The 224,531-nt window shown below is 73.6% G+C and carries 187 protein-coding genes and 6 pseudogenes; 97 read left to right on the top strand and 96 right to left on the bottom strand.

Annotation, left to right across the window (positions count from 1 at the left end):
* Positions 1 to 109: 109 nt before the first annotated feature.
* Positions 110 to 524 (top strand): annotated as a pseudogene (locus ACZ3X1_RS26485) (hypothetical protein).
* A 143-nt stretch (positions 525 to 667) separates the two neighbouring features.
* Here the strand turns inward: ACZ3X1_RS26485 and ACZ3X1_RS26490 are convergent.
* Positions 668 to 1,265 (bottom strand): annotated as a pseudogene (locus tag ACZ3X1_RS26490) (response regulator).
* An 86-nt stretch (positions 1,266 to 1,351) separates the two neighbouring features.
* On the bottom strand, positions 1,352 to 1,543 hold the full coding sequence (locus ACZ3X1_RS26495) for a hypothetical protein (protein WP_390076815.1): 192 nt from the start codon (positions 1,541 to 1,543) through the stop codon (positions 1,352 to 1,354).
* A gap of 228 nt (positions 1,544 to 1,771) precedes the next feature.
* Here ACZ3X1_RS26495 and ACZ3X1_RS26500 point away from each other — a divergent pair, with 228 nt between their 5' ends.
* Positions 1,772 to 2,020: a hypothetical protein gene (locus ACZ3X1_RS26500; protein WP_467281327.1), complete on the top strand. Its 249-nt coding sequence runs from the start codon at positions 1,772 to 1,774 to the stop codon at positions 2,018 to 2,020.
* A 291-nt stretch (positions 2,021 to 2,311) separates the two neighbouring features.
* Here the strand turns inward: ACZ3X1_RS26500 and ACZ3X1_RS26505 are convergent.
* Positions 2,312 to 3,652 (bottom strand): annotated as a pseudogene (locus ACZ3X1_RS26505) (DUF6777 domain-containing protein); the annotation flags it as partial.
* Positions 3,653 to 3,709: 57 nt separating this feature from the next.
* On the opposite strand from ACZ3X1_RS26505, the gene ACZ3X1_RS26510 reads away from it, so the two are divergent.
* Positions 3,710 to 5,002: a streptophobe family protein gene (locus ACZ3X1_RS26510; RefSeq protein ID WP_467281190.1), complete on the top strand. Its 1,293-nt coding sequence runs from the start codon at positions 3,710 to 3,712 to the stop codon at positions 5,000 to 5,002.
* A 50-nt stretch (positions 5,003 to 5,052) separates the two neighbouring features.
* Here ACZ3X1_RS26510 and ACZ3X1_RS26515 read toward each other — a convergent pair whose 3' ends face one another.
* A complete protein-coding gene (locus tag ACZ3X1_RS26515; protein ID WP_467281191.1) occupies positions 5,053 to 5,745 on the bottom strand; it encodes a hypothetical protein in 693 nt (230 codons plus the stop codon).
* Between the two features lie 5 nt (positions 5,746 to 5,750).
* Positions 5,751 to 8,123: an FHA domain-containing protein gene (locus ACZ3X1_RS26520; RefSeq protein WP_467281192.1), complete on the bottom strand. Its 2,373-nt coding sequence runs from the start codon at positions 8,121 to 8,123 to the stop codon at positions 5,751 to 5,753.
* 179 nt (positions 8,124 to 8,302) lie between these two features.
* Between ACZ3X1_RS26520 and ACZ3X1_RS26525 the strand changes: the two genes are divergently transcribed.
* The 5 genes from ACZ3X1_RS26525 (at position 8,303) to ACZ3X1_RS26545 (ending at position 13,569) form a co-directional block, all read left to right on the top strand.
* On the top strand, positions 8,303 to 9,316 hold the full coding sequence (locus tag ACZ3X1_RS26525; RefSeq protein ID WP_467281193.1) for a cation diffusion facilitator family transporter: 1,014 nt from the start codon (positions 8,303 to 8,305) through the stop codon (positions 9,314 to 9,316).
* 30 nt (positions 9,317 to 9,346) lie between these two features.
* Positions 9,347 to 9,886 carry an NUDIX hydrolase gene (locus ACZ3X1_RS26530; RefSeq protein ID WP_467281194.1) on the top strand — a complete coding sequence of 180 codons (540 nt, stop codon included), beginning with the start codon at positions 9,347 to 9,349 and terminating at the stop codon, positions 9,884 to 9,886.
* Positions 9,887 to 9,934: 48 nt separating this feature from the next.
* Positions 9,935 to 11,185, top strand: a complete 1,251-nt coding sequence (locus ACZ3X1_RS26535) for a Tm-1-like ATP-binding domain-containing protein (RefSeq protein ID WP_467281195.1) — start codon at positions 9,935 to 9,937, stop codon at positions 11,183 to 11,185.
* 153 nt (positions 11,186 to 11,338) lie between these two features.
* Positions 11,339 to 12,961: a serine/threonine-protein kinase gene (locus tag ACZ3X1_RS26540; RefSeq protein WP_467281196.1), complete on the top strand. Its 1,623-nt coding sequence runs from the start codon at positions 11,339 to 11,341 to the stop codon at positions 12,959 to 12,961.
* Positions 12,958 to 13,569, top strand: a complete 612-nt coding sequence (locus ACZ3X1_RS26545; protein ID WP_467281197.1) for a hypothetical protein — start codon at positions 12,958 to 12,960, stop codon at positions 13,567 to 13,569. Before ACZ3X1_RS26540 ends, ACZ3X1_RS26545 begins: the two co-directional genes overlap by 4 nt.
* On the opposite strand, the gene ACZ3X1_RS26550 is transcribed toward ACZ3X1_RS26545, so the two are convergent.
* Positions 13,547 to 13,873, bottom strand: a complete 327-nt coding sequence (locus tag ACZ3X1_RS26550) for a DUF6191 domain-containing protein (protein ID WP_467281198.1) — start codon at positions 13,871 to 13,873, stop codon at positions 13,547 to 13,549. The two genes, ACZ3X1_RS26545 and ACZ3X1_RS26550, sit on opposite strands and share 23 nt — an antisense overlap.
* Before the next feature lie 49 nt (positions 13,874 to 13,922).
* Positions 13,923 to 15,212, bottom strand: a complete 1,290-nt coding sequence (locus tag ACZ3X1_RS26555; protein ID WP_467281199.1) for an ATP-binding protein — start codon at positions 15,210 to 15,212, stop codon at positions 13,923 to 13,925.
* Positions 15,213 to 15,374: 162 nt separating this feature from the next.
* On the opposite strand from ACZ3X1_RS26555, the gene ACZ3X1_RS26560 reads away from it, so the two are divergent.
* Together ACZ3X1_RS26560 and ACZ3X1_RS26565 are read left to right on the top strand one after the other, a co-directional pair.
* Positions 15,375 to 16,829 (top strand): hypothetical protein, encoded by a 1,455-nt coding sequence (locus tag ACZ3X1_RS26560; RefSeq protein ID WP_356812285.1) that lies wholly within the window; start codon positions 15,375 to 15,377, stop codon positions 16,827 to 16,829.
* Positions 16,830 to 16,991: 162 nt separating this feature from the next.
* Complete coding sequence (locus ACZ3X1_RS26565; protein WP_356812286.1) at positions 16,992 to 17,768, top strand: trypsin-like serine peptidase; 777 nt, start codon at positions 16,992 to 16,994, stop codon at positions 17,766 to 17,768.
* 70 nt (positions 17,769 to 17,838) lie between these two features.
* Here the strand turns inward: ACZ3X1_RS26565 and ACZ3X1_RS26570 are convergent, their stop codons facing one another.
* The 6 genes from ACZ3X1_RS26570 to ACZ3X1_RS26595 form a co-directional block, all read right to left on the bottom strand.
* Positions 17,839 to 19,044, bottom strand: a complete 1,206-nt coding sequence (locus ACZ3X1_RS26570; RefSeq protein WP_356812287.1) for an acyltransferase family protein — start codon at positions 19,042 to 19,044, stop codon at positions 17,839 to 17,841.
* 112 nt (positions 19,045 to 19,156) lie between these two features.
* Complete coding sequence (locus ACZ3X1_RS26575; RefSeq protein ID WP_356812288.1) at positions 19,157 to 19,651, bottom strand: NUDIX hydrolase; 495 nt, start codon at positions 19,649 to 19,651, stop codon at positions 19,157 to 19,159.
* A gap of 33 nt (positions 19,652 to 19,684) precedes the next feature.
* Positions 19,685 to 21,325, bottom strand: coding sequence for an apolipoprotein N-acyltransferase (gene lnt / locus ACZ3X1_RS26580; protein WP_467281200.1), 1,641 nt, complete (start codon positions 21,323 to 21,325; stop codon positions 19,685 to 19,687).
* An 84-nt stretch (positions 21,326 to 21,409) separates the two neighbouring features.
* A complete protein-coding gene (locus tag ACZ3X1_RS26585; protein WP_356812290.1) occupies positions 21,410 to 21,925 on the bottom strand; it encodes a hypothetical protein in 516 nt (171 codons plus the stop codon).
* A gap of 78 nt (positions 21,926 to 22,003) precedes the next feature.
* Positions 22,004 to 22,567 carry a dihydrofolate reductase family protein gene (locus tag ACZ3X1_RS26590; RefSeq protein WP_356812291.1) on the bottom strand — a complete coding sequence of 188 codons (564 nt, stop codon included), beginning with the start codon at positions 22,565 to 22,567 and terminating at the stop codon, positions 22,004 to 22,006.
* 87 nt (positions 22,568 to 22,654) lie between these two features.
* Positions 22,655 to 23,737 (bottom strand): FAD-dependent oxidoreductase, encoded by a 1,083-nt coding sequence (locus ACZ3X1_RS26595; RefSeq protein WP_467281203.1) that lies wholly within the window; start codon positions 23,735 to 23,737, stop codon positions 22,655 to 22,657.
* Positions 23,738 to 23,822: 85 nt separating this feature from the next.
* Here ACZ3X1_RS26595 and ACZ3X1_RS26600 point away from each other — a divergent pair, with 85 nt between their 5' ends.
* Complete coding sequence (locus ACZ3X1_RS26600; protein ID WP_467281204.1) at positions 23,823 to 24,413, top strand: TetR/AcrR family transcriptional regulator; 591 nt, start codon at positions 23,823 to 23,825, stop codon at positions 24,411 to 24,413.
* On the top strand, positions 24,410 to 25,342 hold the full coding sequence (locus ACZ3X1_RS26605; protein WP_467281205.1) for an ADP-ribosylglycohydrolase family protein: 933 nt from the start codon (positions 24,410 to 24,412) through the stop codon (positions 25,340 to 25,342). The genes ACZ3X1_RS26600 and ACZ3X1_RS26605 overlap by 4 nt, the downstream gene beginning before the upstream one ends.
* Here ACZ3X1_RS26605 and ACZ3X1_RS26610 read toward each other — a convergent pair.
* Both ACZ3X1_RS26610 and ACZ3X1_RS26615 read right to left on the bottom strand, forming a co-directional pair.
* Complete coding sequence (locus tag ACZ3X1_RS26610; RefSeq protein ID WP_467281206.1) at positions 25,312 to 26,925, bottom strand: ATP-binding cassette domain-containing protein; 1,614 nt, start codon at positions 26,923 to 26,925, stop codon at positions 25,312 to 25,314. The two genes, ACZ3X1_RS26605 and ACZ3X1_RS26610, sit on opposite strands and share 31 nt — an antisense overlap.
* A gap of 253 nt (positions 26,926 to 27,178) precedes the next feature.
* A complete protein-coding gene (locus ACZ3X1_RS26615) occupies positions 27,179 to 27,970 on the bottom strand; it encodes a glutamate racemase (RefSeq protein ID WP_356812296.1) in 792 nt (263 codons plus the stop codon).
* A gap of 300 nt (positions 27,971 to 28,270) precedes the next feature.
* On the opposite strand from ACZ3X1_RS26615, the gene ACZ3X1_RS26620 reads away from it, so the two are divergent.
* The 5 genes from ACZ3X1_RS26620 to ACZ3X1_RS26640 all read left to right on the top strand — a co-directional run bounded on the left by ACZ3X1_RS26620 (position 28,271) and on the right by ACZ3X1_RS26640 (position 34,783).
* Complete coding sequence (locus tag ACZ3X1_RS26620; RefSeq protein ID WP_467281207.1) at positions 28,271 to 29,461, top strand: glycosyltransferase; 1,191 nt, start codon at positions 28,271 to 28,273, stop codon at positions 29,459 to 29,461.
* A 247-nt stretch (positions 29,462 to 29,708) separates the two neighbouring features.
* Positions 29,709 to 30,215: a DUF6643 family protein gene (locus tag ACZ3X1_RS26625; RefSeq protein WP_356812299.1), complete on the top strand. Its 507-nt coding sequence runs from the start codon at positions 29,709 to 29,711 to the stop codon at positions 30,213 to 30,215.
* Between the two features lie 52 nt (positions 30,216 to 30,267).
* Entirely contained in the window at positions 30,268 to 31,092 is an 825-nt protein-coding gene (locus ACZ3X1_RS26630; RefSeq protein WP_467281208.1) for an MOSC domain-containing protein, read from the top strand.
* Between the two features lie 455 nt (positions 31,093 to 31,547).
* On the top strand, positions 31,548 to 32,159 hold the full coding sequence (locus tag ACZ3X1_RS26635) for an Rv1733c family protein (RefSeq protein ID WP_467281209.1): 612 nt from the start codon (positions 31,548 to 31,550) through the stop codon (positions 32,157 to 32,159).
* A gap of 146 nt (positions 32,160 to 32,305) precedes the next feature.
* Positions 32,306 to 34,783 carry a right-handed parallel beta-helix repeat-containing protein gene (locus ACZ3X1_RS26640; RefSeq protein WP_467281210.1) on the top strand — a complete coding sequence of 826 codons (2,478 nt, stop codon included), beginning with the start codon at positions 32,306 to 32,308 and terminating at the stop codon, positions 34,781 to 34,783.
* On the opposite strand, the gene ACZ3X1_RS26645 is transcribed toward ACZ3X1_RS26640, so the two are convergent.
* The gene (locus tag ACZ3X1_RS26645) at positions 34,734 to 37,061 is read right to left on the bottom strand and encodes a hypothetical protein (protein WP_467281319.1); all 2,328 of its coding nucleotides are present in this window, start codon (positions 37,059 to 37,061) and stop codon (positions 34,734 to 34,736) included. The two genes, ACZ3X1_RS26640 and ACZ3X1_RS26645, sit on opposite strands and share 50 nt — an antisense overlap.
* A gap of 285 nt (positions 37,062 to 37,346) precedes the next feature.
* On the opposite strand from ACZ3X1_RS26645, the gene ACZ3X1_RS26650 reads away from it, so the two are divergent.
* A complete protein-coding gene (locus ACZ3X1_RS26650) occupies positions 37,347 to 37,835 on the top strand; it encodes an SRPBCC family protein (protein ID WP_356812303.1) in 489 nt (162 codons plus the stop codon).
* Here ACZ3X1_RS26650 and ACZ3X1_RS26655 read toward each other — a convergent pair.
* Positions 37,816 to 38,733 (bottom strand): MBL fold metallo-hydrolase, encoded by a 918-nt coding sequence (locus ACZ3X1_RS26655; protein WP_467281212.1) that lies wholly within the window; start codon positions 38,731 to 38,733, stop codon positions 37,816 to 37,818. The two genes, ACZ3X1_RS26650 and ACZ3X1_RS26655, sit on opposite strands and share 20 nt — an antisense overlap.
* A 59-nt stretch (positions 38,734 to 38,792) precedes the next feature.
* On the opposite strand from ACZ3X1_RS26655, the gene ACZ3X1_RS26660 reads away from it, so the two are divergent.
* The gene (locus tag ACZ3X1_RS26660) at positions 38,793 to 39,179 is read left to right on the top strand and encodes a winged helix-turn-helix transcriptional regulator (RefSeq protein WP_356812305.1); all 387 of its coding nucleotides are present in this window, start codon (positions 38,793 to 38,795) and stop codon (positions 39,177 to 39,179) included.
* A gap of 16 nt (positions 39,180 to 39,195) precedes the next feature.
* Here ACZ3X1_RS26660 and ACZ3X1_RS26665 read toward each other — a convergent pair whose 3' ends face one another.
* Positions 39,196 to 40,371, bottom strand: coding sequence for a PLP-dependent cysteine synthase family protein (locus ACZ3X1_RS26665; RefSeq protein ID WP_362624229.1), 1,176 nt, complete (start codon positions 40,369 to 40,371; stop codon positions 39,196 to 39,198).
* 198 nt (positions 40,372 to 40,569) lie between these two features.
* Here ACZ3X1_RS26665 and ACZ3X1_RS26670 point away from each other — a divergent pair, with 198 nt between their 5' ends.
* Positions 40,570 to 41,118 carry an ATP-binding protein gene (locus ACZ3X1_RS26670; RefSeq protein WP_356812307.1) on the top strand — a complete coding sequence of 183 codons (549 nt, stop codon included), beginning with the start codon at positions 40,570 to 40,572 and terminating at the stop codon, positions 41,116 to 41,118.
* Between the two features lie 122 nt (positions 41,119 to 41,240).
* On the opposite strand, the gene ACZ3X1_RS26675 is transcribed toward ACZ3X1_RS26670, so the two are convergent.
* Complete coding sequence (locus ACZ3X1_RS26675; RefSeq protein WP_390076790.1) at positions 41,241 to 42,518, bottom strand: ROK family protein; 1,278 nt, start codon at positions 42,516 to 42,518, stop codon at positions 41,241 to 41,243.
* A 127-nt stretch (positions 42,519 to 42,645) separates the two neighbouring features.
* Positions 42,646 to 43,362, bottom strand: a complete 717-nt coding sequence (locus ACZ3X1_RS26680; RefSeq protein WP_467281213.1) for an alpha-ketoglutarate-dependent dioxygenase AlkB family protein — start codon at positions 43,360 to 43,362, stop codon at positions 42,646 to 42,648.
* A gap of 38 nt (positions 43,363 to 43,400) precedes the next feature.
* Between ACZ3X1_RS26680 and ACZ3X1_RS26685 the strand changes: the two genes are divergently transcribed.
* Positions 43,401 to 44,144, top strand: coding sequence for a maleylpyruvate isomerase family mycothiol-dependent enzyme (locus tag ACZ3X1_RS26685; RefSeq protein WP_356812309.1), 744 nt, complete (start codon positions 43,401 to 43,403; stop codon positions 44,142 to 44,144).
* A gap of 131 nt (positions 44,145 to 44,275) precedes the next feature.
* Positions 44,276 to 44,833 carry a hypothetical protein gene (locus ACZ3X1_RS26690; protein ID WP_467281214.1) on the top strand — a complete coding sequence of 186 codons (558 nt, stop codon included), beginning with the start codon at positions 44,276 to 44,278 and terminating at the stop codon, positions 44,831 to 44,833.
* 97 nt (positions 44,834 to 44,930) lie between these two features.
* Here the strand turns inward: ACZ3X1_RS26690 and ACZ3X1_RS26695 are convergent, their stop codons facing one another.
* Positions 44,931 to 45,395 carry a hypothetical protein gene (locus ACZ3X1_RS26695; RefSeq protein ID WP_356812311.1) on the bottom strand — a complete coding sequence of 155 codons (465 nt, stop codon included), beginning with the start codon at positions 45,393 to 45,395 and terminating at the stop codon, positions 44,931 to 44,933.
* 110 nt (positions 45,396 to 45,505) lie between these two features.
* Here ACZ3X1_RS26695 and ACZ3X1_RS26700 point away from each other — a divergent pair, with 110 nt between their 5' ends.
* Positions 45,506 to 45,853: a hypothetical protein gene (locus tag ACZ3X1_RS26700; protein WP_467281215.1), complete on the top strand. Its 348-nt coding sequence runs from the start codon at positions 45,506 to 45,508 to the stop codon at positions 45,851 to 45,853.
* On the opposite strand, the gene ACZ3X1_RS26705 is transcribed toward ACZ3X1_RS26700, so the two are convergent.
* Together ACZ3X1_RS26705 and ACZ3X1_RS26710 are read right to left on the bottom strand one after the other, a co-directional pair.
* Positions 45,820 to 46,788 carry a spherulation-specific family 4 protein gene (locus ACZ3X1_RS26705; protein WP_467281217.1) on the bottom strand — a complete coding sequence of 323 codons (969 nt, stop codon included), beginning with the start codon at positions 46,786 to 46,788 and terminating at the stop codon, positions 45,820 to 45,822. The two genes, ACZ3X1_RS26700 and ACZ3X1_RS26705, sit on opposite strands and share 34 nt — an antisense overlap.
* A 166-nt stretch (positions 46,789 to 46,954) precedes the next feature.
* Positions 46,955 to 47,653: a TetR/AcrR family transcriptional regulator gene (locus tag ACZ3X1_RS26710; protein WP_362624243.1), complete on the bottom strand. Its 699-nt coding sequence runs from the start codon at positions 47,651 to 47,653 to the stop codon at positions 46,955 to 46,957.
* A 157-nt stretch (positions 47,654 to 47,810) separates the two neighbouring features.
* Here ACZ3X1_RS26710 and ACZ3X1_RS26715 point away from each other — a divergent pair, with 157 nt between their 5' ends.
* Positions 47,811 to 48,272 (top strand): nitroreductase/quinone reductase family protein, encoded by a 462-nt coding sequence (locus tag ACZ3X1_RS26715; RefSeq protein ID WP_390076786.1) that lies wholly within the window; start codon positions 47,811 to 47,813, stop codon positions 48,270 to 48,272.
* Between the two features lie 626 nt (positions 48,273 to 48,898).
* Here the strand turns inward: ACZ3X1_RS26715 and ACZ3X1_RS26720 are convergent.
* Positions 48,899 to 50,101, bottom strand: a complete 1,203-nt coding sequence (locus ACZ3X1_RS26720; RefSeq protein WP_467281320.1) for a geranylgeranyl reductase family protein — start codon at positions 50,099 to 50,101, stop codon at positions 48,899 to 48,901.
* Between the two features lie 335 nt (positions 50,102 to 50,436).
* On the opposite strand from ACZ3X1_RS26720, the gene ACZ3X1_RS26725 reads away from it, so the two are divergent.
* Both ACZ3X1_RS26725 and ACZ3X1_RS26730 read left to right on the top strand, forming a co-directional pair.
* Positions 50,437 to 51,801, top strand: a complete 1,365-nt coding sequence (locus ACZ3X1_RS26725) for a M20/M25/M40 family metallo-hydrolase (protein ID WP_467281219.1) — start codon at positions 50,437 to 50,439, stop codon at positions 51,799 to 51,801.
* A 145-nt stretch (positions 51,802 to 51,946) separates the two neighbouring features.
* A pseudogene (locus ACZ3X1_RS26730) lies at positions 51,947 to 52,626 on the top strand (MBL fold metallo-hydrolase).
* 105 nt (positions 52,627 to 52,731) lie between these two features.
* Here ACZ3X1_RS26730 and ACZ3X1_RS26735 read toward each other — a convergent pair.
* Complete coding sequence (locus ACZ3X1_RS26735) at positions 52,732 to 53,769, bottom strand: NUDIX hydrolase (RefSeq protein ID WP_467281220.1); 1,038 nt, start codon at positions 53,767 to 53,769, stop codon at positions 52,732 to 52,734.
* 197 nt (positions 53,770 to 53,966) lie between these two features.
* Here ACZ3X1_RS26735 and ACZ3X1_RS26740 point away from each other — a divergent pair, with 197 nt between their 5' ends.
* Positions 53,967 to 54,956, top strand: a complete 990-nt coding sequence (locus ACZ3X1_RS26740) for a LacI family DNA-binding transcriptional regulator (protein WP_467281321.1) — start codon at positions 53,967 to 53,969, stop codon at positions 54,954 to 54,956.
* 60 nt (positions 54,957 to 55,016) lie between these two features.
* Here ACZ3X1_RS26740 and ACZ3X1_RS26745 read toward each other — a convergent pair whose 3' ends face one another.
* The 5 genes from ACZ3X1_RS26745 to ACZ3X1_RS26765 all read right to left on the bottom strand — a co-directional run bounded on the left by ACZ3X1_RS26745 (position 55,017) and on the right by ACZ3X1_RS26765 (position 59,734).
* Positions 55,017 to 56,315, bottom strand: coding sequence for a DUF6986 family protein (locus ACZ3X1_RS26745; RefSeq protein WP_356815867.1), 1,299 nt, complete (start codon positions 56,313 to 56,315; stop codon positions 55,017 to 55,019).
* A 182-nt stretch (positions 56,316 to 56,497) separates the two neighbouring features.
* Positions 56,498 to 57,472 (bottom strand): electron transfer flavoprotein subunit alpha/FixB family protein, encoded by a 975-nt coding sequence (locus ACZ3X1_RS26750; protein ID WP_362624251.1) that lies wholly within the window; start codon positions 57,470 to 57,472, stop codon positions 56,498 to 56,500.
* Between the two features lie 60 nt (positions 57,473 to 57,532).
* The gene (locus ACZ3X1_RS26755; protein ID WP_030030595.1) at positions 57,533 to 58,318 is read right to left on the bottom strand and encodes an electron transfer flavoprotein subunit beta/FixA family protein; all 786 of its coding nucleotides are present in this window, start codon (positions 58,316 to 58,318) and stop codon (positions 57,533 to 57,535) included.
* A gap of 199 nt (positions 58,319 to 58,517) precedes the next feature.
* Positions 58,518 to 59,057, bottom strand: a complete 540-nt coding sequence (locus ACZ3X1_RS26760; protein WP_356811332.1) for a flavin reductase family protein — start codon at positions 59,055 to 59,057, stop codon at positions 58,518 to 58,520.
* A gap of 284 nt (positions 59,058 to 59,341) precedes the next feature.
* The gene (locus tag ACZ3X1_RS26765) at positions 59,342 to 59,734 is read right to left on the bottom strand and encodes a TlpA family protein disulfide reductase (RefSeq protein ID WP_390076782.1); all 393 of its coding nucleotides are present in this window, start codon (positions 59,732 to 59,734) and stop codon (positions 59,342 to 59,344) included.
* 220 nt (positions 59,735 to 59,954) lie between these two features.
* Between ACZ3X1_RS26765 and ACZ3X1_RS26770 the strand changes: the two genes are divergently transcribed.
* The gene (locus ACZ3X1_RS26770; protein WP_356811333.1) at positions 59,955 to 60,677 is read left to right on the top strand and encodes a lysophospholipid acyltransferase family protein; all 723 of its coding nucleotides are present in this window, start codon (positions 59,955 to 59,957) and stop codon (positions 60,675 to 60,677) included.
* 52 nt (positions 60,678 to 60,729) lie between these two features.
* Here the strand turns inward: ACZ3X1_RS26770 and ACZ3X1_RS26775 are convergent, their stop codons facing one another.
* The 7 genes from ACZ3X1_RS26775 to ACZ3X1_RS26805 all read right to left on the bottom strand — a co-directional run bounded on the left by ACZ3X1_RS26775 (position 60,730) and on the right by ACZ3X1_RS26805 (position 67,467).
* Positions 60,730 to 61,143, bottom strand: coding sequence for a hypothetical protein (locus ACZ3X1_RS26775; protein ID WP_356811334.1), 414 nt, complete (start codon positions 61,141 to 61,143; stop codon positions 60,730 to 60,732).
* Positions 61,144 to 61,269: 126 nt separating this feature from the next.
* Positions 61,270 to 61,902, bottom strand: a complete 633-nt coding sequence (locus tag ACZ3X1_RS26780; protein WP_356811335.1) for a transglutaminase-like domain-containing protein — start codon at positions 61,900 to 61,902, stop codon at positions 61,270 to 61,272.
* An 87-nt stretch (positions 61,903 to 61,989) separates the two neighbouring features.
* The gene (locus tag ACZ3X1_RS26785; protein ID WP_467281222.1) at positions 61,990 to 63,051 is read right to left on the bottom strand and encodes a threonine aldolase family protein; all 1,062 of its coding nucleotides are present in this window, start codon (positions 63,049 to 63,051) and stop codon (positions 61,990 to 61,992) included.
* A complete protein-coding gene (locus tag ACZ3X1_RS26790; RefSeq protein ID WP_356811337.1) occupies positions 63,048 to 63,809 on the bottom strand; it encodes an SDR family NAD(P)-dependent oxidoreductase in 762 nt (253 codons plus the stop codon). Before ACZ3X1_RS26790 ends, ACZ3X1_RS26785 begins: the two co-directional genes overlap by 4 nt.
* Before the next feature lie 26 nt (positions 63,810 to 63,835).
* Entirely contained in the window at positions 63,836 to 65,242 is a 1,407-nt protein-coding gene (locus ACZ3X1_RS26795; RefSeq protein WP_356811338.1) for a DUF6421 family protein, read from the bottom strand.
* Positions 65,243 to 65,323: 81 nt separating this feature from the next.
* Positions 65,324 to 66,346, bottom strand: coding sequence for an alpha/beta hydrolase (locus ACZ3X1_RS26800; protein WP_467281224.1), 1,023 nt, complete (start codon positions 66,344 to 66,346; stop codon positions 65,324 to 65,326).
* The gene (locus ACZ3X1_RS26805) at positions 66,346 to 67,467 is read right to left on the bottom strand and encodes an LLM class flavin-dependent oxidoreductase (protein WP_467281225.1); all 1,122 of its coding nucleotides are present in this window, start codon (positions 67,465 to 67,467) and stop codon (positions 66,346 to 66,348) included. Before ACZ3X1_RS26805 ends, ACZ3X1_RS26800 begins: the two co-directional genes overlap by 1 nt.
* 49 nt (positions 67,468 to 67,516) lie before the next feature.
* Between ACZ3X1_RS26805 and ACZ3X1_RS26810 the strand changes: the two genes are divergently transcribed.
* Together ACZ3X1_RS26810 and ACZ3X1_RS26815 are read left to right on the top strand one after the other, a co-directional pair.
* Positions 67,517 to 68,161: a PadR family transcriptional regulator gene (locus ACZ3X1_RS26810; protein ID WP_356811341.1), complete on the top strand. Its 645-nt coding sequence runs from the start codon at positions 67,517 to 67,519 to the stop codon at positions 68,159 to 68,161.
* A gap of 191 nt (positions 68,162 to 68,352) precedes the next feature.
* Positions 68,353 to 69,045 carry a glycerophosphodiester phosphodiesterase gene (locus tag ACZ3X1_RS26815; RefSeq protein ID WP_356811342.1) on the top strand — a complete coding sequence of 231 codons (693 nt, stop codon included), beginning with the start codon at positions 68,353 to 68,355 and terminating at the stop codon, positions 69,043 to 69,045.
* 33 nt (positions 69,046 to 69,078) lie between these two features.
* Here ACZ3X1_RS26815 and ACZ3X1_RS26820 read toward each other — a convergent pair whose 3' ends face one another.
* Complete coding sequence (locus ACZ3X1_RS26820; protein WP_362624266.1) at positions 69,079 to 69,618, bottom strand: GNAT family N-acetyltransferase; 540 nt, start codon at positions 69,616 to 69,618, stop codon at positions 69,079 to 69,081.
* 130 nt (positions 69,619 to 69,748) lie between these two features.
* Here ACZ3X1_RS26820 and ACZ3X1_RS26825 point away from each other — a divergent pair, with 130 nt between their 5' ends.
* From ACZ3X1_RS26825 to ACZ3X1_RS26840, 4 genes and pseudogenes are all read left to right on the top strand, one after another.
* Positions 69,749 to 70,312: a DUF5134 domain-containing protein gene (locus ACZ3X1_RS26825; RefSeq protein WP_467281226.1), complete on the top strand. Its 564-nt coding sequence runs from the start codon at positions 69,749 to 69,751 to the stop codon at positions 70,310 to 70,312.
* Positions 70,313 to 70,394: 82 nt separating this feature from the next.
* Positions 70,395 to 71,333 (top strand): M56 family metallopeptidase, encoded by a 939-nt coding sequence (locus tag ACZ3X1_RS26830; protein WP_467281227.1) that lies wholly within the window; start codon positions 70,395 to 70,397, stop codon positions 71,331 to 71,333.
* 62 nt (positions 71,334 to 71,395) lie between these two features.
* Complete coding sequence (locus ACZ3X1_RS26835) at positions 71,396 to 72,043, top strand: phosphatase PAP2 family protein (RefSeq protein WP_356811346.1); 648 nt, start codon at positions 71,396 to 71,398, stop codon at positions 72,041 to 72,043.
* 102 nt (positions 72,044 to 72,145) lie between these two features.
* Positions 72,146 to 72,776 (top strand): annotated as a pseudogene (locus ACZ3X1_RS26840) (TetR/AcrR family transcriptional regulator).
* Between the two features lie 11 nt (positions 72,777 to 72,787).
* On the opposite strand, the gene ACZ3X1_RS26845 reads toward ACZ3X1_RS26840, so the two are convergent.
* Positions 72,788 to 74,284 (bottom strand): LVIVD repeat-containing protein, encoded by a 1,497-nt coding sequence (locus tag ACZ3X1_RS26845; protein WP_467281228.1) that lies wholly within the window; start codon positions 74,282 to 74,284, stop codon positions 72,788 to 72,790.
* Positions 74,285 to 74,347: 63 nt separating this feature from the next.
* On the opposite strand from ACZ3X1_RS26845, the gene ACZ3X1_RS26850 reads away from it, so the two are divergent.
* On the top strand, positions 74,348 to 75,055 hold the full coding sequence (locus tag ACZ3X1_RS26850; RefSeq protein ID WP_467281230.1) for a DUF305 domain-containing protein: 708 nt from the start codon (positions 74,348 to 74,350) through the stop codon (positions 75,053 to 75,055).
* Between the two features lie 52 nt (positions 75,056 to 75,107).
* Positions 75,108 to 76,493, top strand: coding sequence for an FAD-dependent oxidoreductase (locus tag ACZ3X1_RS26855; protein ID WP_390076772.1), 1,386 nt, complete (start codon positions 75,108 to 75,110; stop codon positions 76,491 to 76,493).
* Between the two features lie 396 nt (positions 76,494 to 76,889).
* Here ACZ3X1_RS26855 and ACZ3X1_RS26860 read toward each other — a convergent pair whose 3' ends face one another.
* From ACZ3X1_RS26860 to ACZ3X1_RS26870, 3 genes are all read right to left on the bottom strand, one after another.
* A complete protein-coding gene (locus ACZ3X1_RS26860; RefSeq protein ID WP_356811350.1) occupies positions 76,890 to 77,252 on the bottom strand; it encodes an ArsR/SmtB family transcription factor in 363 nt (120 codons plus the stop codon).
* A gap of 132 nt (positions 77,253 to 77,384) precedes the next feature.
* Positions 77,385 to 78,494 (bottom strand): NADH:flavin oxidoreductase/NADH oxidase, encoded by a 1,110-nt coding sequence (locus ACZ3X1_RS26865; RefSeq protein WP_356811351.1) that lies wholly within the window; start codon positions 78,492 to 78,494, stop codon positions 77,385 to 77,387.
* Between the two features lie 79 nt (positions 78,495 to 78,573).
* Positions 78,574 to 79,914 (bottom strand): wax ester/triacylglycerol synthase family O-acyltransferase, encoded by a 1,341-nt coding sequence (locus ACZ3X1_RS26870; protein ID WP_362624281.1) that lies wholly within the window; start codon positions 79,912 to 79,914, stop codon positions 78,574 to 78,576.
* Between the two features lie 213 nt (positions 79,915 to 80,127).
* On the opposite strand from ACZ3X1_RS26870, the gene ACZ3X1_RS26875 reads away from it, so the two are divergent.
* From ACZ3X1_RS26875 to ACZ3X1_RS26885, 3 genes are all read left to right on the top strand, one after another.
* Positions 80,128 to 81,219, top strand: coding sequence for a WD40/YVTN/BNR-like repeat-containing protein (locus ACZ3X1_RS26875; RefSeq protein WP_356811353.1), 1,092 nt, complete (start codon positions 80,128 to 80,130; stop codon positions 81,217 to 81,219).
* A gap of 11 nt (positions 81,220 to 81,230) precedes the next feature.
* The gene (locus ACZ3X1_RS26880) at positions 81,231 to 81,917 is read left to right on the top strand and encodes a uracil-DNA glycosylase (protein WP_356811354.1); all 687 of its coding nucleotides are present in this window, start codon (positions 81,231 to 81,233) and stop codon (positions 81,915 to 81,917) included.
* 96 nt (positions 81,918 to 82,013) lie between these two features.
* Entirely contained in the window at positions 82,014 to 82,928 is a 915-nt protein-coding gene (locus tag ACZ3X1_RS26885; RefSeq protein WP_356811355.1) for a sirohydrochlorin chelatase, read from the top strand.
* A gap of 136 nt (positions 82,929 to 83,064) precedes the next feature.
* Here ACZ3X1_RS26885 and ACZ3X1_RS26890 read toward each other — a convergent pair whose 3' ends face one another.
* The 3 genes from ACZ3X1_RS26890 to ACZ3X1_RS26900 all read right to left on the bottom strand — a co-directional run bounded on the left by ACZ3X1_RS26890 (position 83,065) and on the right by ACZ3X1_RS26900 (position 86,168).
* The gene (locus tag ACZ3X1_RS26890) at positions 83,065 to 84,129 is read right to left on the bottom strand and encodes a lactonase family protein (protein ID WP_467281234.1); all 1,065 of its coding nucleotides are present in this window, start codon (positions 84,127 to 84,129) and stop codon (positions 83,065 to 83,067) included.
* Positions 84,130 to 84,184: 55 nt separating this feature from the next.
* A complete protein-coding gene (locus ACZ3X1_RS26895; protein WP_356811357.1) occupies positions 84,185 to 85,321 on the bottom strand; it encodes a nitric oxide synthase oxygenase in 1,137 nt (378 codons plus the stop codon).
* Positions 85,322 to 85,580: 259 nt separating this feature from the next.
* Positions 85,581 to 86,168, bottom strand: a complete 588-nt coding sequence (locus ACZ3X1_RS26900; RefSeq protein WP_356811358.1) for a GNAT family N-acetyltransferase — start codon at positions 86,166 to 86,168, stop codon at positions 85,581 to 85,583.
* Between the two features lie 139 nt (positions 86,169 to 86,307).
* Between ACZ3X1_RS26900 and ACZ3X1_RS26905 the strand changes: the two genes are divergently transcribed.
* Positions 86,308 to 88,602 (top strand): HelD family protein, encoded by a 2,295-nt coding sequence (locus ACZ3X1_RS26905; protein WP_467281236.1) that lies wholly within the window; start codon positions 86,308 to 86,310, stop codon positions 88,600 to 88,602.
* On the opposite strand, the gene ACZ3X1_RS26910 is transcribed toward ACZ3X1_RS26905, so the two are convergent.
* Complete coding sequence (locus ACZ3X1_RS26910) at positions 88,592 to 90,094, bottom strand: FUSC family protein (protein ID WP_356811360.1); 1,503 nt, start codon at positions 90,092 to 90,094, stop codon at positions 88,592 to 88,594. The genes ACZ3X1_RS26905 and ACZ3X1_RS26910 overlap by 11 nt on opposite strands.
* Positions 90,095 to 90,463: 369 nt before the next feature.
* Here ACZ3X1_RS26910 and ACZ3X1_RS26915 point away from each other — a divergent pair, with 369 nt between their 5' ends.
* Together ACZ3X1_RS26915 and ACZ3X1_RS26920 are read left to right on the top strand one after the other, a co-directional pair.
* Positions 90,464 to 90,934: a MarR family winged helix-turn-helix transcriptional regulator gene (locus ACZ3X1_RS26915; protein ID WP_467281238.1), complete on the top strand. Its 471-nt coding sequence runs from the start codon at positions 90,464 to 90,466 to the stop codon at positions 90,932 to 90,934.
* A gap of 143 nt (positions 90,935 to 91,077) precedes the next feature.
* Positions 91,078 to 94,128: an AfsR/SARP family transcriptional regulator gene (locus ACZ3X1_RS26920; RefSeq protein ID WP_467281240.1), complete on the top strand. Its 3,051-nt coding sequence runs from the start codon at positions 91,078 to 91,080 to the stop codon at positions 94,126 to 94,128.
* Positions 94,129 to 94,291: 163 nt separating this feature from the next.
* Here ACZ3X1_RS26920 and ACZ3X1_RS26925 read toward each other — a convergent pair whose 3' ends face one another.
* Positions 94,292 to 94,498 carry a hypothetical protein gene (locus ACZ3X1_RS26925; protein WP_356811363.1) on the bottom strand — a complete coding sequence of 69 codons (207 nt, stop codon included), beginning with the start codon at positions 94,496 to 94,498 and terminating at the stop codon, positions 94,292 to 94,294.
* Between the two features lie 201 nt (positions 94,499 to 94,699).
* On the opposite strand from ACZ3X1_RS26925, the gene ACZ3X1_RS26930 reads away from it, so the two are divergent.
* From ACZ3X1_RS26930 to ACZ3X1_RS26955, 6 genes are all read left to right on the top strand, one after another.
* Positions 94,700 to 96,574, top strand: a complete 1,875-nt coding sequence (locus ACZ3X1_RS26930; protein WP_356811364.1) for an AfsR/SARP family transcriptional regulator — start codon at positions 94,700 to 94,702, stop codon at positions 96,572 to 96,574.
* 91 nt (positions 96,575 to 96,665) lie between these two features.
* Positions 96,666 to 99,953, top strand: coding sequence for a non-ribosomal peptide synthetase (locus tag ACZ3X1_RS26935; RefSeq protein WP_467281241.1), 3,288 nt, complete (start codon positions 96,666 to 96,668; stop codon positions 99,951 to 99,953).
* A gap of 54 nt (positions 99,954 to 100,007) precedes the next feature.
* Positions 100,008 to 101,408, top strand: a complete 1,401-nt coding sequence (locus ACZ3X1_RS26940; protein WP_467281243.1) for a serine hydroxymethyltransferase — start codon at positions 100,008 to 100,010, stop codon at positions 101,406 to 101,408.
* Positions 101,405 to 102,094, top strand: coding sequence for a DUF2461 domain-containing protein (locus ACZ3X1_RS26945; RefSeq protein ID WP_356811367.1), 690 nt, complete (start codon positions 101,405 to 101,407; stop codon positions 102,092 to 102,094). Before ACZ3X1_RS26940 ends, ACZ3X1_RS26945 begins: the two co-directional genes overlap by 4 nt.
* The gene (locus ACZ3X1_RS26950) at positions 102,091 to 103,191 is read left to right on the top strand and encodes a threonine aldolase family protein (RefSeq protein WP_467281245.1); all 1,101 of its coding nucleotides are present in this window, start codon (positions 102,091 to 102,093) and stop codon (positions 103,189 to 103,191) included. Before ACZ3X1_RS26945 ends, ACZ3X1_RS26950 begins: the two co-directional genes overlap by 4 nt.
* Entirely contained in the window at positions 103,188 to 103,769 is a 582-nt protein-coding gene (locus tag ACZ3X1_RS26955; protein ID WP_356811369.1) for a GNAT family N-acetyltransferase, read from the top strand. The genes ACZ3X1_RS26950 and ACZ3X1_RS26955 overlap by 4 nt, the downstream gene beginning before the upstream one ends.
* Before the next feature lie 76 nt (positions 103,770 to 103,845).
* Here ACZ3X1_RS26955 and ACZ3X1_RS26960 read toward each other — a convergent pair whose 3' ends face one another.
* The 15 genes from ACZ3X1_RS26960 to ACZ3X1_RS27030 all read right to left on the bottom strand — a co-directional run bounded on the left by ACZ3X1_RS26960 (position 103,846) and on the right by ACZ3X1_RS27030 (position 128,959).
* Complete coding sequence (locus ACZ3X1_RS26960; RefSeq protein WP_356811370.1) at positions 103,846 to 104,991, bottom strand: acyl-CoA dehydrogenase family protein; 1,146 nt, start codon at positions 104,989 to 104,991, stop codon at positions 103,846 to 103,848.
* Positions 104,988 to 106,178, bottom strand: a complete 1,191-nt coding sequence (locus ACZ3X1_RS26965; RefSeq protein WP_356811371.1) for an acyl-CoA dehydrogenase family protein — start codon at positions 106,176 to 106,178, stop codon at positions 104,988 to 104,990. Before ACZ3X1_RS26965 ends, ACZ3X1_RS26960 begins: the two co-directional genes overlap by 4 nt.
* Positions 106,179 to 106,257: 79 nt before the next feature.
* Positions 106,258 to 107,664: a condensation domain-containing protein gene (locus tag ACZ3X1_RS26970; RefSeq protein WP_467281248.1), complete on the bottom strand. Its 1,407-nt coding sequence runs from the start codon at positions 107,662 to 107,664 to the stop codon at positions 106,258 to 106,260.
* Entirely contained in the window at positions 107,664 to 111,020 is a 3,357-nt protein-coding gene (locus ACZ3X1_RS26975) for a non-ribosomal peptide synthetase (RefSeq protein WP_356811373.1), read from the bottom strand. The genes ACZ3X1_RS26970 and ACZ3X1_RS26975 overlap by 1 nt, the downstream gene beginning before the upstream one ends.
* Positions 111,013 to 115,092, bottom strand: coding sequence for a non-ribosomal peptide synthetase (locus tag ACZ3X1_RS26980; RefSeq protein ID WP_467281251.1), 4,080 nt, complete (start codon positions 115,090 to 115,092; stop codon positions 111,013 to 111,015). Before ACZ3X1_RS26980 ends, ACZ3X1_RS26975 begins: the two co-directional genes overlap by 8 nt.
* Positions 115,093 to 115,263: 171 nt before the next feature.
* Entirely contained in the window at positions 115,264 to 116,541 is a 1,278-nt protein-coding gene (locus tag ACZ3X1_RS26985; RefSeq protein ID WP_356811375.1) for an MFS transporter, read from the bottom strand.
* 119 nt (positions 116,542 to 116,660) lie between these two features.
* Positions 116,661 to 117,692, bottom strand: coding sequence for a winged helix DNA-binding domain-containing protein (locus ACZ3X1_RS26990; protein WP_467281253.1), 1,032 nt, complete (start codon positions 117,690 to 117,692; stop codon positions 116,661 to 116,663).
* A 13-nt stretch (positions 117,693 to 117,705) separates the two neighbouring features.
* Positions 117,706 to 118,350 carry a 4'-phosphopantetheinyl transferase family protein gene (locus ACZ3X1_RS26995; protein WP_467281255.1) on the bottom strand — a complete coding sequence of 215 codons (645 nt, stop codon included), beginning with the start codon at positions 118,348 to 118,350 and terminating at the stop codon, positions 117,706 to 117,708.
* Positions 118,350 to 122,288 (bottom strand): amino acid adenylation domain-containing protein, encoded by a 3,939-nt coding sequence (locus tag ACZ3X1_RS27000; RefSeq protein WP_467281257.1) that lies wholly within the window; start codon positions 122,286 to 122,288, stop codon positions 118,350 to 118,352. The genes ACZ3X1_RS26995 and ACZ3X1_RS27000 overlap by 1 nt, the downstream gene beginning before the upstream one ends.
* A gap of 15 nt (positions 122,289 to 122,303) precedes the next feature.
* Positions 122,304 to 123,518: a cytochrome P450 gene (locus ACZ3X1_RS27005; RefSeq protein ID WP_362624319.1), complete on the bottom strand. Its 1,215-nt coding sequence runs from the start codon at positions 123,516 to 123,518 to the stop codon at positions 122,304 to 122,306.
* A 1-nt stretch (position 123,519) separates the two neighbouring features.
* Complete coding sequence (locus ACZ3X1_RS27010) at positions 123,520 to 123,723, bottom strand: MbtH family protein (protein WP_390076834.1); 204 nt, start codon at positions 123,721 to 123,723, stop codon at positions 123,520 to 123,522.
* 16 nt (positions 123,724 to 123,739) lie between these two features.
* On the bottom strand, positions 123,740 to 124,486 hold the full coding sequence (locus ACZ3X1_RS27015; RefSeq protein WP_467281260.1) for a thioesterase II family protein: 747 nt from the start codon (positions 124,484 to 124,486) through the stop codon (positions 123,740 to 123,742).
* 3 nt (positions 124,487 to 124,489) lie between these two features.
* Positions 124,490 to 126,319, bottom strand: coding sequence for a non-ribosomal peptide synthetase (locus ACZ3X1_RS27020; RefSeq protein WP_467281263.1), 1,830 nt, complete (start codon positions 126,317 to 126,319; stop codon positions 124,490 to 124,492).
* Positions 126,316 to 127,827, bottom strand: coding sequence for an aldehyde dehydrogenase family protein (locus ACZ3X1_RS27025; protein ID WP_467281322.1), 1,512 nt, complete (start codon positions 127,825 to 127,827; stop codon positions 126,316 to 126,318). Before ACZ3X1_RS27025 ends, ACZ3X1_RS27020 begins: the two co-directional genes overlap by 4 nt.
* Positions 127,828 to 127,954: 127 nt before the next feature.
* The gene (locus ACZ3X1_RS27030; RefSeq protein ID WP_467281266.1) at positions 127,955 to 128,959 is read right to left on the bottom strand and encodes an AfsR/SARP family transcriptional regulator; all 1,005 of its coding nucleotides are present in this window, start codon (positions 128,957 to 128,959) and stop codon (positions 127,955 to 127,957) included.
* A gap of 176 nt (positions 128,960 to 129,135) precedes the next feature.
* Here ACZ3X1_RS27030 and ACZ3X1_RS27035 point away from each other — a divergent pair, with 176 nt between their 5' ends.
* From ACZ3X1_RS27035 to ACZ3X1_RS27045, 3 genes are all read left to right on the top strand, one after another.
* Positions 129,136 to 130,737, top strand: coding sequence for a tryptophan halogenase family protein (locus ACZ3X1_RS27035; protein ID WP_356811384.1), 1,602 nt, complete (start codon positions 129,136 to 129,138; stop codon positions 130,735 to 130,737).
* An 84-nt stretch (positions 130,738 to 130,821) separates the two neighbouring features.
* On the top strand, positions 130,822 to 131,442 hold the full coding sequence (locus ACZ3X1_RS27040; RefSeq protein WP_390076749.1) for a flavin reductase family protein: 621 nt from the start codon (positions 130,822 to 130,824) through the stop codon (positions 131,440 to 131,442).
* Positions 131,429 to 132,724 (top strand): cation:proton antiporter domain-containing protein, encoded by a 1,296-nt coding sequence (locus ACZ3X1_RS27045; protein WP_467281269.1) that lies wholly within the window; start codon positions 131,429 to 131,431, stop codon positions 132,722 to 132,724. Before ACZ3X1_RS27040 ends, ACZ3X1_RS27045 begins: the two co-directional genes overlap by 14 nt.
* Positions 132,725 to 132,759: 35 nt before the next feature.
* Here the strand turns inward: ACZ3X1_RS27045 and ACZ3X1_RS27050 are convergent, their stop codons facing one another.
* Genes ACZ3X1_RS27050 through ACZ3X1_RS27065 form a run of 4 tightly spaced genes read right to left on the bottom strand, consistent with a single transcriptional unit; the run spans position 132,760 to position 135,912 of the window.
* Positions 132,760 to 133,269, bottom strand: coding sequence for a GNAT family N-acetyltransferase (locus ACZ3X1_RS27050; protein WP_356811387.1), 510 nt, complete (start codon positions 133,267 to 133,269; stop codon positions 132,760 to 132,762).
* Between the two features lie 43 nt (positions 133,270 to 133,312).
* A complete protein-coding gene (locus ACZ3X1_RS27055) occupies positions 133,313 to 133,741 on the bottom strand; it encodes a universal stress protein (RefSeq protein WP_356811388.1) in 429 nt (142 codons plus the stop codon).
* A 16-nt stretch (positions 133,742 to 133,757) separates the two neighbouring features.
* On the bottom strand, positions 133,758 to 135,266 hold the full coding sequence (locus ACZ3X1_RS27060) for an APC family permease (protein ID WP_362624328.1): 1,509 nt from the start codon (positions 135,264 to 135,266) through the stop codon (positions 133,758 to 133,760).
* A gap of 52 nt (positions 135,267 to 135,318) precedes the next feature.
* Positions 135,319 to 135,912 (bottom strand): histidine phosphatase family protein, encoded by a 594-nt coding sequence (locus tag ACZ3X1_RS27065; RefSeq protein WP_362624330.1) that lies wholly within the window; start codon positions 135,910 to 135,912, stop codon positions 135,319 to 135,321.
* A 68-nt stretch (positions 135,913 to 135,980) separates the two neighbouring features.
* On the opposite strand from ACZ3X1_RS27065, the gene ACZ3X1_RS27070 reads away from it, so the two are divergent.
* The 5 genes from ACZ3X1_RS27070 to ACZ3X1_RS27090 all read left to right on the top strand — a co-directional run bounded on the left by ACZ3X1_RS27070 (position 135,981) and on the right by ACZ3X1_RS27090 (position 140,599).
* Entirely contained in the window at positions 135,981 to 136,739 is a 759-nt protein-coding gene (locus ACZ3X1_RS27070; protein WP_356811391.1) for a YoaK family protein, read from the top strand.
* A gap of 26 nt (positions 136,740 to 136,765) precedes the next feature.
* Complete coding sequence (locus ACZ3X1_RS27075) at positions 136,766 to 137,245, top strand: Lrp/AsnC family transcriptional regulator (protein ID WP_030657485.1); 480 nt, start codon at positions 136,766 to 136,768, stop codon at positions 137,243 to 137,245.
* A 45-nt stretch (positions 137,246 to 137,290) separates the two neighbouring features.
* On the top strand, positions 137,291 to 137,986 hold the full coding sequence (locus tag ACZ3X1_RS27080) for an HAD family hydrolase (protein ID WP_467281275.1): 696 nt from the start codon (positions 137,291 to 137,293) through the stop codon (positions 137,984 to 137,986).
* An 82-nt stretch (positions 137,987 to 138,068) separates the two neighbouring features.
* The gene (locus ACZ3X1_RS27085; RefSeq protein WP_356811393.1) at positions 138,069 to 139,433 is read left to right on the top strand and encodes a cytochrome P450; all 1,365 of its coding nucleotides are present in this window, start codon (positions 138,069 to 138,071) and stop codon (positions 139,431 to 139,433) included.
* A gap of 65 nt (positions 139,434 to 139,498) precedes the next feature.
* Entirely contained in the window at positions 139,499 to 140,599 is a 1,101-nt protein-coding gene (locus tag ACZ3X1_RS27090) for an FAD-dependent oxidoreductase (RefSeq protein ID WP_467281323.1), read from the top strand.
* 32 nt (positions 140,600 to 140,631) lie between these two features.
* On the opposite strand, the gene mltG is transcribed toward ACZ3X1_RS27090, so the two are convergent.
* Positions 140,632 to 141,474: an endolytic transglycosylase MltG gene (gene mltG / locus ACZ3X1_RS27095; RefSeq protein ID WP_467281277.1), complete on the bottom strand. Its 843-nt coding sequence runs from the start codon at positions 141,472 to 141,474 to the stop codon at positions 140,632 to 140,634.
* A gap of 63 nt (positions 141,475 to 141,537) precedes the next feature.
* On the bottom strand, positions 141,538 to 143,400 hold the full coding sequence (locus ACZ3X1_RS27100) for an ABC transporter ATP-binding protein (RefSeq protein WP_356811395.1): 1,863 nt from the start codon (positions 143,398 to 143,400) through the stop codon (positions 141,538 to 141,540).
* A 131-nt stretch (positions 143,401 to 143,531) separates the two neighbouring features.
* Here ACZ3X1_RS27100 and ACZ3X1_RS27105 point away from each other — a divergent pair, with 131 nt between their 5' ends.
* The 4 genes from ACZ3X1_RS27105 to ACZ3X1_RS27120 all read left to right on the top strand — a co-directional run bounded on the left by ACZ3X1_RS27105 (position 143,532) and on the right by ACZ3X1_RS27120 (position 150,822).
* Positions 143,532 to 143,984 (top strand): MarR family winged helix-turn-helix transcriptional regulator, encoded by a 453-nt coding sequence (locus ACZ3X1_RS27105; RefSeq protein ID WP_362624340.1) that lies wholly within the window; start codon positions 143,532 to 143,534, stop codon positions 143,982 to 143,984.
* Between the two features lie 40 nt (positions 143,985 to 144,024).
* Positions 144,025 to 146,961 (top strand): FAD-binding and (Fe-S)-binding domain-containing protein, encoded by a 2,937-nt coding sequence (locus tag ACZ3X1_RS27110; protein ID WP_467281280.1) that lies wholly within the window; start codon positions 144,025 to 144,027, stop codon positions 146,959 to 146,961.
* Positions 146,962 to 147,121: 160 nt separating this feature from the next.
* A complete protein-coding gene (locus ACZ3X1_RS27115; RefSeq protein WP_467281281.1) occupies positions 147,122 to 149,044 on the top strand; it encodes an ABC transporter transmembrane domain-containing protein in 1,923 nt (640 codons plus the stop codon).
* A complete protein-coding gene (locus ACZ3X1_RS27120; RefSeq protein WP_356811399.1) occupies positions 149,041 to 150,822 on the top strand; it encodes an ABC transporter ATP-binding protein in 1,782 nt (593 codons plus the stop codon). The genes ACZ3X1_RS27115 and ACZ3X1_RS27120 overlap by 4 nt, the downstream gene beginning before the upstream one ends.
* Before the next feature lie 18 nt (positions 150,823 to 150,840).
* On the opposite strand, the gene ACZ3X1_RS27125 is transcribed toward ACZ3X1_RS27120, so the two are convergent.
* Both ACZ3X1_RS27125 and ACZ3X1_RS27130 read right to left on the bottom strand, forming a co-directional pair.
* Entirely contained in the window at positions 150,841 to 151,626 is a 786-nt protein-coding gene (locus ACZ3X1_RS27125; protein WP_467281282.1) for a hypothetical protein, read from the bottom strand.
* A 63-nt stretch (positions 151,627 to 151,689) separates the two neighbouring features.
* The gene (locus tag ACZ3X1_RS27130) at positions 151,690 to 152,481 is read right to left on the bottom strand and encodes a metal-dependent hydrolase (RefSeq protein ID WP_356811401.1); all 792 of its coding nucleotides are present in this window, start codon (positions 152,479 to 152,481) and stop codon (positions 151,690 to 151,692) included.
* A gap of 142 nt (positions 152,482 to 152,623) precedes the next feature.
* On the opposite strand from ACZ3X1_RS27130, the gene ACZ3X1_RS27135 reads away from it, so the two are divergent.
* Genes ACZ3X1_RS27135 through ACZ3X1_RS27145 form a run of 3 tightly spaced genes read left to right on the top strand, consistent with a single transcriptional unit; the run spans position 152,624 to position 156,532 of the window.
* Entirely contained in the window at positions 152,624 to 155,146 is a 2,523-nt protein-coding gene (locus ACZ3X1_RS27135; protein ID WP_362624350.1) for a DEAD/DEAH box helicase, read from the top strand.
* A gap of 52 nt (positions 155,147 to 155,198) precedes the next feature.
* Positions 155,199 to 156,122: an acyl-CoA thioesterase gene (locus ACZ3X1_RS27140; RefSeq protein ID WP_467281283.1), complete on the top strand. Its 924-nt coding sequence runs from the start codon at positions 155,199 to 155,201 to the stop codon at positions 156,120 to 156,122.
* An 8-nt stretch (positions 156,123 to 156,130) separates the two neighbouring features.
* Entirely contained in the window at positions 156,131 to 156,532 is a 402-nt protein-coding gene (locus tag ACZ3X1_RS27145) for a YchJ family protein (protein WP_467281284.1), read from the top strand.
* On the opposite strand, the gene ACZ3X1_RS27150 is transcribed toward ACZ3X1_RS27145, so the two are convergent.
* Together ACZ3X1_RS27150 and ACZ3X1_RS27155 are read right to left on the bottom strand one after the other, a co-directional pair.
* Positions 156,496 to 157,353 (bottom strand): DUF6397 family protein, encoded by an 858-nt coding sequence (locus ACZ3X1_RS27150; protein ID WP_467281285.1) that lies wholly within the window; start codon positions 157,351 to 157,353, stop codon positions 156,496 to 156,498. The genes ACZ3X1_RS27145 and ACZ3X1_RS27150 overlap by 37 nt on opposite strands.
* Before the next feature lie 118 nt (positions 157,354 to 157,471).
* The gene (locus tag ACZ3X1_RS27155; protein WP_030657457.1) at positions 157,472 to 157,870 is read right to left on the bottom strand and encodes a roadblock/LC7 domain-containing protein; all 399 of its coding nucleotides are present in this window, start codon (positions 157,868 to 157,870) and stop codon (positions 157,472 to 157,474) included.
* A gap of 106 nt (positions 157,871 to 157,976) precedes the next feature.
* Between ACZ3X1_RS27155 and ACZ3X1_RS27160 the strand changes: the two genes are divergently transcribed.
* The gene (locus ACZ3X1_RS27160) at positions 157,977 to 158,414 is read left to right on the top strand and encodes a PPOX class F420-dependent oxidoreductase (RefSeq protein ID WP_362624355.1); all 438 of its coding nucleotides are present in this window, start codon (positions 157,977 to 157,979) and stop codon (positions 158,412 to 158,414) included.
* A 23-nt stretch (positions 158,415 to 158,437) separates the two neighbouring features.
* Here the strand turns inward: ACZ3X1_RS27160 and ACZ3X1_RS27165 are convergent, their stop codons facing one another.
* From ACZ3X1_RS27165 to ACZ3X1_RS27185, 5 genes are all read right to left on the bottom strand, one after another.
* The gene (locus ACZ3X1_RS27165) at positions 158,438 to 159,025 is read right to left on the bottom strand and encodes a GTP-binding protein (RefSeq protein ID WP_390076830.1); all 588 of its coding nucleotides are present in this window, start codon (positions 159,023 to 159,025) and stop codon (positions 158,438 to 158,440) included.
* Between the two features lie 143 nt (positions 159,026 to 159,168).
* Positions 159,169 to 159,552 carry a DUF742 domain-containing protein gene (locus ACZ3X1_RS27170; RefSeq protein ID WP_356815934.1) on the bottom strand — a complete coding sequence of 128 codons (384 nt, stop codon included), beginning with the start codon at positions 159,550 to 159,552 and terminating at the stop codon, positions 159,169 to 159,171.
* A gap of 17 nt (positions 159,553 to 159,569) precedes the next feature.
* Positions 159,570 to 160,013, bottom strand: coding sequence for a roadblock/LC7 domain-containing protein (locus tag ACZ3X1_RS27175; protein WP_356815935.1), 444 nt, complete (start codon positions 160,011 to 160,013; stop codon positions 159,570 to 159,572).
* Positions 160,013 to 162,670, bottom strand: a complete 2,658-nt coding sequence (locus tag ACZ3X1_RS27180; RefSeq protein WP_467281286.1) for a sensor histidine kinase — start codon at positions 162,668 to 162,670, stop codon at positions 160,013 to 160,015. Before ACZ3X1_RS27180 ends, ACZ3X1_RS27175 begins: the two co-directional genes overlap by 1 nt.
* A gap of 94 nt (positions 162,671 to 162,764) precedes the next feature.
* Positions 162,765 to 163,544 (bottom strand): MHYT domain-containing protein, encoded by a 780-nt coding sequence (locus ACZ3X1_RS27185; protein WP_356815779.1) that lies wholly within the window; start codon positions 163,542 to 163,544, stop codon positions 162,765 to 162,767.
* A 177-nt stretch (positions 163,545 to 163,721) separates the two neighbouring features.
* On the opposite strand from ACZ3X1_RS27185, the gene ACZ3X1_RS27190 reads away from it, so the two are divergent.
* Entirely contained in the window at positions 163,722 to 164,321 is a 600-nt protein-coding gene (locus ACZ3X1_RS27190; protein ID WP_467281287.1) for a class I SAM-dependent methyltransferase, read from the top strand.
* Between the two features lie 65 nt (positions 164,322 to 164,386).
* Here ACZ3X1_RS27190 and ACZ3X1_RS27195 read toward each other — a convergent pair whose 3' ends face one another.
* Positions 164,387 to 165,301: an oxygenase MpaB family protein gene (locus ACZ3X1_RS27195; protein WP_362624365.1), complete on the bottom strand. Its 915-nt coding sequence runs from the start codon at positions 165,299 to 165,301 to the stop codon at positions 164,387 to 164,389.
* 135 nt (positions 165,302 to 165,436) lie between these two features.
* Here ACZ3X1_RS27195 and ACZ3X1_RS27200 point away from each other — a divergent pair, with 135 nt between their 5' ends.
* From ACZ3X1_RS27200 to ACZ3X1_RS27210, 3 genes are all read left to right on the top strand, one after another.
* A complete protein-coding gene (locus tag ACZ3X1_RS27200; protein ID WP_467281288.1) occupies positions 165,437 to 166,219 on the top strand; it encodes a hypothetical protein in 783 nt (260 codons plus the stop codon).
* A gap of 88 nt (positions 166,220 to 166,307) precedes the next feature.
* Positions 166,308 to 166,787, top strand: coding sequence for an SAM-dependent methyltransferase (locus tag ACZ3X1_RS27205; RefSeq protein ID WP_356815775.1), 480 nt, complete (start codon positions 166,308 to 166,310; stop codon positions 166,785 to 166,787).
* Between the two features lie 192 nt (positions 166,788 to 166,979).
* Positions 166,980 to 167,978 carry a polyprenyl synthetase family protein gene (locus tag ACZ3X1_RS27210; protein WP_467281324.1) on the top strand — a complete coding sequence of 333 codons (999 nt, stop codon included), beginning with the start codon at positions 166,980 to 166,982 and terminating at the stop codon, positions 167,976 to 167,978.
* Between the two features lie 129 nt (positions 167,979 to 168,107).
* On the opposite strand, the gene ACZ3X1_RS27215 is transcribed toward ACZ3X1_RS27210, so the two are convergent.
* Positions 168,108 to 168,290: a hypothetical protein gene (locus ACZ3X1_RS27215; RefSeq protein WP_356815777.1), complete on the bottom strand. Its 183-nt coding sequence runs from the start codon at positions 168,288 to 168,290 to the stop codon at positions 168,108 to 168,110.
* 127 nt (positions 168,291 to 168,417) lie between these two features.
* Between ACZ3X1_RS27215 and ACZ3X1_RS27220 the strand changes: the two genes are divergently transcribed.
* From ACZ3X1_RS27220 to ACZ3X1_RS27240, 5 genes are all read left to right on the top strand, one after another.
* On the top strand, positions 168,418 to 171,303 hold the full coding sequence (locus ACZ3X1_RS27220) for a DEAD/DEAH box helicase (RefSeq protein ID WP_467281289.1): 2,886 nt from the start codon (positions 168,418 to 168,420) through the stop codon (positions 171,301 to 171,303).
* Complete coding sequence (locus ACZ3X1_RS27225; protein ID WP_467281290.1) at positions 171,300 to 172,604, top strand: SWIM zinc finger family protein; 1,305 nt, start codon at positions 171,300 to 171,302, stop codon at positions 172,602 to 172,604. The genes ACZ3X1_RS27220 and ACZ3X1_RS27225 overlap by 4 nt, the downstream gene beginning before the upstream one ends.
* A gap of 114 nt (positions 172,605 to 172,718) precedes the next feature.
* Positions 172,719 to 174,029 (top strand): GAF domain-containing protein, encoded by a 1,311-nt coding sequence (locus ACZ3X1_RS27230; RefSeq protein ID WP_467281291.1) that lies wholly within the window; start codon positions 172,719 to 172,721, stop codon positions 174,027 to 174,029.
* Between the two features lie 54 nt (positions 174,030 to 174,083).
* On the top strand, positions 174,084 to 175,607 hold the full coding sequence (gene exaC / locus ACZ3X1_RS27235; protein WP_467281292.1) for an acetaldehyde dehydrogenase ExaC: 1,524 nt from the start codon (positions 174,084 to 174,086) through the stop codon (positions 175,605 to 175,607).
* Positions 175,608 to 175,736: 129 nt separating this feature from the next.
* Positions 175,737 to 176,114, top strand: a complete 378-nt coding sequence (locus ACZ3X1_RS27240) for an FKBP-type peptidyl-prolyl cis-trans isomerase (RefSeq protein WP_390076721.1) — start codon at positions 175,737 to 175,739, stop codon at positions 176,112 to 176,114.
* A 4-nt stretch (positions 176,115 to 176,118) separates the two neighbouring features.
* Here the strand turns inward: ACZ3X1_RS27240 and ACZ3X1_RS27245 are convergent, their stop codons facing one another.
* From ACZ3X1_RS27245 to ACZ3X1_RS27275, 7 genes are all read right to left on the bottom strand, one after another.
* On the bottom strand, positions 176,119 to 176,460 hold the full coding sequence (locus ACZ3X1_RS27245; RefSeq protein WP_356813418.1) for a MerR family transcriptional regulator: 342 nt from the start codon (positions 176,458 to 176,460) through the stop codon (positions 176,119 to 176,121).
* A 234-nt stretch (positions 176,461 to 176,694) separates the two neighbouring features.
* Complete coding sequence (locus ACZ3X1_RS27250) at positions 176,695 to 177,003, bottom strand: SCO5918 family protein (RefSeq protein WP_362636415.1); 309 nt, start codon at positions 177,001 to 177,003, stop codon at positions 176,695 to 176,697.
* 45 nt (positions 177,004 to 177,048) lie between these two features.
* Complete coding sequence (locus ACZ3X1_RS27255) at positions 177,049 to 177,330, bottom strand: CBS domain-containing protein (protein ID WP_356813421.1); 282 nt, start codon at positions 177,328 to 177,330, stop codon at positions 177,049 to 177,051.
* A 46-nt stretch (positions 177,331 to 177,376) separates the two neighbouring features.
* Positions 177,377 to 178,918 carry a DEAD/DEAH box helicase gene (locus ACZ3X1_RS27260; RefSeq protein ID WP_467281293.1) on the bottom strand — a complete coding sequence of 514 codons (1,542 nt, stop codon included), beginning with the start codon at positions 178,916 to 178,918 and terminating at the stop codon, positions 177,377 to 177,379.
* Between the two features lie 307 nt (positions 178,919 to 179,225).
* Positions 179,226 to 179,429, bottom strand: a complete 204-nt coding sequence (locus ACZ3X1_RS27265) for a cold-shock protein (protein ID WP_356813423.1) — start codon at positions 179,427 to 179,429, stop codon at positions 179,226 to 179,228.
* A 414-nt stretch (positions 179,430 to 179,843) separates the two neighbouring features.
* The gene (locus ACZ3X1_RS27270; RefSeq protein ID WP_467281294.1) at positions 179,844 to 181,463 is read right to left on the bottom strand and encodes an alpha/beta fold hydrolase; all 1,620 of its coding nucleotides are present in this window, start codon (positions 181,461 to 181,463) and stop codon (positions 179,844 to 179,846) included.
* A gap of 12 nt (positions 181,464 to 181,475) precedes the next feature.
* Positions 181,476 to 183,071 (bottom strand): alpha/beta fold hydrolase, encoded by a 1,596-nt coding sequence (locus ACZ3X1_RS27275; RefSeq protein ID WP_467281295.1) that lies wholly within the window; start codon positions 183,069 to 183,071, stop codon positions 181,476 to 181,478.
* A gap of 559 nt (positions 183,072 to 183,630) precedes the next feature.
* On the opposite strand from ACZ3X1_RS27275, the gene ACZ3X1_RS27280 reads away from it, so the two are divergent.
* Both ACZ3X1_RS27280 and ACZ3X1_RS27285 read left to right on the top strand, forming a co-directional pair.
* The gene (locus ACZ3X1_RS27280) at positions 183,631 to 183,951 is read left to right on the top strand and encodes a DUF4436 family protein (protein WP_467281296.1); all 321 of its coding nucleotides are present in this window, start codon (positions 183,631 to 183,633) and stop codon (positions 183,949 to 183,951) included.
* A gap of 159 nt (positions 183,952 to 184,110) precedes the next feature.
* Entirely contained in the window at positions 184,111 to 185,151 is a 1,041-nt protein-coding gene (locus ACZ3X1_RS27285; RefSeq protein WP_467281297.1) for a polyphosphate kinase 2 family protein, read from the top strand.
* Between the two features lie 129 nt (positions 185,152 to 185,280).
* Here the strand turns inward: ACZ3X1_RS27285 and ACZ3X1_RS27290 are convergent, their stop codons facing one another.
* From ACZ3X1_RS27290 to ACZ3X1_RS27300, 3 genes are all read right to left on the bottom strand, one after another.
* The gene (locus tag ACZ3X1_RS27290; protein ID WP_467281298.1) at positions 185,281 to 186,480 is read right to left on the bottom strand and encodes a S8 family peptidase; all 1,200 of its coding nucleotides are present in this window, start codon (positions 186,478 to 186,480) and stop codon (positions 185,281 to 185,283) included.
* Between the two features lie 488 nt (positions 186,481 to 186,968).
* Entirely contained in the window at positions 186,969 to 188,324 is a 1,356-nt protein-coding gene (gene gdhA, locus ACZ3X1_RS27295; protein ID WP_356813429.1) for an NADP-specific glutamate dehydrogenase, read from the bottom strand.
* Positions 188,325 to 188,484: 160 nt separating this feature from the next.
* Positions 188,485 to 189,129: a dihydrofolate reductase family protein gene (locus tag ACZ3X1_RS27300; RefSeq protein ID WP_362634655.1), complete on the bottom strand. Its 645-nt coding sequence runs from the start codon at positions 189,127 to 189,129 to the stop codon at positions 188,485 to 188,487.
* A 494-nt stretch (positions 189,130 to 189,623) separates the two neighbouring features.
* Here ACZ3X1_RS27300 and ACZ3X1_RS27305 point away from each other — a divergent pair, with 494 nt between their 5' ends.
* Positions 189,624 to 190,649 (top strand): FUSC family protein, encoded by a 1,026-nt coding sequence (locus ACZ3X1_RS27305; protein WP_467281299.1) that lies wholly within the window; start codon positions 189,624 to 189,626, stop codon positions 190,647 to 190,649.
* Here ACZ3X1_RS27305 and ACZ3X1_RS27310 read toward each other — a convergent pair.
* Positions 190,621 to 191,871 (bottom strand): MFS transporter, encoded by a 1,251-nt coding sequence (locus ACZ3X1_RS27310; RefSeq protein WP_467281300.1) that lies wholly within the window; start codon positions 191,869 to 191,871, stop codon positions 190,621 to 190,623. The genes ACZ3X1_RS27305 and ACZ3X1_RS27310 overlap by 29 nt on opposite strands.
* Before the next feature lie 421 nt (positions 191,872 to 192,292).
* Here ACZ3X1_RS27310 and ACZ3X1_RS27315 point away from each other — a divergent pair, with 421 nt between their 5' ends.
* From ACZ3X1_RS27315 to ACZ3X1_RS27370, 12 genes are all read left to right on the top strand, one after another.
* Positions 192,293 to 193,450, top strand: a complete 1,158-nt coding sequence (locus ACZ3X1_RS27315) for an agmatine deiminase family protein (protein WP_467281301.1) — start codon at positions 192,293 to 192,295, stop codon at positions 193,448 to 193,450.
* A 73-nt stretch (positions 193,451 to 193,523) separates the two neighbouring features.
* Positions 193,524 to 193,955: a VOC family protein gene (locus tag ACZ3X1_RS27320; RefSeq protein ID WP_356813434.1), complete on the top strand. Its 432-nt coding sequence runs from the start codon at positions 193,524 to 193,526 to the stop codon at positions 193,953 to 193,955.
* Positions 193,956 to 194,708: 753 nt separating this feature from the next.
* Complete coding sequence (locus ACZ3X1_RS27325; RefSeq protein ID WP_467281302.1) at positions 194,709 to 195,569, top strand: CAP domain-containing protein; 861 nt, start codon at positions 194,709 to 194,711, stop codon at positions 195,567 to 195,569.
* Positions 195,570 to 195,736: 167 nt separating this feature from the next.
* Entirely contained in the window at positions 195,737 to 196,294 is a 558-nt protein-coding gene (locus ACZ3X1_RS27330) for a hypothetical protein (RefSeq protein ID WP_356813437.1), read from the top strand.
* A 294-nt stretch (positions 196,295 to 196,588) separates the two neighbouring features.
* Entirely contained in the window at positions 196,589 to 197,380 is a 792-nt protein-coding gene (locus ACZ3X1_RS27335) for a thioredoxin family protein (protein ID WP_356813438.1), read from the top strand.
* Positions 197,377 to 197,991: a TlpA family protein disulfide reductase gene (locus tag ACZ3X1_RS27340; protein WP_467281303.1), complete on the top strand. Its 615-nt coding sequence runs from the start codon at positions 197,377 to 197,379 to the stop codon at positions 197,989 to 197,991. Before ACZ3X1_RS27335 ends, ACZ3X1_RS27340 begins: the two co-directional genes overlap by 4 nt.
* Positions 197,988 to 198,770 (top strand): cytochrome c biogenesis CcdA family protein, encoded by a 783-nt coding sequence (locus ACZ3X1_RS27345; RefSeq protein ID WP_356813440.1) that lies wholly within the window; start codon positions 197,988 to 197,990, stop codon positions 198,768 to 198,770. The genes ACZ3X1_RS27340 and ACZ3X1_RS27345 overlap by 4 nt, the downstream gene beginning before the upstream one ends.
* 86 nt (positions 198,771 to 198,856) lie before the next feature.
* Positions 198,857 to 199,435, top strand: coding sequence for a hypothetical protein (locus tag ACZ3X1_RS27350; RefSeq protein WP_467281304.1), 579 nt, complete (start codon positions 198,857 to 198,859; stop codon positions 199,433 to 199,435).
* A gap of 235 nt (positions 199,436 to 199,670) precedes the next feature.
* Positions 199,671 to 199,955: a hypothetical protein gene (locus ACZ3X1_RS27355; RefSeq protein WP_467281305.1), complete on the top strand. Its 285-nt coding sequence runs from the start codon at positions 199,671 to 199,673 to the stop codon at positions 199,953 to 199,955.
* Positions 199,919 to 200,245, top strand: a complete 327-nt coding sequence (locus tag ACZ3X1_RS27360) for an HPP family protein (protein WP_467281306.1) — start codon at positions 199,919 to 199,921, stop codon at positions 200,243 to 200,245. Before ACZ3X1_RS27355 ends, ACZ3X1_RS27360 begins: the two co-directional genes overlap by 37 nt.
* Before the next feature lie 50 nt (positions 200,246 to 200,295).
* Positions 200,296 to 201,021 carry a response regulator transcription factor gene (locus ACZ3X1_RS27365; protein WP_356813443.1) on the top strand — a complete coding sequence of 242 codons (726 nt, stop codon included), beginning with the start codon at positions 200,296 to 200,298 and terminating at the stop codon, positions 201,019 to 201,021.
* The gene (locus tag ACZ3X1_RS27370; protein ID WP_467281307.1) at positions 201,018 to 202,433 is read left to right on the top strand and encodes a HAMP domain-containing sensor histidine kinase; all 1,416 of its coding nucleotides are present in this window, start codon (positions 201,018 to 201,020) and stop codon (positions 202,431 to 202,433) included. Before ACZ3X1_RS27365 ends, ACZ3X1_RS27370 begins: the two co-directional genes overlap by 4 nt.
* On the opposite strand, the gene ACZ3X1_RS27375 is transcribed toward ACZ3X1_RS27370, so the two are convergent.
* Positions 202,430 to 202,924 (bottom strand): MarR family winged helix-turn-helix transcriptional regulator, encoded by a 495-nt coding sequence (locus tag ACZ3X1_RS27375; RefSeq protein WP_356813445.1) that lies wholly within the window; start codon positions 202,922 to 202,924, stop codon positions 202,430 to 202,432. The two genes, ACZ3X1_RS27370 and ACZ3X1_RS27375, sit on opposite strands and share 4 nt — an antisense overlap.
* Positions 202,925 to 203,010: 86 nt before the next feature.
* Here ACZ3X1_RS27375 and ACZ3X1_RS27380 point away from each other — a divergent pair, with 86 nt between their 5' ends.
* Both ACZ3X1_RS27380 and ACZ3X1_RS27385 read left to right on the top strand, forming a co-directional pair.
* On the top strand, positions 203,011 to 203,898 hold the full coding sequence (locus ACZ3X1_RS27380) for an SDR family NAD(P)-dependent oxidoreductase (protein ID WP_467281308.1): 888 nt from the start codon (positions 203,011 to 203,013) through the stop codon (positions 203,896 to 203,898).
* A 523-nt stretch (positions 203,899 to 204,421) separates the two neighbouring features.
* Positions 204,422 to 205,189 (top strand): NPP1 family protein, encoded by a 768-nt coding sequence (locus ACZ3X1_RS27385; RefSeq protein WP_467281309.1) that lies wholly within the window; start codon positions 204,422 to 204,424, stop codon positions 205,187 to 205,189.
* A gap of 39 nt (positions 205,190 to 205,228) precedes the next feature.
* On the opposite strand, the gene ACZ3X1_RS27390 is transcribed toward ACZ3X1_RS27385, so the two are convergent.
* Both ACZ3X1_RS27390 and ACZ3X1_RS27395 read right to left on the bottom strand, forming a co-directional pair.
* Positions 205,229 to 207,295 (bottom strand): SpoIIE family protein phosphatase, encoded by a 2,067-nt coding sequence (locus ACZ3X1_RS27390; RefSeq protein ID WP_467281325.1) that lies wholly within the window; start codon positions 207,293 to 207,295, stop codon positions 205,229 to 205,231.
* Between the two features lie 166 nt (positions 207,296 to 207,461).
* Positions 207,462 to 208,040, bottom strand: coding sequence for a type 1 glutamine amidotransferase domain-containing protein (locus ACZ3X1_RS27395; protein WP_467281326.1), 579 nt, complete (start codon positions 208,038 to 208,040; stop codon positions 207,462 to 207,464).
* Between the two features lie 190 nt (positions 208,041 to 208,230).
* Between ACZ3X1_RS27395 and galT the strand changes: the two genes are divergently transcribed.
* Both galT and galK read left to right on the top strand, forming a co-directional pair.
* Complete coding sequence (gene galT / locus ACZ3X1_RS27400) at positions 208,231 to 209,259, top strand: galactose-1-phosphate uridylyltransferase (RefSeq protein ID WP_467281310.1); 1,029 nt, start codon at positions 208,231 to 208,233, stop codon at positions 209,257 to 209,259.
* 26 nt (positions 209,260 to 209,285) lie between these two features.
* Positions 209,286 to 210,419, top strand: a complete 1,134-nt coding sequence (gene galK, locus ACZ3X1_RS27405; protein WP_467281311.1) for a galactokinase — start codon at positions 209,286 to 209,288, stop codon at positions 210,417 to 210,419.
* Between the two features lie 258 nt (positions 210,420 to 210,677).
* Here galK and ACZ3X1_RS27410 read toward each other — a convergent pair whose 3' ends face one another.
* Both ACZ3X1_RS27410 and ACZ3X1_RS27415 read right to left on the bottom strand, forming a co-directional pair.
* A complete protein-coding gene (locus tag ACZ3X1_RS27410) occupies positions 210,678 to 211,904 on the bottom strand; it encodes a molybdopterin molybdotransferase MoeA (protein ID WP_467281312.1) in 1,227 nt (408 codons plus the stop codon).
* Between the two features lie 226 nt (positions 211,905 to 212,130).
* A pseudogene (locus ACZ3X1_RS27415) lies at positions 212,131 to 212,331 on the bottom strand (MFS transporter); the annotation flags it as partial.
* 99 nt (positions 212,332 to 212,430) lie between these two features.
* Here ACZ3X1_RS27415 and ACZ3X1_RS27420 point away from each other — a divergent pair.
* Positions 212,431 to 213,516: a DUF5937 family protein gene (locus ACZ3X1_RS27420; protein ID WP_467281313.1), complete on the top strand. Its 1,086-nt coding sequence runs from the start codon at positions 212,431 to 212,433 to the stop codon at positions 213,514 to 213,516.
* Positions 213,517 to 213,586: 70 nt separating this feature from the next.
* Here ACZ3X1_RS27420 and ACZ3X1_RS27425 read toward each other — a convergent pair whose 3' ends face one another.
* Positions 213,587 to 213,838, bottom strand: a complete 252-nt coding sequence (locus ACZ3X1_RS27425) for a hypothetical protein (RefSeq protein ID WP_467281314.1) — start codon at positions 213,836 to 213,838, stop codon at positions 213,587 to 213,589.
* Positions 213,839 to 214,144: 306 nt separating this feature from the next.
* On the opposite strand from ACZ3X1_RS27425, the gene ACZ3X1_RS27430 reads away from it, so the two are divergent.
* From ACZ3X1_RS27430 to ACZ3X1_RS27445, 4 genes are all read left to right on the top strand, one after another.
* Positions 214,145 to 216,556, top strand: a complete 2,412-nt coding sequence (locus ACZ3X1_RS27430) for an MMPL family transporter (RefSeq protein WP_467281315.1) — start codon at positions 214,145 to 214,147, stop codon at positions 216,554 to 216,556.
* Positions 216,553 to 221,187, top strand: coding sequence for a type I polyketide synthase (locus ACZ3X1_RS27435; RefSeq protein ID WP_467281316.1), 4,635 nt, complete (start codon positions 216,553 to 216,555; stop codon positions 221,185 to 221,187). Before ACZ3X1_RS27430 ends, ACZ3X1_RS27435 begins: the two co-directional genes overlap by 4 nt.
* Positions 221,184 to 221,900, top strand: a complete 717-nt coding sequence (locus ACZ3X1_RS27440) for a 4'-phosphopantetheinyl transferase family protein (protein WP_467281317.1) — start codon at positions 221,184 to 221,186, stop codon at positions 221,898 to 221,900. Before ACZ3X1_RS27435 ends, ACZ3X1_RS27440 begins: the two co-directional genes overlap by 4 nt.
* Positions 221,901 to 221,979: 79 nt before the next feature.
* Positions 221,980 to 224,421: a SpoIIE family protein phosphatase gene (locus tag ACZ3X1_RS27445; protein WP_467281318.1), complete on the top strand. Its 2,442-nt coding sequence runs from the start codon at positions 221,980 to 221,982 to the stop codon at positions 224,419 to 224,421.
* The last annotated feature ends 110 nt before the right edge of the window (positions 224,422 to 224,531 follow it).

Genomic DNA, 224,531 nt, shown 5'->3' on the forward strand with positions numbered 1-224,531 from the left:
CCAGCCCACGACCGGGCATCAACAAGTTCCCCACCCATGAACTGACCAACGACCGACCTGCCCAACCGTCACGGCAAACACCGTTGCAGTACTAGGCTCGGTTGCGCACATGGGGGGCGCAAGGGAGAAGGAGGCCGAGGTGGCAGAGGTGACCGGGACGGCGCTGGCCGATGCGATGGCCGAACTGGCCGCACTGGAGGACCCGAAGGCACGCGCCGTGAACGAGAAGAGGACACCGCGGCGAGGCTGCTGGCGCTCCTGATGTGCCGCCCGAAGGCGTTCGGGCGTGACGAGTTGGACTCCATGCTCCGCGGGGCGCGTACGCCCAAGGTGCACGACTGGCTCTGGACTACGTGGTGAAGAAGAACCCGCACGCGCGGGAGCTGCGCCTGGCCTGGCTCGCCGACCCGGATCCGGTGGTCGCGAGCGCCGGCTGGGCGCTGCCCCCCGGTTGCACGTCCCCCTTCGCCCCGGCCTGGATCGCCGAGATGGTCCGCCGCCAATCGGCTCCGCCGGTGGCGTGAGACCGGGAACGTCGCCTTTCCGCACGGCGTGACCGGCCCGTCAGTCAAGGGAGTTCACTTCACGCACTTCGGCAATCTCCCTCGGTGCTGGGGGAAAGAGGCGGTACCTGCAACCGGCCCTCGCGGAGGCCGAGTCGGAGCGCTCAGTCCGGTTCGTCCGCGTCGTGGACCAGCAGGGCGATCTGGACGCGTTTGTTGAGGTCGAGGCGGGTCAGGGTCCGGGACACGTGGGTCTTCACCGTCGGCGGTGCCAGTGGAGTTCCCGGGCGGTCTGCGCGTTGGACAGGCCCCGCCCGACCGCCGCCGCCACCTCCCGCTCGCGTTCGGGCAGCAGTGCCGGCCGGGCGCGGGCGGTGGCCGTCCGGGAGTCGTCACCGGTTCCGGCGGCCACCTGGTCGATGAGGCGGCGGGTGACGGCCGGGGAGAGCACCGGACCGTCCGCGGCCACCGTACGGTTCGCCGTCACGATCTCCTGCGGCGGGGTGTCCTTGAGGTGGAACCCGGCCGCGCCGACGCGCAGCGCCCCGCAGGACGTGCTCGCCGGTGTGGAAGGGGGTCAGGACGGCTACTTCCGGGGCTTGCGGCCGCGCCCGGAGCGCCTCGGTGGCGGCCAGGCCGTCGACACGGCGCATCCGGATGTCCATCAGCACCAGGTCGGGTCCGTGCCGCGACCAGCCCCGCCACCTCGGAGCGGTCCGCGGCCTCGGCGACGAGCTCGATGTCCGGGGCGCCGCCCAGCATCAGCCGCAGCCCGGCACGGACGATGGCGTCGTCGTCGACCAGCAGTACCCGGATCACCCTGTCCTCTTCCCCCTCACCCGTCCCGGTCAGGTCTGCCGGGGTAGCCAGGGACGCACCCGGAAACCGCCGTCCGCGGGGAGGGCGGTGAGTTCCCCGCCCGCCAGCCGGGCGCGCTCCGCCGGCCCGGTCAGCCCCTGCCCGCCGCCGGGGCCCGGGCCCGTACCGCCGACCACGGGTGCGGCGTGCTGGGCGGGCGGCCGGGAGTTGCGGACGTCCACCGTCAGCCCTCCCCCGGGCCGCCGGCCACCGCACGGCGACGGCCGCGCCGGACGCAGCCTTCGGACCGATCCGCCGCCCTAAGCGCCGCCCCTCCGGTCGGACCATGGCCTCCCTCCCCACCAACCCGAAGTCCCCGCCGGCAGCCGTGAGGGGCTGCTCAGCTTCGTCCTCGGCGTGGCAGCGGCGCGGCGGGAGACTCGCTGACCCGCCGCGCCCGGACCTGACCGGTGCTCTGCGACCGTTTACCGGTTCCCGCCGTCACCGCCGTTCCCGCCACCGCCGTTCCCGCCGTCACCGCCGTTCCCGCCGTTCCCGCCGTCACCGCCGTTCCCGCCGTCACCGCCGTTCCCGCCGTCACCGCCGTTCCCGCCGTCACCGCCGTTCCCGCCCCCGTCGTCGCGGGGCCGGTCCGTCGGCGGCTCGATGGCCGTACGGGCCGGTTCCGGTTCCGGTTCCGGCTGCGGCGCGACCGGTGACTGCGGAGCCGCAGACCTGGTCGGCAGGGAAGGCGTGCGGTCGGTCGGCGGCGGCGTCCGCGACGGCAGTGAGGGGGTGCGGTCGGTCGGCTGGGGCGAACGCGCCTCAGAGGGTGACGGCGACGGCCTGGGCGAGGGCGATGCCGCCGGGGACCCCGAGGGGGAGCCCGACGGCGACGGAGGTTCCGACGGGGACCCCGAGGGCTGCTTCGACGGAGAAGGCGACGCCGACGGCGTCGGCGAACCCGAGGGGGCCACCGTCGGCGAGGGCGTCGGCGAGGGCCTCGGCGAGACCGACGGGGATCCCGAGGGCGACGCCGACGGCGACTGGGACTGGGAACCCGAGGGCGACTTCGACGGCGACTTCGACGGCGATTCGGAGCCGGAAGGCTTCCCGGACGGGGACTTCGAGGGCGACTTGGACGGCGACTTCGACGGCGACTTCGACGGCGATTCGGAGCCGGAAGGCTTCCCGGACGGGGACTTGGACGGCGGCTTCGAGCCGGTGTGCGAAGGCGACTTCGACGGCGGTCCCGGCGGCTTCGGCCCGGTGTGCGTCGGCGTGATCCACGGGCTCGGCGTGGTCGGCGGCGTCGGGATCACGGGCGGCGGGATCGGCCGGTCGGGCCGCCGCTCCGGGTGGTGACCCTTGTCACGTTCGAACCAGTGCCGGTTCTGGTGGTCGTAGATCACGATCTTCTTCACGGGCTGCACCGCCGGTGCGATGACCACGACCTTCGCCGGCTGGTACGAGGGCCAGGTCTGCCCGTAGCGCTTGGGGGAGGCCTTGAGCGGCACCGGCGGACCGAGCGGGTTCCCGCACGCGCACCGCACCCGCGGCACGCCCCGGTCGTCGACGAGCACGGCCGTTCCGGCCTGCAGGACGGCCTGGTAGCCGGTGACCTTGCCGTTCTGGAAACCGTGGTTCGTGACCCGGGTGTCCATCCGCAGCTGCACCGGAGTGAGCGAGCGCAGGTAAGCGGGAACGGCCGCCTGCTGGATGCCGAGCGTCGCGGCGAAGGCCGCGTTCTTGGCGGGCTCCGCGGCCAGCACCCTGATCTGCTTCTCGACGTCGCAGCTCGCCACGTCCTGGGTGCCCCCGTACACGCCCGGGGCGGCACCGCTGACGCTCCTGGTGCCCGTGGCGGTGCCCTGGGTGGTCGGAGCGGCGCCGGTCCCGCTGGGGGACGGCACCGGGCTCTGCGGTGGCGGGCTCTCCGGTGGCGGTGCGTCCTCCTTCACCACGGTGGACTCGGTGAAGGGATCGGGGCCCGCGGCGGCGGCCGGCTGGAGGAACACCTCGCCCCCGGCGCTGGGGGCACCGCTGGGCCGGGTCAGCACGACCGCCAGGGCCACGACCGCGACCACCGCGACGAGCGCGGTGGCGAGCCGTGGAACGGACCGCCACCAGGGACCCTTGTCCGGTCCCGGACCGCCGGGACCGGCGGAACCGCCGGAACCGGGGGGACCGGCCGGACCGCCGGGCGGCCCGGTCGGCGGCGGGGGCGGCGGTCCCTGCCGCCCGCCCGACAGCGGCCCGGAAGGCGGCCCGGTGGGTCGCTCTGACGACGGCTGCCAGCCGGAGGGATGTGTGCTCACGGGCTCTTCTTCCCAGGAGGAGGGAGTTCCCATCGGACCATTGTGTGCGCCGTCCGGGTGGTGCCCGCAAGCCGGGAGTGCCACGGTTGCATGGTGAGCCAGACGCCGAGACCAGCATCGACCGGGGGCTCCGCGAGGGCTTGGCGCGACGCCCTCGTCACCGTCGTCGCGGGCTTCGCGGCGATGACCGCGGTCGCCGCGGCCGGGCTGGCGTGCGCGGGCATCGGCGACCTTCCGGAAGGGGCGTTCCCGCACGTGCTCGGCGCGGTCGTCGTGATGGCGGCCGGCGGTAGCGTTGAGATGTCCGGTGACGCCGGTCTGCTGGGCGGCGTGGACGCGAACCTGGCGGTGCTCCCGCTCTCGGTGAGCCTGGCGGGCGCCCTCGCGGCCGGCTACTGCTTCCTGCGCCCGCTGCGCAACCGGGCCGTGGCCGGACCCCGCGAACTCGTCGGCCGGGCCGTCCCGTTGGTCGTGCTGTGGCTGCTCGCGCTGGTCGGTGCCGCGCTCCTGGCCCGGCAGGACTTCGGCATCTCCACCGGCGACCCCGCCGTCGCGGTGATCGGTGAACTCCTGGACTCCGCACCGACGGTGGGCTTCCGCGCCGACGTGCCCGCCACGCTCCTGTTCGGACTGCTGTGGATCTTGGGCCTGATGGTGATCGGCCTGCTGGTGTCGCGTCGGGCACCGCTCCCGGCCGGACTGGTCCGCTTCCACACGGCGGTGCGTCCGGCCGCTTTCGCCACGACCCTGCTGCTCTTCACGTACGTCGCCATCGGCGTCGTCGTCGGGCTGGTGGTGGCCGCGGCCCAGGGCAACGCCGGCCGAACGCTCGCCGTGGTCCTGCTCGGTTTGCCGAACCTCGTCTGGATCGCGCTCACCCTGGGCTTCGGCGGATCCTGGGAGGCCCTGGTCGAAGGGGCCTTCGGGCTGCCGATGCCGCAGCTGCTGGACGAGGTGCTGCGCGATGCCGACGGGGCCCCGGTCGACGTGGCGTCGTTGGCGGCGCGCGACCCGCGGGCGTGGTGGCTGGTGGTGGTGGCCGCCGTCCTGCTGCTGGGCACGGGTGTACTGGCGGCCGTGCGGTCCCCCGCGCACGTCCGGCCCTGGCAGCACGCGCTCCATCTCGGCGCGGCCTTCGCCCTGGCCACCCTCGCGGTCTGCCTGCTGTGCCGGATCGAGGCCGCGTACGGGCTGTCCCTCCTGGGCATCGGCGAGGTGGACGCCCTCGGCGGGGAGCTGCTATTGGACCCCGTGCTGTGGCGGACGGTCGGCCTCGGCCTGCTCTGGGGTGCGGTGGCGGGCTTCCTCGGCGGCGTCCTGGCCCGCCGGCTGCACCGCCGCGTGCGGGTGGACGCGCCCGCCTCGACTCAGACCCACGGGTGACCCGCGTCCCTCGGCGGGTGTCGCCCACCTTCCGGCCCTTCCGTGGCCCTTCACTCCGCTTCGGGGTCGTGCGTGTCCACGATCCGGGTCGGGCCGGCATGCCGGTCGTGGGTCGGGCCGGCCTGCCGGTCGTGTCCGCCCGCCTCCGGGCCGACGGGGGGCGCGGCAGGCCCCGCACCGGCCCCGCCGCCGTCCGGTCCGGCCGGCCCCGGCTGGGGCCCGTGGGGGCTCCCCGGCCCTTCGGTCACGGCGTAGGTCGCCAGGCGGGTCCCGTCGCCGTACATCCACCGCCCCGAGGTCTCGTCGTAGAGCCAGACCGACTCGCCGTCGACGACGACGCCCGCCCGCAGCCCCCGCAGGGACCGCCGGAAGGCGTCGCTGTCGGCCCGGCCGGAGGCGAGTTCGTCCACGGCGTGCCGGTAGCGTTCGAGGGCGTCGGCGCCGCGCTCCAGCAGCGGCCTCGGGTCCTCGGCGCGTACCGACGGCCGCTCCCCCGTGGTCGGCGGCGGCTGCGGCACCGCGATGAGCAGCCGCCCGTCGACCCAGGCGCTCCATCCGTTGGCGCAGAGGATCTCCCCCCACTCCCCCCGCCGGGACAGCAGCTGGACGGGCAGGAAGGCGTCCAGGGCGGCGGTCGGCCGGGAGACGTCGGGGGCCTCCCAGGCGGACAGCCCGGGAGGCGGCACCACATGGGTGGGCTGGAAGTCGGCCACGGCGATCCCGGGATCCATCGAGCTGCCCATGAGGCCTACTTCCGCATGATCACGGGCTCGTGCCGGCGCAGCAGCCTCGCGACCAGCACCCCGAAGAGGACGGACAGGACCACCAGCATGCCCAGGTTCAAGAGCCACACCGCGGGGGTGTGGGCGAACAGCGGGTCGTCCGTGAGGGGGCCGGGCACGATCGCGCCGAGGTCGATGGTGCCCGCCATGGCGCCGAGGGCCCAGCGCGAGGGGACCAGCCAGGCCAGCTGCTCGATCACCGGGATACCGTCCAGCTGCAGCAGCGCGCCGCAGAAGACCACCTGCACGATGGCGAGGAGGACCAGCAGCGGCATGGTGACCTCCTCCTTGTGGACCAGTGCGGAGATCAGCAGGCCCAGCATCATGGCGGTGAACGCGAGCAGTGCCACCGCGATGGTGATCTCGACGAGGGGTCCCGTGATCACGCCGTGGCCGCCCGGGGCGCTCAGGTTCACGCCGTAGAGGGCCACCAGGGTCAGCACCACGGCCTGGGCGACGGTGACGGCGCCCAGCACCACGACCTTCGACATCAGGTAGGCGGAGCGGGACAGCCCCACGGCCCGCTCCCGCCGGTAGATGACCCGATCCTTGACCAGTTCGCGCACGGCGTTCGCCGCTCCGGTGAGGACGGCGCCGACGGACAGGATGAGCAGGGCGTTGATCGCGGTTTCCTGGGTGAGCCTGCTGCCGGCCAGGGCGCGGGCCATGGCGCCCATGACGAAGGGCAGCGCGATCATGATGGCGAGGAAGGTCCGGTCCGCGGAGAGCGCGGCCGCGTAGCGCCGGACGAGGGTGGACAGCTGGGAGCCCCAGCTCTGTGCCTTGGGCGGCGGGGCGGCGTACGCGGCCGGGGTGGCCGCTGCCCGGCGCTCACCGCCGTGCCACGGCTGGCGGGCGGCGCCCAGGACGTAGGTGCGGTGGGCCGCCGAGGCGGTGTACTCCCCCGCCCAGTCGCGGCCCGGCTGGTTCTCGAAGGCTTCGAAGGCCTCCGGCCACTGGGCGGCGCCGAAGTAGCCGAGGGTCTCCCCGGGCGGTCCGTAGTACGCGATGCGACCGCCCGGGGCGAGGACCAGCAGCCGGTCGCAGACGTCGAGGCTGAGGACGCTGTGGGTGACGACGATGACCGTGCGGCCGTCGTCGGCGAGCTCGCGCAGCATGTGCATCACCGAGCGGTCCATTCCCGGGTCGAGGCCGGAGGTGGGCTCGTCCAGGAAGAGCAGGGAGGGTTTGGTGAGCAGCTCGAGAGCGACGGACACCCGTTTGCGCTGGCCGCCGGAGAGGCTGTGGATGGGCTGCGCGGCGCGCTCGCGGAGGCCGAGTTCGCCGATCACCTCGTCCACCCGGGCCTGGCGTTCGGCCTTCGCGGTGTCCTGGGGGAAGCGCAGTTCGGCGGCGTAGGTGAGGGCGCGCCGGACGGTGAGCTGGGAGTGCAGGATGTCGTCCTGCGGTACGAGGCCGATGCGGCTGCGCAGTTCGGCGTAGTCGCGGTAGAGGTCGCGGCCGTCGTAGAGGACGGTGCCGCGGTCGGCAGGGCGCAGGCCGGTGAGGGCGCCGAGCAGGGTGGACTTTCCGGCTCCGCTGGGGCCGATGACGGCGAGGAGGCATTTGGCGCCCACCGGGAAGGACACCTCGTCGAGGAGGGTCTTGCGGCCGCGGTCGACGGCGACGGTGAGGCCCTGTACGTCGAGGGTGACCTCGCCTGTGTCCTCGTACTCCTGGAGGCGGTCGCCGACGAGGCAGAAGGCCACGTGGCCGATGCCGACGATGTCGCCCTCGGCGAGGGGGACCGCGCCGGTGACGGGGGCGCCGTTGAGGTAGGTGCCGTTGTGGCTGCCGAGGTCGGCGATCTCGTAGCTGCCGTCGGCGAGGGCCCGCAGCTCGGCGTGCCGGCGCGACACGTCGAGCTCGTCGATGACGAGGTCGTTGTCGGTGGCGCGGCCGATGCGCACGGCGGTACGGGCGGGCAGCGGCAGTACGGCGCTGGGCCGCCGGAAGGTGGTGGTCATCGACGGGTTGGAGACCCGGGCCGGCCCGGCGCCGGGGCTGCTCGGCCCGGGCCGGGGAGCGTTGAGGACGGCCCGGGGGCCGTCCTGCTCGTCGCCGAAGCGCAGTTCGCTGCCGGCGCCGACGATCCACTCGTGGACGCGGTGGCCGTCGGCCCACGTGCCGTTGGTGCTGTCCTCGTCCTCGACCGTCCAGTGGTCGCCGTCGGGGCGCAGGACCGCGTGGTGCCAGGAGACGCGGGCGTCCTCGAAGCAGATCTCGCAGAGCGGGTCCCTGCCCACGTTGTAGGTCCGGCCCGGGCTCAGCTGTGTGGAGCCCGTGTCGGTTTCCAGGACGAGCTCGGGCGCGGTCGGCACACCGGGACGCTGGACCATGAGCAGATTTTCCCACGATCGCGGCGCTCCGGCAGCGACCCGACAGAACCGCAGGTCAGAGGCCTCTTATACGTAATGACAACGGTCCCCGTTGCAGCCTTTGCCCATCTCGCCGGGGTGCGCTTCACTTCACGCGACGGACCCGGACGAACGGGTGCCGCGACGAGACGGGGGATGTCATGAGCGGGCACGACCACGGGCACGACGACCACGGCCACGGCCATGGACCGGGGGGCCACAGCCACGGCGTGGCCGCCGACGCCGACCGCCGCTGGCTGGCCATCGCGCTCGGCCTGATCGGCGGCTTCATGGCCATCGAGGTGGTCATCGGCGTCATGGCCCACTCCCTGGCCCTGATCTCCGACGCCGCCCACATGCTCACGGACGCCGTCTCGATCGTCCTCGCGCTGATCGCGATGCGGCTGGCGGCCCGGCCCGCCCGCGGCGGTTTCACGTACGGCCTCAAGCGGGCGGAGATACTCTCCGCCCAGGCCAACGGCCTGACGCTGCTCCTGCTGGCCGCCTGGCTGGCGTACGAGGCGGTGCGCCGGCTGATGGACCCGCCGCCGGTGGAGGGCGGGCTGGTCCTGGTGACGGCGCTCGCGGGCATCGTCGTCAACGTGGCCGCGGCCTGGTGCATCTCGCGGGCGAACCGGTCCTCGCTGGCGGTCGAGGGCGCCTACCAGCACGTCCTCAACGACCTGTTCGCCTTCATCGGGACGGCCGTCGCCGGCCTGATCGTCATGACGACCGGGTTCCGGCAGGCCGACGCGATCGCCACGCTGGTGGTCGTGGCCTTGATGGTGAAGGCCGGCTACGGGCTCGTCCGCGACTCCGGCCGGATCTTCCTGGAGGCCGCGCCCGCCCACGTGGACCCGGACGCGGTCGGCGACCGGCTCGTCGGGCATCCCCCGGTCACCGAGGTCCACGACCTGCACATCTGGACGATCACCTCGGGCCAGGCGGCGCTGTCCGCGCACGTGCTCGTCGAGCCGGCGGGCGACTGCCACGCCGTACGCCGGGAGCTGGAGCGGCTGCTGGACAAGGAGTACGGCATCACGCACACCACCCTCCAGGTGGACCACGCGCAGGACTCCCTCCTCTCGGTCGGCCGGCGGGGCGAGGCCTCGTACGACCCGCACTGCGCGGACGCGCACGGTCCGGTCCACCTCCAGGGCCCGCACGATCACTGACCGGCGCCGGTACGGGGCATGTATGGGCCCATGACGTACAAGCGCAGCGCCGGACTGCTCCTCTTCCGGCGGACGGGGACCGGCTCGCGGCCGGAGCCCGGGGACGGTGACGGGGACGTGGCCGAGGTCGGGACCGAGGTCGGGACCGAGGTCGGGGTCGAGGTCCTGCTCGGGCACATGGGCGGCCCGTTGTGGTCGGGGCGGACGTCCGGTGACTGGGCCATCCCCAAGGGCGAGTACGGGCCGGAGGAGACCCCGCGCGACGCGGCCCGCCGGGAGTTCACCGAGGAGATCGGGCTGCCGCCGCCGGACGGCGAGTACCTCCCGCTGGGCGAGGTGCGGCTGTCCAGCGGGAAGCTGGTGACCATCTGGGCGGTGGAGGCGGACCTCGATCCGGCGCTCATGGTGCCGGGGACCTTCACCATGGAGTGGCCCCCGCACTCCGGGAACGTGCAGGAGTTCCCGGAGCTGGACCAGGTGGCCTGGTGCACTCCGGAGATGGCCCAGAGCATGCTGATTCCCTCGCAACTCCCTTTCCTGGAGCGCCTGTTGGTGCTGCTGAAGGCTTGACCAGAGCTCGTACTTGCCAACACCCCCACGTGCCTGGACATTGCACATATGACGAACGTCGTGCTGGTGGGAACCCTGGACACCAAGGGTGTGGAGTACGGCTGGCTGCGCGAGAGGCTGCTGCGGGCCGGAGTCGAAGTGGTACTGGTCGACACAGGAATCATGGGCGAACCCCGGGTGGCCGCGGACGTGCCGCGCGCCGCGGTGGCCCGGGCCGCGGGAACCGAACTGTCCCTCCTGCGATCGGCCGCCGACCGGGGCGCGGCCGTGGCCACGATGGCCCGGGGCGCCGAGGCGACCCTGTTGCGCCTGCACGCCGAGGGCCGGCTGCACGGGGTGCTCGCGATCGGGGGCAGCGGCGGCACCTCCATCGCCACCCGAGCGATGCGCGCCCTGCCGTTGGGCGTCCCAAAACTGATGGTCTCGTCCATGGCGTCCGGGGACACCGCCCCGTACGTGGGCTCCTCGGACATCACGATGATGTACAGCGTGGTGGACATCGCGGGGATCAACAGTGTCTCCGCGCCGATCCTGGCCAACGCCGTGGCGGCCGTCGCCGGGATGGCCGCATCCTTCGCCCGCGCCGGGACGGACCGCCCGCCCCGGCTGGGGGCGGGCCCCCATCCGCTGGTGGCGGCGAGCATGGCGGGCGTGACCACGTCCGGCGTGGACGCGGCGCGTGAGCGGCTGACCGAGCTGGGCTATGAGGTGCTGGTCTTCCACGTCAGCGGCACCGGTGGCCGGACCCTGGAGACGCTGGCCGGCGAGGGCGTGTTCGCCGGGGTCCTCGACCTCACCCTCAGCGAGCTGGCCGACGACCTGTGCGGGGGGATCCTGACCGCGGGGCCCGACCGGCTCAGCGCGGCCGGGCGGGCCGGTGTGCCGCAGGTGGTGAGCCTGGGCGCGCTGGACATGGTGAAGTTCGGCCCGCTGGAGTCCCTGCCCCAGCGGGTCCTGGACCGGGGCGTCCACGTCCACAACCCGTCGATCACGGTGATCCGCACGAGCCGGGCCGAGTGCGCGGAACTCGGCCGCCGGGTGGCCGCCAAGCTCCGTGCGGCGACCGGGCCCACGGCCGTCTGCGTCCCGCTCCGCGGACTGTCCACACTGGGCGCGCCGGGCGGCCCGTACCATGACCCCCGCGCGGACCGGGCGCTGTTCTCGGCGCTGCGCGAGGGCTTGCGGGGCAGCGCCGCGCGGCTCTACGACTACGACACGCACATCAACGACCCGGCCTTCGGGCGGGCGGCCGCCGACCGGCTGCACGCCATGATCGGCACGGTGTCGGCCGCGGCCTGAGACACCGGCCGCGGTCGGGAACCGGCCGTGGCTCGAACCACGTCCCATGGGGAGTCCGGTACGGGGCGGGCCGGTGAGCAGCCGGTCCCGTACCGGCCGCTGACATGGGCGGTTCGGCGCTACACGGCAGGCAGCAGGCAGGGGGCAGGAACGATGAACGACACTCGGGCGGCATGGTCGGTCCCCGGTTACACGGAGGTCCGCGAGCTCGGCTCGGGCGGCAGTGGCCGGGTGGTGCTCGCCGTCCACGACGCCACGGGCACGGCGGTCGCGGTGAAGTACCTCAGCGACCGTCTGCGCGAGGACCCGGCCTTCGTCGGGGAGTTCCGGGCCGAGGCCAGGCTCCTGGGCGGGCTGGAGTCCCCCTACGTGGTGCGCCTGTACGAGTACGTGGAGGCGCCCGGCGGCGCGGCCATCGTGATGGAGCTGGTGGACGGCATCTCCCTGCGCTCGCTGCTGAAGCAGTCCGGGCGGGCGGACGCCGAGGCGGCGCTGGTGGTCCTCAAGGGGTCGCTGCTCGGGCTGGCGTCGGCGCACCGGGCGGGCGTCGTCCACCGGGACTACAAGCCGGAGAACGTACTGGTCGCGGCCGACGGCTCGTCGAAGCTCGTGGACTTCGGGATCGCGGCGAACCGCGGCTCCACGCCCGGTGTCGCCGGCACGCCCGCCTACATGGCGCCCGAGCAGTGGCAGGGCCGGCCGGCGTCGCCCGCCGCCGACGTGTACGCGGCGACGGCGACCTTCTTCGAGTGCCTCACCGGGCGCAAGCCTTACGACGGGGAGAACTTCGCCGAACTCGCGGTGCAGCACATCGAGGCGCCGGTGCCGGAGACCGAGGCCCCGGAACCCGTGCGTCCGCTGATCCGGCGCGGCCTCGCCAAGGCACCCGAGCAGCGGCCCGAGAACGCCGAGGCGTTCGTGGCCGAGCTGGAGGACGTGGCGCTGGCCGCGTACGGCCCCGAGTGGGAGGAGCGCGGGCAGCGCAAGCTGGCGGCGCTGGCCGCGCTGCTGCCGCTGCTGTTCCCCTCTGCGGGGGCGCCCGCGGCGGGCACCACCGCGGTGGCGACGACGAAGCTGGACGGCGGGTCGGGCTGGGCTCCCGGCAAGCGCGGCTGGATCGCGGCGGGGGCGGCGCTGGTCCTGGGGGCGGTGCTGGTGTTCACGACGGACGCCATCGGGGCGGCCCCGGGCGGGGCCTCGGCGCTCAGCGCCTTCGCCACGACGAGCGCGGCCCCTCCCGGGCCCGCGTCACCGACTCCCGGTGCGTCGGCTTCCGCTTCGCCGTCGGCGAGCCCGAGCGCCTCGGCCTCGCCGAGCCCCACGCCGTCCGCGTCCGCCTCGGCTTCGGCGTCGGCGTCGGCCTGGCCGTCGCTGTCGCCGAGCCCCACCCCGAGTCCGACGGTGAGCGGGCCTGCGACGCCGACACCCACTCCGACGCCCACGCCGGCCCTGCGGGTCACGAACGTCGCGGTGTCCCTCAAGACCGGCGTGTACCGGGGGGACGCGTCCGTCACCGTCTCCTCCCAGGGCACCGGGCCGGTGACCGTGGTGGTGGAGTGGTTCCTGGGCGGAGCGCAGGGCTCGTTGTCCGTCCCCGACGGCACTGATTCGTTCACGGTCCAGGCCGGTTCGACCGTCACCACGAACAGGGTGCACACCTTCAGCCGTGACCGCGGCTGCTACGGCGGCGTCCGGGTGACCACCAAGCCGGCCGCCGGCAACAAGTCCGCGTCGGCCTCGCAGTACTTGCCGCGCTGCGTGGAGGTACCACGATGACCGATTCCCGCGCCCCCGAGGGCGACGACTACAGCGCGACCGTCCTCGGGAGCCACTGGTTCAGCGGACCGCCCGCGCCGCCGCAGGCGGTGGCACCCGACCGCGTCGAGGGGTCCGTGCTCCGGTTCGGACCCGGCGTCACCGCCGCCATGCCGGCGCCGTTCCCGCTGGACGCGGCCGTGGCCGTGGCCGCCGCGCCCCGGCGGCGGCGGGGCGCCGGGCTGCGCCGGTACACGCTCGCCGCGGTCGTGCTGGCGGCGGTCCTCGCCTACCTCGGATGGCAGCGGTTCGGGCCCGGGATCGAGGTCCGCGACGTGGCCGTGACCACCGATCCGGCCGGGCCCGCGTGCGACGCGACGGCCGACGTGGTGGCCGCCGTGGGCACCAACGGGCGGCCCGGGACGCTCACCTACCGCTGGGTCCGCAGCGACGGCACGAAGTCCGAGGAGCTGACCGAGCGGGTGCCGCGCGGGCAGCGCGAGGCCCGGCTGCACCTGCTGTGGACCTTCCAGGGCACGGGGAGCTACTCGGCGAAGGCGGAGCTCCAGCTGCTGTCGCCCGGACAGCGCACGGCCGCGGTGGAGTTCACGTACCGCTGTACCCCGTAGCGGGCATCCGGATGACGGCGAGACCGCCGTCGAGGTCCACGCGGGAGTGCGGCGGCGCGCCGTCCTCCTCGTCGTCGCGCAGGACGAGGGCGCTCCGGCGCTCCTTCAGTTCGTTCTGCTTGCCCGGCGAGAAACTGGCGTGCAGCTGCTCGAAGCCCGTGGAGGAGATCTGCCCCTGACGCCCGTTCCACCGCCAGGGGAGCAGGCCGGCCCGCCCGGCCCGCACCAGAGCGAGGTCGAGGAAGGCCATCGCGGTGAGCAGGATGGCCAGCCCCGGAAGGGTCATGAAGACGACGAAGCCCATGGCGTGACCGTAACCGACCGGTCCGGTCGGGGCCATGCCCGCACGGGGTTCAGAACCGGGCGTGCGCGGTGATGTCGGCCTCGAACTCGCCCGTCATCGCCGGGGTCACGGTCGGCCGGCACTGCCGGACGGCCTCCAGGTAGTCGCCGGTGGTCGCGCCGAGCTGTGCGGCCGCCGCGCCGCGCGCGCCCACCGCCTCCAGGTCCCGTTCGAAGGACACCTGCGCCGCGATCCGCGCCGCGTGCTCGATGTCGGCGGGCGTGAACAGCTCCGTCGCCTCGACCAGGGCGCTGACGTCGACGTCGGCGCGCCCCGCCGTGTAGCGGGCCCAGATCGCGGCGCGCGCCCCGGCGTCCGGGGTGCCGATCGGGATGAGGTAGTCGAAGCGCCCCGGGCGTAGGAAGGCCGGGTCGAGGGAGCGGATGGAGTTGGTGGCGCAGACGAGGAGCCGTTCGTCGCCCTCCCGGAAGCCCGGTATCAGTTTGAGCAGCTCGTTCGTCACGCCGTGGATCCCGCCGGGCTGTGCGGGCTCGGTCCGCACCGGCGCGATCTCCTCCACCTCGTCGATGAAGACGAGTACGCGCTCCAGTTCCGCGATCCGGGCGAAGGCGTCGCGCAGGGCGGCGGCCAGGTTGCCCTCGTCGGCGAGGCGCGAGGGCAGCAGTTCGACGAAGGGCCAGCCGAGCCGGGAGGCGATGGCCCGCGCGAAGGTGGTCTTGCCGGTGCCGGGCGGGCCGAAGAGGGTGATGGCGCGCGGCGGGCGGACTCCGTGCGAAGCAGCCCGTTCGGGCTCGGCGAGCGGCAGCACCACGCGCCGCTCGATGAGGTCCTTCTCCTTCTCCATGCCGGCGACCTTGGACCACAGGCCGTTCGGCAGGAAGCGGCCGCCGAGGTCGTCGAGGAGGCCGGCGGCCGGTCCGTGGAGCGGCTCGGTCTTCTCGAAGTAGGCGACGGCGGGCTGGCGGGTGTAGCCGGCGTTGAGGAGGCCTTCGCCGAGCAGGTCCTCCTCGGGCAGGACGTAGGCGATGCGTCCGACGCGGGCTGCGATGAGCCGCCGTTCCAGCTCGACGAGCAGGGCGCTGGCCAGGCCCCGGCCGCGCCAGCCGGCGGCGATGGCGATGCGCATGACCCAGGCGCGCTCCCCGGTGACGCAGGCGAGGGCCGCGCCGATGGGGACGCCCTGGTGGACGGCGACCACGCAGGGCTGCCGGCCGGTCAGTGCGCTGATGCACTCGGCGAGCGAGAAGACGGACTCCTGGCCGAGTTCGGCCGTGGTGTCGATCAGGTGGACCACCGCTGCGAGATCGCTCTCGCGGTAGTCGTGGATGAGCCAGTTCACCGGGTACCGCCCCTCGTTCGTGCTCCTTGCGGCCGAGGCTAGGGGCGGGCGGGCCCGGCGCTCTCGCTCCGCGATGCACAACAGGCCGTCCGGAAACCCTCCGTGGCGTCCATAGACTGGTAGCTTCCGCCCGAACGCCCGAGCGAGGATCCCAGCACCTTCATGCGTTGCCACATACCCGCGGCCCGACGCGGGCCCCTCCTCTGCCTGATCCCCTTCCTCTGGACCCTGGCGTTCGGTCTGTGGGGGCTCTCCCGGCAGGACAGCGTGTGGCGGGACGAGGCGGCGACCTGGCAGGTGGCCGGCCGGCCGGCGGGCGAGATCTGGCGGATGCTCGGGAACGTCGACGCCGTCCACGGCCTCTACTACCTGCTGATGCACGGCCTGTTCGAGGTCTTCGGTGCGAGTACGACGACGCTGCGGCTGCCGTCCGTGCTGGCGATCGCGGCCGCCGCGGTGTGCGTGGCGGTGATCGGGCGTCGTCTGGCCGGCTTCTGGGCGGGGCTCGGCGGCGGCCTGGCGCTCGGGCTGCTGCCGGCCGTGCAGTTCTACCTCCAAGAGGGCCGGCCGTACGCGCTGGTCGCGGCGGGGGCCGGGCTGTCGGCCCTGCTGCTGGTGTCGCTCCTGGGCGGCCGGCCCGGCCGGCGGGCGTGGCCGCGCTGGACAGCGTACGGGGCGGTCGTGCTGGTGTGCGCGCTGCTGAACTGGCTGTCGCTGCTGATGCTGCCCGCGCACGCGGCGACCCTGTGGTGGGTGCGTGCGGGCCGCGGTGTGTGGCTGCGCTGGGCGGCGTACGGCTCCGCGGCGGTCGCGGGGGCACTGCCGCTGGTCCTGTTCAGCCGGGGCCAGTCCGACCAGGTGTCCTGGATACCGCCGCTCACCTGGCACATGCTGATCGGGCCGGGGATCCTGCTGGCGATCGGCGCGCTCGGGGCGTGGGCGGACCGGCCGGACCGGTCGCGGCTCTCGGCGGCGGCGGTGGGGCTGCCGCTGCTGGCGGTGCCTCAGCTCGGCCTGGTCGGGCTGTCGCTCGTCCAGCCGCTGTTCCTGGACCGGTACGTGCTGTTCAGCATGGTGGGTCTGGCCCTGCTGATCGGCGCGGCCCTGGGTGCTGCCGTACGGGCCTGCGCGCCCCGGTTCCCGAAGGCGTCGGCCCTGCTGGTGCCGGGGGTGGTCGGGGTCTCGGTGCTGGCCCTGCTGCCGGTGCAGCTGGGCAAGCGGGCACCGGCCAGCCGGGTCGACGACGTGCTGGCGGTGGCCGGCGAGGTGGCCGCGCTGAAGCGGGACGGGGACGCCGTGCTGTTCGTGCCGGCCGCGCGCCGGGACACGGCGCTGGTCTCCCCGGACGCCTTCACGGGCCTGACGGACCTGGCTCTGGCCGAGAGCCCGGTGGCCTCGGCCACGCTCAAGGGCGAGGAGGCGCAGCCGGCGCGGATCCGGGAAGCGCTGCTTGAGCAGCGGCGGGTGCTGCTGGTGACGGACTCGGCGAAGGTCGCGAAGGTACCGTCGGCGGAGCGGGACAAGGCCAAGGCGGCCGTGCTGCGGGAGCGGTTCGCCGTGGTCGAGGACCGGCAGGTGCGGGGGCGGCGCGTGACGGTGTACGAGCGCCGCGACTGATCCCCCGGCGGTGCGCGGCAGGGCGTCTCGTCCCGGGCTGTGTCGTTCGGAACCGTCTCGTCCGGTCATGGCCCGGGTTTCACGGCGTGTTCACGGGATTCACAGGGGATTCATACGGAACTCCGCCCTCCGGTCATAGGTTCGGCGGGCAGGGTGGAATTCATGATCCCCGACGTGCTCCCCCGAACGGCCCGGCGCTCCCGTGCGCGGCGGGCATCACGGATCCTGCTCGCGCTGACCGCGATGGCCGCGCTGATGGGCGTGGACCTGCCCGATGCCGCCTCCGGTCCGCCGCTCGGCGTCACCGCGTGGGCCCGGCCCGGCGCCGAGGCCGACCGGGTGGGCGCGCTCTTCGCGGACGGCCTCGACGGCGGGCACTTCTGCACCGCCGCGGTGGTGCGCAGCGACGACCGCGACGTGATCGCCACTGCGGCCCACTGCCTGGAGGAAACGGACACCACCGTCTTCGCGCCGGGATACCGGGACGGGGACGCCCCGTACGGGCTGTGGAAGATCACCGGCGTGTTCGTGGCGCCCGCGTGGACCGCCGGGCAGGACCCGGACGCCGACATCGCCTTCGCGACGGTGGCCCCGGCGGACGGCGGGCAGACCCGTCGCGTCGAGGACCTCGTGGGCGGCTTCCCCGTGGCCGCCGAGCAGCCCGCCGGGGCCAGGGTGACGGTCATCGGCTACCCGAGGACGATGGATGCCCCGCTGCGCTGCGCCAACGGCACGGACCTGCTCTCCCCGACCCAGCGCCGCATCGGCTGCCCCGACCTCAGCGGCGGCACCAGCGGCAGCCCATGGCTGGTGGACGGCGCGCTGGCCGGGGTGCTCGGGGGTTTCGAGGGCGGCGGGACCGTGCCGGAGATCTCGTACAGCGCGGTGATGGGAGACCGGGCTGAGGAGCTGTACCGGGAGGCCGCCGTCGACGGCTGACGGCCGATGCCGGCGGCCGGTGTCTGGTGCCCGGCGTCTGGTGTCCGCTGTCGGCGGTCCCGGCAGGCCCTCAGGAGCGGACGGCCGGGATCCGTTCCGCCTCGGGCGCGGAGGGCTGCGCGGGAAGCCGGCCGAGCGTCGCCGCACACGGGGTGCCCGAGCGGATGTCCTGCACCCCGCGCCGCAGGCTGTCGCGCAGCAGGCGGCCCAGCGGGCGTTCGACGAGCCGGTGGACGAGCCAGGCGAGGGCCACCATGGCGGCGGTCACCCCGATCGCCAGCGGGACGGGCGCGAGGTCGCCCCGGAAGTGGTGGATGGCGGTCAGCCCGGCCATCATGTGGATCAGGTAGAGCGGGTAGGTGACCGCTCCGGCGTGCGGGAGCCAGCGCCACTGGACGCGGTCGAGGGCCCCGAGGGCGATGGCCGCCATGACGGTGAATCCGAGCACGATGACCAGGTGGGCCGGCCAGGCGGGCGTCTGCTGGGTGGCGCTCCGGCCGAGGCTGGAGATCATGCGGGCGTGCACGTGGTGCTGCGCGAGGAGGAACTGCACGCCGACCACGGCCCACAGGACGGCGTTCGGCCGGAAGCGGCGCATCAGGTAGAAGGCGATGCCGGCGATGAAGTACGGGGACGCCGACGGCACCGCGAAGAAGGACAGCACGCCGCTGTCGACGGTCGGCGCCACGACGCCGGCGAGGGTCCAGGCCCCGCAGAAGAGGACGCAGTTGCGGTAGGTCACGCCGCGCATGACGACCAGCGCGAACAGCACGTAGAACTTGAGCTCGACGAAGAGCGTCCAGTACGCGTCGTCGACATGGGGGACCCCGACCCCTGCCTGGAGCATCGAGAGGTTCACCACGACGTCGCTGAACGACGCGACCTTGCGCACCTCGGGCCAGTTGAACAGCACGAGTGAGGTGAAGACCACGGCCGCCCAGTAGGCGGGGAAGAGCCGGGAGACCCGGGAGACCGCGAAGTCTCCCACGGTGCGGCCCCAGGCGCTCATGCAGATCACGAAGCCGCTTACCAGGAAGAAGATCTCCACGCCGAGCCAGCCGTATACGGCCAGTGCATGCGCGGACGGGAAGACCCCCTCGGCCGGCTCGCCCCAGGCGCTGTCGAGGGCCGCGTAGTGGTAGAAGAGGACGGACAGCGCGGCGAGGACCCGGACGGCGTCGAGTGCCGCGAGGCGCGGGCCCGGCGCTCCGGCGCGCGGGGCGCCGTCCGGACGCCCGCCCGTCCTCGGTATGCCGGCCTTTCCACCTGCGCTCATTCCTTGGCCCCCGTGACTGTGTGACGGTCCCTGGCGGACCCGTCGGATCTGCGGAACCTTACAGCGCGCTCCCGGCGGGTCCGGCCGACGTCCACCCTGACCGGCAGGACGGTCACCGGGGGGTGTCCGCGATCACGGCGGGGACCTCGAACCAGGTGGGCTCGTCCCGCAGGGCGCGGTGGATCCTGTCCAGGGCGAAGGACTGCAGCGGTGGCAGCGCGTCCACGTCGAACCAGGCCACATCGAGGGACTCGTGGTCGTTGGCCCGCGCCTCGCCGCCGGTGGCCCGGCAGCGGAAGGTGATGTCCTGGAACTGGCAGACGTCGCCGTTGGGGTAGGTGATCGGTTCGAGCATCTGGACGAGGACCACGCGCTCGGGCACACAGTGCACGGCCGTCTCCTCGTACACCTCGCGCACGGCGGTCTCGGCGGGCTGCTCGCCCGGCTCGGCGATGCCGCCGACCACGGACCACCGTCCGGTGTCGGTGCGCCGACCGAGCAGCACCCTGCCCCGGTCGTCGAGGACGATGGCCGTGACCCCGGGCAGCAGGAGCAGCTGGTGCCCGGCGGACTCACGGATCCGCCGGATGAAATCAGGTGTGGTCATCCCCCGACCCTACGAGGCCGGATCGGCTCCGCCTCAGGCGGCGCGGCGGCCCCGGATCCGGCGGGCGGCGAGTACGCCGAACCCTCCCGCGGCGAGCAGCAGCAGGGCGTACTCGGGGAGCGGTCCGAGGACGGTGGCCGGGGTACGGCCGGAGCGCAGCGGGATCTCGGCGACGAGCGCGTCCGCGGTGAACATCTTCGTCTGCGAGACGATCCGGCCGTCCGGGCGGATGACGGCGCTGACCCCGCTGGTGACGGGGACGAGGACGGTGCGGCTGTGCTCGACCGCGCGGACCCGGTCCATGGCGAGCTGCTGGTAGGTCATCTGGGTGCGGCCGAAGGTGGCGTTGTTGCTCGGTACGGCGATCACCTGGGCACCGTCCTGGACGGTCGAGCGGACGGCGTCGTCGAAGGCGGCCTCGAAGCAGGTGACCATGCCGACGCCGCTGCCGGCCATGTCGAAGACACCGGGGTCCTTGCCGGGGCCGAAGTCGCGGCGCACCCGGTCCACGTCGGAGCTGAAGAGCCGGACGAAGGAGCGCATCGGGATGCGCTCGCCGAAGGGCTGGATCTTGCGCTTGTCGTAGGTCGCGGTGGGGCCCGCGACCGGGTCCCAGAGGATCACCGTGTTGCGCAGCGGGCCCGTCTCCGGGGCGACGACCGCGCCGATCGCGACAGGCACGCCGATGGCCTTGACCGCTTCGTCGATGACGGCGCGCGCGTCGGGTTCGGCGTACGGGTCGAGGTCGGAGGAGTTCTCGGGCCAGACGACGAAGTCGGGCTCGGGGGCCTTGCCGGCCTTGACGTCCTCGGCGAGCTGGATGGTGCGCTTGACGTGGTTGTCGAGGACGGCCCGGCGCTGGGAGTTGAAGTCGAGGCCGAGGCGGGGCACGTTGCCCTGGATGACGGCGGCCACGACGGTGCCGTCCTCGGCGGCGTCGGAGACGAGCGGGCGGGCGGCAAGGGCGGAACCGATCGGGGCGGCGACGGTGAGCGCGGTCAGCGCGGCGGTGGTGCGGCCGGGGTGGCGGCGCGCGATGCGCAGGGCCTCGTACAGGCCGAATCCGCAGAGGGCCACGCCGAAGGAGAGCAGCGGCGTGCCGCCGAGGGCGGCGAGCGGGGTGAAGACGCCGTCGGCCTGTCCGAAGGCGACCTTGCCCCAGGGGAACCCGCCGAAGGGCGCCCGGGCGCGCAGGGCCTCGCCCGCGACCCATACGGCGGCGGCGAGAACCGGCCAGGCCGGGAGGCGGCTGACGAGGGCGATGCCGAGTCCGGTGAGGCCGATGAAGAGGGCTTCGAGGGAGGCCAGCGCCAGCCAGGGCACCGGGCCGACCTCCTCCCCGGTCCACACGAGGAGCGGCAGCAGGTAGCCGAGGCCGGCGAGGGTGGCGAGCCCGAAGCCCGCGCGCGGACGGCGGCCGTACAGGCAGCCGGCGAGCAGGGCGAGGGCGAGCGGGGCCAGCCACCACAGGGGGCGGGGCGGGAAGCTGAGGTAGAGCAGCACGCCCGACAGCGCGGCCGGCACGCACCGGAGCAGCAGGGCTCCCCGCCGCCGCGGGGGCGCGGCGGGGCCGTCGGGGGGCGTCACGGAGGGCGTCCTGGGCTCGGCGGGGCCGTCGGCGGGCCGCTGGGGCTCCTCGCTCCAGGCGGCCTCGCGCGTCACACTGCTGCTCATCTGGCGGAGTGTACGTCCCCGCGCCCTCGGATCCCGTAAGCGCTCGGCCCGTGCGGCGCGGACGGGGCGCCGGCGGGTGGGGGGTCAGCCGGCGAGGGTGCGCAGGTGGGCGCGGATGACGCGGACCGCGTTCTCGGCGTCGTCGACGGTCACCGTGAAGAGCTTGCCGTCGTCCAGTGTCAGTTCCAAGCCCTCGCCGCGCCGGACGATCACGGCGGTGCCCTTCTCGGGGCGCCAGCGGTAGCCCCATCCGCCCCAGTGCTGCGGGGTGATCCGGGAGAGGTACGCGACCGAGGCCACGTCGGTGAGCTCGATCCTGCGGCGCGGCAACCCGACGTGCCCGCAGCGCACCAGGAGGGCCTCTGCGTCGATGGTGACGGAGACGTGCACGAAGGCGACCGTGCCGTACACCATGAGCAGTCCGGCGGCGAGGCAGCCGGTCACTGCCATGAGCAGCGGGACGAAGCCGGAGGTCCACGTGTTGTCGACGGCCAGCTCGACGCCGAGCGCCACGCAGGCCGCACCTGCGACCGCGAGCAGCCACTGCAGGGGGTTGGAGGCCCGGCCCGTCCAGAGCGGACCAGGAGGGTGACCCGTCATACGTAGCAGCGTACCCACGTTCAGCTACGGCACCACCGGCGGGCGCCCGAACGCCCGGCGAGATGCGGAAGACACGGCCTAGCGCGCCACGCGGTAGCGGAGGTGGACGACCTTCGAGCCGAAGGTGCGGGTCTCGACGAGTTCGAGATCGACCCGGCGCCCTTCCTGGGGAAAGAACGGAATGCCGCCGCCGACCAGTACCGGGTGGACCATGACCCGGTACTCGTCGATGAGGCCGAGCGCGGCCGCCTCGGCGGCGAGCGTCGCGCCGCCGATCGCGATGTCGCCGTCCTCCGGCCCGGCCCGCAGCCGCTCGATCTCCTCCGCCAGGCCGCCGGATGCCAGGCGGGCGTTGCCCTGCACCGCTGACAGGGTGCTGGAGAACACCACCTTCGGGAGCGGATTCCAGACCTCGATCCATTCGCGTGACGCGGCGTCGAGCGACGGGTCCTGGTCGGCGGTCTCCCAGTACAGCATCGTCTCGTAGAGCCGCCGCCCCAACAGGTGGACGCCGAGCTCGCGGGTCTCGTCGATCCAGAACCGGAAGACCTCCTCGTCGGGCTCCGTCCAGTCGAAGTCTCCGTCCGGCCCGACGATGTAGCCGTCGAGCGAGACGCCCATCGCATAGGTCACGCGTCGCATCAGGAGTCCTCCTCGGTGAGGGCTCGACCCTACGGCCGCCGGTCGCCGCGGAGCCCGCCGCGACGCGCGCGAACGCCGGGCGGGGCGTCAGCCGGGGAGCATGCGCAGGAGGGCGTCGCGCAGGGCCGGGCGGCGGGCGGTCATGAACCGGTGCAGGGTACGGGAGCCGAAGGCGACGCGCTGGGCGCTGCGGCGGCGCTCGGCGTCGTACGCGTCCAGGGCGCCGGGCAGCCCGTCCGGCCCGGCGGCGGCGACGGCGCGGGTCAGGGCCTCGGCGTCGAGCAGGGCGGTGCAGGCGCCCTGGCCGAGGTTGGGCGTCATGGCGTGGGCGGCGTCGCCGACGAGGGCGACCCGGTTGTCGGCGACGAAGGCGCGGAGCGCGGGGTACAGGTGGCGCATCTCGTACCGGACCCAGGTCTCCGGATCGGTCTCGGCCAGCACGCGCGGGATCGGGTCGTGCCAGCCGGTGAAGGCCTCCCGCAACTCTCGTGCGCTGGTGGCCGCGGGCACCGTGGCGTACCAGTTGGTGCGGCCGGGCTCGACGGGGGTCATGCCGAAGAAGCGGCCCTCGCCCCAGGTCTCGCCGTACAGGCCGGTCTCGAATCCGGCGATGCCGATCCAGGCGACCGTGCCGATCGGGCGGGGGCTACTGCGGGTGCCGAAGTACGCCGTCCGCACCGCGCTGTTGATGCCGTCCGCGCCCACGACCAGGTCGGCGACGAGTGCGCCCGGGTCGGTCAGGGGCCGCGCGTACTCGATCCGCGTGCCGCCGAGGCGGTCGAGCTCGGCCAGCAGGGCGTCGATCAGGTGGGGCCGGGACATGAGCAGTTCGGGGCGGCCCCACCTGCGTTCGATCCGCTCCAGCGGGAGGGCGGCGAGGACCTTGCCGTCGGGGCGTCGGATGCGGGCGTTCCGGTACGGCACGGTGCGCACCCGCAGCGCGTCGCCGAGGCCGAGGCGGTCGAGCGCGGTCTGCGCGGTCGGGTGGATGCCGAAGGCGGTTCCGTAGCGTTCGAGCGCGGCCCGCCGTTCCAGGACGGTCACCGTCCAGCCGGCGCGGCGCAGGCCGATGGCGGTCGCGAGCCCGCCGACCCCGGCGCCGACCACCACGGCCGTTCCCGCCCCGCGGCCGCTCAAGGTACTGGTTCCGTCCCCGGTCCCGCCGCTCATGGCTCCCCCTCCGTCCCCCACGGCCATGACCACCACAGCCGTGGTACTACACCTGTGGTACCACGGCTGTGGTTATGCTGGCAACGTGAATCAGGACCGGAGGGACCGGCTGCGGGACGCGGCCGTCGCCGTACTGGCGGAGTCGGGCGGGCGCGGGCTGACCCACCGGGCCGTCGACGCGGCAGCCGACGTGCCGACGGGCACGGCGAAGAACTACTTCCCCACGCGCGACGCGCTGCTGCGGGCGGTGGCGGAACGCTGCCTGGAGCAGTACCGGGCGCTGGCCGCGTCCCTGGCGGGGGACGGGCCGGGGCCGGCCGACGCGGACGGGCTCGCGGTGATGCTCGCCGGGCTGCTGCGGGACGTGGCGGGGCCCGGGCGGCCCCGCGTGCTCGCCTATCTGGAACTCCAGACCGAGGGGACGCGCAGGCCGTGGCTGGCCGCACTGCTGGACCCGATCGCCGCGGCGGACTTCGCAGCGCACGCGAACCTGCTGCGCACGGCCGGGCTGCCGGCCGGGGCCGAACGGGCCGGGGCCCTGACCCTCGCCCTGCACGGCGCCGTTCCCCATCTGCTGACCGGCGCCCCGGCCACCCTGGCCGCCGCCGGTCTGGACGACCTGGACCGCTTCGCCCGCGGACTGCTGGCCGCCGTACGCCCCGAGGAGGACCGGTGATCGCGCCCACCCGGCTGGACCGGGCCGTGGGAGCCGTGCTCGGGTCCGCCGCCGGTGACGCACTCGGCGCCCCGTACGAGTTCGGGCCGGCGGGGCAGTTGAGCAAGCGGGGCGAGGAGATGTGCGGGGGCGGCGGCTGGGACCCGGGCGAGGCGACGGACGACACCCAGATGGCCGTCCTGGTCGCCGAGTCGCTCCTGGAACGGGGCGGCCTCGAACTCCCCGACGTCTTCGGCCGGTTCCAGCGGTGGGCGGCCGGGCACCCGAAGGACATCGGGCTGCAGACGGAGGACGTGCTCACCAACGGCGAGCCCTGGGACCTCGCAGCGGCCCTGCACTTCCAGATCAACGCCCGGGCGGCCGGCAACGGTTCCCTGATGCGGGCCTCCGGCTCGGCCGTGTACTTCTCCGCCGCCGGACGGGAGGCGACCATGGACGCCGCGCGGCGGATCGCGGCGCTGACCCACGGCGACCGGGCCGCCTGGGAGGGGACCGCGATCCTGCACGAACTCGTCCGCGTCGCCCTGGACGGCGCCGATCCCCTCGCGGCCCTGCCGGCCACGCTCGACCACGTGCACCCGGACCACCGCGAACGGTACGCCCGGGTGCTCGCCCCCGACTGGCACCCGCGCCTGGCCACCGAGTTCAACGGGGCGGTGTGGCCCTGCCTGGGCTCGGCGGTGTGGGCGCTGCGGACCACCGCCGGGTTCGCGGAGGCCGTACGCGCCGCCGTGGATCTCGGCGGGGACACGGACACGGTGGCCGCGGTGACGGGTGCGCTGGCCGGCGCGCGGTACGGGCAGGGGGCGGTTCCCGCGCACTGGGCGGCGCGGTTGCACGTACCACTGCCCGGGTTCGGCGAGCGGGTCCTGTACGCGGACGACCTGCGGACGCTGGCTCAGCGGCTCGTGGCGGCCGGCTCCCCCTGAAGTTCCAAGCGGCGGCCGCGGAAGCCGGCGCGCAGCCGCCGGTCGTGCGTGACCACCACGAGGGTCCCGCCGAAGTGGGCCAGGGCCGCCTCCAGTTCCTCCACGAGGGCCGGGGCCAGGTGGTTCGTCGGTTCGTCCAGCAGGAGCAGGTCGAGGGGGCGGGCCACCAGCCGGGACAGCTCCAGCTTCCGGCGCTGGCCGGCCGAGAGGGTGCGCACCGGCCGGGTCAGGTCGGCGGGGGCCAGCAGGCCGAGCGCGGCGACGTACCGGTCGGCGTACTCGCGGCCGAACAGCTCGACGGCCGAGCGGTGTTCGCCCGCCCACGGGTCGTCCTGCCGCAGCAGCCCCACCCGCTCGGGTGTGCGTACGAGGCCCTGCGCCGACTCCAGTTCACCGGCGAGGAGGTGCAACAGGGTTGATTTTCCCGTTCCGTTGGGTCCGGTGACCAGGAGGCGTTCTCCCGGCGCGAGTTCCAGCGAGAGCGGTTCGAGCCGTCCGGGCAGCGCCGCGCCCGCCAGTTCGACGGCTCCGGCGGCGCCTTCGGTGAACCGCCCCGTGAAGGTGAGCGGCCGCGGGGGCGGCGGGACCGGGTTCCCGGTCAGCCGGTGCAGGCGTTCGCGGGCGGTGCGGATACGGCTCGCGGCGCCGTGGGTGCGCGACCGGGCGCGGAAGGCGCCGGCGCCGCTGAAGCCGCGGGGCAGCTTGCGCGGGATCGCGGCGAACCGCCCGATGTTGGTCTCGGCGAGCCGTTCGGCACTGCGCACCTCCTCGCGCCACTCCTCGTACTCCCGCTCGCGACGAGCCCGTTCGGCGGCGCGGCCGGCCAGGAACCCGGTGTAGCCGTTGCCGAACCGGCGTACCGTCCTGCGGTCCGCGTCGACCTCCAGGACGGCGGTCGTGACCCGGTCGAGGAAGAGCCGGTCGTGGGTGACGGCCACGAGGGTGCCGCGGCGTGCGCGCAGGTGCTCTTCCAGCCAGGCGACGGCCTCGTCGTCGAGGTCGTTGGTCGGCTCGTCGAGCAGCAGCAGTTCCGGCTCGGCGGCCAGGGCGGCCGCGAGGGCGAGCCGGGAGCGCTGCCCGCCGGAGAGGGTGCCGAGCCGGCGGTCGGGGTCCATGTCGGCGCGTTCGCCGAGGCGGCGCAGGGTGGTCGCGACCCGTCGCCGGGCGTCGCGGCCGCCGCGCGCCTCGTGGGCGGCGAGGAGGTCCGCGTAGGCGGTGAGTTCGTCGGGGCCGGCCCGGTGCAGGAGGGATTCGGCGGTGCGGATGCGGCGTTCGAGGGCGAGGAGGTCGGCGAGGGCGAGGTCGACGGCCTCGCCCACGCGGGCGTCCGGGGGGAGGTCGAGGGTCTGCGCGAGGTGTCCGGTGCCGCCGGTGGCGGTGACGGTGACCTCACCGTGGTCGGGGCGTTCCCGTCCGGCGAGGAGCCGGAGGAGGGTGGACTTGCCGGAGCCGTTGTCGCCGACGACGCCGACCCGCTCGCCGGGCCGGACCGTGCAGCTGACCCGGTCCAGGACGACGCGGGTGTCATAGGCCTTGGTGACCTCGGACAGGACGATCTGGGTGGAGGCGAGTGGAGCGCGCAAGGGCGGTTCCTTCCGGTGACGTCGAGACGAGACGTCTCGTCTTGTTGTGCTGAAAACGTAACCCGCATCCGGACGTTGCGCAAGACGGTTCGTCTCGTTGGCCGACGGCCTGGACTCCGGGCCCTTGGATCCGCCACGTCGGACGCCGCACAAGGGCGCAGCGGGTATGCGGGGGACGCAGGGGCGACCGGGCCCGACGGCCGGCAACCGCGGCCGCAGTGCGCGCGGCGGTTCGGGCAACGCCCCGGCAGCGTCAGCCGACGGGCGCGCCCTGGCCCGCCAGGAGCCGTCCCTCGGCGTACGCGAACGCCGCGGCGGGCAGCAGCGCTTCGCGGCCGCTGTGCAGGACGGTCAGGCCGCCCGTGCGGGGCAGGCCGGGCTCGGCGACGGCGCCGATACGGCGCAGCGCCTGGGTGGCGACGGGCTCGGCGGAACCGTAGTAGACCAGCCCCGCTCCCCCGGTCCGCACGGCGAGGGCGGCGCGGATGGGGCTCTCGGTCAGCTCGTAGTGGGTGCATCCGAGCACCACGTCGGTGACGTCGGCCGGGGTCAGCGCGGCCGCCGCGGCGACGGCCGCGGTCACCGCCGCTTCGTCGGCCGCCTCCACGGCGTCGGCCAGTCCGGGGCAGGGCACCTCCGTGACGCGGGCACCGGTGGCGAAGTCGCGGATCAGCCCGCGCTGGTAGGGGCTGCCGGTGGTGGCGGGGGTGGCCCAGATGGCCACCCGGCCGCCGGCCGCCGCGGCGGGCTTGATCGCGGGTACGGTTCCGATGACCGGGATGTCCGGCTCCAGTTCCGCCCGCACGGCGTCCAGGGCGTGCACGGTGGCGGTGTTGCAGGCCACGATGAGCGCGTCGGGGCGGTGCGCGGCGGCGGCCCGGGCCACTGCGAGGGCCCGACCGGTGAGGTCTTCGGGGGTCCGCGGACCCCAGGGCATTCCGTCCGGGTCGGAGGACAGGACGAGATCCGCGTCCGGCCGCAGCCGCCGCACCGCCGCGGCCGCCGCGAGGAGGCCGATTCCGGAGTCCATGAGCGCGATCTTCACCCGGCCACTTTAGTCGACACCGGGTCCGGCCCGACCCGGCTCCGGCCGGATCCCGCCCCCGCGCGCCGCCCGCCGGGCGCACCGCCCGCAGGGCGCACCGCAGCGGACCACCGCACCCGGCCCGCACCGGAGCAGCCGGGCACCACCTGCCCGCCCGCAGCCCCGGCCCCCGCACGCCGCCGCGCCCGCCCGGACCGCCGCGGGGCCACCGCGACGCCGCATCCGCCTGCCCCGCCAGGGGCGCCGCACCGGAACGGCCGGATGCGCGACAGGCCCCCGCCGGCCCGGCACACTGCCGCCATGGGCCTCCTCACCGGCGCCGCCGTCGCCACCGCCGCGTCCTACGCCTCCCTCGCCGCATGGCTCTGGCTCACCCTCGCCCAGGGCATGTTCTGGCGCACCGACGTCCGCCTCCCGCCGCGCACCGCCCCCGCCCGCTGGCCGTCCGTCGCGATCGTCGTGCCCGCCCGGGACGAGGCCGGGGTGCTGCCGCTCAGCCTGCCCTCGCTCATCGCCCAGGACTATCCCGGGGAGGCCGAAATCATCCTCGTCGACGACGGCAGCACGGACGGCACCGGCGGTCTCGCGCTCCGGATCGCCGCCGGACAGCCGGGCCTTCCGCTCACCGTCGTCTCCCCCGGCGAGCCCGCCCCCGGCTGGACGGGCAAGCTGTGGGCGCTGCGCCACGGCATCTCGCTGGCCCGCACCGCGCACGCCACCGAGCCCGACTTCCTGCTGCTCACCGATGCCGACATCGCGCACGAACCCGACAGTCTGCGCGAACTGGTCTGCGCCGCGACCTCCGCCGACCTCGACCTCGTCTCGCAGATGGCCCGCCTGCGCGTGGTCGGCCTGTGGGAACGCCTCGTGGTCCCGGCCTTCGTCTACTTCTTCGCCCAGCTCTACCCCTTCCGCCGGATCAACCGTCCCGGCGCCCGCACCGCCGCGGCCGCGGGCGGCTGCGTCCTGCTGCGCACCGCGGCCGCCGTACGGGCGGACGTGCCCGACGGCATCCGCCAGGCCGTCATCGACGACGTCTCCCTGGCCCGGGCGGTGCAGGACTCCGGCGGCCGGATCTGGCTGGGGCTCGCGGAGCGGGTGGACAGCGTGCGCCCCTATCCCGCGCTCGCGGACCTGTGGCGGATGGTCTCGCGCAGCGCCTACGCGCAACTGCGCCACCAGCCCCTGCTGCTCGCCGGGACGGTCGCCGGGCTGGCGCTCGTCTACCTGGTGCCCCCGGCCGCCCTCCTGGCGGGCCTCGCCACCGGACGGACCTCCGCGGCGTGGGCCGGGGGCCTCGCCTGGCTGCTGATGGCCGGCACCTACCTGCCGATGATCCGCTACTACCGCCAGCCCGCCGCGCTCGCCCCGCTGCTTCCGCTCACGGCGCTGCTGTACCTCCTGATGACCGTCGACTCGGCCGTTCAGCACTACCGCGGACGCGGGGCATCGTGGAAGGGCCGCACCTATGCCAGTCCGAGCGATGCCTGAAACGGCGGACCCCTGTCCGGACCCGCGTCATCCGAGGTCACCGCGTTGTGACGCTGTGTCAGCAGAAAGTCGGTGCAACGCACAACCGGTAGGTACGAGTTGGAGCAAGGTGGGATGGAAGTGACGAAATCGTGCACGTGAACGCCAAGTGAAAGGCGTGGCTCTGACCTGCGAATATGCAGGTCAGCGCGGTGTTGACGGCACCTTGCTATGGACCCGGTGAATTCGTGGGCTTAACTTATGTCTCATGACCTCCCCCCGCTCCACTTATGGCGGCGGTTACTACTCCGCGCCCTCCTTCCCGGACACCCCCATCTACGACTCCCTCGTCGCCGAACGCGGCACTCCGCAGATCGCTCCGATCCGCGTCCCGGCCGCCTACGAGTCCCCGAGCGCGGGTTATTCGAGCGGTGGGTACCTGCCGGCCCTCCCGTCGGCCCTGCCCGCACTCCCCCCTGCCGCCCCTCAGCAGCAGGCACCGGCGTACGGGTACCCGTACCAGCAGCAGGTCGCTCCGCAGCCGATGCCGCTGCAGAACGCGCCCGCGCCCTACATTCCGCAGCAGCAGCCGGTGGCCGCCCGCGCCGGGTACATGCCGCAGCCCCAGCCGCAGCAGCCGCGCCCGGCGGCCATGGCCACCGGCTACGAGGCGATGCGTCCGGCCGCGCCGCGCCCCATGCAGGTGCCGGCTCCGGTCGCGGGCGCCTCGTACGAGGATCCGTACGGCCGCCCCTACCAGGGGCGCGGCTACTGACCGGGCCCCTCACGCGCGCCGGGACGGCGGAGCGGGCTGGCAGTATGCCCCCATGTCGAAGTTGCACGTTCAGGCGCTCCACGTCCACCCCGTCAAATCGGTAGCGGGGACCGCTCCCGACGAGGTGGCGGTGGAGCCCTGGGGGCTGTCCGGGGACCGGCGGTGGGCCCTGATCGACCCCGAGGGGACGGTCGTCACCCAACGCCGCCATCCCCGGCTGGCCTTGGCGTCCGCGCGCCCGGTGGGCGGCGAAGGGATCGCGGTGACCGCTCCGGACATGGCGGAGCTGGTCGTGGAGGTGCCGGGGCCCGGTCCGCTGGAGCCGGTGTCGCGGTTCGGGAAGAAGGTCGAGACCGTGGTCGCGGCGAGGGCCGCGGCCGACTGGTTCAGCGCGTTCCTCGGGGTTCCGGTCCGGCTGGTGCATTTGGACGACCCGGCCGTACGCCGTCCCGTAGACCCTGACTACGCCCTGCCGGGCGAGACGGTGAGCCTGGCCGACGGCTATCCGCTGCTGCTCACCACGCTCGCCTCACTGGACGCCCTCAACTCTCTGATCGCGGCGGGGGACCATCCCGAGGAGGGCCCGCTGCCCATGAACCGTTTCCGCCCGAACGTCGTGGTCTCGGGGGCCGAGGCCTGGGCGGAGGACCACTGGCAGCGCCTCGCGATCGGCGACGCCCTCTTCCGCGGCGCGCGCGAATGCGGCCGGTGCGTCGTCACCACGACCGACCAGCGAACGGCGGAGCGGGGCAGGGAACCGCTGAAGACGCTGGCCAGGCACCGGCGGATCGGCAAGTCGCTTGCCTTCGGGCGGCTGCTGGTGCCGCTGCGGCCGGGCACCCTGCACGTCGGCGACGAGGTCCGCATCCTCGCATGACGGGCCGCGTCCGGGTGGCGACCGGACCACAGGAATGACACCTTCGAGGGGCTCCGCCCCCGAGCTGGAACCAACCGGCGTGACCAGGCCGTTGGATCAGTCAGAACAGGTGGGTACCCGCACGGGCCGTGACACCGGACGACCGGTTCCGGAATCGGGTGGCACATGTCTCGTGCGTCCCGGAACGCGTCCCCCGGGGCATGCGGAAGGCGTGGGCGCGCAGACAGACGGAGACTGGCGCTAGGGGGTGTCTTGTCGATCAGGCCGGATCAGGGAGCGGCGCATGGCGCCATGGGGCCTCCCCGGGCCCGCAGGGCCGAGGGGAAGCATCGCAAGGCGGACGGGGGAGGCGACGCGGAGCGTCGTCCAGTGAGAACGACGCGGCGAGGCGCGGTGCCGGGCGCCGCGAGCCCGGCATGACCGGCAAGACGCCCCCTGGCAGGGGGAGCCGGACCGTGCGGACGGCAATGGGTGTGTGGCGCTGGCGGCGCAATCCGCTGCGCCGGCCGACCGATCTCTTCGAGGCGTGGGTGGCGTTCGCGGCGCTGGTGTGCGTCGTGGTGGTGGCGCCGGCCGTCGGCTGGGTCGCGGGCCTGCGCGTGGACGGCACGCTTCAACAGGCCGCGTACGAGCAGCGGCAGGAGCGTCATCTCGTCCCGGCCGTGGTGGTCCGGCCCGCCCCGACCGCGGACGAGGCGGTGTCCGCCGACCCGTCGGCGCAGCGGACGGCGCCTCGGCGTACGCAGATCGTGGCCTCGTGGACCGCGCCCGACGGCAGCAGCCACGAGGGCACGGTGCCGGCCGCGGAGGAACCACCGCTCCCCGGCGACCGGTTCCGCATATGGACCGACGACCGGGGCCGGCTGGTGGGGCAGCCGCTGGACCCGTCGGCCGCCTCCTTCCACGCGGGGACGGCGGGTCTGGCCGCCGCTGCCGGAGTGGCCGCATTGGCCGTGACCGTCCGCCGCCTGGTCGTACGTCGGCTCATGCACCGTCGGTACTTACGTCTGGACCGGGCGTGGGCGGCCGCCGGACCGGACTGGGGCCGGGCGGGCGCCGGTGGCTGACCTGGCGGCCCATCGGCCCGGCGCGCGCTACGGTGGAGCGGCCGGACCGGTCTCTCCCGTGGCAGCAGCCACCCGAGTGGCCTCGGACATCAGCGGCTCCGGCCGCATCGGCAGCGCGAGCACGAGGGTGGGGGCACGACAGCACCATGGTTCAGGGCACGGTCCAGGTGACGCACGGCGGCTCTTCGCGGTGGCGGCGCCGCTCCGGTGAATATCCGACGCTGACCGCCGCGCTCGCCGCCGCGGGCGACGGGGACGTGCTGTCCATCGCCCCGGGCACCTACCGGGAGAACCTGGTACTGCACCACGCCGTCACCCTGCGCGGGCCCGAGGACGGGTCGGGTTCGGTGCGGATCGCGCCGCTCGACGGGGTCGCGCTGACCCTGCGCGCCTCGGCCGTGGTGCACGACCTGTACCTGGAGGGCCAGGACCGGGCGGCCCCGGCGCTGCTGGTGGAGGACGGCTCCCCCGAGCTGACCGACCTGCGCGTGAGCACCCACTCGGCGGCCGGCATCGAGGTGCGCGGCCCCGGGGCCCGGCCCCTGGTGCGCCGCTGCACCGTGGAGAACCCGGCCGGCATCGGAATCGCCGTACTGGACGGCGGCGGCGGGGTTTTCGAGGAGTGCGAGGTCGTCGCCTCGGGTCAGACCGGGTTCTCGGTCCGCGGCGGCGGCCGGCCGCGCCTGGAGCGGTGCCGCATCCACCACTCCACCGGCGCGGGCATCTCCGTCACCGGCGAGGGCTCGGGCCTGGAAGCCCTGGGCTGCGAGGTGTACGAGGTCAGGGGCGCCGGGGTGCAGATCGCCGCGCGCGCCGCCGCCCGCCTCACCGACTGCGCCGTGCACCGCACCTCGGCCGACGGGGTCACGCTCGACACCGACGCCGTCCTCACCCTGGCCGGGTGCGACATCCACGACATCCCGGAGAACGCCGTCGACCTCCGGTCGCGTTCGGTGCTCACTCTCAGCCGCACGTCGGTACGCCGGTTCGGGCGCAACGGCCTGTCGGTGTGGGACCCGGGCACCCGGGTCGACGCCGAGTCCTGCGAGATCCACGACAGCACCGGCGACTATCCGGCGGTGTGGGTCAGCGACGGGGCCACCGCCTCCCTGGACTCCTGCCGGGTCCACGACGTGCCGGACGCGCTCTTCGTCCTGGACCGCGGGTCGAGCGTCGAGGTCACCGACAGCGACCTGTCCCAGGTCCGCAACACCGCGGTCTCGGTCAGCGACGGCGCCTCGGCGCAGCTCGACGACTGCCGCATCCGCGAAGCGGCCACCGGGGCCTGGTTCCGCGACCACGGCAGCGGCGGCACCCTCGCGGGCTGCACCGTCGACGCCGTGCAGACCGGTGTGATCGTCACCAAGGGCGCCGACCCGACCCTCGAACGCTGTACGGTCACCTCACCCGCCGAGGCGGGTTTCTACGTGTCGGCGGGCGGCCGCGGCACTTTCAAGGCCTGCCGGGTGACGGACAGTTCCGGTTTCGGCTTCCACGTCCTCGACGGCTGCCGCACCACGCTGACGCGCTGCCACACGGAGCGCTGCGCGCGCGGCGGCTACGAGTTCGCGGAGGACGGGCCCGTCGCCGAGGAGTGCACCGGCGACGGGTCGGGCCCGCGGTCGGCGTCGGCGGCCGCGGCCGCGGCCCAGTCGGCGCCCGGCGGCGGCTTCGCCGGGGCGCAGAGCGGGGTGCGTACGGTCACCGCGGCGCGGAGCCCCGTGGCGCAGCCGTCTCCGGCGGCCCCGGCCGGCTCCGTCCCGCGGCCCGCGCATCCGGAGCCGGCCGGGGCCGCGGCGGGCGCGCGGGCGCCCGGAGCGGTGCTGGGGCATCTCGACGCGCTGGTGGGCCTGGACAGCGTCAAACGCGAGGTGCGTGCCCTCACCGACATGATCGAGGTGGGCCGTCGGCGGCAGCAGGCTGGCCTCAAGGCCGCCTCGGTGCGCCGGCACCTGGTCTTCACCGGCTCCCCCGGCACCGGGAAGACCACGGTCGCCCGGCTGTACGGCGAGATCCTCGCCTCCCTCGGCGTGCTGGAGCGGGGGCACCTGGTCGAGGTGTCGCGCGTGGACCTGGTGGGCGAGCACATCGGCTCCACGGCGATCCGCACGCAGGAGGCCTTCGAGCGGGCGCGCGGCGGGGTGCTGTTCATCGACGAGGCGTACGCGCTGGCTCCGGAGGACTCGGGCCGGGACTTCGGGCGCGAGGCGATCGACACGCTGGTGAAGCTGATGGAGGACCACCGGGACGCGGTGGTGGTGATCGTCGCCGGCTACACGGCGGAGATGGACCGCTTCCTGACCGTCAACCCGGGTGTGGCCTCGCGGTTCTCCCGGACGATCGCCTTCGGCGACTACGGGCCGGGGGAACTGCTGCGGATCGTGGAACAGCAGGCGGAGGAGCACGAGTACCGCCTCGGGGAGGGCACCGCCGAGGCCCTGCTGACGTACTTCACGGAGCTGCCCAAGGGGCCCGCCTTCGGCAACGGCCGCACCGCGCGCCAGACCTTCGAGTCGATGGTGGAGCGGCACGCGGGGCGGGTGGCCCAGCTGTCGGAGCCGAGCACGGACGAGCTCACCCTGCTGTTCCCGGCGGATCTGCCGACGCTGCCGGCTCCTTGCTGACGCCGGGGCGCTGAGCGGGTACCTCGGCCCGGGCCGCCGTCTCCAGCCGGGCGAGGAGAGCGGCGCGTTCGGCTGCGAAGGCGGGGTCCGCCTGGTAGTCGGCGTGGCCGAGGATCGGCGCGGGCAGCGGGTGGCGGGCGCTGCGCCCGTAGGCGAGGGGGTCGGCGAGCGGGCCGCGGTCCACCTCCGGTGAGGCGGGGCCGGGGAGCGCGGGGCCGCCGATGGGGTCGGTGGCCCGCCAGAGGTTGCGCCAGCAGTCGACGTCGCGGTGCAGGGCGGTGAGCGGTCCGGGACCGAAGTAGGCGGGGAACCAGCGGCCGTAGAGGCGGGCGAGGGGGGATCCGTAGGTGAGCAGCGCGACGCGGCGGCGGACGGGCGGCGGCAGCTGCCAGACGGCGGCCGCGGCGAGCACGCTGCCCTGCGAGTGGCCGGAGATCACCAGTCGGCCGCCGGTGCGGCCGGTCCAGCCGGCCATCCGCCAGGTCAGGTCGGGGACGGCGCGCTCGGCATAGCAGGGCGGGGCGAAGGGGTGGGCGGCGCGCGGCCAGAAGGTGCCGACGTCCCAGAGGATCCCTATGGTCCGCCGGGCTGCCGGGTCCCGGTAGGCGCGGCGGCCCCAGGCGGCGAAGAGGGCGATGCCGAGGCCGATCAGCCAGGAACCGGCGTCCTGGGCGGCGCGGGCGGCGCTCTCCAGGAGCGGCGGGCCGCCGCGGGCGGCCTCGCCCGGGACCTGCCCGCTGAGCCAGGCTCCGGCGAGTGCGCCGGCCCCGAGCACCAGGGTGATGCCGGAGACGGCCGCGACGAACCAGGGCGCGGAGTCGGTGAGCGCGGCGGCCGTCCGCGCCCCGGCGATACGGCGGCTGCGCGCCGTATCGGGGATCTCTCCCGGGTATTCGGCCGCGACGGCCGCCGCGAGGCCGCGCCGGGCCCGGGCCGCACGCACCGCGAACCAGGCGGCGAGCAGGGCCAGTACGAGGAGCAGCGGCGGCAGTACGGCGGCCTGCCAGGACAGCAGGACGGGCGGCCCGGGCAGCGGTGCGCCCGCCATGCCGGGGGTGGCTGCGCCGTCCAGCCAGTCGGCGACGCGCTGGGCGACCCCGCCGGACATGACCCCGCCGAGGGCGCAGCCGAGCATGGCGACGGCGGGGCCGCCGAGGCCGCGCAGGGCGGACGCGGGATCGGGGGCCCTGCGGTACAGGTACCGGGCGACGGCGGCGAGGGCCAGTACGCAGAGGCCCTGCCCGAGCATGAGCACCCCGAAGGCGAAGTCCCCGGGGAGGCGTCCGGTGGAGGTCCAGCCCGGTCGCGACCAGCAGGCGTGCAGGAGGACGGCGGCGAGCAGGGCGAGGGCGGCTCCGGGCAGCAGGCTGACCGCGGCCCGGTCGAGGCGGTGGTCGGGGCGGTCCTCGCTGCGGCCGCGCCGGCAGACGACCCAGGCGACGGTGACGGCCCCGACGGCGAGGAGGGCCTGGGTGATCCAGCCGAAGGTTTCGAGGGCGGGGGCGGCCGTGGTCCGGCGGTCGTGGGCGGCGGTGGGCGCGGAGACGGCCACCGCGACGGTGAGCAGGCCGGCCGCGGTGTGTGCGGCTCGCAGCCGGGCCACGATGCGGCGCCCGTACCAGAATCCGGGACGGCCGAGCGCGGGTGCGGTGTCGGAGGCGGTGTCCGGGTCGGCGGAGCCGGCGGGCGGCGGCTGGGATTCGTAGGCGCTCCAGGTGCGGTTCGACAGGAACCAGAGCAGCCCGGTCAGCGCGGTGGGGACCAGCGCGCCGAGGGCGAGGCGGCGTCCGGGCTGGGACCACCAGCCGCCGCCTTCGGGGGCGAGGAATCCGAGGCGGGAGCCGGTGGCGGTGCAGGTCGCGGAACCCGCGCACTGCCAGACGGCGAGGTCGAGCGCGACCTCGCAGGCGGCGGCGATCAGCAGGACGGTCAGGCTGAGCGCGAGGATGCGTACGAGGACCCCGTACGTACGCACCGCGCGCGGCGCGGGGTCGGCGCCGGGCCCGGTGGGGGCGGCCGGCCGGGCCCAGTGGGCGAGGTTGGCCACCATGAAGGGCAGGAGCAGAAGCCACAGGGCGCGGGCGCCGTTGCCCGAGGTGAGCCGGGACCAGCAGTAGGCCTCGGGGACGGGCAGGCCCGCGTACCGCTCGGGGTGGGCTTCGGCGTCGGCGTCGTCGATGCGGCGGAACACGGCTGCGGTGGAGTCACCGGTGACGCGCACGGTGCGCGGGTCGCCGAGCAGCTCGGCGGGAGAGGCTCCGGCGACTCCGTGGACCATGAGTTCGAGGGCGAGGGGAGAATCGGTGGAGGGGCGGTCGGGCACGGAGGCCTCCGCTCGCGGGGGGGATCGGCGCTGCTCCAGGATCCCGCGCGGCGGGGGCGCTGCCCAGGCCCCGTCCGGGGGAATCGGCGGGCGGCTCGGGGACGGAAGGGGAGCCTCGGCCGTGGGAGTTCCGACGCGGAAGCCGTGGGGAGATCACAGCGGTCACAGCGGACTTCTCGGGGGCGCACGGCTATGGTGGCGCGGCACGTCCGCCGGAACATCACCTCAGGAGGTACCGCCATGGCTCGCCGACTCCGCCCGGTGGGGCTGGACTTCATCGACGACGCGCCCGTCCGGCTGGTGTTCGCCGCAGAGGCGTCGGCGCCGCCCGAGGACGTGTATCGGGCGCTCGCCGATGAAGTGGAGGGCTGGCCGCGCTGGTTCAGGGCCGTGACACTGGCCCGACCGACGTACGGCGGTGCGGGCCGCGAGGTCAAGCTGCTGGGCGGGGTGCACATGCAGGAGACGATCATGGCCGCGGACCCCGAACGGCGTTACGCGTACCGGGTCGACACGACCAACGCGCCGGGCGTCCGGGCCCTGCTGGAGGAGTGGAGGCTGACCCCGGCCGGCTCGGGGACGCACGTCCGCTGGACGTTCGCCGCGGACGGCCCGGCCGCGTTCCGTCTGGCCCTGACCGTCGCCCGCCCGGGCCTGGGCCACTCCTTCCGCACGGCGGTCCGCACCCTGGACGCCCGCCTCACGGGCGTCAGCGGCCCCCACCGCTGAGCGTGGTGGATGCGGTGGCAGTGGCGGGAGCGGTGGCAGTGGCGGGAGCGGTGGGAGCGGTGAGGCGGGCGTACTCCCACGGGTCGTGCGCGCTGAAGACGGTGACCTCGTCCCCGTGGTCGCGGACGAGGTCGCGCAAGCGGTCGCGGGTCGCGGTGCGTGCCGTGGCGTCGGTCTGGGCTCCCTGCTGGACCGGATCGAAGACCGGGTGGTCGAGGGGCGGGGTGTCCTCGAGCTCGCCGTGATACATGTACGCGTCGCCCGCGTGCAGCAGCCACCGGCCGTCGTCGTCGCGCACCGCGACGCCCGCGTGGCCGGCGGAGTGGCCGGGCAGCGGCACCAGCAGGAGCTCGCACCCGAGCCCCTGCGGCCGTGCGACGCCGGGGAAGCCGAACCACGTCTCCTGCCCGTCGGTGCTCGCCGGTGCCAGCAGCGGGCCGTGCGCCCGGTGCGCCGGCATGAAGCCGTCGAGGCTGTGCCGGTGGTGCGCGGCCGAGGGGTCGGTGACGGCCCGGTACTCGTCGGGGTGCACGTGGACCCGCGCGTGCGGGAAGTCCGCCAGCCCTCCCGTGTGGTCCCGGTGCAGGTGGGTGAGGACGATGTGCCGCACGTCCTGTGGTGCGTACCCGAGGCGGACGAGCCGGCGCAGCGCGCTCTGCGCCGGGTCCGGCACGGGCTGGGCGTGCGCCACCCAGTCCGCGCCCAGCGTCCGGTGGGGCTCTCGCAGGTCCGCGGTGCCGAGGCCGGTGTCGACCAGGACGGGGCCGTCCGCGTCCGTCTCGATGAGCAGGCAGTGGCAGACGGCGGCCAGTTCGCGGCGTCCGGCTCCTGCCGTGGGTGTCGTGCCGAGCGGTGCGATCGTCCGGAGCGAACCGCAGTTGAGATGATGGATGCGCACAAAGACCCCCTGGAGGTATGCGGGCGGGCTGTTCGCAACGGACGTTAGGACGGGCTTTCGTGACTCACCAAACGGTTGGACACGCGGCGGCGGGTGCCCCGGACGGTCCGCTGGCGGACTGCCCGGACGGCGCGCTCGTCCCGCCGGCCCCCGAACCGCACTGCCCGGTCGACATCACCCTCACCGCGCTGGGCGGCCGGTGGACACCGCTGGTCCTGCGGGAGTTCCTCCGCCGCGGCCAGGCCACCTACTCCGAGCTGTCCGCGGCCCTGCCCGCCCTGTCCGACAAGGTCCTCTCGGACCGGCTGGCCCAGTTGACCCGGGCGGGCGTCGTCGAACGCCACCGCACTCCCGGGTGGCCTCCCCGGGTCCGCTACGTCCTGACCGGTCGGGGCCGCGCACTGGAACCGGTCGTGCGCAGCATGTGGGAATGGGGCCGCGCCTGACGGACGACCGGCCGGCTCAGGCGGTCGGTTCGCGCCAGACGCCGGTCGTCAGCAGTGTGTCGAGGGTCTTCGTGTAGGGGGCGATGTCGAGGCCCTGCGCCGCCACCCACTCGTCGGAGTAGTACTTGTCCAGGTAGCGGTCGCCCGGGTCGCACAGCAGGGTGACGACGCTGCCGGTGCGGCCCTCCGCCACCATCTCCGAGACGATCTTCAGGGCGCTCCACAGGCCGGTGCCGGTCGAGCCGCCCGCCTTGCGCCCTATGGCGGTCTCCAGGGCGCGGCAGGCGGCGACGCTCGCCGCGTCCGGGACCTTCATCATCCGGTCGATGGCGCCGGGCACGAAGCTCGGCTCCATGCGCGGGCGGCCGATGCCCTCGATGCGCGAGCCGCAATCGCTGCTCGCGTCGGGGTCGTTGCGGGTCCAGCCCTCGAAGAAGCAGGAGTTCTCCGGGTCCGGGACGCAGATGCGGGTGTCGTGCTGCATGTAGTGCACGTACCGCGCGATGGTGGCCGAGGTGCCACCGGTGCCGGCGGTCGCCACGATCCAGGCGGGCTCGGGGAAACGTTCCAGCTTGAGCTGCTGGTACATCGATTCGGCGATGTTGTTGTTGCCGCGCCAGTCCGTGGCGCGCTCCGCGTACGTGAACTGGTCCATGTAGTGCCCGCCGGTGCGGGCGGCGAGTTGCGCCGACTCCTCGTACATCTTCATCGGGTCGTCCACGAAGTGGCATGCGCCGCCGTGGAATTCGATGAGGCGGCACTTCTCCGGGCTGGTCGTGCGCGGCATGACGGCGATGAACGGGACACCGATCAGCTTGGCGAAGTACGCCTCGGAGACCGCGGTCGAGCCGGACGAGGCCTCGATGACGGGGCGGCCCGGCCGGACCCAGCCGTTGCAGAGGGCGTAGAGGAACAGCGAGCGGGCGAGGCGGTGCTTGAGGGAGCCCGTCGGGTGCGTGGACTCGTCCTTGAGGTAGAGGTCGATGCCCCAGGCGTCGGGGAGGGGGAACTTCAGCAGGTGGGTGTCCGCGGAGCGGTTCGCGTCGGCCTGGACCTTGCGCACGGCCTCTTTCAGCCAGGCGCGGTAGTCCGCGTCGCTGCGGTCGACGTCGATGGTCGTGGCGGTCGTACCGGTGGTCGTTCCGGTGGTCGTTCCGGTGCCGCTGGTGCCGGTGGTGCCGGTAGTGCTCATGCGCCGCGCTCCTTCATGGGTCTACTTCGCCCCTCCTTTCGCAATGTACCTCTCTCACCTGCACAAACAGTCACTTTGGGTATCTATGCGGATCGCTTTCGATCGCGTTCGGTTGCACAGCGCGGCACCGTGGGTGACCCTGGTGGAGCATTACCGAGGGTGCAGCACCCGTAACACTCATGTCGGGGAGTCGCAGCCGTGATCAGTCATTCCCGCAGGCACTGCGTCGTCGAACTGCAGGCCTTGCCGTCGCGGATCGGCCAAATCCGCAGAATCGTCTCGGCCCAACTGCGCCACTGGCAGCTCGATCCGCTCATTGACCGGGCCGCGCTCGGGGTGACGGAGCTGCTGAGCAACGTCCACCGCCATGCACAGCCGGACAAGACCTGCGTCGTCGAGATCGAGCTCCGGCTCGGGCGGCTGACGGTCTCGGTCATCGACAGCGATCCGCGGCTTCCGGTGCTGCGCCCGGCGCCGGCCGGGCCGCTGGAGACCTGCGGTCGCGGGCTCGCCCTCGTGGAGGCGCTCAGCGAGGCCTGGGGGGTGCGTGAACGGCCCGACGGGCCTGGCAAGGTGGTCTGGTTCTCCCTGACGGCTGCGCCCGCGCCGGTGACGCCGATGCTCCCGGTCTCGATCGTGGCCAGGCCCGCGCGGGAACCCGCGCGCACGGTGGTGGTGGCCGTCGACCCGGCCACCGTCCCGGCGGCGCTGCCCCTGCCCTCCCCGGTCGCCGTCCGCCCCGGCTGACCCCGGGCCGCGTGCCCTGCCTCAGCCTTGCCGGGCAGCGCGGGCCCGGCAAGATGCGAAGGCCGTGCCCTAGGGAGGGTCGTCAAAGTAGCGCCGGCCAGGCGGGACTTTGACGGCACTCCCTAGGCGAGGGCGCCCAGCGGGTCGTCGAGCACCGGTTGCCAGGCCAGTTCCGCCGCACCGACCAGGCTGTTGTGGTCCAGGGTGCACGGAAGGATGGGCACGCCTCCGCTGCGGCCCCACAGGCTGCGGTCCGCGACGACCGCCCGGAGCCGCTCCGGGTCGGCGTGGAGCAGTTCCCGGTGCAGACCGCCCAGGATGATCCGGTCCGGGTTCAGGATGTTGACCAGGCCCGCCAGGCCCAGGCCGAGCCGGTCGATCAGCTCTTCCGTGGCCGCCCTTACCGCCGGCTCCTCGGGCTCCTCGCGCAGCAGGTCACGGGCCTGCTGGAGCAGCGACACCTCGGGGCCGGGGCTGCGGCCCGCCGCGGTGAGGAAGGCCAGCGGGTCCGCCTCCACGTCCAGGCAGCCGCGGCCGCCGCAGTGGCAGGCCCGCCCCTCGGGGTTCACGGTGAGGTGGCCGACCTCCAGGGCCAGGCCGGAACTGCCGCTGTGCAGACGGCCGTCCAGCACCAGGGCCCCGCCGACCCCGCGGTGCCCCGTGGCGACGCACAGCAGGTGCTGCGCGCTGCGGCCCGCGCCGTGCCGGTGCTCGGCGAGCGCCGCGAGGTTGACGTCGTTCCCGGTCAGGGCCGGTCCGTCGATGCCGGCGGCCTTCACGCACTCCGCGAAGATGTCCCTTACGGGAGAGCCCGCAGGCCAGGCCAGGTGCAGCGGGTTCAGGGCCGTGCCGTCCGGCTCGGCGACCGCCGAGGGGACCGCGAGGCCGGCGCCGACGCAGCGGCGGCCGCTGTCCGCGAGCAGCTCCGCACCCGCCCGCACGACCGCGCCGAGCACCTGTGCCGGGTCCGCTGAGACGGTGACCTTGCCGGGGGCGGTGGCCACGATCCGGCCGCCGAGCCCTACGAGGGCGGCCCGGAAGCCGTCCGAGTGCACCTGGGCCGCGAGCGCCACCGGCCCGTCCTCGGCCACCGAGAGGCGGTGCGAGGGGCGGCCCTGGGCCCCGCCGGTGCCTCCGGTGCCGCCCGAGGCGCCGGGGCGGGAGTCGACCCGGATCAGTCCGAGCGCCTCCAGCTCGGCCGCGACGGCCCCGGCGGTGGCACGGGTGACCCCCAGCTCGGCCGTCAGCACCGCACGGGTCGGCGCGCGGCCGGTGTGGACGAGCTCCAGCGCCGGCCCGAGCGCGCCGCGGCCGCGTTCCAGTTTGGTCCGCGTGCCGGTGCTCGAGACCGGTGCCGTGGTCGCATCCCCCATCCGCGGTGGGGCCCCGTTGCCGTTCATGGCATCGATCCTCGCATGATCGGAGGGCGCCGGACGCCGTCCCGCTCCAGGCCGCGTCCAGTGGATCATGCCGGGCTCGCGGCGTCCTCATCCGCCCTGATCCACACGACACGACCGCTTCGTGTCGTCAAGGTCTCGTCCGGCCGGGGGGGTCCTCCGGCGGCCGGCGCCGCGTCGACGACACTCCCCGGCCCAGCCCGCCGACCCTGAGTGTGATGTTGAGCCGCCCGGTCAGCCCGAGCGCCCGCGGACCGGTGCCCGGCAGCACCTTCGGCACCCCGTGGTACGCCTGCCGGCTGGGGCCGCCGAAGACGAAGAGGTCCCCGCTGCGCAGCTCGACGTCCCGGTAGGGGCGTCCGCGCGAGACGGTGTTCCCGAAGCGGAAGAGGCAGCTGTCGCCGAGGCTGAGCGAGACCACCGGCGCCGGGGACTTCTCCTCCGCGTCGCGGTGCATGCCCATGCGGGAGTCCCCGTCGTAGAAGTTGATCAGTGCGATGTCGTAAGCGGCCGCGCCGGGCTCCGGCGGCACCCCGTAGGCGGCGGCGACCGCTTCCCGGCCCAGCTCGGCGAGCCAGTCCGGCATCGGCTTGACCGGCTCCCCGTCCCCGTCGACCGCGGTGCGGGCGTAGCCGTACGGGTACCAGTGCAGGCCCAGGCACACCTGCCGGGCGGTCATCACCCCGCCGCCCGGGGTGCGTACGGTGCGCAGGCCGGCCGGCGGGCGGGCCCACTCGCGGCAGGCCTCCAGCAACTCGGCCTGCCGGCGCTCCCCGAGCCAGTCGGGCACGTGCACCGCCCCGGGGGCGATCAGGGTCCGCTCGCGCGGGAAGAGTTCCCCGTCCATCCCTCCATTGTCGCCGCCGGGGCTGCAAGACTCCCGGTATGGAGATCACCGAGTACGTGAAGACCCTCGCCCGGGAGGGCGAACTGCTCGCCGACGTGGCAGAACGAGCCGGTACGGACGCCTTCGTCCCGTCCTGCCCGGGCTGGCACGTCACCGACCTGCTGCGGCACACCGGGTCGGTGCACCGCTGGGCCGCCGCCTACGTCGCGGAGGGGCGGCTGGAGCCGACGGGCTTCCCGGAGGCGCCGGAACTGGTCGGCGGCGAGCTCCTGACGTGGTTCCGGGAGGGCCACGCGGAGCTGGTGCGGACGCTGACGGAGGCGCCGGACGACGTGCAGTGCTGGACCTTCCTCCCGACGGCCCCGCCGTCGGCGGTCGCGTTCTGGGCCCGGCGGCAGGCCCACGAGACCACCGTGCACCGGATGGACGCGGAGACGGCGCTGGGCGTCGTCTTCTCGCCGGTGGCGGCGGAGTTCGCGGAGGACGGGGTGGACGAGCTCCTCACCGGCTTCCACGCGCGCCCGCGCAGCCGGGTGCGGACCACGGAGCCGCGGACGATGCGGATCCGGGCCGCCGACACGGGTGCGGTGTGGACCGTGCACCTGTCGCCTGCGCCGCCGCACACGGTCCTGGGCGACTTGGGCGACGCGGTCGACTGCGAGGTGACCGGTGAGGCGGCCTGGCTCTACGCGGCGCTGTGGAACCGGCAGCCGCTGGCTGGCCCCGGGGTGACCGGCGATCTGTCGCTGGCGGCGCTGTGGAGGGAGACGGCCGGAATCTGACTCTTCGGGTGGGGGCGGGCGCCGTCGGACGTCGTGGGGCGCCGCCGCCGACGCCCGCCACCCACCCCCGGCCGGATACCTGCGCGGACCAGCGGTTATGGTCGCCTCCTCAACGATCACGGGGGTGGCAGATGTTCGGTTCCACGGTGCGCGGCGCGGCGGTGGCCGCGGTGGTTCTGGCGGGGTTCGCGGTCTCCTGCGATTCGGGTCCGGCCACGCCGGCCGCCGCGTCCTCGGCGTCCTCCGCGTCCGCGTCCGCGTCCTCCGCTCCTTCGGCTCCCTCCACGCCGTCCGCGTCCTCGCTGCCGGGGCCGTCGGAGGCGGGCCCGGGCGGGCCCTCGGCATCCCGCGGGCCGTCCTCCCCGGCCCAGCCCGGCGCCGCGCCGGAGAAGGTCCGGGACGCCTTCGCGGGGCTCCAGGCGACGCTGGACGGTTCGTGCACCCCCGCCGAATGCGCCTACTTCCTCGGCCGGGTCTACGACGAACTCCACGGCCTGGACGCGGCGATGAAGGCGGATCCGAAGGGGCCCGGGCACTTCCCGGAACCGATCGCGCTGGTCGCGAAGCTCGACGCGGAGCTGGGCGGGGACCGTGGCTTCAAGAACCTGAAGGAGCACCAGAGCCTGTTGATCGGCACCCGCGACAAGATCAACACCTGGATGCAGGGCCACCCGGACGACTACCGCTGACCCGGACCGGGCGTACCCGCTCCGCGAAAGGCCCGCGCGGGTGATCGTCGCGGCTGGGGTGCTGGCCGCATGACCGACGCCGATACCGACTCGCGGCCTAGACGCAGCGGCGGGCGGTCGTCACGAAGGTGTCGATCAGCTCGCGGGTCGTATCCCGCCGGGTGACGAGTGCGGCGAGGTCCGGCGCGCGGTCGATGGCACCGACCGCGGTGAAGGCCTCGACCGCTGCGGCGCCGAGATCGGGGTCGTCGGTGATCAGCTGGAGCCGGAAGAGTGCCTGCTGCGTGTTGGCGCGCGTCTCGAACGACCGCCTGCGCAGGGCGGCTTCGTCCTCACCGTCGCGACCCTGGTGCACGCAGAACCAGTGGTGCAGCATGGCCTGGCGGAACTCCACGAGCAGGCCCGCGTACGCGCCGTAGGCGTCGAGCCGTTCCTGACGCCGCTGCGCCTCCAGGGCGTTCTGCTCCGTACGCCGCGCGGCGCGCTGCTGGAACGCATGGGTCACCACCGAGCCCAGCAGCGTACCGAGCACGGCGATGAGGCTCGTGGCCATGGCGTTCATGGGGTCATGCAATCAGAGGACCGGCCGCGAGACGGGGGCGGGGCTGGGAGAACGGGGGTAGGAACCCGGCTCCGCAGTCGCGGTCCAAAAACGCCTTCCGGGACGCGGAGTTGTGCGTACGGGCGCCCGACGAGACCTTCACCGGCCGGCGGAGCTTCGACACGGCCCTGAAGGAGTACCAGGCGGCCGGGGACGAACAGGTCATGGCGATGGACGAGTTCACCGCCGGGCCGGCCGCGCCGGATCCGCCGTCGGGACTGGGCCGGCTGCTCGCCGCGGTCTCCCGGAGCGGACCGGCCGTGGACGCCTTCGCCCGGGTCACGGCCGGCGTCACCTCGCCCGCCGAGTTCTCCGCACCCGGCAGCGCCGAACAGCCCTTGGGGCAGACGCACCCGACACCGGCACGGCAACGGTCGTACGAGGCTCAGGACACGTCCTGGCCGAGCGTGGCCGCGTAGGCGGTCTGGGAGGTGTACTTCCACGTCGGGCCCGTGTTCCACGGGTTGGGCATGACCGTGTCCGTGGCGTACGCGTAGCCCGCGCCCCGGCCGAAGGCGGTGCGGAGGGTGGCGTGCATCGCCTCGTCGCCGGGGACGTCGTGGACCAGGTGCCAGAAGGCCGTGCCGCTCGGGTCGAGTTCGGTGCCGGGGCGGTAGCCGGAGTCGTGGTCGAAGACGTTGCCGCCGAGCCAGCCGGCGCCGGTGTACGCGGCGTAGGTGTCCTCGTAGGTGACGAAGACGTCCGCGGTCCGGCGGCCGGGCTCCAGGTAGCAGTCGGCTATGGCGGTGCCGGGGTTGTTGACGACGAGGTCGGGGACGGCGGGGTCGGCTGCGTTCATGGTGTCCTGGACGTAGCGGCGCAGCTCGGCGTAGTGGTCGCGGGTGGCGTTGGCGGGGCCGCAGTCGCGGCTGACGACGTCGAAGAAGATGCCGTCGACGTGGAGGCGGCCGTCGGGGGTCTTGAGGTAGTTGTCGACGGATGCCCTGACGGCGGCGATGTCGCGGTTGCCGTGGTCGGTGTGCACGTAGCCGAGCACCTTGGTGCGCTCGCCGGTGGAGGTCGTGCGGGCGCGAAGCGCGTCGGCGCGGGCCCGCCAGGGGGTGTCGAAGGGGGCGTCGCCGTTGCCCGGGTTCAGCACGACCACAGAGGGCGCCGGGCCGGTCTTCGTGAGGTCGGTCAGCATCCGGTCGTCCGCCATCACGTAGGCGGGGACGCCGATCTCCAGACCCCGTACGCCGGGCATCCGGGGGGTGGGGGGCGGGGCGGGCGCCGGGGCGGCGGCAGGAGCGGACCCGGTGGACGCTTCGCGCTGCTGCGGGGCGGCGGACGGCGCCGGCGCGGCCAGTAGGACGGTCGCCAGGACCGCGTACAAGGCCTTCTCGGCGCGAGGCATGAAACGTTTCCTCCGATGGAGGCGGGGCTGGGGGACCCGAGGAACACTAGACGGACGGCCCGTCGTTCAAGGCTGAACCTCTTGTATTGGCCGGAGGAACAGCAGAGCGAACCATCGCCCCATCACGTGAATTCCCCCGGGGACGCCCCCCTCCCCCGCCCTTCTGTCATACGGCGGGCAGTCCGACCCCGTGCGCCAGTTGCCCCGCGGCGTGGGTGAAGAAGGCGGAGCGCTCCTCGACGACCCCCTTGAACTGGCCGAACAGTTCGAAGGAAACGAGCCCGGCGAGCTGCGCCCAGGCGGCGACGAGGGCTGCGACGACCGCAGGCGGCAGGCCCTCGGCGAACTCGGCGGCCATCCGGCCGGCCTCGGGGCCCAGGGCGGGCGGGAGCGGCGGGAGGGCGAGGCCGCGCCCCTCGTACGCGCCGCGGGCGATGCCGATGAGGACGTTGCCGACCCGGGAGGCGGGGCCGACGGTGTCGGCGGGGGCGCTGTAGCCGGGGACCGGGGAGCCGTAGACGAGGGCGTATTCGTGCGGGTGCTCCAGCGCCCACGTGCGGACGGCCTCGCAGACGGCGATCCAGCGGTCGCGGGGCGGGGCGCCGGCGGCGAGGGCGCGGGCGTCGGCCTGCTCGGCGGCGGCGCCGAGGCTGTCGTAGGCATCGATGATGAGCGCGGTCAGCAGCTCGTCGCGGCTCGGGAAGTAGCGGTAGAGGGCCGAGGAGACCATGCCCAGCTCCCGGGCGACGGCGCGCAGGGAGAGTTTGGCGGCGCCCTCGGCGGCGAGCCGGCGGCGGGCCTCGTCCTTGATGGCGGCGGTGACCTCAATGCGGGCCCGTTCCCTGGCCCCTCGCACGGTGTTCATGCGGGCCAGTCTGCCACGCGGGCGGAGCACTGCCCGGAAAGTGGATCCCCGATCCTTTTCAAGAGCACTGCTCTTGCTTTGGTGCACCGCTCCGATGCACACTGTTCTCAAGCGAGAGCACTGCTCTCCCAATGCAGATGACGGCCCGGAGGTCCTCGTGAACGCCCCCACCCCGTATTACGTCCAAGCCGGCCCGCTCGTCACCCGCTTCAACTCGTTCTTCGGAAAGCTGGCCCGCTTCGGCATCAGCCTGGCCGGCAGCGCGGAGCTCTCTGTGCGCGGCCGCACGTCCGGCCAGATGCAGCGCATCCCGGTCAATCCGCACACGTACGAGGGCGCGGAGTACCTCGTCTCGGCCCGCGGCCACTCCCAGTGGGTCCGCAACATGCGGGTGGCGGGCGGCGGCGAGCTGCGCGTGGGGCGGAAGGTGCGCGCGTTCACCGTCGTCGAGGTCACCGACCCGGTCGAGAAGGCCGCGATCCTGCGCACCTACCTGGAGAAGTGGGGCTGGGAGGTCAACCAGTTCTTCCGGGGCGTCGACGCGAAGGCCTCGGACGCGGAGATCCAGGCCATCGCCGGCGACCACCCCGTCTTCCGGATCGTCCCGGCGTCGAGGTGACCCCGCGCGGGCCGCTCCGCAGACGCGGGGCCGGCCGGGGCGCAGGTGCGGCTGCCGCCGTGCCCGCAAGCGGGTGCGCCACGAAAGCGGGGCACGTGTCCGCGGCTGGCTGCCGCGCGGGGCAGCCAGCCGCAGGGCAGCTCCGGACAGCGCAGTTCCCCCGCCCCGTGGGCCCCGCGGCGTTCGCCGCGCGGCGCCCCCTGGCTGCGGACCTCCCGTCCGGCCCGCGCCCCCGGCGCCCCCTCGCCGCCACCGGCTACACCGCCTGACAGGGGGTCGGGCGTCAGCGCGGTCACCACCGCCCCGGCCACCGGCGGCGCTGCGCGCGCAGGCGCCGAGGCCCCGCCCGGCCGGCCCGCCTCGGGGGTCTGTCCGGGCGGTCGAGCTCGGCTCCCCGGTCCGGCCCGCGGCCTTCGCCGCCATGGGCCTTCCCCGGTTCTCAGGCTCTCAGGGCCGAAGGGAAAAACGGCACGGCGGACCGGGCACCCGAGTACGAGACGCACGCGAGCGCCCGACGATGCAGCGAGGCGGCGGTGCCGGGGCGCCGCAGGCCGGGCGTGACCCTGCCGCGGCGAGGCGGCGCGGTGCCGGGCGCCGCGGGCCGGGCGTGACCCTGCCGACCGGACCTACGCCCGGTCGCCGTTCCGGGCCGCCGCCGCCTGCCGGGCGTCCAGCGCGTGCAGTGCCCTGCGCGCCAGCGGGTACGTGCGCACCATGTCGGCCAGGGTCGTCGCGCCCCGCGTGATGCGGGCGAAGGCCCGCCACGCCGGACGGAACCCGGTGATCGCCGCGTGCAGCAGCCCCGGCCTGGCCTCGAAGACGGTCAGCATCCGCTTGCCGACGCCCATCTCCACGCCCAGCCCGGCCTTCACAGCGAAGGCGTAGTTGAGGGCCTGGCGGCGCGCGTCCACCGCGTCCTGCGCCTCGGCGATCTTCACCGCCCACTCCCCCGCGAGCCGCCCCGAGCGCAGCGCGAAGGAGATGCCCTCGCGGGTCCACGGCTCCAGCAGTCCGGCCGCGTCGCCCGCGACCAGGACCCGGCCGCGCGAGAGCGGCGAGTCGGGCTTGCGGCACCGCGTGAGGTGCCCGGAGGAGACGGCCGGTTCGAAGCCGGAGAGTCCGAGCCGGGCGATGAAGTCGTCCAGGTACCGCTTGGTCGCGGCCCCCTCGCCCTTGGCCGAGATCACCCCGACCGTGAGGGTGTCGCCCTTGGGGAAGACCCAGCCGTAACTGCCGGGCAGCGGCCCCCAGTCGATCAGCACCCGCCCCTTCCAGTCCTCCGCCACCGTCACGGGGACGGGGATCTCCGCCTCCAGGCCGAGGTCCACCTGGTCCATCTCGACGCCCACGTGCGCGCCGATCCGGCTCGCGCTGCCGTCCGCGCCGACCACCGCGCGCGCCAGGACGGTCTCCCCGTCGGCCAGCACCACCGCGACGGTGCGCCGGTCGGGCACGGCCGCCCCGTGCTGCTCCACGCGGGCCACCGCCGTGCCCGTGCGGACGGTGGCGCCCGCCTTCTCCGCCTCCGCGACCAGGCCGGCGTCGAACTCGGGGCGGTTGATGAGCCCGAACAGCATGTGCTTCGAGCGGCGGGTACGGCTCAGCCTGCCGTCCATGGAGAAGGTGACCGCGTGGATGCGGTCCTTGAGGGGCAGGACGAAGCCCGGCGGGAGGGCGTCGCGCGAGGGCCCGATGATGCCGCCGCCACACGTCTTGTACCGGGGCAGTTCGGCCTTCTCCAGCAGCAGGACGCGCCGTCCCGCCGTGGCCGCCGCGTGCGCGGCCGAGGATCCGGCCGGTCCGGCTCCGACCACGACCACGTCCCACACCTCGCCGGCTCCCCCGGCCCCCTCGTCGCCCGCCCCCTGCCCGGCCGGGCCCGCGCCCGGGCCCATGCCTGCGTCCGCTCCGGCCGCGGCGTCGAACCCCGCGCCTTCGCCTGCATCCGCACCTGCGTCGCGTACGTCGTCGTCGCTGCTCACGATGTGTTGCTGCTCCTGATCACCCGGTTGCTCCGATGCCGGGGAAATCCTACGGCGAGACGCCGCCCCACCCTGCTGTGCGAAGATCGGACCGTCCTTCCGCCGCACCCGGCATACGCCCGGCCCGCGCATGCGCGGGCGGCGTACACGGATACAACGTCGCACCCAAAAGGAGCGTGCCCATGTCCCAGAATCCGATCGCCGAGACCATCGCCTCGCTGATGCCCCGCGCCAAGCAGGAGCTGACCGAGCTGGTGGCCTTCCAGTCGGTGGCGGACTGGGCGCAGTTCCCGCGCAGCGAGAGCGAGGCCGCGGCGAACTGGGTGGCCGATGCCCTGCGCGTCGAGGGCTTCCAGGACGTGGCGCTGCTCGACACCCCCGACGACACGCAGTCCGTGTACGGCTTCCTGCCCGGCCCCGAGGGCGCGCCGACCGTACTGCTGTACGCGCACTACGACGTGCAGCCGCCGCTGGACGACGACGCCTGGATCTCCCCGGCCTTCGAACTGACCGAGCGCGACGGCCGCTGGTACGGGCGCGGCGCGGCCGACTGCAAGGGCGGGTTCATCATGCACCTGCTGGCGCTGCGCGCCCTGAAGGCCAACGGCGGTGTGCCGGTGAGCGTGAAGGTGATCGTCGAGGGCTCGGAGGAGCAGGGCACGGGCGGCCTCCAGCAGTACGCGGAGGCGCACCCGGAGCTGCTGACCGCCGACACCATCGTCATCGGCGACGCGGGCAACTTCCGTCTCGGCCTGCCGACGGTGACCGCCACCCTGCGCGGCATGTGCCTGCTCAAGGTGAAGATCGACACGCTGGGCGGCAACCTGCACTCGGGCATGTTCGGCGGTGCCGCGCCCGACGCGCTGGCCGCGCTGATCCGCGTGCTCGACTCGCTGCGCGCCGCGGACGGTTCCACGACCGTCGACGGGCTCGCCTCGGACGGGGTGTGGGAGGGCCTGCAGTACCCGGAGTCGGACTTCCGCACCGACGCGAAGGTGCTGGAGGGCGTCGAGCTGATCGGCGAGGGCACCATCGCCGACCGCCTGTGGGCCCGCCCGGCCGTCACCGTGCTCGGCATCGACTGCCCGCCGGTCGTCGGCGCGACGCCGTCCGTGCACGCGAGCGCCGGCGCGCTGATCAGCCTGCGCGTGCCGCCGGGCGCGGACACCGCGGAAGCCGTCAAGCTGCTCCAGGCCCACCTGGAGGCGCACACGCCGTGGAAGGCGCGTCTCGAATTGGAGGTGGTCGGCCAGGGCCAGCCGTTCCAGGCGGACACCGACAGCCCGGCGTACGCGTCGATGCGCTCGGCCCTGGAGGCCGCCTACCCCGGCCAGAAGATGCAGATCAGCGGCATGGGCGGGTCGATCCCGCTGTGCAACACGCTGACGTCGCTGTACCCGCGGGCGGAGATGCTTCTGATCGGGCTGAGCGAGCCCGAGGCGCAGATCCACGCGGTCAACGAGAGCGTGTCGCCGGAGGAGCTGGAGCGCCTGTCAGTGGCCGAGGCGCTGTTCCTCGTCAACTACGCGGAGTCCAAGCGCGCCTGATCCGGCCCGACGGGTACCCGCCGCCGCGGTACCCGCCGCTTTCGTTCGCCCAGGGCGCGGTGTGCCCTGGGCGAACTCCACTCACGGTGAAGTCGCGCGCCCGGGCGGCGGGCCGTCCGTACGTTCACCGTATGGATCTTGGCGAATGCTCCCGAACCGGCTCCACATGCTCCGCTTCCCCATCGGCCAGGCGTTTCTCTGGCAGGACGGCGGAGCGCTCGCCCTCATCGACGCGGGCCGTGCCGAATCCGCCGCGGCGATCGAAGGGGTGACACGTTCCCTCGGGCTGCTCCCCGAGCGGCTGGAGCGGGTCGTGCTCACGCACTGCCACCGTGACCACGTGGGCGCGCGGGTGAACTCGCCGCACGCTGGGGGGCCCGGGTGCTGGCGCACCGGCTGGACGCGCCCGTGATCCGCGGCGAGCGGCCCGTTCCCGAACCGGTGCTCCTGGACTGGGAGATCCCGCTGTACGCGCGCGGCCTGGCCGTTCCCGAGGCCCCGCCCACCCCGGTGGAACCGCGACCTGGAGGACGGGGACGCGCTGGGCTTCGGGGACGGGGCGTACGTCGTGCCTGCGGCGGGCCACACCGACGGCAGCATCGGTATCCACCTGCCCCGCCACGGTGTGCTGTTCACGGGGGGCTGCGTCGCCGCCGTCGGCCCGCTGATGCCGGGTGCCTTCACGTCGACCGCGTCCGGGCGGTCGGGTCCTTCCGGCGGCTGGCCGGCCTCGAACCGTCGGTCGCCTGCTTCGGCCACGGCGATCCCCTCACGGCGGACACCGCCTCCGCCCTGGCCGAGGCCGCCGCCGAGACCCCGGCGTGAGGACGGGCGGGCGCGTGAGCCGAAGCGGTACGCCGTCACGAGTCGACGCCGCCACGAGTCGGCACAAGGTGCCCCGGAGGCACACCGCCCCCGGGAAGCGGGCCCTCAGCCGGTGGGGACGCCCGCCTCCAGGTAGAGGGGGCGGCCTCGTTCCCGGGCGCGCAGGGCCCAGCGCAGGCGTTCGCAGCGGTGCTGCGGCAGCAGTTCCGCGGCCTCGGCCTCCGTCACGAAGCGCCAGGCCCGCAGTTCGGGGCCGGGCAGCCGGAGGCGGGCGGCCGCCTCTTCCGTGAGGCGGCCCCCGTCGAAGAGCAGGCGCAGCCCTCCGAAGCCGGGGGGCTGCGGGCGTTCCCAGTCGACCACGAGGAGCCCGGGCGTCCGGTCCAGTACGAGGCCCAGTTCCTCCGCGACCTCTCGTACGCCGGCGCACGCGGGTGCCTCGCCGGCTTCGACGACGCCTCCCGGGAACTCCCAGCCCGCCTTGTACGTGGGATCCACCAGCAGCACCCGGTCCTGCTCGTCGAAGAGCAGCACCCCGGCCGCCACCGTCTCCCGCGTGGGCTCAGGGGTCTGCACGATGTCGCAGACCCGGGCGGTCTCCGAGCGGACGGCTTCGGCGATCCGCTCGGCGGTCTCCCGCACGGTCAGGGCCCCGTTGTCGATGACGTGCGCGTCGCCGGTGAGCCAGCCGAGGGCCTGCTGGTAGGCCGGGATGTGGTCGTAGGCCCACTGCCGGACCCGCAGGTCCACGTCCGCGGGCTCGCCGGGCTCGGTGCGGGTCGCGATCCGCTCCCGAAGGATCGTTTCCTCAGGAGCGAGCAGCACGTGCCTCACGGGAATGCGCCGCGCCGCCAGCCCGCCGAAGATCTCGTCCCGGTAGTCCTGGCGCAGCAGCGTCATCGGGACGACGAGCACACCGCCCACTTCCGCGAGCATCGCGGCGGCCGTGTCCACGACCAGCCGCCGCCAACTCGGCAGGTCCTGGTAGTCGGTGACCTCCGCCAGCCGTTTGGGCGGCAGCAGCACCCGCAGGGCGTCGCCGATGAACTCCGGGTCGAACAGGGTGCTGTCCGGGAGGATTGCGTTCAGTTCACGGGCCGTGCTGGTCTTCCCGGCGCTGAACGTGCCGTTGATCCAGACAATCACGTCTACCCCTCTCCCCATGGCTCGTCCGGAGCCCCCAGTGGCTTGCCCGCCCCACCCTGCCACGAAAACCTCACTATCGGCCGAGTGCTTATCCTCAAGGTCACGAGCCCGCACGCTCGCCCGAGTACCAGGGAGGATTCACGACCGTGCCCCACAACCGCCGCACGTCCGACCCCCGCTACGGCAACCGGCCGACCATGAAGGACGTGGCGGCCCAGGCGGCCGTCGGCCTCAAGACGGTGTCCCGGGTGGTCAACGGCGAGCCGGGTGTCACCCCCGAGACGGAGAAGCGGGTCCTGGAGGCCATCGAGGCCTTGGGCTTCCGCCGCAACGACAGCGCGCGCGTGCTGCGCAAGGGCCGTACCGCCACCGTCGGCCTCGTCCTGGAGGACCTCGCCGACCCCTTCTACGGTCCGCTGAACCGGGCCGTGGAGGAGGTGGCCCGCGCGCACGGGGCACTGCTCATCAACGGCTCCAGCGCCGAGGACCCGGAGCGGGAGCGGGAGTTGGCGCTCGCGCTGTGCGCCCGCCGGGTGGACGGCCTGATCGTGATCCCTGCCGGGAACGACCACCGTTACCTGGAGCCGGAGATGCGGGCGGGCGTGGCCACGGTGTTCGTGGACCGGCCGGCCGGCGGGATCGACGCCGACGTGGTGCTGTCGGACAACTTCGGCGGGGCCCGCGGCGGCGTCGCCCACCTGATCGCGGGCGGCCACCGCCGGATCGGTTTCATCGGGGACCACCCCCGCATCCACACGGCGACGGAACGCCTGCGCGGCTACCGCGCGGCCATGGCGGAAGCGGGCCTCGCCGTGGCCGAATCCTGGATCTCGCTCGGCTCGACGGACCCCGACCGGGTCGCGGCGGCGGCGAGGTCGATGCTCGGCGCGGGCCCGGAGCCGGTGACCGCTGTCTTCGCCGGGAACAACCGGGTGACGGTCACGGTGGTACGGGTCCTGGCCGCGCTGGAGCGCCCGGTGGCCCTGGTCGGCTTCGACGACTTCGAGCTGGCGGACCTGCTGCGGCCGGGCGTCACGGTGGTCGCCCAGGACCCGGCGGCGCTCGGCCGGGTGGCCACGGACCGCCTCTTCCTGCGCCTGGCCGGAGCCGGGCTCCCCCCGTCCCGCACCGAACTCCCCACCCGTCTCGTCCCCCGCGGCTCGGGCGAGATCCCGCCGGCGCCCTGACCCCCGCCCACGCCGACGGCCCGGCCCCGTGGAACGGGGCCGGGCCCATGGGGTTCAGGGTCAGGCGGTCGCCGTCAGGGTCGCCGAGCGGCGGGGGATCGCGAAGGCGTCGAGCTCGGCGCGGGTCAGACCGGTCAGGGCGGTGACCTCGTCGGCGCCCACCGCTCCGCAGTCGAGGCCGCGGACCAGGTATCCGGCCAGGGCCTTGGCGGTCGCCGGCTCGTCCATCACGTCACCCTCGATCTTGGCCACGTACGCCTTCAGGCGCGCGGCGGCCGCCTCCAGCCCCTCGCGGTAGAAGGTGAAGACGGCCGCGTAGCGGGTGGGCAGGTGCGCCGGGTGCATGTCCCAGCCCTGGTAGTAGGCGCGGGCCAGGGCGCGCCGGGTGAGGCCGTAGTGGAGCTTCCAGCCCTCGTGGACCTTCTCGGTGGTGCCGATCGGCAGCACGTTGGTGGAGCCGTCGGAGACGCGTACGCCGGTGCCGGCGGCCGCGACCTGCATGATCGCCTTCGCGTGGTCGGCGGCGGGGTGGTCGCTGGCCTGGTAGGCGGCGGACACGCCGACGCAGGCGCTGTAGTCGAAGGTGCCGTAGTGCAGGCCGGTGGCGCGGCCCTTGGAGGCCTCGATCATCCGGGCGACGGTGGCGGTGCCGTCGGAGGCCAGGATGGACTGGCTGGTCTCGATCTGGATCTCGAAGCCGATCCGGCCCGGGCGCAGGCCGCGGGTGCCCTCGAAGGCCTCCAGCAGCTTGACGAAGGCGCTGACCTGCTCGGCGTACGTGACCTTGGGGAGCGTGAGGACGAGGCCCTCGGGCAGACCGCCGTGCTCCAGGAGGCCGGAGAGGAAGACGTCCGTGGTGCGGATGCCGCGGTCGCGGACATTGGACTCCATGCACTTCATGCGGATGCCCATGTACGGCGCGTTCGTGCCGTTGGAGAAGGCTTCCGAGACGAGGCGGGCGGCGCGGGCGGCGGCCTGGTCCTCCTCCTCGTCGGAGCGGACGCCGAAGCCGTCCTCGAAGTCGACGCGGAGGTCCTCGATGGGCTCGCGCCGCAGTTTGGCGCGGACGCGGTCGTATACCGGTACGGCCAGTTCGTCGGAGATGCCGAGGACCTTGGCGAAGGTGGCCGCGTCCGGGGCGTGCTCGTCGAGCGCGGCCAGGGCCTGGTCGCCCCACGAGCGGATGGTGTCCGCGGCGAAGACGTCGCCCGGCACGTAGACGGTGTGGATGGGCTGCCGGGTGCCGGGGTCGCCCGGGTAGTGGCGCGCGAGGTCCGCGTCCACCGGCGCGAGGGAGGCGCTGATGCCCTCGCTGACCGCGCCTGCGAGGCTCGTCGCCACCTTCTCCTGCTGACCCATCGTGCACTCTCCTCTTTTCCGCTTCACGGAAGCTTAGATCCGCATAGCAGAATTTAGTCACGCGGTTCCGCTCCGTCAATGGTCCCTCGGCCGTCCTGGACAAACGACTCGGGGCCGCGCGGTGAGAATCACCACACGGCCCCGAAGAAGCGGTGCTACGAAAAGAAGCGCAGGTCAGGCGGTCAGCCCTTGCGCGCCTTGATCTCGTCGGTCAGCTGCGGGACGACCGTGAAGAGGTCGCCGACCACGCCGTAGTCGACGAGGTCGAAGATCGGGGCCTCGGCGTCCTTGTTGATGGCCACGATGGTCTTCGAGGTCTGCATGCCGGCCCGGTGCTGGATCGCGCCCGAGATGCCGGAGGCGATGTAGAGCTGCGGGGAGACCGACTTGCCGGTCTGGCCGACCTGGTTGGTGTGCGGGTACCAGCCGGCGTCAACGGCGGCACGCGAGGCGCCGACGGCCGCACCGAGGGAGTCCGCGAGGGCCTCGATGATGCCGAAGTTCTCGGCACCGTTGACGCCACGGCCACCGGAGACCACGATCGCGGCCTCGGTCAGCTCGGGGCGGCCGGTCGACTCGCGCGGGGTGCGGCCGGTGACCTTGGTACCGGTGGCCAGGGCGCCGAAGGTGACGGCGAGCGCCTCGACGGCGCCGGCGGCCGGAGCGGCCTCGACCGGGGCCGAGTTCGGCTTGACGGTGATGACCGGGGTGCCCTTGGAGACGCGGGACTTGGTGGTGAACGAGGCGGCGAAGGCCGACTGCGTCGCGACCGGACCCTCGTCACCCGCCTCCAGGTCGACGGCGTCGGTGATGATGCCGGAGCCGATACGGACCGCCAGGCGCGCGGCGATCTCCTTGCCCTCGGCGGAGGAGGGGACGAGCACGGCGGCGAGGGAGCCTGCGGCGGACACGGAGTCGTACGCGGCCTGCAGCGCGTCCACCTTCGGTACGACGAGGTACTCGGCGAACTCGGGGGCGTCGGCGGTGAGGACCTTGACCGCGCCGTGCTCGGCGAGCACCGCGGCGGTGGCGTCGGCACCGGCACCCAGGGCGACGGCGACGGGCTCGCCGATGCGGCGGGCCAGCGTCAGCAGCTCGAGGGTGGGCTTGCGGACGGCGCCGTCCACGTGGTCGACGTAGACGAGAACTTCAGCCATGGGACTGCTCTCCTGCTATTGCGAAGTGTCTGGGGGCGTTGAGAGGGATGGCCGAAGCTCTTAGATGAACTTCTGGCCGGCCAGGAACTCGGCCAGCTGCTTGCCGCCCTCGCCCTCGTCCTTGACGATCGTGCCGGCGGTGCGCGCCGGGCGCTGCGCCGCGGAGTCCACCGCGGTCCAGGAGCCTTCCAGACCGACCTCGTCGGCCTCGATCTCCAGGTCCTCCAGGTCCCAGGACTCGACCGGCTTCTTCTTCGCGGCCATGATGCCCTTGAAGGACGGGTAGCGGGCCTCGCCCGACTGGTCCGTCACCGAGACGAGCGCGGGGAGGGAGGCCTCCAGCTGCTCGCTCGCGGTGTCGCCGTCGCGGCGGCCGGTCACGGTGCCGTCCTCGACCTTGACCTCGGAGAGCAGGGTGACCTGCGGGACGCCCAGGCGCTCGGCCAGGATCGCCGGGAGGACGCCCATGGTGCCGTCGGTGGACGCCATGCCCGTGATGACCAGGTCGTAACCGGCCTTCTCGATGGCCTTGGCGAGCACCAGCGAGGTGCCCATGACGTCCGTGCCGTGGAGGTCGTCGTCCTCGACGTGGATGGCCTTGTCGGCGCCCATCGACAGCGCCTTGCGCAGCGCGTCCTTGGCGTCCTCGGGACCGACCGTCAGAACGGTGATCTCGGCATCGTCGGCCTCGTCGGCGATCTGCAGCGCCTGCTCGACGGCGTACTCGTCGAGCTCCGACAGCAGGCCGTCGACGTCGTCACGGTTGACGGTCAAGTCCTCGGTGAACTGCCGGTCGCCAGTGGCGTCGGGCACGTACTTCACACAGACAACGATCCTCAGGCTCACGCCGGCTCTCCTACCGCATCGTCTTTTCGTGTACCGCCTTATGCAGGCAGCATAGGCGCCTTGTCGGGCGGATCCCGATCGGGGCGGCCCGCGCCCCGATGGGAATGTTACTCGTCAGTACACCGTGGGTCCCACCAAGTCGCAAGGTCGGCGAACTGTGATCTGCCCAACGCGCCCGACCCGCCCCAACAGGGACGATTCAGTCGCGCAGCGCGTTGAAGCGCCCCTGGTGGTACAGCAGGGGACGGCCTTCTCCGGCGGGGTCCCCCACGACCACCTGAGCGATGATCACACGGTGCTCACCGGCGGGCACCCTCGCCACCACCCGGCAGACCAGCCACGCCAGCACGCCGTCCAGCACCGGAACCCCGTGCGGGCCGGCGGCCCAGCCGGTGGCGGGCCCGAAACGGTCCGCTCCGCTCCGTGCGAACAGGCCCGCCAGCTCCCGCTGGTGCTCGCCGAGTATGTGGACGCCGAGGTACTCGCTGTCGCGCACCGCCGGCCAGCTGGAGGCACCGGTGCCGATCGTGAAGGAGAGCAGCGGCGGGTCGGCGGAGACGGAGTTCAGCGAGGTGGCGGTGAAACCCACCGGCCGTCCGCCGTCCTGGGAGGTGATGACGGCGACTCCGGCGGCGTGCTGCCGGAATACGGAGCGCAGGAGGTCGGGCGAGCCGGGACGGCCGGCGCGGGAAAGGGGGGAAGCGGCCGTCGGGACCGTCGGGACCGTCGGAGCACTCATCAGGGTTCTGCCTTCTGCCGCAGACGCGCGGGCACAGTGGGGATCACGGGCGGGTCGTTCAGTGATCCTGACAGCGCGCGCTCGCGTGGCGGACGAGGTCCACATGAGGCCGTCCGTGGAGCAGGAGTTCATACCGCATGCGGCCAGCCTGGCGATCTCCCGTGGACCCAGTCAAGCGGGATCGGGCAGATGTCAGGCGCGTCACGCGGTGTGCGGGCGCGCGCACCGGCGCGCCCGGGCCCCCGGTTGCGGGCCCTCCGCCGGCCGCACCGCCCGCCGTCCCTTCATACCGCGGCGCCGAGCGCGGCGATCACATCGGCCTTGCGCGGCATGCCGGCCGCCCGCCGCACGATCCTGCCCGCGGCGTCCAGTACGAGCACGGTCGGGGTCTTCTCGATCCCCAGGGCCCGCACCAGGTCGAGGCGCTCCTCGGCGTCGATCTCGATGTGCGCGACTCCCTCGACCATGGCCGACACCTCGGCGAGGATCCGCCGCGTGGCCCGGCAGGGCTGGCAGAAGGCGCTGGAGAACTGCACCAGGGTGGCCCGCCGGCCCGGCTCCGCGCCCAGTTCCGCGGCGCCCAGCAGCGCCGGCACGCCGTCGGCCCGACTGCCGGCCCGACCGCCGGACCGGTCGTCCCGTCCGTGTTCCCGCCCGAGCACCCGCACTCCCGTCACCGCTGCCGCCTTCGTGTACGTACATGATCGTCGTACGCTCGTACGTGGATGGACGCCCGGCGGGCCCCGGGCATTCCCGGCGTGACGAGAATCTCCCCGGGCACGGGCGTCTGGACTGGCCAGCGGCCCGCGTTTGGGGCACCATCCCCAAGGGTCGCGTACCTACGCTTCCGTAACTTCCGGCCGGGAGCACCTCCCCAGGCAGAAAGCGGGTCTCCCCATGGCTGAGTTCATCTACCCTCCGGTGATCGGTGCCGCGCACGGGCTGTTCCGGGCGCTCGACATCCGCATCGACATGAAGGGCACCGAGAACATCCCCCGCAAGGGCGGTGCGGTCCTGGTGTCGAACCACATCGGCTACCTCGACTTCATCTTCGCCGGCCTGACGGCGCGCCCGCAGAAGCGCCTGGTGCGGTTCATGGCGAAGGAGTCGGTGTTCCGGCACAAAGTGTCCGGCCCGCTGATGCGCGCGATGAAGCACATCCCGGTCGACCGCAAGCAGGGTGAGACGGCGTACCAGCACGCGTTGGAGTCGCTGCGCTCCGGTGAGATCATCGGGGTGTTCCCCGAAGCGACGATCTCCCAGTCCTTCACCCTGAAGAGCTTCAAGTCGGGTGCGGCCCGCATGGCGCAGGAGGCCGGCGTCCCGCTGATCCCGGTGGCGCTGTGGGGCACCCAGCGGCTGTGGACCAAGGGCCGTCCGAAGAACCTCAAGCGCAGCCACATCCCCGTGACGATGCGCGTGGGCGAGCCGATCGAGGCGCCCACGGACCAGTACGCCGGGGCGATCACGCGCCGGCTGCGCGAGCGAGTGCAGGAGCTGCTGGACGCGGCCCAGCGCGCCTACCCGGAGAAGCCGCGGGGTACCGAGGACTCCTGGTGGCTGCCGGCCCACCTGGGCGGTACGGCGCCGACCCCGGCCCAGGTGCGCGAGGCGGGCTGAGCCCCTCCCGCGCACGGTGCGGCTCCGCCCCCGAGGGGAGCGGAGCCACCGTTCAGTGCTGGTGGGGCCGACCGCCGCCCCCGGTGCTGTCGGGAGGGCCGCAGGGGGCTTTGACGCACTGCCACTTCGGTTCCTTCGGGACGTGCGGCCCGTGGTCCGAGCCCTTCCCCGGGCTCCCGGGAGGTCCGCACGGGGCGGTGATGCACTGCCACTGCGGGTTCTTCGGGGTGTGCGCCCCACCGTCGGAGCCGCCCTTGCCGGGACGCTTCTTGCCCCACGCGCCGTCCTTCTTCCACGTGCCGTGGTGGTCCTTGCCCGGCCGGTCCTCGTGCCGGTCCGCCACGACCGCGTGCGCGGTGGCGGGGGCGGCGGCGAACGAGGTCGTGGGCACCAGTACGGCTCCGGCGGCCAAAGCGGTCGTGGCCGCGAAGAGGGCCAGGCGTCGCGTTCGAACGGTGTGGGTCATGGTGGTTCTCCTCCGGCGAGAGAGCGGAACGGACATCTCCAGTACGCCCCGCCCCGCGCCGCGCGTCACGCCCCTGCATCCCGTGGCTTGACGGCCGCCGGCCACCCTGTTACCGGGTCCGGTTCGTCAGCATGTCGAGGCCCGTCCCGCAGCGGACCCCTGGAGCGCGGTCGGCAGCTTCCGCCACAGCTCCTGGCGGTCGGCGGACTCCCGGAGGGCCGTGAGCACGGCCGGGTGGGGGGCGGCGTACAGCTCGGGGTGATCGACCTCGCCCAGCTCCGGGCGGACGGGGAAGGCCAGGCGTTCGTCGGCGAGATCGAACCGCGCGTCCACCCCGGGCTTGTTGCCGCGCGGGTCGAGCCGGCTCCAGCGGTCACCGCCCGGCAGCCGCAGGGCGATCAGCCCGTGGACGAGGGGGTTGGAGCCGTCGTCGTCGGCGAGGCGCTGGTAGCACAGCCCGGCCGGGATCCCCTGGGCGCGCAGCAGGGCGACCAGGGCGTGGGACTTGGCGTGGCAGATGCCGTTGCGCGTGCCCAGCACGTCGGAGGCCCGCCAGGTGACCCGCGGGTCCCCGGAGTCGGCCGAGTGCGGGATGGTGTCGCGAACGTACTCGAAGGCGGCCTCTGCGTATGAGTATGCGTCGCCGGTGGTGGACCAGAGGGCTTCCGCTGTTTCCAGCACGAGGGGATGCCAGTGGTCTATGGCCTCGTCCGAGGCCAAGTACGCGAAGAGGTCGGGATCTTGCTGGATCAGCTGCATGGCCCGGAGCATAGGCATGCCACCCACCGGCAATCAAAGATTTACAGTGAGTGGCATACCTATGCAGTTGTGTGCGACCGTCCGGAACTAGCGGGCGAGTTCCTCCTTGAGGGCCTGGAGGAAGCCGTCCACGTCCTCCACCTGGGTGTCGAAGCCGCACATCCAGCGGACGTCGCCCGCGGCCTCGTCCCAGAAGTAGAAGCGGTAACGCTTCTGCAGACGCCGCGACACCTCGTGCGGCAGCCGCGCGAACACCGCGTTCGCCTGCACCGGGTAGAGGATCTCCACGCCGTCGGTCTCGCGGACCCCGGCGGCGAGCCGCTGCGCCATCTCGTTGGCGTGGCGGGCGTTGCGCAGCCACAGGTCCTTGGCGAGCAGCGCTTCGAGCTGCACCGACACGAAGCGCATCTTCGACGCGAGCTGCATCGACATCTTGCGGATGTGCTTCATCTGCCGGACAGCGTCCGGGTTGAGCACGACGATGGCCTCGCCGAACATCATGCCGTTCTTGGTGCCGCCGTAGGACAGCACGTCGACGCCGACCGTGTTCGTGAAGGTGCGCATCGGCACGTTGAGCGAGGCCGCGGCGTTGGCTATCCGGGCGCCGTCGAGGTGGACCTTCATGCCGAGCCCGTGGGCGTGGTCGCAGATGGCCTTGATCTCGTCCGGCGTGTAGACCGTGCCGAGCTCGGTGTTCTGGGTGATCGAGACGACCTGCGGCATGGCGCGGTGCTCGTCCTCGAAGCCCCAGGCCTCCTGGTCGATCAGCTCGGGCGTGAGCTTGCCGTCCGGGGTGGGCACGGCGAGCAGCTTGAGCCCGGCCATCCGCTCCGGCGCGCCGCCCTCGTCCACGTTGATGTGGGCGCTCTTGGCGCAGATCACGGCGCCCCAGCGGTCGGTCATCGACTGGAGGGCGGTGACGTTCGCGCCGGTGCCGTTGAAGACCGGGAAGGCCTCCGCGTACGGTCCGAAATGGCTGCGGATGATCTTCTGCAGGTGTTCGGTGTACTCGTCCTCGCCGTAGGAGATCTGGTGACCTCCGTTGGCGAGGGCGAGGGCCTCCAGGACCTCCGGATGGACGCCCGCGTAGTTGTCGCTGGCGAAGCCGCGCACTGCCGGATCGTGGTGCCGGCGGGCATCGGTCTTCACGGTTGCGGAGTGAGCCACAGACGCTGTCCGTTCACATCGATGGCGGGCCGTTCCCACACGCCGGCGATGGCCTCGGCCAGCTCCTTCACGTCGGTGAAGCCCGCGAACTTCGCATTGGGACGCTCGGCGCGCATCGCGTCGTGCACCAGTGCCTTGATGACCAGGATCGCAGCTGCCGCGCCGGGGCCCTCGTCACCCCCCGCCTTGCGGAAGGAGTCCGCCATGGCGAGGGTCCAGGCCTCGGCGGCCGCCTTGCCGGCGTTGTAGGCGGCATTGTTGGCCACCGGCTTGTGTGCGCCGGACTGGCTCACCAGGACGTAGCGGCCGCGGTCGCTACGCAGCAGCCCGTCGTGGAACGCCAGCGAGGTGTGCTGGACGGTGCGGATGAGGAGCTTCTCCAGGAAGGCCCAGTCGGCGAGATCGACGTCGGTGAAGGTCTTGCTGCCGCGCCAGCCGCCCACGAGGTGGACCAGACCGTCGATCCGCCCGAACTCCTTCTCGGTGTGCTCGGCCCAGGCCTTGGTGGCGTCCAGGTCGAGCAGGTCCACGGTGTCACCGGTGATCGTGGCGCCGCCGTGGGCGTAGCGGGCCGAGTCCACGGCTTCCGCGAGGCGCGCCGGATCGGCGTCGGACGCGACGACGGTCGCGCCCGCCTCGGCGAGGCGGAGCAGTGCGGCGCGGCCTGCGGGCCCGCCGGCCCCGGCCACCGCCACCACTGCTCCGTGCAGCTTTCCGTTGCCGTTCCCGGAGCCGTTCATCTGTGCAGCCTCCTGTGGGCGAGTGCTCACGCGGCGACCCGCTCGGCGTGCTCTGCGTTCAGAGCGGTGATGCCCTTGGTCGAGGCGATGGTCGCCTTGAGCTTCTTGGCGAGCGCCTCAAAGAACATGCTGAGCGGAAACTCGTCCGGAAGCACGTCGTCGACCAGCTTGCGCGGCGGCTGCGTCAGGTCGAGCGCGTCGGCGCCCTTGGCCCACTTGGAACCCGGGTGCGGGGCGAGGTAGGTCGAGACGAGCTCGTAGGCCTTCAACCAGTGGACCAGCTTCGGGCGGTCGATGCCGGCCCGGTAGAGGTCCTCGATCTCGGCGCACAGCTGGTTGGTGACCTGCGGGGCGCGCATCCAGTCGATCTTCAGCTTGTTGTCCGTCCAGCGCACGACGTCGTGCTTGTGGAGGTAGGCGAAGAGCAGCTGGCCGCCGAGACCGTCGTAGTTGCGGTTGCGGTCGCCCGAGACGGGGAAGCGGAACATCCGGTCGAAGAGGACGGCGTACTGCACGTCACGGCCGTGCTCGTTGCCCTCGGACTCCAGCTTCACGGCCTCCTTGAAGGCGGTGAGGTCGCAGCGCAGCTCCTCCAGGCCGTACATCCAGAACGGCTGGCGCTGCTTGATCATGAAGGGGTCGAACGGCAGGTCGCCGTGGCTGTGGGTGCGGTCGTGGACCATGTCCCACAGGACGAAGGCCTTCTCGCAGCGCTCCTGGTCGTCGACCATGCGCGCGATGTCCTCGGGCAGGTCGATGCCCAGGATGTCCACGGCCGCCGCGGTCACCTTGCGGTAGCGGGCGGCCTCGCGGTCGCAGAAGATGCCGCCCCAGGTGAAGCGCTCCGGGGCCTCGCGCACGGCGATGGTCTCCGGGAACAGCACGGCGGAGTGCGTGTCGTAGCCGGGGGTGAAGTCCTCGAAGGTGATGCCGAGGAAGAGCGGGTTGTCGTAGCGGGTGCGCTCCAGCTCGGAGAGCCACTCGGGCCACACCATCTTCAGCACGACGGCCTCGAGGTTGCGGTCCGGGTTGCCGTTCTGCGTGTACATCGGGAAGACGACGAGGTGCTGCAGGCCGTCGGCGCGCTCGGCGGCCGGGTGGAAGGCCAGCAGGGAATCGAGGAAGTCCGGCACGCGGAAGTCGTCCGCGGCCCACTTGCGCAGGTCGGCGATGAGCGCCCGGTGGTACGCGGCGGCGTGCGGGAGCAGCGGGGACAGCGCCTCGACGGCGCCGATCACGCGCTCGACGGCGGCCAGGACGGTGGCGCGGGCGTGCTCGCCCTCGGCCTCGAAGTCGATGGAACCGTCGGCCGCCTGCCAGGGCCGGATCTCCTCCACGGCGGCCTTGAGCTCGGGCCACGCAGGGTGGTCTACCACCCGCGCCCCAGCGGATATCACGGCACCGCCGACGCCCGGCACAAGAGTTTCCGTCATGTCACTTCCTCCACAGGAGAACCTCACGTCCGCACAGCGTATGCGTGCGAGGCTCTCCCGCTCAAGAGGCAATTCGGGAAATTATCCTGCGTCACCCCCTCCTTCACCGAAAGTCTTCCCGTTCGTCAGGGTGGAACTGATAGCTCCGCCCAGTCGCGCCAAGGCTTCACATGCCTGTGGCAGTACCCCGGCCAGTCCCAGGAAGCCGTGGAACATGCCGGGGTGGCTGTCCAGAACCGACCGGATCCCGCTCCGCGTCAGCCGGCGGTGGTAGGCATGGCCGTCGTCCCGCAGCGGGTCGCACCCGGCGACCACCAGGTGGGCGGGCGGCAGCCCGGTGAGGTCCGCGCGCAGCGGGGAGGCCAGCGGGTGAAGGCCGTCGCCGCCGGGGCCGAGGTACTGCTCCCAGAACCAGCGCATGTGCGCGGCGGTCAGGAAGCAGCCCTCGGCGGCGGTCCGGTACGAGCCGCGCTCCCGGGAGGCGTCCAGTGCGGGATAGGCCAGTGCCTGGAGCGCGACGGCCGGTCCCCCGCGCTCGCGGGCGAGCAGCAGCGAGGCGGCCGCCAGGTTGCCGCCGGAGCTGTCCCCGGCCACGACCAGGGCCGCCGGATCGCCGCCCAGCTCGTCGAGGTGGCCGCCGGCCCAGCGCAGCGCCGCGTACGCGTCCTCCACGGCCGCCGGGAAACGGTGCTCGGGGGCCCGCCGGTAGTCCACCGAGACCACGGCCGCGCCGGCCGCCCGCGACAGGTGGCGGGCGGTGGTGTCGTGGGTGTCCAGGTCGCACAGGACCCACCCGCCTCCGTGGCAGAACACCACCGTCGGGCGGGGCGCCGGCCACCGCTCCGGGTCGGGCAGGTAGATCCGCACGGGTACGGGCGGGGCGCCGGGCGGCCCGGGGACGGTGCGGTCCCGGGTGGCCCCGACGCGCGGCCGGCCGGCGGGCGGACGGGAGGCGGCCGCCAGGATCCGCCGGGCCTCGTCGGCGCGGGTGACGCCGCGGCCGAGGTCCGGGAACGCGGCGGCGAGGGCGTCGACGTGGGGCACGGCGGCCGGGTCGAGGCGGCCCCGGCCCCGGTCCCCTTCCCGGCCCGTGGCTGCGGCCATCACCGGCTCCGGAAGTGCGGGATGACCTTCTCGCCCCACTGGCGCAGGGTCTCCATGCACACGTCCTGCTCCACCGTGCCCATCTGGATCAGGCACATGATCTCGTCGGCCCCGGCCTCCCGGAGCCGCTCCACGTAGGCGATGGCGTCGTCGGCGGTCCCGTAGGCGTGGTCGGCGTTGAAGGTGGCCGCCGAAGTCGGCCGGACCGGGATGTCCAGCTCGTGCAGCCGCGCCACCACCTGCTCGGCGGCCCGGCGCATCTCCCCCGCCTCGTCGGCGCCCGCGACCACGGCCTCGTCCGGGACGCCCGCGCCGCCGTACCAGTGGCCGATGGACTGCGCGAAGAAGCGCTGGCCCCGGATGCCGGTCCGCCGCGCCTGCTCGCCGTCGTCGAGCACGATGGTCGGACACAGCACGGAGAAGTGGTCGTTCACGACCGTGGACACGAAACGGCTCCCGTCCCGCCCGGCGATCGCGGCGTCGTAGACGGACCGCATCCGCGCGATCGAACCGGGTCCGGCGAAGCCCATCACCAGCGCCCCGATGCCCAGTTCGGCGGCCTGGACCAGGGTCTCGCCGCGGCTGCACGCCAGGAACAGCGGCGGGTGCGGGGTCTGCCGCGGCCGCGGCAGGATGGGGTGCGGATCGATGTCGATCAGTTCGCCGTGGTACTCCAGCTCCTCCTCCTGCCAGGCCCGGCCGATGATCCGCAGGGCCTCCTCGACCTCCGCCGCGGTCCGCTCCTTGTCCACCCCGCACAGGGAGGTCTCCTGTTCGGTGCCGCCGCGCCCGGCGCCGAGGTCGAGGCGCCCGCCGGAGAGCAGGTCGAGCATCGCGGCCCGCTCGGCGACCCGCACGGGGTGGTTGAAGTTGAAGGGCATGCACACCACGCCGTGCCCGATGCGTATGGTGTGCGTCCTGGCCGCGACCCAGGTCAGGAAGATCTCCGGGGCCGACATGTGCGCGTACCACTTCAGGGAGTGGTGCTCCACGGCCCAGATCCGGTCGAACCCCATGCGTTCGGCGAGCACCGCCTGCTCGACGCAGTCGCGGATGAGCCGGTGCTCGCGCTCCACCGTCGGATCGGCCAGCTGCGCTTCGAAGATGACGGAGAACTTCACGGTGCCTCCAGGGTTGCGTCCCGTGCCCGGTCTTACTTCAATGCGGAATATGACTAGTAGTCACACGTCGAAGAAGCAAGAGAAGAAGCAGGGCCCGGGCCTTCCGCCGACCGCCTGGGCCGTTCTCGGCCTGCTGTCCTTCCCCGGCGAGCGCACCGGCTACGAGCTGAAGAAGTGGGCGGACTCCTCGCTGCGCTTCTTCTACTGGTCACCGGCCATCAGCCAGATCTACGCGGAGCTGCGCCGTCTGGAGGAACTGGGGTACGCGTCCTCCGCCCGCTCGGGGCCCGAGGAGGTACGGGCCAAGCGCCGCTACTCCATCACCGCAGCCGGGCGCGGGGCGCTGTCCGGGTGGGCCGCCGACACCGCGGAGGCGGGCCCCCCGGTGCTCAAGCACGGGCTGCTGCTGCGGATCTGGCTCGGCCACCTGGCCGAACCGGCGCGGCTGCGCGCGATGGTCGGCGAGCACCTGGAGCGCACCCGGGGCGAACTGGCCGCCGTACGGGAGGCCATGGAGCAGGCGGCCGGCGTGGCGGAGTGGGCCTTCCCGGCCCTCGCGCTGCGCTGGAGCGAGCGGCAGCACCTGGCCGAACTGGAGCTGGGCGAGGCCCTGCTGGACGACCTCGCGCAACTCTCCCCGCGGGAGGCGGCGGGTGGGCGTCAAGGCGGTGGGGACTCGCCCACGCCCGGGTGACGCGGCGGGGCCGCGGAAGGCCCGCCGGGGGCGCACAACCCTGGCGGGAAGCGGTCGGTGGCGCTTCCGCGGGTGCGTGCACGCACGGTCCCTATCCACGACCGGCGCACTAGCATGCGACCTCATCGCGCGCGGCCGGTAGGGACACCGCGACCGCGCGGGGAGCCGCCGTCGACGGAAGCGAGAGAACCTTGACTTTCCTCACCATCGGTCACCGCGGGGTCATGGGTGTCGAACCGGAGAACACCCTGCGGTCGTATCTCCGAGCGGAACGTTCCGGCATGGACGCCATCGCCCTGGACCTCCGGCTGAGCAAGGACGGCGTCCTCGTCGCCGTGCACGACGCCGAGGTGGACCGGACCACCGACGGCTCCGGGGCCGTCGCCGACCTGACCCTGGCCGAACTGCGGGGGCTGGACGCCGGTCAGGGCGAGCGCGTGCCGGTCTTCGAGGAGGTGCTGGACGCGGTGCGGACGCCGCTCCAGGTGTCCGTCGGGGAGCAGGCCGCGGCCACGGCGCTCGCGGAGCTGGTCCTGCGCCGCGACCTGGTCTCCCGGGTGGAGATCGCCTCCGCCGACGGGGCGCTGCTCGCCGAGGCGGCCCGGCGGGTGCCGGGCGTGCGGACCGCACTGTTCGCGGAGCCCCTCGGCGGCGACACGGAGGCCGTCGTGAACCGGGCGCGGGCCGCGGGCGCGGCGACGATCTCCCTGGACATCCACCGCATCGCCCTGGAACTCGTGGAAGCGGCCCACGCGGCGGGCCTGCGGGTGACCGGCCTGGCGGTCGACACCCTGGACCGGCTGCGGCTGGCACGGGCGCTCGGACTGGACGGCGTGACCACGGGCTTCCCGGAGATCCGCAGCACGGGCCGTTTCACCGCCTGAGCGGCCGGGGCGGGCAGAGCGTGCGTCCAGGACCTAGAGCGGCTTGACCAGCAGTTCGAAGGCGAGGTCGTCGCGCAGCGGGATGCCGAAGCGCTCGTCGCCGTACGGGAAGGGGCTCAGCTCGCCGGTGCGCCGGTAGCCCCGGCGCACGTAGTAGGCGATGAGCTCCTCCCGTACGTTGACCACCGTCATCCGCATCTCGTCGGCGCCCCACATGTCGCGGGCGCGGCGCTCGGCCTCGGCCAGGATCTCCTTGCCGAGGCCGCCGCCCTGGAGGCCGGGGCGGACGGCGAACATGCCGAAGTAGGCGTGGTCGCCGCGGTGTTCGATGTGGCAGCAGGCCACGAGCTCGCCCGCGCGCTCGACGACGAGAAGGACCCCGTCCGGGCCGGCGATGACGGCGCGCACCCCGTCCGGGTCGGTGCGCTGTCCGTCCAGGTAGTCGGCCTCGGTGGTCCACCCGGCCCGGCTGGCGTCCCCGCGGTAGGCGGACTCCACGAGCGCCACCAGTTCCGGTACGTCCGCCTCGACGGCGCTGCGGAAGCTGAGGGCTGCGGACTGGGCGGTCGACATGGGCGCTCCGTTCGGTGCGGTGGCATATGACATGCCTGGGACGGCGGGGAGAGCCTATCCCGGAGCCGCGTGAGCCCCGCGCGAGAAGGGCATCTCTCCCCGTGACGCCGACGAACCGGGAGGTTCCGCCGTGCACGGATCCGCCTCGCCCCTGTCCGCCTCCGTCTCCTCCTGGCTGCTGGTGCTCCTGTGCGCGGTGAGCGGTGCGTACTGCCTGCGGCGGGTACGCGGGTGGGGTGGAGCCGCCGCCGGTGAAGCGGTGATGGGGTTCGGCATGGCGCTGATGGCGGTGCCCCTGGGGGGCGGCGGCGAGTGGCGGACGTCCGTGCTCGGCGCGGTCTTCTGCGCGGCGGCCCTGCACGCCCTGTGGCTGCTGCGGGGCGGGGCGCACCACGCGCACCACCTGGTCGGGTCGCTGACGATGGTCTACATGGCCGCCGCGGCGGGATCCGGGCACGGGCACGGCGCGGGGCTGCCGCTGCTGACGGGCGCGCTGCTGCTCTACTACGCCGGCTACGTGGTGCTCGGCGGAACGCGGCTGATCACCGCGGGCGGTTCGGCCCCCGGGCCCCCCGGGCCCGTCACGCAGGCCACGCACGCCGCGCACGCCGACCAGGCCGCGCCCACGGAGCTGATCAGGGCCTGCCGACTCGCCATGGGAACGGGGATGTTGGCGATGCTGCTGTCGATGTGACGGCGTCCGGGAAACGTGTCCTGCGTCACCAATGCCGCCGTCCCATACCCGCAGGTAGCCCCTCGCTCATAGGCTGGTGGCCATGATGGTCCCCGCCGCTCTCCTGATGCTCGGCGTCCTGACCGCGGTGCTCGCTCCCCGTCTGCTGGCCCGGGCCCAATGGACCGAGCGCGAACCGGTCGTGGCCCTGTGGGTGTGGCAGTGCGTCGTCGGGGCGGTGCTGCTGTGCTTCGGACTGTCCATGCTGCTGAGCGCCGCCGCGGCCTGGCAGGCGGTCCGGGGCCGGCTCTTCGCCGTCGCCCCGCACGGGGTGGTCGACGCCTACGCCCTGGGCGCGTCCGGCGGCCCCTGGGCCGCCGGGACCGCCCTCGTCCTCGCGGGCGGTGGCCTGTGGACCGCGGCGATGCTGACCGGGGAGGTCCTGCGGGCCCGGGCCCGGCGGCGCGCGCAGGGCAACGAGCTGCTGGAGCGGGCCCCGCTGCTGCCCGGGGAGGACCCCGCCGGCGCACGGCTCGTCGTACTGGAGGGCCCGCGCCCGGACGCCTGGTGGCTGCCGGGAGCGGCCCCGCAGCTGGTGGTCACCACGGCGGCGCTGGGCCGGTTGAAGGGCAGCCAACTGGACGCGGTCATGGCGCACGAGCAGGGGCACGCGGCGGCCCGCCACGACTGGCTGCTGCACTGTTCGCGGGCGCTGGCCCGGGGCTTCCCGCAGGTACCGGTGTTCGCGGCCTTCGAGGCGGAGATGCACCGGCTGGTGGAACTGGCCGCCGACGACATGGCCTCGCGGCGGTTCGGGCGGCTGACGGTCGCGCTGGCGCTCGTCGGACTCAACGAGGACCGCGGGGTGTTCGCCGCCTCCTCGGCGGCCCAGGCGCACGTCCCGCAGCGGGTGCGCAGGCTGCTGTCGGCGGCGCCCCGGCTCTCGCCCGGCCGCCGGCTGCGGCTGACGGCGCTGGCCACCCTTGCGCCGGCGATCCCCCTGCTGGTGGCCTTCGTACCGGGGCTGAGTGCGCTGACGTGAGCGGACACCCCGTCGGGGTGTCCGGCTACCGCACGGGCGGCCGCCGGTGCAAGGATCCCCGTATGCGGAACGATCACTTTCGGTGGGTGGGGATCGGCTGCGCGCTGCTCGGGGCGGTGTTGACCGCCCTGGTGGTGGCGGGCTGGCAGCCGCTGCTGGCCTGGGACGGCCGGGTCGCGCAAGACCTGCACGCCCACGCCGTCGTCCACTCGGGGGTCACGCGGTCCATGCGGGTGCTCACCGACTGGGTCTGGGACCCGTGGGCCATGCGGGCGCTGGCGGCGGTCGCCTGCTTCCTGCTGTGGTGGCGGGGCGACCGGGAGAGGGCGCTGCGGGTGGCGCTGGCCGTGGTGGCGGCGACGGTGGTGCAGCAGGGGTTGAAGGCGGCGGTGGGGCGGGAGCGTCCGGTGTGGTCGGACCCGGTGGACTCGGCGCACTACGCGGCCTACCCCTCCGGGCACGCCCTGACGGCGACGGTGGTGTGCGGGATGCTGCTGTGGCTGATCCCCCGCCCGGCTCCGCAGTGGGCCCCGGCCGCCTGGGCCTTGGCGGCCCTGTCGGTGCTCGGCGTCGGTTTCACCCGGCTCCACCTCGGCGTCCACTGGTTCTCGGACGTGGTGGCGGGCTGGCTGCTGGGCGCGGCCCTGGTGGTCCTGGCGACGTCGGCATGCGTACGGCGCGGGCGCGACGGCGAGCGGCCGGAGCGCTGAGGATGCGGCGCGCCTGCCCTGGATGATCCCCCGTGTCACCCAGAGCAGGCGACCCCGTGCGCTGAGTACATTGGCCGTGAGCCAGTCAACGCAGGAGTAAGCATGTCCCCGCGCAGCGCATCGGTCAATGAAGAATTGCGCAGACGTTCCCGGGGAGCGGCTGCTGCAGTCCACGGTGGAACTCGTCGCCGAGCGCGGCTACGAGGCCACGACGCTCGGCGACATCGCGGACCGGGCCGGCACGGCGCGGGGCCTGGTCTCGTACTACTTCCCGAGCAAACGGCAGTTGCTGCAGTCGGCCGTGCACCGGTTGATGCACCTCACCCTGCACGCCGCGCTGGAACGGGAGCCCCGCAGCGAGGACGGGCGCGAGCGGCTGGCGCGCGCCGTCGACGCGGTCCTGGGGCTCGCCCGGGACGAACCGCTGCTCATGCGGACGCACGTGGCGGGCATCCTCGCGGCCGACGGTTTCGTGCAGTGCCCGGAGCAGCGGCGGCTGGCCGAACTGCTGCGGGACACCCTCGGCCGGTACGGCTCGGCCGACGTGGACGCTGACTATCCGCTGCTGCGCGCCCTGCTGATGGGCGCGGTGGTGGCGGTCCTGCTGCCCGGGGCCCCGATGCCGGCCGTCCGGCTGCGGGCGGAACTATTCCAGCGCTACGGGCTGGACTGGGAGCTGGGTGTCCCGCCGGACGGCGGACCGCCCGGCGGAACGTCTCCCTCACACCTCTGACCTCACGCGGTTCAGTGGTATTCGGGCTGGGTCTGCACGTTGAGCCGGTCCATGCGGACCCACTTGGCGCTGTCGGTGCGCCGGTCGTCGAGCCGCAGCACGTCGAGGCCCTTGGCGATGTCGTTGGAGTAGATGTGCCCGTTGTAGTAGTAGGCCGACCAGGATCCGCCGAGGCCGAGCCGGTCCGTCGTCAGCGGTCCGCGCTCGAAGTAGGCGATCTCCCTGGGCCGGTCGGAGTCGGTGAACTCCCACACCGAGACACCGCCCTGGTACCAGGCCTGCACCATGATGTCGCGGCCGCCGCCGACCGGGACCAGCGAGCCGTTGTGGGCCACGCAGTTCTCGGTGTCGGCCTGGTGGCGCGGAATCTTGAAGTAGCTGCGGAAGGCGAGTTTGCGCTGGTCGCCGCGGCCGGTGATGTCGTAGATCCCGTCAGCGCCCCGGTCGGGGCCGGTGGCCTCGTTGCAGGTGGCGCCGCCACCGCCGCCGAGTTCGTCGGTGAACACCACCTTGTTCGCCCGCTCGTTGAAGGTGGCCGAGTGCCAGAACGCGAAGTTCACGTTGTCCTGCACCCGGTCGATGACGCGCGGCTGCTCGGGCCTGCTGATGTCGAAGAGGATGCCGTCGCCCATACAGGCGCCGGCGGCCAGGTCCTTCGACGGCAGCACGGTGATGTCGTGGCAGCCCGTCGTCTTGGAGACGCCCGGGTTGGTGGGCGCGCCCGGGTTGCCGCCGTCGGGGAAGAGCACCGGGAAGGCCACGACCGCGGCCTTCGTCGGACTCTTCTTCGGGACCTTCACCACCGAGATGCCGTCGTGCGGCGGCTTGCAGTCGGGGAAGGCCTCGTTCGGGGAGTAGGAGGCGACGTAGAGGTAGATGTCCTTGCGGTCCGGGACCAGGGTGTGCGTGTGGGAACCGCAGGCCGTCTCGACGGACTTGATGTAGCGGGGGTTCTTCTTGTCCTTGATGTCGAAGATCTTGATGCCCTCCCACGAGGACTTCTCCGTCGCCGGCTGCGAGACGCTGTTGCAGGAGTCGTCGCTGCGGGAGGAGTCGGTGGAGAGGAAGAGCAGGTCGCCGTCGACGGAGATGTCGTTCTGCCCGCCGGGGCAGAGCACCTCGGTGACCTTCTTCGGCGCCTGCGGGTTGGCGATGTCGTAGATCGTGAAGCCGTTGTAGCTGCCCGCGTAGGCGTACCTGCCCTGGAACGCGATGTCCGAGTTGATCACCGCGGGGTCGGTGGAGGGGATGTTGGCCAAGGGTTTGATGTTGGCGCTGTGCACGATCTCGTCCTGGCCGGGGATGCCGCCCGAGGCGAGTTCCCCGCCGTCGGAAGGGGCGGCGCTCTGGTGGTTGCCGTGGCCGGGCGCCAAGTCGCCCGGGTCGGGGGTGGCCGCCGCCGGTCCGGCGGCCAGGAGGGTCGTGAGGAGTCCGGCCGCTGTTGCGACCACCCCCACCCTCCTCTTGTGCGCTCTCCTGGTGTGTAGCGAGGTCACTGTGCCTCCCATGGGAGCCCGATCGGTTCCTTCCGCGGGGGAACGGAACCAGGACCCCGGCAGTATCTTCCCTTCATGGACATGGCAAAAGACCCCCGGGGCCGCGAGGCCTCGACCCTGCGGCCCCTCCGGTTCGCCGCGGCGATGGCGACCGCCGGCCTCCTGCTGACACTCACCGCCTGCCAGGACGACGGGGCGGACCGGGCCGACGACGGGCGGGCCCCGATCGTCGCGCCGGGCCGACCGGGCGAGAAGTCACGCACCCTCACCCCCGAACAGGCCGCCAAGGCGAAACCCGACGACAGCCCGAACGCCGCCGACCACTCCTACGTGCAGCGGATGATCGAACACCACCGGCAGGCGCTGACGATGAGCGCGCTGGCACCCGAGCGGGCCTCGGCCGATCCGGTCAAGCGGCTCGCCGAGCGGATCACGGCCGCCCAGAAGCCCGAAATCGGCGCGATGCAGAAGTGGCTGGCCCGCCACCCGGCACCGTCGGCGGGCACCGGCGGACCCTCCACCGGTCACGGCCACGGCCATGCCCAGGACCACGGTTCGATGCCGGGCATGGCGACCGAACAGCAGCTCAAGGAACTCACCGACGCCAGGGGCGCCGACTTCGACCGGCTCTTCCTCACCCTGATGACCGCTCACCACGAGGGGGCCCTGACGATGGCGGGCGAGGCGCTGGCCGGCGGGAACAACCTGGCCGTCGAGGAGATGGCCAACGAGGTGGTGGCCACCCAGAGCGCCGAGATCCACCGGATGCGCGCGATGGGCTGACTGACGCCAGGGCCGGTGTCATGCTGGGACCACCTGCGGGAGGAGCTCCGCCGTGCTTCGTGTCGCCGTCGTCGGATCGGGCCCCAGCGGGGTCTACGCGGCCCAGACGCTGGTCCAGCAGCGCGAGGTGCCGGGTGTGCGGGTGGACGTACTGGACCGGCTCCCCGCCCCGTACGGGCTCGTGCGCTACGGGGTCGCGCCGGACCACGAGAAGATCAAGTCACTGCAGGGCAGCCTGCGCACCGTCCTTCAGGACGAGCGGATCCGCTTCCTCGGGAACATCGAGGTCGGCGGGCCCGCCCTGCCCGCGGAGCGGCTGCTGGACCTGTACCACGCGGTCGTGTACTGCGTGGGCGCGGCGCGGGACCGGATGCTGGGGATCCCCGGTGAGGAACTGGCCGGGGTGCACTCCGCAACGGCTTTCGTGTCCTGGTACAGCGGGCACCCGGACGCCGCCGCCGAGGTCTTCGACCTGCCCGGGGCCGACGCGGCTGTGGTGGTCGGGGCGGGCAACGTCGCGGTGGACGTGACCCGGATCCTGGCCCGCGGCCCGGCCGAGCTGGCCCCGACGGACATGCCGCAGCCGGCGCTCGGCGCGCTCGCGGACAGCGGGGTGCGCAGGGTGTCGATGGTGGCCCGCCGCGGGCCGTCGCAGGGCAAGTTCACCACCAAGGAGCTGCGGGAGCTGGGCACGCTGCCGGGCGTGGACGCCTGGGCGGACCCGACCGAGCTGGCGCTGGACCCCCTGTACGCCGATCCGGGCGCGGCCGCCGCGCTGCCGGCGGTGGCGCGGCGCAATCTGGAGGTGCTGCGCGGCTGGGCCGGGCAGGCTCCGGCCGAGGGGACGCGCCGCATCGCGCTGCGGTTCTACCTGCGCCCCGTGGAGATCCTCGGCGGGCCCGACGGGCGGGTCGCCGGGGTGCGCTTCGAGCGGACCGCCCCCGACGGCCGCGGCGGGGTGACGGGGACGGGTGTCCACGAGGACGTCGAGGCGCAACTGGTACTGCGCTCGGTGGGGTACATGGGCGTGCCCCTGCCCGGGCTGCCCTTCGACCCGGCGAAGGGCACGGTTCCGCACGCGGCGGGACGGGTGCTGCGCGCGGGCCGTGCCTCGGTCGGCGAGTACGTGGCGGGCTGGATCAAGCGGGGCCCGACCGGGGTGATCGGAACGAACCGCCCCTGCGCGAAGGAGACCGCGTCCTCGCTGCTCCAGGACGCGGGGGCGCTGGCCCGTCGCGAGCTGCCCGGGGACCCGCTGGACGCCCTGCGCGCGGCGGGCCTGAGCCCGGTGGAGTGGCCGGGCTGGCTGGCCATCGAGTCGGCCGAGGCGGACCTGGGACGCTCCCTGGGCCGCCGCTCGGTCAAGATCCCGGACTGGCCGGGCCTGTTGGGCGCGGCCGGGCTGCGGGGCACGGGCTGGGGAGTGTCGTCACAGTAGCGTCGGCCGCCCGAGGGGCGGGGCCGGCGGGGCCTGGTGCGTACGATCGCAAGGCGGGTGGACCAGCGCGCGGCGTCAGATGCGGTGCGCCGCAAGGCGGGGGAGCGTCCTGATGCCGGGCGTATCCAGGAGTTCCGACAGCGCGGCGGGGTGCCGTGGCAGTCGTCATGGGCCCGCCGGGGACGACGGGACAGCCCTTGGGTGTCTTTGGATCACGCCGGGCGCCGCGGGGCCGGCGTGATCGGCGAGAGACACCCCCCCTTACGGGAGGGTCCGCAAAGCGGCGCCGGCCACCCGAAGGGGCGGGCGCGCCGGGCAGGCGGGACTCCGCGGGCAGGAGTAAGGGCGGCACGGGCCAGGGCCCGGCTTCCGGATCTCGCCGGCCCCGGTGGGGCGTCAGGCGCCGGTCGTCACGCGGGTGAGCCGGGACGACTCGGCCGCGGCCGCCGTCAGGATGCTGTCGAGGAGGCCGGGGAAGAGCGCCTCGAGGTCGTCCCGGCGCAGGGCGTTGAGCTTGGTGGTGCCCCGGTAGGCCTGGCGAACGACGCCGCTCTCCCGCAGGACGCGGAAGTGGTGGGTAGTCGTGGACTTCGTGACCGGCAGGTCGAAGTGCGAGCAGGCCAGGTCGTCCGCCGAGCCGGCCAGGTCCAGGACGATGGAGAGCCGCACCGGGTCGGAGAGGGCGTGCAGCACGCCCTCCAGGCGGATCTCGGCCGCCTCCGGGTGGGCCAGGGTGCGGGAGGTGTCCCGATCCGTCATGTCCCTGCTCCGCTCACTCGGCTTGGTCCCGAGCCCCCATGGTACGAGAGTCGTCGAAGGAGACGTGGGGCTCGGGGAAATCGGCGGGAACGCATGGTGCGGCCGCGGCTCCGGGCCGCGGCCGCAGCGCCGTCACCAGGATCGGTGGTACTGCTCGGGCGTACGGATCTCCGCGCCCAGCTCATCGGCCGCGCGCCGGGCCCAGTACGGGTCGCGCAGCAGCTCGCGGCCCAGCAGGACCGCGTCGGCCTCGCCGTTGGCCAGGATCTTCTCGGCCTGCTCCGGCTCGGTGATCAGGCCGACGGCGGCCACGGGGAGGGTCGTCTCGGCCTTCACCCGGGCGGCGAACGGCACCTGGTAGCCGGGGCCGAGCGGGATGTCCACCCCGGGGGCGAGGCCGCCGGTGGAGACGTCGAGGAGGTCCACGCCGTGTTCCTCCAGGAGCCGGGCCAGACGCACGGTCTCGTCGGCGGTCCAGCCCTCGTCCTCCAGCCAGTCGGTGGCGGAGATGCGGAAGAACAGCGGGAGCTCCTCGGGCCACACCGCCCGGACGGCGTCCACGACCTGGAGGGCGAAGCGGGTCCGGTTCTCGAAGGAGCCGCCGTAGGCGTCGGTGCGCCTGTTGCTGTGCGGGGAGAGGAACTCCCCGATGAGGTAGCCGTGGGCTCCGTGGATCTCGACGACCTCGTAGCCGGCGGCGAGCGCCCGCTCCGCCGCGGCCGCGAACTGCCCGGCGATCTCGGCGATCTCATCGGCCGTCAGCTCGTGGGGCACCGGGTGGCTCTCGGCGAACGGCACGGCGCTGGGGGCGACCGGCTGCCAGCCGTGCGCGTCGGTGCCGACGGGTGCGCCTCCCTTCCAGGTCCGGTCGGTGGACGCCTTGCGGCCGGCGTGGGCGATCTGGATGCCCGGGACGGTTCCCCGGGCCTTGAGGAAGCCGGTGATCCGGCGCAGGGCCTCGACCTGGGTGTCGTTCCAGATGCCGAGGTCGTACGGGGAGATCCGGCCCTCCGGGGAGACCGCGGTGGCCTCCTGGATGATCAGGCCGGTGCCGCCGACCGCGCGGGCGGCGTAGTGGGCGAAGTGCCAGTCGTGGGCGACACCGGCGTCCGGCCCGAAGGCCTCGGCGCTGTACTGGCACATCGCGGCCATCCACACCCGGTTCGGGACGGTGACCGATCGCAGGGTGTACGGCTCGAACAGGGCGGCGAAAGCGGCGGGTACGGCGGGGGCAGCACTCATCGGGGCTCTCCAGAGGTCACCGGGCGCGCCGGGATCGGCGGCTAAGTACGAGGATCACCATACTACGAATCCTCTCGTACTACGAGACCTCCCGTACAAGTGCGTCGAGCTCCGCGCGCAGCGCGCCCGCCAGCGCCGCCAGGTCCGGAACGGCTGCCGCGTCGGCGACCAGCCCGTAGTGCACGGTCCCCTTGTAGGTGGAGACGGCGATCGCAAGGGACTGGCCGCGGGCCAGCGGGGCGAGCGGGTAGACCTCGTGGACCCGGCTGCCGCCGAGGGAGAAGGTGAGGCCGGGCAGGGGGACGCTGGTGACGAGGATGTCGTAGAGCAGCCGGGCCGCCTGGGCGACGAGGGGGCCGCCGAGCCGGTGGCCGAGGGGGTGGACGTGGTCGGCGAGGAGGGCGACGGCTCCCGCGCCCCGGGCCGGTCCGGCGTCCTTGTTGCGGTCCATGCCGGCGCGTACGTGGTCCAGCCGGCGCAGCGCGTCGGGCTCGGCCAGCGGCAGCCGGAGCAGGTAGCCGGAGAGCCGGTTCCCGGCGCCTGCGCCGCCCCGGGGCCCGCGGCGGCGGGACACGGGGATCAGGGCCCGCGGCCCGGCCCCCAGGGGTTCGGGGTCGCCGCGTTCCGCCAGCCAGCGCCGCAGGGCGCCCGCGACCAGGGTGATCAGCACGTCGTTGACGGTGCCGCCGGCCCCCTTGCGGATCAGGTTGACCTCGTCCAGGTCGAGGGCGAGACCGGCGACGGTACGGGTGCCCGCGCCGGCCGGGTCGGCCGTCAGCGCGGCCGGGACCCCGAGCGGCAGTCCGCCGCGGGCCATGGCGGCGCCGATCTCCAGGGCCTGGCCGACGCCCTGGACCCGGGCGGCCAGGGCTCCGGGGAGACGGCTCAGGACGGAGCCGGCCCGCTGTCCGGGGACCGGGCGCACGGGCGCCCGCGGCCCGGGGACCTCGTCGAACAGTGCCGCCGCGAGGGCGAGGGCGCCCAGGCCGTCGGCGAGGGCGTGGTGGAACTTGAAGAGCACGGCGAAGGTGTCCGGATCCGGCCCGGCCAGCACGTGCGCCTCCCACGGCGGCAGCTCCCGGTCCAGCGGACGGGCCATCAGCGGCCCGGCGAGCTCGTGCACGCGGGTGCGGTCCGTGCGGACGAGGAAGACGTGCCGTGCCGGGTCGAAGCCGGGGTCCGGCGACCATGCGGCCGCGCCGAGTGGCAGCAGTACGTCCCGGATCCGGCGGCGCAGGCCGGGCACGGCGGCGCAGCGTGCGGCCAGGAGCGCGGCGGCGCGCTCTGCGGCGTGCCCGTCGCCGGAGCCGGGGTGTCCGGCGGCGCGGAAGACGGCGAGGGCGCCCAGGTGCATGGGGTGGTCGGCGGTTTCCATCCGCCAGAAGGCGAGGTCGAGCGGAGACAGGTGCTCGGTGGCCACATACGTCCTCTCACGTGCGGCAAGCAGTGGCTTGAAGTCAACCCATCGCGAACACCCCTATGCAAGGCGCAATCATTTCCGAGTGGTAAATGATCGGTATAGATCATCCGATGTGAGCTGCGCCGCGCCCGCCGGGCCTCTGTCGGTGGGCGGGTGCAGACTGGCCGGAAAGATGCTCCGCGAAGAAGGCGACGAGGTCCGGAGGTGCCGGCCATGGCCGACGTACTGCTGCTCGTGGGAACCCGCAAGGGACTGTTCATCGGCCGCCGCCGCGGCGACGGGCCGTGGGAGTTCGACGGGCCCCACTTCAACGCCCAGGCCGTATACGCGGTCGCCGTCGACCGGCGGGGGCCGGCCCCGCGGCTCCTGGTCGGCGGGGACAGCACCCACTGGGGTCCGTCCGTCTTCAGCTCCGACGACCTGGGGGCGACTTGGAGGGAACCGGCCAGGGCGGCCGTGAAATTCCCCCAGGACACGGGGGCCTCGCTGGAACGGGTCTGGCAGCTCCAGCCGGCCGGGACCGAGGCTCCTGACGTGGTGTACGCGGGGACGGAACCGGCCGCGCTGTTCCGTTCGACGGACCGGGGCGAGTCCTTCGAGCTGGTCCGCCCCCTGTGGGAGCACCCGAGCCGCGGCAAGTGGGTCCCGGGCGGCGGTGGCGAGGGACTGCACACGGTGATCACCGATCCCCGCGACCCGGACGCGGTGACCGTGGCCGTCTCCACCGCCGGGGTGTTCCGGACCAAGGACGGCGGGGCCAGCTGGGAGCCGTCCAACCGGGGGGTGTCGGCGGTGTTCCTGCCGGATCCGAACCCCGAGTTCGGCCAGTGCGTGCACAAGATCGCCCGGGACGCAGGCGACACGGACCGGCTGTACCTGCAGAACCACTGGGGCGTCTACCGCAGCGACGACGCGGGGGCCCGCTGGACCGACATCGGCGGCGGGCTGCCCTCCGACTTCGGCTTCGCGGTGGCGGCCCACCCGCACCGGCCGGACACGGCCTACGTCTTCCCGCTCAACGCCGATTCCGACCGGGTCCCGGCCGACCACCGGTGCCGGGTCTTCCGTACCGAGGACGCGGGCGCCACCTGGGAGCCGCTGACGCGCGGGCTGCCGGACTCCGACCACTACGGCACGGTGCTCCGCGACGCGCTCTGCACGGACGACGCGGACCCGGCGGGCGTCTACTTCGGCAACCGCAACGGCGAGCTGTACGCCAGCCACGACGACGGCGACAGCTGGCAGTTGCTCGCCGAGCACCTGCCCGACGTCCTGTGCGTGCGGGCGGCGACGATCGGCCAGTAGAGTGATCCACCGTGGCAGCACGACCGTTGAACGAGATCGTCGAGCCGGGCTGGGCCCGTGCTCTGGAGCCGGTGGCGACGCAGATCGCCGCGATGGGCGACTTCCTGCGAGCCGAGATCGCGGCGGGGAGGACGTACGTCCCCGCCGGGGCCAATGTGCTGCGCGCCTTCCAGCAGCCCTTCGACGAGGTCAAGGTCCTCATCGTCGGCCAGGACCCGTACCCCACCCCGGGGCACGCGGTGGGCCTGTCCTTCTCGGTGGCGCCCGACGTGCGGCCGGTGCCGCCGAGCCTGGACAACATCTTCCTGGAGATGCACCGGGACATGGGGACCGGCCGGCCCGCGAACGGCGACCTCACCCCGTGGACCCGGCAGGGCGTGCTGCTGCTCAACCGTTCGCTCACGACGGCGCCCCGCCGGTCGAACGCGCACCAGGGCAAGGGCTGGGAGGCGGTCACCGACCAGGCGATCCGGGCCCTGGCCGCCCGGGGCAAGCCGCTGGTCTCCATCCTGTGGGGCCGGGCGGCCCGCAACCTGCGGCCCCTCCTCGGTGACCTGCCGGTGGTGGAGTCCTCGCACCCCTCCCCCAAGTCGGCGGATTACGGATTCTTCGGGTCGCGGCCGTTCAGCAGGACGAACGAGCTGCTGGTGCGCCAGGGTTCACAGCCTGTGGACTGGCGCTTGCCGTCCGTCAGTTGAGCGTATCTGCAATTCAACGGATAAATACGGACAGATGCGGCACGAGAAGGCCCTGCCCGAACACCTTGTTCCGATAAGCCAGTAGCATGCGGCGCCATGAGCTCCCCCACTGGCCCCGCAAATGGCCTGCCCGTACGAATGCCGCGACCCCGCCCGACCGGACGGCACCGCCGGCCCGAGCCCGCGGCGGCGCCCGAGGGCGCGCCCGCGCTGGTGCTCGCCGTGCCCGGTGGGCCCTCTGCCGCCTCGCGGGGGCTGGCGGAAGAGATCATCAGCATCGGCCGCTCCGAGCTGCCGGGCCTCGACGCCCGCATCGGTTTCCTCGAGGGTGACGACGCCTCCGAGTTCCCGTCCCTGTCCGGCGTGCTGAGTGCCATCGCGGCCGACCGGACCGCGCGTGCGGAGTTCGCGCGCGCCGCCGGCCACGAGGTGCCCGAGCAGACCGGCCCGGACGCGGTGGTCGTCCCGCTGCTGGCCGGTCCGGACAGCGACCTGCTGCGCCGGATGCGCCAGGCGCTGATGGACTCCTCCGCCGCCGCCGAACTGGCCGACGTCCTCGGCCCGCACCCGCTGTTGGCCGAGGGCCTGCACGTGCGCCTCTCCGAAGCCGGCCTGGCCCGCGCCGACCGCGCCCGCCTCTTCACCGTGACCACCGCCGCCGACGGCATCGTCCTGGCGACCACCGGTGGCGAGGAGGCCGTACAGGCCGCCGGGATCACGGGCATGCTGCTCGCCGCCCGGCTCGCCGTGCCCGTCCAGGCCGCCGCGCTGGACCAGGAGGGCTCGGTGGCCGCGGTCGCCGAGCAGCTGCGCCGCGAGGGCTCCACGCAGCTCGCGCTCGCCCCGTACCTGATCGGCCCGGAGGCCGCGGACGGGTTGCTGGACACCGCCTGCAAGGAGGCCGACTGCGCCACCGCCGAGGTGCTCGGCGCCTACCCGGCACTCGGCAAGCTGGCCGTCGCGCAGTACACCGCGGCTCTGGGGATCCCCCAGGGCTCCCCTGCGCGCTGATCCGCCCGATACGACGCGAAGGCCCCCGCCGACACCGGTTTCCCCGGTGGGCGGGGGCCTTCGCGTCGTCCGGGCCTCGGGAGCGTGCCGGACCGCGCCGCGCAGGCGGAACTTCGCGGACCCCGACCGGGTCCGGTCAGCCGAGGACCACGCAGGTGGCGGCGGGCACGGCCAGCGAGCCCGCCCGATGGGGCTGGCCGGTCAGCGGGTCCACGTCGAACCAGGTGACGTCGCCCGAGTGCTCGTTGGCCGCGTAGAGGCGGCTCCCCGCGGCGTCCGCGGTGAGGTCCCGGGGCCATGTGCCGCCGCAGTCGACGGTGCCGGTGAGCCGCGGTTTCCCGGGGCCGTCGGCGAGCGACAGGGTGACGATCACGTCGGCCCCGCGGACGGCCGCCCAGACGAACCGCCCGTCGGGCGCGGCCACGACCGCCGAGGGGTACGCCCGTACGGGGCCTGAAGCCCCCGAGGAGGCGACCGGAACCTCGCTGACCGGTTGCAGGTGCCCCGATGCGCCGTTCCAGCGGCAGACGGTCACCTGCGGCTCCAGCTCGTGCAGAACGTAGACGGCGCCGCCCCCCGGGTGGAAGGCCAGGTGGCGCGGCCCCGTCCCGGCGCGCAGCGGCGTCTCGGCATGCACCCGCAGCTCGCCCGTGACCGCGTCCGGCACACAGACCCGTACCGAGTCTGTGCCGAGGTCCACGCTGAGCACCCAGCGGCCGGTCGGGTCGGGCAGCACCTGATGGGCGTGCGGACCCGCCTGCCGTGCGGTGTCGGGGCCGGAGCCCCGGTGCGGGAGGACGCGGGCCGGTCCGGCCGGGCTGCCGTCGGCGGCCAGCGCGATGCTGCTGACGCTGCCCGAGGTGTAGTTGGCCGTGAAGAGGCGGCGGCCGGCGACGCTGACGTGGGTGGGGCCGGAGCCGCCGACGCGCACGGGGGCGCCCTGTGGGGCGAGGCCCCCGGCGGTGGGCCGGAAGGCGGCGACCTCGCCCCGCTCGGTCTCGCTCACCGCGTAGAGGAGGCCGGTGTCCCGGGCGAGGGCGAGGTACGACGGATCCTCGGCGGTGGCGACCGAGAGCGGGGTCAGCGCCCCGGTCGTCGGTTCCACGGCCGCGATGGTCACACCGCGGCCGCCCCCCGAGGTGAAGGAGCCGATGTAGGCCCGGTGTTCGCCGCTTGGGTCCTTGCTGTCAGCGCCGCCCACAGGAAACCCCTCTCACCGCTGTCGGATCCGTCCGGAGCCGACGGTAACAGAAGGTCTAGACCAAGTCCCGCCCCTGGGCCCGTTCCTGCGCGCCGGGGTGGTGGACGTAGGCCGTGCTGCTGGGGCGGTCCTCGTAGGTGCGGTGGAAGACCGGGGTGGCGGAGCCGGAGATCGGCGGCACGATCCATGACCAGTCCGCGCCCACCTCGCGCCCCTTGCGCTCCTCCCGTTCCATGTGGGAGAGGAAGCGGCGGGACTCGCTGTGGTGGTCGGCGATGGTGACCCCGGCACGGTCGAAGGAGTGCAGGACGGCCCGGTTGAGCTCGACGAGGGCGCGGTCCTTCCACAGGGAGCGGTCGCTGGAGGTGTCCAGGCCCAGGCGGCGGGCGACGGCGGGCAGAAGGTTGTAGCGGTCGGTGTCGGCGAGGTTGCGCGCGCCGATCTCGGTGCCCATGTACCAGCCGTTGAAGGGGGCGGCCGGGTAGTGGATGCCGCCGATCTCCAGGCACATGTTGGAGATGGCGGGTACGGCGTGCCAGCGCAGGCGCCAGTCGGCCCAGCCGTCGCCGTCGGGGTGGTCGATCGGCACCTCCAGTACGGCGTCCGCGGGGGTGTCGAACCACCGGGGCTTGTCGTCGACCCCCTGGACCACCAGGGGGAGGAGGTCGAAGGGGGTACCGGCGCCGCCGGACCAGCCGAGCTGCAGAAGGGCCCCGGTCAGCGGGGCGTTGCGGGCGTCGCCGACGGTTATGGAGGGGTGGTCGCCGTAGCCGGCGTACCTGACGAGCTGCTCGCTCCAGATCACCGGCCCCGGCCGGTCCGGGGTCTCGGGGGCGAAGACGGTGATGGTGGGCCTGACGCGGCCGCCGTTCGTGGCCTCGCGCAGGTGGTCGAAGCACTCGGCGGCGATCGCGTCGGCGTCGGTGAGCCCTCGGCGGTCGCGGACCCGCAGCGAGTTCCAGTAGAGCCTGCCTATGCAGCGGTTGCTGTTGCGCCAGGCCACGCGCGCTCCGTGGACCAGCTCCGCGGGCGTGTGCACGTAGGTACCGGTGTCCGCGAGCTCCGCCCTCACGACGGCGAGCCGGGCGCGCGGGTCACCCGCGCCGGCGTTCTCCCGGTGGAAGAGTCGGATGAACTCCTCGGCCGCCTGCCACACCTGTGCGGTGGTGGAGCGCTGTTGAAGAATTTCCATTCCGGCGGGTTACCCCCTGTCCGACCAGATCCACCCTGTACGTGCCGGATGAATGTGCAGTAAACAATTACCCGTTGTACCTGCCGCAGGTCAGCGGCGTGCGGCATGGGCTCCCGGAACACTCCTCCGGGTGGTCCTCATGGATCGGGCTGCGGGCAGGGGGCGTGAACGCGTACGATCCGGCGCGTTCGGGGAACTGACGGAGTGTCGGGCGCCCCCGCGCCCGGGGTGCGCGGCAAGCGTGCGCGGCTCCTGCGCGTCAGCGGCAGGGGCGGCTCATGAACAGCGCCTGCTCGCCCGCGGAGGGCGTGCCGCCGTAGAGGGCGGTGTCGAGGCCGCAGAAGGTGAATCCCATGCGCCGGTAGGCGTGCACGGCGGGGGCGTTGACCGAGCTGACCTCCAGCCAGAGGTGCTCCGCTCCCCGCTCGCGGGCGAATGCGGCGGCACGCTCCATCAGGGCGCTGCCGATCCCGCGGCCCCGGTGGCCGGGCGCGACCTCGATGTCCTCGATGGTCAGCCGCCGGTTCCACGCGGCGTAGCCGACGGCGGCGAACCCGCACAGCTCGTCGCCGTCGAGGGCCACGAAGGTGCGCGCGTCCGCGTCCACGTCGGGGCCGCGGGCGCCGGCGAACCCCTGCTCGTCGTGTTCCTCCGGCGGGAACACCTTGCGTACGGGCGGGTCCACGGGGACCTCGCGGAGCAGGAAGCCCCAGCCGTCGCCGGAGGCGGTCGCCTCGAAGACGGTGGGGGTGGTGAAGGAACTGTCCAGGGCCTCGATGGCGCCCGCGTCCTCGGGGCGGGCGAGGCGGTAGACGATTCCGTCGGCCGGGCCGTGTGCGGTGGTCATGAGATCCACCGTACGCAAAAAATCCCCCGGCCGAATTCGTTGCCGAGGGAGCGGAAGGCGTATATTGATGATTTCGCGACTTCACTTCGAGCGAGGCGCGAAAAGATTACGAGGACACTCTATCGCGGCAGGAGTGCAATTGTCAACCGAGGAATTCCGGAAAGAGCAGCAATTCATCACCGATCTCTATCGGCGCCTCGACGACCTGCGCGACCAGGCCGAACAGGCGGTCGAAGGGGCGTTGCGGGACGTCGGAACCGGTTTTCAGGCGCGCCTGGAGCGCGATGTCCTGGTGGCCGAGCAGTCCGGTCTGCTGTCCGCCCTGAATGCCGGTGAGAACGGCCTCTGTTTCGGGCGTCTGGAGTTCTCCGACGGCGGCGACCACCACATCGGCCGCATCGGGATCCGCGCCGACGACACGGAACGCACCCCGCTGGTCCTGGACTGGCGGGCCGAGGCCGCCCGCCCCTTCTACCTCGCCACCGGGCACACCCCCATGGGGCTGCGCCGCCGCCGGCACATCAGCAGCCGGGGCCGGGTGGTCACGGCCCTGCACGACGAGATCCTCGACCTGACCGACGCGGAGCGCACCGGCCACGAGGGCGCCGACGCGGACGCCGTGCTGCTGGCCGCGCTCGATGCCGCCCGGACCGGCCGCATGCACGACATCGTGCGGACCATCCAGGCCGAACAGGACCGGGTCATCCGCTCCACGCACCGCGGGGTGCTGGTCGTCGAGGGCGGGCCCGGCACCGGCAAGACCGCGGTCGCGCTGCACCGCGCGGCGTACCTGCTGTACGCCCACCGCGAGCTGCTCGCCAAGCGCGGGGTGCTGATCGTGGGCCCGGGCCCGGCCTTCCTGGGCTACATCGGCGGGGTGCTGCCGGCGCTCGGCGAGACGGGAGTGCTGCTGTCCACCCCCGGCGAGCTGTTCCCCGGGGTCCACGCCACCGGCACCGACCGCCCCGGGGCCGCCGCCGTGAAGGGCCGCGCCTCGATGGCGCAGGTCCTCGCCCGGGTCGTGGCCGACCGGCAGCGCCTGCCGGAACACGTGCCGGCGGACACCGGCGAGGAGTACGACACCGTCCCCGAGGCCGCGCTGGAGATCGACCACGACGACTACGGGACCCTGCTGCTGGACCGCACGATGGCCCACGAGGCGCGGGACCGGGCCCGGGCCACCGGACTGCCGCACAACCAGGCGCGTCCGGCCTTCGCCTTCCGGATCATCGACGCGCTCACCGCGCAGCTCGCCGACCGCCTCGGCGCCGATCCGTACGGCGGTCCGAACCTGCTCGGCCCGGACGACGTCGCCCAGCTCGGCAAGGAGATCGCGACGAGCCGCGCCGTGCACGCGGCCATCGACTCGCTGTGGCCCTCCCTCACCCCGCAGCGGCTGATCGCCGACTTCCTGGCGGACCCCACGCACCTGCCCGCGGACGAGGTCCGGCTGATCCGGCGTGCGCCCTCGGCCCGGCCCGACTGGACCCCGGCCGACGTACCGCTCCTGGACGAGGCGGCCGAGCTGCTCGGCGAGGACGACAGCGCGCTGCGCGCCGCCGAGGAGCGGCAGCGGCAGCGGCGCATCGCCTACGCGCAGGGGGTGCTGGACGTGTCCGCGGGTTCGCAGTCGTACGAGTTCGAGGACGAGGAGAACGAGTACCTCGCGGCGCACGACATCATCGACGCCGAGCGGATGGCGGAGCGCCACGAGGAGGCAGACCACCGCAGCACCGCCGAGCGTGCCGCGGCCGACCGCACCTGGGCCTTCGGGCACGTCATCGTGGACGAGGCGCAGGAGCTGTCGGAGATGGCGTGGCGGCTGCTGATGCGCCGCTGCCCGACCCGTTCGATGACGCTGGTCGGGGATCCGGCGCAGACCGGTGACGAGGCGGGCTGCGGGTCCTGGGAGCGGATCCTGTCGCCCTACGTCGGCGCGCGCTGGGAGCTGGTCCGGCTCGAGGTCAACTACCGCACGCCGGCCGAGATCATGGAGGTGGCGGCGGCCGTGCTGCGGATGCGCGATCCCGGCTTCGAGCCGCCGCGGTCGGTCCGGGCCACCGGGGTGCGGCCGTGGGCGCGGGCGGCCGCGGACCTCGCCGGGGCGGTCGCGGAGGCCGTGGAGCGGGACCGGCCGGCCGAGGGGCGGCTCGCGGTGATCGCGCCGCGGGAGCGGCACGCGGCGCTGGCGGCCGTTCTGCCGGGGGCACGGGAGGGCGCGGAGCCCGATCTGACCCAGAAGGTCGTCCTGCTGGATCCGCGGCAGGCCAAGGGGCTGGAGTTCGACACGGTGCTCGTGGTGGAGCCGGCCGAGTTCGAGCCGAGCGACCTGTACGTGGCGCTGACCCGGGCCACCCAGGCCCTGGGGGTGGTGCACAGCCCCGGCCGGCCGCCCGCGGGGCGGGCGGCCTGGGGCGGGCTGCTCAGGCGCTGATGACGAACGGCGCCTTCGGGTCGCTGCCCAGCGGGGTGGCCAGTTCGGTGAGGGCCCGCTCCAGGCCCTGGAGGTGGGCGAGCGCGGGCTCGGCCGTGCCGGCGGGCGCGGCGGTGGTGCCCGCCGCCGCGGGTCCTTCGAGTTCCCGCTCGCCCGCGGTCAGCGCCTGTACCGCCGCCTCGACGCGCCAGCAGGCGGCGGCGAGGCGGGCGTCGTGGCCGGCGTCCGGGTCGGCGGCGACGGTCACCAGGCCGCGCACCTCGCGGGCGCAGTCGTCCAGCAGGGCGATGACCTGGCCGGCGCGGGCCTTGCGCGCGCGGAACGGGCTGAGCGGGTGGACCAGCGGCGCGAGCGCCATCCGGACCCGGGCCAGCAGGGTCTCCAGCTCCGCGGCGTGCGGGGCGGGATCGGCGGTCGGGGAGCCGGCGAGGCGGGCGGTGGCCTGAGCGGTGGCCGCGTGCACACAGTGCAGGGCGCGCTGGATCCAGGCGTCGTTCGTGGCGTGGGTGGTGACGGGCAGGACGAGGACGACGGCCAGCGCGGCACAGGCGGCGCCGACGGCCGTCTCCTCCAGGCGCAGCACGAGCAGGCCGGGGTCGAGCACGCCCAGGAGGCCGTAGAGCAGCCCGGCCATCAGGGTGACCGCCAGGATCATCCAGCTGTACGAGACGGCGGCCGTGTAGAAGATCCCGAAGACGCAGGCGGCGACGAGGAGGGCGGTGGGCAGGGGGGCGCCGTCCAGCGGGAGGGCGATCAGTACACCGGCGGCCACGCCGACGACGGTGCCCAGCACCCGGCGGAAGCCGCGGACCAGCGTCTCGCCGCGTGATGCGGTGTTGACGAAGATCCACCAGGCGGTGCCGACCGCCCAGTACCAGCGGTCCTCGGAGAGCACTTGGCCGACGGCGAGGGCGACGGCGCAGGCGGCGGTCGCCTGGAAGGCCTGGCGGGTGGTGTGCCTGGCCAGGCCCCGGCCGGGCAGCGGCGCGGGGGCGGCGGGCGGCGGGGTGCGCCGCTCGATGGGCCAGAGCAGGAACCGCACCGCGGCGGACGCGGCCAGGGCCAGCCCGACGGCGGCGTACAGCTCGGGGAGCTGGGCGGGCAGTGCGTGCAGGAACTGCGTGATGAAGAAGTTCATGAACGCGAAGATGCCGAGCGCGTGTCCGCGCGGGCCCCATCGGCGGGCGTAGACGCCGCAGAAGACGACGAGGACGAAAGCGGCGTCCCGGAGCGGGGTCACCCCGTGCAGGGCGGTGGCCAGGGCCAGGACCGGGAATCCGGCGGCGGGCAGGAGGGCGGTGGTGACGGCCTGGCGGCGCACGGTCGGATCGGTGACGGTGAAGAGCGCGAGCAGGGCCGCGAGTCCGCCGGTGATGGAGGCGGTCAGGGAGAGACCGCACAGTTCGGCGAGGGCGACGGCGGCGCCGACGCCGATCACCGCGCGGGCCGCGTTCCTGAGCCTCAGACGCCCCGGATCCGGAGCTACGAACATCCTCTTCACAGCGGTGTGCCGCCCCCCTGGAGTGGTGCGCGCCGGGCCGGCGCCGCCCGGGGGTGGTGGGCGGCGGACGGGCACGGCGAAGGCGCCGCGCTCCGGAAACGGCCTCGTTGCCGTCCGGCGCTGCGCGGCGCCGTAAGTACATGGATACGCCACAGATAAGCACCTGAGGGCCCACTGGCTCAACTCGACCTCGATGACCAAGGCCATTGGCACACTTACTGGGAAGTTTTGGCGGCCATGGGACTGCCAACGGACCAGCCCGGCCCGCTACCTCCGCTCCGGCTCCGCACGGCTCTCGTGCGCGTGACCACGCGCTGTTATCGTGCAGCGACCCGGAAGACGTACGGAAGGGGACCGGCGTTGACGCGTACAGCGGAGTCCGGGGAGGCCGAGGCGTTCAGCCGGGCCGCCGTGGCCGTCTTCCGTCTGAACGGCCGGTTCACCGCGGCCGTCGACCGGCTGGCGCTGTCGTCGGGTCTGAGCGCGGCGCGCTGGCAGGTCCTGAGCACGGTGGCCGACGAGTCCCTGTCGGTTTCCGAGGTGGCCCGGCGGGTGGGGACCACCCGGCAGAGCGTGCAGCGCATAGCCGACCTGCTCGTACGGCAGGGGCTGGCGGTCTACCTGGACAATCCGGCGCACCGGCGGGCGAAACTGCTCGCCGCCACCGAGCGGGGCGCGGCCGCGAAGCGGGAGATCGACTCCAGTCTGGCCGAATCGGCCCGGCACCTGTGCGAGAGCCTGGGCGGCGAGGAGGAGGTGCGGCGAACGGCCGAGATCATTCGGGGACTGTCGGGCGCGCTGTCCTCGGTCGGCACCGGCGACTCTCCGTGAGGAGCCGGCGCGGCCCTCACGCCATACGGACAAGGCGGCCTGAAACAGCCGACGGTTTTCCCAAGAGTTGACTCCACCGAGGAATCGTCTTTGCGGTACCGTTCGCGCCTGACGCGCGGGGGTTTCAAAGGCCGGGGGACCTGTTGAATCGGTTTGTCTTCAGACTGCTGGGGCCGCTGCTCGTCCAGGCCGATGACGGCCCCTTGCGCATCAACGGCCGGCGCCAGGCGACGGTCCTCGCGATGCTGGTTCTCTATGCGGACCGCGTCGTCTCGGTGGACACCCTGGTGGACGCCGTCTGGCCGGATTCTCCTCCCGCGACGGCGCGGAACCAGATCGCCATCTGCGTGGCCACCCTGCGCAAGACCTTCAAGCAGGCCGGGGTGACCGATCTGCTGATCACCTCTCCCCCGGGCTACCTGCTGGCCAAGGGCGAGCACCGCATCGACGTCCAGGAGTTCCTGGAGCGGGCCGACCAGGGCCGCGACGCCGCCCGGCACGGCCGCACCGAAGAGGCGTGCACGCTGTTCGAGGAGGCGCTGAGCATCTGGCGGGGCTCGGCCCTCGACGAGACGCCCGGCTCCCGTCTGGAGGCGGAGGCGACGCGGCTGGAACAGACGAGGCTCACGCTCATCGAGGAGCGCGCGGGGCTGATGCTCCAGCTGGGCCGCCACCGCGCACTCACCGGTGAACTCACCGAGCTGGTGGCGCGGCACCCGCTGCGTGAGCAGTGCCGCGAGCACCTCATGCTGGCCCTCTACCGCTCGGGCCAGCGGGCCGAGGCCCTCGACGTGTTCCTGGCCGGCCGCCGGTTACTGACCGAGCAGCTCGGGATCGAACCCGGTCCGGGGCTGCGGCAGTTGCACGACCTGATCCTGCGGGACTCGCCGGAACTGACCCGCCCCCCGGCCGTGGTCGCCCCCGCGCCGGCCGCCGTGCACACGATCCCGGCGCAACTACCCGCGGGCGTCATGGCGTTCACCGGGCGGCAGCGCGAGATGGCCTCGCTGGACCGGCTGCTGAAGGAGCCGTACAGCCCCCACACCCCGGCGCTGGCGACGATCGTGGGCGTGGGCGGCGTGGGCAAGACGGCGCTGGCGGTGCACTGGGCGAGCCAGGTCGCGGACCAGTTCCCCGACGGCCAGCTCTTCGCCGATCTGCGCGGCTACGACGAGGAGCAGGCGCCGGTGTCCCCCGCCGCCGTGCTCGACCGCTTCCTGCGCGCCCTCGGGATCGCCGCACCCCAGGTCCCGGCCGATCCCGACGAGCGGGCCTCGCTCTTCCGGAGCCTGCTCAGCACCCGCAAGACGCTGATCGTCCTGGACAACGTACGCTCCTTCCACCAGCTCAGACCCCTGCTGCCCGGCGGCGGACGCAGCGTGGTGCTGGCCACCAGCCGGGAGAACCTGGGCGACCTGACCGGGGACTACACGGCGCTCAGCATCCGGCTGCGGATGCTGGAGCCGACCGAGGCGACGGCCCTGCTGATCAAACTCGCCGGGGCGGACCGGTTCGGCAGCGACCCGGTGGCGGTGGAGCAGCTCGGCGCACTGTGTGACTGCCTGCCGCTGGCGCTGCGGATCGCCGGCGCTCGGCTGGCGGCAAAGCCCAACCTGAGCGTGCGCAGCCTGGTGGAACGGCTGCGCGACCACCGGTCCCGGCTCGACGTGCTGAGCCCGGGCGAGGGCGGGGTGCGCGCCGGCTTCCGGCTGACCTACCGGGACCTGCCGGCGGAGGCGGCCCGGATGTACCGGCGCCTCGGGCTGCTGCGCACGGCGGACTTCGCCGCGTGGGCGGGGGCGGCCGTGCTGGACACCAGCGTGTGGCACGCGGAGGAGCTGATCGACCACCTGGTCGACGCCCAGCTGCTGGAGGTGGCCGAGGCGGCGCCGGGCCGAGCGGCCCGCTACCGCTTCCAGGACCTGCTGCGGCTGTTCGCCCGGGAGCGGGCGGAGTCGGACGAGCCGGAGGGGGAGACGGACGCCGCGCTGGAGCGGGCCTTCGGCGCCTGGCTCTGGCTGGCCGAGGAGGCCCACCGGCGGATCGACGGACGGGACTTCCCGGTGGGCCGGGCGGCCGCGCCCGCCCCCGGCTTCCTGGGCGAGCTCGCCGACGAGCTGCTGGGCTCGCCGATGGACTGGTTCGAGTCGGAGCGCACGGCGGTGACCGACGTGGTGGCGCAGGCGGCGGAGACGGGCCGGGCCGGCTACGCCTGGATGCTGACCGAGAGCGCGGTGCCGCACTTCGAGACGAAGAACTACCTGGAGGACTGGCAGCGCAGCGCCGAGCTGGCCCTGGCCTCGGCCCGGCGGGCCGGCGACGAGCCGGGCGAGGCGACGATGCTGCGGCTCCTGGGGTCGCTGGCGATCTACCAGCGGCGCTACGAGCAGGCCGAGGGCTGGAACATGGCCGCGCTGCGGCTGCTGCGCAACACCGGTGACCTGGGCGGGGCGGCGCTCGCCCAGCGGAACCTGGCGATGTGCGCGCGGTTCCAGGGCGACTGGGGGCGGGCGCTGGAGTACTGCGAGGCGGCGCTCAGCGGTTTCCACGAGTCCGGGGACATCGGGAACGAGGCCCATCTGCTGGGCTTCCAGGCGCAGATCGAGCTGGACCGGGGCAACGTGGGCGGCGCGCTGCCGCTGGCGGAGGAGGCGGTGGCGCTCAGCCGGCGTACCGGCTCGGTGCGGGCGGAGGCCCAGAGCGTGTACCGGCTGGCCGAGGTGCGGCTGCGCGCGGGGGATCTCGGCGAGGCGGCCGAGGCCTTCGGTGCGGTGCTGCGGCTGACCCGCGGGGAGGGCGACCGGGTCGGTGAGGCCCACGCGCTGCGGGGCCTCGGGCAGACGCAGTGGAGCCAGGGCCTGCTGCAGGCGGCGGGGGACACGCTGCGGCAGGCCCTGGAGATCACTGACGAGCTGGCGGACCGGTTCCTGTACGCCCGGGTGGAGACGGACCTCGGGTGCGTGGACGCGCTGGGGGGCCGCTGCGGGGAGGCGGCGGAGAGGTTCCGGCGGGCCTGTGCCGGCTTCGGCGAGGTCGGCGCGCAGCCCTGGCGGGCGCAGGCGGGCCGGCTGCTGGCGGCCGTGCAGGATGCGGGGGGTGAGGAGGCACCGGGCGGTGGGGGGCCCGGAGGGCTGCCGCATCGTTCCTTCACTCCGGCGGAACTGACGGAGCTGCTGGCGCATCCGGCGAACTGACGCCCGTCCGGTACGGATCGGGCCGCCGCTGCGAAATGCGCGGACGTTGCGGGGCTGCGGTGGTGCGGTTGTGCGGTGGTGCGGATCCGCAAGGGTGCGGTGGTGCCCTTCTGCCGTGGTGCGGCGGAGCGGAGCGGGGCGTGGGTGGGGGGCCGGCGGGCGGTCAGCCCCAGGGCATGTCGCCGTTCGTGCCGGCGGAGCCCGGGTGCGAGGGGTGCAGCGGCTTGACGACGCCCCAGGGCATGTCGTCCGCCTGGACGCTGGTGCCGGCCTGCGCCGTGCCGGCCGAGGCGGCCCCGGTGCCCACGAACATCCCCGCAAGAACGACCAGGCAAGCGGCCGTCGTCTTCGCCGTCCGGGTGCTGCGCATCTCGGATTCCCCTCTCGGTGGATCATCTCTGCACCGCTTGCTGCGGCACGAATGGAACAGTAGGGACGGCTCCTTTCTCTTCCGTGTTCCATCGATTTCGTGACCCGAGCCCCCCGCGAAATCGACACGATATCGAGGGGACAACGGACTCCTCTAGCTTCGTTCGAAGATTCTTCTCAGGAATCACGGATGGGGCGGTACATGGAATTCCGAGTGCTCGGGCCAGTAGAGGTACGGCGGGACGGCCACCGGGTCGCGTTCTCCGGGGCGAAGCTGCACACCGTGCTCGCGGCGCTCCTCCTGGCCCGCGAAGAGGTCGTGTCGGACGAGCGGCTGTGCCGGCTGCTGTGGGGCTGGGCACCCCCGGCCACCGTCAGCGCACAGCTCTACACCTATATTTCGCGCCTGCGCAAGATTCTCGGCGACGAAGTAATGATCGATCGCAGACCGCCGGGATATGCCATGAGCATCGGTAATGCGACCGTCGACCTGAACGAATTCGAGAAGCTGGCGCTCGGCGGCCGCGAGGCACTGGTCAAAGAGGACTTCGCACGTGCCGGTGAGCTGCTGCGCGACGCCCTGGCCCGGTGGAACGGGCAGCCCTTCGCGAACGCCACGGAATACCTCGCCGACGCCGAGGCCCCGCGGCTGACGGAGGCGCGGGCCGTGACCCTGGAGCACCGCATCGCCGCGGACCTGGCCCTCGGCCGGCACGAGCAGATCACCGGTGAACTGACCGGTCTCGTCGCCGAGTTCCCGCTGCGCGAGCGCATCCGGTGCCAGCTGATGACGGCCCTGTGCCGGTCCGGGCGGCAGGCGGACGCCATCCACCTGTACCACCACGGCCGGGCGGTGCTCGCGGACGAGCTCGGGGTCAATCCCGGCGAGGAACTCCGGGCCACCTACCGGGCGCTGCTGGACGGGACGCTCGACCGGTGGCCGGGCTCCGCCCCGGCCGTACGGGCGGGCGCCCGGCCGCGGGCCGCCGGACCGTCGGCCGGGACTCCGGCCATGCTGCCCCCGGACACCGTCGACTTCACGGGGCGGGGGCCGGAGCTGGAGCTGGTGTGCCGCGCCCTGGCCCCCGACGGGCAGGGCGCCGGACGGCCCCGCCGGGTCCTGGTCACCGGCATGGCGGGGCTGGGCAAGACCGCTCTGGCCGTCCACGCGGCCCACCGCTGCCAGCGGCACTTCCCCGACGGCCAGTTGTACGCCGACCTGCGCGCCGCGGACGGCACGCCGCGGCACCCGGCCCGGGTGCTGCGCCGTCTGCTGCGGGCGCTCGGCCCGATGGACGACGTACCGGTCACCGACGACCAGGACCAGCTGGTGCGCCTCTACCGGGAGCGGACCCGGGGCAGGCAGCTGCTCATCGTGCTGGACAACGCCTCGGGGGCCGCCCAGCTCGGTCCGCTGCTGCCCAACACCCCGGAGCCGGCCGTGCTGGTGACCGGGCGTACGGCCCTGCCCACCGTGGCCGGAGCGCACACCGTGGCCCTCGGGCCCCTGGAGCCGCGGGACTCCCTGGAGCTGCTCGCCGCGGCCGCAGGCCCGGCCCGGGTGGCGGGCGCTCCCCGCGCCGCCTCCGCGATCGTCGAGCACTGCGCGGGCCTGCCGCTGGCGCTGCGGATCGTCGGTACCCGGATCGCGGCCCGGCCGCACTGCACCCCCGACCGGCTCGCCCGCCGGCTGGCGGACCCCGTCACCCGGCTGCGGGAGCTGCACTCGGGCGACATGGACGTGCACACCTCCCTGCTGCCGTCCTGGCGCGCGCTGGAGCCCGAGGTGCGGGCGGTGTTCCCGGCGCTGGCCGCGCTGGGCCCGGAGCCGTTCCCGGCCGCCGAGGCGGCGACGGCGCTGGACCTGCCGGAGGCCGAGGCCGAGCGGCTGCTGGAGGCGCTCGCCGACGCGGCCCTGCTGGAGGTCAGCGGCGCGGACGAGTGGGGGCAGCCCTGCTACCTGTTCCACCCGCTCGTACGGCTCTTCGCGCTCTCCCTGGAGGAGGGGCGGGCGCCGGTGCCCGGCGACCGGGCCGGCCGCACGGAGCATAACCGGCGGCTAACTCACCGCCCCTAGCCTCGCCCTGCCCCGCAGCAGGGCGTCCCGGCCCGTATCCACCCCGAGCACGCACAAGCCAACGGCCCGTAACACCGAATGGAGTTGGACCATGACCGAGCTCCTGCCCGCTCGCGCGGACAGTGCCGCGTCCTTCCCGATGACCGAGACGCAGCAGGCACTGATGATCGGGCGAGGCGAAGCCGTCGAGATGGGCGGCATCGGCTGCTACGGATACTTCGAGTGGGAGCGCGCGGACCTCGACCCCGAACGGTTCGCCAACGCCTGGCGCAAGGTGGTCGCCCGGCACGACATGCTCCGCGCGATCGGCAGCACGGACGGCACCCAGTGGGTGCCGTCCGACCCGCTGCCGTTCGCGATACCGCTCGTGGACCTGACCGACCTGTCCGCCGACGCCGCCGGGGAGCACCTCGCCGCGCTGCGCGAGGAGATGAGCCACGTGGTCTTCCCGGTCGGCAGCTGGCCGCTGTTCGACCTGCGGATCATCCGGCTGGGCGGTCCGGAGAACCTCGGCCGGGTGCACCTGGGGATCGACCTGCAGGTGCTGGACGCCTCCAGCGCGTTCCAGGTGCTCTTCCCCGAGCTGGTCGACCTGTACGAGGACCCGGACGCGGAACTCCCCGAGCCCGGCATCGGCTTCGCCGAGTACGCCCGCTGGCGGGCCGACGCCCTGCCGCACACCGAGGCCTTCCGGGCCGCCCGCGACTACTGGGTGCAGCGCGTGCCCACCCTGCCGCCGGCCCCGTCGCTGCCCACGGGCGGCTCCGCCGGGGACACCGGCGAGGTGCGCTTCGACCGGCGCGAGCACCGCCTCTCCCCCGCGGACTGGCAGCGGTTCACCGAGCGGGCGCGCGGGGCGGGCCTGACCCCGTCGGTCCTGCTCACGGCGGCCTTCGCCGAGGTGGTCCGGGCCTGGTCGGAGGAGTCCGACTTCACGATCAACTACCCGGTCTTCCAGCGCCCGGCGGTGCATCCGGACATCACCGGCGTGCTCGGCGACTTCACCAACGCGGTGATGCTCGCCGCAGACGGTTCGGGGGCGACCTTCCTGGACCGTGCGCACGCCCTGCGCGACCAGCTCGCCCGCGACGTGGAGCACGGCTCCTTCAACGGTGTCCGCGTGCTGCGGGAGCTGACGCGCCTGCACGGGGTGGGGGCGCAGGCCGGGATGCCCGTGGTCGTCACCAGCCTCCTCGACTACCCGGTGCGCCGGCCCGTCACGGACCTGGGCCGGGAGGTGTACTCGATCTCGCAGACCCCGCAGGTGACCCTCGACGTGCAGCTGCGCGAGCTGGCCGGCGAACTGCGCGTCATCTGGGACTTCGTCGACGGCGCGTTCGCGCCCGGGTTCGTCGACGCCGCCTTCGGCGTGTACGTGGACCTGCTGGCGCGGCTCACCGACGACCCGGACAGCCTGCACACGGCGCGCTTCGACCTGGTCCCGCCGGCCGAGCGGGAGCTGCGCCGGCAGGTCAACGACACCGCCGGGCAGATCCCGTACACCACCCTGCACGAGCTGTTCGCCCGGCAGGCCGAACTCACGCCCGACGCCGAGGCCGTGGTGGACTCCGGCCGGCGGCTCAGCTACGCCGAACTGGCCTCGTACGCCTGGCGGATCGGGCACACGCTGCGCGAGCACGGGGCGGCTCCGGGCGAGCTCGTCGCCGTGGTGATGGAGAAGGGCTGGGAGCAGTACGCCGCGGTGTACGGGATCCTCGCCTCCGGCGCCGCCTACCTGCCGCTGGACGCCTCCGTGCCGCCGGAGAGGCTGCGCCGGCTGCTCGCCGAGGCCAAGGTCGACCGGATCCTCACGCAGTCCTCGCTGGACTCCCGGATCAGCTGGCCGCCCACGGCCCGCCGCTACCGCGTGGACAAGGACTTCGAGACCGGCCCCGCCACCCGGCCCGACAGCGCGCAGACCCCGGCCGACCTCGCGTACACGATCTTCACCTCCGGTTCGACGGGCGAGCCCAAGGGCGTGATGGTCGACCACATCGGTGTGGTCAACCTGATCCGCGACGTCGCGGAGCGCTTCGAGGTCGGCGCGCGGGACCGGCTGCTGGCCATCTCGGGGCTGCACTTCGACGCCTCGATCTACGACGTCTTCGGGGTGCTCACGCAGGGCGGGACCGTGGTGGTGCCGCCGCCGTTCGAGCACGCCGAGCCCGACGTCTGGGCGGACCTGGTGCAGGCGGAGCAGGTCACGCTGTGGAACTCCGTGCCCGTGCTGATGGAACTCCTCGTCGGCGAGGCCGAGGTGCGCGAGCGGCGCGGGGGCGGTCGGCCGCTGGAGTCCCTGCGGCTGTCGGTGCTCTCCGGCGACTGGATCCCGCTGACGCTGCCGGACCGGCTGCGGGCGCAGAGTCCGCGGATCCAGGTCGTGGGTTCGGGCGGCCCCACCGAGACGATCTGCTGGTCGCTGTTCCAGCCGATCGGCGAGGTCGACCCGTCCTGGACGAGCATCCCGTACGGCAAGCCGATCACCAACCAGCGCTACTACATCGTCGACGGGGCCGCGTACGAGCGACCGCTCGGCGTCGTCGGCGAGATGGCCGTGGCCAGCGACGTGGGCCTCGCGCTCGGCTACTGGAACGACGCCGAGCGCACGGCGAACCGCTTCGTACGCCTCCCGGAGACCGGCGAACGCGCCTATCTGACCGGTGACCTGGGCCGGTACCTGCCGGACGGCAGCATCGAGATCCTGGGCCGGGACGACTTCCAGGTGAAGATCCAGGGACACCGGATCGAGCTGGGCGAGATCGAGGGCGTGCTGCGCCAGGACGCCGAGGTCGAGGCGGCCGTGGTCGTGGCGCCCGCCAGCGCCCACGGGGTGCGCCGGCTGCACGCCTTCGTCGTGGCCGGTGCCGGCTGCGACGCCGGCGCGGCGGACCGGGTGCTGGAGCGGCTCGCCGCCCAGCTCCCCGGTTACATGGTGCCGGCCGCGATCACCGCGCTGGAGGAGCTGCCGCTGACCCGCAACGGCAAGGTCGACCGGCTGCTGCTGGCCTCCTCCGCCGGGAGCCGGCAGTCCGCCGACGACGCGGCCGTGCGGGACGGCGGTGACGGGCCGGGCAGCGCGCTGGAGCTGGTGCTGTGCGCGGCGGTCGCCGACATCCTCGGCCTGGACGGGGTGGCGCCCGGTGACAACTTCTTCTCCCTGGGCGGCGATTCGCTCAGCGGGACCCGGCTCGCGGGACTGCTCAAGGAGCTGCTCGGGGTGCCGGTGCCCGTCAAGACCGTGTTCCAGAACCCGGTGGTCCGCGAGCTGGCCGAAAAGATCGCCGCGGACGAGCAGCACGGCGCGCAGGCGGTCGCGGCGGCGGAGGCCTTCGGCGAGCTGGAGGCCGACGAGACGGACACCGCCGATGCAAACGGCTGAGGGCACCGCCCGGTTCAGCACGGCCATCACGGACGATTCCGAGAGGGGACAGTCATGAGTCTCACCCTGCCCGCGCCCGTCACCGGTCCACTGGACGAGGACAGGCTTCCGGACGGCACCCCACCGGCGCCCGCGCCGGACCTGGTCGAATTCGCCGCGCACGCCAACGCCCGCCTCAGAGAACGCGATTCCGCCCTGTACGACCTGCTCGCCCGGGAGTCGGCGCGCCAGCGCGACACCCTGATGATGGTCGCGGCATCCAGCGTGGCGGACCCCTCCGTGCTGGCCTGCGAGGGCAGTGCGCTCGGGAACCTGACCGCCGAGGGATTTCCCGGCAACCGCTACCACGCGGGCTGCGGCGTCGCCGACGAGATCGAGCGCCTGGCGATCGAGCGGGCGTGCGCGGCCTTCGGGGCGCAGGACGCGATCGTGCAGCCGCACTCCGGGTCGTCCGCGAACCTCGCCGTGATCACGGCGCTGCTGAGCCCGGGCGACAGCCTGCTCGGCCTCGACCTGGACTGCGGCGGCCACCTCACCCACGGCTCCCCCGCCTCGGTGACGGGCCGGTACTACCGCGCCCACGGCTACCGGGTGACGCCGGAGGGGCTGCTCGACTACGACCAGATCCGCGAACTGGCCCTGGAGCACCGGCCGAAGCTGATCGTGTGCGGGGCGAGCGCGTATCCCCGCAGCATCGACTTCGCCCGGTTCCGGGAGATCGCGGACGAGGCCAACGCCTATCTCCTGGCCGACATCTCGCACATCGCGGGACTGGTCGCGGCCGGCCTCCACCAGAGCCCGGTCGACCACGCCCACGTCACCACCACCAGCACCTACAAGCAGCTGTACGGGCCGCGCGGCGGGCTGATCCTGCTGGGCCGCGAGGCCCGCAGGGCGGGCCCCGAGCGCGGCACCCTGGCCGCGACGCTGCGCCGGGCGGTGTTCCCCTTCACCCAGGGCACCCCCGACCTGGCGTCGGTGGCGGCCAAGGCCCGCGCGCTGGACTTCGTGGCCAGCCCGGACTTCGCCGAGGTCGCCAAGCGGCTGGCCGACGGCGCGCAGGCCATCGCCGAGCGGCTCCTGGACCGGGGCTTCCGGCTGGTCACCGGCGGTACGGACACCCACATGGTGCTGCTCGACCTGCGGGGCACCGGCGTCACCGGGGACGTCGCCGAGGAGGCGCTGGAGTCCTGCGGGATCGTCGTCAACCGCAACCGCGTCCCCGGGGACACCACACCGGTCCGGGTGACGGGGGGCTTGCGGTTGGGGACCAACACGCTGGCCGCCCGCGGGATGGACCGGACGGTGGCCGCCGAATGCGCCGACCTGGTCGCGGACGTCCTCGCGGCGCTCGCCGCGCCCGGCGGGGTGCTGCCGGACGCGCTGCGCGACCGGGTCCGCGCCCGGGTGTCCGAGCTGTGCGCCGCCCACCCCCTGCCGGGGTACCTGCCGTGACCTTCAGCGGCTTCCCGCCCTCGGCACTGCGCCTGTACGAGGACCTCGCGGCCGACAACAGCAAGGAGGCGTGGCGGCTGCGCCACCGCGAGCGGTACGAGCGTGACGTGCGTGCGCCGATGGACGAGCTGGCCGCTGAACTGGGCACGTTCTTCGAGGAGTGGGCCGGGCCGGGCGGGGTGCAGGTGCTCGGCCCGGTCCGGGACACCCGGATGTCCCACGACAAGTCCCCGTACAAGACCTACCAGGGCGCCTATCTGGACCTGCTGCCCTGTCTGGGCCTGTGGGTGCACCTGGACCGGGACGGGCTGTACGCCTCCGGCCGCTGGTACCCGTACGCCGGGGCCGAGGTCGCCCGCTACCGTGCCGCCGTCGAGGAGGAGGACGGCGGCACGGAGCTGGCGCTCATCACGGGCCGGCTGGCGCAGGCGGGCTTCGTCCTCGGCGGTGACCGGCTCAAGTCCCGGCCGCGGGGAGTGTCCGCGGACCATCCCCGGCTGGACCTGCTGCGCCACCGCAAGATCGACGCGGGGCGCCGCTTCGGTCCGGCCGAGGGCCTGCACACGGCGCGTGCCGGGGAACTCGTACGGGAGACCTGGCTGCTGGTACGGCCGCTGCTGGACTGGATGGCGGCCCGTGAGCTCACCCCACCGCCCCGCGAACGAGGAGTTGACGATCCGTCATGACCACAGGTGGTTGCGGCATTGCCGATCTGCGCAGCGACACGGTGACCCGGCCGGGTCCCGGGATGCGGGCCGCGATGGCCGGCGCGGAGGTCGGCGACGACCTCTTCGGGGAGGATCCGACCGTCCGCGCCCTGGAGGAGCGCCTCGCCGGGCTCTTCGGCTTCCCGGCGGCGCTGTTCACGCCGTCCGGGGTGATGGCCAACCAGATCGCGCTCCAGCTCCTCGTCGCTCCCGGCGAGGAGCTGGTGTGCGACGCCGAGGCGCACGTCCTGGCCCACGAGGAGGCCTCCCCGGCCCGCTACGGCGGGATCCAGACCCGTACGGTGACGGCCGAGCAGGGGGTGATCACCCCGGCCGTGCTGGCGGGGGTGATCCGGCGGGGGAACGCCTACACCCTGGGCACGCGCGCGGTGGAGGTGGAGCAGACCCACACCCGGGCCGGCGGCACGGTCCATCCGCTCCGGACGCTGCGGGCGGTGCGCGAGCTGACGGCCGGCGCGGGCGTGGCGGTCCACATGGACGGCGCCCGGATCTGGAACGCGATGGCCGCGACCGGGACGCCGGCCGCGCGGTACGGGGAGACGGCCGATTCGCTGTCCGTGTGCCTGTCGAAGGGGTTGGGGGCGCCGGTCGGTTCGGTGCTGCTGCTCCGCGCCGAACACCTGTCGCGGGCGAGGAAGTTGCGGCACGGGCTGGGCGGCGGCATGCGGCAGTCGGGCATCCTGGCCGCTGCGGGGCTGTACGCCCTGGACCACCACGTGGAGCGGATCGCCGAGGACCACGAGCACGCCGCGCTGCTGGCGGCGGGGCTGCGGGACGCGGGGTTCCCCGTGCGCCCGCCCGAGACCAACATCGTCCTCGTCGGGGTGCCGGGCGCCGACGAGGTCGTCGTGCGGGCCGCGCAGGAAGGAGTGCTGGTGACCGCCCCGGACCCGGACACCGTCCGGCTGGTCACCCATCTGGACGCAGGACGCAAGGCGTGTCGGCGCGCCCTCGAGGTGCTGGCCGCCGTTATGACCGATGTCGTCGCCGGAGCGCGTGAGAGCGCGCCCGCGGGACGTACGCAAGAAGCGGAAGAGAGCGAAGTAGCAGCATGAGTTTAGAAGTCCGGCCCGCCACGGCGGATCTGTGGGACGACGTCCGCCGGGTGCTCCAGCCGAAGAAGAGCGCGCACACGTGCTGGTGCATGGCGTGGCGGCTGACCACCGGCGACTACGGGCGGATGACCGCGCAGGAGCGGGGCGAGCACCTTCGCACCCTCACGGAGAAGGCCGACCCGCCGCCGGGGGTCCTCGGGTTCCTGGACGGCGAGGTGGCCGGCTGGTGCAACGTGGCGCCGCGCCGCCAGCTGGACCGGCTCACCTCCTCGAAGACGATCACACCGGTGGACGACGTGCCCGTGTGGTCGGTGACGTGTTTCGTCGTGCGCAAGGAGTTCCGCGGTAAGGGGGTCGCCTCGGGTCTGCTGGAGGGGGCCGTCGAGCACGCGCGGGCGAACGGCGCGCCCGCCGTCGAGGGCTATCCGGTGGATCCCGAGGGCGGCCGGGTGAACCCGACCCTCGCCTACGTCGGGACGATGGACATGTTCGAGCGGGCGGGCTTCCGCCGGATCCAGCGCACCGAGGCGAAGAGCGACAAGCGGCACCGCTGGATCGTGCGCCGCGACCTGGTCTGACCGTCAGCGCCGGTACCGGTACCCCGGGGAAGGGGCTCCCGCAGTGCGGGGGCCCCTTCCCACGTCGGTGGGCGGCTCAGGGGGTGTGCGCCGCGGTGTCCCACAGCTGGGCGGGACGCCCGCAGCGCAGTGCCTCCCATGCCGCGCGCCGGTAGCAGCCGGCCACCAGGCCGTCCCGTACGAGACCGGAGGCGCCGTGCAGGTGCACCGCGTCACGTGTCACGTCGAGGGTGGTCTCCGCCGTGAGGGCGATCAGACCGGCGGCCTCCCCCGGGGTGAGCCGTCCCTCGTCGAGGTCGCGGGCGGCGTCGCCGACGGCCCAGCGGACGGCGTCGAGCCGGGCCAGGAGCCCGGCCACCCTCAGCCGGGGCCCCTGGTGCTTGACCAGGGCCTGGCCGAACTGCTGCCGTCCTCGGATCCGGGAGACGACGGCGGTCAGGGCGGCCGCGGTGATGCCGGCCAGCAGCGACGCCTGGTGGACGGCGGCGCGCAGGCCGACGCGGGCGAGGGCGTGTTCGGCGGCGACACCGCGCAGCAGCACCGATCCGTCCGGGATCCGTGCCTCGTCGAAGACGGCTCCGGCGACGGCTCCCCCGCCGTGGTCGCGCAGCGGGCGTACGGTGACGCCCGCCGTGGGGAGGTCGACGAGGGCTACGCAGGGGCCGTCGGGGCCGCTCGCCAGCACCAGCAGGGCGTCCGGCCCGACGCCGGCGGCGAACGGGCCGGACGTGCCGGTGAGTACGACGCCCCCGCCGTCACCGTCCGGTTTCCAGGCGATGCCCGGCGGTACGGCGCCGCGCGGGTCGGGCAGCCGGCCGGGGACGGCAAGCTGGAGCTCCCCGGCGCGCACCCGGTCGAGCCGGTCGTCGGTGCCCTCGGGGGCGAGGGGGCCGAGGCCGGAGAGCACGTCGAGCGCGAGGAGGGTGTCGGCCAGTGGGACGGGCTGCATCGCGTTGCCGGCCTCCTCGCAGACCATGGCGAGGACGGCCTGGCCGAGGTCGAGGCCCTCCTTCTCGATGGGGAGGGCGAACTCCCAGGCTCCGACCTGGGTGAGCGCCTCCCAGGCGCCCTCGGGGGTGTCCCCGTCGACCTCCAGGCCCTGCCGCACGGTGAGCCGGAGCTGCCGGAAGAGCGAGTCCTCGTCCTCCCGCTCCCGCCACCGCTCGGGCGCCGCGCCGGCCGCCCCGCCCGTACCGCTCCCGTTGACCGCCTGGGTCGTCATGGCCGTACCTCCGCCCCTGAGTCGAGACGCAGCCGGGCCAGCGTCTCCAGCATCATTTCGGCGGTGCCGCCGGATATCCGCATCCCCGGGGCTTCGCGCATCGCCGAATCGAGTGGGTGTGCCACCCCGTCGACCTCCGGGTCGTCGAGGGTCATGCTGGTGTCGCCGTCGAGTTCGGCGGCCCACCAGGCCACCTCCGCGGCGAGTTCGGTGGTGTACCACTTCGCGGCGGCGGCCTCGTCCTCGTTGAGCTCGCCCCGGTCGAGGCGGGTGAGGACGCGGCGGACCAGGGTGCCCGCCGCGAGCAGCCGGGCGTTGAGCTTGGCCAGGCCGATCTGGTCGTGCTGGCCGGCCTCCAGCCGGTCGGTGTGGGCCTCCAGCCGTTCGACCGCGGCCCGGTACCAGCGCAGTGCCTTGACGTAGTAGTCGAGGCCGGTGCGTTCGAAGGCCAGTGTCTTGACGACGATCGCCCAGCCCTGGCCGATGCCGCCGACGACGTCGTCGGCGGTGACGGCCACGCCGTCGAGGGCGACCTCGTGGAAGGCGTCGTCACCGATGCCCGGGATCTGCCGGATCGTGACGCCGGGCTGGGCCAGGGGCACCAGGAAGAGGCTGAAGGCGTCGTCCTCGCCGCGGGCCAGGCACAGCCCGTAGTCCGCGAAGCGGGCGAAGAGGGAGTGGACCTTGGTGCCGTAGAGCTTGTAGCCGCCCTTGCCGTCGGAGACGGCGCGGGTGGAGAGGATGTTGAGATCGGAGCCGGCCTGCGGTTCGCTGAAGAGCACGCAGCCGAAGGACGTGCCGTCGGCGAAACCCGGCAGGTGGCGCGCCTTCATCTGCGGGCTCGCGACGTTGAGCAGGGTGGAGCCGACGATCTGCACGGTGAGCGTGTGCAGCAGGTCGGGGACGTCGTGCATGGCGAGTTCCTCGACCAGTACGGCGGCCGCGACCTGGCTGACGCCGCGGCCTCCGTACTCCTCGGGCCACTGGGGTGCGAGGAGGCCCCTCTCGCCCAGGGCCCGGTGGATGGGCCGGGGGTCCCGGGTGCGCCGGGCTTCGGCGACGGGGGCGGACACCAGGATGTCGTGGATGTCCTCGCGCAGGGCCCGCATGGGGGTGCGGGGCACGCCGGCCCCGCTCCGTACGAGCCCGCAGTCCGCGGGCGCGCGGTAGAACTCGGTGGTGAGCACGGGCAACTCCCTAGGCGGGTCTGGGTGGGTCCGGGTGGGGATTGAGGAGGGGGCCGGGGCCCGCGGGCCCCGGCCCCGCTCAGTGCCGGGCGGTGGTGACCGGGGAGGCGGGCGCGGCGACGGCCCGGTCCAGTACCTCCTCGATCCCGGTGAGCAGGCCCCGCACGTCCTCGGGCGTGGCCGCGTGCCGGTTGTACTCGGCGGTGCCGCCGATCTCGCCGTCCCGCTCCACCAGGCCCACGCAGGCGAGGGCGGCGGCCGGGTCGGGGCTGTAGAGCTCCAGGTGGCGTGCGGGCGGCCCGGGCAGCTGGCCGACCTCGACGCCCGGCAGGTCCAGCGGTACGGCCGGGTAGTTGTGCAGGGCGAACAGGACGTTGTACGGCGGGGGCGTGCCGTCGCCGAACAGCACGTCCACGGGCAGGCGCTGGTGGGCCAGGGCTTCGGCCACCGCGGTGCGGGTGCGGTGCAGGAGCTCGCGGAAGGAGGGCCCGCCCGCGAGGTCGAGCCGGATCGGCACGACGGTGGTGTACTGCCCGACGGCGCCTTCGAGCGGTGCGGCGAACCGGCCGGCGGCCGGGGTGCCGATCACCACGGAGGTACGGCCGTCCCTGCGGGCCAGTACGACGGCGAGCGCGGCGAGCAGGGTCATGAACGGGGTGGCGCCTTCGGCCGCGCCCAGCTCCAGCCCGGCGCCGACGGGACCGCGGGCCAGCCGTACGGGCAGGTGCCCGCGTTCGAAGCCGCCCGGGATCCGGGGTGCGGGCGGGTCCGCCGCGAACACCGCCCGGCGGCGGGTGAGTTCGGCGGTGCCGTCCGGTCCGGAGAGCCAGCGGTGCTGCCAGTCGGCGTAGTCGGGGAACTGGAGTTCGGGCGGTGTGAGGGACTCCGGGCCCTCTCGGTAGCCGGCGGCGAGGTCCGCGAGGAAGACCCCCGAGGACCAGCCGTCGAAGACCGCGAGGTGGGAGGCGAGGATCAGGACGTGCTCGTCGGGCGCGGTCCTCAGCAGCCGGAAGGCGCTGGTGCGGCCGCTCTCCAGGTCCAGGACGGTGGAGGCGCTCTCGGTGATCTGCAGGGCGACCCGCTCGGCGGCGGCCTGCGGGGTGAAGCCCGAGAGGTCGGCCCGGGTGAGCCGCAGGACCGGTTCCCCGTCCACGTGCAGCCGCGGCTGGTCGGCGGTGGACCGGGCCAGCCGGGTGCGCAGCGCCTCGTGGCGGCGCAGCACCCCCGTGAGGGCCCCGTCCAGCCGCCGGGCGTCGAGGGGGCCGGTCAGCCGGAGCGCGTGGGAGCCGGTGGCGACGGCCGGATGGGTGCGCTCCCGGCGCCACAGCCGGGTCTGGAGGGCGGTCGGCGGGACCGGCCCCGCGCCGGAGCGCGGGGCCGGGTGGGCGGGTACGGGCCGACGGGCGGCCAGCATCAGGCGGGCGAGTTCGCGCTTGCCCTCGGGAAGCGCGGCGAGCGCTCCTTCCATCCCGGCCGGTCCGGCCATCAGGGTCCCTCCGGCTGCTGGAGGGAGCCGAGGAGGGCGGCGGCCTCTTCGTCGCTCATGTTCTCGATCTGCTCGAAGACCGCGAGCAGCCGGTCCTGTTCGCCGGCGGCCTCGGCCTTCGCGGCGCGGACGAGTTCGGCGAGGCCGGAGACGGTCGGGTGGCCGAAGAAGTCGGCGAGGGCGATGTCGATGCCGAAGAGGGCCCGGACCCGGGAGACCACGATGGTGGCCTGGAGGGAGCTGCCGCCCAGGGCGAAGAAGTCACCTTCGACGTCGGGGTTCTGCCATTCCAGGAGCGGGGTGAGGATGTCGCGGCAGATCTGCTCCTCGATGGCGTCGCGCGGCGGGGTGCCGCCCTGCGCCGACTGCTCCGCGGGCAGGGGCAGGGCGGCGGTGTCGACCTTGCCGTGCGGCGTGAGCGGCAGCTCGTCCAGGACGACGACCACCGGGACCATGTAGCCGGGGAGCCGGACGGCCGTGTAGGCGCGCAGGCCCTCGGCGTCGGCGACCTCCGAGGCGTAGGAGCCCACCTGCTCGACGGTGACGTAGGCGGCCAGCATGCGCTCGCCGCCGGCGGCGGGCTGGGCCACCACGACGGCCTGCTGCACGGAGGGGTGCCCGGTCAGGACGGCCTCGACCTCGCCGGGCTCGATGCGGTGGCCGCGTACCTTGAGCTGGCGGTCGGTGCGGCCGAGGAAGTCCAGGTTGCCGCCGGGCAGCCAGCGGACCAGGTCGCCGGTGCGGTAGAGACGGGCGGTCTCGGGGCCGTCGGCGTAGGGGTTGTCCGCGAAGCGTTCGGCGGTCAGGTCGGGGCGGCCCAGGTAGCCGCGGGCCACGCCGGGGCCGGCCACGCAGAGTTCGCCGGGGACGCCGGGCGGAACCGGCCGCAGCCGCTCGTCGAGCACGAAGGCCTGGTGGCCCGGCATGGGGCGGCCGATCGGCGGGTTGCGGTCGTAGCTGCCGGTGCAGTCCATCAGCGTGACGGCGACGGTCGCCTCGGTGGGACCGTAGCCGTTGACGAACCGCCGCTCCCCCGCGGTCCATTCGGCGACGAGACGGCCGGGGAAGGCCTCGCCGCCCACCGAGACCAGGCGCAGGTCGGGCAGGGCCGCCTGGTCCAGGAGCGGCAGGAGGGCGGGCGGGAGTTCGGCGACGGTGACGGCTTCCTCGCGCATCCGCGCCTGGAGCAGGGCGGGGTCGCGGCGTTCGTCGTCGGTGGCGATGACGAGCGAGCCGCCGGCGAGCAGGGTGGTGAAGATTTCGAAGACGGAGACGTCGAAGGTGAGGGGGGCGAACTGCAGGACCCGGTCCTCGGCCTTGATCTCGTATGCCTTGGCGATCGTGCGGGAGAAGTGCGTGACCGAGCGGTGCTCGATCATGACGCCCTTGGGGGTCCCGCTGCTGCCGGAGGTGTAGAGCACGTAGGCCAGGTCGGCGGGGGTGGAGCTGAGGGCGAGGGAGGGGACCTCCCGGACGGGGGCCGCGGTCCCGGTGTTGACGAGTTCCAGGGGAACGGGCAGTTGCGCGCTCTCGTCGACGAGGGCGTGGCGGACCTTGGCGTCGGCCAGGACGGTTCGGGTCCGCTCGGCCGGGGCGGCCGGGTCGACCGGGATGTAGTGGGCGCCCGCCTTGAGGACGCCTAGGACGCCTGCGACGGCGGCGGGGCCGCGGGCCACGCACACGGCGACGGGGTCCCCGTGCGCGACACCCCGGTCGCGCAGCCGGTGGGCGATGGCCTCGGACCAGCGGTCGAGGGCGGCGTAGTCCAGCCGCGTGGCGCCGTGCCGGACGGCGACGGCGTCGGGGTGGATGGTGGCCCGCTCGCGGAAGGCGCGGTCCAGGGTGGTGGTCCAGGCCGCTTCGTCGACGGGGCCGCCGCGGGACAGCTCGCGGGCGTGCCGGGAGGCGGCCGGCTCCTCGACCAGGCTGATGTCGCCGACCCGGAGGTCGGGGTTCTCGGCGACCTGCTCCAGGACCTGCCGGAAGGCGGCGAGGAGGGCACTGGCCGTGCCGTGCCGGTAGAGGGAGGTGTTGTATTCGAGGGAGAGTTCCAGGCCGTCGTTCTCGCCGACGAGGAAGCTCATGTCGAATTTGGCCGCGCCGTCGTGCAGTTGGTCCATGGCGAACTCGACGTCCGCGGCCTGCGCCCGGTGGGTGCCCCAGCGGCCGAGCGAGGTGAACTCGATCTGGAAGAGCGGGTGGCGCAGCGGGTCGCGGACCGGGCGGACGGCCTCGACGACCTGTTCGAAGGGCAGTTCGCTGCTGGTGAAGGAGTCCATCACGGAGGCCGCGGTGCGGGTGACCAGCTCGCGGAAGGTGAGCCCGTCGGTGACCTCGGTCCGCAGGGTGATCATCTGGACGAAGCAGCCGATGACCTGTTCCAGGTCCGGGTGCGGGCGGGAGGCGCTGGCGGTGCCGACGACGACGTCCTCGGTGCGGGTCCAGTGCCGCAGCAGCGCGTTGAAGGCGGCCAGCAGGGTGGTGAAGACGGTGGTGCTGTTGGCATCGGCGAGATCGGTGAGCCGGTCCAGCAGCTTCTGGTCGAGGGTCAGTTTCAGGCCGCGGCCGTCGCCCTTCGTCTCGGGACCGCGCGGGTGGTCGGGCATGACCTCGGTGGCGACGGCGCCGGCGAGGATCTGGCGCCATTTGGCGGCGAGCGCCCGGCCGTGCTCGTCGTTCTCCAGCTTGGCCCGCTGCCAGGCCGCGAAGTCCGCGTACTCGACGGCGAGTCTCGGGGCTTCGGGGCGCTTGCCCGCGGCGGCCGCGGCGTAGCTGGTGGTCAGCTCCTCGGTGAAGATGCGGGTGGAGCCCGGGTCCCAGGCGATGTGGTGGACGACCCAGAGCAGGACGTGCCGGTCCGCGGCGAGGCGTACGAGGTGGGCGCGGACGGGCGGGGCGGCGGCCAGGTCGAAGGGGGCGGCGGCGCAACCGGCCGTCAGCTCGGCGAGTTCGCGCTCGGCGTCCTCGCTGCCGGAGAGGTCGGTGCTCTGGACGCCGAGGACGAAGGAGGGGACCGGTTCCTGCCAGGGGACCCCGTCGATCTCGACCAGTTTGCTGTGGAGCACCTGGTGGCGGGCGACGACGGCGTTGAGCGCCTCGTGCAGGGCGGCCCGGTCGAGCGGACCGCCGAGGGTTATGGAGAGGGCTATGTTGTTGCGCGCCTTGCCGGCGCCGAGCTTGTCGACGAACCACATCTGCTCCTGCTGGAAGGAGGAGCGGGAGCGCGGTCCGTGGTCGGCGCGCTTCAGTTCGACGCGGCGGCCCACGCCGGCCGTCATCTGGTTGCGCATCCTGCCCAGCAGCCGGGAGCGCTGTCCCTGGGGCAGGCGGCCGAGCCGTTCGGCGAGATCAGACATGGTTTCCTCCGTTGCGGTGCAGGTCGGCGAGCAGGGCGGCGAGCCGGTCGGGGAGGTGCTTGGCGAAGTAGTGGCGGCCACCGGGGATCACGGCGAGCCGCACGTCGGCCGCGTAGCGGCCCCAGGCGCGGTAGCCGTCCTCGTAGCCGTCGGTGGCGTCGTCGGCGTCGCCGATGATGCAGGTGAGCGGGGTGGCCAGGGGCCGGTCGTAGCCGGCAGGGGTGCGGGCGAAGAAGCGGGCGGCCTCGGTCATGTCGTGCCGCACCATCCGCAGGACCGCGGTGAGGTCGCGCTCGTCGAGGACGCCGTCGAAGCCGTCCATGGTGGTCAGGTAGGCGACGAGGTCGTCGTCACCGGAGACGCGTTCCATCTCCAAGGCGTACTCCGGGTCCTCCTCGGGGAGGGCCGCGGCGAGGTCCAGGGCGATCGGGCGCTGCCCGAGGCGTTCGAGGACGTGGGTGGTCTCCAGCGCGGTGACGACTCCGGCGCAGTGGCCGTAGACCGCGTACGGACCCCGTACGGTGCGGGCGATCTCCTCCGCGGCGAGTTCCGCGAACTCGGGTACCGGCAGCATCGGGCCGGGGCGCAGCGGGTCGTGTCCGGGCGGGGAGACGGCCAGCAGCTCGATGTGCGGCGCGAGCTGGGCCGCGAGCGGCTGGTAGGCGATGGCGTCGCCGCCGCCGTGGGGGAAGCAGACCAGGGTCAGGGCGGTGGCGCCGGGCGGGCGTTCGGGGGTGAGCCGGTGCAGCAGGCGGTGCGCCCCTGTGCCGGCTGCGCCGAGTTCGGCGGTACGGGCGGCGAGGCCTGACGGGGTCGGGTTGCTGAAGAGGTCGACCACGCGCAGGGCGGCGGCACCGCCGTCGGGCAGGGCGGCGGCGACGGCCCGTACGGCGCGCACGGCGGCGAAGGAGTCCCCGCCCAGGGCGAAGAAGTCCTCGTCGGGGGCCACCTCGGCCACGCCGAGCACCTCGGCCCAGACGGCGGCGATGCGCAGGGCGACGGGGTCGCCGTCCGCCGGCGCGGCGGCGGGCCGGTCGGGGGCGGCGGGGCGCGGGTCGGGCAGGGCGCCGCGGTCCACCTTGCCGTTGGGGCTGAGCGGCAGCCGCTCCAGCAGCACCAGTTCGGCGGGGACGCAGTGCGGGGGCAGGACCGCGCCGAGCGCGGTCCGCAGGGCGGCGGTGTCGAGGCCGGCGCCGTCCTCGGGGACGACGTATCCGACGAGGCGGTCGGAGCCGGCGGTGGTGCGGCGGGCGGCGACGACGGCTTCGCGGACGCCGGGGCGGCCCCGCAGCGCGCTCTCCACCTCGCCCGGTTCGATGCGGAGCCCGTTGAGCTTGATCCGGAAGTCGGTGCGGCCGAGGAGTTCGATGGTGCCGTCCGTGCCGTAGCGGGCCAGGTCGCCGGTGCGGTAGAGGCGTTCGGTGCGGCCGGGTTCCAGTTCGACGTGGACGAACTTCTCCTCGGTGAGCTCGGGCCGGTTGAGGTAGCCGCGGGCCAGTCCGACGCCGCCGAGGTGGAGTTCGCCGGGCACGCCGACGGGGACGAGCCGGTCGTGCGGGTCGAGGACGTAGGTGCGCTGGTTGGCCATGGGGCGGCCGTAGGGGAGCTTCGTCCACCGCGGATCGACCCGGCCGACCCGGTACTCCACCGAGTGGATGGACGCCTCGGTCGCCCCGCCGAGTGCCACGAAGGACAGCTCCGGCGCGAAGGCGCGGATCCGGTCGGGCTGGGTGACGGGGATCCAGTCGCCGCCGAGGAACGCGGTGCGCAGCTTCGGCAGTCGGGGGCCGCCGGCGTGTTCGAGCTGGTCGACGAGGAGGCCGAGGAGGGCGGGGGCGGAGTTCCAGACGGTGACGCCGTGCCGCTCGACGAGGTCGGCCCAGTGGGCCGGGTCCTTGGCGGCGGCCGGGTCGGGCAGGACGAGCGTGCCGCCCGCCGCCAGGATGCCGAGGGTTTCGTAGACGCTCATGTCGAAGCTGGGCGAGGACAGGGCGAGGACCGAGTCGTCGGGGCCGATGCCGTACGAGTGGTTGAGGTCGAGGATGTTGTTGACCACGCCGCGGTGCTCCAGGGCTATCCCCTTGGGGGTGCCGGTGGAGCCCGAGGTGAAGATGACGTAGGCGAGGTCCCGGGCGGTGACGGGGACGTCGGGCCGGGTCGCGGGGAGCTCGGCGAGCGCGGCCCGGTCGGTGTCCAGGAGCACCTGCGCTGTACCGGCGGGGACGGGCAGCCGGCCGATGAGCTCCGCGTCGGAGACGACGATGGGCGGCGCGGCGTCCTTCAGCAGCAGGGCGAGGCGCTCTGCGGGGTAGTCGGGGTCGAGGGGTACGTAGGCCCCGCCGGACTTGAGGACGGCGAGGATCGCGGTGACCAGGCCGGGGCCGCGGCGCAGGCACAGCGCCACGGTCCGGCCGGGGCCGGCCCCGGCTTCGGCGAGCCGGTGCGCGAGCCGGTTGGCGCGCTCCTCCAGCTCCCGGTAGGTGACGCTCCAGCCGCCGACTCCGCCGAGGACCACGGCGGGCGCGCCGGGCCGGCGGTCGGCGTGCTGCTCGAAGAGGTGGTGGAGGCAGGCGTCCTGGGGGAAGGGGACGCGGGTGGCGTTCCAGTCGTCCAGGGCGGCGTGCCGCTCGGCGTCGGTGAGCAGCGGCAGGGCGGACAGCGGGGCGTCGGGGCGGTCGACGGCGCCTTCGAGGGTGGTGAGGAAGTGGCCGAGCAGCCGGTCCACGGTCGAGGCGTCGAACAGGGCGGTGGGGTACTCCACGAGGGCACGGACCGCGGTGCCGGTGTCGTGGACGCTGATCATCAGGTCGTACTTGGTCGCGTGCGAGGAGAAGTCGATGGGCTCGGTGGTGAGGCCCGCCAGGCCGGGGGCCGTGTCCGGGGTCTCGTCGAGGAGGAACATCACGGAGGTGAGCGGCGGCCGGCTCGGGTCGCGGGGCAGGCCGAGCGTGTCGACGATGAGGTCGAAGGGCAGTTCCTGGTGCGCGTACGCCTGCAGGGTGGTGTGGCGGGTGGCGCGGACCAGCTCGGCGAAGCCGGGGTCGCCGCCGGTTCTGATGCGCAGCGGCAGGGTGTTGACGAAGAAGCCGATGAGTTCGCTGAAGGCCGGGTGGTCGCGGCCGGAGACGGAGGTGCCGACGACGATGTCCTCCTGGCCCGTCCAGCGGCGCAGCGTGGCGGCGAAGCCGGCCAGCATCGTCATGTAGAGGGTGGCGCCCTCGGACTTGCCGAACTCCCTGAGCCGGGCGATGAGGTGGGGCGGCAGGTCGATGTAGCGGGAGGCTCCCTCGTGCCCGAAGACGGGGGGCCGGGGCCGGTCGGTGGGCAGGTCCACGGGTGCGGCGCCGCCCAGTTCCTCCCGCCAGAAGGAGGTCAGGCCCTCCAGCCGGTCGCCGCTCACGCGGCGGCGCTGCCAGGTGGCGAAGTCGGCGTACTGCAGGGCGAGCGGGGCGTTCGCGTCGGCGGGGGCGCCGGTGCGGGCGGCGTAGGCGCGCTCCAGTTCGGTGTAGAGGATCCGCATCGACCAGCCGTCGGTGACGATGTGGTGGAGGTTGAGGACGAGGACGTGGTCCTCGGCTCCGAGGCGGCCGAGCCGGGCCCGCAGCGGGACGGCGCCGGCCAGGTCGAAGGGGGCGCCCGCGTCCGCGTCGTAGAACGGCCGGACGGCCTCCTCGTCGGGCAGTTCGGTCAGCGGCAGGGGCAGCCGGAAGCCGTCCACCACGCGGGGCAGGGCCTCGGAGGCGCCCTCCTGGTAGGTGTAGACGGTGCGCAGCACCTCGTGGCGGTCCACGATGTCCTGGAGGGCGGCGTGCAGGGCGGGGACGTCGAGCGGGCCGCGGATGCGGGTGGCCACCGGCACGTTGTAGGCGGGGCTGCCGGGCTGGAGCTGGTCGATGAACCAGAGCCGGCGCTGCGCGAAGGAGAGCACCGGTGGGTCCGCGGGGTCACGGGGTGCCGGCTCGGGGTCCTCCCGTACGGCGGCGCGGCCGCCGGTGCGGCCCGTCAGGGCCTGGAACAGTGCCCTGCGGGACTTCGGCAGTGCGGCTATGCGTTCGGCGAGGGACTCGCTCACCTTGAGCCTCCGTGCGTCTTCGGGAGAGGGAGTACGACAGGGCGCGCCGCGGGAGCGCGGCGCGGGCGTGCGGGTGCTGGTGCGGGGTGCAGGGGTGCGCGTGTGCGGGTGGAGGCGGGGGTCGGGAGCGGGTGCCGTTCGGCGGGCACCCGCTCCCGTGGGGCGGGACCGTCAGGCGGTGATCCTGGTCTCGTCCGCGGCCGGAGATCCCTCCTCGGCGGCGTCGTCCCCGCCGGGCATTTCCTTGATCTTGGCGACCGGCCCGCTGAGCAGGGTCAGGCCGCCGATGATGGTGACGGCTCCGGCCACCGCGAGGCCGCCGGTCAGGCCGATCGCCTCGCCGAGCGCGCCGCCGGCGAAGTAGCCGAGGGACAGGGCGCCGTACACCGCGGAGAGCGCGGTGCCGCTGACGCGTCCCATCTGCTCGTTCGGGGTGACACCCTGCACGAGGCTGAGGACGTGGATGTCGAACATCGGGGACACGAAGCCGATGACGGCCTGGACCACGATCAGTCCGACGAAGCCGCCGACCGCGCCGCCCGTCGGGACCAGGATGTAGCCGGCGCCGAGGACGACGGCGGTGATGACCAGGAGGCGGCCCACCGAGAGGCTCTTGGAGACGACCTCGGAGAGCACCGCGCCGACGATGACGAAGACCGACATGACGGCGAAGGCCGCGCCGACCTGGCCGGGGCTGAGGTCCAGCACCTTGTACGCGTAGACGATCAGGAGGGCGTCGCCCATCGCCGCGCCGAGGTTGACCACGACGTTGGCGGTGAACAGGCCGCGCAGGACCGGGTTGCCGAAGAGGGTCCGCATGCCCTCCTTCATCTCCGCCTTCGCGGAGGCCTTCCGCTCCTCGGTCCGCTCGCGCACGTCCCGGTGGCGGATGACCAGCAGGGCGATGAGCGAGATGAGGAAGGTGAACGCGTCGGCGGTGATGGCGCGTGCGGCGCCGAGCAGCTGGATGAGTGCGCCGCCGGCGCCCGCGCCGACCGCCTCGGCGACGCTGCGGCTGATCTGGAGTTTGGTGTTGCCCTCGATGAGGTTCTCGGTGCCGATGAGCTGGGGCAGCCAGGACTGGTACGAGACCTCGAAGAAGGTCGTGAGGCAGCCGGTGACGCCGGCCACGATGAAGAGGTGGGTCATGCTGACGGAGTCGAGCGCGAATGCCAGCGGAATCGTGGCCAGGGCCAAGAAGCGGCCCAGGTCGGCGACGATCATGACGGTGCGCCTCGAGACCCGGTCGGCCACCAGCCCGGCGATCGGGGCGAGCAGCAGGAAGGGGAGGAAGCGCAGCGCGCCGAGCACGCCGACCTCCAAGGCTCCGCCGTCCAGCACCACGACCGCGAGGGTCGGCAGTGCCAGAAGGGAGATCTTGTCGCCGAAGTTGCTGACGGTCTGCCCGAACCACAGGCGATTGAAATCGGAATGCCGACCGAGTGCCATGTCGACGCCCTTTTCTGATTGGGTACGGAATTGTCGGACGGCACTGACGCTATGGACCCCCAGTTAGACCCCGGTTATGAATTCCGGGACTATAGAACGCTTGTAGACATGCGATGAGCTCAGCTGGAGAAGCGTGCGATGTCGGCGCTCTCGCGGGCGATTCCGGCGGCCACCGCCGGGCTCGGGGGCTCGGTTCCGGGAAAGGGTTCGACCTTGACCGGCGTCCCGCGGCGGCCGCCCGACCAGGTGCCGACGGCCAGGCCGTCGACGACCACGGTGGCCCGGATCTGTCCGCCGCCGGGCCACACGCGGCGTTCGTGCTCCGCGGGCACCGACAGGTCCCGGCTGCGGTAGCCGACGAGGTAGTTGTCGTAGGCCGGCAGCAGCCGTACGTCCGGTTCGCCGGGGGCGGGCGGGGCTTCGGGGCCGGTGTCCCGTACGGCGGCCCAGGCGTTCTTGCCCGTCGTGGTCTTCAGCCCCGACCAGTGGACGAAGTCCAGGGCGTCGGAGGGTCCGTGGGCCGCTCGGTAGCGGCGTGCGAGCTCCCGTACGGCCGCCTCCCCCGTGTACGGCAGGGGTCCGGTGGCGGGCAGCCAGTCGTCGAGGAGGACGAAGGTGGCCTCGCCGCCCTGCTGCGGTCCGTGGCAGATGCGGCCGGCGAGGGCGGCGCGGCGGATGAGGTGGAAGGCGGACTGCCCCTTCGGCTCGACCCCGAGGGTGGTGAGCCGGTCGGTGAGCCGGGCGCGGGTCAGCGGGCCCTCCGCGGCGATCGCGTCGGCGATGAGCTGCTCCGAGCGCGCGCACAGGGAGTCGCCCAGGCCCAGTTCGCGCAGGCGCCGGCCGGCGAGCGCCAGGTGGACGGGGCCGAAGAGGGCCAGCAGCCAGCGGGCGTCGGCGGCGGGCACCAGCTGGAGGGTGCCGCGCATGAACCAGCCGCGCACGGCGGTGCGTTCGGTGTCCGTGGCCCGGCGCACGGCCTCCCGCGTCAGCCCGCGGGCCCGCGCCCGCAGTCCGAGCTCCGCCGCGGGCAGGTCCTGGGCCTGGACGGCCAGCACCTGGTCCAGGACGGCGGCGACGGAGTCCTGCCGGACCCCGCCCCCGATCGCCTGTGCGCGCGCCCTGAGCAGCCGTTCGGTCGTACGTCGTTCCACGTTGTCCAGTCTTTCAGCCGAGCAGCCGCAGCCGCATCTCCTCGCGGGCCGCCACACATCCGACGGCCTCCGCGCCGCCCCAGTCCAGCAGCCGCCAGCCGTGCCAGCGCGGCGGCTCCTGCCCGTACACGGGAACGTCGAGGCGGGCGGGCTCGTCGAGCGTGCCCGCCCCGACCTTGACCAGGGACTCCTTTCGTACCCACTGGCGCAGGAAAGCGCGCCGCGGGTGGGTGTCCGACCGCAGGGCGGCCAGTTCCTCCTCCGTGCAGACGGACGAGGCCGTCCGCCAGTCCACGTCCCCGTCGCCGACGGCCTCCACGTCCACGCCGACCGGGCCGTCGGCCGCGGCGGCCGCGACCCAGCCCCGGGTGTGCGCGAGGCTGACGCCGGTGCCGGGCGCCTCGACCAGCCGCGGCCTGCCGTGCGGCCGGTCGCACGAACCGCAGCTCTGAACGACGGTGAGGCTCTGCGCCGGGCGGCCCAGGAGCCGCCCGGCGCAGAGCCGGACCAGTGCGTGCGCGGCCAGGAAGTCGTCGCGGTCGCCGGCCGACCGGAGGGCGCCGGCGCGGTCCAGTTCGGTACGGGTCAGCAGCTCCCGTACGTCGCCGGCCGCCGCCAGCACCGCTCCGGTCGGCCCGGCCAGTGCGAGACCGGCCATCAGCGCCTGCGGCGCAGCACCGCGTAGTAGCCGGGCAGCCGCAGGGCGTCGGAGTCCGACTGGGGGTCGATGGCGTGCAGTTCTATCGCCTCGTCCTCGACGATCTCCCAGCCCTCGTCGCCGAACGCCTCGGCCAGTTCGGGCCGGGTGAAACGGTGCGAGTGACGGACGCCGGCCGCCTCCAGCGGGCCGACCAGGTCCTCGGCGCGGCCGCGCTTGCCGCCCACGAAGCCCAGGTAGCCGAAGGAGTTGCTGGAGTAGTCGGGCTCGTGCACGATCAGCGTTCCCTCCTCGCCCAGCAGCCGGTCGGCGACCGCGGCGAGCCGGGCCCGGGCCTCGGTGTCCAGGACGTGGAAGACACCGCGGACGAAGATGTTGTAGGGCCCCTCCCCCAGGACCGCGGCCTGTGCGGCGTCGGTCATGTCGATCGCCAGGTAGTCGACGTTCGCCACGCCCTCGGCCTCGCGCTTGGCGTGGTCGATGGCGCTGGCGGAGACGTCGACGCCGATGACCGACGGGTAGTGCGGGGCGAGTTCCCGGCTGTAGCGGCCGTTGCCGCAGCCGAGGTCGATGAGCGGCAGGTCGGCGCGGAAGTGGCGCTGCGCCTGGTCGAGGAGCCACTGGAACTCCTCGCCGCTGTCGGCGTCCCAGATGACGTCGCCGCCGCGGCCGGTGCGCCGGATCCCGGCCCAGTAGCGCTCCCAGGCGTCGCCGGTGTCGCGCTCCTGCGCCTGGCCCGCGTCCAGGACCTCCTCGCCGGGCGGCGGGGAGTACCGCTCCCAGACCTCGTCCTCGCCGAGGGCCTCCAGCAGCGCCGTGAACTCCTCGAACATGGAGTCGATGAGCCCGTCGGGGTAGACGGCGGGCAGGAAGTCCCAGTTGAAGGTGAGTCCTTCGGGCTTCTCGAAGACCTGGAAGTCCAGGGAGACCTGCGGGGTCTGGGAGATCCCGTAGACCGGGGCGCCCAGTTCGGTCTCCTCGTACTGCGGCGGGTGGCCGGCCAGGCTGGTCATGACCACGGGCATGGCCGGGGCGAGGGAGCCGCGCAGCTTGGTGAGCTCGCGCAGGACCTGCACCCCGCTGAAGTAGCGGTGTTCCAGGTCGGCCCAGAGACGGCGTTGGACGCCCTGGGCGCGCCCGGCGAAGGTGGAGTCCTGCTGTTCGACGGCGAGCAGCAGGGTGGTGGTGGTGTCGGCGAGCAGCGCGTTGACCTGCGGGTGCAGCGGGAGCCGGTTGAAGAGCGGGAAGTTGATGGTGAACCGGGCCTGGCCGGAGGCCTTCCCGAGGATCTCGGCGTAGGCGGCGGCCAGCACCCCGGAGGGGGTCACCTCGCGGGCGTGTGCCCGCTCCTGGATCCGGGTCCACAGCTCCGGGGAGACGACGTGGCTGCGCCGCTCGAAGCGGACCGGCAGTTCGGGGGCGTCGGCGGGGCGCTGCGGCAGCTCGGGGGCGGGCGGGAGGGTGGCGAGGCGGTCGCGCCAGTACCACTCGGAGCGCCGGTAGATCTCGCTGTCGCGCAGCGAATTGCCGACGGCGAGCACGTAGTCGCGGAAGGTCAGCTCCAGCGGTGCGAGTTCGGCGTCCGGTTCCACGTAGTAGGTGACCAGGTCGGGGATGAGGACCTGGAAGTAGCTCCAGGCGTCGGCGACGAGGAAGTCGAGCGAGAGGTGGATCCGGGCCCGGCCGCCGCCGAGCAGGCTGATCCGGACGTCGAACAGCGGCCAGGCGTCGGCGTCGAGGACCTGGTGGGACAGCCGCTCGCGCAGGGCGGCCAGTTCGGCCGTGCGGGTCTCCTCGCCCTGGCCGCCGAAGTCGGTGACGGGGATCTCGTAGGCCGGGATCTCCTCGAAGACCTGCTGGGTGCCGTCGGGCAGGACACGGGTGCGCAGTGCGTCGTGGCGTTCGACCAGTCGGCGCCAGGCCCTCTCGAAGCGGGGTACGTCGAGCTTCTCGCTCTCCCACTCGAAGTAGCCGTGGCAGCCGACGTTGCCGAGTTCGACGAGTCCGCCGCGGCCGATCCACAGCGCCTGCTGGCTCTCGGTCAGCGGGAACGGCTCGAACCGTGCGGCCGGGTCGGGGACGATCGCGGGAAGGCCGCCGAAGGAGCCGCGGCCGCCGGCGCGTTCGGTGGTGACCAGGGTGGCGAGCTCGGCGACGGTGGGGCAGGTGGACAGGTCGGAGAGGCTCAGCTCGACGCCGTAGCGGCGGCGGATCTCGTCGATGAGCTGGAAGGCCAGCAGCGAGTGCCCGCCCAGCTCGAAGAAGTTGTCGTGGATGCCGACGCCGTCGGTGCGGAACGCCTCGGCCCACAGGCGGCTCAGCCCGTCCTCGACCTCGTTGCGCGGTGCCTCGTAGCCGGCGCCGACGCCGTCGCGGCCCTCCGGGGGTTCGGGCAGGCTGCGCCGGTCGACCTTGCCGTTGGGCAGCCGCGGGAGGGAGGGCAGCACGACGACGGCCGCGGGGACCATGTAGTAGGGCAGGGTGCGGGCGACTTCGGCGCGCACGGCGGCCGAGTCGGGTTCGGCCTCGCCGGTCGGGGAGACGTAGGCGATGAGCCGCTTGTCGCCGGGGCCGCGTTCCTGGGTGGCGACGACGGCCTCGGCGATGCCGTCGAGGCGTGCGATGTGCGTCTCGACCTCGCCGAGCTCGACGCGGAAGCCGCGGATCTTGACCTGGGAGTCGGACCGGCCGAGGAGCTCGACGGCGCCGTCCTCGCGGCGGCGGGCGAGGTCTCCGGTGTCGTAGAGCACCGGGTGCGGGTCGTCGGGGAGGAAGTTGGGGTGGAACTTGGCTGCGGTGAGTTCGGGGCGGCCGTGGTAGCCGGCGGCGACCCCGGCTCCGGAGACGTGCAGCCGGCCGACCTCCCCCTCGGGGACCGGGCGGCCGTCCTCGTCCAGGAGGTGGACGCGGAGGTTGGCGATGGGCACGCCGACCGGGACCTGGCGGGTGGCGCGGATCTCCTCGGGGGTGGCCTGGCTGGTGAAGTCGGTGCCGGCGCCGAGGTCGAGGCAGGACAGGACGTTGGTGGTCTCGGTGGTGCCGTAGGTCATCACCACGCGGAAGGGGGTGTCGACGGGCGGCCAGGTGTGGACGCGCTCGGCCGTGGTCACCAGGATCCGCAGCGCCGTGTCCGCGGGCCAGTCCAGGCCCCACGCGGGCTCGGCCAGCGCCGCCACCAGCATGGTGTGGGTGATGCCCTCGCCGACCAGCCAGTCGCGGATCTGCTCGGGGGTCTGCGCCTGGCCCGCCTCGGGGATGTGGATCGCGGCGCCGGCCGGCAGGTAGGCGAGCCACTCCATGATCTGGACGGCGAAACCGGGGGTGGACATCCAGGAGGCGCGGTCGCCGGGGCGGACCCCGTAGGCGCGGGTGGTCCAGTGGACGAGGTTGGTCAGCGCGCCGTGCCGTTCCAGGACGGCCTTGGGGGTGCCGGTGGAGCCTGAGGTGTAGATGAGGTGGCTGACGGTGTCGGGTCCGGTGACGGACGCGGGCGCCGTGTCCGGCATGCCCTTTCCGGCGGTGGCGACCTCGTCCCGCGGGACGTCCTCGGGTATCCGGCGGCCGAGTTCGGCCGGGGTGAGCACGAGCAGCGGGTCCGCGTCGGCGATCATCGCGGCGAGCCGGTCGTCGGGGTTGACCGGGTCGAGGGCGACGATCGCGGCGCCGGTCTTGAGGATGGCCAGGGAGCCGAGGACGTATTCGGCGCTGCGCGGGTAGCAGAGCCCGATCCGGGTACCGGGCGCGGCTCCGCGGGCGATCAGGGCGTGCGCCAGGCGGTTGCTGGCGGCCTCCAGTTCGGCGTAGGTCCAGGTGCGGCCGCCCTGCGCGAGGGCGGTGGCCGTGGGGGTGCGGGCGGTCTGTCCGGCGAGGAGTTCCGGGTACCCGGTCGTGGGGAACGCGGCGTCCGAACGGTTGAAGTCGACGAGTGCGGTGGTCACAGTACGGGCCCTTTCTTACTTCGCGAAGGCTCGGCTGCGCAGCAGCCGCACGGGGAGACTGTTGATCCCCCAGGTGAAGTTGGACGAGTTGAAGGTGGCGGGGCCGGTCAGTTCGAACCCGTCCAGTACGGCGAGCATCTCGGTGAGCAGGGCGCCGAGTTCGAAGCGGGCGAGGCGGGCGCCGAGGCAGAGGTGGCGGCCGTGCCCGAAGGCGACGTGCCGGTTGGGGCGGCGGTCGACCCGGAAGGAGTGCGGGTCGGCGAAGACGTCCTCGTCCCGGTTGGCCGAGACGTTCCACAGCGTGACTCGGGCGCCGGCTGCGACGGGGATCCCGTTGATCTCGGTGTCGTGGGCGGCGGTGCGCAGGGCGTGCACCCCGGGCGTGGTCCAGCGCAGGATCTCCTCGACGGCGGGGGCGATGCCGTCCTGGCCGAGGCCGCGCAGCAGCCGCCACTGGTCGGGGTGCTCGGCGAACATGTGGACCGCGCCGGCCGCCGAGTAGCGGGTGGTCTCGTTGGCCCCGGACAGGACGCCGTTGAGGTTGAAGACGATCTCGTGGTCGCTGAGCGGCCGTTCGCTGCCGTCGCCCTCGTCCACCAGGGTGTCGTGGGCGATCTGGCTGACCAGGTCCTCGCCGGGGCGGGCCCGGCGTTCGGCGAGCAGCTCGATGAAGTAGAGGAAGATCTCCGAGTGGGCGCTGCTGCGCACCGCTTCGTCCGGGGAGTCGAAGGCGTCGGTGGTCAGGGCGCCGATCCAGGCCCAGTCGGCGCGCGGGATGCCCAGGATCGCGCAGACCACCCGGTTGGGCAGCTGTTTGGCGAGGTCGATGAAGTCCAGTTCGTCGCGTTCGGCGGCCTCGGTGACCAGTTCGCCGACGACCTTCTCGACGAGGGCCTCCAGGCGCGGCATCTGCTGCGGGCCGAAGGCCTGTCCGAGGGCCCGCTTGAGGCGGGTGTGGTGCGGGACGTCGGAGACGATGAGCATGCGCTGGGCGACCGCGGCGACGGCGGCCGGGTCGCTGCCCAGCCGCATCCCGCGGCCGGATGTGAAGGTGTCGCTGTCGGCGTAGACCTTCATGATGTCGCGGTGCCGGCTCAGCGCCCAGAAGCCGCCGTCCTCGCTGCCGGGCTCGGGGTGCCAGTGGACGGGCGAGTTGGCGCGCAGCCAGGTGAAGGTCGGCCAGAAGTCGTTGCGGCCGAAGGGGCCCGGGTCGAGCAGGTCGATCTCCATCTCAGGCTCCTCGCAGGCTGAGCGGGCGGGTGTCGGGCCAGTGGGCGTCGACGAAGGCGGCGCATTCGTCCTCGGTGCCGTCGAAGCCGGCCGGCGTCCAGCCGTCGGGCGTCTCGCGCGTGGCGGGGTACAGCGCGTACTGCCCCTCGTGGTTCACGAGGACCTGGTGGGTGGTGGGCACGGTGTCCTCCGGGCTCGGGCCGATGGGTGCGGGCGGGCTGTCAGGCGGTCGGGGAGAGGGGCGCGCCCTCGCCCCGCAACAGGGCGCTCAGGTGGTCCAGTACGGGCTGGGGGCGGCGCAGTACGGCGTGGTGGCCGCCGGTGGTGGTGTGCCGGGAGAAGCCGGCGGTGGTGACCGCCGCCCAGCCGTCCAGGTCGGCCGTGCTGACGGTCTCGTCGCCGTCGGCCCCCCAGGCGTGCACGGGCACGGAGAGCGGGACGCCCGGCCGGTGGACGTAGCTCAGGGACAGCTGGGCGTCCTTGCGAAGCATCCCGACCATCAGGGCGCGGGTGTCCTCGTCGAGCAGTCGGGGATCGAGGTCGGCGGTGTCGAAGAGCTTGTCGAGCTCCTCCCCGTCGTCGACGATGCCGCGGCCGGCTCCGGTCCAGTGGCCGGGCGCCCGGCAGCCGCTGACCACCAGGGCGCGCGGGGTGACCCGGCGCGAGACCTCGTAGCCGAGGAGGCCGCCGAAGCTGTGCCCGAAGACGATCAACGGCCGGTTCCCGACGGTGGACGCCAGTTCGGCCGCGATGGCCTCGACGGCCTCCTCGAAGGTGTCCGGCATGGGCTCCCGCCAGCGGTTCTCCCGGCCCGGCAGCTGTACGCCGTACACCTGCGCGGTGCCCTCCAGCGCGGGCTGCCAGGCGCGGAACTGCTGGCATCCCGCCCCGGCGGGGGGCAGGCACAGCAGTACGGGAAGGGCCGGGTCGGCGGGGTCCGCCGTCCAGGTGGAGATCCAGGTGCCCACGGCCTACGCCCCTTCGGCGGCGTCGGCCGCGTCGGTGGCGGCCACGCCCTGTTCGGCCGCGAGCCGGTCGATCTCGGCGGCGACGTCGGCGACCGTCGGCCGGGCCAGCAGCGCACCGAGGCCGACGCGCAGGCCGGTGGCGCGGCGCAGCTCCGACACCGCGCGGGCGGCGGCCAGGGAGTGGCCGCCCAGATCGAAGAAGTCCGCCTCGGGGCCGGTGACCTCGCTGCCGAGCACCTCGGCCCACACGGTCATCACGATGCGCTCGCTCGGGCTGACCGCGGCGCCGGCGGCGCCCGGTCCGTCGCCGCGTTCCGGCTCCGCCAGGGCCCGGGCCAGCGCCGCGCGGTCGGCCTTGCCGGTCGCCAGGGTCGGGATCCGGTCCAGTACCCGCACCGTGCCCGGGACCGCTGCCGCGGGCAGCTGCTTGCGGCAGCGCTCCACGACCCGGGTGGCGAGCCCCGCCGGGTCGGCCACGCCGGGTGCCGCGACGACGGCGAGGCCGAGGTTCTGCCCGGGGGCCAGCGGGCAGCAGGCGGCGGCGACGACCTCGGGGAGTTCGGCGGCGACGCGCTCCACCTCGCCGAGTTCGATGCGGTGGCCGCGGATCTTCACCTGGTCGTCCCGGCGGCCCCGGTACTCCAGTTCGCCGCCGTCGCGGCGGATCACCACGTCGCCGGTGCGGTACATGCGGGTGCCGCCTCCCTGGAAGGGGTCGGGCAGGAAGCGGCTGGCGGTGAGACCTGGGCGGCCCCGGTAGCCGCGGGCGACGGCGGGCCCGCCGAGGTAGAGCTCGCCCTCGGTGCCCGCGGGCACCGGCCGCAGCTCCTCGTCCAGCACGTACGCCCGGTAGCCGGGCAGCGGGCGTCCGATGCTGGTCACGTCGTCCCCTCGTCGGCTGTCGGCCCAGGTGGCGGCGATGGTCACCTCCGTCGGCCCGTACACGTTGAGCAGCCGGCGGCCCCGGGCGAACCGCTCGGCCAGTGCGGCCGGGCAGGCCTCCCCGGCGACGACGACCACCTCGGCGGCGTCGAGGCCCGCGCCGTGGGCGGCGAGCAGCGACGGTGTGAGGGAGACCGTGCGCAGTCCGGCGGGCAGCGGCTCGCGGCCCTCCGCGGCGGCCTGGCGCAGTCCGTCGAGGGAGAGGTCGGTGAGGGCCACCCCCTGGCCGTGGACGAGGTAGAGCAGGGTGCACCAGAGCCAGCCGTCGAAGGCGGGCGAAACGGCGTTGAGTCCGAGTCCGCCGGGGGGCAGGCCGAGTCCGCGGAGGGCCTCGACGAAGGTGTCCAGGCCGCGGTAGGTGACCTCGACGCCCTTGGGGCGGCCGGTGGTTCCGGAGGTGTAGATGAGGTAGGCGCAGCCGTCGGGGGCGGGCGGGGACACCGCGAGTGCGCCGGGGGCGCCGCGGCGGACCTCGCGGGGGGTCAGGAGGCCGATGCCGCCGGCCTCCAGGCCGGCGGGCACCGCGGGGGCGACCAGGACGGCCGCGCCGGCGTCGCGCAGTACCCCGCCGAGGCGCTCGACGGGATGCCCCGGGTCCAGCGGTACGGCCGTCCCGCCCAGGCTCCAGACGGCGAGCAGGGCGGGCACGCTCTCCCGGGACCGGCCCAGCAGGAGCGCGACCGGGGTCTCCGGGCCGACTCCGGCGCGGGCGAGGGCGGCGGCGTACCGGGCGGTGCGGGCGGTCAGCGCCGCGTAGGTGAGGTTGCCGTCCGCGGCCTTGACCGCGGTCTCGTTCGGCTGTTCGCGGGTCCACCGTTCCAGGCGGGCGAACAGCGGCGGGAGCGCGCCCGGGGCGCTCGCCCCGGCCTCCCCGGCATGGGGCTCGGTCATCCGTCGTTCCTCTCGGTGTCCGCGGGGCGGGCGGCCTCGGTGGCCCGCAGCCGCGGGCCGACCACCTGGCCCCCCGTGCCCTGCGGGAGCTGCATCGACTTGGTCTCCAGGAAGGCCTCCAGTCCGGCCGTGCCGCACTCGCGCCCGATCCCGGACTGCTTGAACCCGCCGAACGGCGCGGCCGGGTTGAACTGGCCGCCGTTGACGTCGACCAGGCCGGAGCGGAAGCGGCGCGCCATCCGCTGGGCGCGGGCGTCGTCGCCGGACCAGACCGCGCCGTGCAGCCCGTAGCGGGTGCCGTTGACGATCCGGACCGCCTGCTCCTCGTCGTCGTAGGGGATGACGGACAGCACCGGTCCGAAGATCTCCTCCTGGGCGATCGTGGTGAGCGGGTCGACGTCGGCGAAGACCGTCGGCTGGACGTAGTAGCCGGTGTCCAGGCCGGCGGGCCGGCCGGGGCCGCCGCGGACCAGGCGGGCGCCGCCCTCCTCGACGCCGCGGCGGATGTATGCGGTGACCCGGGCGTGCGCGGCCGCGGACACCAGCGGGCCGAGGTCGGTCGCCGGATCGCGCGGGTCGCCGGTGACGTAGCCGTCCATGGCCCGGCCGGCGAGCTCCACGGCCTCGTCCTGTCGCTCGCGCGGCACCAGCAGCCTGCTCCACTGCAGGCAGGTCTGGCCGGTGTTGAAGAGCATCTGGTCGACGGTGGCGGCCACGGCCGGGGCCAGGTCCGCGTCGTCGAGGACGAGGCCGGCGTTCTTGCCGCCGAGTTCGAGGTGGACGCGCTTGAGGCGGTCGGCGCCGAGGGCGCAGACCTGGCGGCCGGCCCGGGTGGAACCGGTCAGGGAGACCACGTCGACCAGCGGGTGGGTGACCAGGGCCGTGCCTATGGAGTCGCCGGTGCCGACGACCATGTTGAAGACGCCGGGCGGCAGGTCCGCCTCGGCGACGGCCTCGGCGAGCAGCCGGGCGTGCAGCGGGGTGATCTCGCTCGGCTTGTGCACGACGGTGCAGCCGGCCGCCAGCGCCGGGAGGATCTTCTGCACGGTGAGCAGCAGCGGGGTGTTCCACGGGGTGATGCAGGCGGCGACCCCGGCGGCCTCGCGCACGACGAGCGAGTGGCCCACCCGCTGCTCGAAGGCGTAGGAGGCGGCGGTCTCGACGCAGTGCGCGGCCATGCCGAGGGAGAGCCCGACGTGGGTGTGGCGGGCCATTCGGGCGGGCGCGCCCACCTCGGCGGTGATGATCTCGGCGAAGCGGTCGGCCCGTACCTCCATGGCCTCGACGACCCTGCGCAGCAGGGCGGTCCGTTCGCGCAGCGGGGTGGCGGCCCAGCCTTCGAAGGCGGCCGCTGCGGCACGCGCCGCGAGGTCGGCGTCCCGGGCGGTGCCGGCGGGGACGGTGGCCAGGGGGCGCTCGGTGGCGGGGTCGGTCACGACGAGGCGGCCGTCCGCTTCGGAGGCGACCCACGCGCCGCCGATCCACTGGTCGGTGTAACGCGGCGGCAGGGGGGCCGCGTTGGGGTCGTCGCCGGGTGGTCTGGAGCCCTGCGGCACGGTCGGCACGGTCAGCACGGTCACGGTGGAGTCCTCACTCGGTCGCGGAATTCACGGGCTCGCTGAACAGCGGTGTCGGTCACGCGGTCGCAGGGTCGGCGGTGCGGGCCAGGACGGCCGGGGCCCGGTTGTCGGGCCTGGCCCTGCGTACGGGCCGGGCCAGGGCGGTGGTACGGACATCAGCGCTCCACGCGGGTGTTCCGGGCTGGCGCCCGGCGGGCCGCAGGGCGCGGACCGCGGCGGGGGCGCCGCCGACGGAGGCGGGAGCGGGCGCGGGCCCTGGTGCGGCGGCGCGGGCGGCGCCCGGGATCAGGGCGCGCAGCAGCCGCTGGGTCTCGTGGCCGGGCGCCACGGCAAGTTCGTCGCGCATCCGGCGGGCGCACAGCTCGTACCAGCGCCGTACGCAGGCCAGTTCGCCGCGTCGGCCGTGCGCGGCCATCAGCGCCCGGTAGGTCTCCTCGTGGTGGCGGTCGATCTCCAGCGTGCGCTTGCAGAGTTCGATCAGCTCCACGAAGTCCTCGCGGTCCTCGGCGTCGGCGCGCAGCACGCCCAGGGCCCGCAGGACCAGCGCCCTGAGGTATTCGCGCTGTTCGACGACCCAGTCGGCGCTCTCGCCGCGCAGGAACTCGCCGCCGTAGAGGGCGATCGCCGCCCGCAGCCGCGTCCGGGCGAGCGCGGTGTCGCCGGCGGTGGCTGCCCGCAGCCCGGCGTGTACGAGTTCCTGGAAGCGGTCGAGGTCGGACCACAGTCCGGTGACGTTGAGGACGTAGCCGAAGTCGCGGTAGACCAGCTGGATCCCGGAGTCCCCGGGGCGGTCGGGGTGGGCGTCCAGCACCCGGCGCAGTGCGTGGGCGGCGACCTTGAGCGAGCTGCCCGCGGTGCTGTCGGTGCCCGGCCACAGGGAGGCGTAGAGCCGGTCGCGGGTGAGCATCTGACCGCGGTGGACGACGAGGTACTGGAAGAGGCCGCGGGCCTTGCCGGCCCGCCAGCGCCGTACGGGCGTCCCGTTCACGGTCAGCTCGAAATCGCCCAGGAAGCGGACGCGTACTGCCGGCCCCGCTGTCTCGGTCGCTGCGGTGGTCATCGCGTCCTCCCGGTCGTCGTCCGCCTGCCGCTGTGCCTGCGGGACGAGTGTGTTCGCGGGGCCTACAACGGGCCTACAACGGCTGGATCCTTTCGGTGTAGAGCGGTGATAGGGCGCTTTTCGACACTGATGAGCACGACCACCCGAACCGCCGACTCCGAAATGAGGGCTGTTTCATGACCAGCACCGACACCCGGCTTCAGAAGGTCGTCATCCTGGGAGGCGGCACGGCCGGCTGGATGACGGCCGCGTATCTCGGCAAGGCGCTCCAGGGAACGGTCGACATCACCGTGCTCGAAGCGCCGACGATCCCGCGCATCGGGGTCGGCGAGGCCACCGTCCCCAATCTCCAGCGCTCCTTCTTCGACTACCTGGGGATCGCCGAGGACGAGTGGATGCGGGAGTGCAACGCCAGCTTCAAGATGGCCGTGCGCTTCGTGAACTGGCGGACCGACGGACAGGGCGAGTCGACCGCCCGGGAACTGCCGGGCGGCGGTCCGGACCACTTCTACCACCCCTTCGGTCTCCTCCCGGACTACGACCAGACGCCGCTGTCGCACTACTGGTTCAAGCGCAAGTACGAGGGCCGCACCACCGAGCCGTTCGACTACGCCTGCTTCCGCGAGCCTCCCGTGATGGACGCGATGAAGGCCCCGCGCTGGCTCGACGGCCGTCCGGCCACCCGGTACGCCTGGCACTTCGACGCCCAGCTGGTGGCCGACTTCCTGCGCCGCTTCGCCACCGAGAAGCAGGGCGTGAACCACGTCCAGGACGAGATGGTCCGGGTCGAGCAGGACTCCCGCGGGTACGTGACGACGCTGCACACCAAGGGCGGACTGGCCCTGGACGCCGACCTGTTCGTGGACTGCTCCGGCTTCCGCGGGCTGCTGATCAACCAGGCGATGCAGGAGCCCTTCATCGACATGAGCGACCACCTGCTGTGCGACAGCGCGGTCGCGACGGCCGTCCCGCACGACGACGAGTCGAACGGAGTGGAGCCGTACACCTCGGCGATCGCCATGTCCTCCGGCTGGGCCTGGAAGATCCCCATGCTGGGCCGCTTCGGCACCGGCTACGTGTACTCCAGCAAGTTCACCGACCAGGACACCGCCACCCGCGAGTTCGCGGACATGTGGGGCCTGGACGTGGAGGAGACGAAGTTCAACCACATTCGCTTCCGTGTCGGCCGCAACCGCCGCGCGTGGGTGAAGAATGTGGTCAGCATCGGCCTGTCGTCCTGCTTCCTGGAGCCGCTGGAGTCGACCGGCATCTACTTCATCACGGCCGCGATCTACCAGCTGGCCAAGCACTTCCCGGACAAGACCTTCAACGAGGGCCTGGTCAACAGCTTCAACCACGAGATCGAGGTGATGTTCGACGACACCCGCGACTTCATCCAGGCGCACTTCTTCTACGCGCCGCGCAACGACACGCCGTTCTGGCAGGCCAACAAGAAGCTGGTCCTCCCCGACAACATCAAGCAGAAGATCTCCGCCTACAAGGCCGGCCTGCCCATCAACTCCCCGATCACCGACGAGTCCACGTACTACGGCAACTTCGAGGCGGAGTTCCGCAACTTCTGGACCAACGGCAGCTACTACTGCATCTTCGCCGGCCTCGGTCTGGAGCCGGACGCCCCGCTGCCCACCCTCGCGCACCGGCCCGAGTCGGTGGCCGGCGCCGAACCGCTCTTCGACACCGTCAAGCGCCAGCAGCAGAACCTGCTGGAGACCCTCCCCAGCGCCTACGACTACCTGCGCCAACTGCACGGCGCGTAAGGCCCTCCGCGACCGCGGCCCGGCAGCACGGCACTCCGCCGGCGGCCGGGCCGTTGTCGCTTCCAGCCACCTCAGGAGTCAGACATGCCCCACCGCTCCGCGCCCCATCCCGCCGCGCCGGACGAGTCGGCCAGAAACCGCCGCGCGGACCTCCGGCCCTTCATGGCTGCCTTCCCCACCGGGGTGTCCATCGTCACCACCCTGGACCCGGACAGCGTGCCCCATGGCCTGACCTGCAGCTCCGTCGCGAGCGTCGCACTCGAACCGCCCACGGTCGTGGTGTGCGTACGGGCGGCGAGCCCGACGCTCGCGGTGGTGCTCCGGCAAGGGGCCTTCGCCCTGAACCTGCTGCACGAGCGGGCTCGCGGTGCCTCCGACCTGTTCGCCTCGGGCGCGCCCGACCGCTTCGAGCGGATCGAGTGGCGGCTGCCGCTGGGGGCGGGCGGCCCGCACCTGACGGCGGACGCGCACGCCGTGGCGGACTGCGCCGTGGTCAGGACCGTCGGGTTCGGGGACCACACGGCCGTCTTCGCCGAGGTCCGCCGGGTGACCGTACGGGAGGACCCGCAGCCCCTGCTGTACGGCCTGCGCCGCTACGCGCAGTGGTCGCAGGCGGCCTCGGTCCCGCCGCCGGCCCCGCACCTCGTCCCGTCCGCCGCTCTGCGTCCCGGCGCCCCCGAAGGAGGCACCCGTGTCGTCCGTTGACCCGCTGCCCGCACTGCTGGTCGCCGTTCCGGTGGTGATCCTCGCCTGCCAGGTGGGAGCCGCGGTCTGCCGTCGCTTGGGCCAGCCCCCGGTGGTGGGCGAGATCGCCACCGGCATCCTGCTGGGCCCGTCCCTGCTGGGGTGGATCTGGCCCCAGGCCCAGCACGCGCTGTTCCCCGCGTCCGTCCTGCCGTACACCTCGGTGCTCGGCCAACTCGGCCTGCTCGCCTTCATGTTCCTGGTCGGCCTGGAGCTCGACCTGAAGAACCTGCGCGGTCACACCCGCGTCGCGGTCGCCGTGAGCCAGGCCGGAATGCTCCTGCCACTGGCCCTGGGCGCGCTCCTCGCGATCGCGATGTACGACGGTTTCGCCCCGGACGGCGTGGGCCGGATGCCGTTCACCCTGTTCATGGCCGTCGCCATGAGCATCACGGCCTTCCCCGTACTGGCCCGGATACTCATCGACCGGGGCCTGTACGCAACCCGGCTCGGAGCGCTCGCCATGGCCTGCGCGGCCGTGGACGACGTCGTCGCGTGGTGCCTGCTGGCGCTGGTGGTGGCCCTCTCCTCGGCCGGATCCCCGATGGAGGCGGCCACCACGGCCGGCCTCGCCGTGGCCTTCACCCTGGTCATGCTGTACGCGGTGCGGCCGCTGCTGGCGCGCTGGGCGGCCCGCGCCGACCGGGCCGGGGACGCGATGGTCCTGGTGGCGCTCTTCAGCGGGCTGAGCCTGTCCGCGCTGGCCACCGACCGGATCGGCGTGCACGCGCTGTTCGGCGCGTTCCTGTTCGGGGTGGTCACCCCGCGCGCCGGGGGGCGCATCGAGGTGGCGGCGGCCCGGCTGCGGGCCTTCACGGTGCCCGTGCTGCTGCCGCTGTTCTTCGTGCACACGGGGCTGCGCACCGACATCGGGGGCCTGACGGCCTCGCCCGAGCTGTGGCTGTGGACGGCCGCCATCCTGGCGGTCGCCTTCCTCGGCAAATGGGGCGGCGCCACGGGAGCGGCACGCGCGAGCGGAAGACCGTGGCGGGAGGCCCTGTCGATCGGCGCCCTGATGAACTGCCGGGGGCTGACCGAGCTGGTGGTGCTCAACGTCGGTCTCGAACTGGGCGTGATCGGGCCGCAGTTGTTCACCATGCTCGTACTGATGGCGCTGGTGACGACGGCGATCACCAGCCCGGCACTGACCCGGCTGCGCGCCACGGAGGCGGCCGGGCAGGACGGGGCGACCGCCCCGGAGGTGGCCCCGTCCCCGTCCGAGAACGCGCTGTCCCGCCCCTGACGACCGGCCCCGGCCGGCGGATGCCTGACGGTTGTTCAGGTACCCGCCGGCCGCTGCCTTTCCTCGGTCAGGTCCCGTACGTAGCGGACCGCCGGGCGGCCGTCCAGTACGGTCTCCCCCGCCGGCAGGAACCCGGTGCGCTGCAGGACCGTGCGTGATCCGGTGTTGTCGACGGTCGCGGCGGCGCGCAGGGTCCGCAGCCCGTACGTGTCCGCCGCGAGCACCAGGACCTGCCGGACGGCGCTGGTGGCCAGGCCCCGGCCGGCCGCGTCCTTCGCGACGCGGAAGCCCAGTTCGGCGGAGCCGTCCTCGACGTCGATCAGGTTCACCCGTCCCAGCACCTCCCCGTCCCCGCCGATGATCAGGTGCAGGTGGTCACGGCCGGCGGCCTGCCCGGCGAGGAGTTCGTCGTGGCGGGCGTCGAAGTCGGCGAAGTACGCGTCCGTGCGGTCGGGCACCGACTCCGCGAAGTAGGCGCGGTTGGCACGTTCGAACGCGAGCAGGGCCGGGGCGTGGTCGGCTCGGAGCCGCTGGAGTTCCGTCATCGGAGCATCGTAGGGGCGTGGACCCCTCCACGGCCTGCGGGTTTCAGCGTGGCGGCGGACCCTCGGTCGGTACGCAGAGCACGGGGACCGGCGAGAGGTGCAGGAGCTTGTGCGGGGTGGAGCCGAGCAGGGCGCCGCGCATCGGGCTGTCGCCCCAGCTGCCGACGATGATGACCCGGGCACTGTGGCGTTCGGCGGCGTCGAGCAGGGCCTGGGCCGGCTTCTCGTCGACGACCTCGACCGTCGAGGGGACACCGGCGGCGTCGGCCTCCTCCACGGCGTGGGCGAGGGCGCTGCGGCCCGCCTGGCGGACGGCTTCGCGGTGGGCCCGGTACTCCTCGCCGGTGCTGCCCGGGGCGGCGGCTCCGTAGACGAGGACGAGCGGTTCTCCGAAGGCGGTGGCCACCTCCAGCGCCACGGACAGGGCGCGTTCCGCGCCGGGCGACTCGTCGTATCCAAGGACCACGGACATCGGGCCTCCTGCCTCCTCAGCGCTTCCCGGCGTGGACGAGGGCCGGGTCGACCACTCCCCGGCGCTCCTGCCAGAACCGGCCGTCGCGGACCCGCCAGAAGCACATGACGAGCACGCCGACGAGGGCGATCGCGATTCCGATGACCAGCGGCGGGCCGAGCCCGAACCAGGAGGCGCCGCTCGCCGAGTTCTCCGGGTTCGACATGTCGCCGATCGACTCGACCAGCAACCAGATCAGCAGGCCGGCGCCGACCACCGGGCCGACGCCGATGAGCAGGAGGTTGTGCGGGCCCTCCAGCAGGTGGCGGCGGTAGTAGACGGCGCAGGCCAGGCCGGTGAGCGCGTAGTAGAAGGCGATGAGCAGGGACAGCGCGGTGAGCGAGTCCAGGAGCGCGTTCTCGCTGATCTGGTTGACGATCAGGTACCAGCCGATCGCGATGCCGGCCACCCACCACGTGCTGACGTCCGGGGTCCTGAACCGAGGATGGATGTGGGCGAGGTGCGGTGGCAGGGCGTGCCGGCGGGCCATGGACAGGGCGGTGCGGGAGGCGGGGATGATCGTGGTCTGCGTGGAGGCGAGTGCGGAGGTGCAGACGGCGAGGAGCACCATCCAGTCCCAGCCGCCCATGACCTCGTGGGCGAGCACGGCGAAGATGGCCTCCTCCTCGCCCGCGTTCTCGGCGAGGAAGACGGTGCCGGCGTAGCCGACGACCGCGAAGCCCACGGACAGGTAGGTGACCAGGAGGATCACCGTCGACCAGATCCCGGCCCGGCCGGGTGCGGTGGCGGAGTTTTCGACCTCTTCGGTGAGGTTGACCGCGGATTCCCAGCCCCAGTACATGAACACGCCGAGCAGCAGTCCGCCGGTGAGGGCGGCGCCGCCGGCACCGAAGGGGTTGAGCCAGCTGATGGACGGCTCGATCTCCTCGAGGGTGCTGGTGCCGGCGTAGACGCGGTAGATGGCGACCACCGCGAAGGCCAGGAGGAAGAAGACCTGCGCGAGGATGAGGATGTCCTGGAGGTGGGCGGACAGCTCGGTGCCGATGACGCAGATCGCGGTCATGGCCAGGATCACGGCGACGGTGAGGCCCTGCCGGATCCAGGCGTTGGCGGCCCAGTCGTCCAGGCCGAAGGCGAGCAGCCCGAAGTTGACGGCGACGTCCGCGAGCGAGCCGATGACCAGCACGCCCGTCATGGCGATCGCCCAGCCTCCGAGCCAGCCCGCCCATGGGCCCATGGCCCGGGTGACCCAGGAGAAGGTCGTGCCGCAGTCCTGGTCGACCTTGTTGAGGTAGTAGAAGGCGGCGGCGATGAGCAGCATCGGCACGAAGGAGGCCAGCATCACGCCCGGTGCGTAGATCCCGACCAGGGCCACGATCGGCCCGAGGACGGCGGCCAGGGAGTAGGCGGGCGAGGTCGAGTTCAGGCCGATGACGAGCGCGTCGAGGAACCCGATCGCGTTGGCCTTGAGCCCCGCTTCCTGCGTGGGCGTCGCGGGGCCGTCGCCCGCCCGGTCATGGCTCATGTACGCATGTTCACGCAGGCGGCCCGTGCGCGCGAGGCGAGAGGGGCGCGGCTCAGGGGCGGGTGTTCCAGCCCGCGATCACCGGGAGGCCGTGTTCGGTCGAGAGCGTGCTGACGGTGCCCGTGCGCAGCAGGAAGAGCCGCCCCTGCTCGGGCTCCAGGCGCAGGTAGCGGGCGGTCAGGACACGCAGGAAGTGACCGTGGGCGACGAGCACGACGTCGCCGTCGTCCGCGCGCAGCGCGGGGGCGGCCCGGGCCAGAACCCGGTCCGCGCGGGCGCCCACCTGGGCGGCGCTCTCGCCGGGGTGGTCCGCGTCGCCGGGCGGGACGCCGTGGGTCCACAGGGACCAGTCGGGCGTGGTCCGGTGGATCTCCACGGTGGTGATGCCCTCGTAGCCGCCGTAGTCCCACTCGTACAGGTCGGAATCGATGCCCGCGCCGGGGAGTCCGGCGAGCTCGGCGGTGGCGACGGCCCTTCGCAGCGGGCTGGTCAGCACCAGGGCCGGGCGCCGGCCCTGGAAGTAGGGCGCCAGGGAGATGGCCTCCTCGACCCCGCGCGCGGTCAGCGGTACGTCGGTGCGGCCGGTGTGCCTCCCGTTGGCGCTCCAGGCGGTCTCACCGTGTCTCACCAGCAACAGGTCACTCACCCTCCGGACCCTATGCCTTCCGGCATGTCGGCACCGCAGGACCCGGCGGGCGTGTCACTGTCGGGCTCATGGACGAGAAGCGGAAGGCCGCTGCGACGGCCGGTTCGCGGCTCCCACCGCACATGCCGGCGCTGATGGTCGCCCTGACCGCCGTGACCGGGGTGATCGAGGCGGTGAGCCTGCTCGGGCTCGGGCCCGCCTTCACGGCGATGCAGACCGGCAACGTGCTGTTCCTGGCCTTCGGTGCCGCGCAGGCGGGCAACCTGCCGACGCTGCCCGCCGGGATCTCGCTGGGCGCGTTCGTCTTCGGGGTGGTCTGCGGCTCCCATCTGGAGTCCGTGACGGAGTCGCGCGGGCGGCGCTGGTTCGTCATGGGCCTGATCGTCGAGGCCGGGCTCATCCTGGCCGCCGCGGCCGCGGCCTGGGGGCTGGCCCCGCAGTACGGGTCGCCGACCGCGCGGCACCTGGCGGTGATGGCGGTCCTGGCGGTGGCGATGGGCATGCGCAACACCACGATCATGCGGGCGAACGTGCCGGGGGTGCCGACGACACTGGTCACCCGGTCCATGACGGCCTTCCTCGGAGGCTCCGCCATGGGGCGCGACGCCGTCTACGGATACGGGACGGCCGGCTGGAAGCTGCGCGGACTGTCCGTGCTCGCCATGTTCACCGGCGGGGCGCTCGGGGCGCTGCTGATCCGGGCCGGCTGCGCGGTGGGCCGGCTGCTGCTGCCGACCGCCGTCGCGGTGCTGGTGGTGGGCCTGGCCTATCGGGGGCAGGCCGCGCTGCACACGGGGCAGACCCCTGGCCGGGAACGATCGCGCTGAACTATGCCATTGGTAAAGTCCCAGGCATGGCGGTGGACGAGCTCGACACCAGAATCCTGCGCCTGCTGATCGAGCAGCCGCGCACCAGCGTCCGCGAGTACGCCCGGATCCTTGGTGTCGCGCGCGGCACCCTGCAGGCCCGGCTGGACCGGTTGGAGCGCACGGGTGTGATCACCGGCAGCGGTCCGGTGCTCTCCCCCGCGGCGCTGGGGCACCCGGTGCTGGCCTTCGTGCACATCGAGGTCACCCAGGGCCATCTGGACGACGTGGGCGACGCGCTGGCCGCCGTACCGGAGATCATCGAGGCCTTCTCGATCACCGGCGGCGGGGACCTGCTGACACGCGTGGCGGCCCGGGACAACGCCCATCTGGAGGACGTGATCCAGCGGCTGATCCAGCTCCCCGGCGTGGTCCGCACCCGGACGGAGGTGGCACTGCGCGAGCGGGTGCCGCACCGGCTGCTGCCGTTGGTCGAATCGGTGGGGAGGAACGCCCGCAAGACCTGACAGGATGGCCGAGACGGGGCGGGACAGGCAGGACGGGCACATCGGATGATTTCCGTCATATTCGATCTCGACGGCACCCTCGTGGACAGCGAGCCGAACTACTACGAGTCCGGCCGCCGCACGCTGGAGCGGCACGGCGTCCCCGATTTCACGTGGGAGCAGCACTCCCGCTTCATCGGCATCGGCACGCTGGAGACCTTGGAGGTCCTCAGGGACCGTTTCGGGATCGGGGCGCCGGTCGAGCAGCTGCTCGCCGAGCAGAACGCCGCCTACCTCGACCTCGCGCGCACCCGGACCGAGGTCTTCCCGCAGATGCGGGGGCTCCTCGAACGGCTGCACGCCGAGGGGGTGCCGATGGCCGTGGCCTCCGGTTCCTCGCGCGAGGCGATCGACGCCGTACTGGCGGGCACCGGCCTGGACGCGCTGCTGACCACGGTGGTGTCCGCCGAGGAGGTCGCCCTGGGCAAGCCCGCTCCGGACGTGTTCCTGGAGGCGGCCCGCCGGCTGGGCGCCGAGCCGGCCGACTGCGTGGTCGTGGAGGACGCGGCGCCGGGGGCGCGGGCCGCCCGCGCCGCGGGCATGGGGTGCGTCGTGGTGCCGTACTCGCCGGACATCGCGGACGACCCGGCCTTCGCGACCGCCGGGCTCCTCTTCCGGGGCGGGCAGAGGGAGTTCAGCGCGGACGCCGCGTACGGGTGGCTGACCGCACGCGCCGCGCGCACGGCACACGGGACCGGCTGACGGCGGCCGGGGGGGCGGGGCGGGCGGCAGCACGTCGGTCCTGTCCCTGGTGCCCAGCGGGCGCGGCTGTCACCATGCCTGCGTGACCGCGACCCTGCACCCGGGCACCCGCGGCGGCGGCCCGCGCCGCTGGCCCCTGCTCGGGAACCTGCCCGCCTTCGCCCGCGATCCACTGGCCTTCTTCGAGTCGTTGCGCGACGACCACGGGGACTGGGTGCCCTGGTCCCTGGGCCCCCGGCGCAACGTGCTGGTCTCCCTCCCCGAGCACGCCGGTGAACTGCTCGGCGCCGTCGAATCCACCTTCGAGCCGAGCGAACTGGGCTGGGCCTTCCGCCAGTTGCTGGGCAACGGGGTGGTGGTCGCCACCGGGGACGACTGGCGGCGCAAGCGCGCCCTGGTCCAGCCGGCCGTACGGCCGCGGCAGGTGCGCTCGTACGCCGCCACGATGGTGGAGTGCGCGGACGCACTGGCGGGCGGCTGGCAGGAGGGCGACCGGATCGACGTGCACGCGGAGATGGCCCGCCTGACCCAGCGGATCGCCGTGCGCACGCTGTTCGGCAGTGACGCCGCCGGCCGGGAGGCGCCCATCAGCGCGGCGATGGCGACGGCGCAGCGCGAACTGGGGGCGGAGTTCCGCGGGCTGACGCTGTTCCTGCCGCCCTGGGTGCGCACTCCCGGACGGCGCCGCATGCGGGAGGCGGTGGCGGTCCTCGACCGGGAGATCGAGCACGTCATCCGCGAGCACGAGGCGGCATCGGCGGCCGGTGCGGAACGTGACGACCTGCTCAGCCGGCTGCTGGCGGCGCGCGACGAGCACGGCGGGCCGCTGTCCCGAAAGGAGCTGCGGGACGAGTCGATCACCCTCTACATCGGCGGGCACGAGACCACCTCGACCACTCTGACCTGGGCCTGGCAGCTGCTGTCGGGGGCGCCGGAGGTACGGGCCCGGCTGACGGAGGAGCTGGACCGCGTGCTCGGCGGGCGGCTGCCGACGTACGACGACTACGCGCTGCTGCCGTGGACCCGGCAGGTGGTCAAGGAGACGCTGCGGATCTATCCGCCGATCTGGCTGATCTCGGCGGTGGCCAGGCAGGGCGCGACCCTCGGCGGGCGCCCGGTGCCGGCGGGGACCTCGGTGTGGACCAGTCCCTGGTCGGTGCACCGCGACCGGCGGTGGTTCCCGGACCCGGAGGCCTTCCGGCCCGAGCGGTGGGACGCCGACGCCCCGCAGCCGGTGCCCGAGCACGCCTGGTTCCCCTTCGGCGGCGGCCCGCGGGCCTGCCTGGGCGCCCGGTTCGCGCTGGTGGAGGCCGCGCTCGTACTGGCCGTACTGGGACAGCGGTTCCACCTGGACAGCGGGAGCGAACGCGCCGGGGTCTTCCCCGGCCTCACGCTCCAGCCGGACCGGCCGGTGCGGGCCGCACTGCGCCGGCCCACCCGGCGCTGAGGGGGTCCGGGGACGGCGGGAAGATCCCGCGACCGCCGCAAGTTGGTAGAACCGTGAACGAGCTGATGTGGAACGCGGGTGCGGACGCGGACGCCGACGGGGGCGTGGCCGTGGACGTGGTGGTCGTCGGCGCCGGGCAGGCGGGCCTGTCCAGCGCGTACCACCTGAAGCGGGCAGGGCTCGACCACGTGGTCCTCGACCACGCACCCCGCCCGGGAGGGGCCTGGCAGTTCCGCTGGCCCTCGCTCACCTACGGCAAGGTCCACGGCATGCACGCCCTGCCCGGCATGGAGCTGACCGGCGCCGACCCGCTGCGACCGTCGTCGGAGGTGGTCGGGGAGTACTTCGCCGCCTACGAGGACCGCTTCGGCCTGCGCGTACGGCGCCCCGTGGACGTCTCGGCGGTCCGCGAGGGTGACGGCGGCCGGCTGCGCGTGGAGACCTCCGCCGGCGTCTGGTCGGCGCGGGCCCTGATCAACGCCACCGGGACCTGGGACCGGCCGTTCTGGCCGCGCTACCCCGGGCAGGAGGCGTTCCGCGGCCGCCAGCTGCACACCGCGGACTACCCGGGGCCGCGGGAGTTCGCGGGTGCGCGGGTGATCGTGGTCGGCGGCGGCACGTCGGCGGTCCAGCACCTGCTGGAGATCGCCGAGGTGGCGGCGGAGACCACCTGGGTGACGCGGCGGCCGCCGGTCTTCCGCGACGGCGGCTTCGGCGAGGCCGAGGGGCGGGCCGCGGTGGCCCTGGTGGACGACCGGGTGCGCCGGGGGCTGCCGCCGCAGAGCGTGGTCAGCGTGACGGGCCTCCCGCTGAACGAGGCCGTCCGGGCGGGCCTGGCCTCGGGCGTCCTGGCCCGCCGGCCCGTCTTCGACCGGATCACCGCCACGGGCGCCGCCTGGGCCGACGGCAGCCGTGTGGACGCGGACGTCATCCTTTGGGCCACCGGCTTCCGTGCGGCGGTCGACCACCTGGCCCCGCTGCGACTGCGCGAGCCGGGCGGCGGTATCCGGGTCGAGGGGACCCGGGCCGTGCGCGACGAGCGGATCCACCTGGTCGGCTACGGGCCGTCGGCGTCGACCATCGGCGCCAACCGCGCCGGCGGGGCGGCGGCCCGCCAGGTCCGCCGCCTGCTGACCCGCGAGCGAACCGCCACGCCCGTGCCGTGATCCGGCCGGGCGGGGGCCGCACCGGCACCGGTTCACCCGGGGCGCGGGCCCGCGTGGGCGCGGTGCTTGTTGAACTCCGCCACGTGCTTCTTGTGCTCCTCGTACGTCGCCGAGAAGCGGGTGTCCCCCGGCTTGACGGTGACGAAGTACAGCCAGTCGCCGGGCGTCGGCGCGACCGCCGCCGCCATGGCCTCCAGGCCCGGGCTGTCGATCGGCGTCGGAGGCAGGCCCTGGCGTTCGTACGTGTTGAAGGGGCTGTCGATCCGGGTGTCGCTCAGCGTGGTCTCGACGGTGCGGCGGTTGAGCGCGTAGTGGATGGTGGAGTCCATCTGGAGCGGCATCGACTTCGCGAGCCGGTTGTACACCACCCGGGCGACCTTGCCCCTGTCGGCCGGGGTCTCGGCCTCCGCCTCGATGATGCTGGCCATCGTGGCCGTCTGGTACGGGGTCATCCCGTGGGCCTTGCCGCCGTCGGCCACCGCCCTGGTGGCGAGCTTCTCGTTGGCCGTGCGCACCATGTGGGCGAGGAGCGCGGCCGGGGTGGTCTTCGAGGTCACCGGGTACGTCGCGGGGAAGAGGTACCCCTCCGGGTTGCCCTTGGCCTCGGCGGGCAGGGCCAGTCCGGCGGTGGCCACCGCCGACTTCGCGGATCCCGGCGGGAGCTTCAGTGCGCGGTCGACCGCGGAGTACACCTGCGTCGCGCGCCAGCCCTCGGGGATCACCAGCCGGCGTGGCTCCTCCGGCTCTTGCCCACCCCGCAGGACCGGGATCAGGACTGCCGCTCCGATCGCGAGCAGTACGCCGAGGAAGAGCGCCAGTCGGCCCCGGCGGGTGAGCCGGGATCGGGCCTGGGGCGGCCGGTACTCATGACTCATGCCGGAACGCTAACCCGCAGACCGCCACATTTCCGACATCCAGCCCGAGCGCCGGTCATATGGTCACACGTTCACCGGAGCCAGCTGCGCGTCCTCGGGCGGCTCGGGTGTGAGCGCGGCGTTCCGGTCCCGGCGGACCAGGGCCGCGTAGCGGCCGTCCGCCTTCAGGAGCTCCTCGTGGGTGCCGCGCTCGACTATGCGGCCGCCGTCGAGGACCACGATCTGGTCGGCGTCGCGCACGGTGGACAGGCGGTGCGCGATGGTGATGGTGGTGCGGCCCGCGGACAGGTGGTCGATGGCCTGCTGGACAGCGTGCTCGGTACGCGTGTCGAGGGCACTGGTGGCCTCGTCGAGGATGAGCACCGGCGGGTCCCTCAAGATGGTGCGGGCGATGGCCAGACGCTGCTTCTCGCCCCCGGAGAAGCGGTAACCGCGTTCGCCGACCAGGGTGTCGTATCCGTCGGGCAGGGACGCGATGTGGTCGTGGATCTGGGCGGCGCGGGCCGCCTCGGCGATCTCCTCGTCGGTGGCGTCAGGCTTGGCGAAGCGCAGGTTGTCCGCGACCGAGGCGTGGAAGAGGTAGGTCTCCTGGGAGACCACCCCGATGGAGCGGGCCAGCGAGTCGAAGTCGAGGTCGCGCACGTCCACCCCGTCGATGGCGACCCGTCCGCCGCTCACGTCGTAGAGCCGCGGCACGAGGTAGCTGAGGGTGCTCTTGCCGGAGCCCGTCGGGCCGACCACGGCGAGGGAGCCCCCGGCGGGGACGGTGATGTCGATCCCCGAGAGGGTCGGGCCGTTCTCGGAGTCGTAGGTGAAGTGCACGTCCTCCAGGGCGACCTCGCCCTTGGCCCGCTCCAGCCGGACCGGTTCGGCGCGTTCGGTGATGTCCACCGGCAGGTCGAGGTACTCGAAGATGCGGGCGAACAGCGCGAGCGAGGTCTGTATCTGAACGCCGGTCGACAACAGGCTCACGGCGGGCCGGAAGAGCCCCTGCTGGAGGGTGACGAAGGCGACGAGGGTTCCGACGGACAGCGAGGGGGCGCCGGTCTGCAGGGCGACGCCGGCGGCCCAGTAGATCAGCGCGGGCATGGCGGCCATGACGATGCCGATGGTGGACATCCGCCAGCGCCCGGCCATGCTGGAGCGCACCTCCAGGTCGACGAGCTTCTCGGACTCCGCGGAGAAGGCGGCGGTGAGCGACTCCGAACGGCCCATGGTGCGGCCGAGCAGGATGCCGCTGACCGAGAGCGACTCGGTGACCGTCGCGGCCATGGCGGCCATCTGCTTCTGCCGCTGCGTCGTGATCCTCTTGCGCTCGTGGCCGACCCGCCGGCTGATCCACACGAACACGGGCAGCAGGAGCAGCGAGACCAGGGTGAGCCGCCAGTCGAGCGCGAGCATGGCGACCACGGTGGCGATGACGGCCGTCAGGTTCGAGACGAGCGAGGTCGCGGTGGAGGTGACGGTGGCCTGCATGCCGCCGATGTCGTTGGCGATGCGGGACTGCACCTCGCCGGTGCGGGTCCGGGTGAAGAAGGCGAGCGGCATCCGCTGGAGCTGGGCGTAGACGGCGGTGCGAAGGTCGTGCATGACACGCTGGCCCACGGTGGTGGATATCAGCGTCTGGAGCACGCCGAAGACACTGGTGACGACGGCGGTGAGGATCATGCCGAGCGCGAGCAGGCTGAGCAGTCCCGTACGGCCCTGCGGGATCGCGACGTCGAGGATCTCCCTGAGCAGGAACGGCGAGGCGACGCCGACCAGCGAGGAGGCGCAGACGAGCAGGCCGACGACGGCGAGCCGGCCGCGGTAGGGCCGGAAGAGCGCGACGATCCGGCGCAGCTCCCGCGGCTGCTCCGCCGGGGCGGGGCGGCTCGGATCCAGGGGGTCTTTCGATGGGGTCCACTTCGGTTCGTCGTGAGGCATGGGCACCCTCTCGGGGTCGGGGGACGGGGGTCGGGGTCTTCGCGGAGCCGCTCCGCGGAGGCCGGCGCCATTGGAGCATAGGTCATTGTTACCTATGCTCACAATGAATGGGGTCCTGATATCGTTCCCGCATGAGCTCCGCCTCCGACACCGATCGCCTCCTCGCCGAACAGCTCCTGCGCCTGACGCGCAGGCTCCACCGGATCCAGAAGCGCCACATGGTGCCGCTCGGGATCACTCCCGCCCAGAGTCGGCTGCTGCGCCTCGTCTCGCATTACGAGGGCGAGCAGCCGCCCCGGATGGCGGACCTCGCCGCCCGCCTGGAGGTCGTCCCCCGTGCGGTGACCACCCTCGTCGACGGCCTGGAGGCGGCCGAGTGCGTGCGGCGCGTGCCCGACCCGGCGAACCGCCGCGTCATCAGGATCGAGCTCACCGACAGCGGACGCGCCACGCTGCGCCGTCTGCGCGACGCGCGGACCGACGCGGCGGAGGAGATCCTGGCTCCGTTGACCGCCGACCAGCGCGAGGTGCTCGGCGGTCTGCTGAACGCCCTGTCGGACGCCCCGGCGGAGCGCACCTGCTGAACAGGCCACCCGCGGGCCGCGACGAGGCGAGGGGTCCCACATGCCGCTGCTGGAACCGGAGCCGGGGGCCCTGCGCCCGCGCGGCGCCGGCGGCCCCTCCCCCGACCGGGTCCCTGCGCACCGCGCCGCCGGCACACCGGAACCCCTGCGCACCGAGCTGACCGAGCTGCTGGGCGCCGACAAGGTGCTGTGGAAGGTCTCCGACCTGGTGCGCTACGCCTCCGACGCCTCCCCCTACCGCTTCGTGCCCCAGGTCGTGGTGATCGCCGAGGACATCGACGACGTCTCCGCGGTCCTCTCCTACGCCCGCGGCCGGCGACGCGAGGTCGTCTTTCGCGCCGCCGGGACCTCGCTGAACGGCCAGGCCCAGGGCGAGGACATCCTGGTCGACGTACGCCGGCACTGGGCCGGCGTCGAGGTGCTGGAGGAGGGCCGGCGGGCCCGCGTCCGGCCCGGCACCACCGTGCTGCGGGCCAACGCCGCGCTGGCCCGCCACGGCCGCGTCCTCGGCCCCGACCCGGCCAGCGCCATCGCCTGCACCGTCGGCGGGGTCGTCGCCAACAACGCCTCCGGGATGACGGCGGGCACCACGCGCAACTCCTACCGCACGCTGTCCTCCCTCACCTTCGTGCTGCCCGGCGGCACCGTGGTGGACACCGCCCATCCGCTGGCCGACGGGGAACTGGCGCGCGCCGAGCCGGCCCTGTGCCGCGGACTGATGGAGATCAAGCGGGAGATCGAGGCCGATGCCGCCCTGGCGGCCCGGATCCGCGCCAAATACGAGATCAAGAACACCACCGGCTACCGGCTCGACGCCTACCTGGACGGCAACACCCCCGTCGAGATCCTGCGGGGCCTCATGGTCGGATCGGAGGGCACCCTCGGCTTCATCTCGGAGGTAGTCTTCGACACCCTCCCCCTGGACCGCGAACTGTGCACCGCCCTGCTCTTCTTCCCCTCGCTGCCCGCCGCGGCCGCGGCCGTACCCCGCTTCACCGAAGCGGGTGCCCTGGCCGTGGAGCTGATGGACGCGAACACCCTGCGGGCCTCGGTCAGCGTCGAGGGGGTGCCCGCCGACTGGGCCGCCCTGCCCGGGACGACGACGGCCCTGCTCGTGGAGTTCCGGGCTCCGGACGCGGCCGGCCGGGACGACTGCGCACGCCGCGCGGCGGCGGCCCTCGACGGCCTCGACCTGGTCGCCCCGGTGCCTTCGATCACCAACCGCTTCACCAGCGACCCGCGGACCATCAGCGGCTACTGGAAGGCCCGCAAGGCGTTCGTCACCGCCGTCGGCGGCGCCCGCGCCCGCGGCACCACGCTGATCACCGAGGACTTCGCGGTGCCGCCGTCGCGGCTGGCCGAGGCGTGCGCGGCGCTCCTCGAACTGCAGGCGGGGCACGGCTTCGACGCGGCCGTCGCCGGTCACGCCGCGCACGGGAACCTGCACTTCCTGCTCGCCTTCGACGCCGCGGACCCCGCCGACGTCGAGCGGTACGGCGCCTTCATGGAGGCCTTCTGCCGGCTCACCGTGGAGCGCTTCGACGGCTCCCTGAAGGCCGAGCACTCCACCGGCCGCAACATGGCCCCCTTCCTGGAACTGGAATGGGGCCCCGAGGCCACCGCCCTGATGTGGCGCACCAAACGGCTCGTCGACCCGGCCGGGGTGCTCGCCCCGCGGGTCCTCCTCGACCGCGACCCGCGGGCCCATCTGCGCGGCCTGAAGACCATCCCGCGGGTGGAGGCGGAGGCGGACCCCTGCATCGAGTGCGGGTTCTGCGAACCGACCTGCCCCAGCGGGGACCTGACGACCACACCGCGCCAGCGCATCGTGCTGCGCCGGGAGATGGTCCGGCAACAGCCGGGCTCGCCCGTGCTGGAGGGACTGCTCGGCGCCTACGGCCACGACGCGGTCGACACCTGCGCGGGCGATTCCACCTGCCGGCTCGCCTGCCCGGTCGGGATCGACACCGGGGCGCTGATGAGGGACTTCCGCCACCGCCGGCACGGTCCGCGCGAGGAGGCGGCCGCCGCGCTGGCCGCCCGGCACTTCCGCACCGTCGAGGCCGCCGCCCGGATGGCCGTCGCCACCGCCGGCCGGATCCCCGACCGGGTCGGGGACCGGCTGCTGGAAGCGGTCACCGGGGCCGTGCGCAGGGCCGTACGACCGGACCTGGTGCCGCGGTGGCTGCCGCAGATCCCCGGCGCCGCCGCCAGGGAACTGCCCGTGACACGGCGGTCGGGCGCCGCGGCCGTCTACTACCCGGCCTGCGTCAACCGGATCTTCGGCGGCCCGGCGGGCCGGCCCGGGCCGTCGCTGCCGCAGGCCCTGGTGGCCGTGTCGGAGCGGGCGGGCAAACCGGTGTGGATCCCCCGCGACGTCACCGGCACCTGCTGCGCGACGATCTGGCACTCCAAGGGCTACGGGGAGGGGAACCGGCTGATGGCCGACCGGATCGTCGAGGCGGCCTGGGGCTGGACGGCCGGCGGGCGGCTGCCCCTGGTCGTCGACGCCTCCTCCTGCACCCTGGGCATCGCGCGGGAGGTGGTCCCGTACCTGACGCCGGACAACCGGGCGCTGCACGAGGAGTTGCGGATCGTCGACTCCGTCGTGTGGGCGGCGCAGGAGCTGCTGCCGCACCTGGAGGTCCGGCGCAGGGTGGGCTCGGCCGTCCTCCACCCCACCTGCTCGATGCGGCACCTGGGCGACGAGCCGCAGCTGCGGGCGGTCGCCGAGGCCTGCGCCGACGAGGTGGTGGTCCCGGACGACGCGGGCTGCTGCGCTTTCGCGGGCGACCGGGGCATGCTGCACCCGGAGTTGACGGCCGCGGCGACGGCGCGGGAGGCCGCGGAGGTGACCGCGCGGCCCTTCGACGCCCACCTGTCGGCGAACCGGATGTGCGAGGTGGGCATGGACCGGGCCACCGGACGCCGCTACTACTCGGCCCTGCTCGAACTGGAGCGCGCCACCCGCCCGTGAGCGCCGGTGCGTGCGACCCCCGCGACCAGGCATCGAGCCGGAGCCGGCGTGCGCAAACCTCTTTTTCTCGGCTTCCGATGGACGGAAAATCGATTGCCCGACGCCGGTCCGGAAGGCGAACCTTGCACGGTTTGGACCACTCGACCAGTCATGGGGCGTCATGCAGATCAGCGATCTTCCGTATCCGGATCCGGGGATGCCCGACGCTCGTTCCGGCCCCCGTTTCCTGCTGTGGCTGGGACGTGGTCAGCTCGGCGGACAGCTCAAGAGCCTCGCCTGGGGGATGCTGCACTTCGGCGGGGTGGCCGGACTGCCGTACGCCGTGGGCCTGGGCGTCGACGCCGTCGTCGACCGCGAGCCGAACCGGCTGCTGCTCGTCGGCGCCCTGCTCGTCCTGATCGGCGTCGCCATCTCCGTGGGCGATGCCATGCTCCACCGCACCGCCGTCACCAACTGGATCACCGCCGCTGCACGGGTGCAGCAGCTCCTCGCCCGCAAGACCGCCGAGCTGGGCTCCGCCCTGACCCGCCGGGTCGCAGCGGGTGAGGTGGTCGCGGTGTCCACCGGCGACGTCGAGAAGATCGGATGGTTCGTCGAGGCGGTCTCCCGCTTCCTCGCAGCCGTCTTCGCCATCGTCCTGGTCTGTGTCGGCCTGGTGTTCTACGCCCCCGAGCTCGGCGTGGTCGTCGCCGTCGGCGTGCCGCTGATCGCCCTGGCCTCGCTGCCGCTGCTGCCGCGGGCCACCCGACGCGCCGACGTCCAGCGGGAGAAGGCGGGCAAGGCGACCGAGCTGGCCTCCGACACCGTCGCCGGCCTGCGCGTGCTGCGCGGCATCGGCGGCGAGGAGCTGTTCCTCGGCCGGTACCGCGAGGCCTCGCAGGAGGTCCGCAGGGCCGCCGTGCGCAGCGCCCGGATGTGGGCGCTGATCTCGGCGATCCAGGTGGTGCTCCCGGGCCTGCTGCTGATCACGGTCGTCTGGTACGGCGCCTCGCTGGCCCTGGACGGGCGCATCGCGGTGGGTGAACTCGTCGCGGCGTTCAGCGCGGTGGCGACACTGCTCTACCCGCTGCGGCACTTCGAGGAGATCGCCATGGCGTACTCCTTCTCGCGGCCCTCCGCGAAGCGGGCGGCGCGGGTGCTGTCGCTGACGCGGACGGACCCGGCGCAGCGCCCCGCGCAGGCCGGGCCGCCGGTCGGGGAACCGGCCGCGGGCGGGGACATGTACGACCCGCGGACCGGACTGCTGGCGCCCGCCGGCCGGTTCACCGCCGTCGTCTGCGGGGACCCGGACCTGGCGGGCCGGCTGGCGGAACGCCTCGGCGGCCATGCCATGGAGGAACAGGACCGGGACCGGAACGGCGAGGGGAACCGGGACGGCGACCGGGACCGGGACGGCGAAGGGAACCGGGACGGCGGCCGGGACCGGGACGGCGAGGACGGTCCTTCGGTGCTCCTCGGCGGGGTCGCCCTGGACGACCTCGAACTCGACACCGCCCGCAGGCTGGTCCTCGTACAGGACAAGGATCCGGTCCTGCTCTCCGGGACACTGCGGGAACTGCTCGACGTACCGGCCTCCGGGGCGGTCGAGCCGGGCGCCGCTCTGGCGGCCGCCCAGTGCGCGGACGTACTGGACGCGCTGCTGCAGTCGGCGCCGGACGGGGTCGACGACCCGATGGACGCCCGGATCACCGAGCGCGGCCGGTCCCTGTCCGGCGGCCAGCGCCAGCGTCTCGCGCTGGCCCGGTCCCTGGTCACCGACCCGGAGGTGCTCGTGCTCGACGAGCCGACCTCGGCGGTCGACTCGCACACCGAGGCACGGATCGCGGACGGCATCGCGGCTCTGCGCGGCGGACGGACCACGGTCGTCCTGGCGTCCTCGCCGCTGCTGCTGGACCGCGCGGACCGGGTCGTGCTCATCGACGGCGGCACCGTGGCGGCGGTGGGGACACACCGCGAGCTGCTGCACCGCGAGCCGCTCTACCGGGCGGTCGTCACCCGCGAAACGGACGAGGAGCAGCGGCTCGCCGAACTCGGACTGACAGAGCTGGAAGAAGTACTCACAGAGATCGAGGAATCCGCATGATCGGCGTGGCGCCACCGGAATACGATCCGGCGGCCCCCGAAACGGCCGCGACCCTGCCCGTGGGCACGCCGGCGACCGTACGGGGCTATGTGCGCGACCTGTTCCGGCGCCACCGGCGGCCCTTCCTGGTGCTGGTGGGCGTCAACGCGGTCGCGGTGATCGCCTCCATGGTCGGCCCGTACCTGCTGGGCCGGGTCGTGGACGATCTCGCGGCGGGGGCGCGCGAGCTGCATCTGGAGCGGATGGCGCTGCTGTTCGCGCTGGCGCTCGCCGTGCAGACGTTCTTCGTGCGGCTGGTACGGCTGCGCGGGGCGATGCTGGGCGAGGAGATGCTCGCCGATCTGCGTGAGGATTTCCTGGTGCGGTCGGTGGGGCTGCCGCCGGGCGTGTTGGAACGGGCCGGCACCGGCGACCTGCTGTCGCGGATCACCACTGACATCGACCGGCTGGCCAACGCGATGCGTGAGGCCGTGCCGCAGCTGGCCATCGGCGTGGTGTGGGCGGGGCTGCTGTTCGGGGCCCTCGCGGTGACGGCGCCGCCGCTGGCGCTGGCCGCGCTCGTCGCGCTGCCGGTCCTGGTGATCGGCTGCCGCTGGTACTTCCGGCGGGCGCCTTCGGCGTATCGGTCGGAGGCGGCGGGCTACGCCGCGGTCTCGGCCGTGCTCACCGAGACGGTGGACGCGGGCCGCACGGTCGAGGCGCACCGCCTGGGTCCGGAGCGGATCGCCCGGTCGGAGCGGCGGATCAAGGAGTGGACGGCGTGGGAGCGGTACACGCTGTTCCTGCGGACCGTCCTCTTCCCCGTCATCAACGTCACCTTCGTGACGATCCTCGGCTCGGTGCTGCTGATCGGCGGATACTGCGTGCTGCAGGGCTGGATGTCGGTGGGGCAGCTGACCACGGGCGCGCTGCTGGCGCAGATGCTGGTGGATCCGATCGGCCTGATCCTGCGCTGGTACGACGAGCTGCAGGTCGCCCAGGTGTCGCTGGGCCGCCTGGTGGGCGTGCGGGAGATCGAACCGGACGCGGGCGACGCGAAGGTGGCGCCAGACGGCCGGGACGTCCGGGCCCAGGAGGTCCGCTTCGGCTACCGGGAGGGCGTGGACGTCCTGCACCAGGTGTCGATGTCCGTGCCGCCGGGCACCCGGATGGCGCTCGTCGGCCCCTCGGGCGCGGGCAAGTCCACGCTGGGGCGCCTGCTGGCGGGGATCTACGAGCCCCGCACCGGCGAGGTCACCCTCGGCGGGGCCCGGCTGTCGCGTATGCCGGCGGAGCGGGTGCGTGAGCACGTGGCCCTGGTCAACCAGGAGCACCACGTGTTCGTGGGTTCCCTGCGCGACAACCTCCGTCTGGCGCGGACGGGTGCCGAGGACGTCGAGCTGTGGGCGGCGCTGGGCGCGGTGGACGCGGACGGCTGGGCACGGGCGCTGGAGGGCGGCCTGGACACCGAGGTCGGATCCGGCGGTACGCCGCTCACCCCGGCGCAGGCCCAGCAGGTGGCGCTGGCCCGGCTGGTGCTGGCGGATCCGCACACGCTGGTGCTGGACGAGGCCACCTCGCTGCTGGACCCGCGGGCCGCACGGCATCTGGAGCGCTCGCTGGCCCGGGTGCTGGACGGCCGTACGGTCATCGCGATCGCCCACCGGCTCCACACGGCCCACGACGCGGATGTGATCGCGGTGGTCGAGGGCGGTCGGATCAGCGAACTCGGCTCGCACGACGAGCTGGTCGCGGCGGACGGGGCGTACGCGGCGCTGTGGCGGTCCTGGCACGGCTGATCCCGCGGCGGAGCACCGTCAGCTGGTCCAGGGAAGTCGTACGGCCTCGATCACCGGGTCACGGAGCAGTGCTTCGGCCAGGCGCTCGGGGCCGACGACCTTGGTGGCCCACAGGTCGTAGTCGGTGCACAGGATCCACGAGCGGTCCTCGGGCCACAGGTTGGACGGGCTGAAGTCGGCGTCAGGGTTGTCGTAGAGGGCATGGGCGTCGCCCAGCCGGCCGGTGCGGACGTGGAGGACGTCGAAATCGACCGCTGGCAGCATCAGCGGGTTGTAGTAGGCGAAGACCCTGGTGTCCGGGCCCTGCGTGCTGTGTGCCACGAGCACGTCGACGAGCCGGTCCCATGTCGGGCGGTCGAGGCTGCCCTCCGTGGGCGGCTCGATGCCGACGGGCCAGCTGTCGTCCAGCCGCGCGGAGGGGAAGCACCGCAGGGACGGGTACTTCCCTTCAGGGACCATCGGGTCCCCGCACCGGGCGGAGAGTTCGGCCCAGCGCAGCCGGCGATAGGACGGTCCCGGATGCTCGGCGCGTCCGAGACCGCCGCCGGTGGCGGTGCCGAACTCGAGGTCGATGTTCCCCAGGCGGGCGGGCTGGATGACGCCAGCGGCGAGGGCCGCCTGGCGCCGTTCGTGGTGGGAGTGGCCCCCGGGTCCGCTCTCGTGCTCGTACATGGCGTTCAGCACCCAGACCGCATCGGGACGCCGGGGCGGCTCGAAGCTGGTCGTTCCGTCACCGCAGAGTTCGGCCAGCCAGTCGGCCTCGGAGGACGAAGCCTGCGGCCACAGGCGGTGCGTCTTAGACATCGGCCCAGGTTACGGGCGGTCTCGCCGGGTCGAGAGACCGGGCTGGCATGATCGGCAAGGCCGCTAGATGAAGCCGAGGGCTGATGCGCCTCCGAAGCCGCCGAGCAGGACGAAGACCGGCATCAGGACCTTCAGCTCCACCCAGCTGCCGGCCCGGAAGCGCATCGGCTTCGGCGGGCCGATCGGGTACCAGCGCTTTCCGGCGATCGGCAGGGGCCACAGGACCGGGCAGCCGGAGACCGTCAGCGCGTCGCCGATGTCGTGGACCAGGGCTCCGAGCACGATGGGCAGGCCGAGCCAGAGGTATTCCTGCCCCGGCTCGGTGAACAGCCAGTTCGCACCGTTTCCGGGCTGGTCGAGCACCCCGGCCATGATCCACGCGCTGGTCGCGCCGAGCAGCCAGACCAGGACGTCGCTGGACATGCGGGCGGCCCGCCACAGGAGGCCCTCGACCGCGAGCACCAGGTGCACGAAGAGCAGCGCGAGCACACCCCAGCGGTCGGCGGTGACGGCGAGCGCCGAGGCGCCGCCGCCGATCAGGACCGCCCAGAGCCAGGTGTGCGTCAGGGTGCGGTGGCCGCCGGAGCGGCGGGCGTCCTTCGTGGAGCGGGTGGCCTTGTAGACGGCATAGGAGATCTTGTCGACCACCTCGCACAGGCCCTTGGACAGCGGACCGAAGGCGCGGGAGATCGTCGCCGACTTGTGGTCGAGGTCCGGGGCGAGGGCGGCGCCGGCGCAGATCAGCGCGCCGACGACGAGGACCGGCCAGGGCATGGGATGGCCGGCGGCCGCAGTGGCCGCTCCCACCCCCAGCCAGGCCGCCGCCCCGGACAGTGAGTGCGCCGGACCCATCATGGTCGTTCCCCGCCCCGCTGGTGTGTATCGGGCCCTGTTGACCGGTTCGTTCGGGCCGCATCGACGGCACAGCGTACAGTCGGTGATCTTCGCTGCCTCCTCCGGTTCCCTGATCCGGGGGGAAGCCAGGCAAGATGGGGGCGTGACCCTCATTGATCAGCTCCCGCCGACCGCCGACCCCGACGCCCTCTTCGAGGCTTTCTCCTCGTGGGCGGAGGACCAGGGCATCACCCTGTACCCGGCTCAGGAGGAGGCGCTGATCGAGGTCGTCTCCGGGGCGAACGTGGTCCTGTCCACCCCGACCGGCTCCGGCAAGAGCCTGGTCGCGGCCGGTGCGCACTTCACGGCCCTGGCCCAGGACAAGGTGACCTTCTACACCGCCCCGATCAAGGCGCTGGTCTCGGAGAAGTTCTTCGACCTCTGCAAGCTCTTCGGCACCGAGAACGTCGGCATGCTGACCGGCGACGCCTCGGTGAACGCGGACGCGCCGGTGATCTGCTGCACCGCCGAGGTGCTGGCCTCCATCGCACTGCGCGACGGCAAGCACGCCGACATCGGCCAGGTCGTGATGGACGAGTTCCACTTCTATGCCGAGCCGGACCGCGGCTGGGCCTGGCAGATTCCGCTGCTGGAGCTGCCGCAGGCACAGTTCGTCCTGATGTCCGCGACCCTCGGCGACATGAAGCGGTTCGAGGACGACCTGACCCGGCGCACCGGCCGGCCCACCTCGGTGGTCCGCTCCGCGACCCGGCCCGTACCGCTGTCGTACGAGTACGTGACCACGCCGATCACCGACACGATCACCGAGCTGCTGGAGACCCGGCAGGCCCCCGTCTACATCGTGCACTTCACGCAGGCCCAGGCGGTCGAGCGGGCGCAGTCGCTCATGAGCATCAACATGTGCACGCGCGAGGAGAAGGACAAGATCCAGGAACTGATCGGAAACTTCCGCTTCACCACCAAGTTCGGCCAGAACCTGTCCCGCTACGTCCGTCACGGCATCGGCGTCCACCACGCCGGCATGCTGCCCAAGTACCGGCGTCTGGTGGAGAAGCTCGCGCAGGCCGGCCTGCTGAAGGTCATCTGCGGTACGGACACGCTCGGGGTCGGCGTCAACGTCCCGATCCGCACCGTGCTGTTCACGGCGCTCACCAAGTACGACGGCAACCGGGTCCGCACGCTGCGTGCCCGCGAGTTCCACCAGATCGCCGGCCGCGCCGGCCGGGCCGGTTTCGACACGGCGGGTTATGTGGTCGCCCAGGCGCCCGAGCACGTCATCGAGAACGAGAAGGCCCTCGCGAAGGCGGGCGACGACCCGAAGAAGCGCCGCAAGGTGGTCCGCAAGAAGGCTCCCGAGGGCTTCGTCGCCTGGTCGGACACCACCTTCGAGAAGCTCATCGCCGCCGACCCGGAGCCGCTGACCTCGCGCTTCAAGGTCACCAACATCATGCTGCTGTCGGTGATCGCCCGGCCGGGCGACGCCTTCCAGGCGATGCGCCACCTGCTGGAGGACAACCACGAGCCGCGCAAGGCCCAGCTGCGGCACATCCGGCGGGCCATCGCGATCTACCGCTCGCTGCTGGACGGCGGTGTGGTCGAGAAGCTCGACACCCCGGACGCGGAGGGCCGCACGATCCGGCTCACCGTCGACCTCCAGCAGGACTTCGCGCTCAACCAGCCGCTGTCCACCTTCGCGCTGGCCTCCTTCGACCTGCTGGACCCGGAGTCCCCCTCCTACGCGCTGGACATGGTGTCCGTCGTGGAGTCCACGCTGGACGACCCGCGCCAGATCCTGGCCGCCCAGCAGAACAAGGAACGCGGCATGGCGGTCGGCCAGATGAAGGCCGACGGGATCGAGTACGAGGAGCGGATGGAGCGTCTCCAGGACGTCACCTATCCCAAGCCCCTCGAAGAGCTGCTCCTCCACGCCTACGACGTGTACGCCAAGAGCCACCCGTGGGTGCGGGACCACCCCGTCTCCCCGAAGTCGATCATCCGCGACATGTACGAACGTGCGATGACCTTCACCGAGTTCACCTCCTTCTACGAGCTGGCCCGCACCGAGGGCATCGTGCTGCGCTATCTGGCGAGCGCGTTCAAGGCGCTGGACCACACCATTCCCGACGACCTCAAGTCCGAGGACCTCCAGGACCTGATCGAGTGGCTCGGCGAGCTGGTCCGCCAGGTCGACTCCAGCCTGCTGGACGAGTGGGAGCAGCTGGCGAACCCGGAGGTGGAGACGGCGGAGCAGGCCCAGGAGAAGGCCGACCAGGTCAAGCCGGTCACCGCGAACGCGCGCGCCTTCCGCGTCCTGGTCCGCAACGCGATGTTCCGCCGGGTGGAGCTGGCCGCCCTGGACCACGTGAACGTGCTGGGCGAGCTGGACGCCGAGTCGGGCTGGGACGCCGACGCCTGGGGCGAGGCCATGGACGCGTACTGGGACGAGTACGACGACCTGGGCACCGGCCCGGACGCCCGCGGCCCCAAGCTGCTGCAGATCGAGGAGGACCCGGCGCACGGTCTGTGGCGCGTCCGCCAGACCTTCGCCGACCCGAGCGGCGACCATGGCTGGGGCATCAGCGCCGAGGTCGACCTGGCGGCCTCCGACGAGGAGGGCCGGGCCGTCGTCCGGGTCACCTCGGTCGGCGAGCTCGGCGCCCTGTGACCTGATCCGGCACGCCGCCGGACCGCCCGGACCCGACAGTGGAGATCCTCTGATGACGAACCCCGCCGAGAGACTGGTCGATCTGCTCGACCTGGAGCAGATCGAGGTCAACATCTTCCGCGGCGCCAGCCCGCAAGAGTCCCTCCAGCGCGTTTTCGGCGGCCAGGTCGCCGGCCAGGCGCTGGTGGCGGCGGGCCGCACCGTCGAGACCGACCGCCCCGTCCACTCGTTGCACGCGTATTTCCTGCGCCCCGGCATCCCCGGGGTGCCGATCGTGTACCAGGTGGAACGGGTGCGCGACGGGCGGTCCTTCACCACGCGCCGGGTCACCGCGGTCCAGCAGGGCAAGACGATCTTCAATCTCACCGCCTCCTTCCATCATCCGGAGGACGGCAGCATCGAGCACCAGCTGCCTCCTCACCACGTCCCCCATCCCGACACGCTCCCCAAGGTCGCGGACGAGATCCGCGAGCACCTCGGGGCGCTGCCGGAGGCGCTGGAGCGGATGGCCCGCCGCCAGCCCTTCGACATCCGCTACGTGAACCGGCTCCGCTGGACCCCGGAAGAACTCAAGGGTGCCGATCCGCGCAGCGCGGTGTGGATGCGCGCCGTCGGCCCGCTGGGCGACGACCCGCTCGTCCACACCTGCGCCCTCACCTACGCCAGTGACATGACCCTCCTCGACGCCGTGCGCATCCCCGTGGAACCCCTGTGGGGCATGCGCGGTTTCGACATGGCCTCGCTCGACCACGCCATGTGGTTCCACCGGCCGTTCCGGGCGGACGAGTGGTTCCTCTACGACCAGGAGTCGCCCATCGCGCACGGCGGCCGGGGTCTGGCCCGGGGCCGGATCTACGACCTGGAGGGCAGGTTGCTGGTCTCCGTGGTCCAGGAGGGCCTCTTCCGCCCGTACCCCGCCGAGCCGAGCCGCCCGTACCAGCCGAGCCAGCCGTCCGACTCCGCACCGAAGAACTGAGCAGACCCATGCCGACCCCCGCCCCGCCGTGCCCCTGCGGGCTGCCCGCCGCCTACCCGGAGTGCTGCGGCCGCTTCCACTCCGGTGACGGCCAGGCGCCGACCGCCGAGCTGCTGATGCGCTCCCGCTTCAGTGCCTTCGCCGTCGGTGACACCGCCTACCTGCTGCGCTCCTGGCACCCCTCGACGCGCCCTGCCCGCCTGGACCTGGATCCCGGGCAGCGCTGGGAGCGGCTGGAGATCCTCGCCACGGACCGCGGCGGGATGTTCGAGACGGAGGGCTCGGTGGAGTTCCGCGCGCACTACCGCGAGGGCCGGCACACCGGATCGCTGCACGAGCACAGCGCCTTCTCCCGTGAGGCCGGGGCCTGGGTCTACGTCGGTCCCCTCTCCCCCGTCGACTTCGACTGAGCCCGGGCCCCGGCCAGGGCGAACTCCAGGCTGGTGCGGTACCAGTGGACCTCGTCCGGCGGCCCGGCCCGCAGCAGCCCCTCCGCCACCGCCGCGGCGGCGGGAACCTGCGGATGCCCGTACGGCGGGGGCGGGGCGAGGGCGGCCAGAACGATCCGTTCCGCCGGATCGGGCACGGCCGCGCGCAGCTCGTCCTCGGAGAGTACGCAGGCCAGTACGGCCGCGCGGGCCCATGGATCGGCGGTCCGTCTCAGCAGGAGCCCCACGTGCCGCCCGCGCCATGTGCGTGGCCGCAGGTCCCCCGTGGCCGCCAGCAGTTCCCGGTCCTCGGCGGACGCCGTCCCGCGCAGCATCCGAGGCTCCCGATCGGCGAACTCCCGCAGCTCCGCGGCCAGATAGAGCCATACGACGGCGCGGTAGCGGTTGATCCGGTAGCCGACCGGGGTGATGTGCCCGCAGCGCGCGAGCCGCGTGAACCGGCTCGGGCCGACTCCCAGCACCTCGGCCGCCGCCTGGGCCCCTGCCACCGTCTCGACCTGTCGGCGCAGCGCGTCGGGCGGGCCGACGGCCGCGTCCCGCACCCTCGCCAGCTCCGCCCGCGCGAAGCGCGCGGCCCCGCCGGCCACCGGCGGGCCGGTCCGCACGATCCCCAGCTGGACGGCCCTGGCCAACTCGCCGCGCGTCAAGCCCAGTTCTTCTGCGGCCAGTGCGCTTCCGACCAGCGCCGCGGCGGCGCCGTCAGCCCGGTCGGCCCGGTCGGCTGCCGCCTCCCCCTCGCGCACGGCCATGTCCTTCGGCGGCGCGGTCACCATCTGCGTCATCACGGTCTCCCCCACGAGCAGCGATTACTCTGTGTGAAGACCGTAACTCGTTGCTACGAAGACCCGCGAGGCCTGTGGACAACTCCGCCCCCTCGCCACGCGGCCGCCCACCGGGCGTTCAGCCGCCGGTGATACGCCGTTCCGCGACGCCCAGGTGCTCGCCGACCCGGTTGACCAGCAGCGTCATCTCGTACGCGACCTGGCCGATGTCCGCCTCGGCCGCGCTCAGCACGCACAGGGAGCTGCCCGCCCCCGCCGCCATGACGAAGAGGGCGCCGTCGTCGTACTCGACCATCGTCTGGCGGACCTCGCCGGCCCTGAAGTGGCGCCCGGACCCCTTCGCCAGACTCTGCAGCCCGGCCGCCACGGCCGCCAGGTGTTCGGCGTCCTCCCTCGGCAGCCCCGCGCTCGCCCCCGTCACCAGGCCGTCATTGGACAGCACCACCGCGTGCCGCACCTGCGGGACCCTGCGTGTCAGGTCGTCCAGCAGCCAGTCCAGTTGCTTGTCCAGTGCCATTCCAAGCCCCTCCCCGTTGACACGGCCCGCTCGGCCGCGCCCCACCCCTCGTACTCGTGCCGCAAGCCTTCCCCACCAGTGCCTTTCCGGCAAGGAGGATGTGCCCATGGCGAAGAAGATGACTCAAGAGGAATGGCGGGCATTCGTCTCCCGTTCCACCCGCACCGGAAAGCTCTCCACCGTCCGCGAGGACGGAAGTCCGCACGTCGCTCCCATCTGGTTCGTGCTCGACGGGGACTCCTTCGTCTTCAACACCGGTAAGGACACGGTCAAGGGGCGCAATCTGGCCAGGGACGGCCGCGTCGCGCTCTGCGTGGACGACGACCGGCCGCCGTTCTCCTACGTCGTCCTCCAGGGCCGCGCCGAGATCAGCGGATACGCCGACGACCCGGACGAGATGCTCACCTGGGCGACCCGCATCGCCGCCCGCTACATGGGCGAGGAGGCGGCCGAGGCCTTCGGCCGCCGCAACGCCGTCCCGAGCGAGCTCCTCGTCCGCGTCCCGATCGACAAGGTGATCTCCGTCGCCGGGGTGTCCGACTGACCCGCCCCCGCCGCCGGGCCGGCTCACACGGAACCGGCCTGCGGCCCCACCGAGTCCAGCAGCCGGGCGGTGTGCACCCGCCCGGCGTACTCGACCAGCCTGATCAGCACTTCCTTGCCCGAGTCCTTGTCCCGTGCGTCGCACAGCACCACCGGAGTCCCCTGCTCCAGGTCCAGGGCGCGCGAGACGTCGTGTGCTCCGTAACGCCGGGCTTCGCTGAAGCAGTTGACGGCGACCACGAAGGGGATGCGCCGGTGCTCGAAGTAGTCGACCGCCGGGAAGCAGTCCTCCAGCCGCCGTGTGTCGGCGAGAACCACCGCGCCGAGCGCTCCCTGCGACAGCTCGTCCCACAGGAACCAGAACCGGTCCTGCCCCGGCGTGCCGAACAGGTAGAGGGACAGCCCGGAGCGGATGGTGATCCGCCCGAAGTCCATGGCCACGGTCGTGGTCGTCTTCTGGGCCACACCCCCCGTGTCGTCGACCAGTTCGCCCGCCTCGCTCAGCTGCTCCTCGGTGCGCAGCGGCCGGATCTCGCTCACCGCACCGACCAGCGTGGTCTTGCCCACTCCGAAGCCGCCCGCCACGAGGATCTTCAGGGCGAGCGCGGCCAGTTCGCCGTCCTCCTCCACCCCCGGATCCGCGTCCGCGTCCGGGCCCGGGTCCGCGTCCGGACACAGGTCCGGATCCAGGTCCCGTTCCTGTGCGGATCCGGCCGGTCCGGACGTCCCGGAGGGTCGGTTGTCGTGGTGTCCCATCAAAGCGCTCGCAATCCCTCGATGACTTCACGCAGAATCCGCTCGTCCGGCAGTTGGGCGGGCGGTACCGGGCGGCTGACCTTGACGTGCCCGCCCTCCAGCAGGTCCCCGAGGAGCACCCGTACGACTCCCACGGGCAGGTCGGCGTCGGCGGCGAGTTCCGCCACCGACTGGGTCTCGGACCGGCAGAGCCCCAGCAGCGCCCGGTGTTCGGGGCCGAGCAGCGACTCGGCCGCGTCGTCCGCACCGCCCTCCGGGTCCACCGCGACCAGGGCGATCAGGTCGAAGCGGACCCCGTGCGGTCCCGGCTTGGTACGCCCCCCGGTCATGGCGTACGGGCGGACGAGCGGGCCCGCTTCGGCGTCGTACCACTGGCCGTTCATGTGCCGGACCGCCGCCCTCAGCCGGCGGCCGGCGGCCGCGCCGCGAACCGCGGCGGGGTGTAGAGGTGCTCGCCGACCCGCTTGACCAGCCGGGCCATCTCGTAGGCGATCAGCCCGATGTCGGCGCTCGCCGCGCTGAGCACGGCCAGGCAGGAGCCGTCCCCGGCCGCCGCCACGAAGAGGAAGCCCTCGTCCATCTCGACCATCGTCTGGCGCACGCCCCCGGCGTGGAAGTGCCGGCCCGCCCCCTTGGCCAGGCTGTGGAAGCCGGAGGCCACCGCCGCCAGATGCTCGGCGTCCTCCCGGCTGAGCGCGTTGGAGGCGCCGACCGCCAGGCCGTCGTTGGAGAGGACCACGGCGTGCCGGACCTCGACGACCCGGTGGACCAGGTCGTCCAGGAGCCAATCGAGTTCACCCGACCTGCGGATGCCGTCGTGGCCGATCCTCTGGTGCTCGATCATCACACTTCTCCTTCGCTGCCTGCGTGGGGGGAGTTCTCCTCGGCGCCGCGGGCCCATCCGGCCCGGTAGGCCGCCATCCGGTCGCGGGCCTGCTCCGGGCTGCGCCCCGGCGGTTCTTCGGGCAGCCGGACGCCTGTGGGCCCCTGGGGCGTGGGGGCCTCCCGCAGCTGCGGGACCAGACTCGCCTGGCGCACCCGGCGCGGCAGTTCCGTCACGGAGGCCGAGGAGGGTGCGGCCGCCTCCGTACGGGTGCCCGCACCGCCGGCGGCGCGCGGCCGGAGCGGGGCCACCGGTGCCGGGTGCGGCTCCTCGGCCGCGCTGGGGTCCGCGCCCCTGGCTGGGGTGGCGCGCGCGTCGTTCCGTACGGCGGCCGGGTCGCGCGCCTCGTCCCGTACGGCGGCCACGGCGGGCGGCTGCTGCGCTGCCGCGGCCGGCTCCCGTGCCGGCACGGCAGCCCGGGCCGGGGCGGGGCCGGCGGCGGCCGGCCGCGACTCCCGGCGCCCGGAGCCCCGGTCCGCACCGGCGTGGTCCGCGGCCGCGGCCGGGTCCCGCTCCGGCATCGGGTCCGGGGCCGGGGCCCCGACGGTGATGGCGCCCTGGAGCATGGAATGGGGCAGCAGCACCACGGCGGTGGTGCCGCCGTAGGGCGAGGTACGCAGGTGCACCTTCACGCCGTGGCGGGCTGAGAGGCGGCTGACCACGAAGAGGCCGAGCCGGTCGCTGTCGAAGAGGTCGAGGTCCTCGGACTGCTCGATGCGCCGGTTGGCGTCGTTGAGGGATTCGCGGCCCATGCCCAGTCCACGGTCCTCGACCTCCAGGACGTAGCCGGTGCCCACCGGTTCTCCGCTGACCCGGACCTTGGTGTGGGGAGGGGAGAACTGGGCCGCGTTCTCGATGAGTTCGGCGAGGAGGTGGGTGAGGTCGGCGACGGCTCCGCCGACCACCGCCGCCTCGGCGAGCTGGCGGACCTCGACGCGCGGATAGTCCTCGATCTCCGAGACGGCGGCCCGGACGACGTTGGTGAGCGGGACCGGCATCCGCCAGGCCCGGCCGGGGGCCGCGCCCGAGAGGATGATCAGGCTCTCCGCGTGCCGACGCATCCGGGTGGTGAGGTGGTCGAGGCGGAAGAGGTCGCCGAGCTCGTTCGGGTCGTCCGCGCGCCGCTCCATCGAGTCGAGCAGGGTGAGCTGCTTGTGCACGAGGACCTGGCTGCGGCGGGCGAGGTTGACGAAGACGCCGGATACTCCGCTGGCGAGCTCCGCCCGCTCGACGGCGGCGCTGAGCGCGGCCCGGTGGACCGTGCCCAGCGCCTCGCCGACCTGGGTGATCTCGTCGTCGGCGGGCGGGCCGGCCGGGGTCTCGGCGGCGACGTCGATCTCCTCGCCCGCGCGCAGCCGCTCCATCGCGTCGGGGAGTTTTCGGTGGGCGATCTCCAGCGCGGTGTTGCGCAGCGAGACCAGTTCGACGACGAGGACGCGGCCGATCCGGACCGAGATGACGAGGGAGGCGGCGACGGCCGCCAGGCCCAGGAGCACGGCGGCTCCGGCCGGGCTGAACGCCCCTTCGGCGACGGGGTCGGCCCGATGCGCGGCCGCGGTGTGCGCCGCCTCCTCGATCTCCCGCATCGAAGCGCTGATGCCGCTGTGCGCGGCCTCCCATCCCCCGGGCGCCCCACGGCCGTCACGGGAGGTGCCGGTGGCCAGGGCCCGGTCCTCGGCGCCGGTGAGGTCGGCGTAGGCGGCGCTCTTGGCGAGGGACTGCCAGGCGTCGCGCTGGGCGGCGGGCAGGTCGCGGGCCGCGGTCTCGGTGAGTGCGCGGCGGGACTCGATGGCGCCGGTCAGGAGCCGAAGCGTTTCGGCGCTGCGCTGGCCCGGCAGGGCGAGCAGGGCGTCCTCGCGGGACAGGAGTTCCGCGGCGCGGGCGAAGTCGAGCAGGACGCGTGCGTCGGGGCCCAGTTCGGCGTGCTCGGCCCCGGACAGGGAGCCGCTCACGGCGAACGCGGCGTCGACGACCCGGGTGTAGATCGCGAAGGCGGCCTCGGGGGTGGCGCGGCGGTCGGTGATGTCCTTGCGGGCCGAGCCCAGCGCCTCGGCGGCGGCGACGAACGCGTCCAGGCGGACCACGGTGTCCGAGCGGTAGTCGCCGGAGTCGGCGACGGTGTGGCGGTCGCCGAGCCGCAGGCCGCGGACGGCGCTGTCGGTGCGGCGGGCCTGCTGGTCCAGGGCGGCCGGATCGGCGGCGGGGTCGGCCAGGAGGCGGACGGCCGCACGCCGTTCGGCCTGCAGCTCGGTGACGGCGGCGGCGACGGGGGCTCGTATCTCGGAGTCGACCTGCTGGACCCGGGCCAGCCGGGCTATGTCCTGGGCGGTGTTGACGGTGGCGAAGGCCCAGAGCGCGAGGAGCGAGACGACCGGGACCATCAGCAGCGAGACGATCTTCGCGCGGACGGTGGCGGGGCGCAGCCGCAGCCGGGGACCGCGCTCGCCGGGTTCGGCGGAGCGGCGCGGGCGGGCGTCGTCCGCCTGCAGCGGCTGCTGCCGTGCCCGGTCTCCCGCCGGTTCCTCGGCCGGGGGCCCGGCATGGGCCCGGCGGCCGCGTGCCGGCGGCGCGGGCAGCCGCGGCGCCGCTGCTTCCGGTCTTCTGCGGGGTGTTCGCATGGGCTCCTCGTTCCGGGCGGTGCCCGTGGGTGCGGTCGGTGCGGTCGTCGGTCGATGGGCAGTGCGGTCGTACGGGCGCGATGGCGGGCGGCGGTCAGTGCGCGGCTGCGGTGCGCTCCCCCAGGTGCCGGGCGGAGGCGGAGGCCGCGCGCTCGTCGGCCGTCGGGGAGAGCGCGACGAAGGCGGCGGTGATGAACAGGTAGGAACCCAGCCCGACGGCGAGCGGGAAGATGAACTGCATCGCGGTGGCCCCGGGCAGGGCCGCGTCCGAGGGGCTGACGCTGACGGCGACGGCCGTCATCCCCGTGTAGTGCATGCTGCTGACGGCGGCGCCCATGACGAGGGAGGCGGCGGCCACGGCCAGGGGCGACCTGATGTTGAGCGCGGCCCAGAGGGCGGCCGTGGCGGCGACCACGGCGATGACGACGGAGAGGCCGACGACGAGCGGGTCGTAGGAGACCTCACCGTGCAGGCGCAGGGCGACCATGCCCAGGTAGTGCATGCTGGCGACGCCGAGTCCGGTGGTGAGGCCGCCGAGCACGAGGGCACGGCCGCGCGCCTTGCCGTAGCCGACCGCGAAGACTCCGGCGCCGACGACCAGCATGGCGACGAGCAGGCTCAGGATGGTGAGCGGCACGTTGTAGTGGATCTCCGTACCGGTGACCTCGAAGCCGAGCATCGCGACGAAGTGCATGGTCCAGATGCCGGTTCCGATGGCGGAGGCCGCGGTGAGCAGCCAGTTGCGGCGGACGGCTCCGGTCGCGGCGAGCGCGCGGACGGTGCAGCGCAGCCCGAGGGCGGCGCCGATCGATGCCATCACGTATGACAGCACGGGTGTCAGCCAGCCGTAGGCGGCGTGGTCCAGATGTCCCAGGTGTCCCATGGCCAACGGACGCTAGTCCGGGTGAGTGCGCGAACAGGGGGCGCATTTCGAAAGCAGCTGTAAGTGCTGGAATATGACAGAGCTACGTTCACCTTCGATCACCCCACGCGCCACCTTGCGCACGGTCCGCGGACACCCGGCTGTGCGGCGGTGGGGGATCATGGGCCCATGAGCGAAGACCACACGCACGTGCAGGAGTTCTTCGGGGCGCGGGCCGACGGCTGGGACCTCAAGTTCCCCGAGGACGGGCCCGCCTTCGCCACCGCCGTCGCGGAGTTCGGACTGCGGCCGGGGGACCGTGTGCTCGACGCGGGCTGCGGCACCGGACGGGCCCTGGGGGCACTGCGGGCCGCCGTCGGACCCGCGGGCACCGTGCTCGGCGTGGACCTCACCCCGCAGATGCTGGCCGCCGCGCAGCGGGCCGGGCGGGCCGCCGAGGGCTTCCTGATGCTCGCCGACGTGGCCCGGCTGCCGCTGCGCGACGAGGCGCTGGACGAGGTGTTCGCCGCCGGGCTCATCGCCCACCTGCCCGATCCGGCGGCGAACCTGCGCGAACTGTCGCGGGTCGTCCGCCCGGGCGGCCGGCTCGCGCTCTTCCACCCGATCGGGCGAGCGGCGCTCGCCGCGCGCCACAGCCGCGAGCTGACCCCGCAGGACATGCGGGCGGAGCACAACCTCGGCCCGCTCCTGTCCGCCTCGGGCTGGGAGATGACCTCCTACGCCGACGAGGACCACCGGTTCCTGGTGCTGGCCGCGCGCCGGCCCTGACCCCCGCGTACGACACCTGGTTCGTACGTCGCCCCCGCACCCGGTGACCGCGGAGGTGCCCGGGGTCAGGCCGGAGGCTGGGCCTCGGCTCCGGCGGGCCGGCGTGGATGCGGCACGGGGCAGCCGCCCGAGCCGGGCACGGGGAAGGTGCCGAGCTCGCCCACGTCGTAGCCTCCCGGGTAGCCCTTGATCTCCGGGTTCTGGCGGGCGTAGTGCGGGGACCGGCGCGGCGGCAGCAGACGGACCGCTCGGCCCCGCAGCCGCAGGGCGCCCTGCACCAGCTTCCGGAGGCCGGCATTGGGGGCCTCGTAGCGGAAGGCGTCGATCAGCGGGTCGTCGAGGAGGGCGAGGCCCCCGCGGCGCACGGCGGGCGCGAGCGGCGCCGGGTACCAGGAGGCCATCAGGTCGAGGGTGGCGTCGGCGACCTTGCGGGCGCCTTCGTCCCAGCCGAAGTGGGCCGCCTCGTAGGCGTCGAGGGTGGCCTCGAACTCCTCGTAGGAGCCCGGGATGTCCGTGATGCCCAGGTGTCGACCGAGTGCGGTGTAGTAGTTCGCGCTCGCCCGGCGCTCGTGGTGGGTCATCGGGCGCCAGCCGTAGGCGTCCAGCCAGCGTGGCGGGATCACCACGAACGTGCACAGCACGTAGCGCATGTCCTCGTTGGAGATGTCGTAACTGCGGTGCATCTGGTTGACGCGGCGGATCGCCGTGCGCGCGGTGTCGCTGTCGAAGCCGTGCTCGACGACCGCGTCGAGGAGCAGCGCGGTGTCGTCGTAGCGCTTCTGGGTGCGCTCGGTGAACTCGGCGGTGTCGGCCAGCAGGCCGCCGATGCTGGGGACGGCGTACGTACGGAACAGCGCGAGTTCCAGGGCACGGGCGAAGTCCCAGGGGAACTCGTAGGTGGCGGTGAGCCGGTAGATGGCTAGGAAGTCCTTGTCCGGGTCGAGCCGGAGGATCTCCTTCAGCCGGTCGTAACGCTGCACCGGGTGTCCCTTTCTGTGGCGGGTCCCCAACTCTACGTGCAGGTGGCGGCCTTGGAAATCGTGGCCCGCAGGCTCTCGACGCGCGGGTTACCGACTAGTTAAGGTGCGCCGACGAGAGAGCAAGCTGGAGGCCAGGTGTCCGACGACGACGAGGGTGGCGGCTCGCTGTACGTGCTGACCGCCGTACTCCTGACCCCCGCACAGTTCCCCAGCTTCCTGGGTGACGACTTCCCGGAGGCCTGCGCCCTGCTGGGCGTGGCCCCCAGCAGGGAGGGGTACGGGCTGGTACTCGGCCAGGACGAGGAGGGCGCCCGCTGGACGGTGGTCGTCGACGACGTCTCGCTCGTGGCCGCCGCCATCGCCTCGTGGGACTGCGGTATGGAATACGACCTGTCGCCCGACGAGCGGACCATCGTGGTCTCGCTGGCGGGCTGGCCGGTGGACCTGTCGGTGGCCGCACCGGGGATCCCGGAGCCGCACGATCCGGAGCAGGGCGCGGACGGTACGGGGCGGGTGCCGCTGGCGCCGCCCTCGGCGGAGGCGTGGGGCCCGGTGCAGCGGCGGCTGGGCGCGGACCAGATCGCGCGGGAATGGGCCGACTGGAGCGAGCGCGTGGCGACGGACGGCGGGGCCGCGGCCGCGGCGCATCCCGGGCTCGCCCGTGCGCTGGAGGAGGCGCTGGAGTACACGCGGACCGCGCCGCCGCCCGGCCGAGTGCGATCCTCCTTCGCCGGCGAGGGGGCCCGGACCCTGCGCGTGGACGGCCCCGGCTGGTCGCTGGTGGCCCGTACCGGGGAGGCGGCCTTCGTCCTGCTGGACGAGGAGCCGGGCGAGGTGCTCGCGGTTCCCCGGGAGGGGGATCCCGACCTGCCGGAGCTGCTGGAGGCGCTCGACAGCGTCGCGGTCCGCCCGGCGTGATCCCCGGCCGGACCGGGCCGGGGGCCGGTACGAACAGCGACGTGCGGACGAAGGGCGTGCGCACGCGCAACGGTACGAGGGGGACACGGTGGTGGAGTCGGAGCCGGTGGGTGTGGTCGTCGAGCCGGTGGGCGTGGTCGTGGGTGGCCGCGCCGACGTGGTGGACGACGACTGGGGGCGCGAGACGGCGGTGATCCGCCTGGACGGCGACCGGTTCGGTCCGGAGGCGCTCTACGGCCTGGAGGACTTCTCGCACGTCGAGGTCGTCTACCACTTCGACCGGGTCCCGGTGGAGAAGGTCGAGACGGGTGCTCGGCACCCGCGGAACAACGCGGACTGGCCGCTGGTCGGCATCTTCGCGCAGCGCGGCAAGAACCGGCCCAACCGGCTGGGGGTCTCACGGTGCCGGGTGGTGAAGGTGGACGGACTGGAGGTCCACGTTGAAGGGCTCGACGCCGTCGACGGAACACCGGTCCTCGACCTGAAGCCCTACATGGCCGAATTCGGGCCACGGGGCAAGCTCCGGCAGCCGGAGTGGGCCACGACTTTGATGGATGGCTATTACTGATCGCCCCGATGGCTGAAAATGTTTATTACCGTCGGTAGTTTAACACGTCAACTAAAGGGATTCGGCCACAGCGACCGAAAATCGCTCTGGATCCCCCTCCTCCGGAATGATCGAATCGGCCAGTCACGCGGCTCGAAGGGTGCGCACCTCACCCCCACGCTCATTCCACGATGGAGGCCACTCTTGAATTCCATGTCGTACCTGGACCTGCACCGGAAGGTCGCACAGGACGTCGATGCGGAGATCGAAACCGCGCTGGACCGGCTCGGCCCGATCGCAGCGACCACCAGGAACTCCGTGGCCAAGCTCTTGGAGCAGCGCAAACTGAGACATCCCCTGTCGGTACTTCCCTTGCTCGCGCACGCCATAGAGACGGGGAATCCCGGGCCGGCCGTGCCGCTTTCGGCGGTGCACCTGCTGTGGTGGACCTCGGCCTGCTACCTCGACGACCTGGCCGACGCCAATGGCGCGTCGATCTGCGGCGATCTCACCGAGGACGAAGCACTGCTCGCCTCCGTCGTCACCGGAAATGCGCTGCCCATTCAGATCATCCTGGCGCAAGATCTCCCGGAGGCGGCGCACGGCGCCCTGATAACCGAGGTCCTGAACGGCTGGATCATCGGCGTCGACGGCCAGATAGACGACATGCGCGGGGACATCCGCAGCGCCTCCCGGAAATCGGTGGTCGAGACGTACCGCGGGAAATCCGGCGCCCCCTTCGGCATGATCACGGCAATGGCCGCCATATTCTCGGGCACCACGGACGAAAAGGTCGAGCTGTGGCGTGAATTCGGCTACGTCTTCGGAATCCTGTGGCAGATCTTCAACGACCAGGAGGACATCCTTTCCGGCCGGGACGAGGACCTGCTCAACGGCACGGTGACCTATCTGCTCGCCTCCGTCCTGGAGGACGCGTCGCCCCTTTCCCGGGAACACATCCTGGGCCTGTGCGCCGCCGCGAGCCGGTCACATCAGGCCAGAACGGAACTCGCGGGCATCATGCGGACGCCCCTCGCCCTCGACCGCTACCGCGCGGACATCGACGGGTTCCGCACCGAGGCCTACCGGATCCTGGACGAACTGGGCGGCGACGAGACCTACCAGCCGGTGCTCCGCAACCTCGTGGACCACGCGTCCCAGATGCTGCTCGAAACCGAGCTCCCTCCGGTCGTCGTGAGCGGGGCGGCCTGATCCGACCACTGGGTGCATCCGCACCCGACGCCCGCCCCGCGGCCGTGCCCGCCGGGCTCCGCACACCGAGCCGGAGCCCGGCCGCTTCCCGGAGCGGGCCTCAGCCCGGGCCGCGCACTACCGCCGCCGTCAGCGGCCCAGCTGCTTCCGCGACACCCCCCGCAGCCGGCGCCGCTGGGAGGAGTCCAGCAGGAGGTAGGCCGCCGCCGGCACCCCGATGAGAACCAGCAGGCCCGCCCAGAAGCCCACCGCCCAGAACAACACGATGGCTGCCACGACTCCGGCAACCGCGACCTTTCCGCTGTTGGACATCTGCGGACACCTTCCTTGTGACCTCGACCACTACCCCCTCAACGCGCCGCCGCGACCGCGCGTTCCCGGGTCCTGAGTTGAGGTACCCTCGGCCACCCCGGCTCCGGTAGTCAAATTTGAGGAATGCGTGCTCCCCCAGATCTCCGAGCTCATCCACCGCTCCGCTGTCTTCCTTCCCGGCGACCCGGCCCGCAGCGGCCGGCTCGCCCTCTGGCAGACGGACGGACCGGACGCGGGCGTCGGCCTCAGCGTCGGCGCGGGCAGCTTCGAGGAGCTGACCGTCGTCACCCCCGACCTGCGGCGCACCAGCGTGCGGGCGCTGGTGCTGGCCATGGACGAGGCCCTGCCCGTGCTCACCCGCGCCCGCGCCCGGGCCGAAGCCGCGGCCGACAGCGGCAGCACCGCCTTCTGGGGCGCGGCCGCGCTGCTGGCGCTGCGGTTCGCCGCCCACGGGAAACTGCTGCCGGGCTTGAACCCCGCCGGCCACGACGCCTGGCGGATCGGGCCGCTGGAACCGGCCGACCTCGACGAGGTGCGCGCCCTGGCCGCCGCCATGCCGCCCGGTGCCCGCTGCCTGCCGCTGAATCCGCAGGGGCCGCCCCGTCTGCCCGCCGCCGAGCCGCTGCTGCGCGCCTTCCTCGACGCCGTCGCCGACACCCTGCCGCGCTCCCCCGCCGCGCCCGCGGCCGCCGGTGGGCCCGCCTTCGCCGCCCGCCCGGCCGAGCGCCGCCCCCGCCTGCGCGACTGGTCCGCCGAGGTGGCCGCCGGTCACGACGCCGGAGTGCGCCTCTCCCTCCGGATCGAGTTGATCCGCCAACCCGGCCGGGCACCCGCGGCCCCGGAGGCGGCCGAAGCCACGACGGCCGCCGGGGGTTTCCGGGCCGTCCTGCAGATGCACAGCCCGGCCGACGCCGCGCTGGTGGCCGACGCCGCCGACGTCTGGGCCGGTTCCGGAGCCGCCGCGGGCGCCTTCCCTCCCGGCGCCCGGTTGGACGCCCTGCGTGCGCTGCGCCGGGCCGCCCGGCTGTGGCCCCCGCTCGCCCCGCTGCTGGGCGCGGCCGTCCCGGACGCCGTCGAACTCGCCGACGAGGAGGTCACGGAGCTGCTCGGCGAAGCCGCCGCCGCGCTCGCCGCCGACGGGCTGCAGGTGCACTGGCCGCGCGGGCTCGTCCGCGGACTGACCGCCCGCGCCGTCGTCGGCTCCCGCGACACCGCAGGCAGCGTCCCGCCCTCCGGTTTGCTCTCCCCCGGCGCCCTGCTCTCCTTCAGCTGGCGCCACGCCCTCGGCGGGCACGGCGATCTGACCCCCGTCGAGCTGGACCGCCTCGCCGAGGCGAACCGCCCCCTGGTGCGGCTGCGCGACCAGTGGGTGCTGATCGACCCCGCCGAGGCCCGCCGGGCCCGCGCGCTCCAGGACCGTACGGTCGGCGCCGCGGACGCGCTGGCCGCCGTACTCACCGGGTCCGCGGAGATCGACGGCGAGCGGGTCGACGTCGAGGCCGCCGGTGCGCTGGAACGCCTGCGCGCGCGCCTCACCGGCGACCCGCAGGAGGCCGACGAGGTCGACGCCCCGCCCGGCCTGTCGGCCACCTTGCGCGACTATCAACTGCACGGCCTGCGCTGGCTGGCCCGGATGACCTCGCTCGGCCTCGGCGCCTGCCTCGCCGACGACATGGGCCTGGGCAAGACCGTCACCCTCATCGCGCTCCACCTGCACCGCAACGGCCAAGGTGCGCCAGCCGCCGGCCCCACCCTGGTGGTCTGCCCCGCCTCGCTGCTGGCCAACTGGGAGCGGGAGATCGAGAAGTTCGCGCCCGGCACCCCGGTACGCCGCTTCCACGGACCGGTCCGCAGCCTGGCCGGACTCACGCCCGGCGCCGGGGAGTTCGTGCTCACCACGTACGGCACGATGCGCCTGGACGCGGCCGCACTCGCCGCCACCGACTGGGGCATGGTCGTCGCCGACGAGGCGCAGCACGTCAAGAACCCGCACTCATCCACCGCGAAGGCCCTGAGGACCCTCCCGGCGCGGGCCCGCGTGGCCCTGACCGGCACCCCCGTGGAGAACGACCTCTCCGAGCTGTGGGCCGTCCTCGACTGGACGACACCGGGAATCCTGGGCCGCCTCGGAACCTTCCGCGCCCGCTACGCCGAGCCGGTGGAGAGCGGCCGCGACCCGCAGGCGGCGGCCCGGCTCGCGGCGCTCGTACGGCCCTTCCTGCTGCGGCGCAGGAAGTCCGACCCTGGCATCGCGCCCGAGCTGCCGCCGAAGACCGAGACCGACCACCCGGTGTCCCTCACCCGCGAACAGAGCGCGCTCTACGAAGCCGTCGTACGCGAGACCCTCGCGGCGATCTCGCAGGCCCACGGGATGGAGCGGCGCGGACTGGTGGTCAAGCTGCTGACCTCGCTCAAGCAGATCTGCAACCACCCGGCCCACTACCTGGGGGACGGCGGCGCGACCGGCGGCGCGCGCTCCGGCAAGCTGGAGCTCCTCGACGAGCTGCTGGACACCATCGTCGCCGAGGGCGGTTCGGTGCTCGTGTTCACGCAGTACGTGACGATGGCCCGGCTCATCGAGCGGCACCTGGCGGCGAGGGGGATCGCCACACAACTCCTGCACGGCGGGACCCCGGTGGCGCGCCGCGAAGAGCTCGTGGACCGCTTCCAGGCCGGCGAGGTCCCCGTCTTCCTGCTGTCCCTCAAAGCGGCCGGCACCGGACTGAACCTCACCCGCGCCGGACACGTCGTCCACTTCGACCGCTGGTGGAACCCGGCCGTCGAGGAACAGGCCACCGACCGCGCCTACCGGATCGGCCAGACCCAGCCCGTACAGGTCCACCGGATCATCGCCGAAGGCACCGTCGAGGACCGCATCGCACGCCTCCTGGAGCGCAAACGGGCCCTGGCCGACGCCGTCCTCGCGGGCGGCGAGAGCGCGCTGACCGAACTGACCGACGCCGAACTGGCCGAGCTCGTGGCACTGCGCCCGGCCGCGGGGAGTACGCGATGACCACCGGGGACCCGTACGAGAAGACCTTCGCGGCGCTCCCGCCCGCACCCGGCCGCGGCTTCGCCCGTACCTGGTGGGGCCAAGCCTGGCTGCGCGCCCTGGAGGACAGCGCGCTCGACGGGGAGCAGGTGCGGCAGGGCCGCCGCGTCGCGCGCTCGGGCGCGGTGGGGACGGTCTCGGTGCGCCCGGGCGGGCTCACCGCGGTCGTGCGCGACCGGGACGGGACGGCGCACCGGACGGACGTGCTGGTGCAGGAGTTCTCGCAGGCCGAGTGGGACCGGCTGCTGGGGCTCGTGGCCGCGGAGTCGGGGTACATCGCGGCCCTGCTGGACCGTGAGGTTCCGCCGGAGCTGGCCGAGGACGCGGCGGCAGCCGGGGTGGAACTGCTGCCGGGCATCGGGGACTTCGACCCGCGCTGCGACTGCGGCGAGTGGGACCACTGCCCGCACACAGCCGCGCTCTGCCACCAGGTGGCCCGGCTGCTGGACCAGGACCCCTTCGTCCTGCTGCTCCTGCGCGGCCGGGGCGAACGGCAGCTGCTGGACGGGCTGGAGGAGCGCAGCGCCGCGAACGCCCCGGCGCAGGACCCGGATGCGGACGGGGCCGCCGACGGGGGTTTCCCGGCGGACCTGGCGTACGGGGCGGCGCGGGCGGGCCTGCCGCCGCTGCCCCCGCTGCCGGACCTGCCGCGGGCGCCGGGGCAGCCGCCGGCCCTGGACACGGAGGCGGAACCGGACGGGCTCGACGTGGACGCGGTGGAGTTCCTCGCGCGGGCGGCCGCGGCCGAGGCCTTCCGGCTGCTGGCGGAGGCGGTCGCTCCGGGCCACGCCGACCGCGCCGTACCGGCACCCCTCACGGAGGCGCAGGACGCCGTACGACTGGCCCGCGAGGCCGATGACGTCCGGGTCCGCTCCCGTCTGGCGGCGGCCACCGGGCGCAGCAGGGCCGACATGGAACTGGCCGTTCTGGCCTGGGGCTTCGGTGCGGCCCCGGGCCTGGCCGCGCTGGAGGACGACTGGACGCCGGACCGGACCACGCTGGCCCGCGCACGGACGGCATGGGCCGCCGCCTGGGCGGACGAGGAGGCTCCGGTGCTGCGCAGGATCCGGGCCCGCTGGACGCAACCGGGAACGGGCCGGCAGGTCCGGCTGGGCCGGGAGGGGCGCTGGTGGCCGTACCGCCGCGAGGCGGGGCGGTGGATCCCGTCGGGACCGCCGGCCCCCGACCCGGCATCGGCCCTGGCGGCCGCCGGACCGGCGGACCGGGGCGGGGAACGCCGCCGCGGCAAGCCGCTCCCGTAGCGCGCGAACCGGCCGGGGCGGGCCCGCGCCCTGGCCGACGTACCGCTTGCCGGGGCGCGGCGCCGCGACGACGATGGGGGCGCTCCGGGTACCGCGGCTCCACGGGAGGGTGACATGGGCGACCGGGATCCGTCGGTGGCACTTCCGGACGGGGCCGATCCCGCCGCCCGTTCACGGGAACTGCGGCGGGCGCACGCCGTGTTCACCCGGGACGGGCGGGTGGAGACCCCGGTCAGGGCGGTCATCGCGCGGTCCTGGCGGCGGTGCGCGCGGGCCAGGCTGAGCCCGGAGTGCGCACCGCGGGTGGAGCTCGCGGAGGCGGACCTGCGCCCGTACCGGGAGGAGCACCCGCTGGCCCGGGTGATGCCGCTGTTCCGGGACCTCGTCGGCGCGTTCGCCGCGCACGGGGCGCACCTGCTGGCGGTGTGCGACGCGCGGGGCAGCCTGCTGTGGGTGGAGGGCGCATCGGCCACCCTGCGGCGCGCCGAGGGCCTCGGCTTCGTCCCGGGCACGCGCTGGGCGGAGTCCGCGATGGGGACCAACGCCCCCGGGACGGCGGTCGCGGTGGGCGAGGCCGTGCACGTCTTCGGGGCCGAGCACTTCAGCCGCCGGGTGCACCCGTGGACCTGTGCGGCGGCGCCGGTGCGGGATCCGCGGACGGGCGGGCTGCTGGGCGCGGTGGACATCACCGGCGGCGACGGTCTGGCGCACCCGCACTCCCTGGCGTTCGTCCGGGCGGTGGCCCGGGCGGCGGAGGCCCAGCTGGCCCTGGTCGACGAGGGGCCCCCGACCGCGCGGGACACCCTCACGGCCCTCGGCCGGGACGAGGCGCTGCTGGTGGCCGGTGGCCGGCGGGTGCGGCTGGGACGCCGGCACAGCGAGATCATGGTCCTGCTGGCGCAGCATCCCGAGGGCCTGTCCGGCGAGGAGCTGGCGATCGCCCTGTACGAGGACGAGGCGGTGTCACCGGTCACGCTGCGGGCCGAGATGTCCCGGTTGCGCGCGCTGCTGGGACCCGCGGCACCGCTGTCGCGCCCCTATCGCACGGCCGGTCCGCTGGACGCGGACTTCACCGCCCTGACCCGGCGGCTGGCGGCCGGAGCCGTCTCCGCGGCCCTCCACCACTATCCCGGGCCCCTCCTGCCTGCCTCGACGGCGCCCGGGGTGGTCCGGCTGCGCCGGCGGATCGAGGAGCAGGCGCGGGCGGCCCTGATCGCGCGGGCCGACGCGGGGCTGCTGGCCGACTGGGTGTGCAGTGCCTGGGGCGCCGAGGACCCGGAGGCGTGGCGGGCGCTGGCCGCGGCGCTGCCGCCCGAGGGCCGGCCGGCCGCGCTGGCCCGCGTACGCGCCCTGGACCGTGAGCTGGGTGCCCGGCCGGGCGGGCACGGGCTGTGTGCAACGTATCCGCAACCTGCCCGCTCCTAGCCTCCACCCCAGCGCTGTCCGACGGCGGCCGGCGCCCGGCAAGGGGAGGACACCATGGCCCGTTACGCTGCGCCCGGTACCGAGGGGTCGCTGATGTCGTACGCGTCCCGCTACGACCACTTCATCGGCGGCGAATACGTCGCGCCCGCCCGCGGCCGGTACTTCGCGAACCCCTCGCCCGTCAACGGCCAGACCTTCACCGAGGTCGCGCGGGGCACCGCCGAGGACGTGGAGCGGGCACTGGACGCGGCGCACGCGGCGGCGCCCGCCTGGGGCCGGACCTCGGTCGCCGACCGGGCGTCGGTCCTGCTGCGCATCGCGGACCGGACGGAGCAGCACCTGGAGGCCCTCGCGGTCGCGGAGACCTGGGAGAACGGCAAGCCGGTACGCGAGACCCTGGCGGCCGACCTGCCCCTGGCCGTCGACCAGTTCCGCTACTTCGCGGGCGCGCTGCGTGCGCAGGAGGGCGCGCTGAGCCAGATCGACGACGACACGGTCGCCTACCACTTCCACGAACCGCTGGGCGTGGTCGGTCAGATCATCCCGTGGAACTTTCCGATCCTGATGGCCGTGTGGAAGCTGGCCCCCGCGCTGGCGGCGGGCAACACCGTGGTGCTCAAGCCGGCCGAGCAGACCCCGGCCTCCGTCCACTACTGGCTGGGCCTGGTTGCGGACCTGCTGCCGCCGGGGGTGGTGAACGTCGTCAACGGCTTCGGCGAGGAGGTGGGCAAGCCGCTCGCGTCCAGTCCGCGCGTCGCGAAGGTCGCCTTCACCGGGGAGACGGCGACGGGGCGGCTGATCATGCAGTACGCGGCGGAGCACCTGAAGCCGGTCACGCTGGAACTGGGTGGCAAGAGCCCGAACCTCTTCTTCGACGACATCTGGTCGCAGGACGACGACCTGCGCGACAAGGCCCTGGAGGGTTTCACCATGTTCGCGCTGAACCAGGGCGAGGTGTGCACGAACCCCTCGCGGGCCCTGATCGAGCGGGGCCGGTACGGGGACTTCCTCGACGCGGCGGTGGCCCGCACCGAACTGATCGTGCCGGGGCACCCGTTGGACACGGACACGATGATCGGGGCCCAGGCCTCGGAGGAGCAGCTGAAGAAGGTCCTGTCGTACGTGGACATCGGCCTGCGGGAAGGCGCGAAGCTCCTGACGGGCGGCCACCGCCACGAGCTGGAGGGCGAGCTCGCGGGCGGCTTCTACGTCCAGCCGACCGTCTTCGAGGGCGACAACCGCATGCGGATCTTCCAGGAGGAGATCTTCGGACCGGTGGTGTCGGTGACCGCCTTCCAGGACTTCGAGGACGCCGTGCGCATCGCCAACGACACCGCGTACGGCCTGGGCGCGGGCGTGTGGACCCGCGACGTCAACACGGCCTACCGGGCGGGCCGGGCGATCCAGGCGGGCCGCGTCTGGACGAACTGCTACCACGCCTACCCCGCCCACGCTGCCTTCGGCGGCTACAAGCAGTCGGGCATCGGCCGCGAGACCCACAAGATGATGCTGGAGCACTACCAGCAGACCAAGAACCTCCTGGTCTCCTACTCCCCGAAGAAGCTCGGGTTCTTCTGAGCGCTGCCGTCGACGGGCCGGGTGGGACGGGACCGGGGTCGGTGTCGTAGCGTGATCGTCCACTGCACGGGGTGACCGTGCGCCGGCTGGTCCGTACGAGAGCTTCCGGCGGAGACTGAGGAGGCTGCGATGAACGAACCGACGAAGCCCGTGATCGAACTTCCGGGGGGTGACGCTCCCCAGGAGCTGACCATCCGGGACCTCGTCGTGGGGGACGGGCCGGAGGCGAAGCCGGGCAGGGTCGTCCGGGTCCACTACGTCGGGGTCACCTTCGAGTCCGGAGCGGAGTTCGACGCCTCCTGGGACCGGGAGCAGCCGTTCAAGTTCGCCGTGGGTGGTGGCAGGGTCATCAAGGGCTGGGACCGGGGAATCAGGGGGATGAAGGTCGGCGGCCGGCGAGAGATCATCGTTCCCCCGCGCCTCGGCTACGGCAACCAGTCCCCCTCGCCGTTGATCCCGGCTGGTTCCACGCTCGTCTTCGTGGTGGACCTGCTCTCGGTGGTCTGAGGGGTCACTCAGGCCTGGCGGGCGGGTCGCTGGATTCGGCGGCGCGGCGGTATTCGGCGTTGATGCGCTGGGCTTCTTCGAGCTGGTCCTCGAGGATGATGATGCGGCAGGCCGCCTCGATCGGGGTGCCCTGGTCGACGAGTTCCCGGGCGCGGGCGGCGATGCGCAGCTGGTAGCGGGAGTAGCGGCGGTGTCCGCCCGCGGAGCGGAGCGGGGTGATGAGGCGGGCTTCGCCGATGGCCCGCAGGAAGCCCTGGGTGGTGCCGAGCAGCTCGGCGGCCCGGCCCATGGTGTAGGCGGGATAGTCGTCGTCTTCGAGACGGCCGAACGAGTCGTCTGCTGTCATTGCACCTCACTCAGGGGACGCGTGAAGGGGCCCTGGCGCCGTACTGGCACCAGGGCCCCGAAGGAACTACTACACCATCTGCCCGCTCCGGTACCGCGCCGACCTTCGGATCCCGTGGGTGAGCGTCGCCCCGGCATGCGCGCAGGGCCCGACCGGCTGTGTGCCGGTCGGGCCCTGCGTGGCCCCGGGTGTCGGCGCGCGCCTTCCCCGGTCAGCCGGTCAGCGGTCAGCCGGTCAGCGGGCCGCCGTGCCGAGCATCGCCGAGGCGTGCTCCAGCGGGCTGAGCACGCGGGCGGGCGCTGCCGCCCCGGGGAGGCCACGGCAGGTGAAGCCGAGCTGGGTCATGGCCCGCAGGACTTCGCCGGCACTGAAGTCGCGGCGGTCCTGGCGGGTGATGACCTGGCCGACCTGTTTGACGGGGTAGGTGCGGCGGCCGATGGTCACGGACTCACCGGTGACCTCCTCGGGCTTGACGCCCTTCATCGATTCCAGGACGCCGCTCCTGGTCAGGTCGAACGGGAAACGGGCGATGACGCAGCGCATGGTGCCTCACAGGCAGAAGGGTGGACGGTTCGAACGCGAGGCGGTTCAGCGTGCGAGGGCCGGGACGTCGCGGAGCCTGAGCCGGTCCGTGTACGCGTCGCCGGCTCGGACGGCGGCGAGCTGGGCCTGGGTGACCCGGCCGGTGTACACACCGGACTGGTCGCAGACGAGCAGATGCCCCTCGCGGGCACTGGCCATGACGGACAGGGCCACTTCCACCGTCATGTCGTCACAGATCTGCGGGACGGCCGCTTCCGGGGCATCGCCCGCCGTGCGGTGGCCGGAGTCGGCGTTCCGGGGGCGGAACGGCATCTGGATCAGCGTCAAATCGTGCCTCCTGCAGGGTCGGGTCGGCTTGCCGGTCGGGTGGCTCTCAGGCCGCCGCGTCGAAGGCGGGCCGACGCCCGGCCACGCGCCGGGCCGCCGAAGCGGAACTGCGCCGGCCGCGGGAGGCTGTGCTGCGCTTGGACCGCTCCGGCACCGGCGCGGTGATGGTGACGGGGACACCCGTGGGGGTGCGTGCGCCGGTGATGCGATGGAGTGCGTCGTCGCCGGAGCGGACCTGAGTGGCCTGGGGAACGATGCCGGCTGCGGTCATGAGGCGGGTCATCTCACGGCGCTGGTTGGGGGTGACCAGGGTGACGACGCTGCCGGACTCGCCGGCGCGGGCGGTGCGGCCGCCCCGGTGGAGGTAGTCCTTGTGGTCGGTCGGCGGGTCGACGTTCACGACGAGGTCGAGGTTGTCGACGTGGATGCCCCGGGCGGCGACGTTCGTGGCGACGAGCACGTTGACGTGTCCCGTCTTGAACTGGGCCAGGGTGCGTGTGCGCTGCCCCTGGGACTTGCCTCCGTGCAGGGCGGCGGCACGGACCCCGCTGCGGAGCAGGTCCTGGGTGAGGCGGTCCACGGCGTGCTTGGTGTCCAGGAACATGATCACCCGGCCGTCGCGGGCGGCGATCGCGATGGTGGTCGCCTGCTTGTCCGTCCCGTGGACGTGCAGCACGTGGTGTTCCATGGTGGTGACCGCGCCCTGCGAGGGATCCACGGAGTGGACGACGGGGTCGGTCAGGTAGCGGCGGACCAGCAGGTCGACATTGCGGTCCAGGGTGGCGGAGAACAGCATCCGCTGGCCGCCGGGGCGGACCTGGTCCAAGAGGGCGGTGACCTGCGGCATGAAGCCCATGTCGGCCATCTGGTCGGCTTCGTCCAGGACGGTGATCGCGACCTGGTTCAGGTGGCAGTCGCCGCGGTCGATGAGGTCCTTCAACCGCCCGGGCGTGGCTACGACGACCTCGGTGCCTCCGCGCAGCGCTCCGGCCTGCTTGCCGATCGACATGCCGCCGACGACGGTGGTCAGGCGGAGCTTCACGGCGCGGGCGTACGGCGTGAGGGCGTCGGTCACCTGCTGCGCCAGCTCGCGGGTCGGGACGAGGACCAGGGCGAGCGGCTGGCGCGGCTCTGCGCGCCGTCCGGCGGTACGGGCCAGGAGGGCCAGGCCGAAGGCCAGGGTCTTTCCGGAGCCGGTACGTCCTCGGCCGAGCACGTCACGGCCCGCGAGGGAGTTCGGCAGGGTGGCGCCCTGGATCGGGAACGGCACCGACAGCCCCTGGGCCCCGAGCGCGGCCAGCAGCTCGGCGGACATGTCGAGATCGGCGAACGCCTCGACCGCGGGCAGCGCGGGAGTGATCGTCTTGGGCAGGGCGAACTCACCGCCCACCGCGGCGGGCCGCCGGCCGTAGCCGCCGCCCGAGCGGCTCGGGCCCCCCGAACGGCTCGGGGCGGACGAACGGCTCGGGGCGGACGAACCGAAGCGGCTGCCCCGGCCCGAACCGGAGCCGGACGCGGAGTCGAACGCGGCGCCGCCGCTGCGGCCTCGGGTACGGGAAGAACGGTTGTTCGTACGTGTGGGGTTCATGCAGAACCTTCCTTGATACGGCACGCATCAAGGAATTCCCTCCACGGAAGAACATCGCGGGGAATCACGAGAACGAGCCGAAATGAATTGCGACAGCCGACGTGAGCGCAGAGAATCCGTGCCGGCGCAATCGCTGAAACAGGTGATGTCTTACGGAAGCAGATCCGGAAAAACAACGGGGGCGGCGCAGAGGCGGCGGCATCCCTGGAATGCTACGTTCTCGCAGGTCGAACCACTGCGGAAATACGTGCAGCTGGGGCCCGCACCCCGAGGGATGCGGGCCCCAGCTACGAAGCACGCGTCAGCGTCAGGCGAGAACGATGTTCTCGGCCGTCGGGCCCTTCTGACCCTGCGCGATGTCGAAGTTGACCTTCTGGCCCTCGTTCAGCTCACGGAAGCCCTGGGCGGCGATGTTCGAGAAGTGGGCGAACACGTCGGGGCCGCCACCGTCCTGCTCGATGAAGCCGAAACCCTTGGCCGCGTTGAACCACTTCACTGTGCCTGTAGCCATGTCATATCTCCTTTGGGGCAGTACAACGGCGTCCGCACCGTGCGAACACCGTGTCGCCGCGATGATTCCCCACCGGAAAATGACCGGAAATACGAAGCGCCCCCTGCGGCGCGATGGCCGGCCGGAGACGCCTGAAGTTTTTGGGTACCAAAACTGCAACCGAGATCGACAGTAGCACGTCATGGACGGTTGCGTACGACCGAGAATTACAGCAGCGGGCGGAGCCCAGAAAATCTCCCTGCGGGATCCGCTCAATTCTCAGAGCGCGGGCACAGATATTCTTTCGCCCCGGCGCGGCCGATTCCGGGCGCCCGTACGCGGCCGGCCGCGTACGGGCGGCTGCGAGCACCTGGGGGCGAGAGCAGGATTCTGCCGGGACCGTCGGACAGGGCCGGACAGGCCCACAGGGCCGGATCAGGGGGCGATCTCGAACTCGGGTGCCTTCAGGTTCTTCAGGCATGCGGTGTCCGGTGCCGCAGGGTTGTCGAAGAACGACACGGCGATCTCCTGCGCGCACTTCGACGTCGCGAACACCACGTGCGGCTCGTACGGGACCGTGACGGCCTTGGCCTTGGCCAGCGTACGGGCGACGTACTCACCGTTGTCCGCACCGGTCTGGGAGTCGAAACCGCCCGACAGGGCGAGGGTCGGGACGTCGCCGCGCGTGGCGTCACGGAGGGAGCGTGGCGCCGCCGGGACGTTCCAGACGTCGCAGTCCGGGCGGAGGAAGGTGAGCTGCGGCGCCTGTGCCTGCACCGAGGGCGGGAAGGACGGGAAGGTCTCCTGGCCGCCCCGGAGCGCCTGCTCCTGGGTCTCGTACGGCGTCCACTCACTGCAGAAGACGCCGTAGACGAGACCGTGCGCGATCCTGCCCATGGCCTGGGGGCTGAGCTTGCCGCCCGCCCACTGCTGGGCGATCCGCTGCGGCTTGCCGTTCGCCAGCTCGTCGAGGGCGGCGGGTACCTGGGGCGCCACGTGGGTGGCCGAGGTCATCCAGTTCACCAGGGCTCCGCCGTCGAGTACGACATTCACCGGCTTGTCGCTCCCGGGGAGCGTGACGGTGGTGGTGACCGGCTCGGCCTCGAGTTGGCGGACGAGCCTGTCGAAGGTCGCCGACAGGTTCGGATAGCGCTTGTTGCACGCCGGCTGGTCCGCGCAGGCCTTGAACAGGCCGTCGAATCCCTGCTTGGCGCTGCTCCAGGTCGCCGCCGAGCCGGCCCTGGACGGCGGGAGGATGCCGTCGATGCCCACCGAGCGGAGTCCTTCGGGGTGCAGGCGCATGTAGACCAGGGCCAGGTGGGTGCCGTAGGAGATGCCGTAGAGGTTCCACCTCTCGATGCCCAGCGTCTTGCGCAGGTCCTCGTAGTCGGCGGCGCTCTCGATGTCGTTGTAGGCGCTGAGGTCGATCCCGCGGGCCGCGAGCTGGTCGCGGCAGGCCTTCGTGGCCTCGACGTGCAGGCGCTCGGTGGCCGGGGCGTCGTACGGCAGGCCGACCGCGCGTGCGTTGAACTCGTCGATGTTGGGGCACAGGAGGTTCGGGTCGGCCGAGTACGTCCCGCGCTGGGACATGAAGATCACGTCGCGGTCTCGGTTCAGGCCGCCGTCGATCGCCATCTTCGCCTCCCCCACCGCGTCGTCCCCGGGGCCGCCCGCGAGCCAGACGATGGGGTCGGCCTTCGGTGCGTCGGTCGCCGCCGGGACGATCGCGACGCCGAGCCGGATCGAGCGGCTGTCGGGCTTCCCCCGGTTCTCGGGCACGGTGAGCGTTCCGCAGCGGGCCCCTTCGAGGGCCTCGATCGGTTCCGGTGTCTTCGGGCAGGGGCCCGGTTCGAAGGCGGCGTCACCCACGGTCCGGGCGACGGTGCCGGTCGGCGCTCCGGGGGTGGGGTCGGGGCCGGTGCCGGTGCTGCTCTGCGCCCGGGCGGGCGCCGCGAGCAGGCCCGCGACGAGGAGGGCGGCCGCGAGGCCGGCCGACGACGTAGCCAGGAGCCTTCCGGCGGAGCGGGGACGGCGGGGCGCACGGGCGTGGGTCATCTGCCCTCCCGGTCATTCGGGAATGATCGTGAACGGTTTGGGCTCCACGTCGTCCACGCAACTGGTGTCGGGCGGGGCGGTCGGACGAGCGAAGAACGAGGCCAGGACACTCTGCGCGCAGGGCGACTGCGGGATCACCCAGTGGCCGATTCCGGGGACAAGCACGGAGGTTGAACGGGACAGGTTGCGGGCCACGTCCTTCGCCCAGCTCGCCCCCGTCTTCACGTCGAACGTGCCGGAGATGACGAGCGCGGGCACCGAGCTGACCGTGGGCACCCGCTGGGCGGCCGCGCGGTCCGCGACGTCCCAGGTCCGGCACGCCGGGTACTGGAAGGGAAGTTGCGGCACCTGGGCGAGGACCGTGTCCGGCCACTCGGGATAGACCTTGCGACCGGCGTTCAGCACGTCGGTCTCCGAGAACCCCGGCGCCCACTCGCCGCACACCACGGACTGCGTCAGGCCGTGTGCGAACTCGCCGGTCTTCTGGACCGATCCCGCCGCGCGGGCCTTCGCGAAGCGCCCCGGGTTGCCGGCCGCGAGCTCGTCGAGCGCCGCCGGCAGGTCCTCGGGCCGGGGGGAGAAGGCGACGATCAGGTTCAGGAGCGCACCGCCGTCGAGGACGACCGTGACGGGCTCGCCCCCGCCGGGCGGCTCGACGTTCAGCGTCAGGGGACGGGCCTCCAGCCGGCGCACCTGTTCGCTCAGCATCCGGCGGAAGTCCGGGTAACGGTCCTTGCAGGCGGGCTGTGCCGCGCACGCCTCGATGATGTTGTCGATGCCCTCGGCCGTGCTGGCCCATGTCCACGGCAGGGTCACGTGTTGGGGAGGCGTGATCGAGTCGATCGCGAACGCGCGGATGCCCTCGGGGTGCAGGCGCAGGTATGTGAGGGCCAGGTTGCTGCCGTACGAGTAGCCGTAGACGTTCCACTGACGCAGTTTCAGCGCCTTGCGCAGGTCGGCGAAGTCGGCGGCGTTCTCCGTGGTGTTGTAGGCGCTCAGGTCGACGCCCTGGGCCGTGAGGCGGCCGCGGCAGTCCTTGACGGCTTTCAGCATGAGCTGTTCGGCCTGGTCCGAGTCGTAGCCGAGGCCGACGGCCTGCTCGTTGAAGCGGTCGACCTCCGGGCAGGCGAGGTTCGGCTGGTCGTAGAGGTTGCCGCGCTGGGCCATGATGATCAGGTCGCGGTCCTTGTTCAGGCCGGAGTCGACGAGGAAGGGAATGTCGTCGAAGGTGTCGGCGCCGGGGCCGCCCGCCATGAACACCACGGGGACCTGTGCGGGCTTCGCCGGGTGGAGGGCCGGAATGACGGCGACGGCCAGTTTGATGGTCCGGCCGCCTGGACGGGAGCGGTTCTCGGGGACCTCCAGATGGCCGCAGAGTGCGTCGCCCAGGGCCTCGATGGGCTCGGGCGGCTTCGGGCAGGGGCCGGGCACGAAACGGGCCGCGGCCGCCTGGCCGGGGGACCGCGAGTCCGATGGCGGGGTACCGCCGGGCGCGGGGGCCTCGGTTGTGGGCGCACCGCCCGTGGCGCCGCCGGGTACGGGGCCGAACGCGGTCAGGCAGACCAGTGCGGCCGCGGCGGTCACCGCGTGGATGGTGTGCTTCGGCATGGGTTTCGTTCCTCTGCCATCATCGACGGCCGACCTGCTGGGCAAGGCCGCAGCGGTTGGGGCGGAACGCTCGGTCTCGACGCTACCGGCTGCACCGTACGCCCGCACGTGGAGCGGATCAGCGACCCCGGAGCGGTGTCCGGCGGCCGGCGCCGGCACACCCGCCCGGGTACGGCGGACCGCCGCCCCGGTCGACGAGGACCGGTCGACGAGGACCGTACGGCGGCGGCGTCGAGCCGAACGGCCCCGTCGCGGTGCTGATCGTGGTGGCGGTGGCCGTGGGGTCGCGGCTGCAGCTCACCGAGCGGCAGGCGATCGACAAGTCCGCAGGGTGGGATCGAACAGCGCCGGACCGGGTGGACGTCGGGCGACCGTCCAACGCGTCGACGCCGCGGCCAGGAAGCTCGTGCTGCGGGTCGGGCGCCCCGGCCGGGCCGGACCACCGAGGCGACCGTCGGCGACCTGTCGTTCCGGGCGCACGAACGGCGTGCGGCGAAGGACGTGAAGGTCGTCACTGGAGTCGGTCCGGTCGGGCAGCCGGCTCTGCTTCGCGGTCCTCATGACGGTCGTGATGTGGGCGCTTGCGGCGTCCGTACTCACCGGGACCTGGTACCTGGCGTCCCGCGGCGAGGGCCTGGTCCGGCCCGCCCCGGACTGGAGGGCCGCGACCCTGTTCGCCCTCGCGGCCGTCCGGAACACCGCACCCGGCTCACCTCCTGTCGGGTGCGTGCTGGACCGGCTCGCCTTCCTGTGGGCCGAGACCGTCACCGCCCTCTGCGGGACCGCCCCGGTCCTCCCCGGCGCCCGCACCACGCTCCGGCCGGACGACGAGACGACGGACGGCGAACCGGAGGACCGCAACGCGCGACGGGACGGGTGAGGGCGCGGGCGCATGCCCGGTGCCGGCGGGACGGGCGATCTTGGCCCGGCGAGCAGACAATGGGCACGAGGCGCCCGGCGCGGTGGAGGTCCCGGGCGGGGGCGGGCGCTCGACGCCGCCCGCCGCCATGCCGTGGGTCCAGCGAAGGACTGATGGGTGATGTCGGACGAGAGAGCCGAACGCATCGCGGATTTCATCGAGCCGCTGCGGGTGAAGCCGGGGTCGCACGTGCGCCTCGACCGCGACTTCGATCCCCGCTTCAAGGCCGGCCTGAAGAAGCGGGACGGCGCCGAGCTGCTGCGCAGCGGGGTGTCGTTGCTGGCCGAGTACCAGGACCGGCTGGCCGCCCAGGACACGTACGGCGTGCTGATGTGCCTCCAGGCCATCGACGCCGGGGGCAAGGACGGGACGATCCGTCACGTGATGAGCGGCGTCAACCCACAGGGCGTGCGGGTCAGCAGCTTCAAGGTGCCCTCCGCCGAGGAGCTCGACCACGACTACCTGTGGCGGTACGCCCGGCGGCTGCCGGCTCGCGGCGAGATCGCCATCTTCAACCGCTCGCACTACGAGGAGGTCCTCGTCGTACGGGTGCACCCCGACAACCTGGTCCGGCAGAAGCTGCCCGAGGAAGCCTGCGGGCCGGACGTGTGGGACCGCCGCTACCGGGAGATCAACCGGTGGGAGCACTACCTCACGGACAACGGGTTCAAGGTGGTGAAGATCTTCCTCAACCTGTCACAGGAGGAGCAGCGCGCCCGGTTCCTCCAGCGGATCGACCGGCCGGAGAAGAACTGGAAGTTCTCCGCGGCCGACGTGCGGGAGCGGCGCCGGTGGGACGACTACCAGCACGCGTTCTCCGCGATGCTGTCGGCCACCAGCACGCAGTGGGCGCCGTGGTACGTCGTGCCGGCGGACCGGAAGTGGTTCGCGCGGATCTGTGCGGCGGCCGTCCTCGCGCACACCTTGATGGACATCGATCCGCAGTACCCCGATGTGGGGGAAGAGGCGCGCAGGGCCCTCCTGGTCACTCGCCGCGAGCTGGAACGGGAAGCCCCCGCCGGCGCCCCGGCCGATCCGCACGCCGACTCCGACTCCGACTCCGAGTCTGACTCTGAGTCCGACTCCGACTCCGACTCCGAGTCCGACTCCGTCGTCCGGCGGCGCGGGAAGAAGAAGCACGGGAAGAGCAAGCGCGGCTGAGGCCGCAGGCACGAAGGCGACGTCGTGCTCATCGCCGCCGGGGACGGGGGGCGGACGGGCTGATCGTTCGACGCCGAGGAGCGGCCCTCCGCAGTGCGGAGAGCCGCTCCTGACGGATCTGCCGAAACGTTACGGCGCGACCTTCAGCAACTTGTTCGCGGTGCCGGAGGACGGGTTCTTGATGGCTCCCTTCGTCGCGGACCCGGTCAGCGCGGCGGCCGTGGCGGCCGGCGTCGCGGACGGGTTGGCCGCCAGGTACAGGGCGGCGGCGCCCGCCACGTGCGGGGAGGCCATCGAGGTCCCGGAGATCGTCTTGACCCCGGTGTCACTGTCGTTCCAGGCCGACGTGATCTCCGATCCCGGTGCGTAGAGGTCCACCACCGAGCCGAAGTTCGAGAAGTCCGACTGCTGGTCGCCCTCGGTGCTGGACGCGACCGTGAGGGCCTCGGGCACCCGGGAGGGGGAGCCCTGGCCGGCGTCGGAGGACTCGTTGCCGGCCGCCACCGCGAAGGTCACACCGGCGTCGATGGCCCGCTTGACCGCCGCGTCCAGCGCCTCGTCCACGCCGCCGCCGAGGCTCATGTTGGCGACCGACGGGCCGGAGTGGTTCTTCGTCACCCAGTCGATGCCCGCCACGACCTGCTCGGTGGTGCCCGAGCCGTTGTCGTCCAGCACCCGCACCGCGACGATCTTGGCCTTCTTGGCGACGCCGTGAGCGGTGCCGGCGATGGTGCCCGCCACGTGCGTCCCGTGGCCGTTGCCGTCGTCGGCGGTCTCGTCGTTGTCGATCGCGTCGAAACCGTGAGCGGCGCGGCCGCCGAAGTCCTTGTGCGAGATGCGGACTCCGGTGTCGATGACGTACGCCGTCACCCCCTCGCCGCCGCCGTCGGGGTACGTGTACTTCTGGTCGCTGGCCGTGGCGGCCTGGTCGATCCGGTCCAGGCCCCAGGACGGGGGCTTGTCCTGGGTCTCCTTGATGGTGAAGCGCTTGTTCTGCACGACCGTTCCGACGGCCGGGTCCGCGGCGAGCCGCTTGGCCTCCTTCTCGGTCAGGCCGGACGCGGAGAAGCCGTTGACCTTGGAGCCGTAGGAGCGCTCCAGCTTGCCTCCGTACTTCTTCGCCAGGTCCTCCTTGTTCGCGGATGCGTCGAGGATGACGACGAAGCTGCCGTCCACGGCGCCTTGGACACCGAGGCCGTGCACGATCCCCTCGGCCGGTTCGGCCGCCCCCGCGAGGGGGCTCGCGAACAGGGCCGCCGCGACCGCTGTCGCGGCTCCCGCGGCTATGGCCGTGTTGCGAAGGGCGTTGGATCGCTTGTGAGTTGCCATGTAGAGGGTTCTCCTCGTGTTGACGTGTGGGGCGTCAAACGTTCTGTAGAACCCTGTTCCGATTGACAGGAGCAAATCAAGGGCGAACCGGGGGTAAGGACTTGTTCAACTAGGTTTCTCAATAGCCCCTCCACACCTTCTCCATCTCGCACACGCGTTCTCACGAACTCCCGCGTGTAATAAGCACGTTCTTTGCAGGCGCACGCGGGGTCGGGTGTCTCGGCGGCGACCGGGAGCCGCTCCTCCTCGCAGGAGTGAGCAGCGACTCCCGAGGTCCCCGCGCAGTACGGCCGCCGTCTCCACGGATTTCGAGGAGAGACTGCGCCCGCTCGTCGCGGGCATCGGGGCCCGCTACGGCATCTCCTGACCCGTCGTCACCGCCGGGGCGGGGGCCGTACCCACGCACGCACCCCGGCAACGGCGAAGCGGCCCGGGAGGCGAGTCCCGGGCCGCTCCACCGACGTCACGAGCGCGGCGTGGTCACCGGATCAGATGACGCCCTGGGCCAGCATCGCGTCCGCGACCCGCTCGAAGCCGGCGATGTTCGCGCCGGTGACGTAGTCGCCCGGAGCGCCGTACCGCTCGGCGGTCTCGTGGGCGACGGCGTGGATCGACCGCATGATGGCGGCGAGTTCGTCTTCCACCCGCTGCGCGCTCCAGGCCGCCCGGCCGGCGTTCTGGCTCATCTCCAGGGCGCTGACCGCGACCCCGCCCGCGTTGGCGGCCTTGCCCGGCCCGAAGGCGACCCCGGCCTCCTGCAGGATCCGTACGGCCTCGGGGGTGGTCGGCATGTTCGCGCCCTCGGACACCGCCTTGACCCCGCCCGCGACGAGCGTACGGGCGTCCCCCGCCTCCAGTTCGTTCTGCGTGGCGGAGGGGAAGGCGATGTCTGCCGGCACGTCCCACACCCGGCCGGCGGGCACGAACCGCGCCGAGGATCCGCGGCGCGCCGCGTACTCGCTCACGCGCCCGCGCTCGACCTCCTTGACCTGCTTGAGCAGTGCGAGGTCGATGCCCTTGTCGTCGACGACGTAGCCCTGGGAGTCCGAGCAGGTCAGCGGGTTCGCGCCGAGCTGCTGGAGCTTCTCGATCGTGTACAGCGCGACGTTGCCGGAGCCGGAGACCACTGCGGTCAGCCCGTCCAGCGACTCGCCCCGGACCTTCAGCATCTCGGCGGCGAAGAGCACGCTGCCGTAGCCGGTCGCCTGCGGCCTGATCGCGGAACCGCCCCAGCCCTGTCCCTTGCCGGTCAGGACGCCGGCCTCCCAGCGGTTGGTGATGCGCCGGTACTGGCCGAAGAGGTAGCCGATCTCGCGGCCGCCGACACCGATGTCCCCGGCGGGAACATCGGTGTGCTCGCCGATGTGCCGGTGCAGTTCGGTCATGAAGGACTGGCAGAACCGCATGACCTCGGCGTCCGACCTGCCGCGGGGGTCGAAGTCGCTGCCGCCCTTGCCGCCGCCGATGCCGAGGCCGGTCAGGGCGTTCTTGAAGATCTGCTCGAAGCCGAGGAACTTCACCACGCCGATGTCCACGGACGGGTGGAAGCGCAGGCCGCCCTTGTAGGGGCCGAGCGCGCTGTTGAACTCGACGCGGTAGCCGCGGTTGACGTGGACCCGGCCGCGGTCGTCCTGCCACGGGACACGGAAGACGATCTGCCGCTCGGGCTCGGTGAGCCGCTCGACCAGGGCCAGGGCAGGGTCGGCGTACTCGGGCCGGGCGCTGAAGACGGGGGCCAGCGTTTCGAGGACCTCCCGTACCGCCTGGTGGAACTCGGGCTGCGCGGGGTTGCGGCGCTCGATCTCCGCCCGCAGTGCTTCCAGCCTGTCCTTCGAGTCCTTCACGTGTGTCCTTCCAGGTCGGTTCCGAGTGCGGCGCGCCGCGAACGCGCGGTTTCGGAAGAGTTCTTCCAGAGGGCGGCCCTTTCGCGGAGGCTACCGCGCACGGCGCTGGTCCGGGGAAGGCTTCTGCCCCGCGGACAAAAACCCGCGGGGCGCAAGCGCCTCAGCCGTCGCTTCCGGTACCCCGATCGGGTGCACTCATGTCCCCGGTCGCGGGAACGCCGTCGGCGAGTCCGTAGCGCAGGTACACGGTGCCCTTGGGGCCGGCTGCCGGAGGTTCGAGGAGCGTGAGGTTCGTGGGCACCGCGCCCCCGTCGAAGACCTTCTTCCCGACGCCGAGCACGATCGGGTGCACCCAGAGGTCGAGCCGGTCGAAGAGCTTCTCGCGCAGCAGGGTCTGCACGAGGTCCAGGCTGCCGACGACCTTGATGTGCTCGTGCCGGTCACGGATCTCGCGCACCGCGCCGGCGAGGTCCGGGCCGAGCTGTGTGGATCCGGCCCAGGAGAGGTCCGGCGTGCCGCGCGAGGCCACGTACTTCGGGACCCGGTTGAAGAGCGTGGCGATGTCGTCGTCCTGGCCGCCTTCCTGATGGGGCCAGTAGGCGGCGAAGATGTCGTAGGTGCGCCGGCCGAGCAGGAGGGCGTCGGTGCCCTCGTAGGCGGCGCCGACCTGCGCCCCGGCGGTCTCGTCCAGGAGGGGCGCCTGCCAGCCGCCGAACGGGAATCCGTCCGGGTCCTCGTCGGGGCCGCCGGGCGCCTGGCCGACGAGGTCGAGGGTCGCGAACAGCTCGATGTGGATGAGTCCCATGACGTGCTCCAGGTGAGTCGGTCTTCTCCGTCAATGGATAGACCGGCGCGAGCCCGCCGACTCATCGGCGCGAGGGAAGTCCGGCGCGCGGAAGTCCGGCGCGCGACCCGCCGAGCGCGGTCGGCGACGGGCCATGAGTCCGATGCCGTGTTCGAACCGCTCATCGAAGGAGGCGTCGCCGAGGTGGGCGATCTCGGGCGGCGACCACGGCCTGCGCGACCCGCGCCGGCTCTCCCGCTTCGGCGGCCCCACCCGGCAGGCGGACGCTACCGCGGCGGCCGGTTGCGGCTCGCTCACCGTCTGCTCCTGCCGCAGGCTCCACGGCTCGAACCAGTACAGCCCCGCGCCCCCTCAGTACGCCACCACGGCCACCACGGCCGCCGCGGCGGGCAGCAGCTTCCGCCGCCGCGTGCCCTCACGTCCCACGTCGCGCCCTCGGTCGTTCGACACGCGGTTCGGCCGGCTACAGGACGGCGAACCCTACGATGTCCGTCATGCCCGGTACGGTCGTCTTTCGTCCGCACTTCCCCTCCGCCGGCGCGCGGCTGCGGTCCGGCGCCCGCCTGGTGATCTGCGCCGCGGTGCCCTGGTACCTGTGCCTGTGGTGGGGCACGAGCACGGCGCCCGTGCCCGCGGCCCTGCCGGCCGTCCTGATCCTCCGTGAGGACGTGTACACGGCGCCGCGCCTGGCGTGGGAGCGCCTGGTGGGCGTTTTCGTGGGTGTGCTGCTCAGCACGCTCCTGCTGGGCCGGCTGCCGCCCTCGTCACTGTCCTTCCTGGCCGTGCTGGTGTGCGGGTGCGCCGGCATGTACCTGCTGGGCGGGCCCGGCTCCCCCAACCAGCAGGTCCTCGTCACCGCGCTGATGATCTACGCCACCGCGCTTCCCGGGTATCCGCTGGCGCGGCTGGCGGAGACCCTGGTCGGGATCGCCGTGGTCGTGCTGCTCGGACCGCTGCTGTGGCCTCCGGACCCCTACAGGTCCGCCGCGGAGGGCCTCGACGCGTACCGGGCGGGAGTCGGGCGCCTCCTCGACGGGGTGGCCGGCCGACTCGCCCGCGGCGGGCCGCCCGCGGCCCCGGATCCGCTGCCCGAGGGGGCGTGGCTGTGGCTGCGGCCGCAGGCCTGCCGGGCCGCCTTCGACCGGGCCGCACGGCGCCGACGGACCCGCAGACCGCCCGACGGGCTCGACAGGCGCCTGGTGCTGGCCGCCCGCAGCGCCGTGACCCTCCAGTGCTTCACGCAGGAGCTGCAGGAACGCGCCCGCGGCCTGAGCGCCGACCCCTCCGCGGCCACCGCCCCCGATCCCGCCCTGCGCGCCATCGCCCCGCTGGTCCGGTCGACCGCGCTGGCCCTGGACGCCGCCCTGCGCGGGGACGGGTTCGCCGCCGAGCTCGACCGGGCCCGGGGTCTCGACCTCACCCACCGCGCGGCTCACCCCACCCGGCACGACGCGGTCCTACGGGCCGGCCTGCACCTGACGCACGAGGCCCTCAGCGACCATCTCGCGGCCGGCCGTTGAGGACCGTACGGTCCGCCGGGGCCGAACGCGGCAGCAGGAGCGGGGTGGCCATGCCGAGGAGGCCGGCGATCGCGATCGCGGCGCGGGGGCCGGTGGCGACGGCCAGCACGCCCCACAGGGCGGTGAGCGCGGCGATGACGGCCTTGCCGGACACCGACCAGGCGAGCAGGGTGCGGGCGGCCCGGTCCGCGGGGGTCCGGGCCAGCCGGCAGGTGGCCAGCACCGGGTTGAAGACACCCATGCAGGTGATGAGCCCCAGCTCGACGGCCATGACGAGGACGAGCCCGGGCGTGCCGGGGCCGACGAAGGCCAGCCACGGCAGCCAGCACGCCCGCAGCGTTCCCGCGGTGAGCATGACCCGGTGCTGCCCGAACCGGGCGCCGAGCCGCGGTGCCAGCCGCGAGCCGATCAGGCCGCCCACGCAGGGCACGGCGAAGGCGAGTGCGTACTGCCAGGGCGCGAACCCGAGGGGGCCGAGCATCAGGACGGCGAGCAGCGGCGAGGTCGCCATGATCAGGCCGCCGACCAGGACCGAGTTGAGGAACAGCGGGCGGAGCACGGCATCGGTCAGGATGTGCCGCCACCCTTCGAAGAGGTCGCCGGCGCGCAGCCGCTGCCGCGCTCCGGTGGGCGCCGGGCGCGGCTCCGTTCCCCCGATCGCGCGGATCCCCGCCGCCGAGAGCAGGTGGCTCACAGCGTTGGCCATGACGGTCGCCACCGGCCCGAACGCGGCGATCGCGGCCCCGCCGAGCGGTGGTCCGAGCATGGTGGCGGTCCACGTGGTGGATTCGAAGCGGCCGTTCGCGACGAGCAGGTCCTGCTGCGGGACGAGTTCCTTCAGGCACGCCCCGCCGGCCGCGGTGAAGGCGATGCCGGCCGCGCCGGCCACGACCGATACGACCAGCAGCTGGGCGAAGGTGAGCCCGCCGAGCACGTACGCCGCCGGCACGCTCGTCAGCGCCCCGAACCGGAGCAGGTCCATGGTGATCATCACCCGCCGCTTGGGGCGGGACTCCACCCACGGTCCGAGCGGCAGCGCCAGCACCGCGCCGACCGCCGGCCCCATGGCCGCCAGCAGCGACACCTGGGTCGTCCCGGCGTGCAGGACGAGGATCGCTATCAGGGGGAACGCGTCGAAGGCGAGCCAGGTACCGAGCGTACTGACGGCGTACGACGTCCACAGCCACCCGAAGCGCCGTCCCAGCGACCGCCCGCCCGCCATGATCCACCCGCCCCCGCTCCGGCTCCCCCAACGGATATGGCCTCGCGCCGTCAGGGGGATCGAAGCGAGCAGCGTACCGGCGGGCCGAGCCGGCGAGGCCACCGGTCCCGCCGGGTCGAGGCGCGCCGATGGCGTCCCGGCGGGGGGCGGGGTGGCGGGGTGGGATTACAGGAGCGGCTGCCGGTGACGCAGTGGATCCCGCCACCGCCGGTACCGAGGCGGTCGCCGTCAGGGGCCGTCCGGCCGAAGCCCGCCGGGAACTCGTCCCCCGGCTTCCGCGCGTCCGACTCCACCCGCACCGTCAGCCCGAATCACCCAGCCGCACCCGCTCACCGCTCGGGAGCGGTTTGCTCGCCTGTGCGACACTCGCGCCGGCCCTGGCGGGATGTATCCCTTCCGCCAGCCCACGATCGGAGTTCCCGTGCCCTTCCTTCCCCCCGCCCGCCGGACCGTCCTTCGCGCCCTCGCCGGAATCGGCGCGATCGTCGCGGGCGCCTCGGCCTGCGGCCCGTCCGCGGCCGGAGTACATCCCGAGGCCACGAAAGGGTCCGCCCCCGCAGCCGACGGGCGTCGCCTCGGTGCCGAGTGGGAGAGCCACACCCGCACCTTCATGGCCTGGCCCGCACTGGCCGCCGATGTGTGGGAGCGGGACCTGCGCCACGTGCGCGAGGACATCGCGCGGATCGCCCGGGCCGTCGGCAGGTACGAGGCCGTCGTCATGATGGCCCGCCCCGACGAGGCGGCCGCGGCCCAGCGGGCCTGCGGCAACGACGTCGAGGTCATCCCGCTCGCGGTGGACGACCTGTGGGCCCGTGACACCGTCCCCGTCTTCGTCGAGGAGGGCGGCAAGGTCGTCGGGGTCGACTTCAACTTCAACGGCTGGGGCAAGAAGCAGGAGCACGGGAACGACGGGGTGGTCGCCCGGGCCCTACTCCACAGGTACGGGATCCCCCGGGTCCAGGCCCCGCTGGTCGCCGAGGGCGGCTCCTTCGAGACGGACGGCGAGGGCACCCTGCTGGTCACCGAGAGCTCGCTCGTCAACGACAACCGCAACCGGGGCAAGGACCGGGACGGGATCGAGGCGGAGCTCAAGCGGACCCTGGGCGTCCAGAAGGTCGTCTGGCTGGCCGGCGTCCGCGGTGAGGACATCACCGACGCCCATGTGGACAGCCTCGTACGGTTCGCCGCCCCCGGCGTCGTCCTGCTGGACCGCGCGCACCCCAGCACGCCGGCTGATTCGTGGTCGCACTCCGCCGACCAGGCGAAGTCCGTCCTGTCACAGGCGACGGACGCCCGCGGCCGGCGCTTCGAGGTGATCGAGCTGCCGCAGCCCGACCTGAACAGGATCACGGGCGACGGGGACGACTTCGTATCGACCTACGCCAACTTCTACATCGCCAACGATGCCGTCTTCATGCCCGAGTTCGGTGACCGCGCGGCCGACGACCGGGCCCGCGGCATTCTTCAGGAGCACTTCCCCGAGCGGGACATCGTGCCGGTCGCGATCGACACGATCGCCTCGGGCGGCGGCGGCATCCACTGCTCGACGCGCGACCAGCCGGGCAAGCCCGCGGCCTGACCGGGCCGAGCACGTCGCGTCCCGCCGCCGCCGGATCCGGGCCCGACCGGCCGTCCCGCGCTACGGTGGCGGGATGGAACAGCGGATCAGCCTGGTCACCCTGGGGGTCTCGGACCTCGCCCGCGCGAAGCGCTTCTACGCGGCGCTCGGCTGGCGCGGCACCGAGGTCGAGGAGACGGTCTTCCACCAGGCCGGCGGTCTGGCCCTGGTCCTCTGGGACCGCGGGAAGCTGGCCGCGGACTGCGGTCTTCCGGACGCCCCGCCGGTCGGCTTCGGCGGGATCGCCCTGGCCCACAACGTGCGCGCCGACGCCGAGGTGGACGCCGTCCTCGCCGCGGCCGCGTCGGCCGGCGGCACCGTCACCCGCCCGGCCGCCGTCAACGCGATCGGTTTCTACTCGGGCGTCTTCACCGACCCCGACGGCCACGCCTGGGAGATCGCCAACAACCCCGGCTTCACCCTGACCGAGGACGGCTCACTGGTCCTGCCCGCCTTCGACGGCTAGATCGCGGTTCAGAACTGGGCTCCCGTGCCTGCCGGCACTGCTACGCCAACAGCGGCCGCGATCGGCGTCGTGCTGATGGTGATCAACGTGGTGAACACCGACCGCGAGTTCGCCGACGGCGCCGTCATCGTCCTCGTCGCTGCCTTGCCTCGCAGCGGCCGTCGCAAGCGGCCAACGGGTTCGGTGGATGCGGGAGTTGACGGGGAAACTCCCGTCGTTCCACAGGGCCTGACGGTGGTGTGCTCCGGCAGCAGTACGGCGACGAAGGCGTTACCGCCATCCACGGGACGGGCCCGCGGCCGGTCGCGTGGTACCTGGCGCTCGGGCGCACCCGCCCCCAGGTCGTCTTCGACGGCGTCGCCTCATCGGCAGGACGGTCCCCGCCGTCGAACCGACCTGCAACGGCGGGCGGCGGGCAGGGAAATGGGCTGCGCGTCGGAGGCTCGGGGGACCTGGACCGGACGGGCTCACCATGTACGTGCGGGCCACCAGAGTCCGGCGACGTCGCGAGCAGCGACGCCAGGTTCTGCTCGATCCCGACTGGGAAGACCACGGCTGACACCACCGGACGGCGGTCGTATCCGGCTTTGCACCAGGGGGAGTTGGGGCGATTGCCCGACTCGTCCCTGTGTTGACCCTGCGGGTTTCCTTAAGGGAACTTGAAGAAGCCCTCCAGGGGGCGATTCGGGCTGGTCACGGGCCTAGGCTCAGGCGGACTCCCCTCCTCCCCTTCTCTTGCGAGGTGTTACCGGCATGAGCCGCAGCCGAACTCCCGAAACGCAGACCCGCGTCGAGGCCCGGCGGAAGAAGGCGGTGCGCACGCGCATCGTGCTGTCTGTCACCGCGGCCGCCGCGGTGGTGGCGGTGGGGGTCGCGGTGGCCGACTCCGGCGATGACGCGCGGACCGAACGGCGGGCCGACGGCGCCGCAGGCGCGTCCTCCGGGACGGGCACGGGGACGGCGACCCCGGCGCCCGGCGCCGGCACGCCCACCACCGACGCCACTGTCTCGACGAACGCCAGCGCGTCCGCGTCGCCCGACGCCGGCGCCTCGGCGTCGGCGACGCCCACGGACCCCGCGACGGCGCAGAGCAGCAGCCCGGCGAAATCGGACTCCTCCCCCGCCGCCAAGCCCACGAAGAAGCCCGCCACCACCTCCGGCGGCGGTTCCGGCGGCTCGGGCGGTTCGGGCGGGGGCGGCAGCACGGGCGGGGGCGGTGGCACCGTCAACGCGGACGCCGAGTCCGCCGTGCTCGCCCTGGTCAACAAGGAGCGGGCAGCCGCCGGGTGCGGCGCGCTGGCCACCAACGCCAAGCTGAGCGCCGCCGCGCGCGGGTACAGCGACACCATGGCCCGCGCCGGCGTCATGTCGCACACCGGGCCGGACGGGTCCACCATGACCAGCCGCGTGGAGGCCGCCGGCTACAAGTGGTCCAACCTGGGCGAGAACATAGCCCGTGGGCAGGCCGACGCGGACGCCGTCATGAGGGCGTGGATGAACAGCCCCGGCCACCGGGCCAACATCCTCAACTGCGCCTTCAAGGAGATCGGCATAGGCGTCCACAAGGGCGACGGCGGCCCGTGGTGGACGCAGAACTTCGGCGCCTCGAGGTAACCGACCCCCTGGGGGCGAACACCCCCTGCCCCCCTGAACCGCCCCCCACAGCCACGTCCTCCCACCCCTACGCGGGCGGGAGGACGTCGGCGTTCGCCCGCCGGCGTACGGGCCGTCTCGGGGGGAGCCCGTGACAGACCGGCCGGAGCGTCGGACACTATGGGGCCGTGCCCCGAACTCCGCGCTACCTGCTCATATGGCTGTCGTGCACGGCCGCCAGCGTGACCGCCGTGCTCGCCACGGTCCAGTTCGTGGTCGGCTCGACCCGGCATACGCCCCCGGTCGCACGGTCCGCCCCGACGGTCATCGACACGCCTCCCGCCTGGCAGGCGGGGAGTCCGCCGGCTGACACGCCCTCCCCGACGGCGTCCGCCAGCCCCTCGCCGACGGCATCGCAGCGGCCCTCCCCCACGACGGCGGCCCCCACACCCGTCAAGGCCACGTCGGGCGCCCCCCGGACCGCCGCGCCGCGGAAGGTCGACTGCGAGGAGGGCGGAGCAGGCCTGTACACCGTCCCCTCGCAGGGCGGCAAGGTGACGGTGCGGTACGGGAGCCGCGGCGTGTGCCTGATCTCGGCGATCCCCAGCCGCGGCTTCAAGACCTCCACGTCGCAGACCTCGGACAGCACGCTCACGGTCACGTTCACGAGCGCCGACCACCGGTCGGTCATCACGGCGACGATCGACCCGGGAGCGAAGGCCAGCGTCCGCGAATCGTCCTTCTGAGGGCTTCGCGCGCCAACCCCTCCCGGCGACCTCGCCGTTACGGCCGATACGACCGATCTGCCTTGTTCCGGCCAAGCTCCGGCGAAGCGGAAGGTGAGCTCTTCCTTAGGGCAAGCTCAAGATCACGCCGACACGGTTCCCCGGGCCCCGAGCGGTCCTATGCTCGCCTCAGCCGAGCGGCCTTCGGCCCCGGGGCGCACGACGCCCCGATCCCCGTCGGGCCGCCGGTTTCACCGAGCCGGGGGGCGCTTCGCCCCTCCCGCAGTCCGAACCGTGCCCTGGGGTGTCTTCGCCATGAGTTCTCGCATGCTCCGACCCGTCCACGCCGAACGCGCCGACCGCGCCGACCGTCGTACGACGTCGCCCCGATCGGCCGCCGCCCTGGGACGGCGGCTGCCGCTGGTCGCCGCGGCCGTCGTCGCGGCGGGCCTGACCGCGGCCTGCGGACCGTCCTCCGAGCCCGCAGGCTCCGCCGCCGCGGCCACGGCCGGCCAGTCCTCCCAAACCTTCCCCTCGGAGTCGGCGACGGCCTTCGCCGAGGCGTCCCCCACCGCGTCGGCCTCGCCGTCCGCGTCCGCCTCCCCCTCGGCCTCCTCCTCGCCGACCCCGTCGCGGGCACCGTCCGGTTCCGCCTCGTCCGCCGGGGGCTCCGCCAAGCCGGCCCGTACGTCCGCCGCTCCCGCGCCGGCCAAGGTCCCCGGCCCCGGTTACGACAGCTCGGCCGACGCGCAGAAGCTGATCGACGCGGCGCTGCGCTCGGCCAAGGCCGACGGGCGGATGGTGCTGCTGGACTTCGGCGCGAACTGGTGCGGCAACTGCAGGGCCGCCGACAAGGTCTTCGCCCAGTCGCAGACCGCCGGGATCCTCGGCGCCTCGTACCACCTGGTCAAGGTGGACATCGGCGGCAACAGCCCCGCCAACTCCGCGCTCCTGCGCAAGTACAGCCCTTCCGGCGGCACCTACACGATGCCCGTCCTGGTCGTCGTCTCGCCGTCCGGCACGGTGCGCACCGATACCCACGTCACGGGCAACCCGTCGCTGACCTCGGAGGGCATCAACTCCTTCCTGCGCAAGTGGGCGTCATGAGACGACCGGTACGGGCGTCCCTCGTCGTCCCGGCCGGTACCGGCCTCGCGGTGGCGGCCGTGCTGGCCGTCGCCGGGCTCTGCACGGACGACCGATCCGGCGCCGGGTCCGCGGCCGGAGGGCCCCGCGCCGTCCGCGCCGCGGCCGGCGCGACGGTCATGGACCCCGGCTCCCGGCTGGACGCGCCCGCCCTGTCCGGAGCCGACCTGGACGGGGAGCGGGTCGCGCTCGGCGACTTCCGCGGCCAGGTCGTCGTACTGAACGCCTGGGGCTCCTGGTGCGGTCCCTGCCGTACGGAGGCGGACGACCTGGAACGGCTCAGCCGGCAGACCCGGGCCGACGGGGTCCGGTTCCTCGGCATCAACACCCGGGACCGGGACCGGGCGGCCGCCCGGTCCTTCGTACGCGCCCACGACATGACGTTCCCCAGCCTCCACGACCCCGACGGCGAACTCCTGCTCCGGTTCCCGCCCTCCCTGGTCAACCCGCAGGCGATCCCCTCGACCCTCGTGATCGACCGTCGCGGGCGCGTCGCCGCCGCCATCGGGGGCGCCGTCACCGACGAACAGCTGCGGCCCCTGCTCGCGCTCGTCCTGAAGGAGGAATCGTGACGGCCGCCGCGCCATGGGCGCTCGCCGTCGCGGACGCGCCCTCCCTCGTCAACGGAACGCTCGCGATCGCGGCTCCCGTGGCGTTCGCCGCCGGACTCGTCTCCTTCCTCTCGCCGTGCGTGCTGCCGCTCGTACCGGGCTACCTCAGCTACGTGACCAGCCTGTCGGTGGCCGACCTGGCGGACGCGCGCGGCGGGCGACGCAGCCGGATGGCGACCGGCGCGCTGCTGTTCGTCCTGGGCTTCACCGCGGTCCTCGTCTCCGGCGGCGCCCTGTTCGGATACTTCGGCAGGAGCCTGCTGGCGCACCAGGAGACGGTCACCCAGGTGCTCGGTGTCCTCACGGTGCTCATGGGGTTGTCCTTCATGGGGTTCCTGCCGGGCTTCACGCAGCGGGAGTTCCGCAGCCACCGGCGTCCCGCGCTGGGGCTCGCGGGGGCCCCGGCCCTCGGCGCGGTGTTCGCGGTCGGCTGGACCCCGTGCATCGGGCCGACGCTGGCCGCCGTGCAGGCGCTCGCCTGGACCGAGGCGAGCGCGGTCCGCGGGGCGCTGCTGATGGCCGCGTACTGCCTCGGGCTGGGGCTGCCGTTCGTTCTGGCCGCGCTGGCCTTCCGCCGGGCGCTGGGTGCCTTCGGTTTGGTCAAGCGCCACTACCCGTGGGTCCTGCGGACCGGGGGCGGCATGCTCGTCCTGGTCGGCGTCCTGCTCGCCACCGGAGTGTGGAACGACATGGTCTACACGCTGCAGCTGTGGAGCGCGAGCTTCAGCACGGCCCTCTAGACGGCCCGCCGAACGGCCCTCCGGGTCCTGTCGACCCGCTTCGAACCGATCCCGCAACACAGACGCACAGAGGCACAGAGGCACACATGAACACTTCCCTGTATGTACGGCAGTCCCGAAAGGCACGCGCCGCGGCCGCCCTCCTCTGCCTGGCCGCGCTCTCGGCATGCGGCGGGCAGCCCGCCGCGGACACCGCCGGCTCCGAGCGGGGCCCCGCACCCGCGACGCGCTTCTCCGAGAACGGGGTCACCGTCACGCTGTCGGTGGCCGACTGGAAGGCCTCGGAGGGCACCCTCACGGCGGTCTTCACACCAGAGGCCAAGGGCTTCCACCTCTACAGCACCGAGCTGCCGGCCACCGGCATAGAGGGCGTCGGCCGGCCGACGGCGGTGGGGGTCACCGGTGTTCTGAAGGCGGAGGGCAGCCTGAAGGCGGCCGCGGAGGTGCGGTCGATCAGCGTGCCCGGCGTCGACGCCCCGGTCCCCGTCTACCCGGACGGCCCGGTCACCACGACGCTGCCCGTCCGCGCCGACGGGAACGGGGACGCGACGGTACTGGTCGGCTACGCGAGCTGCAGCACGCGGGACGGCTGCACCATTCCGGTGTCCGACCGCCCCGTGCGGCTGCGCGTCACCGGTGACGGCCCGGTGTTCGAGGCTCCGTGACGGGCGTGCGGACCGGCACGGTGCGGCGAGGAGCGGACCCGGTCGCTGCCCGGTTCGGGCGGCTTCGTATGATCCAGGGGGTTCGCGTCCGCCCCCACCCCGGGCCGCCGCACCCCGGACCCGCCGGCCGCCCACCCGCCGATCGCGCGGGCCTGCCGGGCGATTCCGCCCTCCCCGCCGCTCACCGCCGGACGGACGCATGCCCGCCGACCCTGCCCCGAAGACGTCATCCCCCTTGAGCACCGACCAGATCGCCCCCGAGCGCGAGCGGGCGCAGCAGGCGCGGCCGCGCACACCCGCGGCCGCGCGCATCCGGATACCGTCGCGCCTCGTGGGACGCGCCCCGGCTCCGGCGCCCGGTACCGTCCTGCACAGCGTCAGCGGTGCCACCGCCGTCATGCTGGGCCTGGTGGCCATCGGCGCCGCCCTCCACGAACCCGTCCTCATCCCCCGCTGGCCGCGTCCGCGGCGATCGTGCACAGCGTGCCCGGCCTGCCGCTGGCCCAGCCCCGCAGTGTGATCGCCGGCCACCTGCTGTCCGCCGCCGTCGGTTACGCGGGGCTCGCGGCCTTCGGCAGCTCGCCCTGGGTGGCGGCCGTCGCGGCCGGGTTCGCGCTCGCGGTGATGACCCTGGCCAGGACCCCCCACTCCCCCGCCTGCGCCACCGCCGTCGTCATCGTCCTGCGGACGCCGGATCCGCGTACCTTCGTACCGCTCCTGGCCGGGGCGGCCCTGCTGATCGTCCTCGCGGGCTGCGCCCTCTCGCGCGCCCGCCGCACCGGCATCCACTACCCGCAGTACTGGTGGTGAGCCGCTCCCCCATCGGCTCCGACCGGCAGGACACCCCCTAAGGTGTCCGCATGCCGAGCGTCCTGGTCGTGGAAGACGACCCCAGCATCCGCCAGTCCCTGATCGAGGTCCTGACGGAACACGGGTATGCCGTACGCAGCGCCGCAGACGGCTTCGGCGCCCTGCGCGAGGTCACCCAGACGCCGGTCGACGCCGTGGTCCTCGACCTGGGACTGCCCGATCTGGACGGAGGCGACGCGCTGCGCATGATCCGGGGCATATCCTCCGTGCCCGTCCTGGTGGCCACCGCCCGCGACGACGAGTCCGAGATCATCAAGATCCTCAACGCGGGCGCGGACGACTACCTGGTCAAGCCCTTTTCCGGCGGGCAGCTCGTCGCACGCCTCTCCGCCGTCCTGCGGCGCACCAGCCACGTCCCGCCCGCCGGAGCCGCCACCGGCGGCGCACCGGTGACGGCGGCGGCCGAACCGCTGCGGGCCACCGTGGTGGGCGAGCTGGCGGTGGACCCGGGTGCGCGCACCGCGTACCTGGCCGGGCGGGAGCTGCGCCTCACCCGCCGGGAGTTCGACCTCCTGGCCTTCCTCGCCCGCCACTCGGGGCAGGTCGTCTCCAAACGCCGGCTGCTGACGGAGGTCTGGCGGGAGCCGTACGTGGACGACCAGACGGTCGACGTGCACCTGTCGTCGCTGCGGCGCAAGCTCGGTGAACGCGCGGCTGCACCGCGCTATCTGCTGACCGTGCGGGGCGTCGGCATCAAACTGGTGGCCCCGCGTTGAGGCGCTCCCTGGCCGGTGTGGCCCTCGCCGTGACCTCCATGGTCGCCCTCTCCTTCCTCATACCGCTGGCCCTGCTGGTGATGTCGCTGGTCAAGGAGCAGGGCGTCAACGCCGCCGAGCAGCGGGCCGCCGCCCTGGCACCCGTCCTCACCCTGACCACGGACCCGTACGCGCTGCGGGAGTCGGCTGCGAGCCTGGACGCGGCCGAGTACCTCGTCGTCCACCTGCCCGGTTCCGGGGCCCTCGGCACGTCCAAGGCCCCGGCGGCGCTGCTCGAACGGGCCCAGCAGGGTCGCGAGTCCATCTCCCAGGAGATCCCGAACGGCTGGATCTGCCTCCAGCCGGTGGTGCTCCCCGGTGACCAGGTCGCCGTCATCGAGAACTTCGTCCCCGAGGCGGAACTCACCCGCGGAGTGAAGGAATCGTGGGCGGTGATGCTCTTCCTCGCGGTGGGGCTGGTCGGCGGTTCCGTCCTGGTCGCCGACCGCCTCGGGGCGAAGGTCGTCCGGTCCTCGAAGCGGCTGGCGCAGGCCTCGCAGGCGCTGGGCCAGGGCGATCTGGACACGCGGGTGGACCCCATGGGCCCCCCGGAGCTGCGCGACGCGGGCATCGCCTTCAACGCGATGGCCCACCGGATGACCGAGCTGCTCGCCGTCGAACGGGAACTCGTCGCCGATCTGTCGCACCGGCTGCGGACCCCACTGACCGCCCTTCACCTGGCGTCGGAGCGGATGGCCGGCACGCCGGAGTCGGCCAGGGTGGAGGCCGCCGTCGGCGAGCTGGAGACGGAGCTCCAGGCGATCATCGCCGCGGCGCGCACCCCGCTGGCCGTGGGCCCCATGGGCCAGGGCCTGCTCGGTACGGAACCGGCCGCGGGCCCGGCATCGGCCGGTAGGGGGGCATCCGGGCCGCGCTGCGAGGCGGCCGACGTCGTACGCCGCCGCACGGCCTTCTGGTCGGTGCTGGCGGAACAGCAGAACCGGCGCTGCGCCCTCGACCTGACCCAGGAACCGACGGCGGTCAGCCTCTCCGACGACGACATCGCCGCTGTCGTGGACGCGCTGATCGGCAACATCTTCCGGCACACCGCGCCGGGGACCCCGTTCGGAGTCCAGGTGGTGCGCACGGCCCAGGCCGTGGAGCTGGTCGTGGAGGACGGCGGCCCCGGCATACCCGAACCGGACCGGGCCCTGTCCCGCGGTAGCAGCACCGGGTCCACCGGGCTCGGCCTCGACATCGCGCAGCGGGCGGCGACGGCCACGGGCGGCTCGATGCGCATCGCCCGCGGCCCGCTGGGGGGCGCGCACATCACGGTGACGTTCGCACTGGCACCGTCGGCGCCGTCCGGCCGCAGGCTCCGCAGACCGCGCACGTCGTCCCGCCGCCGCCCGGCCTGGCCGCGCAGCCGCTAAGGGCGTGTCCGCCCTGGAGCGCTTCCGCCCTGGGCGGTGTCCTTGGCGGCCTTGAGTTTGCGCCAGACCGTGCCGAGGGCCTCCAGGTCGTCCGCGTCGAGGAGGTCGGTGAAGACCGGGGCCAGGGCCTCGCGACGGGTGGCGTCGGCCTCGGTGAAGAGGGTGCGGCCGGCCGGGGTGAGCGAGACCTCCACGGAGCGCGCGTCGCGCGCCGACGGGGTGCGGGTCACCAGGCCCCGGCTCTGCAGGGCGTCCACGACCCGGGAGACCTGGCTGCGGCTGAGCAGGGTGCTGTTCCCCAGGACGGAGGCGGGCACCGGCTCGTGGCTGGACGCCAGCCACAGCATGACCTCGAACCATGACACGGGCAGGTCGTGGGCCTTGACGAGGGCCTTGTCGACGCGGTCCGTCATCGTCGTGCCGGCCCAGACCAGCCCGTAGAAGGCGTAGTCGGCCGCCGGCATCTCGGCTTCTGTGAGCTTCTTCGGCATGTCACACAGTCTAGAGGTTGCGTGCACACGCACATAACCTTAAAGTGTGTGTGCACGCACATAAATCCGAGCTTCCAGAGGCCCCCATGTCCACGCCCCCCACCACCCCCACCGCAACCACCACCGACGGCCCCCTCCGTACCGTCCTGATCACCGGGACCTCCTCCGGGATCGGCCTGGCCGCCGCCGTCGCCGCGGCCCGCGCCGGCTGGCGCACGGTGGCCACCCTGCGCGACACCGGCCGGGCCGACGCCCTGCGCGCGGCCGCTGCCGAGGCGGGCGTCGAGATCGACATCCGCCGGCTCGACGTCGTCGACGAGGAGTCCGTCACCGCCGCCGTGGAGGGCGTGATCGCCGACTACGGCCGCCTGGACGCCGTGGTGAACAACGCCGGCGCCGGACACCTCGGCACCCTGGAGTTGGAGACCGTGGCCGATGTCCGCGAGGTCATGGAGGTCAACTTCTTCGGCGTGCTCAACGTCTCCAAGGCCGCGCTCCCCCACCTGAGGGCCACCGGAGGCCGCCTGATCACCGTCACGAGCGTCGGCGGCGTCATCGGCCAGCCCTTCAACGAGGCCTACTGCGCGGCGAAGTTCGCGGTCGAAGGGTACATGGAGAGCCTGGCGCCGGTGGCGGGCACGCTCGGCGTGAACGTGTCCGTCGTCGAGCCGGGCGCGGTGGCGACCGAGTTCGTCAACAACATCGGGCTCGACTTCGAGGCCCGGATCGCCGCGGCCGGACCGTACACCGACGCGCTGCGCGCCTACATCGACCGCACGGTCGGCCAGTTCACGCAGGATGCGGCCCAGACCCCGGCCGGCGCCGCCGAGGCCGTCATGGAGGCGCTGACCGCCGACCGCCCCGCCTTCCGCATCCAGACCTCGCAGTGGGCCCGCGACTTCACCGGGGCCAAGCTGGCCGACCTGGACGGCTCTGCCGTCCTCGGCATGACGGGGACCTGGGTCGCGGCCTGACGCACCGGGACCAGGACGTGTGCCGAGCCCGCGGCGGGGTCATCATGGGAGGAGGCCGGCCGGGCCGCCGTCCGGCCGCCGGACCGCCGCGCGGCGGCGCGTCCCCCGTCGGGAGGTGACCCGCGCCCATGGACGAATCGCGCAAGGCCTGGATCTCGATCGGCGTCGTCATCGCCGTCATCCTTCTGAACCTCGCGGCCATCATCCTCATGAACACGGTCGGTCTGTGACCGTGTGACGGCGCCCGGCCGCGGCTCCGGTCCGCCCCCGGCTTTCGGGGGCGGACCTTTCGTGCGCACGGGGTCCACCTCCCGACCCGCCCGCGGGCGCCCGTGCCGCCATTTCTGACATTTCCTCAACTTTCCTGTTCTGACGGGGAGTTCAAGACACCCGCGTGTGCAGCAGACGCTGCACGGACCCTTGCCGTGCCGACCCGGTTCGCCAATGATGCTCCGGGCGTGTCGGTCGGCGGTGGCCGTCTCCGGCCCGCCACCCCCGAACCCGACCGGCCAGGAGGCCTGTTGTGCGGACCAACCGTCGCATCCCGAGATCCCTCGTCGTCGTCGGCGCCGCCCTCGCGCTCGTCGTCGGCGTTCCGCAGGTGGCCTTCGCGGCTCCGCCCCCGGCGCTGCCCGGCCAGGCCGAGGCGATCGAGCGGACCTTCCAGCCCGCCTACGACTACGACACCGACGGCTGCTACCCGACACCCGCCATAGGCCCGAGCGGGGTGCTGAACGGCGGGCTCAAGCCCACCGGCGCCCTCGACGGCAACTGCCGGGACGCCTCGGACCTCGCCAACACCAACGGATACTCGCGCTGGACCTGCAACAACGGCTGGTGCGCCGTGGTCTACGCGCTGTACTTCGAGAAGGACCAGGCGATCCCCGGCATCAGCCTCGGCGGTCACCGCCACGACTGGGAGCACGTGGTGGTCTGGATCCAGGGCAACGAGGCGAAGTACGTCGCCACCTCCGCGCACGGCGACTTCGAGATCCACGCACGCGACCGGATCCGCTGGGAAGGCACCCACCCCAAGATCGTCTACCACAAGGACGGCCTCGGCACGCACTGCTTCCGCGCGGCCAACACCAACGACGACCCTCCGGAGAACCACCGCGGCACCTGGCAGTACCCCACGCTCGTGGGCTGGTCGGGGTACCCGGCGACGCTCCGGGACAAGCTCAGCCAGGCCGACTTCGGCGGCGCCCACTTCGGTCTCAAGGACGGCTCCTTCGCCTCCCACCTGGCGGAGGCCAAGCCGGCGGGCATCCCCTTCGACCCGTACCTGTAGCCGGCGCGGGTCCGGCCCCTGTCCTCACTCCTCCCGCGGTCACAGCCGCAGGAGGAGCAGCGCGATGTCGTCCGTGTGCTCGGAGGCCGCGCCGGTGCCGTGAAGGAGCGCCTCGATGAGGTCGTCCAGATCCGCCCCGTCGTTCTCGGCGAGGATCACGGCGAGGTCGTCGGTGCCGCGCTCGGCGTCGATGCCGGCCGCGGTGGGCTTCTCGACCAGCCCGTCGGTGTAGAGGGCCAGGAGGGTCCCCGGCGCCAGCTCCAGGCGGGTGACGGGGCACGGGGTGTCGGCGCCGATGCCGAGGAGCGGGCAGGGGTCGAGGTCCACGCGGCGCGGCCGGGTTCCCGGGGCGTGTACCAGCGGCGGCGGATGCCCGGCGCTCGCCAGGGTCGCGCACCGGCTCGCGAGGTCGATGTGGACGTAGAGGCAGGACACGAGCAGTTCGGTGTCCAGGCCCGCCAGGAGGCGGGCGGTGCGGGCCAGGACCGCGCCGGGCGGGGCGCCCGCAGCGGCGCGGATGGCGGTGCGGACCTGGCCCATGAGGGCGGCGGCGGCGACGTTGTGCCCCTGGACGTCGCCGATGACGGCCGCCACGGTGGTGGCGTCCAGCGGGATGACGTCGTAGAAGTCGCCTCCGATGTCCATGCCGTGGCCCGCGGGCAGGTAGCGGGCGGCGGCCCGCAGGCCCGGCACGGTGGGGAGGGTATGCGGGAGGAGCGCCTGCTGGAGGCCATGGGCGAGGTCGTGCGCCGCGTCGTGCAGGCGGGCCCGGTCCAGGGCCTGGGCGATCAGTCCGGCCAGCGAGGTGAGGACGGCGCGCTCGTCCGCGGTGAAGTCGTGCGGCCGCTCGTAGGAGAGGATGCAGCAGCCCACCGGGCGGCCGGAGATGGTCAACGGGAGGAACGCCCAGGCCTGTTTGCCGCTGATCTGCGGTGCGCCGGGGTGTGCGCGGGCCATCGCCGCGGGGTCGCCGAAGAAGGCGGGGACGCCGTCGGCCAGTACCTGCCCCGCGGGCGTCAGCCCGGTGCCCAAGGGCAGGCCGTCGAGCCGCTCGATGGTCGCGGGATCATAGCCGTGGTAACCGGTGATCTTGAGGCGGCCCGCGTCGGCGGCGGACAGGACGAGGGCGTCGGCTCCGAACGCGGGCAGGACCTGGTGGGCGACCAGTTCGACGACGTCGCGGACGGTGACGGTCTCGGTCATGGCGGCCGCGAGGTGCAGGAGCTGGTGGACCCGGCCCGTGTGCGCGACGGTCCCGCCCGCGGCCGGGCCGGACCGGACCGTCTCCAGATGGCGGGCGGGGCGGGTGACGCGGACGCTGATGCCGCTGGAATCCGGATAGAGCTGGAAGCGCAGCGGGATGTCCGGCGGGCGCAGGGTGGTGAACTCGACCGGTTCGCGGCTGAGGACGGCGGACCGGTAGCGGTCCTCGACCAGGGGTGCGTCCAGCCAGGGCAGGGACTGCCAGGGCCACGTGCCCAGCAACTGGCCGGACGTACGGCCGAGCAGCTCCGCGGCGGTGCCGTTCACGAAGGTGATCCGGCCCTCCAGGTCCAGGGCCAAGGCGCCCTCGGGCAGGCGTTCGGCCCAGTCGGCGGCGGCCTGCGCCGGCCCGCCGCCGTACGTGCGGGGCGGTGCGATCGGGATGACGCGGGGACGGTCGGGCACCTCGGGCGCGCCGTCGGCCTCGTCCAGCATCCTGGCGATCCGGCGGGCGGCGGAGGTGACGTGGTGCTGTTCGCGCGGGCTCGACGTGCGGGCGTGACCGGCGGGCCAGAGCAGGAACAGGGCGCCGTGTGCGCCGCGGCGGCCCTTCAGCGGCGCCGCGGCCAGGCAGAACTCATAGGGCAGGCTGACCGCCGCCTGCGGGTAGTCGTGGGCCAGGTCCTCCTGCGAGCCGATCCACACCAGCCGGTCCTGGCGCACGGCGTCGCTCACGGGGGTGGAGGCGGTCACGGGGATCCGGTGCCACGGCCACGCCACCTCGGCCGGCACGCCGCACAGCACCACGAGGGCCAGAAGGCCGTGCTCCGGCCCGTCCCAGAGGTGGAACCCGCCGGCGGTCGCCCCGGTGCGCCGGATCGTCGCGGTCAGCGCCTCGTCCAGCAGCCAGGAGCCGGCCGCCCGGTCCGCCCCGGTGCCGGTGGCGGCGCGCGCGCCCGTAGGCGCACCCGTACCGCCGCCCGCGTCGGTACCCGCCGGGTCTTCACCGCCGCCGCTCACGGCCCACCTCCCGTCACAGCCCGCCGCCCGGGCACGCACCGACGGTCCGTCAGGGGCCGGACGAACCCTCCGCGGACGAGCCCTGTGCGGACGGTCCGGCGCCGAACTCCTTGACGAAGGCGGTGCAGAAGGCGTCGAGGTCGTCCGGCCTGCGGCTGGTGACCAGCGTGCCGGGCGCCGCCCGGCAGACCCGTACCTCTTCGTCGACCCAGGTGGCACCGGCGTTGCGCAGGTCGGTGGCGAGGCTCGGCCAGGACGTCACGGTCCTGTCCCGCACCACGTCCGCCTCGACGAGCGTCCAGGCGGCGTGGCAGATGGCCGCCACCGGCCGACCGGTGCGGAAGAAGCCCCTTACGAAGTCGACCGCGCCCTCGTCCATGCGGAGGGCGTCGGGGTTGGCGACGCCGCCCGGCAGCACCAGCGCGTCGTAGTCGTCCGGTCCGGCGGCGCCGACCACGTCGTCGACGGGGAACGTGTCCGCCTTGTCGAGGTGGTGGAACGCCTGGACCTCGCCGCTCTCGGTCGACACGAGGCGTGGCTGCCAGCCCTGGTCGGCCACGGCCTGCCAGGGCCGCTCCAGCTCGATCTGCTCCACGCCTTCCGGCGCCACGAGAAACGCCACCCTCATCGTCGTCACGTCCCTTCCACGGTGCATCGCGCCCGGCCGTCCTCCCGGCCGGCCGCGCACTGCGCCTGCCCCTTCGGGCGGAGGGCAAACGGCCGGACCGCCCCGGACGGCCGTATGATCGAGGACGCGTCGGCCCCGGCCGTCACCCCCTGACGAAACAGGCCCTGACGAGACAGGCGAGGACGTGCACGTGCACAGGACCGTGACCGAACTGGCGGACGGCCGCGAGCTCATCTACTACGACACCGAGCCCGGCCGGGACCGCACGGCCCAGGACCGGCGCCCGCTGGACCGGGTCGAGAACGCCCCCGAACTGCGCCGTGACCCGGCCACCGGCGACTGGGTCACCATCGCCGCCCACCGGCAGTCCCGTACCTACCACCCGCCGGCGGACGCCTGCCCGCTCTGCCCCTCCCGGGACGGGCGGCAGAGCGAGATCCCGGCCGCCGACTACGAGGTGGCCGTCTTCGAGAACCGCTTCCCGTCCCTCGCCGGGGAGGCCGGCCGCTGCGAGGTGGTGTGCTTCACCCCGGAGCACGACGCCGGCTTCGCCGACCTCACCCCGCAGCGGGCCCGGCTGGTCCTGGACGCATGGACCGACCGCACCGCCGCCCTGTCCGCCCGCCCCGGCGTGCGGCAGGTGTACTGCTTCGAGAACCGCGGCGCGGAGATCGGCGTCACGCTGGCCCACCCGCACGGCCAGATCTACGCCTTCTCCACCACCACCCCGCGCACCGCCAAACACCTCGCCGCCGCAGCCGCGCACCGCGCCCGCACCGGACGCAACCTCTTCGAGGACGTGCTCGCCGAAGCCCGCGCGGCCACCGAGCGCGTGGTCCTCGCCGGGGAGCACTGGACCGCCTTCGTCCCGTACGCCGCGCGGTGGCCGTACGAGGTCCACCTCCACCCGCACCGCAGGGTCCCCGATCTGACCGCGCTCAACGAGGCGGAGCGCGCCGAGTTCCCGGGCCTGTACCTGGACCTGCTGCGCCGTTTCGACCGGCTCTTCGGGTCGGCCGCGCCCACCCCCTACATCGCGGCCTGGCACCAGGCGCCGCTCGTCGGGGGCGGGGAACTCGCCCTGCACCTGGAACTGTTCACGGTCCGGCGGAGCGCCGACAAGCTCAAGTACACGGCCGGGACCGAGGCCGGCATGGACGCCTTCATGAACGACGTGGCGCCCGAGGCGGCGGCGCGGCGGCTGCGGGGGGTCCTGTGACCGGGCCTGCGGCACAAGCAGCCGCCGTGCGCCGGGAGTTCGAACGGCTCCACGGCCGTGCCCCCGACGGGATCTGGGCCGCGCCGGGCCGGGTCAACCTGATCGGCGAGCACACCGACTACAACGACGGCTTCGCCCTCCCGATGGCGTTGCCGCAGACCACCGTGCTGGCGGCCGGCCGCCGCGAGGACGGGCTGCTGCGCCTGCACAGCGCACAGGGCGACGGCCGGATCACCGAGCTCGCGGTGGCGGACCTCGCCCCCGGCTCGGTCTCCGGCTGGGCGCGCTACCCGGCCGGGGTGGTCTGGGCGCTGCGGGAGCGGGGCCTGCCCGTCGGCGGCGCCGACGTGCACCTGGACAGCACCGTGCCGACGGGCGCCGGCCTGTCCTCCTCCGCGGCCCTGGAGTGCGCGGTCGCCGTCGCGTACGACGAGCTGTACGCGCTGCGGCTGTCGCGGCCGGAGCTGGCGCGCGCGGCGCAGTTCGCCGAGAACGCCTTCGCCGGGGTGCCCTGCGGGGTGATGGACCAGATCGCCTCGGTCTGCTGCGCCGAGGGCAGCGCCCTGCACCTCGACAGCCGCAGCCTCGACGTCCGGCAGGTCCCCTTCGACCTCACCGGGCACGGGCTGCGCCTTCTGGTGCTCGACACCCGGGTCGCGCACGACCTCGCCGACGGGGCGTACGCGGCGCGGCGCGCGGGGTGCGAGCGGGCGGCGGGGCTGCTGGGGCTGACCGCCCTGCGGGACCTCTCCGAGGCGGAGCTGGCCGGCGCCCTCGCGGAGCTGCCCGACGGCCTCGCGCCGCTGGTCCGGCACGTGGTCACGGAGAACGCCCGGGTCGCCCGGGCCGTCGAAGGGCTTGCGACGGGTGAACCGCAGTCGCTGGGGCCGCTGTTGACGGCCGGTCACGCCTCCCTCCGGGACGACTACCGGGTGTCGTGCCCGGAGACCGACCTCGCGGTGGAGGCCGCCGTCGCCGCCGGCGCCCTTGGCGCGCGGATGACCGGCGGCGGCTTCGGCGGTTCCGTGATCGCGCTGGTCCCGGCCGCGGCGGCCGCGTCCGTGGCCCGGGCCGTGGCGGACGCGTTCGCGGCGGAGGGCTTCGGGGCGCCGGCCGTGCTGGAGGCCGTACCGTCGGCGGGGGCCCGCCGCATCGGCTGACCTGCGCGACCCGCACGCCATGGCGCTGTCGACCGGCGACGAGCCGGTGACCCGGACCGCGCGTCCTGATCCTCAAGGCGGTCCATGGATCGGGCCGGCAGTCCGCCGGCCACGGATCCAGCCCGAAGGTGGGCCGGCTCGCCGTCCGCGGGCCGACCTCACCTTCCAATGGCCCGGGCACGGCCGGCAGGTGCGGCTGCGTGCGCGACCCCGTCAGGCCGACCTACGAGGGTCGCTCGTGCTCGTACGCGTGACCCCTCAAGGGGTGAGCAGCAGGGGTGCGGGGGTGCCGTCCGTCCAGTCCGGAGGGATCGCGGCGAGCGCGTCCGCGACGGCGGCGGCCCGGAGGAAGGCCGCGCCGTGGCCTGCGGCGATCCGGGCGCCGGCGCCGTCCCAGGTGACGGGTACCAGGCGGGTCAGTCCGGGGGCGGGACGCAGCGACCCGGTCACCGGCACGCGTGGCAGCGGGTCGAGGGCCCGGCCGCAGAGTCCGGCGAGCAGTGGGCCGAGCAGGGTGCGGGCGGCGACGAGGGCCGCGTACGGGTTCCCGGGCAGCCCCACCACCCAGCCTCCGGCGGGCAGTTCGGCGAGCAGCATCGGGTGGCCGGGGCGGCAGGCGACCGTGTCGACGACCAGCCGGGCCCCGGCCTCGGCCAGCAGCCGGCGCAGCTGGTCGGTGGCACCCACGGAGGTGGAGCCCGTGACCACCACGACCTCGGCGTCCCGCGTGCCGTGCACGGCCTCGGCCAGTGACCCCGCCGGCCGGTCGTGGACGTGCCGTACGTCGCGGCACTCGCCGCCCAGTGCGACGACCAGGGCGGGCAGGGCGGGCCCGAGGGCGTCGCGCACCCGCCCCGGGCCGGGCGGGCCGGCGTGGTCCAGTTCGTCCCCGGTGACCAGGACGCGGACCCGGGGCGCGGGCCGTACTGGCAGGGTGTCGTGGCCGCAGGACGCGGCGAGTCCGAGCAGCGCCGGGCCGATCGGGGTGCCCGCCGGGGCGAGCGGGCGGCCGGCCGGGGCGTCCTCACCGGCGCGCCGGATGTGCCGGCCCGGCGGCGGCAGCGGTCCGGACACCAGGCCGTCGTCGCCGGCCAGGGCCGCCTCCACCGGCAGCACGGCGCACGCTCCCGCCGGGACCTGCGCGCCGGTGGAGATCCCCACGCACTCCCCCGCGGCGAGCGCTCCCGGCCAGACCGTGCCCGCCCGGACGGCTCCGCGGACCCGCCAGGGGCCGGTGCCCGCAACGGCGTACCCGTCCATGGCGGCCGTGTCGAACGCCGGCAGCGGATGCGGGGTGCGCAGGGCGTCGGCCAGCGTGAGCCCGCCTGCGTCCGCGAGCGGCACCGAACGGGCGGCGGACGGCCGCGGCGCCGCGTGGGCCCGCATCCGGGCCTCGGCCCAGGGCAGTTCCCCGGGCCACGGCGGTCCGGCGGGTGCCGGTGCGGGCGCGGGTGCGGGCGGGGCGGTGGCGGTCGCGGGAGGCATGGGGACGACTGTCGCCGCGCGGCGTTTCGGGGCGTCACCGCGACGGTTGCCGCGCCGCACCGAACCGCTCACGGCCCGCTGCCCCCGCGTGTGAGCCGCCCGCCCCGGTCACGAGGCCGGCATCTTCTCGGCGGGCCTCCTCGACCACCTGCCGGACCGTACGCCGCCCTGCGCGAGCGGGCGCCGCGCCGAGCACCTCGTCCTTCCTGGAACTCCTCCACGCGGCCACCAGGCCGACGACGATGCCGGCCGTCATGGCGATGCCGGTGGCCGGCGCGGACAGCCGCAGCACCATCACCCCGTAGAGCAGCAGGAAGGGCCGCAGCAGGCCGGTGCCGAGCGCGTCCACGGCCAGGGCGACGGCATAGCGGGGGCCTCCGGATGCGCGGACGAGGGCGCGCGGCCGGATCTTGGTGGTGGTTCCCATGGCGTCAAGGTGCGTGCGACGGCCGGACCGGGCACGTGGGTTGACGGACATCGTCAACCCGGTGTCGCCGCAGGCCCTGCGGTCGGGAATGCTGAGCGGGTGACGTTGAGGATCGACATCGGCGGGCTGCCGTCCGGACGACTGCGGTTCGCCGCCTCCCCGCTGGCCGAACTGACCGCGATGCTGCACGTGCTGGCGGAGCCGGGGCACCATCCGCAGTTCGCCGACTGGGCCGGGGAAGTCTGGGCCGGGATGCGGCCGGAGCTGGCCGAGCGCCTGCGGGAGGCCGATTTCCTGTGGCGTTCCTCGCAGGCCGACTTCCTGCTCCCGGCCCGGCCCCGGCCCACCCTCGCGGAGGAGTTGGACGAGGTGGACCGGATCGACGACGGGCCCTACGTGACCGCGGCGCTCGTCACCACCTGCGGCAGCAGCCGGGTCCGGTTCGGGGCGCCGTCGCCGCTGACCGACGCGACCGCGCGGGAGCGCGCCCTGGATCTGGCGCAGGCCCGCGGCGTGCGGCAGGAGGCCTTCGCGGATCGGCTGCTGGCGGACCCGGCCGCCGTACGGGCCCGGGTGCGCGGCACCCTCGAACAGTGCGCCGAGGCCTTCTTCGACACCGCCTGGGCGGACGTCGCCGTACGCCTCGCCACCGACCTGCGCGTGAAGAACGACCTGCTGAGGCGCGAGGGCGTGGGAACGGCCCTCGCATCCGTGTCCGGCGCGGTGTCCCTGGCACCGGACGGTGACTGCATCGTCGTGGACAAGCTCCTGGACAAGGCGACCGCCGCCCACGGCACCGGAGTCACCTTCATACCCAGCGTCTTCGGCAGCCCCCACCTGGCGGTGGTGCACGCGCCCGGGTGGCAGCCGGTGGTGCAGTACCCGGTGGCCGAGCCGAGCCCGTCGGAGCCGGTGTCGCTGGAAACGGTCACCCTCCGGCTGGAGGCGCTCTCGCATCCCGTACGACTGCGGCTGCTGCGCACCCTGGCCCGAGGCCCGCACACCACCAGGGAGCTGGCCCATGCCTGGGAACTGTCACCGCCGGAGGTGTCCCGTCATCTCGCCGTCCTGCGCCGCGCCGGTCTGCTCACGGCCCGTCGGCGCGGCCGGTACGTCCGCTACACCCTCAACCTGCCCGACCTGACGGCGCTGGGCGCCGACCTGCTGGCGGCCGTACTGCGCTGAGCGGAGGCGGACGGCACGGCGCAGGTCCCGGCCGGACTCGCGGCGGCGCGCCACCTTCCCGCGGCGCATTTCACCCACCGGGCCTCGGTCCCGGCTTCAGGTCCCTTTTGACGCGCTCCTCGAAATCCGGCTTTTTCACGGTCACCGTGGAATACCCCGTGTGAATGGCGCCCGCGGCGTCCGGGGGAAGGAGCACGACGGCCGGGCGCGGGGTTGCGGCGGGGGCGGCCATCGAGGTCGCCAGCAGGCCGATGCCGGTTCCCACCAGGGCCACGGAGGCTCCGGCGAGAACGACACCGCGGATCCAAGAACACTCGAACACGACGATTCTCCATCCGATTCAGGGACCGGCCCCCGGGGATTTCCGGTGAAGGCGTACGTCGAATACACCCCGGTCCACGTGCGGGCGTCATGCCACTGGAACGCGTGACTTGACGCCCGGGGAGATCCCTGCGGCCCTCCGCCGACCCTCTTTCCGGCGGGTGCACCTCCTGTCAAGTAACGAATGGCCGGGACTACGGCCTCTCCCCCGCCCCGGGCAGGGTGGCAATCGACCGTCCTGCGGAAAAGCAGGAGCGAAATGCGATCCGGACCGGAGGCCCCGATGTTCCGTCGTGCAGGAAGCTTCGTGACCCGTCGTCCCCGACCGGTCCTCCTCGCCGCGCTCGTTTTCCTCGTGCTGTCCGCCGTGTTCGGCGCGGGGGCGACCGGCCGGCTCAAGACGCAGGGGTACGACGATCCGCGGTCCGAGTCCAGCCGCGCCGCGGCAGTCGCCGCCCGGCATTCCGGGGCCTCCCCCAACCTGGTCGTCGTCGCGCAGGCCCGCGGCGGCACGGTCGACGGCCCGGCGGCCCGGAGTGCGGGCGAGGCCCTGACCCGGCGTCTCGCCGCCGAACCGCACGTGAACGCGGTGACCTCGTACTGGACCGGCGGCGCGGCCGAGCTGCGCAGCCGGGACGGACGCGCGGCCATGGTGGTCGCGCACGTGGACGGCGAGGGGGACCGGCTCGGAGCACGGGTCGAGCGGCTGAGCGAGGAACTGACCACCTCTGCCGACGCCGGGGTGACGACGGCGCCCCTGACGGTGCGGGTCGGAGGGCCCGCGCTCGTCGACGCCGAGCTCCAGCACCTCTCGGAGTCCGACCTGAAGCGGGCCGAAGCCGTCGTCCTGCCCGGCACGCTGATCCTGCTGGTCCTGGTGTTCGGCAGTGTCGTGGCCGCCGCCCTGCCCCTGCTCATCGGCGTTCTCGCCGTCGTCGGGACCCTGCTGGCCCTGAGCGTCCTCGGCAGCGTCACCGACGTGTCCGTCTTCGCGCTGAACCTCACCACGGCGCTCGGCCTGGGCCTGGGCATCGACTACGGGCTGCTGGTCGTCTCCCGGTTCCGCGAGGAACTCGCCGCCGGCCACGGGCAGCGCACCGCCGCCCTGCGGACCGTCCGCACCGCCGGCCACACCATCGCCTTCAGCGCCGCGACGGTCTCCGCCGCGCTCGCCACCCTGCTGGTGTTCCCGCCGTACTTCCTGCGTTCCTTCGCCTACGCGGGCATCGCCGTCGTGGCGATCGCCGCGGTGAGCGCCGTGACCGTGCTGCCGGCCCTGCTGGCGCTGCTCGGCCGGCGGGTCAACGCCTGGGCGGTGCCCTGGCGCCGCCGGGTCCACTCCGGGTCGCGCTCACGTTTCTGGGAGGGGCTGGCGCGGATCGTCGTACGCCGCCCACTGCTGGCGGCGCTGCCGGTGATCGGGCTGCTGGCGCTGCTCGCCGGCCCGTTCGCCCACGCCGGGTTCGCCACTCCCGACGACAGGGCGCTGCCCGCGGGTTCGGCCGGCCGTCAGACCGGTGACCTGGTGCGCGACGCGTTCGACATGAAGGGCGCCGGTGCGCTCACGGTCCTCACCACGGGTACGGCGTCCCCATCGGCGCGGGAGGACCACGCCCGCCGGCTGTCCGCGCTGCCGCAGGTCGCACAGGTCGTGACGCCGGAGGGCACCTTCCGCGGCGGGGCGTCCACCCCGCTCCCCGGCTCCGCCCGGTCCGGCGAAGCCCGGTCCGCCGGGGCCCGGTCCGGCGAAGCCCGGCCTGCCGGAGCCCGCCCCGCCGACCCCCGGTCCGCCGACGTCGTCGACGGCCACGCCCGGCTCACCGTGGTGCCGCTGGTGGACCCCCGTTCTCGCGCCGCCCAGCAGCTCGTGCACGACGTCCGGGCGACCCCCGGCCCGGCCGGCACCGATGTCCTCGTAGGCGGGCCGAGCGCGGTGCTGGTCGATGCCAAGGCCACGGTGGGAGACCGGATTCCGCTCGCTCTCTGCCTGATCACCGCGACCACCTTCGTACTTCTGCTCGCCTTCACCCGCAGTCTGCTGCTGCCGCTGAAGGCCATCGCGCTGAACGCCCTGAGCCTCGCGGCGGTGCTCGGAGCCATGACGTGGATCTTCCAGGCGGGCCATCTGCACCACCTGCTCGGTTTCACCCCCGGGCCGCTCAGCACCACCATGCCGGTACTGCTGTTCTGCATCGTCTTCGGCCTGTCGGTGGACTACGAGGTGTTCGTCCTCGCGCGCATCAAGGAGGCGCACGACGCCGGGCAGGACGACGACGCCTCGATCGTCTCGGGCATCGCCCGCACCGGCGGCATCGTCACGACGGCCGGCGCGCTGCTCGCCTTCACCCTGTTCGGCTTCGGCACCTCCCAGGTCTCGCTCCTGCAGTTCTTCGGGATCGGCGCGGGTCTCGGCGTCCTCCTCGACGCGACGCTCGTCCGGGGCGTCCTCGTACCGGCGCTCATGCGGCTGGCGGGCGGTCTGAACTGGTGGGCGCCCTGGCCCCTGCGGCGCGGGGTGGCGTGCCCGGCGTCCGGTCCGCCGCCGGACCGCCCGGCACCCACCGCGCGCCTCCCGGAGTGCGCCGTGTGCCGGCCGCGGCCCGCACCGCAGCCCTCCCCGGCCGCGGTCCCCGCCCTCAGCTGCCCCACCTGCCCCACCGTCCCCACCACCCCGGCTGCCGTCCGGCCCGGGCACCACGACAAGGAAGACCCGTCATGAACGACATCGCCATCGTCGGACTCGGCTGCCGCTTTCCCGGAGCCCGCGACGTCCGCGCCTACTGGAAGCTTCTGATGAGCGGGGAACGGCGGTTCTCCGCGGTCCCGGCGGAACGCTGGAACCACCGCCCCTTCCACGAGCCCGGCAACCCGTCGGCCCCCCATGCCGCCTACACCGACCAGGTCTCCTTCCTCGACGACGTGGACCGCTTCGACGCCCTGCACTACGGGGTGCCACCCGCCCGCGCCCGGGCCATGGACCCCCAGCACCGGCTGATGCTCGACGTCACCCGCGAGGCCCTCGACGACGCGGGGCTGGGCCGGGGCGACTTCGACCGGGAGAACACCGGGGTCTTCTGCGCGATGTCGGTGTCCGACTACAAGGACGTCATGACGGCCCCGATCCGGGCCATCGCCCTGGCCGACCAGGCGCGGCGGTCGGCGGCCGACGAGGACGGCGTCCTCGAAGCGGTCAAGGAGCACGCCGGACGCCTCGGCACCGTGCAGCCCTTCAGCCTGCCCGGGAGCCTGCTCAACATGGCGGCCGGCACCGTCAGCCGGCAGTTCGACCTCGGCGGCCCCAGCTTCGCCGTCGACGCCGCCTGCTCCGGTTCCCTGGTGGCCCTGGACCAGGCCGTCGCCCAGCTGCGCCAGGGCGGCTGCCGGATCGCCGTCGTCGGCGGCGTCTACGTCAACCTGACCCCCGACAGCCTGATCGGCTTCTCCACGCTGCGCGCGCTCTCCGCCACCGGGGTGTGCCGCCCGTTCGACGAGGAGGCCGACGGCTTCGTCCTCGGCGAGGGCGCCGGGGCCGTCGTCATCCGGCCCCTCGTGGACGCGCTCGCCGCCGGCGACCGCGTCTACGCCGTGATCAAGGGAGTCGGCTCGGCCAACGACGGCGCGTCCCCGGGACCGCTGGCTCCCGCCCCGGAGGGCCAGCTCCGCGCGCTGCGCCGGGCGTACGACGACGCCGGCGTCGCCCCGTCCTCCGTGGGCTTCCTGGAGGCCCACGGCACCGCCACCCGGTCCGGCGACCGCGCCGAGGTCGAGGCGCTGCGGCGGCTGCGCACCGAGTGGCCCGACGACGACCCCTCGCTGTGCTACCTCGGCGCGGGCAAGGCGCTCATCGGGCACTCCCTGGCCGCCGCGGGCATGGCGGGGCTGATCAAGACGGCCCTGGTCGTCCACCACCGCACGATCGTGCCGCAGCCGGGCACCACTCCCCACCCCGACCTGGGCATCTCCGCCGCGGGCCTGCGGTTCGCCGAGAGCGCGCGGCCCTGGCCCCGTACGGGCGGCCCTCGGCGGGCAGCGGTCAGCTCCTTCGGCTTCGGCGGTACGAACGTCCACGTGGTGCTGGAATGCGCGCCCGCCCCGGCGGCCGCACCCGCCCCCGCACCCGCACCCGCCCCGGCGGCCAGTAGCACGACGGCGACCGTCGGCGGCGCGGACAGCACACCGCAGGTCCTCCTGCTCTCGGCCGGCGACGCCGAGCTGCTGGACCTGCACATCGGCGACGTACTGGACGCGGTGGAACGCGCCCCCCGCACGCCGGTCGGAGCGCTGGCGCACACCCTGGGCGGGCGCGCGCCGTTGAAGGCCCGGCTGGCGGTCGTGGCCGCGGACACGGACGAGTTCGTCCGGCGGCTGCTGCGCGCCCGCGCGCGGCTCGCGGACGGTTCCCGCGGTGACCTCGGCGGGGGTGCCTTCGCGGCGGATGCTCCCCTGCCGGCCGCGCGGCGCCGCATCGCCTTCGTCTTCCCCGGTCAGGGCAGCCAGCGTCCGGGAATGATGCGGGACCTGTACGAGGGGTTCGCCGGCTTCCGGGCCGCCTTCGACGCCCTCGGCTCCGTGGCACGCGACGACGCGGGCCTCGACCTCGCCGGGCTGCTGTACGGCGTCCCGGCGGCCGCCGACGGTGGCGGTGACGGTGGCGGTGACGAGGAGCTCAGGCGGCGGATCGCCGGCACCGAGGTGTGCCAGCCGCTGCTCGGTACCGTCCAGATCGCCGCCACCCGACTGCTCGCCGAATGCGGTGTCGCCCCGGACCTGGCGCTCGGCCACAGCGCCGGGGAGTTCGCCGCGGCCGCGGCGGCCGGCGCGCTCGGCGCGGACGAGACCGTCCGGCTGCTGGTGCGCCGCGGCGAGGCCCTCCGGCGGGCGGAGAACGGTCTGCGGGGCGGGATGGTCGCCGTACAGACCGACAGGGAGACCTGTAGGCAGCTGGTCGTCGGCATCGACGACGTGTGGCCGGCCTGCTTCAACCAGCCGCGGCAGGTCGTGGTCAGCGGCACGCAGCAGGGCTTGGCCGTCCTGCGGCGGGCCTGCGCCGAGGCGGGCATCGTCACCGTGGAGCTGGACGTCTCCAACGCCTTCCACTCACCGCGGCTCGCCTGCGCCGAGGAGGCCGTGCGCGCGGACCTCGCCGGCCGCCGCGTGAGCGCTCCGGTCCTGCCGTTCGTCTCGTCCGTGAGCGCGGAGCTGTGCGCCGACCCCGAGGAGCTGCGCGAGCTGTGGGCGCGGCACGCCTCCGTCCCGGTGCGGTTCGGCGATGCCGTGCGCGCCTCGTACGACGCGGGGGCGCGGCTCTTCCTGCAGGTGAGCGGTGGCGGATCGCTCCTCGACCCGGTCCGCCGCAACCTCGCCGACCGGTCCGACGTGCACGTCGTCGCCGCGAGCGGCACGACACCGGACGGCGGACGCGACTTCGTCCGGGCCCTCGCCCGGCTCGCGGTCCTGGGCGTCCCCGTCGATCCGCGCGTCCTGGTCCCGGCGGAGGTCCGCAGGCTGGTCGACCTGCCGGTGGCGAGGCTCGCCGGGCAGTCCTACTGGGCCGGGCGGCCGGCCCCGTCGAAGGAGGACCAGGCGGACCCGGTGCCCCACCCCATGGACGATCTGCGGCAGGCGGTCCGGCAGCAGGTGGACCTCATGTCGCGCCTCTCCGCAGCCGAGTCCGGCTGCGCGGCGGCCGCCGGCCCGGCGGCCACCGCGCAGCCCGCAGTGCCTGTCGCGCAGCCCGCAGTGCCTGTCGCCGAGCCCGGACCGGCCGGGGACGCCGGCGAGGTCACGGAGGCCGTGTTCGCGCACATAGCCCGGATCAGCGCGTTCCCGGTGGGCCACCTGCGCCCCGAGCAGCTGCTGGTGGACGACCTCGGCTTCGACTCCCTGATGCTGACCGACCTGTTCACCGCCCTGCAGCGGCAGTGGCCGCTGTGGACCTTCGACGAGCGGGCCGCGGACCGGCCGACCGTCGGGGGCGTCGCTGCGGCCGTCGCGGGCGTCACCGGGAGCACCACTCCGGGAGCCGTCCCCGAGCAGCGCGCCGCAGGCGACGTACCTCCGGGGCTGGCTGCCCCGGAGCCCGTCCCCGAGCCGGCACCGGAGGCCGCCGCAGTGCCCGCGGCGCTGCCCGAGCAGCACACACGCATCGACTGCTTCCCGGAGGTCACCGCCCACGCCGAACGCATCGGCGCGTTCTCCGGCACCGGCCTGTCCAACCCGTACTTCGTCGTGCACGAGGGCGGTATGACGGACACGACCGTCGTCGACGGCCGCAGGCTGCTGTCCTTCTCCGGCTACAACTACCTGGGCATGGCCACTCACCCCCGGGTGAACGAGGCCGCGAAGGAGGCGATCGAGACCTACGGCACCTCGGTGTCCGCCAGCCGGCTGCTGTCCGGCAGCCGCCCGCTCCATCTGGAACTGGAGGCCGAGCTCGCCGACCTGCTCGGCTGCGAGGCCTCGGTCACCCTGGCCAACGGGCACGCCACCAACGTCACCGTGATCGGCCACCTCCTCGGGCCGGGTGACCTCGTCGTCCACGACTCGCTCGCCCACGACAGCATCCTCCAGGGCTGCAGGCTGTCGGGCGCGACCCGGCGGCCGTTCCCCCACAACGACGCCGCCGCCCTCGACGCCCTCCTGCACCGGGTCCGCCACCAGTACCGGCGGGTGCTCGTCGTCGTCGAGGGCGTCTACAGCATGGACGGCGACATCGCCGACCTGCCCGCCCTCGTCGAGGTCAAGCGACGCCACGGCGCCCTGTTGATGGTCGACGAGGCGCACAGCCTCGGAACGACCGGCGCGACGGGCGCCGGCGTCGGCGAGCACTTCGGCATCGACCGCCGGGCCGTCGACCTGTGGTCGGGCACGCTGTCCAAGGCCCTCGCCGGCTGCGGCGGCTACGTCGCCGCGAACCGTCCGGTCGTCGAGTACCTGCGCTACACCGCTCCGGGCTTCGTTTACAGCGCCGGCATGACCCCGGCCGACACCGCCGCGTGCCTGGCCTCCCTGCGGCTGCTGCGCGACGAGCCGGAGCGGGTGGCGCGGCTGGCGGAGAACGCCGCGCTGTTCGTCCGCCTGGCGCGCGAGGCGGGCGTCGACACCGGGGACAGCCACGGCACGCCGGTCGTCCCGTGCATCGTCGGTGACTCGCTGAAGGCGCTGCGCCTGGCGGAGGCGCTGTTCCGGCGGGGCGTCAGCGTCAACCCGATCCTCCACCCGGCCGTACCGGAGGAGATGGCACGGCTGCGCTTCTTCGTCACCCGTGACCACACGTCCGGGCAGATCCGCCACACCGTGGCCGCACTCGCCCACGAGCTGAGCGGGCTCGACGCGGTGCGTGCCGCATGAGCGGCGACAGCGCCGTGCGGCCCGGTTTCCCGCCGCTCGCCCCGGGCCCGGTCCACCGGTGGGGCGGAGCCGCCCTCGCCGTGGCCCGGCGCTCCGGACCGTACCGGCCACCGCCCCTCTCGGAGGCGGAGCGGCGGGTGCTTCAGGCGCTGCCGGCGTGGCGGCGGGCCGAGTGGGCGCAGGGCAGGCTGCTCGCCAAGCGCCTGGTGGAGGAAGCGCTCGCCGTGCCGCCGGGCGAGGTGGAGGTCCTGCCGCGCGACGACGGCAGTCCGCGCGTCGTGGTCGGCGGCGTCCCGGTGCCGGCGGTGCACGTGTCGATCAGCCACACCGCCCGGCATGTGGCGGCGGCCCTCGCACCGGATCCGGTCGGGGTGGACCTGTGCGAGACCGCCTCGGCGGCCGCGGTACGCCGCGTAGCGGACCACGTCCTGTCCCCCGGGGAGCTCGCCCTGGTCGCCGCGCACGGTCCCGAGGCCGCGGCCGCCGCCTGGGCTCTGAAGGAGGCCGCGGTCAAGGCGGACCGGAGCTCCGTCTTCGGTGCCGCCCCGCGCCGCGTCGTGCTCCTCGGCCTCGGGCCGCCCGTCCTGGGCGGACGGCGCCGCGCGATGGTGTGGCGGGCGGGCGACGCGGTCCTCGCCCTCGTGCTGGCGCACCGGCCGGCCGGACACCCCTCACGGCAGCACTGCGTTGGTGCTCCTTGCCCCGGCGGATGATGCTTGTCAGTGGGGCCCCTGGCCGTGCAGGTCCCGTGGGACAGCGGTGACGGATCTAGCGAGGGCGAGATGAGCGGCGATGGAGCAACTTCCCACCCCTCCCGGTGAGCGGCCGGAGCAGACCGATGCCCCCCAGCAGCCCGCGTACACGGCGACGGCCGCCGTCGACGAGCAGGGCATCGTGACCGAGTGGGGTGAAGGCGCCGCTCGGCTGCTCGGTTACGCGCCCGCCGAGGTGGTAGGGCGGGCCGCCGAGTTCCTGCTGGCCGATCCCGTCGGCGACGAGGCGCGCCGTATCCCGCCCGAGCAGGAGCGGTGGAGCGGCACCGTGACGCTGCGCCACCGGGACGGCAGGCGCCTTGAACAGGGGCTGCTCGCGCACCGCTGGACGTCCACCGGCGGGAGCACCAAGTGGTACGTGGTGTCCGCGGTGGCGGGCGGGCGGGGCGGTGACGGCTCCTCGTGGGGCGATCCGCTGCACGAGTGGTCGTTCTCCCAGTCGCCCTGCTTTCTGGCGGTGTTCGACGCCGATCTGAGGCTGGTACGGGCGAACGCGGGCATGGAGCGCACGCTGTCCCTCACGGAGTCCGAGATGCTCGGGCTGCGCCTGCCGGAGATCGCCCCGGACCCGGTGAGCGAGGAGACCGAGCACCGGATGCGCCTGGCGCTGGAGTCCGGCGAGCCGCAGCACATGGAGGCCTTCGTCCGTGCCACGGGGGTCAGCGCGGAGCACGGCTGGGCGACGTCGGTGGCCCCGCTGCGGGACCGGGACGGTGTCGTGCGCGCCGTGTACCTGGCCGCGCACGACCGGACGGGGGCCGAGGTCGAGACGCAGCAGATGATCCTTCCGGACGCGGCCGGCGCGCGCATCGGGACGACCGGGGACAGCACCCGTACCGCGCAGGAGCTCGCCGACGTGGCGGTACCGCGGCTCGCCGACTTCGCGGTCGTCGACCTGCTCGAACCCCTGCCGCGCGGCAACGGCCACGCCTCCGGCCCGCCGTCGGGTCCCGTCACCGTGTGCCGTACCGCGGTGCGGTCGGCCGTCGAAGGCAGTTCCGAGGGGCGGGTCGCTGTCGGTGAGACGGCCGTCTACGCACCGTTGTCGCCGCCCGCCGAATGTCTGGCCTCGGGTCGTGGTGCCGTGTACGCGACGACCGCCCCGGCGGTCGCGGAGTGGATGGCGCGCGACCCGGCGGCCGCCTGGCTCGGTGCGCACGGGGCCCATTCGATGCTGGTGGTGCCGATGCACGCCGACGGCGTCCGTCTCGGCGTGGCCGTCTTCGGACGCCGCAAGAGCCGGGAGCCCTTCCTGCCGGAGGACCTGACGCTGGCCGAGGAGCTCGCGGGCAGGGCGGCCACGAGCATCCACACGGCGCACCGGTCCGCGCGGGAGCACACCAGCACCATGACGCTCCAGCGCAGTCTGCTCCCGCAGACGCTGCCCGACCACCCGGCGCTGGAGACGGCCTCCCGCTACCTTCCGGCCGGTACCGAGGCGGGTGTGGGCGGCGACTGGTTCGACGTGATCCCGCTCTCCGGTGCGCGGGTGGCCCTGGTCGTGGGCGACGTCGTCGGCCACGGCATCCGCGCCTCCGCGACGATGGGCCGGCTGCGCACCGCCGTACGCACGCTGGCGGACGTCGACCTGCCGCCGGACGAGCTGCTCACCCACCTCGACGACCTGATCATCCACCTGTCCGACGATGAGGGCGGCCGGGACGCCGTCGACGAGAGCGCCGGCGGCATCGGTACGACGTGCCTGTACGTGGTCTACGACCCGGTCACCCGGCGCTGCACGCTCGCCCGGGCCGGTCACCCGCCGCCGGCAGTGGTCTCCCCGCAGGGTTCGGTGTACCTCTTGGACGTGCCGGCCGGCCCACCGCTGGGCCTGGGCGGCCTGCCCTTCGAGACGCTGGAGGTCGACCTTCCCGAGGGCAGCGTGCTGACCCTCTACACGGACGGGCTGCTGCAGCCGCGCGAGCGGGACATCGACGAGGCCCTGGACGCGATGTTCGGGGCGCTCGCGCAGCCCGCCTCCACACTGGACACGGTCTGCGACCGGGTCCTGACGGCGCTGCTGACCCACCGTCCCGACGACGACGTGGCCCTGCTCGTGGCGCGGACGCGGGCCCTGCACGCCGACAAGGTCGTCGTGTGGGACCTGACCTCCGATCCCTCCGACGTCTCCCAGGCCCGCCGGCAGACCACGGACCAGCTGGCGGCGTGGGGGCTGGAGGAGGCGTCCTTCGTCACCGAACTGCTGGTCAGCGAGCTGGTCACCAACGCCATCCGGTACGGCGAGCCGCCCATCCAGCTGCGGCTGATCCACGAGAAGGACACCCTGATCTGCGAGGTCTCCGACGCCAGCAGCACGGCCCCGCACATGCGGCGGGCCCGGACCTTCGACGAGGGCGGGCGCGGTCTGCTGCTGGTGGCGCAGTTGGCCCAGCGCTGGGGCACCCGGCACGCCCCGGTCGGCAAGACCATCTGGGCCGAGCAGTCGCTGCTCGGCTTCTAGGCCGCTGCTCGGCTTCTAGTACTGCAACGGTGTTTGCTTTGATGGTTTGTTGGCTTCTGGTGGTGTGTGGCCGCGTCGTTTGTAGTGGCTGGTGCGGGCTTGGTGTTGCC

It is taken from the genome of Streptomyces sp. NPDC023541, assembly GCF_055559995.1.

What these genes read in the sequence shown, in the direction of transcription:
- ACZ3X1_RS27055 (WP_356811388.1), bottom strand. Translation starts at nt 133,741, where the DNA reads ATGTCCGTGGTCCTTGGATACGACGAGTCGCCCGGCGCGGAACGCGCC.
- ACZ3X1_RS26705 (WP_467281217.1), bottom strand. Translation starts at nt 46,788, where the DNA reads ATGCCTCGCGCCGAGAAGGCCTTGTACGCGGTCCTGGCGACCGTCCTA.
- ACZ3X1_RS27155 (WP_030657457.1), bottom strand. Translation starts at nt 157,870, where the DNA reads ATGGCACTGGACAAGCAACTGGACTGGCTGCTGGACGACCTGACACGC.
- ACZ3X1_RS27020 (WP_467281263.1), bottom strand. Translation starts at nt 126,319, where the DNA reads ATGACCGAGCCCCATGCCGGGGAGGCCGGGGCGAGCGCCCCGGGCGCG.
- ACZ3X1_RS26545 (WP_467281197.1), top strand. Translation starts at nt 12,958, where the DNA reads ATGACCGATTCCCGCGCCCCCGAGGGCGACGACTACAGCGCGACCGTC.
- ACZ3X1_RS26970 (WP_467281248.1), bottom strand. Translation starts at nt 107,664, where the DNA reads ATGGCCGGACCGGCCGGGATGGAAGGAGCGCTCGCCGCGCTTCCCGAG.
- ACZ3X1_RS26895 (WP_356811357.1), bottom strand. Translation starts at nt 85,321, where the DNA reads ATGGAAATTCTTCAACAGCGCTCCACCACCGCACAGGTGTGGCAGGCG.
- ACZ3X1_RS26900 (WP_356811358.1), bottom strand. Translation starts at nt 86,168, where the DNA reads ATGACCACCGCACACGGCCCGGCCGACGGAATCGTCTACCGCCTCGCC.
- ACZ3X1_RS27325 (WP_467281302.1), top strand. Translation starts at nt 194,709, where the DNA reads ATGAGCCGCAGCCGAACTCCCGAAACGCAGACCCGCGTCGAGGCCCGG.
- ACZ3X1_RS26595 (WP_467281203.1), bottom strand. Translation starts at nt 23,737, where the DNA reads ATGAGCGGCGGGACCGGGGACGGAACCAGTACCTTGAGCGGCCGCGGG.
- ACZ3X1_RS27030 (WP_467281266.1), bottom strand. Translation starts at nt 128,959, where the DNA reads ATGACCACCGCAGCGACCGAGACAGCGGGGCCGGCAGTACGCGTCCGC.
- ACZ3X1_RS26935 (WP_467281241.1), top strand. Translation starts at nt 96,666, where the DNA reads ATGACCGAGCTCCTGCCCGCTCGCGCGGACAGTGCCGCGTCCTTCCCG.
- ACZ3X1_RS26790 (WP_356811337.1), bottom strand. Translation starts at nt 63,809, where the DNA reads ATGAACGGCTCCGGGAACGGCAACGGAAAGCTGCACGGAGCAGTGGTG.
- ACZ3X1_RS27050 (WP_356811387.1), bottom strand. Translation starts at nt 133,269, where the DNA reads ATGACGGAACTCCAGCGGCTCCGAGCCGACCACGCCCCGGCCCTGCTC.
- ACZ3X1_RS27260 (WP_467281293.1), bottom strand. Translation starts at nt 178,918, where the DNA reads ATGAACCCCACACGTACGAACAACCGTTCTTCCCGTACCCGAGGCCGC.
- ACZ3X1_RS27250 (WP_362636415.1), bottom strand. Translation starts at nt 177,003, where the DNA reads ATGCGCTGCGTCATCGCCCGTTTCCCGTTCGACCTGACCAGGAGCGGC.
- ACZ3X1_RS27240 (WP_390076721.1), top strand. Translation starts at nt 175,737, where the DNA reads ATGAACGAACCGACGAAGCCCGTGATCGAACTTCCGGGGGGTGACGCT.
- ACZ3X1_RS27210 (WP_467281324.1), top strand. Translation starts at nt 166,980, where the DNA reads ATGTCGTACCTGGACCTGCACCGGAAGGTCGCACAGGACGTCGATGCG.
- ACZ3X1_RS26760 (WP_356811332.1), bottom strand. Translation starts at nt 59,057, where the DNA reads ATGAGTGCTCCGACGGTCCCGACGGTCCCGACGGCCGCTTCCCCCCTT.
- ACZ3X1_RS26775 (WP_356811334.1), bottom strand. Translation starts at nt 61,143, where the DNA reads ATGACCCACACCGTTCGAACGCGACGCCTGGCCCTCTTCGCGGCCACG.
- ACZ3X1_RS27170 (WP_356815934.1), bottom strand. Translation starts at nt 159,552, where the DNA reads ATGAACGGCCAGTGGTACGACGCCGAAGCGGGCCCGCTCGTCCGCCCG.
- ACZ3X1_RS26530 (WP_467281194.1), top strand. Translation starts at nt 9,347, where the DNA reads ATGACGTACAAGCGCAGCGCCGGACTGCTCCTCTTCCGGCGGACGGGG.
- ACZ3X1_RS26835 (WP_356811346.1), top strand. Translation starts at nt 71,396, where the DNA reads ATGCGGAACGATCACTTTCGGTGGGTGGGGATCGGCTGCGCGCTGCTC.
- ACZ3X1_RS27090 (WP_467281323.1), top strand. Translation starts at nt 139,499, where the DNA reads ATGTGGAACGCGGGTGCGGACGCGGACGCCGACGGGGGCGTGGCCGTG.
- ACZ3X1_RS27160 (WP_362624355.1), top strand. Translation starts at nt 157,977, where the DNA reads ATGGCGAAGAAGATGACTCAAGAGGAATGGCGGGCATTCGTCTCCCGT.
- ACZ3X1_RS27340 (WP_467281303.1), top strand. Translation starts at nt 197,377, where the DNA reads ATGAGACGACCGGTACGGGCGTCCCTCGTCGTCCCGGCCGGTACCGGC.
- ACZ3X1_RS27440 (WP_467281317.1), top strand. Translation starts at nt 221,184, where the DNA reads ATGAGCGGCGACAGCGCCGTGCGGCCCGGTTTCCCGCCGCTCGCCCCG.
- ACZ3X1_RS27335 (WP_356813438.1), top strand. Translation starts at nt 196,589, where the DNA reads ATGAGTTCTCGCATGCTCCGACCCGTCCACGCCGAACGCGCCGACCGC.
- ACZ3X1_RS27285 (WP_467281297.1), top strand. Translation starts at nt 184,111, where the DNA reads ATGTCGGACGAGAGAGCCGAACGCATCGCGGATTTCATCGAGCCGCTG.
- ACZ3X1_RS26540 (WP_467281196.1), top strand. Translation starts at nt 11,339, where the DNA reads ATGAACGACACTCGGGCGGCATGGTCGGTCCCCGGTTACACGGAGGTC.
- ACZ3X1_RS27150 (WP_467281285.1), bottom strand. Translation starts at nt 157,353, where the DNA reads ATGACGCAGATGGTGACCGCGCCGCCGAAGGACATGGCCGTGCGCGAG.
- ACZ3X1_RS27110 (WP_467281280.1), top strand. Translation starts at nt 144,025, where the DNA reads ATGCCGCTGCTGGAACCGGAGCCGGGGGCCCTGCGCCCGCGCGGCGCC.
- ACZ3X1_RS26620 (WP_467281207.1), top strand. Translation starts at nt 28,271, where the DNA reads ATGGGCCTCCTCACCGGCGCCGCCGTCGCCACCGCCGCGTCCTACGCC.
- ACZ3X1_RS26685 (WP_356812309.1), top strand. Translation starts at nt 43,401, where the DNA reads ATGGAGATCACCGAGTACGTGAAGACCCTCGCCCGGGAGGGCGAACTG.
- ACZ3X1_RS26925 (WP_356811363.1), bottom strand. Translation starts at nt 94,498, where the DNA reads ATGCGCAGCACCCGGACGGCGAAGACGACGGCCGCTTGCCTGGTCGTT.
- ACZ3X1_RS26865 (WP_356811351.1), bottom strand. Translation starts at nt 78,494, where the DNA reads ATGAGTGCTGCCCCCGCCGTACCCGCCGCTTTCGCCGCCCTGTTCGAG.
- ACZ3X1_RS27280 (WP_467281296.1), top strand. Translation starts at nt 183,631, where the DNA reads ATGACGGTCGTGATGTGGGCGCTTGCGGCGTCCGTACTCACCGGGACC.
- ACZ3X1_RS27060 (WP_362624328.1), bottom strand. Translation starts at nt 135,266, where the DNA reads ATGAGCCATGACCGGGCGGGCGACGGCCCCGCGACGCCCACGCAGGAA.
- ACZ3X1_RS26860 (WP_356811350.1), bottom strand. Translation starts at nt 77,252, where the DNA reads ATGACGGATCGGGACACCTCCCGCACCCTGGCCCACCCGGAGGCGGCC.
- ACZ3X1_RS26590 (WP_356812291.1), bottom strand. Translation starts at nt 22,567, where the DNA reads ATGCGACGCGTGACCTATGCGATGGGCGTCTCGCTCGACGGCTACATC.
- ACZ3X1_RS26875 (WP_356811353.1), top strand. Translation starts at nt 80,128, where the DNA reads ATGGCCGACGTACTGCTGCTCGTGGGAACCCGCAAGGGACTGTTCATC.
- exaC (WP_467281292.1), top strand. Translation starts at nt 174,084, where the DNA reads ATGGCCCGTTACGCTGCGCCCGGTACCGAGGGGTCGCTGATGTCGTAC.
- ACZ3X1_RS26955 (WP_356811369.1), top strand. Translation starts at nt 103,188, where the DNA reads ATGAGTTTAGAAGTCCGGCCCGCCACGGCGGATCTGTGGGACGACGTC.
- ACZ3X1_RS27120 (WP_356811399.1), top strand. Translation starts at nt 149,041, where the DNA reads ATGATCGGCGTGGCGCCACCGGAATACGATCCGGCGGCCCCCGAAACG.
- ACZ3X1_RS27130 (WP_356811401.1), bottom strand. Translation starts at nt 152,481, where the DNA reads ATGATGGGTCCGGCGCACTCACTGTCCGGGGCGGCGGCCTGGCTGGGG.
- ACZ3X1_RS27300 (WP_362634655.1), bottom strand. Translation starts at nt 189,129, where the DNA reads ATGGGACTCATCCACATCGAGCTGTTCGCGACCCTCGACCTCGTCGGC.
- ACZ3X1_RS26515 (WP_467281191.1), bottom strand. Translation starts at nt 5,745, where the DNA reads ATGGGCAGCTCGATGGATCCCGGGATCGCCGTGGCCGACTTCCAGCCC.
- lnt (WP_467281200.1), bottom strand. Translation starts at nt 21,325, where the DNA reads ATGAGCAGCAGTGTGACGCGCGAGGCCGCCTGGAGCGAGGAGCCCCAG.
- ACZ3X1_RS27040 (WP_390076749.1), top strand. Translation starts at nt 130,822, where the DNA reads ATGCCCCACCGCTCCGCGCCCCATCCCGCCGCGCCGGACGAGTCGGCC.
- ACZ3X1_RS27145 (WP_467281284.1), top strand. Translation starts at nt 156,131, where the DNA reads ATGCCGACCCCCGCCCCGCCGTGCCCCTGCGGGCTGCCCGCCGCCTAC.
- ACZ3X1_RS27380 (WP_467281308.1), top strand. Translation starts at nt 203,011, where the DNA reads ATGTCCACGCCCCCCACCACCCCCACCGCAACCACCACCGACGGCCCC.
- ACZ3X1_RS26695 (WP_356812311.1), bottom strand. Translation starts at nt 45,395, where the DNA reads ATGAACGCCATGGCCACGAGCCTCATCGCCGTGCTCGGTACGCTGCTG.
- ACZ3X1_RS26995 (WP_467281255.1), bottom strand. Translation starts at nt 118,350, where the DNA reads ATGGCCGGTCTCGCACTGGCCGGGCCGACCGGAGCGGTGCTGGCGGCG.
- ACZ3X1_RS26690 (WP_467281214.1), top strand. Translation starts at nt 44,276, where the DNA reads ATGTTCGGTTCCACGGTGCGCGGCGCGGCGGTGGCCGCGGTGGTTCTG.
- ACZ3X1_RS27305 (WP_467281299.1), top strand. Translation starts at nt 189,624, where the DNA reads ATGCCCGGTACGGTCGTCTTTCGTCCGCACTTCCCCTCCGCCGGCGCG.
- ACZ3X1_RS26930 (WP_356811364.1), top strand. Translation starts at nt 94,700, where the DNA reads ATGGAATTCCGAGTGCTCGGGCCAGTAGAGGTACGGCGGGACGGCCAC.
- ACZ3X1_RS27035 (WP_356811384.1), top strand. Translation starts at nt 129,136, where the DNA reads ATGACCAGCACCGACACCCGGCTTCAGAAGGTCGTCATCCTGGGAGGC.
- ACZ3X1_RS26645 (WP_467281319.1), bottom strand. Translation starts at nt 37,061, where the DNA reads ATGGTCCACGGAGTCGCCGGAGCCTCTCCCGCCGAGCTGCTCGGCGAC.
- ACZ3X1_RS26780 (WP_356811335.1), bottom strand. Translation starts at nt 61,902, where the DNA reads ATGCAGCTGATCCAGCAAGATCCCGACCTCTTCGCGTACTTGGCCTCG.
- ACZ3X1_RS27075 (WP_030657485.1), top strand. Translation starts at nt 136,766, where the DNA reads ATGGCGGTGGACGAGCTCGACACCAGAATCCTGCGCCTGCTGATCGAG.
- ACZ3X1_RS26560 (WP_356812285.1), top strand. Translation starts at nt 15,375, where the DNA reads ATGCGTTGCCACATACCCGCGGCCCGACGCGGGCCCCTCCTCTGCCTG.
- mltG (WP_467281277.1), bottom strand. Translation starts at nt 141,474, where the DNA reads ATGAGTCATGAGTACCGGCCGCCCCAGGCCCGATCCCGGCTCACCCGC.
- ACZ3X1_RS26770 (WP_356811333.1), top strand. Translation starts at nt 59,955, where the DNA reads ATGGCTGAGTTCATCTACCCTCCGGTGATCGGTGCCGCGCACGGGCTG.
- ACZ3X1_RS26795 (WP_356811338.1), bottom strand. Translation starts at nt 65,242, where the DNA reads ATGACGGAAACTCTTGTGCCGGGCGTCGGCGGTGCCGTGATATCCGCT.
- ACZ3X1_RS26985 (WP_356811375.1), bottom strand. Translation starts at nt 116,541, where the DNA reads ATGGCACTCGGTCGGCATTCCGATTTCAATCGCCTGTGGTTCGGGCAG.
- ACZ3X1_RS26630 (WP_467281208.1), top strand. Translation starts at nt 30,268, where the DNA reads ATGTCGAAGTTGCACGTTCAGGCGCTCCACGTCCACCCCGTCAAATCG.
- ACZ3X1_RS26910 (WP_356811360.1), bottom strand. Translation starts at nt 90,094, where the DNA reads ATGTTCGTAGCTCCGGATCCGGGGCGTCTGAGGCTCAGGAACGCGGCC.
- ACZ3X1_RS26675 (WP_390076790.1), bottom strand. Translation starts at nt 42,518, where the DNA reads ATGAACGGCAACGGGGCCCCACCGCGGATGGGGGATGCGACCACGGCA.
- ACZ3X1_RS27125 (WP_467281282.1), bottom strand. Translation starts at nt 151,626, where the DNA reads ATGTCTAAGACGCACCGCCTGTGGCCGCAGGCTTCGTCCTCCGAGGCC.
- ACZ3X1_RS26575 (WP_356812288.1), bottom strand. Translation starts at nt 19,651, where the DNA reads ATGACCACACCTGATTTCATCCGGCGGATCCGTGAGTCCGCCGGGCAC.
- ACZ3X1_RS26585 (WP_356812290.1), bottom strand. Translation starts at nt 21,925, where the DNA reads ATGACGGGTCACCCTCCTGGTCCGCTCTGGACGGGCCGGGCCTCCAAC.
- ACZ3X1_RS26710 (WP_362624243.1), bottom strand. Translation starts at nt 47,653, where the DNA reads ATGAACACCGTGCGAGGGGCCAGGGAACGGGCCCGCATTGAGGTCACC.
- ACZ3X1_RS27180 (WP_467281286.1), bottom strand. Translation starts at nt 162,670, where the DNA reads ATGCGAACACCCCGCAGAAGACCGGAAGCAGCGGCGCCGCGGCTGCCC.
- ACZ3X1_RS26680 (WP_467281213.1), bottom strand. Translation starts at nt 43,362, where the DNA reads ATGGACGGGGAACTCTTCCCGCGCGAGCGGACCCTGATCGCCCCCGGG.
- ACZ3X1_RS27445 (WP_467281318.1), top strand. Translation starts at nt 221,980, where the DNA reads ATGGAGCAACTTCCCACCCCTCCCGGTGAGCGGCCGGAGCAGACCGAT.
- ACZ3X1_RS26650 (WP_356812303.1), top strand. Translation starts at nt 37,347, where the DNA reads ATGGCTCGCCGACTCCGCCCGGTGGGGCTGGACTTCATCGACGACGCG.
- ACZ3X1_RS26850 (WP_467281230.1), top strand. Translation starts at nt 74,348, where the DNA reads ATGGACATGGCAAAAGACCCCCGGGGCCGCGAGGCCTCGACCCTGCGG.
- ACZ3X1_RS27105 (WP_362624340.1), top strand. Translation starts at nt 143,532, where the DNA reads ATGAGCTCCGCCTCCGACACCGATCGCCTCCTCGCCGAACAGCTCCTG.
- ACZ3X1_RS27435 (WP_467281316.1), top strand. Translation starts at nt 216,553, where the DNA reads ATGAACGACATCGCCATCGTCGGACTCGGCTGCCGCTTTCCCGGAGCC.
- ACZ3X1_RS26750 (WP_362624251.1), bottom strand. Translation starts at nt 57,472, where the DNA reads ATGGCTGAAGTTCTCGTCTACGTCGACCACGTGGACGGCGCCGTCCGC.
- ACZ3X1_RS27395 (WP_467281326.1), bottom strand. Translation starts at nt 208,040, where the DNA reads ATGAGGGTGGCGTTTCTCGTGGCGCCGGAAGGCGTGGAGCAGATCGAG.
- ACZ3X1_RS27270 (WP_467281294.1), bottom strand. Translation starts at nt 181,463, where the DNA reads ATGACCCACGCCCGTGCGCCCCGCCGTCCCCGCTCCGCCGGAAGGCTC.
- ACZ3X1_RS27265 (WP_356813423.1), bottom strand. Translation starts at nt 179,429, where the DNA reads ATGGCTACAGGCACAGTGAAGTGGTTCAACGCGGCCAAGGGTTTCGGC.
- ACZ3X1_RS27080 (WP_467281275.1), top strand. Translation starts at nt 137,291, where the DNA reads ATGATTTCCGTCATATTCGATCTCGACGGCACCCTCGTGGACAGCGAG.
- ACZ3X1_RS26565 (WP_356812286.1), top strand. Translation starts at nt 16,992, where the DNA reads ATGATCCCCGACGTGCTCCCCCGAACGGCCCGGCGCTCCCGTGCGCGG.
- ACZ3X1_RS27100 (WP_356811395.1), bottom strand. Translation starts at nt 143,400, where the DNA reads ATGCCTCACGACGAACCGAAGTGGACCCCATCGAAAGACCCCCTGGAT.
- ACZ3X1_RS27190 (WP_467281287.1), top strand. Translation starts at nt 163,722, where the DNA reads ATGAGCGAAGACCACACGCACGTGCAGGAGTTCTTCGGGGCGCGGGCC.
- ACZ3X1_RS27375 (WP_356813445.1), bottom strand. Translation starts at nt 202,924, where the DNA reads ATGCCGAAGAAGCTCACAGAAGCCGAGATGCCGGCGGCCGACTACGCC.
- ACZ3X1_RS26745 (WP_356815867.1), bottom strand. Translation starts at nt 56,315, where the DNA reads ATGGGTCAGCAGGAGAAGGTGGCGACGAGCCTCGCAGGCGCGGTCAGC.
- ACZ3X1_RS26940 (WP_467281243.1), top strand. Translation starts at nt 100,008, where the DNA reads ATGAGTCTCACCCTGCCCGCGCCCGTCACCGGTCCACTGGACGAGGAC.
- ACZ3X1_RS26570 (WP_356812287.1), bottom strand. Translation starts at nt 19,044, where the DNA reads ATGAGCGCAGGTGGAAAGGCCGGCATACCGAGGACGGGCGGGCGTCCG.
- ACZ3X1_RS26535 (WP_467281195.1), top strand. Translation starts at nt 9,935, where the DNA reads ATGACGAACGTCGTGCTGGTGGGAACCCTGGACACCAAGGGTGTGGAG.
- ACZ3X1_RS26520 (WP_467281192.1), bottom strand. Translation starts at nt 8,123, where the DNA reads ATGGTCCAGCGTCCCGGTGTGCCGACCGCGCCCGAGCTCGTCCTGGAA.
- ACZ3X1_RS26725 (WP_467281219.1), top strand. Translation starts at nt 50,437, where the DNA reads ATGTCCCAGAATCCGATCGCCGAGACCATCGCCTCGCTGATGCCCCGC.
- ACZ3X1_RS27350 (WP_467281304.1), top strand. Translation starts at nt 198,857, where the DNA reads ATGAACACTTCCCTGTATGTACGGCAGTCCCGAAAGGCACGCGCCGCG.
- ACZ3X1_RS26820 (WP_362624266.1), bottom strand. Translation starts at nt 69,618, where the DNA reads ATGTCGACCGCCCAGTCCGCAGCCCTCAGCTTCCGCAGCGCCGTCGAG.
- ACZ3X1_RS26800 (WP_467281224.1), bottom strand. Translation starts at nt 66,346, where the DNA reads ATGGCCGCAGCCACGGGCCGGGAAGGGGACCGGGGCCGGGGCCGCCTC.
- ACZ3X1_RS27310 (WP_467281300.1), bottom strand. Translation starts at nt 191,871, where the DNA reads ATGGCGGGCGGGCGGTCGCTGGGACGGCGCTTCGGGTGGCTGTGGACG.
- ACZ3X1_RS27365 (WP_356813443.1), top strand. Translation starts at nt 200,296, where the DNA reads ATGCCGAGCGTCCTGGTCGTGGAAGACGACCCCAGCATCCGCCAGTCC.
- ACZ3X1_RS27230 (WP_467281291.1), top strand. Translation starts at nt 172,719, where the DNA reads ATGGGCGACCGGGATCCGTCGGTGGCACTTCCGGACGGGGCCGATCCC.
- ACZ3X1_RS27215 (WP_356815777.1), bottom strand. Translation starts at nt 168,290, where the DNA reads ATGTCCAACAGCGGAAAGGTCGCGGTTGCCGGAGTCGTGGCAGCCATC.
- ACZ3X1_RS27070 (WP_356811391.1), top strand. Translation starts at nt 135,981, where the DNA reads ATGGACGAGAAGCGGAAGGCCGCTGCGACGGCCGGTTCGCGGCTCCCA.
- ACZ3X1_RS26830 (WP_467281227.1), top strand. Translation starts at nt 70,395, where the DNA reads ATGATGGTCCCCGCCGCTCTCCTGATGCTCGGCGTCCTGACCGCGGTG.
- ACZ3X1_RS27290 (WP_467281298.1), bottom strand. Translation starts at nt 186,480, where the DNA reads ATGGCAACTCACAAGCGATCCAACGCCCTTCGCAACACGGCCATAGCC.
- ACZ3X1_RS26550 (WP_467281198.1), bottom strand. Translation starts at nt 13,873, where the DNA reads ATGGGCTTCGTCGTCTTCATGACCCTTCCGGGGCTGGCCATCCTGCTC.
- ACZ3X1_RS27115 (WP_467281281.1), top strand. Translation starts at nt 147,122, where the DNA reads ATGCAGATCAGCGATCTTCCGTATCCGGATCCGGGGATGCCCGACGCT.
- ACZ3X1_RS26665 (WP_362624229.1), bottom strand. Translation starts at nt 40,371, where the DNA reads ATGAGCACTACCGGCACCACCGGCACCAGCGGCACCGGAACGACCACC.
- ACZ3X1_RS27005 (WP_362624319.1), bottom strand. Translation starts at nt 123,518, where the DNA reads ATGGAGATCGACCTGCTCGACCCGGGCCCCTTCGGCCGCAACGACTTC.
- ACZ3X1_RS26640 (WP_467281210.1), top strand. Translation starts at nt 32,306, where the DNA reads ATGGTTCAGGGCACGGTCCAGGTGACGCACGGCGGCTCTTCGCGGTGG.
- ACZ3X1_RS26740 (WP_467281321.1), top strand. Translation starts at nt 53,967, where the DNA reads ATGAAGGACGTGGCGGCCCAGGCGGCCGTCGGCCTCAAGACGGTGTCC.
- ACZ3X1_RS26525 (WP_467281193.1), top strand. Translation starts at nt 8,303, where the DNA reads ATGAGCGGGCACGACCACGGGCACGACGACCACGGCCACGGCCATGGA.
- ACZ3X1_RS26960 (WP_356811370.1), bottom strand. Translation starts at nt 104,991, where the DNA reads ATGACGACCCAGGCGGTCAACGGGAGCGGTACGGGCGGGGCGGCCGGC.
- ACZ3X1_RS27410 (WP_467281312.1), bottom strand. Translation starts at nt 211,904, where the DNA reads ATGCCTCCCGCGACCGCCACCGCCCCGCCCGCACCCGCGCCCGCACCG.
- ACZ3X1_RS26975 (WP_356811373.1), bottom strand. Translation starts at nt 111,020, where the DNA reads ATGTCTGATCTCGCCGAACGGCTCGGCCGCCTGCCCCAGGGACAGCGC.
- ACZ3X1_RS26810 (WP_356811341.1), top strand. Translation starts at nt 67,517, where the DNA reads ATGACTAGTAGTCACACGTCGAAGAAGCAAGAGAAGAAGCAGGGCCCG.
- ACZ3X1_RS26885 (WP_356811355.1), top strand. Translation starts at nt 82,014, where the DNA reads ATGAGCTCCCCCACTGGCCCCGCAAATGGCCTGCCCGTACGAATGCCG.
- ACZ3X1_RS27140 (WP_467281283.1), top strand. Translation starts at nt 155,199, where the DNA reads ATGACGAACCCCGCCGAGAGACTGGTCGATCTGCTCGACCTGGAGCAG.
- ACZ3X1_RS27175 (WP_356815935.1), bottom strand. Translation starts at nt 160,013, where the DNA reads ATGATCGAGCACCAGAGGATCGGCCACGACGGCATCCGCAGGTCGGGT.
- ACZ3X1_RS27245 (WP_356813418.1), bottom strand. Translation starts at nt 176,460, where the DNA reads ATGACAGCAGACGACTCGTTCGGCCGTCTCGAAGACGACGACTATCCC.
- ACZ3X1_RS27275 (WP_467281295.1), bottom strand. Translation starts at nt 183,071, where the DNA reads ATGCCGAAGCACACCATCCACGCGGTGACCGCCGCGGCCGCACTGGTC.
- ACZ3X1_RS26625 (WP_356812299.1), top strand. Translation starts at nt 29,709, where the DNA reads ATGACCTCCCCCCGCTCCACTTATGGCGGCGGTTACTACTCCGCGCCC.
- ACZ3X1_RS26510 (WP_467281190.1), top strand. Translation starts at nt 3,710, where the DNA reads ATGGTGAGCCAGACGCCGAGACCAGCATCGACCGGGGGCTCCGCGAGG.
- ACZ3X1_RS26845 (WP_467281228.1), bottom strand. Translation starts at nt 74,284, where the DNA reads ATGGGAGGCACAGTGACCTCGCTACACACCAGGAGAGCGCACAAGAGG.
- ACZ3X1_RS27320 (WP_356813434.1), top strand. Translation starts at nt 193,524, where the DNA reads ATGGAACAGCGGATCAGCCTGGTCACCCTGGGGGTCTCGGACCTCGCC.
- ACZ3X1_RS26950 (WP_467281245.1), top strand. Translation starts at nt 102,091, where the DNA reads ATGACCACAGGTGGTTGCGGCATTGCCGATCTGCGCAGCGACACGGTG.
- ACZ3X1_RS27225 (WP_467281290.1), top strand. Translation starts at nt 171,300, where the DNA reads ATGACCACCGGGGACCCGTACGAGAAGACCTTCGCGGCGCTCCCGCCC.